General features: G+C 55.9%; 199 protein-coding genes, 4 tRNA genes and 1 pseudogene (2 of these 204 cut by a window edge). 74 read left to right on the top strand and 130 right to left on the bottom strand.

Annotated elements, in window-relative coordinates; all coding sequences use genetic code 11:
• Positions 1-2,755, bottom strand: partial view of a translocation/assembly module TamB domain-containing protein gene (locus tag NUW46_RS13040; RefSeq protein ID WP_418142040.1) — the 5' portion only. 929 nt of this gene lie to the left of the window's left edge; only the first 2,755 of its 3,684 coding nucleotides appear in the window; its start codon is at positions 2,753-2,755; its stop codon lies beyond the left edge, outside the window.
• Positions 2,756-2,829: 74 nt separating this feature from the next.
• Complete coding sequence (locus NUW46_RS13045; RefSeq protein ID WP_418140278.1) at positions 2,830-4,479, bottom strand: autotransporter assembly complex protein TamA; 1,650 nt, start codon at positions 4,477-4,479, stop codon at positions 2,830-2,832.
• A 291-nt stretch (positions 4,480-4,770) separates the two neighbouring features.
• Between NUW46_RS13045 and NUW46_RS13050 the strand changes: the two genes are divergently transcribed.
• Together NUW46_RS13050 and NUW46_RS13055 are read left to right on the top strand one after the other, a co-directional pair.
• Positions 4,771-5,778, top strand: a complete 1,008-nt coding sequence (locus NUW46_RS13050) for a hypothetical protein (RefSeq protein ID WP_418140279.1) — start codon at positions 4,771-4,773, stop codon at positions 5,776-5,778.
• A gap of 45 nt (positions 5,779-5,823) precedes the next feature.
• The gene (locus NUW46_RS13055; RefSeq protein ID WP_418140280.1) at positions 5,824-7,311 is read left to right on the top strand and encodes an amidase family protein; all 1,488 of its coding nucleotides are present in this window, start codon (positions 5,824-5,826) and stop codon (positions 7,309-7,311) included.
• Between the two features lie 54 nt (positions 7,312-7,365).
• Here the strand turns inward: NUW46_RS13055 and NUW46_RS13060 are convergent.
• Together NUW46_RS13060 and NUW46_RS13065 are read right to left on the bottom strand one after the other, a co-directional pair.
• Positions 7,366-7,442: transfer RNA gene (locus NUW46_RS13060), tRNA-Met, on the bottom strand.
• Positions 7,443-7,541: 99 nt separating this feature from the next.
• The gene (locus NUW46_RS13065; protein ID WP_418140281.1) at positions 7,542-8,879 is read right to left on the bottom strand and encodes an acetyl-CoA C-acetyltransferase; all 1,338 of its coding nucleotides are present in this window, start codon (positions 8,877-8,879) and stop codon (positions 7,542-7,544) included.
• Between the two features lie 393 nt (positions 8,880-9,272).
• On the opposite strand from NUW46_RS13065, the gene NUW46_RS13070 reads away from it, so the two are divergent.
• A complete protein-coding gene (locus tag NUW46_RS13070) occupies positions 9,273-10,679 on the top strand; it encodes a 3-oxoacyl-ACP reductase (RefSeq protein ID WP_418140282.1) in 1,407 nt (468 codons plus the stop codon).
• Positions 10,680-10,720: 41 nt separating this feature from the next.
• Here NUW46_RS13070 and NUW46_RS13075 read toward each other — a convergent pair.
• From NUW46_RS13075 to NUW46_RS13100, 6 genes are all read right to left on the bottom strand, one after another.
• Positions 10,721-10,796, bottom strand: a tRNA-Val gene (locus NUW46_RS13075).
• Positions 10,797-10,820: 24 nt separating this feature from the next.
• Positions 10,821-10,897, bottom strand: a tRNA-Asp gene (locus NUW46_RS13080).
• Positions 10,898-10,963: 66 nt separating this feature from the next.
• Positions 10,964-11,039: transfer RNA gene (locus NUW46_RS13085), tRNA-Val, on the bottom strand.
• A gap of 162 nt (positions 11,040-11,201) precedes the next feature.
• Positions 11,202-11,447, bottom strand: coding sequence for a hypothetical protein (locus tag NUW46_RS13090; RefSeq protein ID WP_069183164.1), 246 nt, complete (start codon positions 11,445-11,447; stop codon positions 11,202-11,204).
• A gap of 49 nt (positions 11,448-11,496) precedes the next feature.
• Positions 11,497-12,369, bottom strand: coding sequence for a DUF2846 domain-containing protein (locus NUW46_RS13095; RefSeq protein ID WP_418140283.1), 873 nt, complete (start codon positions 12,367-12,369; stop codon positions 11,497-11,499).
• Positions 12,370-12,508: 139 nt separating this feature from the next.
• The gene (locus NUW46_RS13100) at positions 12,509-13,480 is read right to left on the bottom strand and encodes a hypothetical protein (protein ID WP_418140284.1); all 972 of its coding nucleotides are present in this window, start codon (positions 13,478-13,480) and stop codon (positions 12,509-12,511) included.
• Between the two features lie 295 nt (positions 13,481-13,775).
• On the opposite strand from NUW46_RS13100, the gene purE reads away from it, so the two are divergent.
• From purE to NUW46_RS13130, 6 genes are all read left to right on the top strand, one after another.
• Positions 13,776-14,267 (top strand): 5-(carboxyamino)imidazole ribonucleotide mutase, encoded by a 492-nt coding sequence (gene purE / locus NUW46_RS13105; protein ID WP_418140285.1) that lies wholly within the window; start codon positions 13,776-13,778, stop codon positions 14,265-14,267.
• 214 nt (positions 14,268-14,481) lie between these two features.
• Positions 14,482-15,600, top strand: a complete 1,119-nt coding sequence (locus NUW46_RS13110; protein WP_418140286.1) for a 5-(carboxyamino)imidazole ribonucleotide synthase — start codon at positions 14,482-14,484, stop codon at positions 15,598-15,600.
• A gap of 71 nt (positions 15,601-15,671) precedes the next feature.
• The gene (gene sodB / locus NUW46_RS13115; protein WP_014577657.1) at positions 15,672-16,250 is read left to right on the top strand and encodes a superoxide dismutase [Fe]; all 579 of its coding nucleotides are present in this window, start codon (positions 15,672-15,674) and stop codon (positions 16,248-16,250) included.
• Between the two features lie 287 nt (positions 16,251-16,537).
• Positions 16,538-18,598: a putative bifunctional diguanylate cyclase/phosphodiesterase gene (locus NUW46_RS13120; protein ID WP_418140287.1), complete on the top strand. Its 2,061-nt coding sequence runs from the start codon at positions 16,538-16,540 to the stop codon at positions 18,596-18,598.
• Positions 18,599-18,620: 22 nt separating this feature from the next.
• Positions 18,621-19,208 (top strand): LemA family protein, encoded by a 588-nt coding sequence (locus NUW46_RS13125; RefSeq protein WP_069183158.1) that lies wholly within the window; start codon positions 18,621-18,623, stop codon positions 19,206-19,208.
• 11 nt (positions 19,209-19,219) lie between these two features.
• Positions 19,220-21,217 (top strand): M48 family metallopeptidase, encoded by a 1,998-nt coding sequence (locus tag NUW46_RS13130; RefSeq protein ID WP_418140288.1) that lies wholly within the window; start codon positions 19,220-19,222, stop codon positions 21,215-21,217.
• An 8-nt stretch (positions 21,218-21,225) separates the two neighbouring features.
• Here the strand turns inward: NUW46_RS13130 and gspD are convergent, their stop codons facing one another.
• The 6 genes from gspD to NUW46_RS13160 all read right to left on the bottom strand — a co-directional run bounded on the left by gspD (position 21,226) and on the right by NUW46_RS13160 (position 27,783).
• A complete protein-coding gene (gene gspD, locus NUW46_RS13135; RefSeq protein WP_418140289.1) occupies positions 21,226-23,178 on the bottom strand; it encodes a type II secretion system secretin GspD in 1,953 nt (650 codons plus the stop codon).
• A gap of 32 nt (positions 23,179-23,210) precedes the next feature.
• Complete coding sequence (locus tag NUW46_RS13140) at positions 23,211-24,065, bottom strand: type II secretion system protein N (protein ID WP_418140290.1); 855 nt, start codon at positions 24,063-24,065, stop codon at positions 23,211-23,213.
• Position 24,066: 1 nt separating this feature from the next.
• The gene (gene gspN / locus NUW46_RS13145) at positions 24,067-24,858 is read right to left on the bottom strand and encodes a type II secretion system protein N (RefSeq protein WP_349342877.1); all 792 of its coding nucleotides are present in this window, start codon (positions 24,856-24,858) and stop codon (positions 24,067-24,069) included.
• 164 nt (positions 24,859-25,022) lie between these two features.
• Positions 25,023-26,675 carry a chaperonin GroEL gene (gene groL / locus NUW46_RS13150; RefSeq protein WP_153633641.1) on the bottom strand — a complete coding sequence of 551 codons (1,653 nt, stop codon included), beginning with the start codon at positions 26,673-26,675 and terminating at the stop codon, positions 25,023-25,025.
• A 78-nt stretch (positions 26,676-26,753) separates the two neighbouring features.
• Complete coding sequence (groES, locus tag NUW46_RS13155) at positions 26,754-27,041, bottom strand: co-chaperone GroES (protein WP_008171363.1); 288 nt, start codon at positions 27,039-27,041, stop codon at positions 26,754-26,756.
• 193 nt (positions 27,042-27,234) lie between these two features.
• Positions 27,235-27,783, bottom strand: coding sequence for an FxsA family protein (locus tag NUW46_RS13160; RefSeq protein ID WP_418140291.1), 549 nt, complete (start codon positions 27,781-27,783; stop codon positions 27,235-27,237).
• A gap of 161 nt (positions 27,784-27,944) precedes the next feature.
• On the opposite strand from NUW46_RS13160, the gene NUW46_RS13165 reads away from it, so the two are divergent.
• Positions 27,945-28,706, top strand: a complete 762-nt coding sequence (locus NUW46_RS13165) for an SDR family oxidoreductase (protein WP_418140292.1) — start codon at positions 27,945-27,947, stop codon at positions 28,704-28,706.
• Positions 28,707-28,747: 41 nt separating this feature from the next.
• Here the strand turns inward: NUW46_RS13165 and NUW46_RS13170 are convergent, their stop codons facing one another.
• From NUW46_RS13170 to NUW46_RS13180, 3 genes are all read right to left on the bottom strand, one after another.
• On the bottom strand, positions 28,748-29,053 hold the full coding sequence (locus tag NUW46_RS13170; protein WP_291905865.1) for an MGMT family protein: 306 nt from the start codon (positions 29,051-29,053) through the stop codon (positions 28,748-28,750).
• Positions 29,053-30,390 carry an AmpG family muropeptide MFS transporter gene (locus NUW46_RS13175; RefSeq protein ID WP_418140293.1) on the bottom strand — a complete coding sequence of 446 codons (1,338 nt, stop codon included), beginning with the start codon at positions 30,388-30,390 and terminating at the stop codon, positions 29,053-29,055. Before NUW46_RS13175 ends, NUW46_RS13170 begins: the two co-directional genes overlap by 1 nt.
• Positions 30,391-30,468: 78 nt before the next feature.
• Complete coding sequence (locus NUW46_RS13180; protein WP_418140294.1) at positions 30,469-30,951, bottom strand: YajQ family cyclic di-GMP-binding protein; 483 nt, start codon at positions 30,949-30,951, stop codon at positions 30,469-30,471.
• 111 nt (positions 30,952-31,062) lie between these two features.
• On the opposite strand from NUW46_RS13180, the gene NUW46_RS13185 reads away from it, so the two are divergent.
• Positions 31,063-32,034, top strand: coding sequence for a response regulator (locus NUW46_RS13185; RefSeq protein ID WP_418140295.1), 972 nt, complete (start codon positions 31,063-31,065; stop codon positions 32,032-32,034).
• Between the two features lie 299 nt (positions 32,035-32,333).
• On the top strand, positions 32,334-33,359 hold the full coding sequence (locus NUW46_RS13190; RefSeq protein ID WP_153633644.1) for an AraC family transcriptional regulator: 1,026 nt from the start codon (positions 32,334-32,336) through the stop codon (positions 33,357-33,359).
• Here the strand turns inward: NUW46_RS13190 and NUW46_RS13195 are convergent.
• The 5 genes from NUW46_RS13195 to NUW46_RS13215 form a co-directional block, all read right to left on the bottom strand.
• Positions 33,356-34,567, bottom strand: a complete 1,212-nt coding sequence (locus tag NUW46_RS13195) for an argininosuccinate synthase (RefSeq protein WP_291905873.1) — start codon at positions 34,565-34,567, stop codon at positions 33,356-33,358. The two genes, NUW46_RS13190 and NUW46_RS13195, sit on opposite strands and share 4 nt — an antisense overlap.
• Positions 34,568-34,706: 139 nt before the next feature.
• The gene (fliS, locus tag NUW46_RS13200; RefSeq protein WP_418140296.1) at positions 34,707-35,108 is read right to left on the bottom strand and encodes a flagellar export chaperone FliS; all 402 of its coding nucleotides are present in this window, start codon (positions 35,106-35,108) and stop codon (positions 34,707-34,709) included.
• 36 nt (positions 35,109-35,144) lie between these two features.
• Entirely contained in the window at positions 35,145-37,127 is a 1,983-nt protein-coding gene (gene fliD / locus NUW46_RS13205) for a flagellar filament capping protein FliD (RefSeq protein WP_418142041.1), read from the bottom strand.
• A 201-nt stretch (positions 37,128-37,328) separates the two neighbouring features.
• Entirely contained in the window at positions 37,329-37,763 is a 435-nt protein-coding gene (locus tag NUW46_RS13210; protein ID WP_418140297.1) for a flagellar protein FlaG, read from the bottom strand.
• 68 nt (positions 37,764-37,831) lie between these two features.
• Positions 37,832-39,262, bottom strand: coding sequence for a flagellin (locus tag NUW46_RS13215; protein WP_418140298.1), 1,431 nt, complete (start codon positions 39,260-39,262; stop codon positions 37,832-37,834).
• Between the two features lie 381 nt (positions 39,263-39,643).
• On the opposite strand from NUW46_RS13215, the gene NUW46_RS13220 reads away from it, so the two are divergent.
• From NUW46_RS13220 to NUW46_RS13230, 3 genes are all read left to right on the top strand, one after another.
• Positions 39,644-41,161, top strand: coding sequence for a flagellin (locus tag NUW46_RS13220; RefSeq protein WP_418140299.1), 1,518 nt, complete (start codon positions 39,644-39,646; stop codon positions 41,159-41,161).
• Between the two features lie 62 nt (positions 41,162-41,223).
• Entirely contained in the window at positions 41,224-43,086 is a 1,863-nt protein-coding gene (locus NUW46_RS13225; RefSeq protein ID WP_418140300.1) for a hypothetical protein, read from the top strand.
• A 142-nt stretch (positions 43,087-43,228) separates the two neighbouring features.
• The gene (locus NUW46_RS13230; protein ID WP_418140301.1) at positions 43,229-45,229 is read left to right on the top strand and encodes a hypothetical protein; all 2,001 of its coding nucleotides are present in this window, start codon (positions 43,229-43,231) and stop codon (positions 45,227-45,229) included.
• A gap of 57 nt (positions 45,230-45,286) precedes the next feature.
• Here the strand turns inward: NUW46_RS13230 and sbcB are convergent, their stop codons facing one another.
• Both sbcB and NUW46_RS13240 read right to left on the bottom strand, forming a co-directional pair.
• Positions 45,287-46,732: an exodeoxyribonuclease I gene (sbcB, locus tag NUW46_RS13235; RefSeq protein ID WP_418140302.1), complete on the bottom strand. Its 1,446-nt coding sequence runs from the start codon at positions 46,730-46,732 to the stop codon at positions 45,287-45,289.
• Positions 46,733-46,780: 48 nt separating this feature from the next.
• Entirely contained in the window at positions 46,781-47,656 is an 876-nt protein-coding gene (locus tag NUW46_RS13240) for a hypothetical protein (protein WP_418140303.1), read from the bottom strand.
• A 350-nt stretch (positions 47,657-48,006) separates the two neighbouring features.
• Between NUW46_RS13240 and NUW46_RS13245 the strand changes: the two genes are divergently transcribed.
• A complete protein-coding gene (locus NUW46_RS13245; RefSeq protein WP_418140304.1) occupies positions 48,007-49,035 on the top strand; it encodes a response regulator in 1,029 nt (342 codons plus the stop codon).
• A 3-nt stretch (positions 49,036-49,038) separates the two neighbouring features.
• Positions 49,039-49,992, top strand: coding sequence for a diguanylate cyclase (locus NUW46_RS13250; RefSeq protein ID WP_418140305.1), 954 nt, complete (start codon positions 49,039-49,041; stop codon positions 49,990-49,992).
• A 37-nt stretch (positions 49,993-50,029) separates the two neighbouring features.
• On the opposite strand, the gene NUW46_RS13255 is transcribed toward NUW46_RS13250, so the two are convergent.
• From NUW46_RS13255 to cysQ, 40 genes are all read right to left on the bottom strand, one after another.
• Positions 50,030-50,398 carry a histone-like nucleoid-structuring protein, MvaT/MvaU family gene (locus NUW46_RS13255; protein WP_069183136.1) on the bottom strand — a complete coding sequence of 123 codons (369 nt, stop codon included), beginning with the start codon at positions 50,396-50,398 and terminating at the stop codon, positions 50,030-50,032.
• 143 nt (positions 50,399-50,541) lie between these two features.
• Positions 50,542-51,933, bottom strand: coding sequence for an MBL fold metallo-hydrolase RNA specificity domain-containing protein (locus NUW46_RS13260; protein WP_418140306.1), 1,392 nt, complete (start codon positions 51,931-51,933; stop codon positions 50,542-50,544).
• A gap of 43 nt (positions 51,934-51,976) precedes the next feature.
• Entirely contained in the window at positions 51,977-53,230 is a 1,254-nt protein-coding gene (wecC, locus tag NUW46_RS13265) for a UDP-N-acetyl-D-mannosamine dehydrogenase (RefSeq protein WP_418140307.1), read from the bottom strand.
• Between the two features lie 13 nt (positions 53,231-53,243).
• Positions 53,244-54,377 (bottom strand): non-hydrolyzing UDP-N-acetylglucosamine 2-epimerase, encoded by a 1,134-nt coding sequence (gene wecB, locus NUW46_RS13270; protein WP_418140308.1) that lies wholly within the window; start codon positions 54,375-54,377, stop codon positions 53,244-53,246.
• Between the two features lie 442 nt (positions 54,378-54,819).
• Positions 54,820-55,506, bottom strand: coding sequence for an acylneuraminate cytidylyltransferase family protein (locus tag NUW46_RS13275; RefSeq protein WP_418140309.1), 687 nt, complete (start codon positions 55,504-55,506; stop codon positions 54,820-54,822).
• Positions 55,503-56,570, bottom strand: a complete 1,068-nt coding sequence (locus NUW46_RS13280) for a nucleotidyltransferase family protein (protein WP_418140310.1) — start codon at positions 56,568-56,570, stop codon at positions 55,503-55,505. Before NUW46_RS13280 ends, NUW46_RS13275 begins: the two co-directional genes overlap by 4 nt.
• 45 nt (positions 56,571-56,615) lie before the next feature.
• On the bottom strand, positions 56,616-57,236 hold the full coding sequence (locus tag NUW46_RS13285) for an acetyltransferase (RefSeq protein ID WP_418140311.1): 621 nt from the start codon (positions 57,234-57,236) through the stop codon (positions 56,616-56,618).
• A complete protein-coding gene (neuB, locus tag NUW46_RS13290) occupies positions 57,233-58,297 on the bottom strand; it encodes an N-acetylneuraminate synthase (protein WP_418140312.1) in 1,065 nt (354 codons plus the stop codon). The genes NUW46_RS13285 and neuB overlap by 4 nt, the downstream gene beginning before the upstream one ends.
• Positions 58,297-59,475 carry a UDP-N-acetylglucosamine 2-epimerase gene (gene neuC / locus NUW46_RS13295; protein ID WP_418140313.1) on the bottom strand — a complete coding sequence of 393 codons (1,179 nt, stop codon included), beginning with the start codon at positions 59,473-59,475 and terminating at the stop codon, positions 58,297-58,299. The genes neuB and neuC overlap by 1 nt, the downstream gene beginning before the upstream one ends.
• A 45-nt stretch (positions 59,476-59,520) precedes the next feature.
• Entirely contained in the window at positions 59,521-60,507 is a 987-nt protein-coding gene (locus NUW46_RS13300; RefSeq protein ID WP_418140314.1) for an NAD-dependent 4,6-dehydratase LegB, read from the bottom strand.
• Positions 60,508-60,694: 187 nt separating this feature from the next.
• Positions 60,695-62,638: a polysaccharide biosynthesis protein gene (locus NUW46_RS13305; protein ID WP_418140315.1), complete on the bottom strand. Its 1,944-nt coding sequence runs from the start codon at positions 62,636-62,638 to the stop codon at positions 60,695-60,697.
• A gap of 86 nt (positions 62,639-62,724) precedes the next feature.
• Entirely contained in the window at positions 62,725-64,491 is a 1,767-nt protein-coding gene (locus tag NUW46_RS13310) for an SLC13 family permease (RefSeq protein ID WP_418140316.1), read from the bottom strand.
• A 4-nt stretch (positions 64,492-64,495) separates the two neighbouring features.
• On the bottom strand, positions 64,496-65,101 hold the full coding sequence (gene cysC / locus NUW46_RS13315) for an adenylyl-sulfate kinase (protein WP_418140317.1): 606 nt from the start codon (positions 65,099-65,101) through the stop codon (positions 64,496-64,498).
• A 14-nt stretch (positions 65,102-65,115) separates the two neighbouring features.
• On the bottom strand, positions 65,116-66,528 hold the full coding sequence (cysN, locus tag NUW46_RS13320; protein WP_418140318.1) for a sulfate adenylyltransferase subunit CysN: 1,413 nt from the start codon (positions 66,526-66,528) through the stop codon (positions 65,116-65,118).
• Between the two features lie 9 nt (positions 66,529-66,537).
• Positions 66,538-67,452 carry a sulfate adenylyltransferase subunit CysD gene (gene cysD / locus NUW46_RS13325; RefSeq protein ID WP_418140319.1) on the bottom strand — a complete coding sequence of 305 codons (915 nt, stop codon included), beginning with the start codon at positions 67,450-67,452 and terminating at the stop codon, positions 66,538-66,540.
• Positions 67,453-67,461: 9 nt separating this feature from the next.
• On the bottom strand, positions 67,462-68,424 hold the full coding sequence (locus tag NUW46_RS13330; protein WP_418140320.1) for a DHH family phosphoesterase: 963 nt from the start codon (positions 68,422-68,424) through the stop codon (positions 67,462-67,464).
• Between the two features lie 30 nt (positions 68,425-68,454).
• Positions 68,455-69,630 carry a DegT/DnrJ/EryC1/StrS family aminotransferase gene (locus NUW46_RS13335; RefSeq protein WP_418140321.1) on the bottom strand — a complete coding sequence of 392 codons (1,176 nt, stop codon included), beginning with the start codon at positions 69,628-69,630 and terminating at the stop codon, positions 68,455-68,457.
• On the bottom strand, positions 69,631-70,266 hold the full coding sequence (locus NUW46_RS13340; RefSeq protein WP_418140322.1) for a sugar transferase: 636 nt from the start codon (positions 70,264-70,266) through the stop codon (positions 69,631-69,633).
• Positions 70,253-71,110, bottom strand: coding sequence for a sulfotransferase family protein (locus tag NUW46_RS13345; RefSeq protein ID WP_418140323.1), 858 nt, complete (start codon positions 71,108-71,110; stop codon positions 70,253-70,255). The genes NUW46_RS13340 and NUW46_RS13345 overlap by 14 nt, the downstream gene beginning before the upstream one ends.
• On the bottom strand, positions 71,111-72,313 hold the full coding sequence (locus NUW46_RS13350) for a glycosyltransferase family 4 protein (protein WP_418140324.1): 1,203 nt from the start codon (positions 72,311-72,313) through the stop codon (positions 71,111-71,113).
• 10 nt (positions 72,314-72,323) lie between these two features.
• Positions 72,324-73,454 (bottom strand): non-hydrolyzing UDP-N-acetylglucosamine 2-epimerase, encoded by a 1,131-nt coding sequence (wecB, locus tag NUW46_RS13355; RefSeq protein WP_418140325.1) that lies wholly within the window; start codon positions 73,452-73,454, stop codon positions 72,324-72,326.
• A gap of 17 nt (positions 73,455-73,471) precedes the next feature.
• A complete protein-coding gene (gene wbjC / locus NUW46_RS13360; protein ID WP_418140326.1) occupies positions 73,472-74,605 on the bottom strand; it encodes a UDP-2-acetamido-2,6-beta-L-arabino-hexul-4-ose reductase in 1,134 nt (377 codons plus the stop codon).
• A gap of 3 nt (positions 74,606-74,608) precedes the next feature.
• Entirely contained in the window at positions 74,609-75,643 is a 1,035-nt protein-coding gene (locus tag NUW46_RS13365) for a polysaccharide biosynthesis protein (protein ID WP_418140327.1), read from the bottom strand.
• Positions 75,644-75,653: 10 nt separating this feature from the next.
• Positions 75,654-76,784, bottom strand: coding sequence for a glycosyltransferase (locus NUW46_RS13370; protein ID WP_418140328.1), 1,131 nt, complete (start codon positions 76,782-76,784; stop codon positions 75,654-75,656).
• Positions 76,777-77,490 (bottom strand): hypothetical protein, encoded by a 714-nt coding sequence (locus NUW46_RS13375; RefSeq protein WP_418140329.1) that lies wholly within the window; start codon positions 77,488-77,490, stop codon positions 76,777-76,779. The genes NUW46_RS13370 and NUW46_RS13375 overlap by 8 nt, the downstream gene beginning before the upstream one ends.
• Before the next feature lie 276 nt (positions 77,491-77,766).
• Positions 77,767-79,029 carry a hypothetical protein gene (locus NUW46_RS13380; protein ID WP_418140330.1) on the bottom strand — a complete coding sequence of 421 codons (1,263 nt, stop codon included), beginning with the start codon at positions 79,027-79,029 and terminating at the stop codon, positions 77,767-77,769.
• Positions 79,030-79,135: 106 nt separating this feature from the next.
• Positions 79,136-80,164 carry a glycosyltransferase family 2 protein gene (locus NUW46_RS13385; RefSeq protein WP_418140332.1) on the bottom strand — a complete coding sequence of 343 codons (1,029 nt, stop codon included), beginning with the start codon at positions 80,162-80,164 and terminating at the stop codon, positions 79,136-79,138.
• Between the two features lie 68 nt (positions 80,165-80,232).
• On the bottom strand, positions 80,233-81,678 hold the full coding sequence (locus tag NUW46_RS13390) for a lipopolysaccharide biosynthesis protein (RefSeq protein WP_418140333.1): 1,446 nt from the start codon (positions 81,676-81,678) through the stop codon (positions 80,233-80,235).
• Between the two features lie 84 nt (positions 81,679-81,762).
• Positions 81,763-82,737 carry a sulfotransferase gene (locus NUW46_RS13395; RefSeq protein WP_418140334.1) on the bottom strand — a complete coding sequence of 325 codons (975 nt, stop codon included), beginning with the start codon at positions 82,735-82,737 and terminating at the stop codon, positions 81,763-81,765.
• 32 nt (positions 82,738-82,769) lie between these two features.
• On the bottom strand, positions 82,770-83,780 hold the full coding sequence (locus NUW46_RS13400) for a sulfotransferase (protein WP_418140335.1): 1,011 nt from the start codon (positions 83,778-83,780) through the stop codon (positions 82,770-82,772).
• Positions 83,781-83,782: 2 nt separating this feature from the next.
• Positions 83,783-84,472 carry a WbqC family protein gene (locus NUW46_RS13405; protein ID WP_418140336.1) on the bottom strand — a complete coding sequence of 230 codons (690 nt, stop codon included), beginning with the start codon at positions 84,470-84,472 and terminating at the stop codon, positions 83,783-83,785.
• A complete protein-coding gene (locus tag NUW46_RS13410; protein WP_418140337.1) occupies positions 84,472-85,569 on the bottom strand; it encodes a DegT/DnrJ/EryC1/StrS family aminotransferase in 1,098 nt (365 codons plus the stop codon). The genes NUW46_RS13405 and NUW46_RS13410 overlap by 1 nt, the downstream gene beginning before the upstream one ends.
• Positions 85,566-86,438 (bottom strand): glucose-1-phosphate thymidylyltransferase RfbA, encoded by an 873-nt coding sequence (gene rfbA / locus NUW46_RS13415; protein ID WP_418140338.1) that lies wholly within the window; start codon positions 86,436-86,438, stop codon positions 85,566-85,568. Before rfbA ends, NUW46_RS13410 begins: the two co-directional genes overlap by 4 nt.
• Positions 86,435-87,508, bottom strand: coding sequence for a dTDP-glucose 4,6-dehydratase (gene rfbB, locus NUW46_RS13420; protein WP_418140339.1), 1,074 nt, complete (start codon positions 87,506-87,508; stop codon positions 86,435-86,437). Before rfbB ends, rfbA begins: the two co-directional genes overlap by 4 nt.
• A complete protein-coding gene (locus NUW46_RS13425) occupies positions 87,505-88,473 on the bottom strand; it encodes a Wzz/FepE/Etk N-terminal domain-containing protein (protein WP_418140340.1) in 969 nt (322 codons plus the stop codon). The genes rfbB and NUW46_RS13425 overlap by 4 nt, the downstream gene beginning before the upstream one ends.
• The gene (locus tag NUW46_RS13430) at positions 88,473-91,172 is read right to left on the bottom strand and encodes an SLBB domain-containing protein (RefSeq protein WP_418140341.1); all 2,700 of its coding nucleotides are present in this window, start codon (positions 91,170-91,172) and stop codon (positions 88,473-88,475) included. Before NUW46_RS13430 ends, NUW46_RS13425 begins: the two co-directional genes overlap by 1 nt.
• Positions 91,173-91,205: 33 nt before the next feature.
• Positions 91,206-92,687, bottom strand: a complete 1,482-nt coding sequence (locus NUW46_RS13435; protein WP_418140342.1) for a capsule assembly Wzi family protein — start codon at positions 92,685-92,687, stop codon at positions 91,206-91,208.
• Positions 92,688-92,907: 220 nt separating this feature from the next.
• The gene (locus NUW46_RS13440) at positions 92,908-93,666 is read right to left on the bottom strand and encodes a Wzz/FepE/Etk N-terminal domain-containing protein (protein ID WP_418140343.1); all 759 of its coding nucleotides are present in this window, start codon (positions 93,664-93,666) and stop codon (positions 92,908-92,910) included.
• 94 nt (positions 93,667-93,760) lie between these two features.
• Positions 93,761-94,240: a transcription/translation regulatory transformer protein RfaH gene (gene rfaH / locus NUW46_RS13445; RefSeq protein WP_418140344.1), complete on the bottom strand. Its 480-nt coding sequence runs from the start codon at positions 94,238-94,240 to the stop codon at positions 93,761-93,763.
• The gene (cysQ, locus tag NUW46_RS13450) at positions 94,237-95,013 is read right to left on the bottom strand and encodes a 3'(2'),5'-bisphosphate nucleotidase CysQ (RefSeq protein ID WP_418140345.1); all 777 of its coding nucleotides are present in this window, start codon (positions 95,011-95,013) and stop codon (positions 94,237-94,239) included. The genes rfaH and cysQ overlap by 4 nt, the downstream gene beginning before the upstream one ends.
• 90 nt (positions 95,014-95,103) lie before the next feature.
• On the opposite strand from cysQ, the gene NUW46_RS13455 reads away from it, so the two are divergent.
• Positions 95,104-96,465 carry an MBL fold metallo-hydrolase gene (locus tag NUW46_RS13455; RefSeq protein WP_418140346.1) on the top strand — a complete coding sequence of 454 codons (1,362 nt, stop codon included), beginning with the start codon at positions 95,104-95,106 and terminating at the stop codon, positions 96,463-96,465.
• Positions 96,466-96,483: 18 nt separating this feature from the next.
• On the opposite strand, the gene NUW46_RS13460 is transcribed toward NUW46_RS13455, so the two are convergent.
• From NUW46_RS13460 to NUW46_RS13475, 4 genes are all read right to left on the bottom strand, one after another.
• A complete protein-coding gene (locus NUW46_RS13460) occupies positions 96,484-96,927 on the bottom strand; it encodes a pilin (protein ID WP_418140347.1) in 444 nt (147 codons plus the stop codon).
• 82 nt (positions 96,928-97,009) lie between these two features.
• Complete coding sequence (locus tag NUW46_RS13465) at positions 97,010-98,830, bottom strand: Wzy polymerase domain-containing protein (RefSeq protein ID WP_418140348.1); 1,821 nt, start codon at positions 98,828-98,830, stop codon at positions 97,010-97,012.
• Positions 98,827-100,257: an O-antigen ligase family protein gene (locus tag NUW46_RS13470; RefSeq protein ID WP_418140349.1), complete on the bottom strand. Its 1,431-nt coding sequence runs from the start codon at positions 100,255-100,257 to the stop codon at positions 98,827-98,829. The genes NUW46_RS13465 and NUW46_RS13470 overlap by 4 nt, the downstream gene beginning before the upstream one ends.
• 67 nt (positions 100,258-100,324) lie before the next feature.
• Positions 100,325-100,798 (bottom strand): pilin, encoded by a 474-nt coding sequence (locus NUW46_RS13475; protein ID WP_418140350.1) that lies wholly within the window; start codon positions 100,796-100,798, stop codon positions 100,325-100,327.
• A gap of 431 nt (positions 100,799-101,229) precedes the next feature.
• Between NUW46_RS13475 and pilB the strand changes: the two genes are divergently transcribed.
• The 12 genes from pilB to NUW46_RS13535 all read left to right on the top strand — a co-directional run bounded on the left by pilB (position 101,230) and on the right by NUW46_RS13535 (position 115,165).
• Entirely contained in the window at positions 101,230-102,945 is a 1,716-nt protein-coding gene (gene pilB / locus NUW46_RS13480; protein WP_418140351.1) for a type IV-A pilus assembly ATPase PilB, read from the top strand.
• A 2-nt stretch (positions 102,946-102,947) separates the two neighbouring features.
• Complete coding sequence (locus NUW46_RS13485) at positions 102,948-104,168, top strand: type II secretion system F family protein (RefSeq protein WP_418140352.1); 1,221 nt, start codon at positions 102,948-102,950, stop codon at positions 104,166-104,168.
• Between the two features lie 92 nt (positions 104,169-104,260).
• Complete coding sequence (locus tag NUW46_RS13490) at positions 104,261-105,136, top strand: prepilin peptidase (RefSeq protein WP_418140353.1); 876 nt, start codon at positions 104,261-104,263, stop codon at positions 105,134-105,136.
• 3 nt (positions 105,137-105,139) lie between these two features.
• Positions 105,140-105,739 (top strand): dephospho-CoA kinase, encoded by a 600-nt coding sequence (coaE, locus tag NUW46_RS13495; RefSeq protein ID WP_418140354.1) that lies wholly within the window; start codon positions 105,140-105,142, stop codon positions 105,737-105,739.
• A complete protein-coding gene (locus tag NUW46_RS13500; protein ID WP_418140355.1) occupies positions 105,732-106,826 on the top strand; it encodes a hypothetical protein in 1,095 nt (364 codons plus the stop codon). The genes coaE and NUW46_RS13500 overlap by 8 nt, the downstream gene beginning before the upstream one ends.
• Positions 106,826-107,569: a tRNA (N6-threonylcarbamoyladenosine(37)-N6)-methyltransferase TrmO gene (gene tsaA, locus NUW46_RS13505; protein ID WP_418140356.1), complete on the top strand. Its 744-nt coding sequence runs from the start codon at positions 106,826-106,828 to the stop codon at positions 107,567-107,569. The genes NUW46_RS13500 and tsaA overlap by 1 nt, the downstream gene beginning before the upstream one ends.
• Positions 107,570-107,612: 43 nt before the next feature.
• Positions 107,613-109,964, top strand: a complete 2,352-nt coding sequence (locus NUW46_RS13510) for a response regulator (protein ID WP_418140357.1) — start codon at positions 107,613-107,615, stop codon at positions 109,962-109,964.
• 62 nt (positions 109,965-110,026) lie between these two features.
• On the top strand, positions 110,027-110,215 hold the full coding sequence (gene yacG, locus NUW46_RS13515; protein WP_008170214.1) for a DNA gyrase inhibitor YacG: 189 nt from the start codon (positions 110,027-110,029) through the stop codon (positions 110,213-110,215).
• A 112-nt stretch (positions 110,216-110,327) separates the two neighbouring features.
• Positions 110,328-110,885, top strand: a complete 558-nt coding sequence (locus tag NUW46_RS13520) for a YfaZ family outer membrane protein (RefSeq protein ID WP_418140358.1) — start codon at positions 110,328-110,330, stop codon at positions 110,883-110,885.
• Between the two features lie 156 nt (positions 110,886-111,041).
• Positions 111,042-113,213, top strand: coding sequence for a hypothetical protein (locus tag NUW46_RS13525; RefSeq protein WP_418140359.1), 2,172 nt, complete (start codon positions 111,042-111,044; stop codon positions 113,211-113,213).
• 89 nt (positions 113,214-113,302) lie between these two features.
• Complete coding sequence (locus NUW46_RS13530) at positions 113,303-114,238, top strand: glucosaminidase domain-containing protein (protein WP_418140360.1); 936 nt, start codon at positions 113,303-113,305, stop codon at positions 114,236-114,238.
• 12 nt (positions 114,239-114,250) lie between these two features.
• Entirely contained in the window at positions 114,251-115,165 is a 915-nt protein-coding gene (locus NUW46_RS13535) for an acyltransferase (protein WP_222464943.1), read from the top strand.
• Here NUW46_RS13535 and NUW46_RS13540 read toward each other — a convergent pair.
• The 5 genes from NUW46_RS13540 to zapE form a co-directional block, all read right to left on the bottom strand.
• Complete coding sequence (locus tag NUW46_RS13540) at positions 115,131-117,833, bottom strand: LuxR C-terminal-related transcriptional regulator (protein ID WP_418140361.1); 2,703 nt, start codon at positions 117,831-117,833, stop codon at positions 115,131-115,133. The two genes, NUW46_RS13535 and NUW46_RS13540, sit on opposite strands and share 35 nt — an antisense overlap.
• 213 nt (positions 117,834-118,046) lie before the next feature.
• Complete coding sequence (locus NUW46_RS13545; protein WP_153633696.1) at positions 118,047-119,408, bottom strand: DUF1329 domain-containing protein; 1,362 nt, start codon at positions 119,406-119,408, stop codon at positions 118,047-118,049.
• 34 nt (positions 119,409-119,442) lie between these two features.
• The gene (locus tag NUW46_RS13550) at positions 119,443-121,308 is read right to left on the bottom strand and encodes a DUF1302 domain-containing protein (RefSeq protein WP_222464945.1); all 1,866 of its coding nucleotides are present in this window, start codon (positions 121,306-121,308) and stop codon (positions 119,443-119,445) included.
• Positions 121,309-121,747: 439 nt separating this feature from the next.
• Positions 121,748-122,932 (bottom strand): thiolase family protein, encoded by a 1,185-nt coding sequence (locus tag NUW46_RS13555; protein ID WP_418140362.1) that lies wholly within the window; start codon positions 122,930-122,932, stop codon positions 121,748-121,750.
• 83 nt (positions 122,933-123,015) lie between these two features.
• Complete coding sequence (gene zapE, locus NUW46_RS13560; protein WP_418142042.1) at positions 123,016-124,113, bottom strand: cell division protein ZapE; 1,098 nt, start codon at positions 124,111-124,113, stop codon at positions 123,016-123,018.
• Between the two features lie 230 nt (positions 124,114-124,343).
• Here zapE and NUW46_RS13565 point away from each other — a divergent pair, with 230 nt between their 5' ends.
• A complete protein-coding gene (locus NUW46_RS13565) occupies positions 124,344-124,784 on the top strand; it encodes a YhcB family protein (protein ID WP_069183088.1) in 441 nt (146 codons plus the stop codon).
• Positions 124,785-125,013: 229 nt separating this feature from the next.
• On the opposite strand, the gene NUW46_RS13570 is transcribed toward NUW46_RS13565, so the two are convergent.
• From NUW46_RS13570 to NUW46_RS13620, 11 genes are all read right to left on the bottom strand, one after another.
• Entirely contained in the window at positions 125,014-125,757 is a 744-nt protein-coding gene (locus tag NUW46_RS13570) for a Nif3-like dinuclear metal center hexameric protein (protein ID WP_418140363.1), read from the bottom strand.
• A 166-nt stretch (positions 125,758-125,923) separates the two neighbouring features.
• On the bottom strand, positions 125,924-126,976 hold the full coding sequence (hisC, locus tag NUW46_RS13575; RefSeq protein WP_418140364.1) for a histidinol-phosphate transaminase: 1,053 nt from the start codon (positions 126,974-126,976) through the stop codon (positions 125,924-125,926).
• Positions 126,977-127,137: 161 nt separating this feature from the next.
• On the bottom strand, positions 127,138-128,442 hold the full coding sequence (hisD, locus tag NUW46_RS13580; RefSeq protein WP_418140365.1) for a histidinol dehydrogenase: 1,305 nt from the start codon (positions 128,440-128,442) through the stop codon (positions 127,138-127,140).
• A 53-nt stretch (positions 128,443-128,495) separates the two neighbouring features.
• Complete coding sequence (gene hisG, locus NUW46_RS13585) at positions 128,496-129,137, bottom strand: ATP phosphoribosyltransferase (RefSeq protein ID WP_069183084.1); 642 nt, start codon at positions 129,135-129,137, stop codon at positions 128,496-128,498.
• 40 nt (positions 129,138-129,177) lie between these two features.
• Entirely contained in the window at positions 129,178-130,440 is a 1,263-nt protein-coding gene (gene murA, locus NUW46_RS13590; RefSeq protein WP_069183083.1) for a UDP-N-acetylglucosamine 1-carboxyvinyltransferase, read from the bottom strand.
• A gap of 28 nt (positions 130,441-130,468) precedes the next feature.
• Positions 130,469-130,711, bottom strand: coding sequence for a BolA family protein (locus tag NUW46_RS13595; RefSeq protein ID WP_064228698.1), 243 nt, complete (start codon positions 130,709-130,711; stop codon positions 130,469-130,471).
• A gap of 104 nt (positions 130,712-130,815) precedes the next feature.
• Positions 130,816-131,148: an STAS domain-containing protein gene (locus tag NUW46_RS13600; protein ID WP_305966743.1), complete on the bottom strand. Its 333-nt coding sequence runs from the start codon at positions 131,146-131,148 to the stop codon at positions 130,816-130,818.
• A complete protein-coding gene (locus NUW46_RS13605; protein ID WP_418140366.1) occupies positions 131,145-131,798 on the bottom strand; it encodes an MlaC/ttg2D family ABC transporter substrate-binding protein in 654 nt (217 codons plus the stop codon). Before NUW46_RS13605 ends, NUW46_RS13600 begins: the two co-directional genes overlap by 4 nt.
• A gap of 32 nt (positions 131,799-131,830) precedes the next feature.
• Positions 131,831-132,280 carry an outer membrane lipid asymmetry maintenance protein MlaD gene (gene mlaD / locus NUW46_RS13610; RefSeq protein WP_069183080.1) on the bottom strand — a complete coding sequence of 150 codons (450 nt, stop codon included), beginning with the start codon at positions 132,278-132,280 and terminating at the stop codon, positions 131,831-131,833.
• Positions 132,281-132,314: 34 nt separating this feature from the next.
• A complete protein-coding gene (gene mlaE, locus NUW46_RS13615) occupies positions 132,315-133,097 on the bottom strand; it encodes a lipid asymmetry maintenance ABC transporter permease subunit MlaE (protein WP_305966742.1) in 783 nt (260 codons plus the stop codon).
• Entirely contained in the window at positions 133,094-133,906 is an 813-nt protein-coding gene (locus NUW46_RS13620; protein WP_418140367.1) for an ABC transporter ATP-binding protein, read from the bottom strand. The genes mlaE and NUW46_RS13620 overlap by 4 nt, the downstream gene beginning before the upstream one ends.
• Positions 133,907-134,094: 188 nt before the next feature.
• Between NUW46_RS13620 and NUW46_RS13625 the strand changes: the two genes are divergently transcribed.
• From NUW46_RS13625 to yjgA, 12 genes are all read left to right on the top strand, one after another.
• Positions 134,095-135,075: a KpsF/GutQ family sugar-phosphate isomerase gene (locus NUW46_RS13625; protein WP_305966740.1), complete on the top strand. Its 981-nt coding sequence runs from the start codon at positions 134,095-134,097 to the stop codon at positions 135,073-135,075.
• Between the two features lie 22 nt (positions 135,076-135,097).
• On the top strand, positions 135,098-135,646 hold the full coding sequence (locus NUW46_RS13630; RefSeq protein WP_418140368.1) for a KdsC family phosphatase: 549 nt from the start codon (positions 135,098-135,100) through the stop codon (positions 135,644-135,646).
• The gene (gene lptC, locus NUW46_RS13635) at positions 135,643-136,227 is read left to right on the top strand and encodes an LPS export ABC transporter periplasmic protein LptC (protein ID WP_418140369.1); all 585 of its coding nucleotides are present in this window, start codon (positions 135,643-135,645) and stop codon (positions 136,225-136,227) included. The genes NUW46_RS13630 and lptC overlap by 4 nt, the downstream gene beginning before the upstream one ends.
• On the top strand, positions 136,211-136,777 hold the full coding sequence (gene lptA, locus NUW46_RS13640) for a lipopolysaccharide transport periplasmic protein LptA (protein ID WP_418140370.1): 567 nt from the start codon (positions 136,211-136,213) through the stop codon (positions 136,775-136,777). Before lptC ends, lptA begins: the two co-directional genes overlap by 17 nt.
• Positions 136,755-137,480 carry an LPS export ABC transporter ATP-binding protein gene (gene lptB, locus NUW46_RS13645; protein ID WP_069183073.1) on the top strand — a complete coding sequence of 242 codons (726 nt, stop codon included), beginning with the start codon at positions 136,755-136,757 and terminating at the stop codon, positions 137,478-137,480. Before lptA ends, lptB begins: the two co-directional genes overlap by 23 nt.
• 157 nt (positions 137,481-137,637) lie before the next feature.
• A complete protein-coding gene (locus tag NUW46_RS13650; RefSeq protein ID WP_418140371.1) occupies positions 137,638-139,158 on the top strand; it encodes an RNA polymerase factor sigma-54 in 1,521 nt (506 codons plus the stop codon).
• 100 nt (positions 139,159-139,258) lie between these two features.
• Positions 139,259-139,567, top strand: a complete 309-nt coding sequence (gene hpf / locus NUW46_RS13655; protein WP_008170154.1) for a ribosome hibernation promoting factor — start codon at positions 139,259-139,261, stop codon at positions 139,565-139,567.
• Between the two features lie 87 nt (positions 139,568-139,654).
• Complete coding sequence (gene ptsN, locus NUW46_RS13660) at positions 139,655-140,125, top strand: PTS IIA-like nitrogen regulatory protein PtsN (protein WP_069183072.1); 471 nt, start codon at positions 139,655-139,657, stop codon at positions 140,123-140,125.
• A 28-nt stretch (positions 140,126-140,153) separates the two neighbouring features.
• Positions 140,154-141,038, top strand: a complete 885-nt coding sequence (gene rapZ, locus NUW46_RS13665; protein ID WP_069183071.1) for an RNase adapter RapZ — start codon at positions 140,154-140,156, stop codon at positions 141,036-141,038.
• A gap of 7 nt (positions 141,039-141,045) precedes the next feature.
• On the top strand, positions 141,046-141,315 hold the full coding sequence (locus tag NUW46_RS13670) for an HPr family phosphocarrier protein (RefSeq protein ID WP_069183070.1): 270 nt from the start codon (positions 141,046-141,048) through the stop codon (positions 141,313-141,315).
• A 9-nt stretch (positions 141,316-141,324) separates the two neighbouring features.
• Positions 141,325-142,686: a magnesium transporter gene (mgtE, locus tag NUW46_RS13675; RefSeq protein ID WP_069183069.1), complete on the top strand. Its 1,362-nt coding sequence runs from the start codon at positions 141,325-141,327 to the stop codon at positions 142,684-142,686.
• Positions 142,687-142,701: 15 nt separating this feature from the next.
• Complete coding sequence (yjgA, locus tag NUW46_RS13680; protein ID WP_418140372.1) at positions 142,702-143,229, top strand: ribosome biogenesis factor YjgA; 528 nt, start codon at positions 142,702-142,704, stop codon at positions 143,227-143,229.
• A gap of 43 nt (positions 143,230-143,272) precedes the next feature.
• On the opposite strand, the gene NUW46_RS13685 is transcribed toward yjgA, so the two are convergent.
• The 7 genes from NUW46_RS13685 to NUW46_RS13715 form a co-directional block, all read right to left on the bottom strand.
• A complete protein-coding gene (locus NUW46_RS13685; protein ID WP_136630254.1) occupies positions 143,273-144,118 on the bottom strand; it encodes a carbon-nitrogen hydrolase family protein in 846 nt (281 codons plus the stop codon).
• Positions 144,119-144,148: 30 nt separating this feature from the next.
• Positions 144,149-147,904, bottom strand: coding sequence for a YhdP family protein (locus NUW46_RS13690; RefSeq protein WP_418140374.1), 3,756 nt, complete (start codon positions 147,902-147,904; stop codon positions 144,149-144,151).
• Between the two features lie 40 nt (positions 147,905-147,944).
• The gene (rng, locus tag NUW46_RS13695) at positions 147,945-149,426 is read right to left on the bottom strand and encodes a ribonuclease G (RefSeq protein WP_136630255.1); all 1,482 of its coding nucleotides are present in this window, start codon (positions 149,424-149,426) and stop codon (positions 147,945-147,947) included.
• The gene (locus tag NUW46_RS13700; RefSeq protein ID WP_418140375.1) at positions 149,423-150,028 is read right to left on the bottom strand and encodes a Maf family protein; all 606 of its coding nucleotides are present in this window, start codon (positions 150,026-150,028) and stop codon (positions 149,423-149,425) included. Before NUW46_RS13700 ends, rng begins: the two co-directional genes overlap by 4 nt.
• A 2-nt stretch (positions 150,029-150,030) precedes the next feature.
• Complete coding sequence (gene mreD / locus NUW46_RS13705; protein ID WP_069183063.1) at positions 150,031-150,507, bottom strand: rod shape-determining protein MreD; 477 nt, start codon at positions 150,505-150,507, stop codon at positions 150,031-150,033.
• Positions 150,507-151,340: a rod shape-determining protein MreC gene (gene mreC, locus NUW46_RS13710; RefSeq protein WP_418142043.1), complete on the bottom strand. Its 834-nt coding sequence runs from the start codon at positions 151,338-151,340 to the stop codon at positions 150,507-150,509. The genes mreD and mreC overlap by 1 nt, the downstream gene beginning before the upstream one ends.
• Positions 151,341-151,432: 92 nt before the next feature.
• Positions 151,433-152,473: a rod shape-determining protein gene (locus tag NUW46_RS13715; protein ID WP_008170134.1), complete on the bottom strand. Its 1,041-nt coding sequence runs from the start codon at positions 152,471-152,473 to the stop codon at positions 151,433-151,435.
• A 372-nt stretch (positions 152,474-152,845) separates the two neighbouring features.
• Here NUW46_RS13715 and gatC point away from each other — a divergent pair, with 372 nt between their 5' ends.
• Genes gatC through gatB form a run of 3 tightly spaced genes read left to right on the top strand, consistent with a single transcriptional unit; the run spans position 152,846 to position 156,075 of the window.
• The gene (gene gatC, locus NUW46_RS13720; protein WP_069183061.1) at positions 152,846-153,133 is read left to right on the top strand and encodes an Asp-tRNA(Asn)/Glu-tRNA(Gln) amidotransferase subunit GatC; all 288 of its coding nucleotides are present in this window, start codon (positions 152,846-152,848) and stop codon (positions 153,131-153,133) included.
• A gap of 11 nt (positions 153,134-153,144) precedes the next feature.
• Positions 153,145-154,602, top strand: a complete 1,458-nt coding sequence (gatA, locus tag NUW46_RS13725) for an Asp-tRNA(Asn)/Glu-tRNA(Gln) amidotransferase subunit GatA (protein ID WP_418140376.1) — start codon at positions 153,145-153,147, stop codon at positions 154,600-154,602.
• Positions 154,603-154,623: 21 nt separating this feature from the next.
• Positions 154,624-156,075 carry an Asp-tRNA(Asn)/Glu-tRNA(Gln) amidotransferase subunit GatB gene (gene gatB / locus NUW46_RS13730; protein ID WP_418140377.1) on the top strand — a complete coding sequence of 484 codons (1,452 nt, stop codon included), beginning with the start codon at positions 154,624-154,626 and terminating at the stop codon, positions 156,073-156,075.
• 408 nt (positions 156,076-156,483) lie between these two features.
• On the opposite strand, the gene rimO is transcribed toward gatB, so the two are convergent.
• Positions 156,484-157,830: a 30S ribosomal protein S12 methylthiotransferase RimO gene (gene rimO / locus NUW46_RS13735; protein ID WP_418140378.1), complete on the bottom strand. Its 1,347-nt coding sequence runs from the start codon at positions 157,828-157,830 to the stop codon at positions 156,484-156,486.
• 305 nt (positions 157,831-158,135) lie between these two features.
• Here rimO and NUW46_RS13740 point away from each other — a divergent pair, with 305 nt between their 5' ends.
• From NUW46_RS13740 to NUW46_RS13755, 4 genes are all read left to right on the top strand, one after another.
• Positions 158,136-158,546 carry a PilZ domain-containing protein gene (locus NUW46_RS13740; protein ID WP_069183666.1) on the top strand — a complete coding sequence of 137 codons (411 nt, stop codon included), beginning with the start codon at positions 158,136-158,138 and terminating at the stop codon, positions 158,544-158,546.
• 159 nt (positions 158,547-158,705) lie between these two features.
• The gene (gene cysD / locus NUW46_RS13745) at positions 158,706-159,614 is read left to right on the top strand and encodes a sulfate adenylyltransferase subunit CysD (protein WP_305966734.1); all 909 of its coding nucleotides are present in this window, start codon (positions 158,706-158,708) and stop codon (positions 159,612-159,614) included.
• Between the two features lies 1 nt (position 159,615).
• The gene (gene cysN / locus NUW46_RS13750) at positions 159,616-161,274 is read left to right on the top strand and encodes a sulfate adenylyltransferase subunit CysN (RefSeq protein WP_418140379.1); all 1,659 of its coding nucleotides are present in this window, start codon (positions 159,616-159,618) and stop codon (positions 161,272-161,274) included.
• 404 nt (positions 161,275-161,678) lie between these two features.
• Positions 161,679-162,695, top strand: coding sequence for a nucleoid-associated protein (locus NUW46_RS13755; RefSeq protein WP_209396698.1), 1,017 nt, complete (start codon positions 161,679-161,681; stop codon positions 162,693-162,695).
• Here NUW46_RS13755 and trmH read toward each other — a convergent pair.
• On the bottom strand, positions 162,631-163,410 hold the full coding sequence (gene trmH / locus NUW46_RS13760; RefSeq protein WP_418140380.1) for a tRNA (guanosine(18)-2'-O)-methyltransferase TrmH: 780 nt from the start codon (positions 163,408-163,410) through the stop codon (positions 162,631-162,633). The two genes, NUW46_RS13755 and trmH, sit on opposite strands and share 65 nt — an antisense overlap.
• A gap of 186 nt (positions 163,411-163,596) precedes the next feature.
• Between trmH and miaB the strand changes: the two genes are divergently transcribed.
• From miaB to lnt, 5 genes are all read left to right on the top strand, one after another.
• Entirely contained in the window at positions 163,597-164,943 is a 1,347-nt protein-coding gene (gene miaB / locus NUW46_RS13765; RefSeq protein WP_418140381.1) for a tRNA (N6-isopentenyl adenosine(37)-C2)-methylthiotransferase MiaB, read from the top strand.
• A gap of 490 nt (positions 164,944-165,433) precedes the next feature.
• Positions 165,434-166,417 carry a PhoH family protein gene (locus NUW46_RS13770; RefSeq protein ID WP_136630262.1) on the top strand — a complete coding sequence of 328 codons (984 nt, stop codon included), beginning with the start codon at positions 165,434-165,436 and terminating at the stop codon, positions 166,415-166,417.
• On the top strand, positions 166,414-166,887 hold the full coding sequence (gene ybeY, locus NUW46_RS13775; protein ID WP_418140382.1) for an rRNA maturation RNase YbeY: 474 nt from the start codon (positions 166,414-166,416) through the stop codon (positions 166,885-166,887). The genes NUW46_RS13770 and ybeY overlap by 4 nt, the downstream gene beginning before the upstream one ends.
• Positions 166,884-167,729 carry an HlyC/CorC family transporter gene (locus tag NUW46_RS13780; protein WP_069183050.1) on the top strand — a complete coding sequence of 282 codons (846 nt, stop codon included), beginning with the start codon at positions 166,884-166,886 and terminating at the stop codon, positions 167,727-167,729. Before ybeY ends, NUW46_RS13780 begins: the two co-directional genes overlap by 4 nt.
• The gene (gene lnt / locus NUW46_RS13785; RefSeq protein ID WP_418140383.1) at positions 167,719-169,281 is read left to right on the top strand and encodes an apolipoprotein N-acyltransferase; all 1,563 of its coding nucleotides are present in this window, start codon (positions 167,719-167,721) and stop codon (positions 169,279-169,281) included. Before NUW46_RS13780 ends, lnt begins: the two co-directional genes overlap by 11 nt.
• Here the strand turns inward: lnt and NUW46_RS13790 are convergent.
• On the bottom strand, positions 169,250-169,798 hold the full coding sequence (locus NUW46_RS13790; protein WP_069183048.1) for a zinc ribbon-containing protein: 549 nt from the start codon (positions 169,796-169,798) through the stop codon (positions 169,250-169,252). The genes lnt and NUW46_RS13790 overlap by 32 nt on opposite strands.
• 484 nt (positions 169,799-170,282) lie before the next feature.
• On the opposite strand from NUW46_RS13790, the gene leuS reads away from it, so the two are divergent.
• The 5 genes from leuS to NUW46_RS13815 all read left to right on the top strand — a co-directional run bounded on the left by leuS (position 170,283) and on the right by NUW46_RS13815 (position 175,669).
• A complete protein-coding gene (gene leuS, locus NUW46_RS13795) occupies positions 170,283-172,868 on the top strand; it encodes a leucine--tRNA ligase (RefSeq protein WP_418142044.1) in 2,586 nt (861 codons plus the stop codon).
• A gap of 1 nt (position 172,869) precedes the next feature.
• Positions 172,870-173,457 (top strand): LPS assembly lipoprotein LptE, encoded by a 588-nt coding sequence (lptE, locus tag NUW46_RS13800; RefSeq protein WP_418140384.1) that lies wholly within the window; start codon positions 172,870-172,872, stop codon positions 173,455-173,457.
• Entirely contained in the window at positions 173,454-174,461 is a 1,008-nt protein-coding gene (holA, locus tag NUW46_RS13805) for a DNA polymerase III subunit delta (RefSeq protein WP_412536192.1), read from the top strand. Before lptE ends, holA begins: the two co-directional genes overlap by 4 nt.
• A 111-nt stretch (positions 174,462-174,572) precedes the next feature.
• Positions 174,573-174,836 (top strand): hypothetical protein, encoded by a 264-nt coding sequence (locus NUW46_RS13810; protein ID WP_069183045.1) that lies wholly within the window; start codon positions 174,573-174,575, stop codon positions 174,834-174,836.
• A 197-nt stretch (positions 174,837-175,033) separates the two neighbouring features.
• A complete protein-coding gene (locus NUW46_RS13815) occupies positions 175,034-175,669 on the top strand; it encodes an endonuclease (RefSeq protein ID WP_209396681.1) in 636 nt (211 codons plus the stop codon).
• 89 nt (positions 175,670-175,758) lie between these two features.
• Here the strand turns inward: NUW46_RS13815 and NUW46_RS13820 are convergent, their stop codons facing one another.
• The 9 genes from NUW46_RS13820 to bioB all read right to left on the bottom strand — a co-directional run bounded on the left by NUW46_RS13820 (position 175,759) and on the right by bioB (position 185,545).
• Positions 175,759-177,549 (bottom strand): acyl-CoA dehydrogenase C-terminal domain-containing protein, encoded by a 1,791-nt coding sequence (locus NUW46_RS13820; RefSeq protein ID WP_418140386.1) that lies wholly within the window; start codon positions 177,547-177,549, stop codon positions 175,759-175,761.
• A 211-nt stretch (positions 177,550-177,760) separates the two neighbouring features.
• A complete protein-coding gene (locus tag NUW46_RS13825) occupies positions 177,761-179,560 on the bottom strand; it encodes an acyl-CoA dehydrogenase C-terminal domain-containing protein (protein WP_069183042.1) in 1,800 nt (599 codons plus the stop codon).
• A gap of 270 nt (positions 179,561-179,830) precedes the next feature.
• Positions 179,831-180,340: a putative metalloprotease CJM1_0395 family protein gene (locus tag NUW46_RS13830; protein WP_418140387.1), complete on the bottom strand. Its 510-nt coding sequence runs from the start codon at positions 180,338-180,340 to the stop codon at positions 179,831-179,833.
• A 181-nt stretch (positions 180,341-180,521) separates the two neighbouring features.
• Positions 180,522-180,767: a flagellar basal body rod C-terminal domain-containing protein gene (locus NUW46_RS13835; RefSeq protein WP_136631502.1), complete on the bottom strand. Its 246-nt coding sequence runs from the start codon at positions 180,765-180,767 to the stop codon at positions 180,522-180,524.
• A 51-nt stretch (positions 180,768-180,818) separates the two neighbouring features.
• The gene (gene bioD, locus NUW46_RS13840) at positions 180,819-181,511 is read right to left on the bottom strand and encodes a dethiobiotin synthase (protein WP_069183039.1); all 693 of its coding nucleotides are present in this window, start codon (positions 181,509-181,511) and stop codon (positions 180,819-180,821) included.
• Positions 181,511-182,362: a malonyl-ACP O-methyltransferase BioC gene (gene bioC / locus NUW46_RS13845; RefSeq protein WP_418140388.1), complete on the bottom strand. Its 852-nt coding sequence runs from the start codon at positions 182,360-182,362 to the stop codon at positions 181,511-181,513. The genes bioD and bioC overlap by 1 nt, the downstream gene beginning before the upstream one ends.
• Positions 182,350-183,105 (bottom strand): alpha/beta fold hydrolase, encoded by a 756-nt coding sequence (locus NUW46_RS13850; RefSeq protein WP_418140389.1) that lies wholly within the window; start codon positions 183,103-183,105, stop codon positions 182,350-182,352. The genes bioC and NUW46_RS13850 overlap by 13 nt, the downstream gene beginning before the upstream one ends.
• Positions 183,102-184,277 carry an 8-amino-7-oxononanoate synthase gene (bioF, locus tag NUW46_RS13855; RefSeq protein ID WP_418140390.1) on the bottom strand — a complete coding sequence of 392 codons (1,176 nt, stop codon included), beginning with the start codon at positions 184,275-184,277 and terminating at the stop codon, positions 183,102-183,104. Before bioF ends, NUW46_RS13850 begins: the two co-directional genes overlap by 4 nt.
• Positions 184,278-184,486: 209 nt before the next feature.
• The gene (gene bioB, locus NUW46_RS13860; protein WP_069183036.1) at positions 184,487-185,545 is read right to left on the bottom strand and encodes a biotin synthase BioB; all 1,059 of its coding nucleotides are present in this window, start codon (positions 185,543-185,545) and stop codon (positions 184,487-184,489) included.
• Positions 185,546-185,595: 50 nt separating this feature from the next.
• Here bioB and NUW46_RS13865 point away from each other — a divergent pair, with 50 nt between their 5' ends.
• Positions 185,596-186,330 (top strand): ComF family protein, encoded by a 735-nt coding sequence (locus NUW46_RS13865; protein ID WP_418140391.1) that lies wholly within the window; start codon positions 185,596-185,598, stop codon positions 186,328-186,330.
• 156 nt (positions 186,331-186,486) lie between these two features.
• Here NUW46_RS13865 and NUW46_RS13870 read toward each other — a convergent pair whose 3' ends face one another.
• Positions 186,487-187,635, bottom strand: coding sequence for an NAD(P)/FAD-dependent oxidoreductase (locus tag NUW46_RS13870; RefSeq protein ID WP_418140392.1), 1,149 nt, complete (start codon positions 187,633-187,635; stop codon positions 186,487-186,489).
• A 197-nt stretch (positions 187,636-187,832) separates the two neighbouring features.
• Between NUW46_RS13870 and NUW46_RS13875 the strand changes: the two genes are divergently transcribed.
• Genes NUW46_RS13875 through cmoB form a run of 4 tightly spaced genes read left to right on the top strand, consistent with a single transcriptional unit; the run spans position 187,833 to position 191,016 of the window.
• A complete protein-coding gene (locus NUW46_RS13875) occupies positions 187,833-188,849 on the top strand; it encodes a serine/threonine protein kinase (RefSeq protein ID WP_209396668.1) in 1,017 nt (338 codons plus the stop codon).
• Between the two features lie 34 nt (positions 188,850-188,883).
• A complete protein-coding gene (locus tag NUW46_RS13880) occupies positions 188,884-189,252 on the top strand; it encodes a kinase (RefSeq protein WP_418140393.1) in 369 nt (122 codons plus the stop codon).
• On the top strand, positions 189,245-190,021 hold the full coding sequence (cmoA, locus tag NUW46_RS13885; RefSeq protein WP_418140394.1) for a carboxy-S-adenosyl-L-methionine synthase CmoA: 777 nt from the start codon (positions 189,245-189,247) through the stop codon (positions 190,019-190,021). Before NUW46_RS13880 ends, cmoA begins: the two co-directional genes overlap by 8 nt.
• A 2-nt stretch (positions 190,022-190,023) precedes the next feature.
• Positions 190,024-191,016, top strand: coding sequence for a tRNA 5-methoxyuridine(34)/uridine 5-oxyacetic acid(34) synthase CmoB (gene cmoB / locus NUW46_RS13890; RefSeq protein ID WP_418140395.1), 993 nt, complete (start codon positions 190,024-190,026; stop codon positions 191,014-191,016).
• 55 nt (positions 191,017-191,071) lie between these two features.
• Here the strand turns inward: cmoB and NUW46_RS13895 are convergent, their stop codons facing one another.
• The 11 genes and pseudogenes from NUW46_RS13895 to NUW46_RS13945 all read right to left on the bottom strand — a co-directional run bounded on the left by NUW46_RS13895 (position 191,072) and on the right by NUW46_RS13945 (position 204,067).
• Entirely contained in the window at positions 191,072-192,367 is a 1,296-nt protein-coding gene (locus NUW46_RS13895; protein ID WP_069183031.1) for an adenylosuccinate synthase, read from the bottom strand.
• An 83-nt stretch (positions 192,368-192,450) separates the two neighbouring features.
• Positions 192,451-193,632: an ATP phosphoribosyltransferase regulatory subunit gene (locus NUW46_RS13900; protein WP_418140396.1), complete on the bottom strand. Its 1,182-nt coding sequence runs from the start codon at positions 193,630-193,632 to the stop codon at positions 192,451-192,453.
• Between the two features lie 173 nt (positions 193,633-193,805).
• Positions 193,806-194,681 carry a protease modulator HflC gene (gene hflC / locus NUW46_RS13905; RefSeq protein ID WP_069183029.1) on the bottom strand — a complete coding sequence of 292 codons (876 nt, stop codon included), beginning with the start codon at positions 194,679-194,681 and terminating at the stop codon, positions 193,806-193,808.
• 2 nt (positions 194,682-194,683) lie between these two features.
• Positions 194,684-195,871, bottom strand: a complete 1,188-nt coding sequence (gene hflK, locus NUW46_RS13910) for an FtsH protease activity modulator HflK (RefSeq protein WP_069183028.1) — start codon at positions 195,869-195,871, stop codon at positions 194,684-194,686.
• Positions 195,872-195,954: 83 nt separating this feature from the next.
• Positions 195,955-197,253 (bottom strand): ribosome rescue GTPase HflX, encoded by a 1,299-nt coding sequence (gene hflX / locus NUW46_RS13915; RefSeq protein WP_209396657.1) that lies wholly within the window; start codon positions 197,251-197,253, stop codon positions 195,955-195,957.
• A 121-nt stretch (positions 197,254-197,374) separates the two neighbouring features.
• A complete protein-coding gene (gene hfq, locus NUW46_RS13920; RefSeq protein ID WP_008170056.1) occupies positions 197,375-197,626 on the bottom strand; it encodes an RNA chaperone Hfq in 252 nt (83 codons plus the stop codon).
• 33 nt (positions 197,627-197,659) lie between these two features.
• Positions 197,660-198,664: a tRNA (adenosine(37)-N6)-dimethylallyltransferase MiaA gene (gene miaA, locus NUW46_RS13925; protein ID WP_418142045.1), complete on the bottom strand. Its 1,005-nt coding sequence runs from the start codon at positions 198,662-198,664 to the stop codon at positions 197,660-197,662.
• Between the two features lie 28 nt (positions 198,665-198,692).
• Positions 198,693-200,602: pseudogene (mutL, locus tag NUW46_RS13930) on the bottom strand (DNA mismatch repair endonuclease MutL).
• A gap of 20 nt (positions 200,603-200,622) precedes the next feature.
• Entirely contained in the window at positions 200,623-201,981 is a 1,359-nt protein-coding gene (locus tag NUW46_RS13935; RefSeq protein WP_305966712.1) for an N-acetylmuramoyl-L-alanine amidase, read from the bottom strand.
• Positions 201,982-202,019: 38 nt separating this feature from the next.
• A complete protein-coding gene (gene tsaE, locus NUW46_RS13940; RefSeq protein WP_069183024.1) occupies positions 202,020-202,517 on the bottom strand; it encodes a tRNA (adenosine(37)-N6)-threonylcarbamoyltransferase complex ATPase subunit type 1 TsaE in 498 nt (165 codons plus the stop codon).
• Positions 202,514-204,067, bottom strand: coding sequence for an NAD(P)H-hydrate dehydratase (locus tag NUW46_RS13945; protein WP_418140397.1), 1,554 nt, complete (start codon positions 204,065-204,067; stop codon positions 202,514-202,516). Before NUW46_RS13945 ends, tsaE begins: the two co-directional genes overlap by 4 nt.
• Positions 204,068-204,214: 147 nt before the next feature.
• Here NUW46_RS13945 and queG point away from each other — a divergent pair, with 147 nt between their 5' ends.
• Entirely contained in the window at positions 204,215-205,294 is a 1,080-nt protein-coding gene (queG, locus tag NUW46_RS13950) for a tRNA epoxyqueuosine(34) reductase QueG (RefSeq protein WP_418140398.1), read from the top strand.
• Here queG and orn read toward each other — a convergent pair.
• Entirely contained in the window at positions 205,289-205,834 is a 546-nt protein-coding gene (gene orn, locus NUW46_RS13955) for an oligoribonuclease (RefSeq protein ID WP_222464992.1), read from the bottom strand. The genes queG and orn overlap by 6 nt on opposite strands.
• Positions 205,835-206,147: 313 nt before the next feature.
• Between orn and rsgA the strand changes: the two genes are divergently transcribed.
• Positions 206,148-207,203: a small ribosomal subunit biogenesis GTPase RsgA gene (gene rsgA / locus NUW46_RS13960; protein ID WP_418140399.1), complete on the top strand. Its 1,056-nt coding sequence runs from the start codon at positions 206,148-206,150 to the stop codon at positions 207,201-207,203.
• 11 nt (positions 207,204-207,214) lie between these two features.
• On the opposite strand, the gene motB is transcribed toward rsgA, so the two are convergent.
• Positions 207,215-208,174 (bottom strand): flagellar motor protein MotB, encoded by a 960-nt coding sequence (gene motB / locus NUW46_RS13965; protein WP_069183019.1) that lies wholly within the window; start codon positions 208,172-208,174, stop codon positions 207,215-207,217.
• A gap of 31 nt (positions 208,175-208,205) precedes the next feature.
• Positions 208,206-209,057 (bottom strand): flagellar motor stator protein MotA, encoded by an 852-nt coding sequence (gene motA, locus NUW46_RS13970; protein ID WP_069183018.1) that lies wholly within the window; start codon positions 209,055-209,057, stop codon positions 208,206-208,208.
• Positions 209,058-209,231: 174 nt separating this feature from the next.
• Here motA and asd point away from each other — a divergent pair, with 174 nt between their 5' ends.
• Entirely contained in the window at positions 209,232-210,086 is an 855-nt protein-coding gene (gene asd, locus NUW46_RS13975; RefSeq protein WP_418140400.1) for an archaetidylserine decarboxylase, read from the top strand.
• A 15-nt stretch (positions 210,087-210,101) separates the two neighbouring features.
• Here asd and epmA read toward each other — a convergent pair whose 3' ends face one another.
• Positions 210,102-211,070: an EF-P lysine aminoacylase EpmA gene (gene epmA / locus NUW46_RS13980; protein WP_418140401.1), complete on the bottom strand. Its 969-nt coding sequence runs from the start codon at positions 211,068-211,070 to the stop codon at positions 210,102-210,104.
• A 7-nt stretch (positions 211,071-211,077) separates the two neighbouring features.
• On the bottom strand, positions 211,078-211,653 hold the full coding sequence (gene efp / locus NUW46_RS13985; RefSeq protein WP_069183015.1) for an elongation factor P: 576 nt from the start codon (positions 211,651-211,653) through the stop codon (positions 211,078-211,080).
• Between the two features lie 45 nt (positions 211,654-211,698).
• On the opposite strand from efp, the gene epmB reads away from it, so the two are divergent.
• The 3 genes from epmB to NUW46_RS14000 all read left to right on the top strand — a co-directional run bounded on the left by epmB (position 211,699) and on the right by NUW46_RS14000 (position 216,962).
• A complete protein-coding gene (gene epmB / locus NUW46_RS13990) occupies positions 211,699-212,739 on the top strand; it encodes an EF-P beta-lysylation protein EpmB (protein WP_412536214.1) in 1,041 nt (346 codons plus the stop codon).
• A gap of 225 nt (positions 212,740-212,964) precedes the next feature.
• A complete protein-coding gene (locus NUW46_RS13995; RefSeq protein WP_305966703.1) occupies positions 212,965-214,770 on the top strand; it encodes a GTPase in 1,806 nt (601 codons plus the stop codon).
• A gap of 107 nt (positions 214,771-214,877) precedes the next feature.
• Entirely contained in the window at positions 214,878-216,962 is a 2,085-nt protein-coding gene (locus NUW46_RS14000) for an EAL domain-containing protein (protein ID WP_136631656.1), read from the top strand.
• A gap of 11 nt (positions 216,963-216,973) precedes the next feature.
• On the opposite strand, the gene serB is transcribed toward NUW46_RS14000, so the two are convergent.
• Together serB and parC are read right to left on the bottom strand one after the other, a co-directional pair.
• Entirely contained in the window at positions 216,974-218,206 is a 1,233-nt protein-coding gene (serB, locus tag NUW46_RS14005; RefSeq protein ID WP_069183011.1) for a phosphoserine phosphatase SerB, read from the bottom strand.
• Positions 218,199-220,508, bottom strand: coding sequence for a DNA topoisomerase IV subunit A (gene parC / locus NUW46_RS14010; RefSeq protein ID WP_305966702.1), 2,310 nt, complete (start codon positions 220,506-220,508; stop codon positions 218,199-218,201). The genes serB and parC overlap by 8 nt, the downstream gene beginning before the upstream one ends.
• A gap of 278 nt (positions 220,509-220,786) precedes the next feature.
• Here parC and NUW46_RS14015 point away from each other — a divergent pair, with 278 nt between their 5' ends.
• Both NUW46_RS14015 and NUW46_RS14020 read left to right on the top strand, forming a co-directional pair.
• On the top strand, positions 220,787-221,029 hold the full coding sequence (locus tag NUW46_RS14015; protein ID WP_069183009.1) for a hypothetical protein: 243 nt from the start codon (positions 220,787-220,789) through the stop codon (positions 221,027-221,029).
• 126 nt (positions 221,030-221,155) lie between these two features.
• Positions 221,156-222,793, top strand: a complete 1,638-nt coding sequence (locus NUW46_RS14020; protein ID WP_222464998.1) for a methyl-accepting chemotaxis protein — start codon at positions 221,156-221,158, stop codon at positions 222,791-222,793.
• A 34-nt stretch (positions 222,794-222,827) separates the two neighbouring features.
• Here NUW46_RS14020 and NUW46_RS14025 read toward each other — a convergent pair whose 3' ends face one another.
• Both NUW46_RS14025 and NUW46_RS14030 read right to left on the bottom strand, forming a co-directional pair.
• Positions 222,828-223,409: a YceI family protein gene (locus tag NUW46_RS14025; protein ID WP_069183007.1), complete on the bottom strand. Its 582-nt coding sequence runs from the start codon at positions 223,407-223,409 to the stop codon at positions 222,828-222,830.
• Between the two features lie 68 nt (positions 223,410-223,477).
• Entirely contained in the window at positions 223,478-224,023 is a 546-nt protein-coding gene (locus NUW46_RS14030; protein ID WP_305966701.1) for a cytochrome b, read from the bottom strand.
• Between the two features lie 517 nt (positions 224,024-224,540).
• Here NUW46_RS14030 and NUW46_RS14035 point away from each other — a divergent pair.
• Positions 224,541-225,827 carry an EAL domain-containing protein gene (locus NUW46_RS14035; protein WP_069183005.1) on the top strand — a complete coding sequence of 429 codons (1,287 nt, stop codon included), beginning with the start codon at positions 224,541-224,543 and terminating at the stop codon, positions 225,825-225,827.
• On the opposite strand, the gene NUW46_RS14040 is transcribed toward NUW46_RS14035, so the two are convergent.
• The 4 genes from NUW46_RS14040 to NUW46_RS14055 form a co-directional block, all read right to left on the bottom strand.
• Complete coding sequence (locus NUW46_RS14040) at positions 225,822-227,600, bottom strand: SLC13 family permease (protein WP_069183004.1); 1,779 nt, start codon at positions 227,598-227,600, stop codon at positions 225,822-225,824. The genes NUW46_RS14035 and NUW46_RS14040 overlap by 6 nt on opposite strands.
• A 95-nt stretch (positions 227,601-227,695) precedes the next feature.
• Positions 227,696-229,591 (bottom strand): DNA topoisomerase IV subunit B, encoded by a 1,896-nt coding sequence (parE, locus tag NUW46_RS14045; RefSeq protein ID WP_305966700.1) that lies wholly within the window; start codon positions 229,589-229,591, stop codon positions 227,696-227,698.
• A gap of 67 nt (positions 229,592-229,658) precedes the next feature.
• Positions 229,659-230,132: a protease complex subunit PrcB family protein gene (locus tag NUW46_RS14050; protein WP_305966699.1), complete on the bottom strand. Its 474-nt coding sequence runs from the start codon at positions 230,130-230,132 to the stop codon at positions 229,659-229,661.
• Positions 230,132-230,686, bottom strand: the 3' portion of a protein-coding gene (locus NUW46_RS14055) for a S8 family serine peptidase (RefSeq protein ID WP_418140402.1). Its footprint extends 1,938 nt past the window's final position; only the last 555 of its 2,493 coding nucleotides appear in the window; its start codon lies off the right edge, out of view — the gene reads right to left on this strand; the stop codon is at positions 230,132-230,134. Before NUW46_RS14055 ends, NUW46_RS14050 begins: the two co-directional genes overlap by 1 nt.

Raw genomic sequence — 230,686 nt, forward strand, 5'->3', positions numbered from 1 at the left:
GTTGCCAGTCGACCTCGCCATCCACGATGGTCTGACTCCGGGCATTGCTCTGGATCCTGCCGCTGATCTGTGCCGAATAGCCCGAGAATTCAATAGTGGCAATCATCTCCTCAATGGGCAGCGGCAACCGGGGATCTGAAACCCGGCCATCCACCAGATGCAATTCGCCGGTCACAGCCGGCTTCATCAACGGGCCCGAAAGCTGACCCTGGCCATTCACTTTCCCCGCCACCTCATCAAGCCCGGACAGCAATCCTGCAAGGGCGATATCAAGCCCTTCCAAATTGAACGAACCCTCGATGTTGCGATTTTCGGAGTTCGGGTCCAGCCCGATGTCCAGTTCAAACCTGCCCAATTGGGGGCCAGCCAGACGAACGGCGACATCGGCCTGTCGAGGTTTGAGGGTGACCTCGGTGGTAAAGGCATCATAGTCGAGGTCTTCCCACTCACCATCGACCAACAGCTGGAATTCGCCATCACCGGCATCAAGATACACGCGACCATCCGGCCCTTCCGCCGTGGTGGTAAAATCGATCTCGCCATTTAACCGCGCATTCCAGCGCACGGTTTCCGGAAACAAGGGCGCCAAAGCGAGCGTTGGGAACCGGCTGATTCGGTAGGCGATATCGGGAACCGGAAGCAATGTCTGATCGTCGGCGCAAACGGTGCTTTGTTGCCAACGCCAACAATGGCTGCCAAAGGTCAGTTCACCGTTGGCACCATAGGCAAGGGTCGCTGGTGACTCCAACTGCCATCGCTGCGACTGTTCCGGAACATTTATCACCCCGGTTGATAGCTGCCCCTGCCAGGTTTTCCATTCGGAACCAGCACCACCCTCGAAAGCCAGTTCCAGGTCGGCTTCGGAATGCTCAGCCCTCAGGCTCACGGTGTGCTGCCCCTGAGTGCCATTCGCCTGGAGCGTGAGCGTTTCAAGCTCCTGACCGCCCCCACCTATATTCTCCGCTTGCAACTGGCTTGTGAGCCTCAGCCCGTCGTCCAGGTCGGCCTCAAGGCTCAGGGTTTCAATGGTCAGCTGGTCGCGCCAGGCAAGGTTTTGGCCGCCCGCTCTCAACTCTCCCACCGGACGCTCCGGCGTTCCTTCAGCCATCAGGGTCGCTTCCAGATTGCCGGTCAGGCCGGGGAGTAAGATCTCGGGCTCAGGCAGGTTCAGGGCCAGATCGCCCCGCAACAGCTCGCCCCAGGTACCGCTTCCTTCTACCAGGTTGGCACCGATCGCCAGACTCAGCCCAGACAACTCTAAGCTACCGGATGAGGTATCAAGGCGCCCTTCGAGGGATGCAGGATTGGAACGCCAGTCACCCTCGAGGTTCCAGGTGGCGTTCATGGCAGGAATGGGACCGTCCCCGAGCTGCCCTTCGGTGGTGACATCGCCACTCAGGCTGGCTTCAAGAACCGGCACCCAGTAACCCGGATTGAAATTCTGAAGGGCCAGGGCTGCCTGCCAGGACAGTGAGCCGGCAAAGTTGACCGATCCGTTTCCGGTCAGCGACCCGGCGCCGGTGCTGATTCTCAGATCGGTCAGTGTGGTTTGCTCGTTGTCACCATCCACCGTGGTAGACAGATCAGCACGGCCCTGAGGGCCGTCAACGCCCGCTTCAAGCTCCGCATGGTAGCTTCCCTCTCGCCAGGACACCGTGCCATCCAGCGACTGAAGCGTAACCGCCGGCGGTTCAAGGCCCGGGACCAGGGTGTACCAGGGAAACCCGCGCAAGCGGACATCGGCACTGGCCTCCAAGACCTCACTCCAGGCCACACGCCCGTTGGCCACCACCGTATTCCGTTCACTGCCATTCGAGCTATCCGTGGCCAGTTCAATACGGATGCCCTGTGCCGCCTGCGTGGTCACGAGGCCCTCAAGCGCCAGCTGCACCGGCCCGGTTGTGCCGGGCAGTCGTGCTCGCCCCTGTGCACGGAACCCCTTCTGCAGACTGCCACGGGCCTCCACAGACCAGTCGTTGAGCACCAGGGTCTCTGGCAGCGCCTCAGTTGCCCGGAACTGGTCCGAGGTTATCCTGAGTCTTGCTGGCAGGCTGGGATCGAGCGGCGCGACCTGCCCCGAGAGTTTGGCATTCAGATAGCCGCGACTCGTGGCTGCCACCATCAGATCCCGCACGCTGCCAGAGAGTGTTGCATCCAGCGTCCACTGGTCACCGTAGGGAGGTGGAACCTCTGCCCTGACCTCAAGATTGACGGGCCAGTCCCGTCGGGTTTCTATCCGGCCGTTGGCAGAAACCGTGTAATCACCCAACCGATACCAGGCGCGCTCGATGGTCCAGTCAGCACCCGATCCGCCCGCGTCCAGCTCAAGCCGGTCCCAGACCCTGTTGCCATTGAAGGTGAAAGGGCCCATCCGGACGCCGCTGATATTCAGCGCCAGAGGCAAGTCGAGCCCAGGCAGCGTTATTGCACCGCCATCCCCCGATTTATCCGCCGGGGGCAACTGGGTAACCGCAAGCGTCTCTGCTTTCAGACCGTCAACACAAAGCTGTTTCCTGAAGAGGCAGGAGGGCGACCAGTCCACGAAAGGCGATTCAACAATAACCTCTACCCCATAACCTCGCCACTGGAGACGATCAGCCTGCCACTGGCCAAACAGCGAGCCACGGTCATTCTCGACCTGCAGCCCCGGCACCTGTTCAATGACCCACGCGGTACCTGTCTCGGAACGCAGGGCCAGCAGGACCGCTGTCAGCAGCACGATGGGCGCTAGGATCAACACTCCCAGACATACAATCAGCCAGAAGCGAAGCCGATGTGAACGGCCCGGCTCGTTCCGCCGGTTGTCTTCGTGTCTTTCTGGTGTCTGCGTCAAAGCTCGGGCCCCATGGAAAAGTGAATCCGCCACTCCCCGCCAAATTCGCGATCCAGCCCTTTGGCAACGTCGAACCGCAACGGGCCCACCGGGCTGATCCAGCGAACGCCAATACCGACGCCGGTTGCCAGGGGGTCGTTAAGATCATTGATGGCATTGCCATGATCGACGAACACCGCAGCCCGCCATTGGTCGGCAAACTGGTACTGATACTCACCGCTACCCACCATCAAAAAACGGCCGCCCACCGGCACACCGTTTTCGTTTTCAGGCGAGAGTGTTTCATAACCATAGCCCCGGACACTTTGATCGCCACCGGCAAAAAAACGGAGGGACGGCGGCACATCCGAGAACCGGTTTGTGGCAACGGCTCCTGCCTGAAACCGGCCGACAAAGCGGTGCTTGCTGGCTAAGGTAAACAAGCCCTTCACCAGCGCATTCACGTGCAGGATATCCACATCTGAGAGCACAGCCCGATGCGAGCCGGTAACATCAAACTGCAAACGATAGCCGCGGGACGGGTCCAGAGGCGAATCCGCGTGGATCTTGGAGTAGCCTGCGCCCGGGAGCAGAAGCGTGCTCGTGCCCTTCTCGTCGTTGCCGATATTGAACCGTTCGCCCTCCCAACGCAGTGAGAGTACCTGGAGCCAGCCATTATCAAGTTGATGCTGCCACTGCTGGCCTAGGGTCAGAAGTTCCGATTCAACATTCTCGATATCCTCCCGCTGATATCCGGCCGTCAGACGGATCAGATCCGTCATGGGCGGGTCCAGAGGCAGTTCGTACCAGGTACTCAGATTCTGACGGGGCACCGAAAGCTCCGTTTCCGCACCCCGCTTGTGCCCCATGGGATTGATCCAGTGCTCCCGCCATGTGCCGCGGAACCGCGGACCCACGTCGGTCGAGAAACCGACACCGGCCGACACCGAGCGCGCTTCACGCCGAGTCAGGCCTACGCTGACGGGAATGACACCATTTTCGGCTTCTTGCGGTGAGATATTGATGTCAACATTGCTGAAATAACCGCTATTAAGTAGATCCTTGTTCAGCCGGGCAATCTCGTCGGCATGATAGGGGCTCCCCGGTTCAAAGGTGACGAAATCCCGCAGAAGCTCGATCTCGAACCAATGTCCCTCCTCGAAAGTGACCTCTCCCAGCTGATATCGCTGACCACTCTCATAAATGAGCGTGATTTCGGCGCTGCCCATCGCCGGATCCACTTCCAGGCTGCGAGTGACAAACCGGCCGTCGAAATACCCCCTGCGCCGGGCACGGGTCTGGATGGTGTCTCTCAGCTTGGCGTAGTCGCCGTGATTGAGAATATCGCCCTCTGCCGGATGTGGCGGCAGATCAGAGGTAAGCCTTTCATCAGCCGCAGCCTCGCCCCGGATCTCCACGATCCGGGAGGTGACTCTTACCGGCTCACCGGGGGTAATGGACAGGGTGAGCGTCGCCGTTGTATCCGAGTCGCCTTCTTCTATCCGCCAGTCAATCAAGGGCCTGTAATACCCCAAGGCACGCAAGGCTTCCCGGGCCTGCTTGACAGCCGTGGGGGCATATCGCCTCAAATTGCCGGCGCTTCGACCTTCAACCTCACCAATGAAAGCCTCAGCGTTCGATTTCAGCTCCGGATAGTCTCCTTCCATATTAACAACCACCTGCTGAGCAAAAACCCACGACGGCAGCGAGCAGAGCAGGAAGATCAGAAGCCGGACCCGGCCCGAATTCACGACTTGGTAGATTGATAGCATCCGGCTATTTCAGTGTTGGTGGTAACAAGAAGGATTTACGTCAAAGCGTGGGAGTTTAATGGCAGACGGTCAAGTTAATCCATGGTTGGCCAATCGGCCGGCTTTATCCGGCCACAGGGCGAGTCGTTTGTGGCGTCGAAATAAGCTAACCTGTCAGATACTTAGCAACAGACCGGGCCTTGGCGAATGCTGAAGATAAATCGAGAAAACCTGAAGTCCAGCCACCAGCTTATCTGGTTCATCATTGATTTCCTGATGCTTGGGCTGCTGATCATCAACCTGGCCTTCATTATCTGGGACTCGATCTACAACTTTGTCGCGGTTCAGAATCTCCTGAAAGAACACGCCCCCGCTATTCAGTCCGCCTACCACCCCATTCATGAACGCTTCATCTTTTACGATCTGATCTTTGTCAGCATCTTCCTGACCGAGTTCTTTGTACGCTGGGGTTATGCCATAAAGGCCAAGGTGTATGACCGCTGGTACTTCTACCCGTTCATCCACTGGTATGACCTGGTGGGCTGTATTCCCGTAGGAAGCCTGCGTTTCCTGCGTATTCTGCGGGTGATCTCGATCATCTACCGCCTGCACCAGTACAAGATCATCGATATCACGAACACCAAAATTTACCGCTTCGTGAATTTCTATTATGAAGCCTTCATGGAAGAGCTTTCCGATCGCATCGTACTCAAGGTGCTCAGTGGTGTGCAGCAGGAGGTCAGACGCGGCTCACCGTTATTCGACAAGATCCAGGAGGATATTCTCTACCCCCGGAGGGACATGCTCTCAGACTGGATCTCCAAGCGGGTTGCCGAGGCAGCCCAGGAAGGCTATGTACCCAACCGCGGAGCGCTGCGCAGCTATCTGGAGGACCGGGTCGATAACGCCCTCAAGCAGAATCTTGAACTGTCGCGGCTGAAATACCTGCCGGTGGTCGGCCCCACCATTCAGGAGACCCTGGAAGAAGCCGTGGGAGACATCGTTGCCAACGTTATCCACCAGATTCTGGAAGACCTGGCCTCGGCCTCCAATCACGCCTTTATTGAAGACATCGTGAACGTGTTCCTGCCGACACCCGGAGAAGTGAGAGCCAACGAAACCCAGAACGAAGCATTGATCAATCTGATTATCGAGATCATTGATGCGATCAAGGGGCAGGTTAAAGTGAAACACTGGCGGTCCGAGCTGCCTTGACGAACCGGCGAGATTTTCCAGAAACCAACAACAAAGAGAACATCCATGGATGCATCGCACTTGCCACTGCACTATCAATCCGCCCATGACCTTTTGGCGCAGCTGGAGGCGGGCAGTCTGACCAGCGAAGCCCTCACTGCAGCAATTCTGGACCAGATCCGGAAGCACAATCCCGCTATCAATGCCGTTGTGACCCTGGATGAACAGCTGGCACTCGCCAACGCCCGTCAGGCCGATGAACAACGTGCAGCTAACGCGTTGAAAGGCCCTCTCCATGGACTGCCGCTTACCCTCAAGGACACCTGGGAAGTGGCTGGTATGACTTGCACCGCAGGCGCGCCGGCCCTCAGAAACCACAACCCGGAATACCACGCTGATGTCGTACAGAGGCTGGAAGACGCCGGCGCCATTATTCTGGGCAAGACCAATGTGCCCATCTACGCCACGGACCTCCAGAGCTACAACAAGCTGTTCGGGGTCACCAACAACCCCCACAACCCGGCTCACACTCCGGGGGGCTCCTCGGGCGGCGCAGCGGCTGCTCTGGCCGCCGGCATGACACCCCTCGAAGTGGGCAGCGACCTGGCCGGCTCCATTCGCACGCCGGCCCATTTTTGTGGTGTGTTCGGCCACAAGCCAACCCGCTCCCTGGTCTCGTTTCGCGGCCACATTCCCGGACCTCCCGGCACCCAATCCCGGCCCGACCTGGCCGAGGGCGGCCCGATGGCGCGTAACGCCCGGGACCTGGAGCTTCTGCTGAAAGTCATTGCCGGGCCACGGCCAGCCGAAGAGCGAAGCTGGGCGCTTCACATGGCACCGTCAGTGGTTCAGGGACTCGACCAGGCGCGGGTCGGCTTCTGGCTTGAAGACCCACTGTGCCCGGTAGAGCAGGAACTCACCGAAGGCTATCAGGCCCTGGGAAAATCACTGGCAGAGCGGGGCGCACTGGTCACGGAAGCAAAGCATCCTTTACTGAGCCTTGAGCATATCCTGCCCGCTTACTTCAACCTGCTCGGCACTCTGCTCAGTACCTCCCTGAAACCTGCCCAGCGCCGGCAAATGAAATGGATCGCGCGACTCGAACCCTGGCTCAAATTCCTGGGCCCGATGACGCCATTTATTGGTGAATACGGAAGGGGCGTGAACCAGCCTGTGTACCAGTGGATGGCCTGGAGCGAAATGCGGGAGAAAATGCGCGCCGAAATCGAATCCCTGTTTCAGGAAGTGGACGTTCTGCTGACGCCGGTCACACCAACCACCGCCATCCGACATGACCACACCCACCCAGTCTTCAAACGCCGAATCACCGTCGCCGGCCAGCCACGGGCCTACATGGACCAGTTCTGCTGGATCGCCTTCGCCACTCTGCTGGGGCTGCCCGCCACCTCCGTGCCCATCGGACGAACGCAAGAAGGCCTGCCTTTCAATGTTCAGGTAATCGGTGCACCGGGGATGGATCTAACTACGATCGGGTTTGCAGGACTGCTGGAAGAAGCGGGACTGGCGGGATTTGTCCAGCCAGAGGGATTTTGAAAACGCGGAAGTAAAAACGAGAAAAGCCCGCAAAAGCGGGCTTGACTTCAATAGTGGTAGCGGGGGCTGGATTCGAACCAACGACCTCCGGGTTATGAGCCCGACGAGCTACCAGACTGCTCTACCCCGCATCAAACTGGTTGTTTCTCAGGGAACCCCTGATCAACGTGGCGCGCATGATAAGGGGTGTGATCGACACTGTCAAAGGAAAGTTCCGGGTTTAACCAAACCTACCTCTCCAGAATCGCAGTAACCCCTTGCCCACCCGCAGCGCAGATGGAAATCAGACCCCGACCGCTGCCCTTCTCCTCCAGCAACTTGGCCAGAGTCGCAACAATGCGGGCACCGGTGGCCGCAAAGGGATGGCCGGTCGCCAGGCTGCTGCCTTTCACATTGAGTTTGTCACGGTCAATGCTACCCAGGGGCTTGTCCAGACCCAGGCGCTCCTTGCAGAAAGCCGGATCCTCCCAGGCTTTCAGAGTGCAAAGGACCTGAGCGGCAAAGGCTTCATGGATTTCATAGAAATCGAAATCCTGCAGTGTCAGCCCCGCCTTCTCCAGCATCCGGGGTACCGCATAGGCAGGCGCCATCAGCAGGCCTTCCTTCTTGTCCACGAAATCTACCGCCGCAACCTCCGAAAAGGTCAGCCACGCCTTAACTTCGTAATTATTGGCCTTCGCCCACTCCTCACTGGCCAGCAGCACGCAAGACGCGCCATCCGTCAGCGCCGTGCTGTTGGCTGCCGTCATTGTGCCGTTTTCGCGATCAAAAACCGGCTTGAGCGTCGCCAGCTTCTCCAACGAGGTATCCGGCCGCAGAATGTTGTCCTTCTCCAAGCCTGCCATCGGCGTCATCAAGTCGTTGAAGAAACCTTCCTCATAGGCCTTGGCCAGCTTCTGATGGCTCTCGAAGGCCAGCTTATCCTGGTCCTCCCGGGCAATGTCCCACTCCTTCGCCGTCACCTGGGCATGCTCGCCCATCGACATGCCGGTACGGGGTTCGCCATTTTCAGGCACCTCCGGCTTGAGATGCCCCGGCCGGAACCGCCCCAGAATCTTCAGCCGCTCGCCCGCCGTCTTGGCACGGTTCAAATCCAGCAAAATCTCCCGGAGCCCCTCACCCACGCCAATCGGCGCATCGGACGTAGTGTCGGTTCCGCCAGCGATGCCGCACTCGATTTGCCCCAGGGCAATCTTGTTGGCCACCAGAATCGCCGCCTCCAGCCCCGTGCCACAGGCCTGCTGGACATCATAAGCCGGCGTCTCCGGCGCCAGCCCACAACTCATCACCGCCTCCCGGGTCAGATTAAAATCCCGCGAGTGCTTGATAACCGCCCCGGCAGCCACCTCGCCCAGCCTCTGCCCCTCAAGACCATACCTGTCCACCAGCCCCCGCAGAGCCGACGTCAGCAACTCCTGGTTACTGATCTTGCTGTAGGCTGTATTGGAACGAGCGAACGGAATGCGGTTACCGCCCAGCACAGCTACGCGGCGAATAGCCGAAGGGGCAGCACTGGTCTTCTTTGATGTAGCAGTTTTCTTACGTGAAGTTTTCGATGCTTCTGCCATGATCAAACCATTCCTTTTATGAGATATCGAGATGTTCAAAGGAGCAATGGGGTTGGGCTTCCCAAAACCGTGGAGCGCCAGGGACGGCGCGACCGAGCCCTACATGGGTGAGGCCGAGCGCTTATGAAGCGAAGCTTCATGTGACAGCCGAACGACAGCAATCTGTGATTGCTGGCCGGACCCCGCAGGGGTATTAACGGGCGTGTTTTGGGAAGCCCAACCCCATTGCTCCCTGCACCCAACCTGAAAACAAGTGTAGCGAGAACACCAAGTGCCTCATTGGCACCCCTGACAACACCCTACAGGCATTGAGTCAATCCAAAAACTATCCGATTCTTTACCCTGTAGGACGATTCGCATCCAGCAACCCGAATGCAAAACAAGGAAGCCACCATGTCTGACCTCTATCTTAGAATAGTAAACACCCCGGTGGGTAAAACCGCCGCACAATCCCTCGGTCTGCCAGCACCAGTGCCCCTGAAACGCCTCAAACGTACCGACCAGCCGTTTATTGAGGGCGACGTGCTGATTGGTGCAGCAGCCGGCGGCAAAGCCATCGCAACCATTGGCAGCACCCTGAGCGCCAGTGCCGCCACTCTGCACCATGCCAGCGGCAACGACCGCCTGAACGATTCATCCAAAGCCGGCAACAAAGCTCAACCATTGGATCTGGATTCGGATATCGACCACAAATTCTCGGCCCTGGTGTTCGACGCATCTGGTCTGAAAGGACCCGACGACCTTCGAGCGCTCTACGACTTTTTCCACCCCACCATCAGAAAGCTCGACAGCAACGCTCGCGTTCTGGTCGTTGGCCAGAATCCCGCCACCTGCAGGAAAGCGCCCCAGGCCGCGGCTCAGCAGGCACTTGAAGGGTTTGTTCGCAGCGTGGGTAAGGAGATCGGCAAGAAAGGCTCAACGGCAAACCTGCTGTGGATGGCGCCCGGAGCTGAGAAACAACTGGAGTCCAGCGTTCGATTCTTCCTGTCTGCCCGCTCTGCCTTCGTCTCCGGCCAGGTCGTCAAGATCGGCAAAAGCGATGCGTCGCCCGCAACCAACCCCGTCGCCCCGCTGACCGGCAAGGTTGCATTGGTCACGGGCGCCTCCCGTGGCATAGGCGCCGCCATCGCAGAAACCCTGGCACGGGACGGCGCGACCGTCATTGGTCTGGATATTCCGCCAGCCATGGAAGATCTTCAAAAGGTCACATCCGCCATCAAGGGCAAGGCCCTGGCCTGCGACATTACCGACGACAAAGCACCCAAACTGATCGCCGACTTTATCGACGAGCATTTCGGCGGGGTGGACCTGGTGATTCACAATGCGGGAATTACCCGCGACAAGACTCTGGGCAACATGCCTGAACACTTCTGGGATATGACCATCGCAGTAAACCTGACCGCCGAAGAGTTGATCGACGAGGAACTGGCCAAGCGTGAGCTTATGAAAGACAACGGGCGCATTGTCTGCATCTCCTCCATCAGCGGGATTGCTGGCAACTTCGGGCAGACTAACTACTCAACCGCCAAATGCGGAGTCATCGGATACGTGGAAGCGATGGCCCGACAATTGAAAAACGGGGTGACCATCAACGCCATTGCCCCCGGGTTTATCGAAACCCAGATGACAGCAGCAATGCCGGTCACTATCCGCGAGGCGGGTCGCCGGATGAACAGCCTTTCCCAAGGCGGACAGCCGGTGGATGTGGCAGAAGCTATCGCCTGGTATTGCAGCCCGGCATCCAATGGAGTGAACGGCAATGTTGTGCGGGTTTGCGGGCAATCGTTGATTGGCAAATAAAAAAAGGGCCGATCCGCAAGGATCGGCCCTTTTTCGAAATTTGGTGGGTGGTACTGGGATCGAACCAGTGACCCTCGCCTTGTAAGGGCGATGCTCTCCCAGCTGAGCTAACCACCCGGGAATACTTTCCAAATAAAAAAATGGCGGAGCGGACGGGACTCGAACCCGCGACCCCCGGCGTGACAGGCCGGTATTCTAACCAACTGAACTACCGCTCCGCATCAATTCGGCCCTCGGGCTCGAACCTGAAACCGGATGGGGTGATCCGGTGATGCATTTGAAAGTGGTGGGTGGTACTGGGATCGAACCAGTGACCCTCGCCTTGTAAGGGCGATGCTCTCCCAGCTGAGCTAACCACCCACTTTCAAGCCTTTCAAAAGGCATTCACTTGCTTGGCAGCCGTGCTGTCTCAACCAAGTGAGAGGCGCATTTTAAGCATTTGGCTGGCGGTGTCAAATATTTTCCCGGAATTTTCTTTAAAAACCTGCAAGCCATTCAAAAGCGTACAGTTTTTAAGCAAACTCACTTCCGCCGCGAGGTTTTGACGGCCCGCACAACCGGACGATCCTGCCCCGCCTGCTGGGCTTTCTCCTGCAGGGACAACTCGCTGACACGGCTGCGCCTGTCTTCGGGCACGGCCCGATTCGCCAGGGAACAATTCAGGTCATCCAGCCTTTTTTGCAGATCGCCCCAGCTATCGAGAAGTTGGGGAACAACATCGTCCGCCAGCTTTTCAAATCTGAGTTTAAGAGAATCCTTGAGCGCCATTGTTTTTGAATTTCCCGCGTTTTTCACCTGACGTCAGTGTAGTCAGCACTCAGAAAATCCACCAGCCACCTCCGGATTCTACCTCTTCCCTTCGCTCACGCTCCTGCTCCAGTTCCGCGTATTCCCGCTCCAGTTGCTCAATCTTTTGATCTGTCTCCAGCGGAACGGTGGGGCCACCACCGAATGGCCAGAACCAGGAAGCGGATTCGTACTTGCCCTCTTCCTTCATCCGCTCGATCTCAAGCTCCCGCTCCTCTTCGAGCAACACCAGTTGCCGCTCGTAATCCATGTCTTCATTCACTTCCACAATCGAAGTTGCAGCGTGGTTCGGTGCCAGTAGATCACTGTTGAGGAATCGAGTGGAAACGATCTCATCTGCCTGCATGGCATACTCCCGGGTAACCAGCTGCAGGTCACCCTGGGTCAGCGGGTGGTCCGGATCCAGATCAGGGTGTCGCTGGCCCGGCTCGGAGAGCTCGTTATAACGCAGGTAATAGATCTTTCCGGGCTCGACTTCCAGCGTGGCATCGGCGATCAGGCTCAGACTGAAGGAGTTCATCCCTTCCAGCCCCAGCAGCGGCCGACGCATGGCGATATGGCGCTCCCCGGGGCTCACCTCCAGCCAGGTGAAGCTGTCGTTACGGATGTTGAAATAGTGGGTATCGTCTATGTAGACACTTGGGGCTTCGATCTCGTCTGCAGCCCACTGGGAATGGGTCCGATAGAAGTACAGCACGGCGTTGCGCCGGTCCCAGCTGTCGTTATCAATGTGGACGAAATCATGGCCGGAAACCGGGTGCAGGAACGAACCGACGCTTTTACCAATGGACTGATAAACTGTACACCCGGACACCGCCAGCAACAGAAGTAACGCGACCAGCGGCCGGAGCAAGGGAAAAACGGAAGGCACTCGGGTTTTCATTGTTGTTAACTCTTCATCCTGATTGCGAGTTGCCTGATCATAACAACTGCAAATCCCCAGAAATGAGAGCTACCGCAAGGGATGACTACAAACCGTTACAAAACCCGAAGTGCGATCAAATGAACGCGCTGCGCGCCAGTTACTGCCCGCTGACCTGACTCCGTAGCTGGTTCACTTCTTCAGACAGCCGAACAAGGCGGGAAGTCAGCTGTGAACGGGAAGCATCGATCGACTCGACAGTTCGCTTCAGACTGGACACCTCATTCCGGAGTGCCTGAACCCGGCCATCGCCGGCCAACTCATCCGTCTCCCGCTCCAGAGCCGAAATCCGCCCCTCCATACCACTGATTCCGAGCTTCTGCTCCTGCTCGAATCGGCGGATACGGCTCTCGATCACCTGATCCACATCCGCCAGTTGCTGACTGAGCTTCGTCAACTGATCCGTTGCCTGCCGGCTGGCCTCCTGTAGTGCCGTTATCGACGTCTCCGTCTGTTGTTTCAAAGCGGCAATATCGGCAGAAAGCGACGACTGGGCCTTCTCTACCGATGCCTCAAGTGCAACAATGGCCTGTTTTCCTTCCGCAAGACCGGATTCCAACGCAGCAATCCGCTCCTGCTGATCATCCAGACGCTTCTTGTTGCGCTCATTGGCAATGGCCCAAAGCTTCCGGATTTCACTGTCTGCCGTATCCAGGCGCTTGGTGTGCGCCGCGATCTGCTCCTCCAGAGTCGCTCCCCGCTCCTGCAGGTTCTCCCCCGTTTCCGAAAGTTCTCCCTCAAACCGGGCCAGCGCCAGCTTGCTTTGACGAGCCCAGTAATCTGCCTCCTCAAGCTGCCCTTCCAACGCCTGAACCCGCTGCTCCTGCGAATACCAACCGGCACCGCCCGCCACGGCCAGCACGATCAAGAACACCCAAAGCATGGCCGAGCCGCCACGACCATTGCCGCCGTTACCGCCTTTGCCCCCTTTGGGAGGCTTCGCTGGCGCCGACGGTTCGCCCTTCCCACCGGACGATGGCCTGGACTTTTTCTCCGCCGCTTTCTTCGGCTCGGCGCTACCAATCGGTCGTTCAGCCCTCAGCTCATCATCATCTGGACGAATGGGTTCCATTACAGCTCCTGACTATGGACGGTTAAAACAATAAGGTCCGATAATACCTGTACTTATAAGCAGGGTGAAATAAAGGCGTGTTATTGGCGGACCACACTGAGCTATGGGGCGTGGTTGGGATTTCTTTTCCAGAAATGTCTGAAGCCAGGGATGGCTTCAGTCAAGCGCACATGGAAGTGCTCGTAGCGGTTTCTGGAAAAGAAATGCCAACCACGACCTGCACCAGGCTTTGTTGCATGGTAGGTAGCCAAAACATACAATGGCCGGCTTTCCAATTATCACAGGACTGTTGCATATGCAGCCGCTTGTAGGACTCATCATGGGCTCCAAATCCGACTGGCCCACCATGGAACACGCCGCCAACATGCTCGAAAAACTCGGCGTGCAATATGAAACCAAAGTCGTCTCGGCCCACCGCACCCCGGATCTGCTATTTGAGTACGCCAAAACCGCCGCAGACCGCGGCCTGAAAGTTATTATCGCCGGCGCAGGCGGCGCCGCGCATCTGCCGGGCATGGTTGCTTCACAAACCGCCCTGCCGGTCCTGGGGGTGCCTGTTCAGTCCAAAGCCCTGAACGGCCTGGATTCCCTACTGTCAATCGTCCAGATGCCGGGTGGCATTGCCGTCGGCACCCTGGCCATTGGCAAAGCCGGGGCCACCAACGCTGGTCTGCTGGCAGCACAGATTATCGGCACCTCAGACGACAATGTTCGCCAGGCTGTAGAACAGTTCCGGGCCACACAGACCGAAACGATTCTGGACAATCCTGACCCTCGAGATCAATGATTCGAGTTGGGTGAAGGGAGCCTTCGACGGGAGCTTTTCCAAAACACGCTACAAGCACGTCCCTGTGCGCTTGTTTCGGGCCATCCCTGGCCCTCTACAGTTTTGGAAAAGCTCCCGCCAAAGGCTCCCCGGACTTTTGGTGGCATCCCCAAAATGGTCACCACCGCAGTGAGAAGCCAGAAGATTTAACGCCAAAACAGGCAGGAGAACACAAATGAGAATTGGTGTACTGGGCGCCGGCCAACTCGGAAGAATGCTGGCACTGGCCGGATACCCACTGGCCAAGACCTTTGTATTCTATGACATGTCTGGCAGCCCCAGTGCCGGCCTTGGTGAGGTCATCATCGACCGGGACGGCGAATACCTGGATGACTTCCTCTCTCGCGTCGATCGCGTTACCTACGAGTTTGAACACCTGCCGGTCGAGGTGGCGGAGAAGATTGCCGCCCACAAACCAGTTCATCCCTGCCCCCGGGCATTACAGGTGTGCCAGAACCGGGAAGCGGAGAAGACCCTTTTCGGTCAGTTGGGCATTCCTACGCCAGAGTGGAAGATTGCCGACAGCGCAGCCTCACTGAAAGCCGCTGCCGAGGAGCTTGGCTGCCCGGTGGTGGCGAAATCCAATACCGAAGGTTATGACGGCAAAGGCCAGGCTGTGCTGAGAACGCCCGAGGAAGCAGAGGCTGCATGGGCGTCCATTGGCCACCCCCGCCTGATCGTGGAAAAGTTTGTCGACTTCCGCCGGGAAGTATCGATTATCGCAGTGCGCGCTGAGGACGGCGAGCTGGCGTTCTACCCGATGGCTGAGAACACTCACCACGAGGGGATTCTGCGGTACTCGATTGCACCGGCGCCAAAACTCGAAAAGCATGTTCAGGAAGATGCGGAGCGCTATATAAAGTCACTACTGAACGAATTGAACTACGTCGGCGTATTAACCCTCGAGCTTTTCGAAACAGCCGATGGTCTGGTGGCCAATGAAATGGCCCCGCGGGTTCATAACTCCGGGCACTGGACCATCGAGGGCGCGATGACGAGCCAGTTCGAGAATCACATTCGTGCGGTCAGTGGCCACCCGCTGGGCAATGTGGCACCCCGCGGCGTCAGTTGTATGATCAATATTATTGGCGAGCATGGCGAAATCGATCGCGTCCTTGAACTGCCCTACGCGCACGTTCACCTCTACAATAAGGGGGAACGACCGGGCCGGAAGCTGGGCCATGTGAACATACTGGCCGACAGCTACGAGGAACTGGTTTGGCGGGTTAAGAACTGTGCGCAGTTCCTGCCCGGCAGCCCCGAGTTTAAAAGTTCTTTGACAGCAAAGGGTTGATATAGCTCAAAGCGCCCTTATATTGGGCGAGTGTACATCCACATAAACAGAGAGACAGGGAGAACGACCTCATGGCATTTGAACTTCCCGCACTGCCTTATGAAAAGAACGCACTGGAACCGCACATCTCTCAGGAAACTCTTGAGTATCATTACGGCAAGCATCACAACACCTACGTCACCAAGCTCAATGGCCTGATCGAAGGTACTGACAACGCCAACAAGTCTCTTGAAGACATCATTAAGAGTGCTAGCGGCCCGCTGTTCAACAACGCCGCACAGGTTTGGAACCACACCTTCTACTGGCACTGCCTGAGCCCCAATGGCGGCGGTGAGCCGACCGGCGCAGCCAAGGAAGCCATCGAGAAGGCATTCGGTTCTTTCGAAGATTTCAAAAAAGAGTTTAACGACAAGGCCGCCAACAACTTTGGTTCTGGATGGACCTGGCTGGTGAAGAAAGCCGACGGCAGCGTTGCCATCGCTAACACCAGCAACGCGGAAACGCCACTGACCGGTGCTGACAAGCCGGTGCTGACCGTCGACGTTTGGGAGCACGCTTACTACATCGACTACCGCAACTCCCGTCCGAACTATCTGGAAGCTTTCTGGAACCTGGTCAACTGGGATTTCGTGAACGAAAACCTGGCTTGATCGAAGCTCTGCTTCCAGACACAGACTGCAAACACTGCACTGTGTTAAAACGCCCGCCCCTGGCGGGCGTTTTTGTGTCTGCCATACCTGAGCAATTACAATTTGATACAAGCACACCCTGAAATCTTTGAAAAAATCGCCGATACTCCATGAAGATATCTGAACTCTGAACCATACTTAGCACCAACAATCAGGGTGGGGCCCCAAGCCATCGCCCGAAGTGGGACACTTTCGCCCTGAACAGTGCGGAACACTCGCCCTGCATAACCGGAACAAGACAGGCTTGAATGCAAAAATCCTTCGAGGTTGAACATCGCCTGGGCTATCGAATCTTACGGTGGATTCTTGCCGTAGCCCTTGTCAGTGGCGTTATTGTGAGCACCATACAGGTCATCCTGGACGCCCAACGCGTGTCCACGGGGCTGGACAGCGACGCTGAGCAAACCATCGCGATGGTAAAAGACGCCGCCACCCAGGCAGTATTCAGCATCGATGCCGAGCTCGCCCAACAGGTAGTTGACGGCCTCTTCGCCAAGGAAGCGGTGCACACGGCCCGAATCGTTCATCCAGACGGCGAGCCACTGGGCAATCGCGACCGCCCGTTGCAGCAAACCGCGTTTCGCCCGGTTACTGACCCCTTCTTCGATGATGAACGCCTCTTCCGCGAACCCCTATTCCGGGAAGGTAATCCAGAAGACGTCTATGGTTATCTGGATGTTCACTACGATACAGCACCGGCAGCGCGCACCTGGCTGGACAGGGCGGCGGTCACCTTCGCTTCTGGCATAGCGACGGCCCTCATCCTCGGGATGGTGCTGTTTTATGTCTTCCATCTGCTCCTGACGCGCCCTCTGCTGCGGATTGTCAGTTCCGTGAAACAGGTAGACCCAGCCCACCCGGACGACCGCCTGGTCACAACGCCACCCGGCCATCAGAGCGACGAACTGGGTCTGTGGGTAAACGCCACGAATAATCTTTTGGTCGCCATTGGTGACAGCCAGAAACGTCATCGCGAGGCGGAGGATCGGGTTAGCCGTCTCTCCCGCTACGATCAGCTTACCGGCCTGCCCAGTCGGGATACCTTTATGGAATTGCTGATACGGGACATTGAGGAGGCCAACAAACGCCACTCACAACTGTCTCTGATTGTCTGCGGCATCGACGACTTCAAATCGGTGAATGAGCAGTGCGGGTTCCGCTCTGGCGATCTAATCCTGCAGACGGTCGCAGACCGGCTGACCAACAAACTGGACAACGCCCGCTTTACCATTGCTCGTCTTGGCAGCGACCAGTTCGTAATTGTGCAGAAAGGACTACGGGACGGCTTCCAGGCAGCAGACACGGCCGAGCGAATTCTTGCTTGCATCAGCGCCCCCATGCTTGTGGAAGATCAGAGCATTTCCATGACTGCCACCATGGGGGTTGCACTGTACCCGTCTGACACCAACCAGGCAGACCGTCTGCTCCAGAGTGCCGAACAGACCATGACCCTGGCCAAGCAGAACGGCCATAACCACTTCCAGTTCTACGTCGCCAGCATTGACCAGGAAATCCGCGACAGGAAGCAGCTGGAAAAGGACCTGTCCCAGGCACTGGCCAACCATCAGCTGCATCTGGTTTACCAGCCCCAGATCAACCTGGAGAGCAAACGGGTGATCGGGGCTGAGGCGCTACTCCGTTGGGAACACCCGGCTCGGGGTATGGTGCCTCCCGACACATTCATACCTGTCGCCGAAGCGAATGGGTCTATCGTTGAAATCGGCCAGTGGGTCCTGGACCAGGCCTGCTGGCAGGCGGCTCGATGGGCAGCCGATGGCACGCCACTGCGTATTGCCGTTAACCTTTCGGCAGTACAGCTTCGCCAGGAAACCATCGTCGATGACATTCTCGACACCCTGCGACGACACAAGATTCCCGCCGGCCGGCTGGAGCTCGAGGTCACCGAAACCAGCTTCATGACCAACCTGTCTGATGCTGTTGCCAAGCTCCACAGACTGAACAAGGCCGGAATCAGCATAGCAGTAGACGACTTCGGCACCGGCTACTCCTCCCTGACCTACCTCAAACAGATGCCCGTGCAGCATCTGAAGATTGATAAGCAGTTTATCCGGGACCTTCTGGTCAACGAGGAAGACACCCGAATCGCCAACACCATCATCGACCTTGGCAGGAGTCTGAACCTGTCAGTGGTTGCAGAGGGTGTGGAAACGGCAGAACAGGAATACTATCTGAGCCAGCGCGGCTGTCAGCTGGCTCAAGGTTATTTCTTCAGCAAGCCGCTGCCGCCGCGTGAATTTGAGACCTTCGTAAAAGGTTTCCACGAGCAAATCGTGGAAAATAACGCCTGACCCATTACCCTGAGGAGTTGCCATGGGAACCACCGTTATCGGCCTGATTGTCATTGCCGTCGTAGTTTTCTACCTGGTCTTCATCTACAACCGCCTGGTTTCCCTGCGTAACCAGTTCAAGAACGGGTTTGCCCAGATTGATGTTCAGCTGCAGCGCCGGCACGACCTGATTCCGAACCTGGTGGAAGCGGCAAAGGCCTATCTTACCCATGAGAAAACCACCCTCACCCAGGTGATGGAAGCCCGCAACAATGCGGTCAGCGCCCAGAAAGATGCCGCCAAGGATCCGGGCGACGGCACCAAGATCCAGCGACTGGGCAGCGCGGAAAACCTGTTGACCAAGGCACTTGCCAACTTTTACGCCGTGGCCGAGAACTACCCGGAGCTGAAGGCCAACGAAACCATCCAGCAACTGATGGAAGAACTCTCCAGCACCGAGAACCGTGTCGCCTTTGCTCGCCAGGCCTACAATGACGGCGTGATGAGCTACAACATCTTCCGGGAGCAGTTCCCCAACAACATCGTTGCCGGCATGTTCGCGTTCAAGGAAACATCGCAACTGGAACTGGAATCACCGGAAGCCCGTCAGGCACCGAAAGTGGCCTTCTGAGGCCCTGAGGCATGGCTCATCCCGGTTTCTTTCAGCGCCAGGCCCATGCCCGGCGCAACACCAGTCTACTGGTGTTCCTTTTCCTGACGGCGGTTGCGTTTATTACGCTCGCCGTCTGCCTCGTAGGGTATTTCGTAACCCGCAGTGAATCCTCTGGTCTCGCCTTCCACCACTGGCTGCTCTCCAACCATGGCCTTTTAACGGCCGTTACGGTTATCGGGCTAATTGTTCTGGGCTCCCTGCTCCGCTGGGTCGACCTGGCTGGCGGCGGCGACCGGGTTGCCAAAATGGTGGGCGCACGACCGATTGATCCGGATACCCGGGACAGTGACGAACGTAAACTGCGCAATATTGTCGAGGAGATGGCCATTGCCAGCGGTGTGTCCGTACCGGAACTCTACGTGATGGATCAGGAAACCGGTATCAATGCCTTCGTGGCAGGCTATACGCCCGGCGAAGCCGTCATGGTCGTCACTCACGGAGCCATCACCCAGCTATCCCGGGACGAACTGCAAGGCGTGGTCGCCCACGAGTTCAGCCATATTTTCAACGGGGACATGCGGCTGAATGTCCGGCTCATTGCTTTGCTCGCCGGCATCCTGATGATCGGTCAGATTGGCGGCTTCCTGCTTCGAGCTTCCTTCTATCGTGGCCACAGAGTGGGTCGATCCCGGGACGGAAGGGCCCAGGCGGCCATGGGCATTATCGGCCTGGCGCTGTTCGTGATCGGCTATGTGGGGGTTTTCTTTGGCCGGCTCATACAGGCGGCCGTCTCCAGGCAGCGAGAAATGCTGGCCGATGCTTCGTCCGTGCAGTTTACCCGCAACCCCGAAGGCATCGCCGGCGCACTGTTCAAAATCGGCATGAAGGGCGGCTATCTGGACACCACCAGTCACGCCAGCGATATGAACCACATGTGTTTCGGCGAGAGTGCGCGGATGAAGTTTACCTCGCTGCTGGCCTCCCATCCGCCCATCGACGAGCGCATCAATGCCATCCAGCCCGGCATGCTGGCCAGATTGCGCAGCCGGCTGAGGGACACCGAGCCCGGCGCCGACCTCTACCGCAGCTCCGCACCAGCGCCTGAAACAGGCGCATCGGGATTCACCGGAGCGGCATCCGACATCCTTGGACCGGTCACCGGCAAGAGCGGGAGAACCTCGCCCCTGGCGTCGAGCCCGGAGGCGCCGATCAAGCCGGGGCGGAAATTCTCAGACCAGGTTGGAACCATCAACCGGCAAAGCGAAGACTTCGCGCTGCGCTTTCTGGAGCGACTGCCAGCCACTTTCCGGAACCTGCTTTACACCCGGGCCGGAGCCTCACAACTTTGTTACGCCATGCTGATCTGTGAATTGCCGCGACCACAACAGGAGGAACGACTGAACCTGCTGCCGGCTCACCCGGTCCTGGGCAGCCAGCCGGACCTGCTGGAGAAGCTCTTACCCGCCCTGAAGACTATTGGGGATGGAGTCCGCTTTCCTGCCCTGGAGCTGGCCATGCCGGCACTGCGCAAGCTGGATCCGGAAGAACGGGAGATGCTGATTACCAATGTCCAGAAGCTGGTTGCTGCGGATAACCGGGTCACCCTGTTTGAACTGGCCTTGACCAGTTTCCTGTCGCGCCATCTGGGCGACGAGGCCGCCAGAGTGGTTCCGGTTCGCTACAAGAGCTACAAACCGGTCATGCCGGCCCTGCAGCGACTTTTAAGCCTGATGGCACGGGCAGGGTCTCCGTCCCAGGCTGACGCCGAGAAGCTGTACCGGGAAGCCATGGCAGGCTTCATGAATGCGAAGGATGGCAATGAGCCGGTTCTGGAGAAAGTCACCATGCGCCAGCTGCGGGAGTCGTTGACTGCTCTGAACGGTCTCTCGCCGCTCCTGAAACCGGCGATCATTGATGCCTGCGGGTACTGCATCACCCGCGACGGCAAGGTGGAAACCCGGGAGTATGAGTTGATGCGCCTGGTGGCGGATCAGATGGACTGTCCGATGCCGCCACTGGCTGTCTGAACGCTTACTTACTGTACGCGAGTGTTTTCGCCTTCAAACAGGGCGTCCACCGTCGGGCGCTGCTCTTCGGTAGGCATGCCCAGCTTTTCCCGGATATTCAGGTTAACGTCCCACAGCTGATTGAACTTGTCAGAGGTGGCCGCAACGGCTTCCTCTTTACCCAACATGATTTTCGGGCGCAGGAACACCAGCAGGTTACGCTTTACCCGACGCTCCGATTCCGATGAGAACAGACGCCCGACGAACGGAATGTCGCCCAGAAGGGGCACCTTGCTCTTGTTGATCTGATAATCATCACGGGTCAAACCGCCCAGCACGATGGTCTCGCCGTCATCTGCGAGTACCGTAGTCTTGATTTCCCGCTTGTTGGTAACGATATCCGAGGCGTCCTCGATACTGTCCGCCACGTTCTCCGTGGTCTGCTCTACCACCAGACGTACCAGGCCATCGGCGCTGATGGTCGGGGTAACCTTGAGGGTCAGGCCAATATCACGACGCTCGATGGTGGTAAACGGGTTGGTGGTGCCATCGCCGGTGACTGTTGACTGGCCAGTCCGGAACGGCACGTTCTGCCCCACAATGATTTCCGATTCCTGATTGTCCAGGGTAATGATGCTGGGCGTGGACAGCAGGTTGGCTGCTGCGGAAGTGGACAGAGCCTGCAGGAGAATTCCCCAACTCACACCATCCTCGTTCCGCTGGCCGGCGCCGACGGTGATTCCACCTACTGCGGGGGTGATGGCGGACTCGGTCAGAATCGCGCTGAGTACCTCGCCCAGACTGCGACCCACGTTGCCGAAGTTGGTACCGGCAACCGGTGTGGATTCGCCGGACTCGTCACCCACGGCAACCTGAACGCCCAGATCCTGGCCCAGCTCGTCACTGATCTCGACAATGGCCGCCTCAATCATCACCTGGGCACGACGCACATCCAGAGCGGCCACAATCTGTTCGGCTTCCTGCATCAGGGACGGCTCGCCACGCACCACCAGGGCGTTCAGCCCTTCATCGGCGAAAACCGCGAAATTGCTCTGCGGCCGTGAGCCACCAGCAGAGCCCCCTGATCCTGAACCTTCTTTGACCAGCTCGCCCATCACACCTTTGAGAATTTCAGTGAGATTCTTGGCATCGGCGTGCTTCAGTCGCAGCACCTTGGTGGTACCGCCGGTTGCCGAAGGCTGATCCAGTTGCCGGATAAGGCCGCGCATCTTGTCCCGGAAGGTTTCATCGCCCCGCAAAATCAGCCGGTTACTGCGCTCATCGGCGGTTACGCTGTATTTTCTGGCGGCATTTTCGCCGCCGGCCCGGCCCAATTCATCGGGAGCCAGTTCCTGCAGCAGAGTGACCATATCACCCACCCAGGCTTCCTGAAGCTGGATAACCTCCACTTCGTATTTAGAGGGGCTATCCAGTTCCCGTACAATCTGCTCGATTCGCTGGATGTTGGAAGAATGGTCGCTGATGATCAGCGCGTTGGCAGCGGCTACACCGGCCAGGTGGCCATACTTGGCCACCAGCGGGCGAAGAATCGGGACCAGCTCCAGGGCATTTGCGTTATCAATCTGTATGACCCGGGTGATCAGCTGTTCCGAGGGCGTTTCCGGAAACCGCTCCAGAATCTCCGCCGACTGCTTGGCGTCAACCTGCTGCACCACCTTGATCACTTCTTCGCCAGGAATGGCCGTAAACCCGTGCACGTTCAGAACCGCCAGGAACAAGTCATAAATCTCATCCTTGTTCATGGGCGCGCTGGAAAGCACGGTAACCTTGCCCTTCACCCTGGGATCCACCACAAAACTGTACCCGGTAATATCGGCCACCTGGGTCACAAAGGCGCGGATATCGGCGTCCTTGAGATTAAGCCGCCATGTCTCGGCTTCCTGCCCGTGCGCCATGGACATAAAGGGCAGGAGAACAAGCAGGACAATAGCCCGCAAAAGATTGATCTTGTGGTTATACATCTGGCGATTTCGTCCTGTTTCAATGAACCCGATCAGCGCCACTGTTCGGGTATGGCATAACTTATGGTGAGGATGGATCCGTCACGCTCGATTTCGATCTCCAACTGGGCCTGACCGCGCCAGTTCTCAAGCAGGGCCTTGTCCTGACTGATATCTCCCAGTCGCTGGCCGTTGATCGCCGTTATTACGTCACCGGCCTGCAGGTTGACAGCATTCAGCATGGCATTGGAGCCGTCGTATACGTACCCTGACATGCCGCTGTCATCCACCGGGCTCAACCCGAAAGGCGCGAGAGCAGCAATGCCCTGGCTATCAATCTGCTCGCGGGCGCTGGCCAGAAACTCATCAGGTCCTGATTCTGCCGGCTCGGCAGTTACTTCTGCAACCAGATCTGAAGACACCTGCTCCTCAAATGTCAGGGTCTCGTACTGTCCGCCCCGACGAATCAGAATTCGACCCGGCTCGACTTCGGCAAGCTCGGCGTTGCCGGGCAACATTTCCCCGACCCGGTAATACGCCGTTTCACCATTGCTTCCAGCAACTATAGCACCGGAGTCCTCCGGGCGCTGCGCTACCAGCACCCCTTCGAGCCGAAGCCGAAGGCGGGTTTCCGGAGCCGAGCGGCGAACGGCTTCCGCCACCTGAACTGGCTGCTCCGAACGCCCGAAGAAATCGTAAACGGCCATGGATGTCGTCAGACCGCTGCCCCCGGCCATGTTCCCGGCACTGTTCGACGCTGGTGCACTTGGGACCGGCCTGTCCTCCCAGGCGAACAGCCAAGTCATCCGGGCGAGCGTGACAGCCAGATACACCACCAATACCAGCAACAACAGGTTCGCGAGAGTCCGCGAAATCCGGCGCTGGGCCGGGGTACTTAACATAGCCATACTATCGCGCCCCCGGGACAAGAGGCTGGCGCACCCGGAACACCACATCGCCGGGGCTGGCAGAATCCGGCCAGGGCTGACCTGCCAGGTCCACCATTCGCTTGTAGACACGCAGTTCCAGCATTCCGTTCCAGAACACCGTGGCGTCTGCCGCCGGACCCTGTCCGCCCTGTTCGGAAACGCTCAGGGCAACGCCCCCCTGGGTGGTATCCATGGTCGCCTGCATGGGCGGAAACTCCGCCCGACCCCGCTGGTCGCCCATGGGCCAGGTCACCAGACCACCATCCCAGCGCCCCAGGCCTTCAGCGCGTGTAATCCGGTTATCGGCCCAGGCCATAGTCAGCCGGTCGATCATCACCTCGCCTTCGATCATTGCACCGCCACTCTGGCGAATCAGGTCTTCAAACTCGGCTACCATAACCCGCCCACTCGCATCCAGCTGCGCACTGGCAGGCCAGCCAATCGTAACATCGCCATTAAGCGAGGATTGTGACGACTCGACAGAAATTGTCATTGGCCATTTCAGGCTGGTGACCTTTGGCATGTGAAGACGCCAGTCAACACGCAGCGGGAAGCCGGCAACCACAACCCCGGCCTCACCATCCCATACTTTTCCGGCAACCTGTCGCACCTGAACCTGGGGCGGCAAAGAAACGTGAGCAGAAGCCTGCTGCCAGACCCACCCAGCAGGTACCAGAAAGACCAGTGACAGCAGATAAACCAGAGCGCCCAGCAGCAGGAGCAGAAACACCTTGCCGGGGCGAAGAAAAGTTTTGGGTTCAGCGTCACTCATTCGGCGTTGCACAGATAATGGACCGGAAGCCGAGTCTAGCAAAGGCATTGCCCAAGTTCATGACAAAAAAACAAAAACCCCGCGTTGGCGTGAACCAACGCGGGGTTTTCAGTGGTGATCGGGCAGCGCCCCAAAACTTCGGAGCGCCTGGGATCAGGCCGGCATTACATCATGCCGCCCATGCCTCCCATGCCTCCCATGCCGCCCATGTCCGGCATACCGCCGCCGGCTTTCTCGTCTTCCGGCTCATCGGCAACCATCGCCTCGGTGGTGATGATCAGGGACGCAACGGAAGCAGCTGCCTGCAGCGCGGAACGGGTAACCTTGGCAGGATCCAGAATACCCATTTCCAACATGTCGCCATACTGCTCAGTAGAGGCGTTGAAGCCGAAAGAGCCTTCGCCTTCACGAACCTTGGCAACCACCACAGAAGACTCGCCGCCTGCGTTGTACACGATCTGGCGCAGCGGAGCTTCCATGGCACGGCGCAGGATGTTCACACCGGCTTTCTGCTCTTCGTTGATGGCATCTACCTTGTCCAGAGCCGCAATAGCGCGGATCAGGGTAACGCCGCCGCCCGGCACAATGCCCTCTTCAACCGCAGCGCGGGTGGAGTGCAGTGCATCTTCAACGCGGGCCTTCTTCTCTTTCATTTCCACTTCGGAACCGGCACCAACCTTGATGACGGCAACACCGCCAGCCAGCTTGGCAACACGCTCCTGCAGCTTCTCCTTGTCGTAATCGGAAGAGCTGTCTTCGATCTGCTTGCGGATCTGCTCAACGCGAGCTTCGATGTCCGCCTGTGCTCCTGCACCGCCGATGATGGTGGTGTTTTCCTTGGTCACGTTGACACGCTTGGCTGTGCCCAGGTCATCCAGGGTGGTGTTCTCGAGAGTCAGGCCGACTTCTTCGGAGATCACGGTACCACCGGAGAGAATCGCGATGTCCTGGAGCATTTCCTTGCGACGATCACCAAAGCCAGGCGCCTTAACAGCGTTGACTTTCACGATGCCACGCATGTTGTTCACAACCAAAGTTGCAAGCGCTTCGCCTTCGATGTCCTCAGCGATGATCTGCAGCGGCTTGCCAGCCTTGGCTACAGCTTCCAGCACCGGCAGCAGCTCGCGGATGTTGGAAATCTTCTTGTCGACCAGCAGGATGTAAGGGTCTTCCAGCTCGGCAGACATGTTGTCCTGGTTGTTGATGAAGTACGGAGACAGGAAGCCACGGTCGAACTGCATACCTTCAACCACGTCCAGCTCGTCTTCCAGGCCACGGCCTTCTTCAACGGTAATGACGCCTTCCTTGCCAACCTTTTCCATCGCGTCGGCGATGATCTTGCCGATGGTCTCGTCGCCGTTGGCAGAGATGGTGCCTACCTGGGCAATCATCTTGCTGTCGTCGCAGGGCTTGGCCATCTCGCGGATCGCTTTGACCGCTTCGGTCGTGGCCTTGTCGATGCCACGCTTCAGATCCATCGGGTTCATGCCGGCAGTAACGGCCTTCACGCCCTCGTTGACGATGGACTGGGCCAGAACAGTTGCAGTAGTGGTACCGTCACCAGCCGTGTCGTTGGCCTGGGAAGCCACTTCTTTCACCATCTGGGCGCCCATGTTCTCGAACTTGTCAGCCAGCTCGATTTCCTTGGCCACGGAAACACCATCTTTGGTGATGGTCGGCGCACCGAAGGACTTTTCCAGAACCACGTTACGGCCTTTCGGGCCGAGGGTCACTTTAACCGCGTCTGCCAGAACGTTGACGCCCGCGACCATGCGCTTCCGCGCGCTATCACCGAATTTAACGTCTTTTGCTGCCATGTCTTCTATTCCTGTTCGTTAAACCGAAGTAACTGAATTAATCGGATTAATGAGAGTTCGTGCGATTCGCCTCAGCGATCACTCAAGCACGCCGTAAATATCGCTCTCGCTCATGATGAGGAGCTCTTCGCCGTCGATCTTGACGGTGTTACCGGCGTACTGGCCGAAGACCACGGTGTCACCCACCTTGACCGCCAGTGAGCGGGTTTCGCCGTTTTCCAGGATGCGACCGTTACCAACGGCAATCACCTCACCCTGGGAAGGCTTCTCTTTGGCGTTACCCGGCAGCACGATGCCACCCGCAGTTTTCTCTTCTTCTTCCTTACGGCGCACGACAACACGATCGTGTAGCGGACGAATTTTCATTGCTCGGTTTCTCCAATAGTCAGATTAATGTGGCAATGACATTGTTGATGTTGGTCGGATCGGCAGAACCGGACCCGACAAATTGCCCGGCTGGATAACCAACTGTTTTCAGTGGAAATCAGCCTGCAGCGAACTTGTGGTTTCTATTTGGGGTAGCGGGTAGGTGTTTTCAACACCCCGGAGAGAAATTTTTTCACTTTTTTTCGATCCGGTCCCGATCGGATTCCGTCTCGTCCTGATACTCGCCTTCTATGATGTCGCCATTACTGTCCCGGTCAAACGGGCGTTGCCGACCGAAGGGATTTTCGCGGCCACCGAACGGATCCTGCCCGAAAGGGTTCGACCCGCCGCCGGCACGGAAATAGAAGCTGCTGCTCCGGCTTTGCCCAGCCACGACCATACGCTTGAGCGCCTGGGCTGCCAGCCAGTGACGGGACCCGGGAATCAGGCACAGAAAACCGACCGTATCGGTAATAAAGCCCGGCGTAAGTAATAGGGCACCACCAATGGCCAGAATCAGCCCCTCGGCGACCTCCTTGGCAGGCAATTCCCCACTGTTCAGCCGCTGATTGGCCTTTAATAGCGTGGCAAGGCCCTGCTGGCGAAGCAGCCAAGCACCGATGACGGCAGTCAGCAGCACCAGCCCGATGGTATTGACCACACCAATCATGCCGCCGACCTGGATCAATACCGCCATCTCGGCGATTGGCATGATGATAAAGAGAAAAAGAAACACGGACATCGGGACCTCAGGGTCTGAGCAGGAATTTCAGAAGGTCTGGTATACTCGCAGCCCTTCCGTTTTAAAAAGAAGCCATTTAAATGGCCCGACACACCAGTTTTACCGGTGAAAAGACGCACAGCAACCGTAAAACCACCTGATAACAGTAGTTAGGGCAAAACATGAAACTTCAAGATTCCGTGATTGCAATTACCGGCGGCGGCCAGGGCCTTGGCCGTGCCATGGGCGAATACCTTGCTGCCAAAGGTGCCAAGCTCGCGCTGATCGACCTGATGCCGGAAAAGCTGGATGAGGCGGTTGCCGCGTGCAAAGCCGCCGGCACCGAAGCCAGAAGCTACGTTTGCAACGTCGCCAAAGAAGAAGACGTTGAAAAAACCTTTGAAGCCATCGTAAAAGATTTCGGCCACCTCAATGGCCTGGTCAACAACGCCGGTATCCTCCGGGACGGTCTGATGGTCAAAGTGAAGGATGGCGAAGTCGAGCGCCGTATGGAGCTGTCCCAATGGCAGGCCGTTATCGACGTCAACCTCACCGGCGTGTTTCTCTGCGGCCGGGAAGCTGCGACCCAGATGATTAAAAACGGCGACCAGGGAGCGATCATCAACATCGCTTCCATTTCCCGTGCCGGCAACATGGGCCAGAGCAACTACTCCGCCGCCAAGGCCGGCGTCTCCGCCCTGGTTCCCGTATGGGCCAAGGAACTCGCCCGTTACGGCATTCGCTGTGCTGGCATCGCCCCGGGCTTCATCGAGACCGAAATGACAGCGTCCATGAAGCCTGAAGCCCTGGAGAAAATGACCGCAGGCATTCCGCTCAAGCGCATGGGCAAGCCGGAAGAAATTGCCTCGGCGGCCGCGTTCATCTTTGAGAACGACTATGTTTCCGGGCGGATGATTGAGGTGGATGGAGCTCTTCGGCTCTGACCCGTCGGGCTACCGCCGAATGGGGCGCCCAAGGCGCCCCATTACCACCGAAACCTCGACATCGAAACCCGCCCATCAACGACCTCGACACCCTCGGCCTCGAGCCGGCTTACCTGCTCAAAGTACTTCTCGGACCCAACGGGAAAGGCAATCTGGCCGTTACTACGAATAACTCGATACCACGGCACGACATGGCCTTCTGGCAGCTTACCCAAGGCCTTTCCGATATACCTGGCCTGACGACCCAATCCAGCCATCTCTGCAACTTGCCCGTAACTGACCACCCTACCCTTTGGGACGGCCAGTACCACTTGCCAGATTTTCTGGTCTTTGGTTGGTTCGGACATCAGGAGCTCACCGCTTCTGCGTCAGGCTTTGATTCATGTCGAGGCGCTAACGCATCCAATCGATCACCATGTCGAATCATGAAAATGGCCAACAGGATGGCCGGCACGCCCATGATGCCCGCCACCAGGAAGAACTCTGCGTAACCGAAACCGGCCACAACTATGCCTGAGAAACCACCGATGAACTTGCCAGGCAGGGTCATCAGCGAACTGAACAGAGCATACTGGGTAGCGGTAAATGAGGCACTGGTCATGCTGGAGAGCCAGGCAATGAGAGCCACGTTGGCAATGCCGCCACTGAGGTTATCGGCGCTAACCACTGCGGCCAGGGTGACGATGTTAGGCGGGTACTGGGCCAGAACGACAAACAGAAGGTTAGTGGCGGCGGTCATGATCGCCCCCAGCAGAAGAATCCGGCGAACGCCGTAGCGAACCACCATAACCCCACCCACCAGCGAGCCGGCGATGGTCATGAAGAAACCGAAGATCTTGGTCACATCCGCCACCTGGGTTTTGCTGAAGCCCATGAAATCCAGGTAGAAGGGGTTGGCCATCACGCCCATGGCGATGTCGGAGATCCGGTAGACGGCAACCATTAGCAGAATAATGAGGGCCAGCTCTTTGTACCGGCGGAAGAAATCCAGGAAAGGACCGGCGACGGCTGCATAGAACCAACCAACCAGCCTCGCCAACCGGGGATTCAGATGGGTGAGCTTGGCAGCCTCCTGCTCGATCTTATGGGCAATGTCCTGGGCGGCGGCAAAGTGGTTTACGCTGGGCTCGCGAACAATCAACACCGTCAGCGCCCCAACGCCTACCAGGGCGGCCATTACCTCATAGGAAACCTGCCAAGACCAGAATTCCGCCAGGTAAAGGGCACCGGCGCCGGCCACCAGAAGCGCCAGCCGGTAGCCAAAGATATAGGTTGCAGCCAAGGCGGCCTGCAACCGTTCCTCGGCAATCTCGATACGGTAAGCATCAATGGCCACATCCTGGGTAGCTGAGGAGAAAGCCACCAGCAGGCCACACAGAGCCATCATTTCAGGCGCTGCCGTGGCATCCACGTGAGCCATCAAGTAGAGACCAGTGGCGATACCCGCCTGCGCAAAGATGATCCAGCTACGCCGCTTGCCCAGCAGCCGGTCCAGCAGCGGCAGTTTCAGACGGTCCACCACCGGCGCCCAGAACACCTTGATGGAATAGGTAATGCCCAGCCAGCTGAAAAAACCGATGGTGGCAGTTTCCACCCCGACATCCGCCAGCCGCGCATTAAGCGTGGAAAACACCAGCAGGAACGGCAGACCCGCCGAAAACCCCATGAACAACAGGGCGATCACCTGCCAACGGGTGTAGGTGTAGAGCGTATCCCGAATCAGGGTCAGGCGGGTGCCGGTGAAGATGGTAAAGCCTCCGGATCAATCGCGGAAATTATTGAACTGAAGCGGGATATCCAGCTCAGCCTCGCGCAACATGGCGATGGCTCCCTGAAGATCATCACGCTTCTTGCCGGTCACCCGCACTTTATCGCCCTGGATACTGGCCTGGACCTTCATCTTCCGGTCCTTGATCATCTTCACAATCTTCTTGGCCATATCGGTCTCAATGCCCTGCTTCAATAGCAGGTGCTGTTTGACCAGCTTGCCAGACTTGCTGTCTCCGTCCTCTGCCAGGGCGCGGGCATCGATATTCCGCTTGGCAAACGCCATCCGCAGCATATCCAGCAACTGCTCCAGCTGGAACTCCTGCTCGGCACTGATGGTTATACCCTTGTCGTCCAGCTCAATGTCGGCTTCAACGTTTTTGAAGTCCCAGCGATTGCCCAGTTCCCGCTTGGCCTGGTCGACCGCATTGGTGACTTCGTGCATATCGATTTCTGAAACAATGTCAAAAGAAGGCATGGTCGTTATTCTCCAACAGAGTAAGAAGGTATACTTCTTCAATTTGCTGGGGATGATACCAACCCCCGGCATCTCCCGCACCTGACAACGGACTGGTAAAAGTAGATAACAATGCCCAATCTGGACCTTCCCATCCTCGTAGTAGACGACGCGAAATTCAGCAGTATGGTGGTTGGCCGCACGCTGCGAAATGCCGGATATCGCGACGTACGCATCGTGAACAACGCACCGGAAGCCCTCAAGCTGATCGAGCAGCGCCCGGTTAGTGTGTTGATTGCGGACTGGCTGATGCCCGAGATGGATGGCCTTGAGCTCACCGACCAGGTGCGACAACAGGACGAGCAGAACAATCACTACACCTACGTGATCCTGCTCACCGCCCGGGAGAGCGTCGAAGCCCTCTCTGAAGCCTTCGACCGGGGCGTGGATGATTTCATCTACAAGTCCGACATGACCAAGCAGCTGATCCCCCGCATCTTCGCAGCAGACCGAATGGCTGACCGCCAAAACACCCTGCTACGTGCCAACTCCCTGCTGATCGAGAACAACCGGGAACTGGAATCCACCAACATCATTGATCTGGAAACCGGCCTCTGCAACACGAAATACGGTCGCGAGCGACTGACCAAGACGCTGCGCCACGCTGAATCCCGGGGCGGTGCCTCTGCCTATGTACTGTGTGGCATTCGCAACTGGCAGGAGCTCAAACGCAAGCACCCGCCCACGGTCATGAGTGAGCTGGCCATCGGCATCGCTCGCCGGCTGAGCACCCTGATTCGTCCCATCGACGCCCTGTGCCGCGTAGGCGACAACCAGTTCGCCATCATTGCCTACTTCCCGAGCAGCGACCACTGCACCACCACCGCCTTCCGGCGCGTGTTTGACGGCATCAACCACAAGGCCCTGAAAACCACAGCAGGTTATATTTCCGTGGAAGCCGGCATGGTGCTGTGCAAAGCCGACGCCCAGAACGGCACGCCCTCAATCCAGGATATGGAACGGGCCGCGGTACAAGGGCTGGTGGATGCGTACGATACCCGACGGTTTACCGAGACTGCGCCGGAGATTGGAGCGACCGCCTGAAGGGGCGACACACTCGGTAACACTGATACACACTTCACAAACAGACAGGAAGGCCCGGAAGACTTATTCTGCAATTGTGGATTTAAGCAGTATCCCCCATGGCGGAGGAGCCGAGTAGTACCTCCGCCGCCATATGGGGAATCGAATCCACCGGATTAACGAATTTTTCAGGCACTTTCGTTTTTTCCTTGTTTTTTAGGCCAGCTTTTTAGCTGGCCTTTTTATTTTCTGCCCCAGACGTTTCCGCACCAGTTCCGTTATACTCCCGCTATAACGATTCCAAAACCAGTGCTGTAACCATGAAAACCCTCGGAACCGCCTCTGTCGCCGCCCTGCGCCAATACGTTCGTGCCGCCGAATCCGCCGGCGTGAATATCAACCGCCTTTTCGACCAGGCCGGCCTGGACCAGAACATCCTCGACACCGACGACGGCCGCATCAACGGCGAGCAGTTCCAGTACTTTATTCATTTACTGTGCGAACAAACCGGCAACCCGATCCTGGGCCTGGAGACCGGCGATTTTGTCCAACCCGGCTCCTACAGCGTACTTGGCTACATCACCATGAGCTGCGCCACCCTCGGCGAAGCCGTAGCACGCATTGCACCGTTTGAAAAACTCGTCGGAGATATGGGAACCACCAGCCTCGCCATGAAAGGCGACGACATCAAACTGACCTGGAACTGCAACTACACCGATCCCGTCGTCCGCCCGCAACTGGTGGATAACGTGTTCGCCTCCTGGGTGAACTACGCCCGCTGGCTTGCAGACAATCAGGAAGCATCACCAAGCTCGGTAAAACTTCGCCGATCCTCGCCGGGTTCCGAATTTGAAACGGCCTACCGGGAGCGCTGGCACTGCCCGGTCACCTTTTCCGCCGATGAAGACAGCATTACCTTAAAGAAAACCCTGTTGGAGACCCGCCTGCGGCAACCAGACCCCCTGCTCCGCAAAACGCTGGAAGCCCATGCCCTGAGTCAGCTGGCGTCCCTGGATACCGACAGCGACCTGACTTCGAAGGTCCGTCACAGCATCCAACAACAGCTCATGCACGGCATAACCCGGCAAGACATGGTGGCCGAAGACCTGGGGATGACCAGCCGGACCCTTCAAAGAAAACTCGGCCAGGAAGGGGTCTCTTACCAGAAACTGCTGGACGAAGTGCGGCAAAAAATGGCCGAGGATTATCTACGAAACAGCGAGTTAGCCATTCCAGATATTGCGCTAAGGCTGGGATATAGTGAAACCACGTCGTTTCACAGGAAGTTCAAAGCAGTGACGGGGAAGACGCCCGGAGAATTCCGGGCGTCCGTCGAGCAGACTTAAAGCTTGCGGCCTTTGCCAGCAGCGATTCGCAGACGCAGGGCGTTCAGCTTGATGAAGCCCTCCGCATCCTTCTGATCGTACGCACCCTGATCTTCCTCAAAGGTGGCAATCTTCTCATCGAACAGAGAATCCTCAGACTTGCGGCCAACCACATCCACATTGCCCTTATAGAGCTTCAGACGAACAGTACCGTTTACATAGTTCTGAGTCTGATCGATCAGCGCCTGCAGCGCCTCACGCTCCGGCGACCACCAGTAACCGTTGTAGATCACCTCGGCGTAGCGCGGCATGATGCTGTCTTTCAGGTGTGCCACTTCGCGATCCAGGGTGATTGATTCGATGGCACGGTGGGCACGCAGCATGATGGTACCGCCCGGGGTTTCGTAACAGCCGCGGGACTTCATGCCCACGTAGCGGTTCTCGACAATATCGAGACGGCCAATGCCGTTGGCACCCGCCAGCTTGTTCAGGGTTTCCAGAACCACGTGGGGCTTCATGTCCTGACCATCAACGGCAACAATGTCGCCCTTCTTGTAGGTCAGTTCAACGTAGGTCGGCTCATCCGGCGCGGCTTCCGGAGATACGCTCCAGCGCCACATATCTTCCTCGGCTTCCGCCCAGGGATCTTCCAGGTTGATGCCTTCGTAAGAGATGTGCAGCAGGTTGGCATCCATGGAGTACGGGCTCTTGCCCTTCTTCATTTCTACCGGAATGTTGCGCTCTTCGCAGTACTTCAGCAGCTTCTCACGGGAATTCAGATCCCACTCACGCCAGGGCGCAATCACCTTCACACCTGGCTTCAGCGCGTAGGCACCCAGCTCGAACCGCACCTGATCGTTACCCTTACCGGTTGCGCCGTGGGAAATGGCATCGGCACCGGTTTCATTGGCGATATCGATCAGACGCTTGGCAATCAGAGGACGGGCAATGGAGGTACCCAGCAGGTACTCACCCTCATAGATGGTATTCGCGCGGAACATCGGGAACACGTAATCGCGCACAAACTCCTCGCGCAGGTCCTCGATGTAGATTTCCTTCACGCCCAACGCCTCGGCTTTCGCCCGCGCCGGTTCAACTTCCTCGCCCTGGCCGATGTCGGCGGTGAAGGTCACCACCTCACAGTTGTAGGTATCCTGCAACCACCGAACGATAACGGAAGTATCCAGGCCACCAGAATAGGCCAGCACCACCTTTTTGATATCAGACATGCCCTTGCTCCAGACTGAACAGAATGGATGTGTTGAAAATAAGGGCGCTATTGTACGGGACAGCGGGGGGAATGGCTATTGGGCCGGGGTAGAACCCAGCCCAATAAGAGGGGAATAGCGTGGCAATCAGGTATTCGCTTTAGACAGCCTGCTGCTGGCTGCCGACTGCTTCCTCGCGAATGCCATCCCAACCTTCTTTGATGGCTCGGAGCAAATCAGCAACCTCATCCAGCTTGGCAATATCGTTCTTTGCGTTCGCCTCGAACAGAGTGCGCTCCATGTAGTCATAGAGACCTTCAAGCCGAACAGCCAGGTCGCCACCCTTTTCAAAGTCGAGGAAGCTGCGCAGACCGCCGATGATCTCAATTGCCTTGGAGATCAGTTTGCCCTTGCCCTCGTAATCCTTCGCCTGCATCCGCGCCTTTGCCATGTTGATGCGTTCAAGGGCACCGTTGTACAAAAGCTGAATCAGCTTGTGGGGGTCAGCATCGGTGATGCTGGTTTGGGTGTTTACGCGCTGGTATGCCTGTAAACCGTTCATATCAGACCTCTTCGTTCGCTAACCGGCTAAAGCCGATCAGTTGTTGTTCCGGTTGTTTTGGGGTGCAAGCGCGGCAAGCTGCTGGCTTACGTAATCTTGGGTGCTGTTCAATCGGGCGATCAGTGAGTCAGCGGCCGAAAACTGCGCAACCAGTCGCTCGCGATAGGATTCAATCCTCAAATCAAGACGCGCCCGGTCTTCGGAAATCCGCTCAAGATCTTTCTGAAGCCCATCAGTTTTGGCTTCAAGAGAGCCATCCAGGCCAACGATTCCGGAAATCAGATCCACCATCCGATCACCTACGCCCTGAATGAAATTGATGTCTCCTCGATTGCCCAACGAGCCACCGGTGACCTTGACCTGCATACCAGCAGCACTGCCAGTACCTTCCACGAATAGGACCTGGCCTTCTCCCGTTGCCCTCTGCCCATTGATGGTTCCGGCGACATCTTGCCCCGCGGTACCTGTCGCAACATCCAATCCCAGAGTAGCAGCGGAGTTCGTATCCACAGAGGTGAGGCTCACATTGGACTCACTTCCGTAAGCCTCCGAGGTAAACTTGAAGGCTCCAGCCGTTGCATCAAATTCAGCTGTCACCGAACGCCCAGTCGCTGCCAGTGCAGAGCTATCATTTAACTGCACCTGAATTTCCGCGGCGAGGGCCTCCCGCGTATATGTGCCCGCTGTCAACTGGATGGACACCGAAGTCTCACCATCTACCAGGAAGGATAGCTCATCATTGTCGGCATCAATCGTTACATCAGCGGTGCCGACATTAGCGCCTGACAATGAGCCCTGGGTCGCCAGTTGAGAGATATTGACGGAATAATTGCCGGGCTCGGTATTCACATTGCTGCGAATAAACTCAATCTGCTCATCAGAGGCACGCCCCTGCTCCGCAAAGAGGGCAGTTACATCATCAGGGTTAGCCTGCAGCTTTTCGGTAAATTTGGTGCGGTCAAAATCAAGCCCGCCTGTTTCATAATTCGTGGTGATGCCAACATCCGCGAGGGTTCGAACGGACGCGTTCTCCAGCCCGGGCACAACACGCCCCATAATCTGACGCATCTGACTCTGAATGCCACGGATAGCTGAGTCGCCCGAGAGAATTCCTCCCTGACCGGTTTCCGCATTGAACCCTGAAAGCCCCTGGATGGTTTGCTGGAGTGCATTGAACTTTTCAACAAACGCGCCAACCCGATCTGCAACCTTGCCTAGATCCTGACTGACTTTAACTGTAGAGGTAACGCCCGCCTCAGAAACTTCGAGCGAAACGCCATCAATGAGATTCTCGATGTTGTTTGTCGGCCGGCTTATAGAAATACCATTCACCTGAACGACCGCATCCTTTGCTTCCACCGTTTCGGTGAGATTGTTGGTGACGCCATCAAAGGCGAACTGCGACAGGCCGGTTGCATCCGTGTTGTTCCCGTCGGCATCATTGACGGCTATCGATATGGCGTTATCTGCCCCGGTTTTGTCAGATGACAGAACCAGTCTGTAACCATTACCTGTATCTATAATGCCCGCACTGGCACCGGTATCCGCGTCATTGATGGCTTGCGCGATGCCTTGCAGCGTGTTGTTTGAGCTATCGATGTCAAGGGTGGTGGTTTTGCCGCCAACCGTAATCGTCAAGGAACCACTACCGACGGCCGTCGAGTCACGATCGGCAAAGCTCCCAGATGCAAGAGACTGAGCCTGGGCAAGACTATCAACGGTAACTGTATAGGTACCCTGGCTGGCCTTGGATGAATCAACGCTGACGCTCACACCATCGTTGGACGAACTGCCCGAAAATGCCTTGAGGTTATCCGGAGCACTAAGCTGCCGCATCGGCAAGCGGAGATCGGTGATTGCACTCTTGAGTGTTCCATAGGCAGAAATCAACGCCTCAGTGCGCTGCTGATTGAAGTTGAGGCGCTGGTCTGTGGGCTGGCGCTCTGCAGAGACCAACTGATCCACCAGGTCCGAATTAAGGACCCCGGAGCCAATGCCTAATGAAGATATTCCTGCCATAACCATGTCTCCTCGAGGGAGCGAGCTTGTTTATTGATCAATGTATCGGCAGAAAGCGGCAAAACTTTGCCTTCTCGCCTGCCAATTTTGTAACAACTTGTAAAACGACAGCAAAGCCCACAAACCAGAACACCGCCGGCCCCTCTCGGGTGCGGCGGTGCTGAAATGCCATTGTTCCATCAACGCAAAAGCGGCAAGGCTTTACACTTTGATGTTAAACAATGTCAGCGGCTCATCCTGCTGCAAGTTCTCTGCCAACCTCAATGCCACTTCGTCCGGAATCTGGCGAATAACTTTCTGGGTCTGTTGATCCACAACCTTCACAATGGTCTGCCCTAGATCGTTATCCACCTCAAACTGCAGATCCCGCTGCACATTCTGAACAAAATCGTTCAGCTGACTGACCGCCTCATCCAGCTCTTCTCTCTGCGCTTCATTTCGCACCTGTAGCTTTTCAGCCTTGGACACTTCTGAAGCAACTTGAGAGCTCTGAGCACGGCTTGCAGCGGACGACGAAACAGCAAGGTCGGAGGCATTCCTGCCTTCGGCCTGAGATGACGAAATTGCCCGAGCCGGAGATTGCTCACTGGAGCGAACCAGCTTCAGATCCGGGCTGTTCAGGTTAACGTCATTCATAGCTCACCTCGCTATCCTATACGGCGTAAAGCCGGAACCCAAAGGTTCCGGCCGTTACCGCTAGCCCCTTACTGCAGGAGGGACAGAACCTGCTGCGGACGGGCGTTAGCCTGCGCCAGTACAGAGATGCCAGCCTGCTGCAGGACCTGGGCCTTGGACAGCTTGGCAGTTTCTGCTGCGAAGTCTGCGTCCAGGATACGGCTCTGGGCTGCAGAGAGGTTCTCGGAGGTAGTCGCAATCGCTTCAATGGTAGAGGTGAAGCGGTTTTGAATGGCACCGAGATCGGCCCGCTGGCTGTTGATAGAGGTCAGCGCTGCATCAATCGTTTCAATCGCGCTATTAGCACCATCAGCTGTTGTTATATCAATTGCAGCAACACTCTGGAGACTGCCGCTAGCGCCAGCCGTATCGTCAATGAAGCTGGCATCGTCGGAGGTAATGTTGAACACTGAGCTGGAGCTGAAGTCGACTTCGCCCGCAACCCGGGTGCTATCATCAGCTACCAAAGCTTCAGCCGTATCATCGCCTGATGTAACAGTAACGTTACCGTTTACTGAGTTCAAAACGATATCGTCGCCCGCGTCGCTTCTCAGCAGGACATTGCCATCATCGTCGAGCCGTGCCGTGATACCAGTGGTTGCTGTGGCATCGTTTACAGCGGAAACCAGAGTACTGTAATCACTTCCGTCTATCGTGGCAGAAATGGTCACAGCAGAATCGTTTTCACCCTGCAAACCAAACGAAATCGTGCCGCCAGCGTCGTCCAGGATTCCGGAGAGAGTCGCTTCGGTAAACGCATCAGCAGAAACACCAGTATCAGAAGATACAGCATTCACCGCAGAAGCAACATCTGCCGCGGTAGCATTTGCACCGTACGCGACCACTTCAGTCGCGCCGTTGCCCGAAATAGTCAGGTTCCCGGCTGCAACACCATTATCATCGGTAGCCACAGCACCACTGGTTACTGTCTGGTTTCCTGCTGCAGTGCCGTTGGAAGTATCCGCAGTGTAGTTGCCAACATCAGTCGCCCTGGCGCTGCCAAGAGTAACGTTGATGGTCTGATTGGCGTTTGCACCAACCTGAAACTGTGCGTTTGTGAAATCGCCATTAAGAAGAGTGCGACCGTTGAAATTGGTAGTGTCCGCAACACGATTCAATTCTGCTTGAAGCTGGGTAACTTCAGCCTGCAATGATTTCCTGTCAGAAGCTGAGTTAGTGTCGTTCGCAGACTGAACGGCCAGTTCACGAATACGTTGTAGAAGGTCGCCAGCCTGCCCGAGTGCACCCTCAGCTGTTTGCGCCAGCGAGATACCGTCGTTGGCATTTCGCTGAGCCACGTTCAAACCACGAATTTGCGCGTCAAACCGGGATGAGATCGCCAGACCTGCCGCATCGTCCTTTGCGGAATTGATCCGCAGGCCAGAAGACAAGCGCTCCAAGGCCTGATCGGACAGAGACTGCGACTTGTTCAGGTTATTCTGGGCAGACAGAGATGCCACGTTAGTGTTAATTCCGAGAGCCATATTGCTTCCCCTTTTCGACATTAGTCGTCTTTGCATGGAAAAGGTCTGGCGCTCTTTCTGGTTGATGGAAGCGCCGCCCTGTACCCGATTTAACGGCACCTTTTCGGCTACCTTTAGGGAAAGAGATAAATTCTTTGTAAATTAATGTAAAAGCGGCAAATTGATGCCATAACACCGGCACCAGGCCACCCCCTGCCCCCCCGGGGATGAAAAAACCCCTTATAACCAACTGTTTTTAAACTTTTTTTAAACATTGGCACAGCATTCGCTGATCATCCCGCAAACGAGCAATCTTTGCCGGTACTTGATGACTTTAAAACAATCAAGCGTCGGCATCTCTGAGCTGGGAGAAACGCCATGCCACAAATTATCAATACAAACATCGCTTCACTTAACGCCCAAAGAAACCTCAACGCGTCGCAGAGAGACGCAGACACAGCGCTTCAAAGACTATCGTCAGGGTTGAGAATCAACTCGGCAAAAGACGATGCGGCAGGGCTTGCGATCTCCGAGAGATTCACTTCCCAGATTCGCGGCCTGAACCAGGCGCAGCGGAATGCCAACGACGGTATTTCTCTCGCTCAGGTTGCTGAGGGTGCTCTGGATGAATCAGGACAGGTTCTCCAAAGGATCCGCGAACTCGCAATCCAATCGGCAAACTCAACGAATTCTGCCTCTGACCGAGCGGCCCTTCAATCCGAGGTGAATCAGCTGAAGCAAGAATTGCAGCGTATTGCTGAAACCACAGAGTTCAACGGTCTCAAACTTCTTGACGGTTCTTTTCAGGCGCAGAGCTTTCAAGTAGGCGCAAACGAGAACCAAACCATCTCCGTCTCGGTGACCGGCGCAACGAATCAAGATCTTGGAAACTATGAGATCAAGGAATCAAGTTCGGTTGACAATGTCGGATCAGGGTCCCCTTCCACGGCCGAATCCAATCTGACCGTGGCTCAGGCCAATCATCCCGTAGGGGCTCAGAATCTCACAGTAGCCAGCGCTCTTGGCCAGGAAACATTTGAAATTGACGCCGGATCGAGCGCCCGGACTATCGCAGCAGAGGTAAACGAGCGATCTGAAAGCACCGGTGTCTCGGCAACCGCCAGGACTACCGCAGAAATCTCAACCGATGCGGCTGGAACAATCTCCTTCGATCTGGTGAGCCCAAATGGGGAATCATCACGGATTACTGCCACGGTTTCTGATCCTGACGATCTGAGCGAACTTGCTTCAGTCATCAACAGGGCAGCCGGACAGACCGGCATTAATGCAGAAGTTGACGAAGGCACTATCAAACTGACCCAGGATGGTGGCGATGACATTCAGATCGACAATTTCACGCACAGTGGGCCTGGCAACCTTACGGTCTCGGGGGCTGATGGGAGCGGTGCTTCTACTGACCTGATTGGGGATGATGCTACTCAGGACTCACTGGTGGTAACAGGTGTAGTAGACTTTTCTTCATCAGATGCATACACCGTATCTTCGGATGCTGAAAACGACGCTACCGAGAAGTCCATTTTCAACGTCTCTGCCGACACGCCTGTTGGCTCTGAGAAACTCACCGTTGCTACAATAGACATCAGTACCGTTGATGGAGCCGGCGCCGCAATATCTGTTGTCGATGGCGCGCTTGCTGTTGTCAATGGAATCAGAGCAGATCTGGGTGCAGTTCAGTCAAGGTTCGAGTCTACCATTGCCAACCTGAGTACTACCTCGGAGAACCTCAGTGCAGCAAGATCCCGGATTCAAGATGCCGACTTCGCTGCTGAAACCGCCGAGCTGGCACGGACTCAGGTGCTTCAGCAGGCGGGCCTTTCGATACTCGCTCAGGCTAATGCCCGTCCTCAACAGGTGTTGCAGCTCCTGCAGGGCTAGAATAGGCTTTGAGATTGGCGCGAAAGCGCCAATCTCATCCATCGGCAGTTGAAGGAAAACCAGTGTCCATTCCGTCGCTCGAAAAGAAACTCTTCACAAATCAGTTAGACGCGTTTAAAGAGGAACTGTTTTCTCTTCTGGATGACATCGAAAAGGGTAAGGTAGTACTCGGCGGAGAGCGACTGCTATCGGATGGCAAGCACCATCGCGCATCGGGAATCTACCCAATGGCTTTGGGCCGATCTATGTTGGACAATCAGGCCTCAGCGCAGCGGTTGGCCCTCTGTATTACCGCCTTCCTCACATCACCGAACCTGACCCTCAGTCACCAGCAAATCCTCAAATTTATTCTCTACAAAACCCACCTGACTGATATTTTCTACCTGTCTGACTTTGGAAACCTTGACCACATTCTTCAGTATCGAGACCTCTGGAGTGAGACCAATGGATTCCAACTGAAGTCTGATTCTGACGTTTTTCTAATGCTAATCTGCTGGACATTGAACAGCAGAATCAAACCGCCATTTGACGTTTTGTTGCGACAGGTACCCCAGGAATGTTTCCACACCTTTGTGGCGGCATTTTATCAACTTGAGCAGATACAAACGCCCGAAGGGTTTGAGAACTTTGACCTGGCATTCAACTCCTTTCTGTCTCTACCAGACAACATTAATATCTCCGTCTGCACCGTCATGCTGGTCAATATCTGGATGGGCTGTTCTTACTGGGACACCCCGCGACGACACCAGATTAAAGCCAAGATCAATCGAATCATCTCTGCAAATTTCCCAAAAATGCCCGAGGTGCCATTCAAGAAAGCCCTCCCTCGAAAGCCAAGGGTCGCAGTTTTGGTCGAGCGCTACCGTTCGGAACACGCTATGTACCGGTGCTACCATGCCAGAATTGCCCCCCTTAAAGATGCTTTCGTGACGTGTCTTTTTTCTGTGTCTGGGGACGTGGATCCGACAAGCCAGTCGGACCTGCACTCATACGTGCAAGTCAGCAACAATCCGGCTGACCTAAAGAAGACCGCCAGGAAAATCATCGAGTTTCAACCTGACATCATTATCTACCCGTCCCTCGGAATGAACGTGTGGACGGTACTTCTGGCGAATTTTCGGCTGGCTCCGGTTCAAGTGATGGGGTACGGCCATCCGGCATCAGCCATGACAGACACCATTGATTTTGGCTTCTTGAGCGGAATGTTTGAAGGGCCGGATTATCAGCGCTGGTGCATAGAGAGGCTGATACCGTTTTATGGCGAGATTGGCCACACTACTCTGCACCCAGAACTTAATCCGCAGCTGCGAAGCCGGGCCCCCTCAGAATCTGACACAACAATCAGAATTGCGATCAACAGCTCACTCATGAAGATCAGTGACCGGGTGCTGCAAGTTTGCCGGATGTTGAGAGAGAACAGCACTAAATCCCTCGAGTTTCATTTTTTTCCTGCCCACAATAGGGGCTTCAAATTACTAGCATTTGAACGAAAGCTGATTCGCGCCCTCGGTGGGGGGATAACAGTCCATGAACCGCAGCCTTATTGCCAATATATGGAGCAATTAGCAGATTGCCATTTCGCAATTGGTACTTTCCCGTTTGGTGGCGCAAACACCAATATTGATTCGATTCTCCTCGAACAACCCAAAGTGTATCTTGAACCGCAAGATGATCTGGCAAGCTACACCGATTCAAATAACTTTAAGCGATACGATAGTCAGGCAGGTTTTGTCTGTGGTTCAGAGTTTGAACTTATCGGACAAGCAATCATATGGATTCATAACCATCGAGAATTTCACTCCGCCAAACAAAGAGTGAGCAAGATGCGCTCTACTTTCATGAATACAATAGCTCAGAATCCTAGCGATCAGCGCTCATATAGTTTTGTGAACAGTATTCAGAACATTATCGAGCTATCTAATTGATATAAAGAGAAATCCCACGGTCAAGCATTTTAAATGTCACTTGGCACACCTTTCGCATTGTTACCCTTAGAGCACTGCAAATTGTCAAAAAGCTGCAGACCTTTGCCGCTCCAAAATTGCGGCTGTATTCACGAGGTGTCCCATGCAAGCCAAGCATCAAGTACAGATAACACAATCCCAACAGGCCCAGGTTGCCCGCCTGCTTCTGCAGGCCAACCTTGCCTACGGGGAGTCCAATAGCAACGGCCTCAGCCATATCCAGCGGCTAAAGGCCCGGCAGGAATGTCGGGGCTATCTGAACGAGGCGCTGGCTCTGGAGCCGGAGCATGCCGGTGGGCTGGGGCTACTTGGTCGCGTGGAGATGGACGACGGGCAGCTTGAGAGGGCACACACCCTGTTCAATGCCAGCCTGAACCATCAGCCTGGCCAGGCGCAGCAGTATTGCAACCTGGGTTACTGGGCCCTGAAAACCGAGCGACCGGCCCTTGCAGAGCAGTATTTCCTGCAGGCCCTGGACTGCGACCGGCAATCTTCCGCCGCTTTCTGTGGTGTTGCCCATGCCAAGCGGCTGCAGGGGCAGTTCGATGTGGCCTATCTGCATTATCGTAAGCTTCTTGAAACCGGCGCCGAATGGGATTCCGTATACAGCGGCATGCTGAGCTGTGCCCAGCATCTGGAGGTGAACAAGGCCGATTCCGCCCTCGCCCACGATGCGATCGCCTTGCTCCAGCGGGATGGTTTGCCGCATCAGGAGCTGGGTCGGTTTGTCGGCGCGATTATCCATCAGCAGTATGATTTGGATAACCCCGATGCACAGATTTTCCTGGATGCCGCCAGCGACGATGAGCTGCTGATCCTGGCTCTACAGAAAACCCTGATGCCAAATCCGGCGGTGGAAGAACTGGTAACTATGCTGCGCCGGGCGATCATTGCCGAAGCTGCACAAACTGTTGAACTTCGGGACGAACTCCAGCGCCTGACTCTGGCCATCGCTCAGTACGCCGACAGAACCGGCTACGCCCTTTCCGCCGAGGACGATGAGGAACGACTGGTCTCTGCCATCAACGACAGCATCCAGGCCCAGTTTGCCCTTGGCGAGGAGCAGGGCGGACTCATCGGCTCGCTGATGATCAGCGCGATGTACGGCGCCCTCTTTCACCAGCCGTTCGCCGTGCAACTTGGCCAGTGGAACCTGGTGGACTGGCCCCTGGCATTGCAGCCGGTCATGGCCGCCAGCTATTACAACCGGGCCGAAGAAGAAGGCATCAAGCAGAACTTCGATGAGAAGGCCGAAGAGCTCTGTCTGGAGAAGACCGATGTTCCCCAGGCATGGCCGTCCTGGTCGCAGTTGGCCTATCGTACAGAAAGCAGCCTGAAAACACTGATGGCCACGGAACTGGGGCTGGACACGGAAAATCTCCCGACCACCCTTCGGATCATGGTTTGCGGTGCGCAGTCCGGTCAGCGGGCGATGGAACTGGCGGGCTATCTGGACGATGTAGAAGTGATCGCCGTGGACGAATCGTTAGCCAATATCGCCAAGGCCACGCGTATGGCGAACGAGATGGGTATGGACAACATCGTGTTCTGGCCCTGGTCTATTGCCCAACGTTTCGTGGCGGACGGCCACCAGGTGCACTGGATTGAAGTCGGTCGCCTGCCCTCGCCGGCCATGACCAGCCTGTCTCTGGCGGCCCTGGTCAACGAAGCCACCGGCTCCGGCGCGGTGGTGCACATGCATACCGCCATTGCCGAGCAAACATCGGGTGACAAACAGATCCGCAAACTGGTTGCCGAACATAAGCTTCAACCCAGCCGTCAGACACTGCGCCAGCTCCGCCGGATGGTGCTTTCCAATAGGAACGATGCCGCCTGGCAGGAATTGATCTCCGACGCCGATTTCTACAGCCTCGGCGGCTGCCGGGACCGATGGTTCCGGCCACAGGACACAGCCCAGCTGAAAGAGCTGATGGCTATGGCGAGCAACGAGGTGGAATGGAAACTCGTGAAAGCACGGGATGTGGATGGCCACAGCCTGGCAACCGGGCCGGTTCAGCAGCAGATTCAGGCGGAGGCACTGGGCAGTGAGGTGCAAAGCCTGATGGGGCAGAATTTAAGCGTTTATTTTGTAAAGCGGCGGTGAGCGTTAACCCGAGGTCAGATGAGATTGTCATCTGACCTCGCCACCGCATGCCAGTGCTCAAATATACGGAATCAAAGACTCCCCATACAAATGCAAATCTTCCAGAATATGTCGCCGTTGCGGCGTCAATTCAGAGTCCGCCGCCAGGCGCTGTAATTCCTGGGCGTACGCCTCTAGAGACCGCCACCCTTTCTTCGGGTGCATCAATCTCTGGCTACGGAACTCCTCCCATCGCTCCAACTCCTCACCCATCAGGCTGCCCGGATAGTTCCGAGCCCGATAGCGAAACAGCAGCTCCTGCAGGCGATTGTCTTCGAACGTCACATCCAGCTCGCCAAGCGTCTCGACCGGCTGCTCCAACACCCAGTTCAGCTTCTCTCGATCAGCTTTGCTGATGAAGCCACCTGCATAGAGCTGCTCATCCGGGTCTGTCAGATCGCTTTCGTGGGGCTGGTCGAAGGCCTCGGCAATCCTGGCTGGCAGATCCGGCGCCTTGCGCAGCATGGCAAGATTGGCCCGCAGGGTATCCCCATCAAGTGCCAATTCTTCGAGGCGCTCCGGCGAAAGGGTGGAAAGCATGTTCGCCGGCGCCAGCACCGGGCATTTGTTCAGCTGCACCCCTTTCAGTGGAAAGCGGCTCACGCCCTCCCCCAATTCTGCCTGGGAAGTAAACACCCGCTCACGAATCTGAGCAGCGCTGGCATTGATCAACTCGGTGGGGTCTTCCCTCAAGTCGTAAACAATCACCAGGTTCTTATTGGTGGGATGCTCGGCCACCGGAGCCACCATGGCGCAGCATCCCCGGCTGGCGGGGTACTTGGCGGATATATGGAAAACCGGCTTCATGGTGGCGGTATCCAGCATGGCCCGAGCCGAGTGTTTGTCCTTGTTCTGCAAAACAAAATCAAAGAGCTTTGGCTGCTTCTCCTTGATCAGTTTGGCCACTGCAATGGTTGCCTCCACATCCGACATGGCATCGTGGGCCGCCTCGTGTGCGATTCCGTTGGCAACCGTTAGCTCCTCCAGTTTGAAACTGGGGCTTCCATCCTCTTTGCGGGGCCAGTTGATGCCTTCGGGCCGGAGGGCGTAGGTGAGGCGCACCATATCAATAATGTCCCAGCGGGAATTGCCATTCTGCCACTCGCGGGCATAGGGATCCCGAAGGTTGCGGTAGAGGGTGTGGCGGGTCACTTCATCATCAAAGCGCAGGCTGTTGTAGCCCACCACACAGGTGCCTGGCTGGCTGAATGCCTCGTTGATCTGCGCGATAAACTCGGCTTCTGGAAAGCCGTCTTCCAGTGCTTTCTGGGGCGTAATGCCGGTAATGAGGCAGGCTTCCGGCGATGGCAGGTAGTCGTCCGCTGGCTTACAGTAAATCACCAGCGGGTCTTCGATGATATTGAGATCCGCATCCGTTCGCACGCCGGCAAACTGGGAAGGCCTGTCGTGAACCGGGTCTACCCCGAAAGTTTCGTAATCGTGCCAGTAAAACGAGCGGATCAAGGGATTAGGCTCCTGCCGAATGAATTTGCACTGGCAGGAGTTTAGCATTTAAAACAATCGGGTACCCATATCGTCCCGATGGGTCTGCAGCCGGTCCACACCCTGGGTGATCAATTGGCTCATATCCACTTTCATGCTTGTGGGCAGATTAATAAACACGCCCTTTCCAGCATTGATCACGGTGGCGCCATCCGGGCTCTGCCAGTCCACCCCTTCGCGCTGGAAACCAATGAAGAAGTCGCTGGTGAAATCAGTTACCCCATCGACGCCCTCTTCTCCAACATACAGCGACTGCAGGTGAGTTAATGGTGCACAGTTAGTGCCAGAGGCACAGTCCGCGGTTCCATCGTCAATGCCTATATGACTGGCCCGGTATTGGGTGGCCTGAGTGTTCCCATCAAACAGGGTCGCGTCGAATTCCTGCCCGGAGCCATCCACCAGTTTCAGGCCAATATCGCCACTGAAACTGCTGGTAAGCGAGGAAACCGACCCTCTCGCCTGCCCGAAACCCATACGAAAACCAGAGAGCTTGCCCTCTGCGGGATCTTCCGCAAGCTCGATATAAGGCTTGAACGCCTCGAAATGAACGGTGTCTCCGGCACTGTAGGTGCGGCCGTTAAACTGCTCACCGTCATTACGGGCAATATGCCCGAGCGCCACATGCTGGGCAGCGAAGTCCACGCCGCCATCAATGTCGCCGGCTTGCACGTCATCCACGTTCATCCGGGTTTCCACATCCATGGTCAGCGTCATACGCGTGAACGAATGGGTATCCCCAGGAATGTTCTCGATCTGCATAAAAGCCTGCCCGGTCACCTCACCCATTGTTTCCTCTGAAATGGGCTTCAGCTCAGCCTGGGCAACGGGCGCAATACCCAGGCAGAACAAGGTGACGGCAGCGTATCCATACGCTCGCTGTCTCATATTTTGCGTCTCTGAATTAGTTATTTAGAGTCAGTTTCCGACGCCCGACTCCTCTGCAGCCCGGTTTATTTTTGGTTTTCCGGTGCTCACAGGCGGCAGGGATTTACATTATTTTTTTTTGCCGCAAACACACTATAACCAAGGCAGATCGGCCAATAGAGTGAGCAGAGTCACAATCACCATTTACAATTCAGTAATACTCAACCAACTTTGAATACAGTCACAAAACCTTTGCCTTAAAATACTTACAACACCTTACCGATTGTTACGCATGCTGTAGCAAACGTGTACATAACAAAGACTACTGGTATACTTTCGCACCTTATGAGCAACCCCCTACGGCCCCATCAATGACCACCCGCATTCTGATCTGCGACGACTCTGCCCTGGCCAGAAAGCAAATGGCCCGAGCCCTGCCAGAAGAATTGCGCGGGGACGTCAGTTTCGCGAAAGACGGTGTAGAAGCACTGGAGAAGCTGCGGAGACACGAGGCCGAGCTGATGTTCCTGGATCTGAACATGCCGGAGATGGACGGCTACCAGGTGCTGGAACAGGTTCGCAAGGAAGATCTGCCGGTGATGACCATCGTGGTTTCCGGCGATATTCAGCCTGAAGCCCGGGAACGGGTCAAAAAACTCGGCGCTCTCGACTTCATCAAGAAGCCCACCGAAACGTGCATCGTGCTCGACCTGTTGGTGGAATACGGGGTGTACCGCCCCGGAGAACTCGAAGACACAGCGCTGCAGGACACTAGCCTCAAGAACACAGGCGGCGCCACTCCGGAAATCTCCGTTTCTCTGAACGACTACCTGCAGGAAATCTCCAACGTCGCCATGGGTCGGTCCTCAGATCTGCTGGCCCGCCTGCTACGGGTTTTCGTGAAACAACCGATACCCAAGGTCGCGTTCCTGGCCAACTCCGAACTGCACATGGCCATTTCCTCGGTCAGCGACAGCGACACCTATTCTGCGGTGTGCCAGGGATTCACCGGGGCCGGCATCGCCGGAGAGGCTCTTCTGCTGTTTGCAGATGCCAGCTTCCGGGAAATGGCAGAGATGCTTCACTACGACACCCTCGAAGGCGAGGCGGTCAACGTGGAGGTGCTGATGGACATGTCCAGCATACTCTTCGGCGCCTTCCTCAAGGGCATCGGCGACCAGCTGGACCTGAAACTCGGCCTTGGCCACCCCACCGTGCTTGGCCAGCATCGGCAGATCACCGAATTGCTCGAACACCACAGCGCCCGTGAAGAACAGTTGCTGTGCATCGAAATCTGCTACGCCCTGGAAGACCGGGACATCGAATGCGACATGCTGATCCTGCTTACCGAGGATTCAGTGCCTTTTCTCGAAGATCGCCTGCAATATCTGGTGGACTGACTCATGGCCATAGAAGAATCTGAAGCCAACTCCTTTCACTGGCTGATGGACATGCTGGAATCCGTGGAGGTGGGCCTTGTGGTGCTCGACCTGGATTTCCGGGTGGAAGTCTGGAACGGCTTCATGGAGAACCACAGCGGCATCACAGCGAGCAAGATCCAGGGCCAGGTGTTGTTCGACGTATTCCCGGATATTCCAAAGGCCTGGTTGACCCGTAAGGTGGACGCCGTCGCCTTGCTCAACACCAAAGCGTTCACCTCATGGGAGCAGCGCCCTTACTTGTTCCAGTTCCGCAATACCCGGCCGATCACCGGCACGGAAGAGTACATGTTCCAGAACCTCACCATCAGCCCGCTCTCCGGCACCAACGGGGAAGTCGAGAAGGTTTGCCTGATGGTGTACGACGTTACCGACATCGCCAGCAGCAAAATGGCCCTGGAAAGGGCCAACGAGCAGCTGGCCAAACTGAGCATGACAGATCGCCTCACAGGCCTGCTCAACCGGGGCACCTGGGAAAACCTGGTGGACGCGGAGTTCGAACGCTTCCGCCGCTATGGCCACACCACCAGCCTGGTGATGTTTGATATCGACCATTTCAAGCCAGTGAACGATACCCACGGCCACCTGGCCGGGGACGAAGTAATCAAACACACCGCCAGGATCACACGCAATGCCATCCGCCAGTCCGACAGCGCCGGCCGCTACGGCGGTGAGGAATTCGGCATCATCCTGCCGGAAACCGATGCCGAGGGCGCAAGAATCATCTGCGAGCGGATACGGGAAAGCATTGAACAGAGCGTGGTGGAAACCAGCGCGGCACCCATACGCTATACCATCAGCATCGGCATTGCTCAGTTAACGGACGAGCCTGAGAACTATATGCAGTGGATGCAGAAGGCAGACGAGGCGTTGTACGCGGCAAAGGAAGGTGGTCGAAACCGGGTAGTAGTGGGTTAATAGCCCCTCTCCATGCAAGGAGAAGGGCCAACTGACATCAGTCCTGCTGCCAGCTCTGCACAGCTTCCTTACCATGCTTCTGACGCCATTCATTCAGCGTCTTGTGGTTGCCACCGCGGGTTTTGACCACTTCACCGGTGTGCGGGTTCTTGTAAGTCTTCATCGGGCGCTTCGGGCGGCTGCCAGAAGTTGAATCAGATTTGCCGCCTGACACGGAAGGATCGATTGCAGAAAGAATCTGAAGTACATCCTTCGGTGACTTGTCATACTCCTTCATCAAGGCGCGAACCTTGTTTTCAAACTCCAGTTCACCTTTCAGAGCCTGGTCTTTTTCAAGCTGTTCCAGCTCTGCAGCAAGCTTTTCCATAAGCTGTTTTTTCTGGTAATAGTCGTTAATCTTTGCCATGGAGTTAAAACCTTATTCAAATAGGGGTTTTAAAAAACTTAAATGGAGTCGACTAAAAGTCCCGAAAATAATAAATCAATCAATCGGGTACCGCAAAGTTTATTTATTTAAGAGTTATTAATTCCGAGAACTCTTAAATTGGTTCAACTGCCAAGTGGAATCAAAACCTCGGAGGATAAAAGTCTATCCAGCTCTTTTTTAAATGCCTGTTTAGCGTCTTCGTCCCCGTGAACAATACGAATTTCTTGCGGGGCTTGGGAAATACCCTGAATAAATCGAAGTAAATCCGATTGCCCCGCATGAGCGGAATACCCACTTACCTGATGAATCCGGGCCCGAATATCGTATCGGTTTCCATCAAACTGAACCCAGCCCCCTTTAGGGCCATAGTTCAAGATATCACGCCCGGGAGTGCCCGCGGCCTGATATCCCACAAACAACACATCATTTCGCTTATCGCCCAACATTGCTTTGAGATAATTGACGATGCGGCCGCCGGCACACATCCCGGAGCCGGCCAAAACCACACAGGGGCGATGAGACCGCGCCAAATAATCCACAGCATTCAGATGTTCTTCATGGGAACCAATCACCGTCAGTTGTTCAAACGACAACGGGTGCCGCCCTTGCTTAACCAACTCAGTGGCCTCGGCATCCCAATAGGGTTTCAAATCCCGATATATCCGGGTGAACTCTGCGGCCAACGGTGAATCCACCACTATTTCCAGATTATTCCAAAGCTCTCCGCCAAACTCATGAATCAGACTTTCAATCTCAAAAAGCAGCTCCTGCGTCCGGCCAATACTGAACGCAGGCACCAAAACCGTCCCACCATCTTCAAGGGCATGCTCCAATACTCCCTTCAACCGGTAACGGCGCGTTTCCCGGCCCTCGTGATCCTTATCCCCATAAGTACTCTCAATCACCAGCCGATCCGCCCGTTCCGGCGATTGCGGGGCTGGTAACAATGGCGCTTGAGGCGCGCCGAGATCTCCACTGAACACAATCCGCTCTGCGGCATCCCCCACTCGAGCATCGCACTCAACATAGGCCGAACCCAGAATATGCCCAGCTCTCTGAAGCCGAACAGACAGCGAGCAATCATTCTCAGCAAACACCGAATACCACTGGCCATAAGGCACCGGCACCAGGCGGGAACGAATCAGCCCCAGAACCCGCTCAATCAATTGCCGGTCACGGGTAAACCCGATCTTCAGGGCATCTTCCAGAATCTCCGGCAGCATAATCGCCGAGGGTTCGGAACAAATGATGGGGCCGTCGAACCCCGCCGCCAGCAAATAGGGAATGCGCCCCACATGGTCGATATGCACATGGGTGACCACTAAAGCCCGGATGTGTTCGATGGGAAAATCAATGGAGAGATCGGAGGCGGAAGCGCCGCGGCCTTCGTCCTGGCCCTGGAACAGGCCGCAGTCGATGAGAATGCCGCTTTTTTGAGATCCCTGAGCCAGGGACAGTTCATGGCACGAGCCGGTTACGCCGGAGGTGGCGCCGTGATGGGAAATATTGATCATTCTGACATCCTTGTCGGGTTTGGCTTCCAAGCCGGTAACGGATTTACCAGGTACCTCTGGTATCCACAATAATGCCCCGTTGCGGCCTCACCCGTTTGAACTCCGCGTGATCAACCAAGAGAACGTGTATATCCGCCTCTTTCAGGGCGTGATCGACGGTGACCAGCTTTTCACTGGCCAGCCAATCAGGAAGCCTCCGTATATTTGGCTCCACCAATTGAACAGGGCCGCCATGCTCAGCGAGCAAAGCCCGGGCAATGTTCAAGGCCGGGCTTTCACGCAGATCATCAATATCGGCTTTAAAAGCCAGGCCGTAACAAGCCACGGTTACATCACGGATGCTCTTGTCCGGATTGTCACGCAGATAATCAGCAACCGAAGCTTTGACCTGGTCGATCACCCATCGCGGCTTGTCATCATTTACGTGACGGGCTGTCGTAATCAGGCGGCTCTCTTCAGGCGCGCTACTGACGATAAACCAGGGATCCACTGCGATGCAGTGCCCGCCAACACCCGGACCGGGCTGCAGAATATTGACCCGGGGATGTCGATTGGCCAGCCGAATCAGTTCCCACACGTTAATGTCCAACGCACCACAGATCACGGATAGCTCATTTGCGAAAGCAATATTGACATCGCGGAAGCTGTTTTCAGTGAGCTTGCACAACTCAGCGGTGCGCGCAGTGGTGAGCACGCACTCGCCTTTAAGAAACACTTTATAAAGATCGGCAGCTGCTGCGGCACACCGGGTTGTCATGCCACCAATCACCCGATCATTCTGCACCAGCTCACGCAAAATCTGGCCAGGCAAGACACGCTCAGGGCAATGGGCCACGCGAATGTCGGAACTCTCACCGACTTGTTGGGGGAACGTAAGGTCTGGCCTTTCCTCTGCAAGCCAGGCGGCAACCTGTTCAGTGGTGCCAACAGGGGACGTCGACTCCAGAATGACCAAGTCCCCTTTTTTGAGAGCTGGCGCAATCTTTCTGCTCGCGGCTTCGACATAAGTGAGATCCGGGTCGTGACGATCGCCCTTGAAGGGCGTCGGCACTGCAATGAGAAACGCGTCCGCCGGCTCCGCCTCAGAAGTAGCTCGCAGGTATCCCTGCATTACTGCCGCATTGACGACCATGTCAAGGTCGGGCTCAACAATGTGAACCTCGCCCCGGTTTATTGAGTCCACCACCTCCTTGTTCACATCCAGACCAAAAACCTTGAACTTTCGGGACGCAAACACGGCCGCCGTAGGCAGGCCTATATACCCAAGCCCTACAACGCAAATCGTACCAACAGCCATATCCTTAACCTCTCTACCATTCCCTGTGTGACAGGACTTCAACAATGCGATCACAGGCTTTGCCATCCCCGTACGGGTTATGGGCAAACGCCATTTCCTTGTACGCCGCCTCGTCAGTTAGCAGGCGCTCAACCTCACTTACGATCAAATCGACATCAGTCCCCACCAGGCGAACCGTGCCGGCATCTACCGCCTCAGGGCGCTCTGTGGTTTCACGCATCACCAGAACCGGCTTGCCAAGAGAGGGCGCCTCTTCCTGTATACCGCCTGAATCGGTCAGAATTATGTGAGACCTATTCATTAAATAAACAAACGGTAAATAGTCCAGGGGCTCTATCAGCCGAATGTTATCAATGCCCCCAAGCAACCGCCGCACAGGCTCCTGAACATTAGGATTCAAATGAACCGGATACAGGATCTGGCAGTCCGGGTACCGTTTCGCCACTCTCGCAAGTGCCTGGCAAATTCGCTCGAACCCTCCGCCGAAGCTTTCTCGTCGATGGCCAGTAACCAGAATAAGCTTCTTATTGCTGTCCAGAAAATCGAAGCGCTCTTCAAACCCCGAACGCAACTGGTGATCAGCATCCACGCGCGCAACCACTGTCAGGAGCGCATCGATGACCGTGTTTCCGGTAACCTCTATATGGGATGGTGGAACACCTTCCCGTGCGAGGTTTTCAGCCGATTTAGGCGTGGGCGCGAAATGGAGGCGTGTGAGAACGCCTGTCAGCTTACGGTTCGCCTCCTCCGGCCATGGCGAATAGAGGTTGCCCGTGCGCAATCCCGCCTCCACATGTGCTACCGGAATCTGTTGATAATAGGCAGCAAGTGAAGCCGCGAAAGTAGTGGCCGTGTCACCGTGAACCAGCACAATGTCCGGACGCGCCCTGGAGAGAACGTCTCGCATACCTACCAGAATACCCGTCAGCACATCGGTAAGGTCCTGCCCGGGCTTCATGATATTCAAATCAAAATCCGGACAAATGCCAAAGAGTTCCAGCACCTGGTCTAGCATCTCCCGGTGTTGGCCGGTTACACAAACGCCCGCATCAAAGCGGGCGTCAGAAGCTAATCTAAGTACAAGCGGAGCCATTTTGATGGCTTCAGGGCGGGTGCCAAATACGCAGAGGGTTTTGATCTTTTCCATAATCGAGCAATTTAGTCCATTTACGGAACGTATCTAACAGGCATTTCAACGATCTTTCCATGAAACAACCAATTAAAAAATACTCACGCCTTCATCTTACTATGAAACGCGAGAGGGCGATAATTTGTTATAGTCTTTTTAGAATTCTTCTCGCGTTTTAGAAATTTTCTCCCGGTTACTTCTTTATCAATACTACACCAAGGCTGCAGTTTCTTGCTCTTTGGTTGATACATCAAAATAAGCTTCCCAGATCATAGAGACAGCATACATGTTGGAGGCCGCCGACTTTGTCGCTCCCCTTCCTGACTAAGGAGCGTATTAGAGGCCTGAGCCACACGCCTCCGAGCTGAAATTGTAGAATGTAATCAAGATCATGCTTACCCAACCCTGTTGGATAAAAGAGCAAAGGCACTCATTACTCCACCACCAAATCCTTAGGGCACTAATAACACATCAAAGCCTCTGCAATCAGGAAATCCATCTCCGTATCAATATCCACTGAATGCCAGCCGCTCATTATGCAAGCTCGAGAATTAACATCGCTGTCGTAGAGCTTTTCAAGGCTCATTGCCAGTTCTCTACTGCAATAAAAGATGGCACCATTTAGCCGATAATAAACGTCCTGATCCTGTGAACGCACATTATTTTCGGACTTCACAAATCCTTGGAGACTACCGGAAGGCCCCAATTTGCCACATAGCTGAAATGGGTGTTCCATCTCGCAAACAGACACAACGGCATCCACCCCATCAGCCACCAATAATCTGTCTGCTTTCAGGATATCTTCAGCAGTGCGTAACGGGGACGTAGGCTGGAGAAGGCAGACAAACTGGACCGATTGACCTTTCAGCCGCTCGTATTTGTCAATGAAATCACGAAGCGCATCTGCAGTAGTTGCTGTGTCCGTCGCCAACTCCGGCGAACGCAAAAACGGGACCTCTGCGCCACATCGTCTTGCAGTCTCAGCAATTTCCTCACTATCCGTGCTCACAAATACATGGTCAAAAATGCCGCTATCAACGGCCGCATCTATAGTCCATTGAATAAGCGGCTTACCGGCGAGCTCCTTTATATTCTTCCCCGGCAAACGTTTACTGCCTCCCCGGGCAGGAATTACTGCAATTTTCATTCCAGGAGACCAACTTCACGCTGTGCACGCTTAAAGTCATCCATTTTCCCAATATCCAGCCAGTACTCGTGAACAGGGAACATCGAAACCTTCTTCCCTTTTGCCATATTGTTTTCGAGTAACGTTGGCATATCAATTCGTTTTCCTTTTTCTACAGACGCCACCAGTTCCGGTGCGACAACGTATATACCAGCGTTAATGAAACATTTCTGAACCGGTTTTTCATCCATACTCTGTATATAGGTGCCATCAGTTTGCACAACACCATAAGGAATCTGATGTTCGTACTGACGCACACACATAGTCGCAATACTTTCATGGCTGTTATGAAAATCGAGTAGCTCACGGTAGTTCACAGTCGTCAGCAGGTCCCCGTTCATCATGAGGACTGGCAAATCAATTTCCTCAGCAGGCAGCAAACCCAGAGCTCCCCCGGTGCCCAAAGGATCTTCCTCATGAACGTATTGGATGGATACGCCCCACTGAGAGCCATCACCAAAGTGCTCGCGAATCATTTCAGGCAGATAGTGCGTGGAAATGAAAAAGCGATAAAAGCCTGAGGCCACCAAACTCTCCAGAATCAATTCCAGGATAGGCTTATCGCCCACTTTAAGGAGAGGTTTCGGGCACTCATTCGTGAGGGGACGCAGCCGCGTGCCGAAGCCGCCGGCCATCAAAAAGACAGGATTATCGACCGTGCGACGCTCCATAAGACCATGGAGGGTTTCAAGCCCAACGATCTTCGATTCACTATCCACCACTGGGATCTGCAATAGCTCTAGATCCTCCATGACGGTCAAGATTCGCTCTTTGCTCCATGCACTGCCCGCCGTGTGCGGCGTTTTACACATGACATCGCGCACCTCACAGTTGAGGGGCAGATGCTTGAGCAGCGCCCGGCGTATGTCGCCGTCCGTTAGCGTTCCCAGAAGGTGTTTCTCGGCGTCAACCACCAATGCGATTCGAAGGCCACCACGATCCAACACCTCAATCGCCATTTCCAAAGGCATGTCAGGGCTTACCAGAATGTTCTGCCACTTCTTCAATGAACGTTGGGCTTCCATTTATGACTCCGGAATTGCCTGATCAATTATCAAACCCATGGACTACTACACCATATCTTTGCAAACCAGTGATCCGGCCTTAACGAAACTGTTTGCACGAACATTAATCCCCTGGATGATCGTAGCCCCGGCGCCAACGAACGTGTCGTCACCAATGATTGCATCCCCGCATACCGTCACCCCCGGAGCAATGTGTACTGAGGCTCCAATTCGGGAATCATGGTCCACAGAACTCAAAGTATTAATAATTGTGTTAGAGCCCACAAAAGCCCCGGCCTGCACGATAGCGCCTGCCATAATTTGCACGCCATCGTTCAGCGTAGCAGTTGGAGAAACCCAAGCCGACGGATGGACCAACGACACAAATAAAAAGCCGGCCTCTGAAAAACGTTCGAAGAGATCTGAGCGGGTGGTGCTACCCGGCATCTGGCCAACACCGTTCAGCAATAAGACATCTTCCGGTGACACAGAGAGCAAAAAATCATCGTCGCCCAACACCTTGAGGCCTTGCCATTCTTCCTTGCCGTCCCTCGCCAGAAAGGGATCGCATACACCCTCAATGTTTGCACCGAGGGCAAGAGCAAGATCAGTAACAACCTTCGCGTGGCCGCCTGCGCCCATCAAAACGCAGGTTTTTCCGCGCAGATCTCCCGATTTACTGATCACTCTGGCACCTCGCCCGCTTCATAATCCCGGGCTGCAGTTGAACCAATCAGATCCCAAATACCCATTGGAGAGATGCCCCGTCCGCAACGGGCCGTCGTCAAAGCCTCTTGGGTAATCACCTCCCCCTTTTTAACTGGTCGAGAAAAAAGAATCTGTTGCCTGGCAGCCTGCCTAGTGTCCCACTCACTCGGTTGAGGACGTTTACCTCCATTACCCATGGCCTCCTCTAGATCACGGATCTGGCGAATCATTGTTGCAAGTTCGTCAGGCTCGAGAGAGGCCCTGTGATCCGGGCCAGGCAAATTGCGGTCGAGAGTGAAATGCTTTTCGATAACAACAGCTCCCCGCGCCACGGCTGCAACGGGCACAGCAATGCCCTGCGTGTGATCCGAGTAGCCAACTGGCAAACCGAACGCGCCCACCAGTGTATCCATCGCCTTCAGGTTCACCTCGCGCATTGGCGTGGGATACTGCGAAGTGCAGTGTAATAAAGTCACCTTTTGCTCTATTGCATTGCGCGCATCGGCGGTACTCCAAAACCGCCAGACCTCCTCCAGCGAATTCGGGGCTTGATCTCGGCAATAACCGAACGCGACGACAGCCAAAGCCTGTTCAATCTCCGCCAGCGTAGACATCCCGGTCGAGATGATCAGCTCCTTACCCGTTCTGGCGAATTCGAGCAGCAAAGGACCATTGGTAATCTCCCCCGACGGAACTTTGTAAAAGGGCAGATCCAGGGACTGCAAAAAGCCCAGACTCTGTGTATCGAAGGCTGTCGAAATAAACACGATACCCAGCGAATCCGCATAGCTCTGGAGCTCCCCATGCCAGGACTCCGGCAACTCCAATCGTTTAAGCATCTCCAACTGGGATTCAAGGGCATCCGTGGTCTGGCGCTGGTAACTCGCCTTGGGTGCGCTCATGGCCGCCAACCGATCGGCATTAAACGTCTGGAATTTCACCGCATCTGCACCAGCCTCTGCGGCAACTCTCACGAGATCGAAAGCCATCTCGCGGTCACCATTGTGGTTCACACCCGCCTCTGCAATAACCCTGACCATTAATCCCCCCCTTTTCGGCAATCGGCAAGATCGTAAAACACCTTGGCGCCTGGTCGGGTCGTTTGCATCAGCACTTCCATAATCCTGCGACTGGTATCGCCATCTCCGTAAGGGTTTGCGGCTGACCGAGCCAAGTCCTCGGCTTCGGCCGTTACCGCCCACTCGATGCCCGATGTTATGTCATCAACGCTCGTCCCCACCTGAAGGACAGAATCCGCAGAAAGCCTGCCTTTTTGCCGAACTCCAACATTCACGGCGGGTGTTTTGAGGGAAGGCACCTCAATAATACCGCTTGAGGAGTTACCTATAACTGCAACGCTGTCTTCCACTGCGCTCAGATAACGGGCCAAACCGAGCGAAGGCACTGCCCAGGCCTTGCCTGAATGGTTAGCGACATACCTCTCAATCATCCCGATAAGCTTATCGCCACCGTTATCTGAATTAGGGTAGGTGAACAAAACTTGATGCTCTGAAAACTTCGAGATCGCTTCCAGAAGATTTCCGAAAGTTTCCTCAGGATCCTCATCAGCAGCGGTAACGGGATGGTAGGTAACCAGAAAAAATGGCTGGGAAAGATTCAAACCCAATTGCTGATTGATAGTTTCCAGCGAGATCCCAGGTACATTACGAATGTTCTCGAGCCCAAGCGCGCCAACGTTCCAAACAAAGTCCGGTTGCTCCCCGAGCTGAATCACGCGCCGCCGGTATTCCTCAGAGGCGACGAAGTGCAAATGGGACAGTTTGGTGATCGCATGCCGGATTGAATCATCGTAAGCGCCTTCTGTTACTTCACCACCATGCAAATGGGCAATGGGAATTCGCATGACAGCTGCGACCTGGGCTACCGCAAGGGCCTCGTAACGATCACCCAGAATCACCAAAAAATCCGGTCGAAGCCGATCAAGTGCGTCGGCGAAACCAAGAGTTCCAACACCCATGGATTTCGCGACGCCACAAGGCGTATCGGATGCCAGTAGCATTTCCACTTTGGCATCAATTGAAAAGCCATCCTCTTCGATAGTGCGCCAGGTCTCTCCAAACCGGGGCGAAAGGTGCATGCCGCTCACGATGAGCTGAAGCTCAAAGTCCGGAGAATCCTTGAGCTTTAACATGAGCGGGTGCAACAGACCATACTCCGCCCTGGTGCCGGTAAACACCGCGACCTTTTTCGACATCATCCAAAGCTCGCCTTACCAATAGAGTTCAAAGAAACGGTAATAGGTTCAGACATTGTAGATACCCGCCTTGTAGTGCTTCAGGTTATCCTGATCCAGAAACCAGCTCACCGTTTTCCGCAGCCCGGCTTCAATAGAATGCTCAGGTTTGAAGCCAGTCAACTCGACCAGTTTGGCGTTGTCCCCCCACAGGCGGAAAACCTCAGATTTTCCTGGCCGAAGGCGCTGCTCATCCGTCAGGAACTCAACATCTCCACCCATAATCTCGCCTATCAGGTTCAGCGTATCACCCACAGAGATTTCATAGTTAGAGGCAATGTTGACCGTCTCGCCAATAGCCTGCTCCGCTTGGGCCAAGGCCAGGAATCCGCGGCAGGTGTCCTCAACATAATTAAAATCCCGGGTGGGAGACACATCCCCCAGTTTGATCGATTTCATACCAGAGGCAATCTGCGTAATGATCGTGGGGATAACAGCACGGGCCGACTGTCGCGGACCATAGGTGTTGAAGGGACGGGCAATGGTGAGAGACAAATCAAAAGCATTGTAAAAACTCATTGCCATGGCATCGGCGGCAATCTTGGAAGCACTGTACGGTGATTGAGGCTGAACCGGGTGTTTCTCGTCAATCGGCACATACTGGGCTGTGCCATAAACCTCGCTGGTGGAGGTATGGATTACGCGCTTCACGCCATTTTCCAGTGCCGCCTGGCAAATGTTCAGCGTGCCTTTAACGTTGGTATCAACATAGCTGTCTGGCGCTACATAGGAATAAGGAATCGCGATCAGAGCAGCCAAATGGTAGATCGTGTCCACACCCTTGGTGATGTGCTTACAGTAATGAGGATCCCGCACATCGCCATTTAATACCTCAATAGAATCCAGGCAATCGGTATTCTCGAGCCAACCCCAATAATTGAAAGAGTTGTATTGAGATAGGGCCTTCACCTTGTAGCCCTCGCGAACAAGCAGTTCCGTAAGGTGGGAGCCGATGAAGCCGTCTGCCCCCGTCACCAATACCGTCTCATTACTCATATCTGCCTTCCAGCTGCTGTATTACCTTTTAAAAACAGCATTATCGCAGCTTAGGCAGAATTGAGATAGCCGCTTACGCGAACGGCACGGTGGTACAAACATCAATCATCGTCCACATTCCCTGTTCAAAAAAGAAAACGGGGGCAATCAAGCCCCCGTCATCGAATCATTTTCCAAGAGTCATATACTAAGCCAAGGGCAACCGCCGGACCTTATCCGCACTCCTTGCTTCACCAACCCGCTCCTGATTACCGTTACACCACACCAGATCCGCCACATCCCCATTGGGGGCAAACCCCGTCGGTGCCGTTTTAAGGATCTGAATGATCTCCTGACAGTCGAAGTCATGGCTTGCCCGCATCAAACGGTTTAGCGTTTGCTCCACCTCACCCCAAGGCATCGAGACTTCCCTGGCCATCATGATTCGTGGGTGAGCCGTACCCTGCGGGTTGTCGCCAATCAACAACTCCTCATACAGCTTTTCACCAGGCCGCAGGCCGGAGAATACAATTTCGATATCCCCATCCGGCCGATCGTCTGTTTTCTCCATCAACCCCATCAGGTGAATCATCTTGCGAGCCAGGTCGGCAATTTTTACGGGCTCGCCCATATCCAAAACAAACACTTCGCCGCCCTGCCCCATGCTGCCAGCCTGAAGGACAAGCTGGCTGGCCTCGGGAATAGTCATGAAGTAGCGGATAATATCCGGGTGCGTCACGGTAACGGGCCCGCCATCGCGAATCTGGTCCCGGAACAGCGGAACAACAGAGCCGGAAGAGCCAAGCACGTTGCCAAACCGCACCATGGAAAAGATGGTGTCAGATTGCCTCTGAGCCAGCCCTTGCAGGACAAGCTCGGCAAGACGTTTGCTGGCGCCCATCACATTGGTGGGGCGCACCGCCTTATCGGTAGAGATCAGCACAAAGCGCTTCACCCCAGCCGCAATAGCCGCTTCCGCCACATGGAAGGTGCCGAACACATTATTCTGAACACCTTCGATAACATTCTGCTCAACCAGCGGCACGTGCTTGTACGCCGCAGCGTGATATACCGTCTCTATGCCAAAACTCCGCATTGCAGTTTCGCAGCGACGACGATGGGTAACACTGCCCAGCAACGGGTGGATTTCTACGCCAAGTGCCTCAATTTGATTGATCGCCTGAAGCTCACGCTCGATTGCATAGAGTGAAAACTCGGACTGTTCAAAAAGCACCAATTTGGAAGGACGATGCAAAATGATCTGACGACAGAGCTCCGAACCTATTGAGCCTCCGGCGCCGGTTACCATTACCACTCTCTCATACAGGTTAGCGGCGACCTGTGCATTGTCTGGCTGCACGGGGTCCCGACCCAACAAATCCTCAATCTCCAGATCCCGGATATCATTGATGCGTGCCTGGCCTGCCACCAGTTCGGACATCGTCGGAACGGTCTGCACCGGAATAGCGAGGGGCTCCAGCTTTTTCAGCAAGCGCTTCCGGTCAATACCCGAGTCGGCATCCAAAGCTAAAAGCAATCGCTTGACACGATGCTCTTTCACCACGCGCTCAATATGACTGATATCGTACACCGGGATTCCATTGATCAAGGCCCGGTGGTTTGCTTTCAGCAACGTGATAAAAGCTGCAGGATGATATTCGGTGCCTTGATCCAGCGCGTTCGCAAGTTGCAGGCCAGTCTCGCCAGCACCAACAATCGCCACGAACTGTTTGTTGCGATGCCGGGGACGATTTACCAGCATACGAACCGTCATTCTGGTTCCGCTTACAAAGATAAAAGCCAGCGCCCCGTATATGATAGGCACAGAGCGAGGAACCTGTACCTCAAGCCAATATCCCAACAAGATCAGGGTGATCGCAGAAATAACCACCCCGGTTATCACCGTAATAAAAGCCCTGTCACTCAGATAGCGAATGACCGCCCGATAGAGACCCAGCCTTATGAACACGGCGATTGTAAAGACAACCGTTAGCCCCGAAACAATCAGTTGTCCCTGATCGGGCACCCAGAACTGCTGCTCCAGGCGCAGTGAAAATGCCGCCCATAAGGCAAAAAACAGTACCACCACATCGGCGAAAACCGACACCAGCCGTTTGTGGACTCGAGATAAATTCAGGAATTTTTCGAACATGGTGTTCCTTTACCAGAAAAGATAATCGCCAACGTCATCCAATAGTAACACTTTCGGCTAAATTGCCAGGTTTTTCCACATCGGTGTCAAAATTGCCAAACCAAAGGGACCAAGGCCAACACAACTATTCCGGCCAGAATGCTGAGCGGAAAGCCCAACCGCATATAATCTGAAAATCGATATCGCCCGGGGCCATAAACCATAAGGTTTGTCTGATAACCAAGTGGCGTCATGAAAGAAGCAGATGCCGCGAACATTACCGCGACAGCAAAAGGCAGAAAACTTACTCCTAGCTTTTCGGATACTGCAAGAGCAATGGGAAACATTAAAACCGCGGCCGCATTATTCGTAATTACTTCAGTAAATACTGCTGTAAGGAAATAGACGATTGCCAGTGCAACCCACGGAGTAAGTGGACCAAACCCTAGAAGCCTTTCGGCAACCCAAGTAGCCGCGCCAGTTTCAGTCATCGCGTTGCCCAACGCGAACGATGCGGCAATAACCACCAGAACAGGAAGATCCACACTACGTCTTGCACGGCTTGCCGTAATACACCCGGAGACAATCATTGCCCCGGCGGCCAGGAACGCCGCCTCCATGATCTGCAACACGCCGGAAGCACTTACAAGAACCATCAAGGCAAGTATTCCAAGGGCTCTCGGTGCCCTGTGAAAATCAGGAGGCGTGGAGTCATTCAGAGCGCTCACCAGTAGAAAGTCCCGCCGGAACCGGTATTGCTCTACAAACTGGTGACTGGCCTCCAGCAGGAGGGTATCACCCATTCGGAAAGTAATATCCCCGAGCTTGCCAGGCACCCGTTTGCCTTCGCGGGACAGGGACAAAATGACGGCATTGAAACGGGTCCGGAACCGGCTATCGCGAATCGTCTTGTTCAGCGCGGGAAACTCTGGCCCCAGAACCACCTCTACCAGACATCGCTGGTGGTTTGCCACATCCAGTTTATGAACGCTGCCATTCGCCGGTTTCAATCCCTGGATGCGACGAAGCTCACTGGCACATTCCGGCGCTCCGACAAAGTACAGCCTGTCACCGCCCTGAAGGGTCCGGTCCGGCTCTACGGCGGTAATCAGCCGCCCACCGCGATCAATTTCGGTGAGATAGCCATAATTCAGAGCCCGTAATCCGGCCTGAGCAATGGTTTTACCTACCAAAGGCCCCGGCGCCATCACCTCGACCTCAACCCCGTACTCCCGCACCTGGTCCAGTTCTTCTGTGACGCCACCACGGTCCGGCAAGATCCGCGAGGCGAAAAGAACCAGAAAAGTACCGCCCACCAACAACAGAGGAATACCAACCCAGGCCAACTCAAACAAACCCAGATTGATACCAAGACGGCTCTGAAGCATACCGTCCACCACCAGGTTGGTGCTGGTTCCGATTAAGGTGCAGGTACCACCCAGAATCGCCGCATAGCTAAGAGGTAACAGGAGCTTGGAGGCAGGAACGCCCAGGCGCTGGGCCCAGTCCTGAATAGCAGGAATGAACATGGCCACCACGGCCGTATTGTTCATAAAGCCACTCAGGATGCCCGTGGGCGCAATCATTCTGAGCTGGGCTCCCTTCTCCGTTTTCGGGTGTCCCAACAATTGACGGGCAATCCACTGCACGGCCCCCGTTTCCTTGAGGCCGGCAGCAACAACATAGAGAGTTGCGATTGTGATCACACCGGGGTTACCGAACCCTGCCAAAGCTTCAACGGGACCCAGGATGCCTGAAATCAGCAGGAATGCCAGAGCCGCCATCAGGATCAGGTCGGCGGAAACGCGAGTCAGTGCTAGCGAAGATAACACTACAAACAGCGTTATCAGCGTTACTATGCCTTGCCACTCCATGGAATTAGTCCCTGCGGATAATCAGGTTCCGCTCAAGCAGATAGGCAATAAGTGTATCCACACACGCTTCGACGGACATGGTTGACGTATCCAGGCGAAGTTCAGGGTGGGAAGGAATCTCATAGGGCGAATCAATTCCGGTGAAATGTTTGATTTCACCGGAGCGGGCCTTCCGATAAAGCCCTTTGGGATCACGTTCTTCACAGGTTTCCAGGGGCGTATCCATAAACACTTCAATGAACTCGCCTGCTGGAAAAAGCTTACGAACCATGCGGCGATCGCTGGTAAATGGCGAAATAAAGGCGCTCATCACAATCAGGCCCGCGTCTGCAAACAGCTTGCAGACCTCGCCTACCCGGCGGATATTCTCCTCGCGGTCATCATCCGAGAAGCCCAGGTCGCTACACAGCCCGTGGCGGACGTTGTCGCCATCCAGCAGGAAGGTGTGGTAACCGCGCTTGTGCAAAGCAACGTCAAGGGCATTAGCAATGGTGGATTTGCCAGAACCGCTCAGACCGGTAAACCACAGCAGGCAGGGTTTCTGGTTCTTATTAACCGAGCGCTCGGCACGAGTGATTTTGTGATCGTGCCAGACAATATTATCAGCCAAAACATCTCTCCCTTTTAAACCGGCTTGCAGCCCCACTCGGGGTAATTTTCCCGGATAAACCGGTTCAGATTGCGCTCAGCTTCCGAGTATTCACGCACCGTCGCGGCGCCCGAGCTATCCAGAGCCTTATCCACCATACCGGCTGCCACGGTCACATTCGTCAGCTTGTCGATGAGGATGAAACTACCCGTGCCAGGGTGCCGCTGATAATCCTCAACCACCACCGGTTCGGAAAGCTCCACATCACAAAGGCCAATTGAATTAAGCTCAAGGCCACTCTTCGCCTCCGGGTAGCGCTCGAGGGTGTTCACATCAATTTCTTCAAGCACTTCGTTAACGTAGCAGTTGGTCACACGGGTGCCGATCTTGATGCCATATTCGCGGCCGGGTTTCAGTGCCTGTTCATTCATCCAGACAACGTGGGCGGCAAGCCGGTTGCCCAAAGCAGGCTTGCTGTTGGCGTGTACCAGCAGATCACCCCGGGAAATATCCACCTCGTCTTCCAGGGTCAACGTAATCGCGTCCCCGGGCCAGGCGCGCTCGATTTCACCTTCGTAACTGTGGATGCCTTTTACCCGGGATGTCTTGCCAGACGGCAGTACCGCAATTTCATCGCCCTTGTGCACCACGCCACTGGCGAGCGTGCCACAGTAGCCCCGGAAGTCCAGGTTCGGGCGGTTCACATACTGCACCGGGAAACGCAGGTCGGTCACGTTCTGGTCCTCACGAACTTCAACCTGCTCAAGAATACTCATTAGCGTCTCGCCGTGGTACCAGGGCGTCTGCTCACTGCGGTTCACCACGTTGTCGCCATTCAGGGCCGAGATGGGCACGTAGTAGACATCTTCCAGGCCGAGTTGGGCCGCCAACTTCTGGTATTCCTCGCGGATGTTGTTGAACACCTCCTCGGAGAAATCCACCAGATCCATCTTGTTGATCGCCACCACCACATGCTTCAGGCCAAGAAGGCTGACAATAAAGCTGTGCCGGCGAGACTGGGTGAGCACCCCTTTACGGGCATCGATCATCACCACCGCAAGATCACAGGTAGAGGCACCAGTAGCCATATTGCGGGTGTACTGCTCATGGCCCGGGCAGTCGGCAATGATGAACTTGCGCTTATCGGTGGAGAAATACCGGTACGCCACATCAATCGTAATGCCCTGCTCCCGCTCGGAAGCCAGACCATCCACCAGCAACGCCAAGTCTAACGCTTCGCCAGCGTTGCCCTGGCGCTCGCTGTCTTTGTGCAAGCTCGCCAGATGGTCTTCAAAAATCAGCTTGGAATCGAACAACAGGCGACCAATCAGGGTGGACTTGCCATCATCAACGCTGCCACACGTCAAAAAACGCAGCAGGTCTTTGTTCTCGTGCTGGTCCAGGTACGCGAGGATATCGGATTCAATCAATTCAGATGCGTGCGACATAACAACTCCTTAGAAATACCCTTCGCGTTTTTTCTGCTCCATGGAGGCAGCGGAATCATGGTCGATTACCCGCCCCTGCCTTTCGGACGTCTTGGTCAGCAGCATTTCCTGAATGATCTCTGGCAACGTCGCCGCCTCGGACTCAACCGCCCCGGTTAACGGATAACACCCAAGCGTGCGAAAGCGCACCATCTTCATTTCGGGCTTTTCTCCAGGCTCGAGCGGCATGCGATCATCATCCACCATAATCAGCGTACCATCGCGCTCAACTACCGGGCGTTCCGCGGCGTAATACAGCGGCACGATGTCGATGTTTTCCAGGTAGATGTACTGCCAGATATCCAACTCGGTCCAGTTGGAGAGTGGGAACACACGAATGCTCTCGCCCTTGTTCACCTTGCCGTTGTACAGGTTCCACAGCTCCGGGCGCTGGTTCTTCGGATCCCAACGGTGGAACTTGTCGCGAAAAGAATACACGCGCTCCTTGGCGCGGGACTTCTCCTCATCCCGGCGGGCACCACCGAAGGCGGCATCAAAGCCGTACTTATCGAGCGCCTGCTTCAAAGCCTGTGTTTTCATCACATCCGTATGCTTGGCACTGCCGTGGGTAAACGGGCCAATGCCCTGGGCCACACCTTCCTGATTGGTGTGCACAATCAGCTTCAGACCCAACCGCTCAGTCAATTCATCCCGGAATTTGATCATCTCCCGGAACTTCCAGGTAGTGTCCACATGCATCAGCGGAAACGGCGGCTTGCCCGGCGCGAAAGCCTTCATCGCCAGATGCAGCATGACTGCCGAATCCTTGCCGATCGAATAGAGCATTACCGGGTTATCAAACTCGGCGGCCACTTCACGGATGATATGGATAGACTCTGCCTCAAGCTGTTTGAGGTGAGTTTTCTTGGGGGGCGTAAGAGTCATAGCAATCCTTTAGCTCCAGAACGTGGCAATAGTATTCAAAAATTCTTCCAGCTGATCGGCAGGAAGCGCATTAATCCCGGCTGCCGCCTTCCGCCCGCCACCGGTCGGAAACTGGCGTGCAACCTCATCGGCACCTGTGCGGTTGTTCAAAGGCGCACGAATACTCACCAGATAAGTATTATCGGCCTTTTCAGTAACAATCGCACAAGCTTTGTCAGGGTTCCGGTTAGCAAGCTCATTACCCAGCACACCGCTTACTCGGCGCGCCCAGGCCTCATCGGGTAGCTTCACCACCAGCGAGGAAGCTGACTCCGTGAGCACGGGCGCGGCCAACCCTTGGGCCATATCCGCTTCGTAGCCATCCCTCAGTTGTTGCCAGGTAACGGGCTCCGAAGTAATCAACCCTAGTGGATCCGAAAACTTCACGAATTCCCGGTATAAATCGGCTGGGTGAAAGTGGAGGTCCTCAACCGTGGCGCCGTAGCCGTTGTAGTTGATGCAAACGCCGAGTGTTTTTAGCGCCTCGGTATGTTCAGCCGACAACCCGGCCTTGGCCGCCAACTCCTCACCTACTGCATTAAGGTTGTCACCAAACGCCGCCGCAATTACCCAGTTATGGAACTGACCGCCAAGATGCTGATCCACCAACAAGCTGGTGCAAGTAGTGGGTTGTGTATCGATCAGCGCCTTAAAATCCGGCGCCTCTGGCAAGTCGTCGCCCGGAAAGTGGTGATCTACGTAGAAAATGGAACAGCCGGCCGCAAGCAACGCGTCCACCGCCCCACGGTTTTTGTCGAGGCTGATATCGAGAATTGTAACCTCAGCTGGCTCCGTGGCCGGTACTTGTTCTGCGAGCTCGATGTCCCGCTTTACACCGGTAACAAGAATACTTTCTTTCGGTTCTGCCAGCCGAAGTTGAATAAGCGCGCAGATTCCGTCTGCATCGCCATTGAATACGTCGTAGATGGGCATAACTACTCTTTAAGCGGTGTGAATTAGCTTTTAGGCTGCAGCCTTAGCCATAACATCGGCCAACACTGAACAAGTCTTTTCAATCTCAGCCTTAGTCAGAGTGGGGTGTACCAGGAACATCAAACTGGTCTCCCCCAGCTCCTCGGCGATTGCCAAACGCTGCTCGGGCCGCCAATCAGTCCCATCAAATGCCTTTTCCATATAAACCTCGGAACAAGATCCGGAAAAACAAGGTACGCCAGCCTCTAATATCTCCTGCTGGACCCGATCTCGGTCCCAACCCTCTGCGAGCTGGCCCGGCTCCACAAACACGTAACACTTATAGGCACCGTGTTCGACGTTTTCAGGCAATTCTGGGACACGCAGCCCCGGCAACTTACGGGCAGCTTCCCAGATGGCTTTGGCGTTGTGTTGGCGGGCCGCACGCCAATCCGGCATGCGCGTCAACTGAATGCGGCCAATAACGCCCTGCATTTCCGTCATCCGCCAGTTGGTACCAAAACTCTCGTGCAACCAACGGAAACCCGGAGGGTGCTCACGCTCGTACACAGCATCCCAGCTTTTCCCGTGATCCTTATAGGCCCACATGCGTTTCCACAAATCCCGATCATTAGTGGTCACCATGCCACCTTCACCGCCCGTGGTCATGATCTTGTCCTGGCAGAACGACCAGCAACCAACATGGCCAATCGACCCCACCGAACGCCCCTTGTAGCGGGCACCATGAGCCTGGGCACAATCTTCAATCAAGTACAAACCATGCTCTTCAGCAAGCGCCATGAAGCCATCCATCTCGCAGGGCCACCCTGCCAGGTGAACACATATAATTGCCTTGGTACGAGGGGTAATCACCTTACGAACGGATTCCGGCGTAATATTCTGAGAATCCCGGTCTATTTCCGCAAACACTGGTGTGGCACCAGCGGTTACGATACTGGACGCTGAAGCCAGAAATGTTCGGGGAGTAACCACCACTTCATCACCCGGGCCAATCCCCAGCCCCTTCAGGGCCAAATCCAATGCCAAGGTGCCGTTGGCCAAAGCAATGGCATACTCCGAGTCGGAAAAGCCCGCAAACTCACATTCAAATTCGCGGCACTCCCGTCCGGTCCAGTAGTTCACTTTGTTTGAAAGCAAGACATCGCGTACAGCGTTGGCCTCTTCCTCAGTGAAGGATGGCCATGGGGAAAAAGGTCCGTTAAGCATTTAATGAAACACCGTTTCCAATATGTATTGAAGATCCCGACGAAGAGACCAGTTCCGGATGTACTCCAGATTGATTCGCACCTTATCCGGCCATATAACCTCACAATTGTAGGCTTCGGGATCACTCTGACCAGCCAGGAGCTCCTCCTCATTCCTATACTTGAGGGTCGCGGGGCCGGTAATGCCAGGCCGAATGGCGAGCATCGCTCTCTCCTCCCCCTGAAGTTTATCCGCGAAACCGGGAACATCCGGCCTTGGGCCAACAAAACTCATATCGCCCAATAAAACGTTCCAGAGCTGGGGCAGCTCGTCGATTTTGGTACGGCGAAAAAAGGCTCCCAACTTTGTAATCCGAGGGTCCCCTCGGCGAGTGACCGTGGTCTCGAGCGACGCAATCGGACGCATCGTTTTCATTTTCACCACGTGGAAGATTTTGCCATGCCGGCCTACTCGCTTCTGAATGAAAAAACCATTGGAACGGGTATCGATACTGGCGGCCATCCAGGCCAAGAAGATAAGCCACCAGGTCGCCAAAAGCCCGAGCACCGCAAAAAACAGATCGAATGCCCGCTTCTGCAGCGCCTGAGAGGTTCCGAGGCCCGCAGCAGGGCTGGGTGAGGAGTCAGAGGTAGTCATAACGCTTCAGCGTCTCCCCTACCAAGGCCTCCAGATTTGCCACTTCCTGTTCACCGAGCGCCTTGCGGCCCTTACCCAAGCTGCGTGGTGAAACACCATCCACCGCTTTAGCAATTTTCTCCGGATCGACCCCTTTACCAATAAACTCAAGAATGCGAGTGAGCTCTGCTACAGGCTGGCGAACAAAATCCTCATAGCGCACACGAACCACTTTTTCGGCCGGCATGTCGGAAAATGCCTTTTCCGCGTTATCCACGCAACGTTGCCATTGCAGGGCGCACACTTCGTTCAAGGTGTGGTTTTGTAGGATATTCTGCATGCCGTCCAGAGCAGGCCCCCAGAAAGCTAGTCGTTTGTCTCGCGATAAAAGCCGATATATCCGCGCCCAGAAATAACGCAAGCCGTAATACGGCAGATCTGTTTTGGGAACAAAGCGCACTTTCTCCAGGATGTAGGGGATATCCAGTTTTGCCGTCCAGCGCTCCTTCGCCGAGCCGGTTGCATCAATACCGTCACGGTAGATGAAGATATACTTTGCATCGGGCAGAACCGCATCCACAAAAGGCACACGAAGCGAGTTTGCGCAGGTCTTCTCGACGACCACATTCGCATCGTATGTTCCTCGGATGTTGTCAAATTGCCGCTGGATATAAGTCTTTATCGCCGGGGTCGCCCGTTGTGAGGGAATCTCATCAGATGGATAGCGCACATTGCCATGGCGCCAGATATAGTTGATCTCGTCACAAGGCCAAGTGCAAACACCATCAAAAGACGTGAGCGCATCGCGCAGCATATTGGTGCCCGAACGGGGAGCCCCAACAATAATTATGTCCGTATTACTCATTCAAACTTCCGAATTACGTTGAAGAAGGGAAGACCACCTGGCTAGGACGACATCCGTCCCAAAAGCATAGTTAGAAAAGTCAAGTGCCTTTTGTCTCATTAAGTTCAGGCTCTCGGAGTCATCGGCAAGGGACAGAATGGCGGTCACAAGGGCATCGACATCGCCGCCGGGAACTGCCATTCCGGCGCCATTGTCCATCACATCCCTCGCCAGACAACTGTCAGTTTCAACCGCGACCAGAACAGGGCAGCCTTGCTCCAGATAGGTCATAGTTTTGCTGGGATAAGCATAATGGTAGAGCTCCGGCACGAGGCTCACAAAGCCTGCACTGGCCTTTGCCATTGCAGCTTTCGCAACTTCAACGGGTTGATGGCCGACGAAGGAGACATTTGCGCCATTTTCCTTCGCTTTGCGACTCAGTCGCTCTTTCTCGGTACCGTCTCCCATCATTAGCAACCGAATATCCTGCCGGCCACGCAAACTGGCCATGGCATCGAGTAGAATATCAAGGCCCTGAAAACGGCCAATATTACCGGCAAAAAGCAGCACGAACGGTTCTTTCGGCCAGGGAAAGGACAGCTCATCAACTGCCCCGCCTTCCGATGGCAAGCTGAAGTTATTGATCACAGCCGTTTGCGGCGGTTTATCAGGTTTGCGGGCGACTAACGTCTCGGCCATATCGTCTGACAGAACTACCACCGGTCTCGCCTGGTTGCAGGTCCACCTATCCAGACGTGACAAAAGCGAAAACACCCGAGGATTCCGAAACTCACCGGAAATACGACCAATTTCCGGGTGAATATCCATGCAGTGATAGATAAAGCGAGCGCCAGTCAATTTCGCCGCCACCGCCACAAACCAGCCTGCCAACACTGGCGGTGAGGTCGACACCATGATGACGTCATACCGTTTCCGAATGACGGCCTGCCAAAACACTCCCAGGCCCAAGACCAATGCGTTAAAAATACGCACCAAGGGTTTTCCCGCCTCTGATGGCAAATTAAGACGAATTACGCTCGCACCATCCACGCGCTCCTTGGGTGGCTGCCTTGGGTTTTCGACATCCGCCTTGTAAGAAGGCTGGGAAGAGAGCACATCCACATCGTGCCCATCTCGAACCCATTGACCAACAATGGCTCGTAGCATCGACGCATACGGCGGCGTGTCCGGCCAGTAAAACCGGTGAATGGCCAAAACTTTCAAGGACGCCCCCTCAGTACTGCTTCCAAACCGTCTGCATCACATAATCTCGATAGCTATGAATGATGCGGACAACCTTCTCTGCCACGTTGGGCATACTGTAATCTTCGACCAGCCGCATGGAACGCTCATCGTTCCTGCCCTGCTTTTCCAGAATAGCCAGCCCCTGTAACACACGCTCGACGCAAAGCCCCACCATCATAGCTGCAGTTTCTTCCATACCTTCCGGACGCTCATGGGCTTCACGAATGTTCAGGGCCGGAAAATTCAAAATGGAGGCTTCCTCATTGATAGTGCCGCTGTCAGACAGAACGGATTTCGCACTTAACTGCAGCTTATTGTAATCCTTGAAACCGAGCGGCTTGAGCAGGCGCACATTCTTGTGAAATTTCACACCTATTGCGTCCACCCGCTTCTGAGTACGAGGATGGGTGGATACAATCACCGGATAGCCATACTGCTCCGCCACGGCATTCAGAGTCTCCACCAGTGCCCCGAAATTACGGTCGGAATCAACGTTCTCTTCCCGGTGCGCACTCACTACAAAGAACTCACGTTCGGTGAGGCCCAGTCGTTCAAGAACATCCGAACTATCAATGCCATCACGGAAGTGGTTCAGCACCTCAAACATTGGGCTGCCGGTTTTAATTACCCGATCAGGCAACAGCCCCTCCCGTAACAGGTAATCCCTCGCGATGGTGCTGTATGTCAGATTAATATCAGCGGTATGGTCTACGATTCGGCGATTGATCTCTTCCGGTACCCGCATATCGAAACAGCGGTTACCTGCTTCCATGTGAAATGTAGGGATCTTTCGGCGTTTGGCTGGGATGACCGCCATACAGCTGTTGGTGTCGCCCAGAACGAGTAGCGCTTCGGGCTGAACCTCCGCCAGAACCCGATCCACCGCGATGATGACATTGCCGATGGTTTCCGCACCACTGGCACCTGCCGCACTCAGAAAGTGATCCGGCTTACGGATGCCCAGGTCTTGGAAGAAAATTTCGTTCAGCTCGAAATCATAGTTCTGGCCGGTGTGAACCAAAATATGCTCACAGTATTCATCCAGCTTGGCCATTACCCGTGATAGCCGAATGATCTCCGGCCGGGTGCCGACCACCGTCATTACTTTCAGTTTTTTCATGGTCTTCCTAAATCTGTTCAGGCTTCAGTACCCACCGGGCACGAGAACGTGTCCGGGTTGTCCCGGTCAAAAATCTCGTTAGCCCAGAGCATGCAGACCAGCTCGTCGTCACCCACGTTGGTGATGTCGTGAGTCCAACCCGGCACGGTTTCAACAATCTCAGGCTTGTCCCCGGCCGTAAACAGCTCGTAAAACTCGTCGGTCAACATATGGCGGAAACGGAAACAGGCTTTGCCCTTGATGACCAGGAACTTCTCGGTTTTGGAATGGTGATAATGCCCGCCCCTGGTGACCCCGGGGTGGGCAGTAAAGAATGAAAACTGGCCAGCATCTTGGGTTTTTAGCATCTCTACAAACACGCCGCGCTCGTCGCCGTGCTGTGGCACGGTGTAGGTGAACCGTTCTGGCGGCAAATAGCTCACATATGTGGCATACAAGGCGCGGGTAAGGCCGGTGCCAACGGGTTCTGTTATCAGGTTGTCCCGGGTGGCTTTAAAGCGGTTAAGTTGGTTCGCAAGGTCACCCACGGTAATCTGGTAAACAGGCTCTACCTCCGCAAAGGCACCAGAGGCGTTGCTCTTCCCTTTCATCAGCGAGAGGAAATGGCTGATTACATCGTCTACGTACACAAGGTTGATTAGCGCGTCCGGGTCATTAATCGGAACGGGCAAGTCCCGCGCAACATTGTGGCAGAAGGTCGCCACAACCGAGTTGTAATTGGGGCGCGCCCACTTACCAAACACATTGGGCAGTCGATAAATATGTACTGGGTTACCGGTATCTCCGTTCAGTGCCAATAACGCCTCTTCCGCGGCCCGCTTGCTGCTCCCATAATCGTTCTCCCGCTCAGCCTGAATGGATGAGGTGTAAATCACCGGGATCTTGCGACCGCTTTGTTGCACCTCATCACGGACGGCTTGACACAATACCTGCGTGAGCCCGGCGTTTCCGGTGACAAACTCTGAAGGGTCTTCGGGGCGATTGATCCCGGCTAAATGAATAACCCAATCAATACCCTCAAGCAAAGCTGGCAAATCCGCCTCGAAGTGCTCCCGAGTGAAGGGGACCACTTCCATTTCACCTATTTCACGCAAGTGCATCAGCAGGTTTTTACCAATAAACCCGTTTGCGCCACTAACCAGTACCTTCATGGCTCAATCCTCCGGGTTAAGGTATTCACCCCGTTCCAGGGCACGAATGAAATCAAGTTTGCGCAGCAGGCTTTGCATGCCAGCGACGTCCAAGCGCTCCGTATTATGAGAGTTGTAATCCTCGGTGTGGGAGATCTTCTCTTCACCCTGTTCAACATACTTGCCGTAGTTCAGATCTCGCAAATCCGGTGGTACACGGTAATACCCGCCACGGTCTTCCGCACAGGCCATTTCCTCCCGGCTAAGAAGTGCCTCAAACAGCTTCTCGCCATGGCGCGTTCCAATGACATTAATGGGATGCCCCGGCTTTCCCAGCAGATCTGTAAGGGACCGAGCCAGCGTTTCGATCGTGGCTCCAGGTGCCTTCTGGACGAACAGATCACCATTTTCGCCATGCTCAAAGGCGTAAAGCACCAGGTCTACGGCATCTGCAAGCGTCATCATGAACCGCGTCATGTTCGGGTCCGTAATCGTCAACGGCCTGCCGGCCCGGATCTGGTCGACGAATAACGGAATCACGGAACCACGAGACGCCATCACATTGCCGTATCGAGTACCACAGATGACCGTCTTCGCCGGATCCACGTTCCGAGATTTGGCTACCATCACCTTTTCCATCATCGCCTTGGATATGCCCATGGCATTAATGGGATATACCGCCTTGTCGGTACTCAAACAAACCACACGCCGGATTTCGTTCTGTATCGCCGCTTCAAGTACATTCTCCGTTCCAACGATGTTTGTTTTCACCGCCTCCATCGGGTGAAACTCACAGGAGGGAACTTGTTTGAGCGCAGCAGCATGGAAGATGTAATCGACACCCCGGGTAGCATTCAGCAGGCTGGTGTAGTCACGCACGTCGCCAATATAAAACTTCAGCTTCGGATTGGCGTAGCGTTTGCGCATGTCATCCTGCTTTTTCTCATCCCGGCTAAAAATCCTGATTTCTTCAATATCAGTATCAAGAAACCGGTTCAGGACTGCATTTCCGAACGACCCAGTGCCTCCGGTAATCAACAATTTCTTTTCGTCAAACATATACTGCCTTTCAGTTAGCGTTCAGCTCGTTTTCAATAAGCTCCAGATAGCGGCGCGCCCGGATCTCCGGACCAGGGAACCTCTTAACAAAATCGCGCGCTGCCGAAACCCTTTCAGCCCGAACTTTCTCAGGCAGTTCAAAATACTCATAAATTGATCTAGCAATTGACGCTTCATCAAGAGGGTCAAAATACTCAGCGTGAGAACCGCAGACATCGTGGATAAAGTCTAAGTCTGATGCAAAAATCGGTCTTTCGACCTTCATAGCCTCAATCGGCACGGCTGAGAAACATTCCAGGAGGCTCGGAAAGATCACACCATCCATTTTAGCGTAGAATGTCGGGCATTGAGCTAAACGCAACCCGCCAACATTAATAATGTTCTCCCTGAATTGGGCGTTACAGGCTTGCCATTCTCCGTCAGTAAACGTCACATAAAACGACACGTTCAAACCGTATTTCTCTGAAAGAATCGCCTTAACGCCTGGAAGCACCTTTAGATTCTTGTGGGGGTAGTTTCTGGAAATAATACCCAGTTTGATATCTCCGGAGGCCTCGGGAAGGTCTAGGTCAAGCCATTTACCTCTATCTGAGTAAACAGAATGCACAGCACTTTCTACAATAGTAATGCTTTTAGTGCCGAAAAGAGCCTTTCGCTTTAAACCTCTTCTTACATGATCTAACTCAACAACCAAAGAGCTCGCTTTCCAAAAGAACAACTCCTGAATAAAATATTTGACTCTTGTGTAAAACCGGCTTTTCCGGTCTAAGCTATTAAAGATAGGGTTGTCGGGATAAATTATATTTGGCTGGGCAAACCCCATAATATGTTTCAAACCGAAAGCGAAATCATAACTAGGACCAAAGACAGTGAACACTACATCATAGCCCGTTAATCTCTGGCTAAGGCCCTTCCAAAGAGCCGAAACGCCAAAAAAGTCTTTAACCTCATAAGATGAAAACGATCGAACATCCGCGCCGAGCGAAATGAGGTTCTTATTGACTTCGCTCGATGCCAGGACGTGGATTTCGGCGGAAGACCCTTCCAATTGCTTGCTCGCACAATCCAGAAACGAAGACGCTACCGCCACGCCACCTCCAGTGTGAAGATTGGAGCAATTAATAAGCACTTTTTTATTCACAGAAACGACTCATGAGACGGGGGACATAGTACCTTAAAACATTCCGCCAATAATTTGGCTGCAGCAATGGATCGTCTGGCGCTAAAAAACTCTCCAGAAATTCTATCGACACAGATTGATCATCCCCCCTTTCTTCCATTCGAAAGACAGGACTCAGGCCCATGATCGCACCGATCTCCTCAACTATTTTGACAACGCTAACATTACAGGCAGATGCGATTATCTGAACAGTATTTGCTGACCTTCCTGAATTGACAACCTCTGTCACAACCCGAACGAGATCCTCCACCCCGATTAAATTTCTTTTAGCATTAATTTGAACATCTAAGGTACTTTGAGCGAAAAGCGATCTAACCAAATAGCTAACCAATGTATTATTGTTGACAACGCCCACAACCTGAGGCAATTGAAAAATGTAAAAACTGCATCCACACGATTTAACCAAATCTTCCATATTACGCTTATGTTTCGTATACTCGCTATCTCTTCCCAACACAACATTCGTCGAGGAAAAATAAATGAAAATTGAACCTTGAAACTTACGCAAAGCTTTGTTGAGCAATTCTCTTTCTCTACTAAACTCACTTTGCCTGGTTTCACTGGAACGCGAAACACCTGACGCAAATATTACCACCTCATCGTCAAACCATGAATCTGCGAAAGCCTTTGCGATTAACCCTTCACCGATGACATGAGGTTTATTCATAACTATCCCACCTATGCAAAAACAGAATTCAAACGAAAAGGACCTTACGGCTTAACCCAACATCGCAAATAAGGTTCTAGATCAAATCAACTAAATATTGAAGCGACACAGTTTATAAAGAAACTCAAACACTTTCACCCGGATAAAAGCATCTAGGTAAAACTAAAACCTGAAAAAGCGAAAACAAGAATAAAGCCCAGAAATCATCAGCTTACTAAAATAGACTTGCATTGTATCTAAAACTCAATCAATCAGCGAAGATTAAAGAAGAAATGATTATCTAAAATATACAAACCACCTTAACCCAAAAATCCTTAACAAGCCAAAACCAAAAATTAATAAAAAGAAAACCACAAGATACAAATTGAGCGCCGAATGCTTAAAATAAAAAACCCCCATGAACCCGACTTGGCTATAAAGATAGATCGCCAATATCTGGCCAAATGACGTAATCCTAGAGACGCTATCTTGACTGTACTTTTTAATCAGCATTAACCACATCAACAATGAGGTGACCATAAGAAAAAGCATCGTGCCCACTTTCCCGAAATCCCTGAAGATAGAGCCTATAAAAAACTTAAAGGTCCAAGGATTTACATCTCGATTCAGATAATATTGCCAATGATAGTCGCGATCAATTTCACCACCAACACCCAACAACGACAATATCTCTCTGAAACCGTTCCAACCATGATACAATGGCGGATCGATCACATACTGAGCATTGAACTGATGGACCTGCTGTGCGCCGTACGCAAAAATAAAGAAAACCTCATTAAAGCGATCAATGGTAATTAAAATAAATGCACCACCGCCTAAAACACAAAATATCACAAGAACTAGCCAAAAAAGCTTTGGCAACTTGAGGTCAACCCATCGTCGGACAAAAACATAGCAAAAGGCGAACGAGAACAACCAGAAAACTACTCCATCCCTGCCTGCGAAGGCCAAAGAGTTAAAAATATAAGAAGAGCTCGAAAAAATTAAAGAAAATGCGCAAAAGTTACTCCAAGCACCGAATATTTTAGTTGCTAAGATAAGAAATGCCAATAATTGGCTAAGACCGAAAAATACAGAAAAGCCAACAGCGATAGTATCTTTTATTGAACCAGATAAGACAGAGTAATCGCCAGAATTTGTCAACGCTCGGAGGTCTTCGGCCCCAAATCTAAGCGCAAACGATGCTTTTGGGAAAAATACAATAATTGAATAGAAGCCACCAAAAACAAGAACGACACAAAGAAATAAAACTATATTCTTATCAATGAGATTGATTTTAACTTCTTTTCTTGACTGATGAAAGAAAAGCGGGGAAAAGTATATTATTAATGCCAAACTCAAATAAAGAAGTGCAGAGAAGCTCGGTCCTTGAGAGCTAGTTGCCTCGACCGCTTTGGCATAAAATATGGCAAAGCCCAGAGGGAACAAGTAAAGCAATAGTATAAAGTCGCCATATTTTCTAAAAGGCGAAAACCTCCCCCTGAAAAAAAAGAGTCTCGCCCCAAACACCAAAATTAACGGTAAAAGATAGAGATACACCTAATCGTTCCTGACCCACATCTTTTAACATCCTCTACGCTCAAAGGTTCTACCTTTACGCTCTGTCCCACGAAATCAATAACTTAATAGCTTGTATTTTGCTGAGTTATCTTAACATCAAAAATGGCATCAGCAATATTCCCAGCAACACCTGTCTAAAACTTAAAAAGGGCTTTAAGCGGAAGCTATTAGCAATTAATCGTGCAGACATCTTATAATCTTTCAGCCTCAAATAATCAACGCTGGCGGAGTAAGTGAATTTACTCCTAAGGAAATTGATCTCATCATTAAAATTCGAAAACTCTTCAAGTTTACCCAGCTCCGTAAGACAGGATTGCATTCTGCGATGGTAATTCAGCAATCGCCCCTCTCTTCCCCTAGCTGCGGACCAACTTCCAAGGACACCTACCCGATATACGGAGCAATTCTCGTTTAAGAAAACGGCACCACCTCTAGCGGACCCTAAACATTTTATAACCAGGTCCCCGACCGGAACGTGTTGAAATTGATTAGCAAATTTATCTATTATTTCTCTTCGTACCATAAGTGATGAAGTCGCACACCAGCCTCCGCCACCTTTAATGGCTCTCGAAGCATTAATTAGTTTCTTTTTTTGTTTTCCTAGAATGGTAGATAAGATCCGTCCATCTGTATTTATTTTTGCGACAGGGTGCGTGCACAGATCAACGTCCGGCGTTTTATCAAGTAATTCCTTCTGCTGCTGTAACTTGTTCGAGCCAAACCAAAAATCATCGCCTTCGCACATCGCAATCAACCTTCCTTTCGTATTCGGAAAATTCAACAATGTTGGCCGCATACCTTTAGAGCGTTGATTCTCAGCTTGTATGATGGATTTGATGATATTCGGGTACTTACGTTGATATTTTTCAATTATGGTTGCTGTTGTGTCAGTTGAGGCATCGTCATGAATACTAACCTCAAAAGGAAAATCCGTTTTTTGGATGAGAAAACCCTTCAAGGCATCCTCTATATATTCCTCATGATTATAAGTGTTGCAAATTACACTAACCTCTGGAATGGCTCGATCGCCATGCCAGTGTTTCATGATTTCTGACTCAGAGGGCAAATCATCTATTTGTAACTTTCTAAAAGTATCAATATTCTTCTGAATCACAAACGATTTCCTTTTCCACAATTCCAAACGCGTTCCTTATCAGGCTCATGAGAAGGTCGAATTCAGGATTACCGGCGCGCTATAATCAATCGTGCTCGCTGCATACAAATAATGGCACCATCTACCCTCAGCAAAAAACTGCTCAGCAAGTAGATGAAGCAGCCTGCACAGGCTCCCAGCAATAGCCAGACAATCGAAGGGTCGCCATTGTTTTCTGATAATAGGAACGAGAAGTAGCCGGCAACTGTAGCTGACACTGCTGGTTTCAGAAGATCCCATAACTGCTGCTTTAGGGAATAGTTAATAAAACGCACTGTAAAATACGTATTTGGAATGAGTGCTATCAATGAACCAAGTACTTGGCTGAAGACAATTCCGATCACGCCATAGGGTATCGCTGCAAAGAGTAACGACACGTTCACTGCCTTCTTCAACAGGCCCACCTTAAGAACGAGATCTGAACGACCTTTTACATTTAATAGATTGATATTAAGCATGTGCGCCGGATAAAGGAACCCGACAATGCACAGAAGCTGCAAGAACAGAACAGCATCCGACCAACTGTCATCCAGGAGGAGCTCGAACAGCGATGAAGCCAGGCCCGCGATTAATGCCATCACGGGAGCCATCAGGAACATCGTCATCTGCATTATCCGCCGGTATTTATGCCTGAGAAGATCCGTATCATCTTGCAGCGTAGCCAGAGCCGGGAACGTGGCTTGCTGCACGGCAGCGGCCAACTGCTGGGAAACCAGATTACTGACTTTTTTGGCAAAGAAATATAAGCCAGTAACTTCTGCGCTAAAGAATCGACCTATTACAAGAACGTACGAGTTTTGATAGAGAACTGAAAGCAGACCCTCGGCAAGTAGATTCCGGCCAAAACGGAAAAGGCGACGAAAAGACTGGGAGCTAAACTCCAACCCAGGCCGCCATTTGCTAATCAGCCAAAGTGTTCCAGCCGACACCAAGGCCTGGCCCAGCATCATGACCACCAGGCTCCAAACGCCCCATCCAGAGAGCGCAACCGCGATCGCTAGAATCCCCGAGCTAACGGCACCGAGAGTATTGGCTTGCATCTGAGCCTTGAAATTCATTTGGCGACTCAGTACCGCTATTTGAACTACCTTGCTCGCATTGACGAGAACAACCAGCCCCATTACCTGAAGCAAGCCAGTTAGCTGAGGTTGGTTGTAAAACTCAGCAACGAAAGGCGCGCCAATAAACAGCGCTACATAGGCAACCAAACTCAGGACAAAATTTGAATAGAACACCGTATTCAAATCAATTCCTGATACGTCCTTACTCCGAATCAGGGCCTGCCCGAGGCCAGAAGTCACAAAGGCATTTGCTAGTTCGAACGCTACCATTGCCATCGCCACAAGTCCGAATGCCTCGGGGGCGAGCAGTTTGGCAAGAAAAACTGTGAACAGCGTTGTAGAGCCTCTAGCCAAAAATAAGCTGGCTAGGTTCCATAAAACACCGACAGTTATTCTTTGGCTTATTCCATTCATTGGATAAACAATGAGGTTAATGATTGCGGGAAAATATCAGAGTCAGAAGGGACAACGTCGATGTTGTTCAAAAACTCTTCGCCACTAGCGCTGATAAAATTTCGCCTTTGCGAGCATATTATTTATTACACCCTCAGAGCGCTGTAGCTCTATTTCGGAAAGCTCCTTTTCATTAAGTCTCTCCAAGGTGTCCTCTGTAATGCTTAAAAGGTCATCACGTGAAAATTCCGTGTCATAACCCAAATGATTCATTTCATGAAAACAAATCTTTTCGATCGCCTTGATCTCGACCTCTGCAAGCTCCTTCAAATACTTTTTACTGTTGTTCCTAATAACACCCTTAGAAAGATTATTCCAAGTGGTCTGCATACCGGCATTTTTTTGAGTCAATTCATCTTTGTGAAATTCGAAAATCCCCTCGTCAAATGGAACCCCGAGGAATTGAACTAGTTTTTGCATCTCTAACTCGTTATCAGCAGTTAGCTCCTCGTATTTTATAAGATGCGCCTTTCCCTGCTGATTTAACAACTCAAAGTTTTTCAGGCTTTGTTGTTGATCATGTTTCCATTGCCTAGCGGCCTTGACCACACCACCGGGATGGTCGGAACTCTTTTTCCATGAAAGTGCCATGTCTCGAGGATCACGAGTTTGATACACAAACTTTGCCTCTGGAAAATTCACTAGCAGAAATGGAAAAAATTCATAAATATGGTTTTCTTTTATGAAAACATGTTGTTTTCCGTGAGCCCTAGCTTCCTCTAGGAAAATATTTTGCAGTAAAGACTTAACATCACCGGGTTGGGCCATATCTTGGAGGTCATCCAGCGAAAGCTTCACCTTCCAAACGGAAAAATCAACGCAAAAAAGTCGATGTATGTCGGTTAAAAGCTCATTCCAAGAGTTCTTATCAGTTAAATCGCCATATCGAAAGAGGTTTCGCGCAACTGGATTAATGATGTGTTTCGTAGATGGCCCGCATATATTTTTATGGCCATTTATAAGCTTGGAAATGAAATTACTTCCTGACCGCTCTGAGCACATTAAAAAGAAAAAAGACATTTGATTTCCTGAGACTATGTACCTAAATATTCTCAATAGTTAGCTTTTTGAAACGCTCTTTCAACTTGTTCCTTACTATATTCTTCAAGCACCCACTGATTGGTATTTGAAAAATGTTTTTCACCAGAATAGTCCTTGCCAGCCAGAGCCGAGATATCGGCTTGAGACCTGAGCCGACTCGTAATCTCGTCGTAATAAAACTCCGGGCGTTGACAAAAATCCTCGTATTGAACGATTAATTTTTTGTGCTCCGGGAGCGCGGCAATTCCCTGCTCTATTGAACGATTGATTGCCGAAACCTGACCAGCTGCGGAGTCAAGAGGATTTAGATCTTTTAGTTCAGGGTATTCCTTGATCTTGAAGGAATACCAAGTATCAAGGTCACCGAATTGCCGCTGCCGGGCCTGTAATACAGACTGGATATTGAAAACTGGGTCTCGACGAATCCAAATAAAGAATGCATTCTCGAACTGATCGTCTAAATCTGGGATATTCTGATTCAAAATCATAGCTTTTAACGCAAATGGCTTTTCCATTATGTTCGCCAGAGCGTTCAGCTCATTTCTAAGCCCTGCTAAATCTGCTTTCTTACTAAGCTCTTCCGAGGCCATGTAGTCAAGTGCGTCAAACGGAAGAAAACGTCGCCAGAAATACCAAAATTCGTTGGGCGCCAAAGCCCCTTTCGTTTTGCCGTTCTCGGAATTGAAGTTGATTTCAGACCTGAAATCCAGAATTTCGTTTCTGAAGTTATAACGCGGATCAGTGAGCAGTTGCTGGATTTTTGCACCAACCAGAGGAGCGCCATAAAATCGAGAAAGTAAGTTTGTCGGATACGCGACCAATCCAGTATTTGCAAGCCATTGAGTAAACAGGGTTGTTCCGGAACGCAAGGCACCCACAATGAATATCTTCGTATATTTTTCTGAGTTGTCCCGCTTGGATAGTTCAATATTCGCCGGCGACAAGAGCTCGGTGACTTCAGTTAGAAGATGTTCAAGGTCGTAGTTTTTAGAAAACTGTTTATCTCGCTTTCGATCTTCCATTTTCACACCAGTTCATATTTCGACAAAAGTGATCTGATTTCATCGGGCCGACAGTTCATTAGGACGTCAATAATGGAAAGCCCAGAAATAAACCCATTCGATAACTGCTTATACTCAACCAATTCTGGTTTCAAAAAGCTTAGCTTCAGCTTTTTTCGCTCAAAATTTTCTCGGCTGTACAGATCAATTCCACCGATCGGATTAATGTAGTGATCGGCATTAAACCTGTTACATAGGTCGATGATCCGATTTTCAGCGGGCTGTTCTCGGTCATAATCAATGGTACTTGTTTTTTTAAAGCTTTTTTCGAGGCCAAGATAAGAAAATATCTCTTTGTAAGAAGCCAAGCATAAATCAGCAATATCTCTTACAGGTTGCGAAAGTACCCTTTCGATCATTGGGTAAATTGTGTCGAAATGTTTTGCTTTTGAATAGGCCTGAGATATAGATTTCATCACCTTGTCGACATCATTGGAATAACTTAGCTCGTAGATTTTTTTGTTTTGCGAAGCACCAGGAACCGGAATGGTGAAGCGATACGGTTGACCATCCATCATTATTGAATTTCTGTTTATATACCCTTTTTTTATATATGCGACGTCATCGAATAACAAAAATAAATCGCTGGCATAAATAAGTTGAAAATATCCAATGTACGGAAACAAATACGGCTGCATAACCGCCAAATTCATTAAACTAACTCCGATTTGATAATATCGATAATTGTGCGCTGTTCATACCCGGTTAATTGCTCGTAAATGGGCAAGCAGAGAATTCGCCTAGATATATTATTTGAAATTGGCATAACTGGGTGGTCCCCAAGACACGCCACGCTCTCTAGTGATGGGTAAAAATATCTTCTTACCTGTATGGAGTTGTCCTTTAGAGCGGCGGCAACAGCCATGGCTTGTTCTTCGGTCTCAAATACAGCTGGGAAATAAGCGTGATTGTAGGAGAGATCTTCACTTATGTTCTGGAACTGCACTTTGTCATTCAGTTCTTGCTTATAGCGGCGCCAAATGTCGGCCCTGGCAGCCAGGTTTTGATCAATCTCATCCAATACACAGAGGCCCATTGCAGCCTGGAGCTCGTTGAGCTTTGCATTTACCCCGAGCTCTTCAATGCTTTCCGGGCCCGTAATACCAAAGTTTATTAACTTTTTGGCGCGCTCCAAGTCTTCCTTGCGTTTAAAGATAATCGCGCCGCCCTCTCCTGTATGGAACAGCTTAGTGGCGTGAAAGCTCAGCGTTGCAGCGTCTCCATGCTTCAGCAGACTCTCTCCTCTATACTGAACGCCGAAAGTATGGCACGCGTCATAAATGACCTTAAGGTTGTGCTTGTTAGCTAGTTCGCTGATCGCCTCTACCTCACAAGCATTGCCGAATACATGGACAGGGACTATCGCACGGGTATTAGCATTTATAGCGGTTTCAATATTTTTCGGGTCCAGGCACCACGTTCCAGGGTCAATATCTACGAATACAGGATTCACTCCATCCCACTTAAGAGAGCTTGCTGTAGCGATAAAGCTGAACGGAGTGGTGATGGCTTCAGGATGCTGGCCTGCCTCCTCGCCGCTCACACCGAGCACACGGTAAGCAATTTGCAAGGCAAGGGTGCCGTTACCAACCAATAGAAGATTTTCTACACCGAGGTATTCTTCAAGCCGACTGGTGAGTTCCTGCACCAGTTGACCGTTATTCGTTAGCCATTGGCGGTCGTATATGCCATCGAGGTATTTGTTGAGTTTTTCGCGGCTAGGAAAGTACGGTTTTGTTACGGGTATCATTCAGCGTTTCTCAAGATGTCTAGTAGGTATTCACCGTAGCCGTTTTTCCTCAATTGGTCAGCCTGAGCCAAAAGCTGATCTCTACAAAGCCAACCCTGATTAAACGCAATCTCTTCCAAACACGCAATCTTATAGCCCTGTCGCTTTTCAATGGTTTCTACAAACTGTGCAGCTTCTAACAGGCTCTCGTGAGTGCCGGTGTCCAACCAGGCAAAGCCGCGGCCTAGCAGTTCCACGTTAAGCTTACCCTGCTCCAGGTAGGCACTGTTTATATCGGAGATCTCCAGTTCGCCGCGATGGCTGGGTGTTACCTGCTTTGCAATGTCTACGACGCTGTTGTCGTAAAAATATAGGCCTGTGACCGCGAAGTGGGACTTGGGTTTTTCGGGCTTTTCTTCGATAGAGATGGCCCGTTTTTCGTCGTCAAACTCCACCACACCGAAGCGCTCTGGATCTTTTACCTGGTAGCCGAAAACAGTGGCACCCTCGGAGCGATGAGCGGCCTGTTTCAGCTTGGGAGTAAAACCCTGACCGTAGAAAATATTGTCGCCCAGCACCAGGCACACGTTGCTATCGCCAATGAATTCTTCGCCAATGATAAACGCCTGGGCCAAGCCGTCAGGACTCGGCTGCACTTCGAAGCTCAGTTTAATTCCGAATTGTTCGCCATTACCAAGAGCACGTCTGAACCCCGCCTGATCTTCTGGAGTTGTGATGATGAGAATGTCCCGGATGCCCGCCAGCATAAGCACAGAGAGCGGATAATAGATCATTGGCTTATCGTATACCGGGAGCAACTGTTTGGAGGTGCCGAGAGTTATAGGGTAGAGACGAGTGCCAGAACCTCCGGCAAGAATGATACCTTTCATGGGGTCACTCCTAGACGTTCTCTTTGGTAGCTTCCATCTTGCACTCGTCTACACCAATCAAGGTTGTCCAGGTACCACTGCACCGTTTTACGAATGCCGGAATCGAAGGTTTCTTCTGGAACCCAGTCCAGCTCGTTCTGAATTTTGCTGGCATCAATGGCATAGCGCATGTCGTGGCCGGGTCGGTCTTTAACGTAGGTAATCAGCTCCCGGTAGTGGGCGTCCGCAGGGCGGAGCTCCTGGAGAATGTCGCAAAGAGTGTGCACAACCTCGATATTCTCTTTTTCATTATGTCCGCCGATATTATAGGTTTCACCCGGTTGGCCCTGCGTGAGAACTTTGTAGAGGGCACGTGCGTGGTCTTCAACGTACAGCCAGTCACGAATCTGGTCCCCTTTACCGTAAACAGGAAGCTGTTTTCCTTCCAGAGCATTCAGGATCATCAACGGGATGAGTTTTTCCGGGAAGTGATAGGGGCCGTAATTGTTACTGCAATTGGTTATGAGTGTTGGCAGGCCATAGGTTCGGTGCCACGCCCTAACCAGGTGGTCTGAGCTGGCCTTGCTGGCACTGTAGGGGCTGCTCGGCGCATAAGCGTTCTCCTCGGTAAAAAGATGAGCTTCGGCGTTCGGGTCTTCACTGGGATGCGGAAGATCTCCATAAACTTCATCTGTGCTTATGTGGTGAAATCGGAAGTTGGCTTTCTTTTCACTTTCCAATGCCAGCCAATAGTGGCGAGTGGCTTCCAGCAAGATATAGGTGCCTACGATGTTGGTCTCTATAAAGTCTGCGGGGCCATCGATGGAACGGTCTACATGACTCTCAGCGGCGAGATGCATGACGGCATCGGGTTGGTAATGGGCCAACACACGCTCTACTTCTGAGCGGTCGCAGACGTCTATCTGCTCGAAAAAATACCGTTCGCTGGCACTCACCTCGGAAAGACTTTCCAGGTTGCCGGCATAAGTAAGTTTGTCGACGTTTACAATGATATCGTTGGTATTCTGAATGATGTGGCGTATGACTGCAGAACCGATGAAACCGGCGCCGCCTGTTATAAGCAATCTCATGTGTTTTCGTTCTCTTGTTTTCCGCTGAGAATGAAAGCGCGGACGAATACAATTAATGCCCCAAGTATACCGCCCAGCGCAGTCGCAACTATGCAAATTAAAGCTCTCTTGGGCTCAGTCTTCTCCTGCGGGACAACCGCGGGGTCAACCGTCTCAAACACGTACTCCTTTTGTGCATTGGCAAGCATCACGGTACGGGTTTCACTTTCAATGAGCTGGTAGAACACCTGCTGCATACCGGCTACATTAGTCTCATTAAGCTTGCCCTCGAGATACTCAATACGAGCGTTGGCTTTAGTTACATCCTGCTGTCGCATGTGTTCGTTTATATCAGTCACCAGCCATTCTGCCCACTGCTGCGCTGCCAGCGGGGAGAGGCTTTTAACGCTCAAAGTTATCATACCAGTGTCCTTGTTTTCGCTGACGTTCAGGTGGTCCTCCTTAAACGTCTTTACAAGGTCCCAGTCCGTTGGCTTGAGGCTTTCACCTTTCTCATCAGTCAGCCATTGGCCGCTTTCAATGTTGTAAACGTCGGCGTTGTATATCCAAACCTGGTCATTATCGTTCCAGGCTTCAGTGGCCAAAAGCGGAACTGAAAGACTGTGGCTGCGAATGAAATCGGCGATGAAAGCACGGGATTGCAGCACTTCACGGGCGATCATCGTCTGATTAGACCCACCACTACCAAGGCTTATACCTGCCAGACTGGCAAGGCCGCCAAGCTGCCCGCTGATGCCACCTGTTCCGCCTTCATCTTGCGCGGGAGCCAGCAGAACGCTGGCTTGGTATATATTCGGTTTGCTCAGTGCGTAAAGCACACCGACAGCGGCAAAAACTACTGTGAAAACAGTGATGATCCATTTCCCGCGCCATAAGATCGCGAATAGCTCCCGCAAGTCAATTTCATCGTCTGGATAATAGGACTGGCCCATCGCAGGCTGAACGGGCAACTCACGCTTAGTCATCACAGATTCCCCACAGCCGCAGCGCCCAGCGCCATCTGGTAAACGATCTGGCTTACGTTGCTCCACAGCTCCAACTGGTTCAGGCGGTCCACATCAATGGGCATAATAATGGTGTCTCCGGGCTCCAGTTGCTGGCTACGGCCACCAAACCAACGGCTTTTCTGAGGCAGCATCACAGAGCCGTCTGCCTTCACAACATACACTCTGCTGTCATCCGCCTGGCGGGTTGGGCCGCCGGAGCGTTCCAGGTAATCATCTACGGTGAGGCCGGGCTGATGTAGGTGACTGGTCGGGAACTGTACCTCCCCAAACACGGAGACCGACTGCGGTATATTTGGAACGCTCAACGTATCACCATCCTGCAAGCGGATGCTTTGATAGTCTTCATCCTGCATAACCGCAGCAAGGTCGATTACCATGCGGCCTACAGGTCGACTGTTCTGGACGTCCTCCAGCAACCCCTGAACCTGTTGTACCCGCTGGGCGTTCTGACCACCGAAGCTGTCACCTTGAAGCTGCACCCCCAAGAGATCTCCCTGCAGGCGCTCCTCGGCTTCCTGCAGGCGCTGAGCCTCCAACTGGCGAAGTTTCTGGCGTGTGAATACCGCTCCTCTTGGGAAGGCGTTCTCGGTGAGCCCGCCAGCACGAACAATGACGTCTCTCAGGGTTTCGCCTTCCCCGAAGGTGTACTCTCCGGGGTAGCGCACTTCACCGGAAAGCGTGATTCGGTATTGTTTGTCAAAATCTGGAGTAGGCTGAATCAGTATAGAATCACGGCTTTGAAGTCTTTGCCGCGTTTCGCCAGCCATTACATCCGCCAATGCAATCTGGCGGGTGATCACCCTGCGGTCGCCCTCTTCAGCAAGCTCCGATCTGGCCAGTTCCGCCGAAAGCAGGGATGCTGAGTCTTTCAGGCCTCCAGCGAGAGCAATTACATCGGCAAGCCCGCCGTTTTCAGGGATAGGGTATTGACCCGGGTAGCGAACTTCTCCGGATATGGTGACAAACGAGGCGGGATCACGGGGAGTTGCCTGGATGCGGAGCTGCTTCACCAACCCGGGCAGTAATTTCTCCCGCTTTGCATCCTGCAGCTGTCGGAGTTCGTCCTGCTCACTTTCGGTGAGTTGCTCTCGCTCCAGCATGGAAAGCCAACGTCGCTCTTCATAGTTTTCTTGGAGCTCTTCTTGCTGCTGGGGACGAAGATTAGCCAGCTGTTGCTCGGACGGCTTCGAGATTCGCTCACCTTTCTCCAGTCGCTCCTGAAGATCCTGGTATTCGGCGTATCTCAGGGCCCTTTCATCGAGCTCTGTTTTCTCCAGATCAGAGAACACGAGCAATTGGTCCCGTTCCTCAAGGATCAGATCGGCTTCACTGCCGGGGCTGAGAAGGGCATCTCGCAGATCAATCACCAGGGTGCTCAGGTGATCATCCGCGGACTTTCTTACGAGAAGTGCTACATCGCGATCTGCCGCAGGCAAAAGGTCGTTTCGGAGATTTTTCAGGACGGATGACACCCTCATTCCGGGGACGAATGCATAGCGCCCCGCCCGCGTGGCGGCCCCACGGACTTCGACATACTGCCCAGTGATGTCGGCAATAGAGGCAATGGTGATGCGATCACCCGGCAATACCCGAGCACTTCGGCCCTTCGGCTCGGTGTAGTCCGCTTCTGCGATGATTCTCAGGAAGTCTTCGTTGGTGCGCTCAATTTTTACTCGTTCCGGGTAAGCCTGAGGTGTAAGCCCGCCGGCCAGGCGCACCAGTTCTCTCAGGCTGGTGTCATCTTCCAACTCGTAGAGGGCGGGCCGGTAGACTTCGCCATCAATACCCGCGCGCTCGCCAACTGGCGGAATGAAAACAACATCCCCTGGCTGAAGGCGATGGTCGCCGGAGCTATCGCCATTGAGAAGCAGGTCATAAAGATCCAGGGTGCCGATGAGCTTGCCGTTGCGCTTATGCTGCACAGTGCGCAGGGACCCAGACTGCTTTACACCGCCTGATACATACAATGCATTGGTGATGGTGGAAAGCGAGCTTACCGTGTAGGAACCGGGGTTACGGGCCTCGCCCAGCACAAACACGCGCATACTGCGCAGTTCGCCAAGCGAAACACTGGCTTCCACGCCGATGTATTGTTCGGAGACCCGCTTACGGATCTGCTGGCGAGCTTCATCAAAGCTCAGGCCTGCAACGCTGAGAGGTCCGGAATTGGGGAAGCTAATGGAGCCATCTCGACTTACTGGGAGCTCAAGCTGTTGGTTTTCTTTGCCCCACAGCTGGATGCGAAGCACGTCTCCGGGGCCGAGTGTGTAATCGTTGGGAACGGGAATTTCCGTTACCGGAGCAAAGGTAGTGGGGCTAGCCGCGAAGAGGTCGTACCCGAAGGGTTTAAGCCCCCCATTTTTTCGGGCCAGCTCTTCCTCATTTTGCTGCTGTTCCTGCTCTTGTCGCATCCGCCGTTGGTTGTCACTCGCATTACTTTGTTCAGGCTCGACAACATCAACATTTTCAGGGCTCTGCTCGCTCTGGCGGCGGCCCTGTATATTATCCAGATCTATGCCGTACTGCCGGGCCAGGGCTTCTTGCTGCGCCCTTGGCAGGTTTTTGAACTGTTCAATTTGGGACTGACTAATGGACTGGGCGGTAGCGGCTAACGGTAGCAGTAGTGCGAGGGGGAGCAATAAATTCTTAAGCTTCACGGGTATGAGTCCGGCGTTTTGGTTCAGTCAAATTTAGAAACGATAAGTCCAGGTGGCGCCGACAGACCATTGGTCTTTTTCGCCAGTCAGGTACTGGTTTTTTTTGTCGGTTGCCTGAAGGTTTAGATCCAGCCAGCCATCTAACAACCGGCTACCGTATCCGAGATCAAAAATAGCGACGTTCTGATCACCCTCGGGTACGGTGTAAAAGATGCCTTCATTGTTCACAACCGTGCGGTTTGCACCGTCTTTGTTCAGCCTGGCGTAAGTTACCTTGGCAGTCAGATTGACACCATTGTCGAAAAAGTTCAGGGCGCCAATAGTAACGGCTTCTGCATCGCCATCGAAGCTAGCCGCCATACTGCGGCCGTAATAGCGATAGCCGGAGCGGTAGCGGGAGTGATCGTAGGTGATGTTGGGTATGGCGTCGCCAAGCAAGTCGTCCGCCAGGGTGCTGATGTACTCAACAAACCACTGCTGGTCAGCTTTGAATAGCTGCGTCGTCCAGTCCGCGCCCAAAAGCCAGGACTTACGAGCGGGAAAGGCTCCGGCTTCGTCTTCGCCCATCATCTGGGCGTATAGCCCCATGGATTGCTGGCCAATTGCGAATCCGTAGCGGGCATCGATGCTGGCGAGCTGGTTACCAGGGTCGTTTTCCTCGAGCTGGCCGTTATCCCGGCCGATCAGGGCGTTCCATATGGTCGACGCCCCTTCAGGCCGCCCTTCTCCACTGAACATGATGGCCCGTGAGAGGCCAATATCCAGACCATCGATCGGGCGGAACGTAAGGCGCATGCCAATCAGTTTGGCATCGGGTACTGCGCGATCACCTTCGTACTGTCCGGCAATGGCTGTAAACTGCCATGGGCCAATCCAGCGTAACCATGGGGTTTCGAAGGCATCAGTGTTGTTCCGATTAATCCAGAGCGCTGGCATGGGGCGGGCGTTGTTGGAGAGAATGAGGCTGGATTGCCAGCCTGGCCCCCACCATCGGTCAATGGCCCCAGCGCCCAAAACCCAGTTACCGGCGGCCGCTGCGAGGTAACTGCCATCCAGCCGAAGCTCTTCGTTATCATCGCTTTCATGGGCGTACGATGGCTTAAGCCCCAGGGCCCATACTTCGCCCTGCCACTGAAGGTTGATCCCCGTGCCAACTTTGGCAAGTGAATTCTGATCAAAACCGCGAACCCCGGGTATCTCGCTGCTGGCATAGAGGCTGTACTCGCCTCGGAAGCCCTGCTGACCCTGCTGTTCCTTTTCGAAGCGCAGGTAGGCAGCAGCGGAGCCCACCGAAGCCCGATCAGAACTAACGCTGTCCTCAAGGCCACTGTGGACCGTACTCCACATCATTGGCCAGGTGCTGATGGTGCGATCCATATGACCGCGGTCTGCCAGTTTCTGGGCCGCAAATCTCGCCCGCGAGTCTCCCGGCTCGAGCCAGGGCGCAGCCGATAGAGTAACACTTGTCAGACACGCTACCGCCCCACCGACCAGGGCCCAGTGTTTTAAGGTCATAAGATTGGATTATCTGAAAAGCGACAGGACACACGCAAAAGGAAGGGGACAACTGACTCCCAACTGTATCCTTGTCGGTAGATGAATGAACTGTTTCAGAAGCGTGACGATTTTACGGCAATGCCCATGACAAGCAAGTGACAAAAATTCTGACACATTGGTTATCAGGGGGTTATGGGGGTAAAGATTTGTTAAAGGTTTGGAACCTCAACCTTATCGTCTACATTTCGTTCAGGTTTGTTCTAACCAAGCTTACAAATTCGGCAAAAAACGAGAGAAAAATGCCGCCCATCAGACCCAGCATGGCAGCCAAAACCACAATCAGGCTCCGTGCGGGCCCTTTACGTTCTGCCATTTGGCGGTTGAGCACCAAAAGTTCTGCAGGCTGGATTGAGTGAAGAAGCACGTCAAGAGAGAGACGTTTATTCACTGCGTCGGCTATGGCTGCCCCCACATCCTGAGAACCTTCCAACCTTTCGATAGTTGAGGTCAAAGATTCGATTTGTCTTTCCAGGTTACTTTTGAGGGTAGACACCGCAACAGCTTGGGTCTGCTCCAGCTTTTCGATGAGCTTGCCATGAATCTGCTTAACGTCCTCAGAGTTCACCGGCACCGCTTCAGATACAATTCGGACAAGGCCTGTGTTCTCGGGATTCGAAAAGATTACATCGAAAGGAAGTGGCTGATCGTGCTTTGCAAGGTAAGTGGCCTCGATTTCAGGGAGCCAACGATTTTCAAGCGTGGCTACAACGGTGGCAGGCTTTTCAACAAAGCTCCCTGCTTCCTTTTCCGCCAATTTAAACAGGCTGACGTAATCATATTTCTCTGGAATCAGAATGGCATACAGAACGCCCGCAGCGAGCGTAATCAGAAAAACAATATAGAAGATTCGTCGATGCTTCAGAAAAGTGGAGGCCAAGTCCACAAGACTGATCTCGTCGTCCGGGATTTGTTGAGCTGAACGCTGCCTTTCTTCCATATAGATTCATCCTTTTTATTATTATCCGGGCAACCCATAGATGGATATTGGCCGGGGCTCCCACACTCAGAGTGGCACTTGCATGGCATTACCTTTAATTTTTTATAGCAGAGACCGGCACTTTTACCCTCTGCTGCTTCTGCATGAAGTTGATAAGCACTATCGCTCGGGCTTCGCCATCATAGGACTGGAAAATGGCATTGATGCCTTCAAATGGCCCTTCGTTCAACTGCACGGCTTGGCCAGGTTTGATGCCGCCCTGCTCTGCTACAGAATCGAGACTGCCCCTTATATGATGGATCACATCGTCACCAATGGCCGCGGGCTTGTTAGCAAAACCCACAATCCTCAACACACCGCGAGTAGAGCGCAGCTTTACCCACACGGGATCGGTTTGCTCCAGGTTGACAAACAGGTACCCGGGAAAGAGCGGCTCAAGCTTCTTTGTGCGCTTGCCAGCCTTGATTTTCTCCACCGTAATTTTCGGGTAGAAACAGGTAATGTCCTGATTTTGAAGATGCTGCAAGGCGCGGTCACCCTGCGCGGGCTTGTACTGAAGTGCGTACCATGTCATGGCTGCGGAAGGTACCAGCTTCCCGCCGCAATGAAATACGGATTTAACACATCTTGTTTACCGTATTTCAACGGTTTGCCATCTACCGTTTGAACTTTTCCGCCCGCTGCCACCAGCACCGCCTGCGCTGCGCCCGTGTCCCACTCGCAGGTTGGCCCCATACGCGGGTATATATCGGCGTGGCCCTCGGCAATACGGCAAAACTTGAGCGAGCTGCCTGCCTGCACCAACTCGTGCTCGCCAAGCTTGTCGATAAACGTTCTAGTTTCCGGGTTGAGGTGGTTTTTGCTAGCCACCACGCGTTTTACATCTTTGGCCTCCGCCACCCGAATTCGGTGAATTTTTCCCGCGCGATCACGCATGTGAGCGCCCTCACCGACCACTCCCCAGTAGGCTTCTTTCAGGGCCGGAGCGATGACCACACCCATAACCGGCTCACCGTCCTCAATCATGGCGATGTTGACGGTGAACTCGCCGGTGCGCTGGGTGAAATCCTTGGTGCCGTCGACAGGGTCCACCAACCAGAACCGGCGCCAGTGCTTGCGTTCTTCCCAGGGGATATCTTTCCCCTCTTCAGAAAGGATGGGTATATCCCGGCTAATTCTGCGCAGCCCGTGGGTGATGATGTCGTGGGCGGCGGTGTCTGCGGCCGTGATCGGAGAATCGTCTGTTTTGTAGCTCACCTTGAAATCAGACTGGTAGATATGCAGCACCTTTTCGCTGGCTTCGTCTGCTACCTTGATGACATCCGGGAGGATGGAGCTGTAATGCATGCGATTCGCTTCCTGCTTCAGATCAAAACGTTATGAACTAACATAGGTAATAGTAACACTCCCTTAACAAAGAACCAGAAGGACGCCTCTATGAAACTTCGCTTCCTTGGCGGCACAGGTACAGTCACCGGCTCCCGCTACCTGCTCTCGGACGACAAGCACCGGTTGCTGGTGGACTGTGGCATGTACCAGGGCGTGAAAACCCTGCGCCGGCGTAACTGGGCGAAGTTTCCGGTGGATCCCTCCACCATTGATGCGGTGGTGCTTACCCATGCCCATATTGACCATTCCGGCTACTTACCCGCCCTGGTGAAAAACGGCTTTAAAGGCAAGGTCTACTGCACAAAGGCCACCCATGAACTATGCAAGGTTCTGCTGCCAGATGCCGGCTTTCTTCAAGAAGAGGATGCGAAATACGCTTTTCGCATGAAATTCTCCAAACACGAAAAGCCGGAGCCGCTGTTTACCGAAAAAGATGCCTGGGAGGCCCTCAAGCATTTTGAATCCCTGCACTACCACGAGACATTCGAGCCGGTAAAAGGGTTCCAGGTAACTTTTACCCCGGCGGGGCATATTCTGGGCTCCTCCTGCGTGCACGTTCATCACAAAGGTGCCGACAGAACGGTTGTGTTCAGCGGAGACGTAGGGCGACAGAACGACATCATCATGCGACCACCGGAGCCACTGAAGAAAGCTGATGTACTGGTGTGTGAGTCGACCTATGGGGATCGCCCGCACGGCGAGACGGACCCGGAAGCGGAACTGGCCGACATCATCACTAAGACGGCCGGGCGAGGTGGCATTGTGCTTTTGCCAGCTTTTGCGGTTGGCCGAGCGCAGTTGCTGCTTTACGTGATTCACAAAATTATGGGAGACGGGAAAATCCCCAAGTTGCCAATCTTCCTGAACAGCCCCATGGCCATTAAGGCCACCGAGATCTTCTGCAAGCACCATAAGGAACACAAACTTAATGCCGCCCAGTGTGAATTGATTGATGAGAAAACCCAGTTTGTTCGCAAGGTGGAAGAATCGATCGAACTAGACGCAGTGCGCTACCCCTGCGTGATTATTTCTGCCAGCGGGATGGCCAGTGGTGGGCGGGTGCTGCACCACTTAAAAACACTGCTACCGAATCCTCGAAACAGCATTGTTTTTGCTGGATTCCAGGCGCCCGGTACTCGAGGAGATGCGTTGGTGAATGGTGCGGAATCGGTGAAGATCCACGGAGAGTATTGGCCGGTTAAAGCCGAGATTCATAATCTGGATTCGCTTTCTGCGCATGGGGATTATAACGAGATTCTTGCTTGGCTGGAGCAGGGGTCGCTCAAGCCGGAGAAAGTGTACGTCACTCACGGGGAGATGGTTGCGAGTGACGTTATGCGTAAGAGGATACGTGACAAATTTGGCTGGGATGTTGAAGTGCCGGAGCTGTTTGAGGAAGTGGATGTGTGATTTCCAAACAAACCTCAGTTAGATGACGGTGCAGTTGTCAGGCGCGTAGCTGTCGCTCCAGCTTGAGGCCTGCGAGGGGTCTATAATACAGTTCCATAATCCTATAGATGAGCGCTCAAAACGCACAATCACTCCTGACAAACCAGCCCTCACTTTGCCCCCCATGGTCACCTCTATGTGACCAGTACCGTCAGCATTGACAACAGCGATTTGGGTACTGAAGTCACCCGTCGTAAGTTCAGAAGGAATATAACCTAGTGTATCGTTAGTAATCGGCGCACTGCTGTGCAGGCTGGCCTCATAGGCTGTCCGGTAGTTTCCGAGCTCTCCAACTACACGGTACATTTGCGTTTTTCCCACGTTACCCTGATAGACGGGAATGGCAACGGCAGACAGTATTCCCAGTATAGCCACTACAATCATTAACTCTATCAGCGTGAAACCAGCCTGCAGTTTTTGCATGTTCACTACCTTGGAAGTGTTTATTATTCAGCTTCTGAAGAACGAAGCAAAATTCGCACCATAGCGAAATCGCGAAAAGCTGTTAGTCGGGAAGCTCAACGTCGCCAACACCTCGCAAGTGATTATTCTTTTCAGTCATGGACTCTATCGTTTCAGCCCAAACCCCTAGGGCATTTTGGACACACCGAGAAAGCCCAACCATTTCCTGCTCACCGATCCCTTGAATGAGTGACGCCTTCTCAAGAATGATAGGGCCAGCAGTCGGAAACCGCAGAACGGTCTCGTTCGCGCGCTCGCATGCTTCCTCAAATTCACCCATCATCAAGAGAAGAGTAACTTCCCTCAATTGGACTACATCCAGTGGTCTCCATTCACTGATGCGGCGAACCTCTTTCAACTGCCATTCAAGATTGACTGTTTCTGGAGAAAAGCGCCGGTACCGCGTCAATACAGCAAAAGGCCCAAGAAGCCCATCGTTAGAAAGAAGGGCGAGACGACGATAGGTCGACTCGCTGCTGTCACTGCTTACAGCCGTTTCCAGAATCACCTTTACTTGCCCACTCAAATTCAAAGTCAAGCCTACGACAACTATCAATGCGGCCATGCCAGCCGTTAAAAACAACCAGGGAGATGTGACTGTAACTTTGCGGGTAATAAACCAAGGCACTGCCAACAACACAGCAACAATGAGATACCAGGGGTACCAAAGTGGGTATTCCACCAAACTGTGAGCAAATATCACTCCAAGTCCACCAAATGCAGGAACGAACCACCCGCTCGCGCGGTTTCGCCACCCAGCGTAAAAGACGACACCAACCAAGAGAATTAGCACGATAAGCCCAAACAAACCGGCTTCAACAAAAATCATCGAAAATAGATTATGCGAGTGCAGCCAAGAGCCCTGCCCCCTTCCGGCCTCCCCCAAAGCAATCACCGGTTGCTGATAAGAAAACACACCGTACTGTCCGGCTCCTTGCCCAAAAACCCAATCTGTAAAAGTCCACTGGCTCAGTGACTCTGCAATTTTCAAATGCTCCATCACTCTAGGGCGATCTGAAGCGCCCCTATCAAAGAGCGAAACATTGTTCGCCTCTTTCACCCAACCGCTTGAGACCAACTGGCTCTCAAGAGGCTTAACGAGCTCGGGCAAAAGCATCAAGCAGATAAGGATAACCACTGCTCCCACAATCAGTTGACGCCCCTGAACAAACAACTCGGTTTTCTTTGAGTGAAGCAAATAACCACTGAGCGCAAGAGCAAATGGCAGAAGCAAAAAATTCAATCTGGATGCAGCCAACGCCAACGCAGCACCAATGAAAATGGAAAATGCAGATATGCCGATTACGTTTTTATTCCGACGTGTCACATAAACTGCCGCAAAAAACGTCACCCACAAAGTGGAGGTTGTTAGATTCGGCTGCTGCCACGCACCTTTGAGCCGGCCTATATTCGGCGCCGGCAGTCCCGTCAAGTAAGCCACAACCCCAAAATGCTGTATTAATGCAAACCCCGCGTAGACAAGGCCTGCAATCATTAAAACTTTAGCGACGAAACGTTGATACTCGTTCCTGCAGCCACCAAATTGCTCCGCCACAATTACCATTGAGGAGGCCAAAACCAAGCTGATAATCAGCCAATTCAAAGAAGCCTGTAATACAACGTCCGCGATCAGGTGGGATATTACAAATGGAATTATTAACCCTAACGGGAAAAACACCAAAGCCGAAAATCGAAGTTCTCCCGCAGCCGCCCCTCGAAGCAGCGCGAGTGAAAAAAGGATACCTGACAAGGACAAAACAAGTCCGTCGGGTATGACACTGTTGAGTGGCCAAACATGAATAAAAGCAATGCTGGGAAGCACCAGCATTAGCGTTAACAAAACGATTTGAGCAGAACGAATCAATGTTTAAACTCCAGTTCTTCCATTCGATTCTCTATGTAACGGCCATGCAACCAAAAACGTGGACTTAGAGAACTTTTGTAGGTTTCAAAAAATAGCTCTTGATCTCTTTTAGCTTCTACATACCAAGAGTGCATTGATGGCATCATTGCTATTGAAATACTGAACAGAACAGCTGCAGCAGCACTGCCCCCCCTTATATGCAATTCCGTCAGTTTAAGTGAAGCTTTTACCTTTATCATAAAAACAAAAAAAACAATTAAGACTGGAAATCCGACAGTAAGAGAGTATGGACTGGTAAACACTCCGGAGACACTGGCGTGGACAAATGCAGCCAATGCAGACCAAATAATTGCCAATTGAAAAGACTCAACCTTCTCGATGTTAACGCTCCGCATTTGCCGAAAAAGCGGCGAAGCTAACCAAACCAGTCCAGCGATGAAAACGAGCACAACCAGCCATCCATATTCTGCAGCCCATCGAAAATAAAGGCTATGGGGAGTGGCGTTTGCCGAAACTGGCGTTTCCGCAATGTAGGACAATGGGCCCGCCCCGAGAGGGAAATTTCGGACACTCAATTCAAGAGCAAAAGCCCAAAGCTCCACACGGCCCGAAGAGTGAGTACGCAAAGATAAACTGGCTTTTACCTCATCGAAGAAAAAGGATGGGATAACAAAAACTAACACCAAATAAAAAACAAAGCCTATCGAGAATAAAGTCACCCATAGTTTAAATATTGGCCAAACACTTTTCCCGAAAAAGACAAGCAAAAAAGCAAGGCTCAAAAATTGAGAGATCAAACTCCCCCTGGCACCAGAGCTAATAAGCACGAAAAACCAGAATCCGGCGGATGTAATCAGTACCCACTTCCAAAATCGATGCCGGAATAATGGCATTATTGAAGCCAGAAAAATCGTGACTACCGTGAGTGGCAGCAACCAGGTTGCTATTTGTGACCAAGGCCGAATTCCATAAAAACCGAAAGGGAGAAAATCGGTAATTCTTCCAGCCTCTTGCGCGTACCAGAACCCAACCCCCATAACTATCGTTGGCAGGTAAAGAAGGCAACCAATGCTTGCGCCGACCGATACCCACTTAGCGAGCTCAACGGGTTCGACCTTCTCCATGCTAATGTAAAGGGCTACCAAAATAACCGAAACCCAGTAGCCTAAGTCAAAAACAAGAAAAACAAATGAGTAAGGAGCTGGCCCAAGAGAAGTTACGATGAGCGCGACCACAAAAAATATAAGAGTGAACTGTTTTTTTCGAATTGTTGCTAAAAACAAAAAGCCGCAAGTAACAATAACGACCTGAAACCAGCGATAAGCATTGAAGTCCGAAATAAGGGGCAGGAACGAGTGAAGCAATGATGTAGCAAAAAAGACAAGAGTCGAGACGAAGAAAAAAGAAGTGCCACTTAACAATTTCAAAATCTGCACTCCGATAGACGAAAAAGGGGAGGTTCGAACCTCCCCTCTTCAACAAGCGCTCGATTGTTTAGAAGGAGCGTGTGCAACCAGTGGGCGTGAAATCGAAGTTTGCAGTATCGCCAATACCGTTGTCTGAAATTGAACAGCTCCAGCTACCATTTGTTTGACGGATTATGTTCACTACGGCACCGGAAACAGCAGTACCCGCGTCCTGGCCAAGTTCACCAGTAATTGACCCGGACCCGTCTGCCAAAAAGGCCACATTGATATCGGCGTTACCCGCGCCCGCCAAAAGGCTGGAGCCCGTCCATCCCAGACCGTCTGCGTCAAGTGACACGGCATTACCACGCATCAGGTTCTCCTCTGCAGCCGTCTTAAGTGCAGAAAGTTCGCCATAGGCACGGTTCATTTGAGAGCGGGCGATGTAGTCTTGATACTGCGGAATAGCGATAGCAGCCAAAATACCAATGATCGCCACAACGATCATAAGTTCAATTAGTGTAAAGCCTTTCTGGGTGTGATTGATTCTGATGTTTTTCATTACCGACCTCTGTATTTGTCGTTGATAAACTTTGTCTGGCCCGGGCCCGGTGGAGCCGTGCCCCGCGACCGGCGTGTTGAGCCTGTTCACGACCAAGCATTCGCTGTGCCAAAACTGACTTCTCATGATAAATTCGATCATTAACGGTTTTAAACCAATTAGTTACCGTTACCCGTTGCCCGTGAGGGTATTCAACTGGAGTTTAGGCCGGATACCGTGAAACGTCAGTCGGTGACAAAATTTGTCAGGCCAGGAAAGTTTATCCATTCTTAATTAATCGGGATTGAAACACGAGGTAAGCATTCCGCCGGCGCCTGTTTGAGCCGCACAATGGATCGGAGCCCTTTCCAAACGGTGGCAGGCCATCTAAACTCACTTAAATTGACTGAATATCGGTTTCAATAACTTAGGCTGCATTTCTTACTCAATTTATGTCTACCAATAAGAGCAATATCACGCTTACGGGCCTTGCGAGGCGCTTCGTGGATGACGGACTGCTGGATGAAGCAACGGCGAAAGATGCTTTTCTTCAGGCCTCACAGAACCGCATTCCGCTAATCACCTACCTGACTCAGAACAACCTTGCAGATAGCTCCAAACTTGCGTTTTCGGCAGCCATGGAATTCGGAGTTTCTGTGCTAGATCTTTCCGCATTCATGCCAGAAATGATGCCGGAAAAGGTGGTTGACGAAAAACTTGTCCGTAAACACAACGCCCTTCCTCTTTATAAAAGAGGAAATCGGCTGTTCATTGCCGTTTCAGATCCGACCAACATCCAAGCCCTGGACGAGATCAAATTCAACACTGGCCTGAGCACTGATGCGGTGTTGGTGGACGACGCCAAGCTTCGGGAAGCTATCGACAAGTACCTGGAATCCCAAGATACCACCATGGGTGATCTGGATGACTCAGACCTTGAAGGTGTTGAAACCGAGGGTGGTGAACAGGAAGACGATGGCGCCGTTGTTGCCAGTGAGGTGGATGACGCACCCATAGTTAAGTATGTTAACAAGATGCTGCTAGATGCGATTCGCGGCGGCGCCTCGGGTATTCACTTCGAGCCCTATGAAAAAGTCTATCGGGTAAGATACCGCACCGACGGTATTTTGAAAGAAGTCTCTCGCCCCTCTATTAAGCTGGCTCCTAAGATTTCCGCCCGCGTGAAAATCATGGCCCAGTTGGATATTTCCGAGAGACGCGTACCCCAAGACGGCCGAATCAAGATGAAGCTGTCCAAGACCAAAGCCATCGATTTTCGGGTGAACACTCTGCCCACTCTCTGGGGTGAGAAGATCGTTTTGCGGATTCTTGATCCCAGCCAGGCGAAACTGGGCATTGATGTGCTCGGTTATGAGGAGGACCAGAAACAGATGTACATGGATGCCTTGAAACAGCCACAGGGCATGATTCTCGTGACTGGCCCCACCGGCTCCGGCAAAACCGTTTCACTGTATACCGGACTGAATATTCTGAACACTCCAGACATCAACATCTCCACTGCGGAAGACCCGGCAGAGATCAACCTGGAGGGCATCAACCAGGTAAACGTAAACAACCGCGTGGGTCTGGGTTTTGCCGAGGCTCTGCGCGCGTTTCTGCGTCAGGATCCCGATGTGATCATGGTAGGTGAGATCCGGGATCTTGAAACCGCCAACATTGCTATCAAAGCGGCACAGACCGGGCATCTGGTTCTTTCCACCCTCCACACGAATAGTGCTGCAGAGACTCTCACGCGAATGATGAACATGGGCGTTCCCTCTTTCAACATCGCTACTTCGGTGAGCCTGATTATTGCCCAGCGTCTCGGCCGGAGACTCTGCAGCGCATGTAAACAGCCCTTCGAAGTGCCGAAAGACGTGCTTTTGGAGGAGGGGTTCACACAGGAACAAATTGATACAGGCTTCACGTTGTACCGCCCCAAGGGCTGTGATAAATGCAATGGAGGATATAAAGGCCGCGTCGGGATTTACGAGGTGGTCAAGATTACCGACGAGCTGGCCAACATGATTATGGAAGAAGCCAGTTCCATCAAAATTGCAAAGCAGGCTCAGGCCGAGGGCTTCCGTAACTTGCGCCAATCGGCACTTATGAAAGTGATCGAGGGCGTAACAAGTCTTGAGGAAGCCAACCGCGTGACGAAGGATTAAGCATGGCAGAGAAAGCGCAGAAGCTGGAATCGTACGTTTGGGAAGGTAAAGACCGAAAGGGCAATAAGTCCAAGGGCGAGCTAACAGGCTCCAACCTCGCGCTGGTTAAGGCCCAACTTCGCAAGCAAGGCATTATTCCGGATAAGGTCAAGAAGAAGCCCAAGCCGCTTTTCGGTGGTAGCAAGAAGATTACCCCCTTCGACATTGCCATGCTGACTCGTCAGCTTGCGACGATGATGAAGGCGGGCGTGCCACTGGTACAGAGCTTTGACATTGTTGCCGATGGCCTAGAGAACAAGGGGCTTCAGGAACTGGTTATGAGTATTCGAAATGATATTTCTTCGGGTACCAGTTTCGCAGGCGCGTTACGCAAACACCCCAAGTATTTTGACGACCTATATTGCAACCTTGTGGATTCGGGTGAAAAAGCCGGTGCGCTGGAAGCGATGCTGGATCGAATTGCGACTTACCTTGAGAAGACAGAAAACCTTAAGAAAAAAGTAAAAAAAGCAATGACATACCCTATCGCGGTTATTGTAGTCGCGATTGTCGTTACTGCCATTCTGCTTGTTAAGGTCGTACCTCAGTTCGAGAGCCTTTTCCAGGGTTTTGGGGCAGAACTGCCCGTCTTTACCCAAATGGTCGTGGAACTATCGGAATGGCTACAAAGCTGGTGGTTTGTGGTCTTGCTCGGAATTGTGGGAACCATTTTCCTTTTTAAAGAGGCTAAACGCCGCTCTCAGAGATTTTCAGACATTGTCGACAAATACGTTCTGAAACTGCCCGTGGTAGGTGAGATACTCGACAAATCAGCTGTAGCAAAATTCGGCCGAGTACTCTCAACTACCTTTGCTGCCGGCGTTCCATTGGTGGATGCACTTGACTCAGTAGCAGGCGCAACAGGCAACGCAGTTTACCGTGATGCCATCGACCGAATTAAGAACGACGTATCAAGCGGCACCCAACTCCAGGCATCCATGCGACAACAGGACGTATTCCCGGTAATGGCAGTCCAGCTAACAGCAATTGGCGAAGAGTCCGGTAACCTGGACGAGATGCTGGCCAAGGTGGCGGAGCACTACGAAGCAGTGGTCGACGACATGGTCGATAACCTGACTGCCCTTATGGAGCCAATGATCATGGCGGTTCTGGGTGTTCTGGTGGGTGGCTTGATCATTGCCATGTATCTGCCGATCTTCCAGATGGGTCAGGTTGTTGGCTAAAAGCCTGCTCAAACGGCCCGCTGCTACGAGGCGGGGTCAGAGAAAAGCGTTATTCTGACCCCGAGTTCCCCCGCCTGATTTTCGGATAATTTATGTTTACTCTGGATACGTTTCTCGCCACGCCCTGGCTCCTTTTTCTTTCTGTCACTCTAGTATCCCTGTGCATCGGCAGCTTCCTGAATGTTTTGATTCTGAGGCTGCCGAAAATGATGCACCAGGACTGGCGCTGCCAGTGCGAGGAATTCCTGGAGCTGCCTGAAAAACAGCGTAAAGATGAAGAACGGATTACCCTGTCCAAACCGGCTTCCACCTGCCCTTCCTGCGGCCATGGCATTCGGGCCTGGGAAAATGTTCCGGTGGTCAGTTGGCTGGTTCTTAGGGGTAAATGTGCTTCCTGCAAAGCCCCCATCTCGCCCCGCTATCCGATCATTGAGGCAGTCACCGCGATTTTTTCCGTGGTGACCATTACTGTCATCGGACCGAACGAGTCGGCGCTCTGGGCCCTTTTGCTGGTTTGGGCTCTGGTGGCCCTAACCGTGATTGATTTCGACACTCAGCTGCTGCCAGACAGTATTACTCTGCCCCTGATGTGGCTCGGACTGGTACTGAATTATTTCGGTGTGCTTACGGACTTCAACAGTGCCTTTTGGGGGGCGGTGGCCGGGTATCTTTCGCTTTGGTCGGTTTACTGGCTATTCAAGCTGGTTACAGGCAAGGAAGGTATGGGGCACGGGGACTTTAAATTGCTGGCTGCGCTCGGCGCCTGGCTGGGGTGGCAGTTGTTGCCGGCGGTGATTCTGCTTTCTTCGGTGGTTGGTGCGGTTGTTGGTATTAGCCTGATGGTGTTCAGGAAGCATGGGCGGGAGGTGCCGATTCCGTTTGGGCCTTATCTGGCGACGGCGGGGTTGATTTGTTTGTGGTTTGGGAGTGAGATTCAGGCGTTCTGGTTTGGCTTTCTGGGAGTCTGATTCATGGACATTGTTGGCCTTACCGGCGGGATTGGTTCCGGAAAATCCACTGTGGCTCGCCTGTTTGGTGAGCTTGGCGTTCACTGGGTGGATGCGGATGATGTTGCCCGGGAGGTGGTTGAGCCGGGCACGCCAGCGCTTGCTGAGATTGCACAGCACTTTGGGGAGAAGATTCTCACGCCCGAGAGTACACTGGATCGTGCGCAGCTTCGCGCAATTGTCTTTCAGGAGCCGGAAGAGCGGGCCTGGCTGGAGGCGCTGTTGCATCCGATCATCCGCGAGGAATTGATTCGGCAATTAAATCAGGAAAACTACCAGCTCCCCTATGTGCTTCTGGTCTCCCCTCTCCTTCTCGAAACCGATCAGCACGAACTGGTTGACCGCATTATCGTGATCGATGTACCCAAAGACGTCCAACTCGAACGCACCATGGCCCGGGACACCAATTCCCGAGAGCAGGTTGAGCGGATTATTGCGGCGCAGATTTCCCGCGAGGATAGGCTGGCGCGGGCGGATGAGGTGATTGATAATGACCGCCCTCTGGATGATGTAACGCGTCAGGTGCGGGAGCTGCATGAAAGGTTGTTGGTGGACTTTGGCTGACTGGTTTTTCCGCCCTCGTTTTACAGGTCTTGCGGCTGCACTTTTCCTGACACTCTCTTCCCCAACCCACAGCATCGAGCCGGTGTTTGAGGTTCAGGAGCGCTCTGTGGCAGAGATTCTGTCTCCGGCCCAGCTCCCCATCGGCTTCTACACGTTTGAGCCAGATGAGTACTGGGCCGATCCGCGTGATTCCTACTGGCTGAAATTCAGCAACTGGGTGTTGCGACAGGAGCGCCTCCACGGGCAGAAGGTCCAGACGGTTGGCCAGTGGGCAGACCGGACCCTTTCCGGGAGCGCCCAGAGCCTACCCAATAATGAGAGCTACCTGCGCGTTGGGTTTGCAACGGAATCTGAATATGGCGACCCGGCACAGTTTGAGCCGGAGGCCCGATTTCGGCTGGACATTCCCACCACCCGACGCAAACTGCGCCTGGTTATCGAAAGCGAAAGCGAGGACCTGATTCCTCTCGGAGAGCGCCAGAGGGACCGCCAGCTTACCGAGCCGGAGCGATCTGATACAGAAGCCACGGGCGCTTTGCGCTACCTGACCCAAATTGGCGATGCCATCAACTTTTCCAATGACGTGGGTGTGCGTCTTCGGCTTCCTCCGGATGCTTTCTGGCGGGCAACGGCTGAAAAGCGCTGGCGGCTTGACGACAAGTGGGTTCTGAACGCCCAACAGCGGTTTTATTATTTTCATCAGGATGGCTGGGGCGAGCGAACCTGGGTTGGCGTTGGTCGCCCGGTTGGGAATGACTGGTATTTCCGCTCGTCTTCGGAACTGGAATGGGTGCACAACGACAAGGAATTCGTGGCGGGCCAGATCTTCAGCATGCGCAAGCGCATGAATAATCGGCTGGTCGTGACGCCGAGACTAGGCCTGCTGGGAGAAAGCAAACCCTCCTGGCGCACAACTTCTGCATTCACCGATATCACATTTCGCTATCGGCTCCACAGCAATTGGCTTTACGCGGAGCTGATTCCTGCGCTGGAATTCCCCAGGGAAGATAGCTTTAAAGACCGGGCGTCTGTGGTGTTCCGGGTAGAGATGTTTTTCTCCGGTACTATCGAGGATGATCGTTTGTAATGCCAAGACACGTCTCAAAGCCGGCGGCCGAGGCCCTTACCCTCACGCCAATTGCCATTACCCGCTCCTGCTTCCGGGACAAGTTCGGGGTGCCGCGCCAACCTGGGCTGACCCGTCATGCCCGGGCCGACCTGATCATTCAGCCACCGTTTGACCGGGAAGATGCGTTTCGGGGGCTGGAGACAGCCAGCCACCTGTGGCTGACCTTCCAGTTTCACGAGGCGGTGCGGGCAGAATGGCGGCCCGTGGTGCGCCCTCCCCGGCTAGGCGGTAACCGCAAGATGGGTGTATTTGCCAGTCGCTCACCGTTTCGCCCCAACAGTCTCGGTTTGTCCGTGGTCCGCAATGAAGGGCTGATTCGTAAGGACGGCGAGCTTATCCTGCGCATCAGCGATCATGACCTGATCGAAGGCACGCCAATTCTCGACATCAAGCCCTACCTGCCCTTCGCCGATTCCGTGCCCGAAGCCACCCTTGGCTGGGCAGATTCTCCGCCCACGGAACGGCTGGAGGTGGTTTTTCTGCCGGAAGCGGAAGCGCAGATCCGTCAACTTTCACCGGAAGACTATCCGGAACTCCGCCCCCTTATAGAGGATGTGGTCGCTTACGATCCCAGGCCCTCTTTTCGCAGAGGGCGGGAAGAAGAACGCATCTACGGGGCGCATCTTTACGACCTGAACGTGCGATTCCGATTCGTGAATGATCATTCACGAAAACGTGTCGAAGTGCTGACGGTCTGTTAAACTGCTTCTGGTGATTTTGTAGTCGACACAGGGAATATGTGCCTTGCCTTCAACACGTTTGTTCAAACGATTGGGAATACGGCCATTGGCGGCAAGGTTGCTCGCCTACGTATTACTGTTCAGCGTGTTTCTCTCTCTGGTGGCCACCGGCGTTCAGCTGATTGGTGAGTTCGAGCGGCGGAAGAATGACCTTCTGAACGACCAGACCCGGGCGACCGAGCTGGTTTCCGGAAGCATGAGCAACAACATCTGGCTGATGAATTTCAGCGAGGTGGCCAACGCCCTGGATGATATGAAGGCGGTGCCCGCGGTCCAGTATGGTCGGGTGGTGACCAGCACCGGCGAAACCTTCACGACCGGTACCTACCCCGAAGGCCGGGTGCTCTCTCAGACGTTCCCCCTGGTGTTCGACCGCTCCAGCACCCGCAGCCCGGAAAATGTGGGCACACTGACGGTTACCTCCTCCATCGACCAGATATACACGGACCTGCGCAACCGCGCCCTGCTGAACCTGCTGTTCCAATCAATCGTGGTGATGCTGGGGACCCTGGGGCTGCTGGTGATCGTTCGTCTAACGCTGTCCCGGCACCTGGAAGCCATGGCAGATTACGCAGCCCGGCTGAATCTGGACGCGCTGGTCGACCCGCTGAAACTCAGACGCAAAACCCGGAAAACGCCAGACGAGCTCTCGGAACTGGAGCAGGCCCTGAACAAGATGCGCCTGCAAATCCTCGAGGACACCCGCTCCCTGCGCCAGACCACGATCCAGTCCCAGGGTGAGCGTGACGAAGCCGTACGCGCCAACCACGCCAAGAACCAGTTCCTGGCCAATGTCAGCCACGAACTGCGCATTCCTCTGCAATCCGTGCTGGGCTACGCCAACCTTTTGACCGACACGCCCCTGGACCAGGAGCAGCGGGAATACGTTCAAACACTCTTGAGTGCCTCCGAGAGCCTTTCGGCCATTATCAATGACTTACTGGACATCTCCAGCATGGAAGCTGGCAAGCTGGTACTGGATGACATTCCTTTTGATCTGAGGGAAACCCTCAATGATCTGGTGCACATGCTCGGTTCCCGGGCCCGGGAGAAGGGTCTGGCACTGGAACTTCGAATCGACGAGAACCTGCCCTGGGCCCTGAAAGGCGACCCGGTGCGAATCCGCCAAATCCTCCTGAACCTCACCTCCAACGCCATCAAGTTCACCGATTCCGGCCATGTGCTGATCAGTATCGAGGTGCTGGGGCGCCGGGACGACAGGGCGCGCATTCGCATTGCGGTGGAAGACACTGGTGTGGGCATCAATCCGGAAGACGTTCCCCTGGTTTATGAGCCCTACGTGCAACTGGGCCAGCAGTTCCAGCGCCAGCTCCCCGGTGCAGGCCTGGGCCTCACCATTTGCCGCCAACTGGTTGGCCTGATGGATGGCTCTATGGATCTGGAAAGCCGCCCCGGGGAGGGCTCAACTTTCTGGATGGAACTCACGTTGCCCATTGCCCCGGAGAATGCCGCCCGGGTTCGCCCAGATACCCGGATGGTGAAGAATCGCCGGATTCTGGTGGTGGATTCCTACGAGTTATCCCGCAAAATCACCCTGGAAATGCTGTCCCGGCACGACGTCCACATTGAGGCGGTGAAGTCTGCCGGCGAGGCCCTGACGTCCCTGCGTACGGCGTTCGATGGCCAGCAGCCGTTCGACGCGATCATCCTGGATGGATTCGTTCCGGATATGGACAGCGATCTGCTGTGCCGTCAAATCAGGAGCAATCCGCTCTGGGCAGACATGCGTCTGCTGATCCTGTCGTCCAACCCGCAACGGGGCGACGCCGAACATTTCCGCCAGGCCGGTGCCGATGCCTTCCTGAGCAAATCTCTGCGAGAATCCTGCCTGACTCCGATTCTCAACCAGTTGTTTGTTGATGCCGCGAGGGACGAACGGCGTTTCCTGACCCGGTTCTCACTGCAGGCGGTTACCGACACGGCGCGGCGCCGGGAACTCCCCTGTGGTCGCATGAAGGTTTTGCTGGTGGAGGATAATCCGGTCAACCGCACTCTTACCCGCAGGCTGCTTGAGAAACTGGGCTGCGACGTGATGACCGCCAACGACGGCGAGGCGGCAGCCAGCCTGTGGCAGTGGCATCCCTTCGACCTGGTCTTCATGGACTGCGTGATGCCCCGGGTGGACGGTTTCGAAGCCACCCGCCGCCTGCGGGAGTGGGAGACCGCCCATAACCGCGCACGAATCCCGGTGGTTGCACTAACGGCCAGCGCTATGGAAGAAGACGAAGAGCGCTGCCGCCAGAGCGGTATGGATTCTTTCGTTGCCAAGCCTGTCAATATTGAAATGCTGCGGGCAGTACTGGAACAATATTGTCAGGCGTCTGCTGCCTCCTGAAAGCTTCTTCCTGACGTACGGGCACAGACATCCAGACACCTTTCCAAACCCCGAAGGCAACCATGAACGTTGAATGCCCAACCTGCAAAAAGTCCGTGGAATGGACCGAGACCAACCCCTGGCGCCCATTCTGTTCCGAGCGCTGCAAACTGATCGACCTGGGGGCCTGGGCCAACGAGGAATACCGGGTACCCGCAGAAAATGCATCACCGGAGGATCTGGACCAGGGCGGTGAGACCACCCGGCACTGATCTGCGAAAAACGAAAGTTAACGGGGACTTACTGGCATTTAAGTTGAGTGGCCTGGTACACCCCGTTAACATACCGGCAATTCTGCTAAAAACGTAACGAAGGTGCACACATATGAAAGCGTCCCGGATTTCTCTCTTGGTTCTCTCACTGGCGGCCGCGCCGGCATTTGCGGCGGATGCCGATCTCAGCCTTACCAACGATTCGGTGAAAGGCCAGGTTAGCTTCTTCAACACCAACAATGATGTCCAGCTTGGCGCCGGTTACACCTATCACGAAGGCGGCCGCGACATTTTCAATGCCGATTTCCACGCTCAGGGCCGCACCGCTATCGGTAACCTGCCCACCACCGCGGGTATCGGGATGCGTGGTATCTTCTGGGATCAGAGCCGTGCAGATGGCGGAGCGCTGGGGCTCGGCGGTTTCGCTACCGTGAATATCCCGAATGTTCCCGGCCTGTCATTTACCGGTGGTCTGCACTATGCGCCGAGCATCCTGTCCTTTGGCGATTCCGACGATCTGACCAGCCTGGAACTCCGTGGCAGCTATCGGGTTATCCGCAACGCCGAGCTCTTTGCCGGCTACCGTTATCTGAACACCGATATTGAGAACTCTTCACGAGACGTCAATCTCGATGAGGGCGTTATGGCGGGCATGAAGATTTTCTTCTGATTCCAGCCCCTCCGAAACGGGCCCGGCTTGTTGGGCCCGTTTTACGTTCTCTCCGCAACGCATCTGCGCCATAACCCTTTCGTGCTTTTCCTCACGCTTTCCCGATAATCTGACTGTTAGACTGTTTGCTTGTATTTTCTGCACGGATAGCCAGGCATGCGTTTCACACTCGGTTTACTACTCTCCTCAACTCTGTTGCTCACCACCGGCTGCGGAAGCGGCGAAGACGCCATTGAAGGCGCGGCCAGCCAACCCAACGATTTCGCTGGAAACAAGAATCCGGTTGATGATTTCAGCTCTGGTAGCACCGGCGATTCCAACAACGCAGGTGGGCTTGCCAGCAACGAAGTCCGGGTGACCATGGAGGTACCGGATGGAGTCACCAGCGAGGGCGAGCTTACCCGCCGAAACCTGAGAATCGTTCAGCCGGAAAGGGTGAGCGTTTACTACACCAATCAGGCCCTGTCTGTGCTGGATGAACCCTCGATTTCCACGCGCACCGACAGCGAAGGCTTCACCATTATCGAGTTTACCGATGGCCTGCCCCTGGGGCCGGATGTGATTATCGATGCCACTTACGGCAATACCCGCATGCGGGCCCTGGCCGCCGATGCCGACCGGGATGTGAAGGTGAATCCTTTCTCCGAGTATCTGATACGCAACACCCTCAGCAGCTACACGGCCGGTGAGTTCCAGACCATAATGGATTGCGTTGCCGATGCCGGTGGCGAGCTGTGCCTGAACAAATATGTGTGGTCCACCCTGGCCGATCAGGTGCACGACTTTGAAATTGATATTCCCTCGAATATAGGCCTGGGCGGCGCCCTGGATGTCCTCGAGAATCGGGGAGACTTTGCCCGGTACGTAAGCGCCATGGCCGATTACGCCGTGCTGGACGAAACTTCTTCGGGCAAGATCAGCGCAAGTTCGGCGGACTACAACGCGGTATTTCTGGGCATGGAACTGGGGCAAACGTTTCTGGAATCCTCCCTCAGCGGATCGGGGCAATGGGGTGTTCGTACGGCACAGGAAGAGGTGCTGACGGACAATAACGGCACCGGCTATGTCTACCCGGCCCTGACACTTACCAGCTTCGATGCCTTCAATATTCGCGTTACGTCCCTGGCTAACGATATCCCCTACGATCGGGAAACCCTGATTCATCAGGATGGCAACAATTTCTTTGTGCGCGGCTCCGAGAACTGGGAACGTAACACCCACTCCTCCTCTCCCGGGGCTGCCACCTTGCTGGAAGACACTCGGTTACTGGCTGGCCGGGCCCTTTACCAGAGTATTACCGGTCGTGGCAGCTCCAAAATCATTGGCTGGACCCGGAATCCCTACTACCTGGATGCCTTCACCAGCACTCCGGTGGATGAAACCACCGGGCCTGACCGGGTGATCAGCGGCTATTTCAGTGCCGGCAAGGCCATTGAACTGGAAGCTGAGGGCGATCAGTTGCAGCGGCTCACTACGCTGGAAGACCAGTATCTGTCTGTTCTCGAGATAAACCTGCTGCGACAGGAAGGCTTTGACGCTGGCACTCTGAACGGCCGGGACTACAACGTTGTCTACCTGGCAAATCGGTTCAGCGATGGGACGGCACCTTTGACCATCGAAGCCGGTATTGGTCAGTGGCAAATCAATGGCGGCACGGTCAGCCAATCCCAGAGCTATACAACGGTACAGCGCGGCAACTCGGGCACCGTCACCACGGACCCCACCGGCTCCCGAACAGACTCCTGGACCGTGAGTTCCCGCACTGCGCGGCTCAGCAATGGCGATGCGGATATTGGTCGATTGAACCTGGACATCACCACCGCCTCCGGAAATTTCGAACAACCAGATATTGGTGTAGGCGCCAGCACACCGGACGGCTCCCTGATGGCATTTAACCTGGACGACAGCCCACTGGGTGACGGACTCCTGGTGGCTAGCGAGCAAACCACCAACAGTGCACCGGCCACGGGCCAGTTCCGGCTTCAGGGCGTGGCCCTGGCCCTGACACCGGATACAAACCGGCTCCGGCATTTCGACAATGCCTTGCTGACCATCGACTCCTCCAGTGCCGCAACACTGTCACCGGTAGCAATTACCAGCACCCATTCTGTCGATAACGAGACAGTGACAAAACCGGCCCTTGAGAGCCTGCCGGACATCGCCCTGACCTACACCCAATCCGGCGGTGGGCAGGTGCAGTTCACCAGCGGAAGCCTCGTTCTCGATGGCTTTCACACAGCAAGCCAGGATCAGTTTTACCTGCGATTCCGAACCACCGAGGCCAGCGAGGAACAGATAGGCCTCCTGATTGCCACGAGATTGCCCTGAGCCCGGCAGCATCCGACAAAACCCAACAGGCAGACGCTTACGTATAACCTGTTATAATTGTTGCCATATCGACTTTTACGAGAGGTTTTATGTCTGCAGGTAAACGTGCGGCCATGTTGATGGTTCCCTTGATCGCGTTTGCGATCGGGGGCGGGTTCTATACGCCACAGGCGAGCGTTGACCGGGGCAATTCTGATAACTCGGGTTCCGAACCTGCCCTTTCCTCCCTGCCACCACTGCCGCACTGGGCCAACGACGACCTTCCGGATTTCTCTCAATACGTCGACACAACTGAGAAGAAAGCCGCGTTCTTTTCGTTTCTATATCCAAGGATTGTCCTGGCCAACTCCCGGATTCTGATTGAACGCGACTACCTCGACAGTCTTTCCGACAAGGAAACCCTGACCAGCAAGGAATACAACTGGCTGGCGCAGCAATCCGAGAGGCTGAGAGTGGACGCCGAGCCGGGCAGCGAGGAGCAATTTTCCCTGTTACGCAAGCGTCTGGATGTGATTCCACCGTCACTGATCCTGGCCCAGGCTGCCAACGAATCAGCGTGGGGCACCTCCCGCTTTGCGACCGAGGGCAACAATCTGTTCGGCCAGTGGTGTTTTTCCAAGGGCTGTGGCCTGGTGCCCCTCGGGCGTGCTGAGGGCGCCAGCCATGAAGTGGCGAAGTTCTCTTCACCGTACCGGTCGGTTCGCGCCTATATTCAGAACCTGAACCGCCACCCCACGTACCAGCTGTTGCGGGACGTTCGCCTCAAGGATCGCCGAAACGATACGCCTCTGTCCGGCCTGGAACTGGCTGAAGGCCTGCTCGGCTATTCCGAACGGGGCGAAGAGTATATAGAAGAGATCCGGGCAATGATTCATTACAACAACCTTGAGTTCTATGATGACAATTTCCGCAGCGTCGTCAGTAACCTCGACCCCGGCAGCCTGGAGCAACTGGCCTCGACGGACGCACCAAACGGGTTGTTGCCCCGCCAATCCTCACTGAACACGAACCCGGCTGAAGGCTAGAGACCCTACCCCATGCTCGATTTTCTCCCCGCGCCGCTGAAGGGGACTTTGGCGGCCCTGCTGATCCTGTGTAACACATTGGTGCTGTTTCCGGTTCTTCTGGTATTCGCCCTGCTGAAACTCGTGCTGCCGATCACGTCCGTTCGCAAGGGCTGCACGGTGGTACTCAACACCATCGCGTGGGTCTGGATCGGTTTCAACAATCTGCTGATGGATCTGTTACACAAGGTCGACTGGGATGTGCGGGGCGTTAAGGATCTGAGCCGGGAGCACTGGTATTTTGTAACCTGCAACCACCAGAGCTGGGCCGATATTCCTGCCATTCAGTACGTGCTCAACAGCCGGATCCCGCTGCTGAAGTTCTTTCTGAAGAAACAGCTGATCTGGGTGCCGTTGCTCGGCGTTGCCTGGTGGGCACTGGATTTCCCGTTTATGCACCGCCATACCAAGGAGCAGTTAGCAAAACGCCCGGAGCTGAAAGGCAAGGATGTGGCGGCCACCCAGGCCGCCTGCGAAAAGTTTCGCTACACACCGGTGACCATCTTCAACTTTATGGAAGGCACGCGGTTTACACCCGAGAAACATGATCGCCAGAATTCACCCTACAAGCACCTCTTGAAACCAAGAGCAGGCGGAACGGCTTTTGTACTGGGCGCTATGGGCGAAATGATCCACACCATGCTGGATGTCACCATCGTGTATCCGGACGGCCGCGCCGGCTTTTGGGATTATCTGTGTGGGCGGATCCGCAGGATCATTATTGATGTGCGGACGCGCGAAATACCCGGCGAGTTTCTGGGAATGGATTACGAAAACAACCGGGAAACCCGAGTCGCATTCCAGCGCTGGGTAAGTGAGATCTGGGCCGAGAAGGATGCGCGAATCGAGGCGCTTAAAGCAGCCCCAACTCCCGGGCCCGGACGATAGCCTGAGTCCGGGATTTCACTTCCAGTTTGGCATTGATCCGGCGGGCATGGGTTTTCACCGTGTGGAGGGAAATGTGCAGTTTGTCGGCAATTTCCTGGTTTGACAGCCCTTTGGCAATCAACTCAAGCACACCCTGTTCCCGCTCGCTGATCGGTTCCGCCAGAGCGTCAGCACCGGCTGAGCCGGCACGCAACTCGAAAAGCTCACCCAGCGCCTCTTTGAAAGCACTGTCCGGCAACTGACCAAAGCCCTTTGCCATCAACTCCTGAAGCTCATTCCGCAGCTCCCTGAACGGACTGATGAAGTGTTCTGCCTCCGCCTCGGTAACAACGTTGGACAGAATCTTAACGGCAACCACGGGCCCCTTTTCATCCAGCACAATCACCGCCTCCAGCAGACGCATGTGGATCTCCACGCCCCACGGAATCGCGCCCTGATAACGCTCACGGATTCCCTGGAGAGTCTCCCGGGCGCGGATCAGGTCACCACGGGCGAGATCAACCCGCACCTGCAGGCAGTCCAGAAGCCCTGGCATCATTGGGAACAGCTCAGGCACACAGCCAGCCTCCCGATATGGAGCCAACTTACGAACAGCCTGATCGGCACTGTCGATCTGGTTCTGGGCCAGCCAGCAATTTGCCTTCAGTGCTTCAAGCACCGGTACAAACAGCGATTCGTCGACTTGCCAGGAATGCATGGTTCTCTCGGCCCTGCCAATCCAGACAAAAGCGTCTTCAAGCCTGCCCTGGGCCCGGCACATGAGTACGCGGATCGTCATTGCCAGTAGCAGGCCCAGATCGCGGGTCTGTTCCGCGTGACGCCCGCAGGTAACCAGCAAACGGTCTGCTTCGGCTTCCCGCCCCTGATGCCAGAGCACCAGAACGAGGTTCAACTGCAGTCGGGTTTCGCCAATTCGGGCGGGGCGAGACAGTTCCTGCATGGCGGTATCAAGGCCAGTGCGCAGTAACTGCTCGGCGTGTTTCAGTGCGCCTTTGCCTAGTTCAATCCGGGCATGGGCATAAACCGCCAGGGCTTCAGAACCGGAATCGCCCGCTTCCCTGGCCAGTCTCGAGGCAGCGCGATTCGCCTCGCGTGCTTCCTGGAATCTACCTGCTGCACAAAGGGCACTGGAGCGGACCATCTGGGTAACCAGTTGGCCCTGGGTACTGAGTTCACCCTCTGCCAGGGCCCGATCCGCCATTTCCAGGGCCGGGCCAACACTTCCCTCTCCGCGCAGAATAAAGGCTTTTAGTGCGCAAATGCGCGGAGCCTGTTCTTTCAGGTCAGGCTCAGCCAGGCCCTCTATCAAGGCTCGCGCCTGACGGAACTGTCCACCAATCGCATGAACCCAGCTATAGACGATCCTGAGCCGCACGCTCCGTTCCAGCAGCTGTGCGGGTAGACTCTTGCGGAGGCGAAGCAGTGAAGCCGTATCCTGCCCCAGCAACAGGGCTTCTGACCCCTCGGAAGCAATGCGGATTACCTCGTCGGCATCGCCGGCCAACAGGGCGTACTTGAGCGCTTCCGGGAACTGGTCACGCACACCAAACCACCGACTGGCCTGGAGCATGCGCTCCGAATAGCCGGCCATCACCGGCGATTTCAACCATTCCTGCAGCAACGGATTGATGCGGTACCAGCGACCACGACCCGGCATGGACTTTAGCGGCAGCCCCCTCTCAACGGCCTGGGAAGGAACGAAACCCGCTTCAGGCAGGAGGGGCTCAAGCGCCAGGAACAGCTCATCGGAACACAGCTCAAGCTCGGCAATGCCGCGCATGGAGCGCATTTGGCCCGGTGTCAGAGTGCCAAGGACCGATTCTTTGAGAAACCGCTCAACACTGGGCGTTTCCTGAATCGGTTTCCTTTCAACATTCTGGAAAACTTCTCGACGATAAAGCGCTAATGGCGTTGCCCAACCCTCGGTCATGTCATAAAGGTTGTCGACAGCCACGCTGGTCAGCCCACTGTTTGATGTGGCCGGCCGGAAAAACTCAAATGTTTCTGAACGAGAGAATTCCAACGCTTCCGGCCCAATGCGGACAAAACGGTTTTCCAGCTCGAGGCTGTGTGTTTCAAACGGCAATGCCTTGCGCGAAATCAGCACGATGGAGGAGCCTGCCGGAAAATCGATAACCAATTGCTGAAGCAGGTCCACGACGGCGGGGTTGCTGAGATTCTGGAGGTTGTCCAGCACCAGCACTCTTGGCTGATCTGAACCCTTGCGGGCCAGCGCCACCTGCATCATTGACAGGATATCCGAGAAGGTCGCGCCACTCTGCAAGCCCTGCTCCGGCGTTTCGGGGAGATCGAGGGCGGTGGCGAGCAAGGTCAGAAAACGGGAGGGCGCATTGTCCTGAGAGTTAAGGGCAACCCATCGAACCTGTTCAGCAGTCATTTCTGCACTGCGAAGCGCATTCACCACGGCATGGGATTTTCCGTAGCCACAGGGCGCCTCTATAAACAGAACACTTCTGGGATTCAGCGCTTCTGAGATCTTGCCATCAAGCCTGGGCCGGGCCAGTGAATCAGACGGAATCGGCGGAAGCTGAACCCGCTGTCTGAGCAGGTCTCTGACCAGTTCACCTCGCTGTAGACCACTATTCGCCGACTGAAATTCATCGTTGGCTGCACAGCCATCATTGAATGGTTTCACGCACTGCCCCATTTAACTCCGGCCTGAACTGCCTCGCACCGCCGGAAAAGTGGATCTTGCACTGACTTTTGAGTGGCGACCGGCATCGGGTACGCCTTTAGTATGATAGAAAGGTTAAACCAATTGAGGGGTAGGCTGCAAAATTTTGACGTGAAAGGATTTTCTCAGGTGTAAAAAAAACGGCGGGCCATGGGCCCGCCGTTTTTCAGATCTTCAGATGATCCGTTACCGGGTACCTGCGCGGCGCAGTGCGGCCGGCGTGTAATCCCTGGAGCGACGCTCAACGCCAAACTCGTACGGATTCTCTTCTTCGTTGGTCAGGCCCAGTGCAAGGTAGCGGCCAGAGAGCAGGTCGTACAGAGTCTCGATGGCGTACCAGGGCACGTTCTGATCATAGAACTGCATGTTGTGGGCTTCGGCAACGCGCCAGAGCTCGCCACGACCGTCGTAATGATCAATAACGGATGCCTGCCAGGAGTCTTCGTCAATGTAGAAGTCACGCTGGGCGTAAATGTGACGGGCGCCATCCTTCAGGGTTGCCCTCACGTGCCACACGCGGTGCAGCTCGTAGCGGGTGTATTCCTGATTGATGTGGCCAGCCTTGATGATCTGGTCATACGTCAGACTCGGATCAACCAGCTTGTAGGAGTTGTACGGAATGTACATTTCCTTTTTGCCGATCAACTCCCAGTTGTAACGATCCGGAGCACCGTTGAACATGTCGAAGTTGTCAGACGTACGCATACCGTCAGCTGCGGTACCCGGTCCGTCATAGGCTACCTGGGGTGCACGACGAACACGGCGCTGACCGGCGTTGTATACCCAGGCACGGCGAGGCTCTGCAACCTGGTCAATGGTTTCGTGTACCAGCAGAACGTTACCCGCCAGACGCGCCGGCGCGGTGATGGCCTGCTTGAAGTAGAACAGTACGTTCGGATCCATGCCTGGCTCGTAGTCTGCCAGGTAGGTCCGCCAGGTCAGCTCGTCCTGGAATTTGACCACCGAGAAGTCACCACCTTCTGTCGGGGTTACCTGGCCAACGTTACGCTGAACAGAACCACCCCGGTAGCGGGTAATATGGTTCCAGATCGCTTCCAGACCGTTCTGGGGAATCGGGAACGGTGTGGCGGACTGATAGTTGCCCAGACCATTACCGTCTTTAATGAGCTCCACCTCTGTCGCGTTCTCGACAGTCTGCTCCATTACCTCCTGCGGGTAAGCAGCGGTACGATGGGTTTCGTACACCGGCATGAAGTAGTCGTCGTAACGCTCAATCATCGCGACCTGACCCGGGGACAGGTTGTCCTTGTACTGCTCGACATTGCTCTGATCGATGGTGAACTTCGGCTGCTCATTCGGGAACGGATTCACATAGATTCCGTCATTCTTGTAACCGGCCGGTGGAGTTGTAAGGCCTCCAGTCCAGGCGGGAATCGCACCGCCATTACCGGATTTTTCTGCACCCATCGGTGTCAGCGAGTTACCCAGCTTGGCCGCTTCTTCAGCAGAAACCGCACCCCAGGCCTGGCCAGCAAACATGCTTGCTGCCAGTACGCCTGTGGCCAGTAGTTTCTTGTTCAGTTTCATTTAAATTCCCTCGTTCAACGAATTCTTTCCGGGTTCAGAATGAGTATGAAACGCTAGCACTCACGAAATCGCGGTCAGTCAACTCGTTATACGGCTTGCCGCCGAAAAAGTTTGTGTAACCGATCTCACCGGTAATCGAGTTCTGATATACCGCTTCCAGAGAAAGGCCAATCGCTTTGCTGCCCTCATTGAAAGCACCACCCGGCTGCGGGCTGTAACCCTGCACATCATGGCTCCAGGCCAGCTGCGGCGACAGGTTTACACCAGCCAATGCGTTCGGGTAGCTCCAGACCAGACGCGTACGGTAACCCCACGAGAAGTCAGTTGTGAAGCCTTCGTTGTTACAGTAGTTGGTATTGATGTTCAAAGCCGCTCCGGTTGCGCCACTGCCATCACAGGCGCCGCCAGGCAACTGGCCAATACCGAAGGTGCCGGACCTGCCGTAACGGGCAGTATCGTAGTCCGGAAGGTCATGAACGTAAGTTGCACCAAACTCGGTAATGAGAGAGAGACGGCTTGCGCCCATCACCTGGTCGAAGAACTTGATCAGCGTAAACTGCGCCTGGGACACACCATACTCATCCCAACCTCTTACGGCTTCACCGTTGAGAGACGCACCACCGGCTTCTGCTTCGCGGATAACCTGCAACTGACTTGCTGGTTCGCCAGTTTCGGGGTTGATAACCTCGTTGCCACCGTACAGAAGCTCGAAGGCGTTCCACTGCAGCGGCATCTTGTCACGGTAGGAGTATTCTGCACCCAACGACCAGCCACCCGGGGTAGTGGTGTTGATGCTCACGCCGTACAGGTTGATATTTTCCGGGTACTCAATGAAGTACAGGGGCAGGTTCTGACCATTGGCCGGATCCCGCACGATACCGCTGACGTACGGCAGACGGCTGTTGTACTTGATGTAGTAGAAGCCCAGTTCCGAATCGTTCAACTGCGGCACATACCAGCGCAGAGCAACACCAAACTGGTCTTTGGAATCAGCCTCGCGATCGCCTACACGATCGGATACCAGACCCTGGGCAAGCGCCTGGGAGTCCGGCAACTGGCCAGCGAGAAGTACCGGGCCACAGCCATCAGGCGCGAAATCGTTGGTAGAGAAGAAGGTGCCGCAATCGTCGGGACGAATGGGTTCCCAATCTGCCTGAACAAAGGTTTCTACCGTCACATTCTCGGTAACACCTGCAGACATGTAGAACATTTCAACGGGCAACAGAGCGTCTTTCAGCTCGGAACCAGGTGCGCGGAACGCGGGGACGTCAACAGGGTTGATGACGTTAATACCACCCTGGATAAAGGTGCTTTCGCCCCAGCTCACTACCTGTTTGCCGTAGCGCAGGCTCACAGGAACGTTGCCAAAATACCAATCAGAGAAGACATAGGCATCGAGAATTTCACCGCCAGAGGCATTGTCCTTGGCTTCCGGGTTCAGCTCACGCTGTTGGCCAACGTAGTCTACCGCCCTACTCTCATCCTTCAGTTCAAAATCGTACCAGTAACGGCCACGCAAAAGGCCGCCCACTCGGGTGAGGTAAGGATTGTCGACGTAATAATTCAGGTAGAGTTCGCTGTTACCCTTGACGATCTTGGAGTAGGTATCTCCGCTCTCGAAGTTGAGGTTACCGTCATCGTAGTTGTTTGTGGACGCACCAATGTTTTCCAGTGCTCCGCCCGGCGTGTACTCAGGGCCAAGGTTACCCTGGGCGATCAGACGCTTGTCCCGATCCTCAACTCGCCAACCTGCACCCGCAGAAAGCGTGGTGTTGAACTGGGCTTCCACATCTCCCATGTAAAACGATAAAGCTGCTGCGTTGCCAGACATACCGGCTGCAACGGCCACGGCCAGCGGTAATTTGGTCCAACGCTGCCATTGATGTGTTTTTCTTGTCATTGGAAGGCTACTCCATTGTTGTTCTGAGTCGCTGCTCTGATTATTGGTGTTCACGATGTATTGGAGGCTTCATGCACAGTGCTCGTGATGTTGGCACTATAGCTAACGCCATCAGGCGCTTTGATCAGTCAAAAGTATGATTTTGCTCTCATCCCTCTGTTAACGCCGTTTGCCGCCGGGTTTCTTCGCACAGAATCACTATAGACAACAAATTTGGATGCAACCACTTTGGTTTTGGTGGTTTTTCTGGCTTTCTTGAAGTCTTCAAGTCGGGTGAAAGCACTGCCGCCGGGGTGGGGCTGGCGGGAAGGGGCATTGGCCTTTCTGAAACTGTCGGCAGCAGGGATGCTGCCGTCAAGCCTACATGGACGTATTTACGGCGTGTTTCAGAAAGGCCAATGCCCCTTGCCGGAAATCAAAAGCAGAGGGCTATAAGAAGTCACAGCATCTCGATAGCCATAGCGGTTGCTTCACCACCACCGATGCACAGGGCCGCAACGCCTTTCTTTTTGCCATAGCGTTGAAGGGCGTACATGAGGGTTACCAGCAGGCGGGAGCCGGTGGAACCGACGGGGTGCCCCTGAGCGCAGGCGCCGCCGTGGATGTTGACTTTCTCGGGGTCCAGGCCGAGTTCGCGGATGGGCATCATTGCGACCATGGCGAAGGCTTCGTTGATTTCGAAGAGGTCGACGTCGTCTTTGCTCCAGCCGGTTTTGCCGAACAGAGTTTCGATGGCGCCAACCGGGGCGCAGGTGAGCTCGGACGGGTGCTGGGATTGGGTGCTGTGGCCAACGATGCGGGCCAGTGGCTTGAGGCCTCGCTTTTCGGCTTCGGATTCACGCATCAGGAGCAGCGCCGAGGCGCCGTCGGAAATTGATGAGGCGTTGGCGGCTGTTACGGTGCCGTCTTTCGCGAAGGCCGGACGCAGGCTCGGGATTTTTTCGATATTGGCGTTGTGAGGCTGCTCATCATCCTCGACAACGACCTCGCCTTTGCGACTCTTGACGGTAACCGGGATGATCTCGGCTTTAAGCAGCCCGTCTTCGATGGCTTTCTTCGCCCGCGTGAGGGAGGTGATGGCGTACTCGTCCATTTCTTCACGGGTGTAGCCTTTCTTATCTGCCATTTCCTGGGCGAACGCCCCCATCAGGCGACCGGTTTCAGCGTCTTCCAGGCCATCCAGGAACATGTGATCCTGGGGTGCCTGTCCGGGCCCCATGCGGTAACCACTGCGGACGCCCTGCAAAACGTAAGGGGCGTTGGACATGCTCTCCATGCCACCGGCAACCATGATGTCGTTGCTGCCGGCTTTGATCAGGTCGTGGGCGAACATAGCGGCCTTCATGCCGGAACCGCAGAGTTTGTTGATGGTGGTGGCGCCGGTGTGGTCCGGAAGACCGGCCTTGCGCATGGCCTGGCGTGCCGGGCCCTGCTTGAGGCCGGCGGGCAGGACGTTGCCCATGATAACTTCCTGCACATCCGTAGGCTGAAGGCCAGCGCGCTTGACGGCCTCGGCGATGGTGATGGCACCCAGGTCGGTTGCGCTGACGCTGGCCAGGCTACCCTGGAATCCGCCCATGGGGGTGCGGACACCGCTGACGATGACGACGTTGTCTGTGCTCATTTCTGAATCTCTCTGTTGATTGTATGGTAGGTTTTTGTCGGACTACGCTTCGCTAATCCGACCTACTCAGGGCTGTTTTCTTTTTAAGGTTTATGCGGCGCTTCGAGGTATTCCCGGGACTGCATTTCCAGCAGGCGGGATTCGGTTCGCTCGAATTCAAAGCCAAGGCGGCCGCCAGCATAGAGTTCGGTGATCGGTGCAGCGGCAGAGATGATGACTTTGACGTTGCGGTCGTAGAACTCGTCAATCATGTTGATAAAGCGGCGAGCCTGATCATCCTTTTCTTTTCCCAGGATGGGCACATTGCTGACGATGATGGCGTGGAACTGCCGCGCCATTTCGATGTAATCATTCTGGCTTCGGGGGCCGTCGCACACATCTTTGAAATCAAACCAGACCACGTCGTCCGCGTGGGCCTGGGCCGGGATTTTTCGGCCGTTGATTTCCATGGTTTTGCTGTGTTTACCGGCTTCGACCGCCAGGGCATCGAAGCTCTTCCGAAGGCTGACGTCCGCTTCCTCGTCAAGGGGGGAGTGGAACAGCTCCGCCTGCTCGAGAGTCCTCAGTCGGTAATCAACTCCGCCATCCACGTTGACCACATCGGTGTATTTCTTGACCAGATCGATCGCGGGCAGGAATCTCGCGCGCTGAAGCCCGTCTTTGTAAAGGCCGTCTGGCACGATATTGGAGGTGCAAACCAGGGTAACTCCGCGGCTGAACAGCCCGTCCATCAGGGTGGCCAAGATCATGGCGTCACCAATGTCTGACACAAAAAACTCATCGAAGCAGATAACCCGGGTTTCATCGGCGAATTTTTTGGAGACCAGCTCCAGCGGGTTCTTTTCGCCTTTCAGAGATTTAAGTTCATTGTGTACCCGCTGCATGAAGCGGTGGAAATGAACCCGCATCTTGCGATCGAAGGGCAGCGACTCGTAGAAAGTATCCATCAGGTAGGTTTTGCCGCGGCCTACCCCGCCCCAGAAATACAGCCCCTTGACCGGCTCTTCCTTGCCTTTTTTGAGCTTGCGCAAAAGTTTGGCCTTGGGCTTGCTGCGATCCCTTTCGGCTTCCACCAGTTTGTCGTACAGTGATTGAAGGCGCTTGACGGCATCTTCCTGGGCCGAGTCCTTCTGGAAATCGGGGCGTTCAAGATCCTGCTGGTAGCGTTGCCAAGGGGTCATGTTCGCACTGGTTTCGGAGGACATCGCAGCTGTCATCAGGTATTCCCGGAAGTTGAACGTAAATTTGGGCGCCGTATTGTCTCGCATTTAGCGATTTTTCGCCACGTTGGCCACCTTTGCGGCAATACGACGATAGGCGCAGGCCGCAATCATGGGATGATGGAGCCTGGGGCGTTATACTCGACTGACAGGGGCTTGGCTCACTTCTAGGTAAAAGGACGACACAGCATATGACAAACCTGATTCTGGCAGCGATTGCCGCATTGGTTGTTGGCATTGTCATCGGGGTATTTGTTGGCCGTTCCGGGCAGGGAACGACGCTTCGGCAGCGCCGGGCGGAACAGCAGATTGAGGAACTGAGAAGCGAATATACCCGCTACCAGGCCCAGGTGAATGAACATTTCATGGAGTCGGCCCATTTGCTGCGCCGTTTCAACGATGCCTATCGCGATGTAAACCAGCACATGGCCCGGGGCGCCAATCGTCTTTGCAATGACGAGGACTGGATGGAAGAGTTGGCTCATGAGACTTCCAAGAAGCGCCTGGAGGAGGTTCGCGAGGACGCTTCCGAGCCACCACGGGATTATGCGCCGAAGACGGATCCGAAGGATTCCGGGACGCTTGCCGAGGACTTCGGGCTCAAGAAGGGTGATAAGGCTCAGCAGGCCTGAGTTCTCCTCTGTTCTGGCGAAAGCTTGGGAGAATTCAGCCTCGATAGGACTGTCGAGCTCGGGGAGGGAGCGGGGTAGTCATCCCTTTCCGAGAACCGCTACGAGCACATCCATGTGCGCTTGACGTCGGCCATCCTTGGCCGCCGACATTCTCGGAAAGGGATGACTACCCCACTCCATCAACTCTGTGCAATTCGCTTCAAGCCTTCGTCTGACCACCTATTCGCGATCAGACCGGGTTGTCACAATCAATGAATTTGTGGGTTACCCCAAACTCCTCCACTAGCGCTTTTCCGAGAGCCTGAACGCCGTAGCGTTCGGTCGCGTGGTGTCCGGCAGCATAATAATGAATGCCGCACTCTCTGGCCGTGTGTGTCGTCGGCTCGGAGATTTCACCGCTGATATAGGCATCGAGCCCCGCATCCAGGGCCACGTTGATAAATCCCTGTGCAGCACCGGTGCACCACCCTACCCGCTTGATAGTTGCCGGACCCTCGCCAACCCAGAGCGGCTCGCGGTGGAGCTGCCTTGCGATGTGAAGACCGAATTTCTCGGGAGACATCGCTTCTTCCAGTTCCCCCTCCCAGACCAAACCGCCGAGCGGGCGCGGGTTCTTGATGTTGAGGATATCCGCCAGCTGACGGTTATTGCCGTATTCGGGGTGGTCATCCAGCGGAAGGTGGTAGGCGACAAGATTGATGTCGTTGTCGAGAAGCTGCTTTAGACGTTCTCGTTTCATCCCCTGAATACGCTGATCTTCGCCTTTCCAGAAGTAACCGTGGTGGACAAGGATCATATCGGCGTTTGCTTCAATGGCGGCTTCGATTAGGGCTTTTGAGGCTGTTACCCCGGAGATGACGGTTTTAATTTCGGACTTGCCTTCAACCTGTAAGCCATTGGGACAGTAATCCTGGAAATCATCGGGCTGGAGCCATTCGTTGATTTTATTCAGAATCTCATTTCGACTGGCCATAAAAACTCCATTCAGGACTATTTCCGGAAGGTTCGACGAGGGAGGCAGATGCCCCTTTCCGGGAATGTCGCCGGCCATGGATGGCCGGGGTCAAGCGCACATGGATGTGCTCGTAGCGGTTCCCGGGAAGGGGCATCGGCCTCGCTCTACCCGCCAACTAAGCAGGCTAGAGGGACCGGAGCCCCCCGATCAAGGCATCGTTCTGCTCAACAGTGCCAATGGTAATGCGCAGGAATTCGCTGATTCGAGGCTTATTGAAGTGCCGGACGATAATACCCTGCTCCCTCAGGCCTTTGGCCAAAACCTCACCAGGCTGCTCTTTGTGACGGGCAAAGATGAAGTTTGCCTTGGAGGGTAACACCTCGAATCCAAGATCTTCGAGGGCAGCCGTTACGCGCTCGCGCTCGGAGATCACGCCATCACAGCACTTCCGGAACCAGGCTTCATCCTCGTAGGCCGCTTTTGCACCAGCCAGGGCCAGGCGGTCCAGGGGGTAGCTGTTGAAGCTGTTCTTGACCCGGTTCAATGCCTCGATGAGGTCCGGGTGGCCAACGGCGAAACCTACCCGCAGGCCGGCAAGAGACCGTGCCTTGGAAAGGGTCTGGGAAACCAGCAGGTTCGGATACTTGTCGACAAGAGTGATGGCGGTCTCGCCACCGAAATCAATGTAGGCCTCATCCACAACGACAACGCGATCCGGGTTGGCAGCCAGGATTTCTTCCACATGCTGCAACCCAAGATACATTCCGGTTGGCGCATTGGGATTCGGGAAGATCACACCGCCATTGGGTTGCTTGAAATCATCCGGGTTGATTTCAAAATTTTCGGTCAGTGGGATCTTTTTACTCTCGATGTTATAGAGGCCGCAGTACACCGGATAGAAGCTGTAGGTAATGTCCGGGAACAGGATCGGTTCGCCGTGCTGGAACAGGCCAAAGAAGATGTGTGCCAGGACTTCGTCCGAGCCATTACCCAGGAAGATCTGCTCCGGCTTTACCTTATGGTACGCCGCAATGGTCTGACGCAGGCTTTCGCCTTCCGGATCCGGATAGAGGCGCAGGCTGTCGTTCAGTTCGGCCTGGATGGCTTCGATGACTTTTGGTGAGGGGCCGAAAGGGTTTTCGTTGGTGTTCAGCTTCACCAGGTTGGCCATTTTTGGCTGCTCGCCTGGGACATATGGAACCAGGTCGTTTACCAGGGGGCTCCAGAATTTGCTCATCGATTATGCACTCCATTTGGTGCAGACGGGCAACGGGCAGGTCACTCTCCGAGAACCGCTACGAGCACATCCATGTGCGCTTGGCGTCGGCCATCCATGGCCGCCGACATTCTCGGAGAGTGACCTGCCCGCCGCCCTGCATACATAGGGGGTGAAGTCTTTTAATCCTTAATACGGTATTCCGCCGACCGGGCGTGAGCGGTTAAGCCCTCGCCACGGGCCAGAACCGAGGCCACACGCCCCATACGATCTGCACCGGCAGCGCTGAAGCCGATAATGGAGGACCGTTTCTGGAAGTCGTAGACACCCAGGGGCGAGGAGAACCGAGCTGTGCCGCTGGTAGGCAGCACGTGGTTCGGCCCGGCGCAGTAGTCGCCCAGGGCTTCTGCGGTGTAACGGCCCATGAAGATAGCGCCGGCGTGACGGATGTCTTCCAGCATGGCTTCGGGGTCTTCAACCGACAGCTCCAGGTGCTCCGGGGCGATCCGGTTGGACACTTCGGCGGCTTGTTTCAGGTCGGCGACCTGGATCAGCGCGGCGCGGTCCGTCATGGAGGTGCGAATGATGTCAGCACGGTCCATGGTTGGCAGCAGTTTGTTGATGCTGGCTTCGACGGCATCCAGAAATTCCGCATCCGGGCTGATCAGGATGGACTGAGCCTGTTCGTCGTGTTCTGCCTGGGAGAACAAGTCCATGGCAATCCAGTCGGGATCGGTTTTGCCGTCGCTGATCACAAGGATTTCCGAGGGGCCGGCAATCATGTCGATGCCGACGACGCCAAAAACTTCGCGCTTGGCGGTGGCGACGAAAATGTTGCCGGGGCCGACGATTTTATCCACTGCCGGGATCGTTTCCGTGCCATAGGCCAGCGCGCCGACGGCCTGGGCGCCACCAACGGTAAACACGCGGTCAACACCGGCAATCGCTGCGGAAGCCAGGACCATGTCATTCACCACGCCATCCGGTGTCGGAACAACCATCACCACTTCACTGACGCCAGCAACCTTGGCAGGAATAGCATTCATCAGCACCGAGGACGGATAGGCGGCTTTGCCACCGGGCACGTACAGGCCCGCCCGATCCAGCGGCGTTACCTTCTGGCCGAGCACGGTTCCGTCCTCGTCTTCATACTGCCAGGACTTCTGGTTCTGGCGCTCGTGATAATCACGGATGCGCTCAGCGGCTTTTTCCAGTGCCCCGCGCTGATCCTGCGGAATCGCTTCGAGTGCCTGCTGCAAACGGTCCTGACTCATTTCCAGCTCGGCAACGGACCCAATCTTCAGGCGATCGAACTTTTCGGTAAATTCCAGAACCGCCTGGTCGCCACGGGTTTTCACCTCATGCAAGATATGACGCACCGACTCGTTCACCTGATGATCAACGCTGTCGTCCCAGGCCAGCAGTTTGGCCAACGCATCGTTAAAGTCACTTTGGGAAGCGTTCAATCGGGTGATCTTGGCGGTCATAACTCAAATCCTGTCTGGGATTAACGACTAACTGACTCTGCCCGGCTCTGGCACTAAGCCCGGCGTTTATCCACGGCTGCGGACATCTTCTCGATTATGGGGTTAATACGCTCGTGTTTCATCTTCATGGACGCGCGATTAACCACCAGACGGCTGCTGATATGCTCAATCAGCTCACGGGCTTCGAGGCCATTCGCCTTCAGCGTGTTGCCGGTATCCACAATATCGACGATCTCGTCGGCCAGACCAAGAATCGGAGCCAGCTCCATGGCGCCATACAGCTTGATGATGTCTGCCTGGCGACCCTGGGCCGAATAATATCGGCGGGCCAGATTGACGAATTTCGTGGCCACCTTGATACGACCGGATGGCGGAGTCTGATTTTTCGGACCGGCGGTCATCAGGCGGCAACGGGAAATATTCAGATCCAGAGGCTCATACAGCCCTTCCCCACCGTGCTCCATCAGCACGTCCTTGCCAGTCACGCCAAGATCCGCACCGCCGTACTGAACATAGGTCGGCACATCCGTGGCGCGGATGATCAACACCCGGACATTCGGGTCCGTTGTCGGGAACACCAGTTTGCGGGACTTTTTGACGTCGTCGATCAGCTCGATGCCTGCCTCTGCGAGAAGAGGCAGGGTTTCTTCCAGGATTCGTCCCTTCGACAAGGCGATGGTGATGGAATCTGTCATGGATTCTTCCGGTTTCCCGTATTGTCTGGATGGATAGCTTTTACGCTGGCAAACGGCGAATGGTGGCGCCCAGCAATTGCAGTTTCTCTTCGATACACTCGTAACCGCGGTCGATGTGGTAAATGCGGTCAACAATGGTATCGCCGTCAGCCATCAGCCCAGCGATAACCAGGCTGGCCGAGGCCCTCAGATCCGTCGCCATGACCGGCGCGCCGGTAAGGTGATCCACGCCCTTGATGATGGCCGCGTTGCCTTCCAGCGTGATGTCCGCGCCCATCCGGATCAGCTCCTGCAGGTGCATGAACCGGTTTTCGAATACGGTTTCCACAATGGTGCCGGTACCTTCGGCCACCGCGTTCATTGCAGCAAACTGAGCCTGCATGTCCGTGGGAAAGGCCGGATAAGGCGCTGTACGCAGGCTCACCGCTTTCGGGCGATTGCCTTTCATGTCCAGCTCGATCCAGTCCGGACCAGTGTTGATGTGGGCGCCGGCCTCTTCCAGCTTGAGCACCACTGCTTCCAGCAGGTCTTCCCGGGTATCCTTCAACTTCACACGACCGCCGGTTGCGGCGGCAGCCACCAGGTAGGTACCGGTTTCAACCCGGTCTGGCAGAACGTTGTAATGACAACCGTGCAAACGCTCGACACCGTTGATTTCAATGGTGGCAGTACCGTGACCTTTGATGTCTGCGCCCATGGCAATCAGACACTCGGCAAGGTCGACAACCTCCGGCTCGCGGGCCGCGTTTTCCAGGATGGTTTTTCCGTCTGCCAGGGCCGCGGCCATCATCAGGTTCTCGGTGCCGGTTACCGTGACGGTATCCAGGAAAATATGGGCGCCCTTCAGACGACCGTTGGTCTTGGCCTTGATGTAGCCATTCTCGACCTTGATCTCTGCGCCCATCATTTCAAGGCCGTGGATGTGCAGGTTTACCGGACGGCTACCGATGGCACAGCCGCCGGGCAGGGATACTTCTGCCTCGCCGAAGTGGGCAACAAGGGGGCCCAGCACCAGGATGGAGGCGCGCATGGTTTTCACCAGCTCGTACGGCGCATGGAAGTGTTTGATGGTGTTGGCGTGAATTTCCACGCTCATTTTCTCATCAATGATCACTTCAACGCCCATACGACCGAGAAGCTCGATCATGGTGGTCACGTCGTGCAGGTGCGGCAGGTTGCCGACGGTCACCGGCTCGTCCGCCAGCAGGGTTGCTGCCAGTATGGGCAGTGCGGCGTTCTTTGCACCGGAAATCCGGATCTCACCATCAAGAGGCTTTCGGCCCCTGATCAGAAGTTTATCCACAATAATTATCCTGTTTTGTCCGGGCCGCTCAGCCCTGGCGCTCGGCCCATTCGGCCGGAGTAAAGGCTTTCGGATGAAGTGCGTGAATCGAACCATCCATGATCTGCTGGAACAGCGCCTTGTTGATCAGCTGCTGGCGCTTGATAGTCGGCAGGCCTTCGAAGACATCACCCACCACAACGACCAGATAATGGGTACCATCAACCTGTACCTGAACTTCGCAGCCGGGCAATGCTTCCTTGACCAGCTCGGTGACTTGGGTGGCATCCATAGAAAATCCTCGGGTGTTTTGAAATCAGGGGCGAGATTGTAACCAATTCCGGCGCTCGGGTCAGCTTTACCGTCTTGTAAACAGAGGGCCCGAGACCGGAAAATTCAGTGGGGTGCCTGGGACGTTTCCGGGCGAAAACCCGTAAGCTGGTCATCCAGGTTGCTCAGGGCCGCCAGAGAGGCCAGTCGACTACTGACACCCCGGAATGACAGGCTAATACCGGCTTGATGCGCCAGGCGCTGCCAGCAGAGCAGCATAGAGAGCACCACACTGTGGGCGGTGACCAGTCCATCGAGGTCGATAACCAGATCCCCGGATACCGAGCGGATCAGTTTCTCGCCTTCGTTCCGCAGGCTTACCACCGTGTCCGGAGTAACCTCTCCAGACACAATCAGCGCTTCATCGGAAAGCTGAACCCGAGGCACACCTGCCGTCATGAGTTGTCCACTTCCCGCTCCAGGTTCAGCGATTCAACGGCATCGCTCCAGCCGTCAATCACCACCTGAATCTGGCCGCGGTTTTCCTCCATTTCCTGGCTGAACCGATCCCTGAAGGCCAGACCGATGTTCACGCCTTCAACGATTACGTTTTCCATTAACCACTTGCCTTCGGAGTTCCTGTACATCGAATAGGTCACCGGGTAACGGTTTCCGGACGCACTGATAACCTCCATCTGAACAGAGGCGCGGTCGTCGCTCTGCGGGTTAATGGTCGCTTCTTTAACCTGGATCTCGAAATCTTCGGCATTGACCAGCGCCTGCGCGTAGCTGTCAAACAGGCTGCGCTTGAACTTGACCACAAATTCGTCCCTCTGCTCGGGCGTGGTCTGCCGGGCGTAGCGCCCCATCACTCGCGCAGCAATACGGCGGAAGTCCACAAAATCTGTCAACGCCTTGTCCATACTCTCGTAGAACGCTTCCGGATCTCGCTCGTACAACCCCCGCTCTTCATTGAGCTTTTCCACGAGCCGCTGGGTGTTTTCATCCACATAGTTCCGGAGATCCTCCGCGTCACCAGCGTGAGCCGGCATAACGAGAACCAGAGCCATCAGAAGGCCAAGTAGAATGTGGTGTTTCAGTGCAAACATCAGGATCTCCTGTTAAATCTTTCCGGCCCGAGTCAGCGGCCCGATGCAAAGTTGCTGATCAATCGCTCCAGGTTCATGGCCGACTGCGTCGAATAGAAGGTATCGCCTTCCTTCAGCGAGTCCATCTCGGCACCTATAGATATATCAATGTACTGTTCACCAAGCAGGCCGGATGTACGTATAACTGCGGAACTGTCGGAGGGGATATTGTCGACGTCCGAGTGAATCGACATTTCCACCCGCGCCTGAAATGTCTCTTTGTTCAGGCTAATGGATTCAATGGTGCCCACGGTCACCCCTGCCATGGAGACTCGCCCTCGTGGAGTAAGCCCGCCGGTATCGTTGAAATTGGCGTAGATCGTGTAAGTGCTGTCGGCCGACTTCGGCGACAGTCCGCTCACCTGCAATGCGAGGAAAAGCAGCGCCGCGCAGCCTGCGATCATGAACAGCCCAACGATGATTTCAGTGGTTCTCTGTGCCATTTCCGGCTCCGGTATTCTCTCGTTAATCGATGATTCAGAAATCGCCAAACATCACAGCGGTCAGCACAAAATCCAGCCCCAGCACGGCCAGCGAGGAGTACACCACGGTTTTGGTGGTCGCCGAACTGATACCTGCCGAGGTCGGCACGCAGTCATAACCCTGATAAACCGCGATCCAGGCGCAGACAAAGCCGAAAACAACGCTTTTAATGACGCCGTTCAGGACGTCATCAACAAAATCCACCGACGACTGCATGTTGCCCCAGAAGGAGCCTTCAAACACGCCTAGCCAGTCTACACCCACCAGCATCCCGCCCCAGATGCCGACCACCGAGAAAATCACGGCAAGCACCGGCATGGCGATAAACCCGGCCCAGAGCCGGGGCGCAATGACGCGCCGCAGCGGGTCCACGCCCATCATTTCCATGCTGGACAGTTGCTCAGTGGCTTTCATCAGACCGATCTCAGCTGTCAGCGCCGAACCCGCCCGGCCCGCAAACAACAGCGCAGTCACAACAGGCCCGAGTTCACGCACCAGAGTCAATGCAATCATCTGACCGATGGCTGCCTCAGACCCATAATCGCTCAGGATCGTGTACCCCTGCAGCCCCAGCACCATGCCGATAAACAGTCCGGACACCACAATGATGGCCAGGGACAGCACACCAACAGCGTAAAGCTGTTTGAGCAGGAGCGGGAAACCGGTGGCCGGCCTGGGCACCCCGCCCAGAACGCCCGCCAGGAAACGACCGGATCGGCCGAATGAGGAGACAATATCAAGACCGAGACGACCGAAGGCCGCTATTCTGTCGATCAAGAGACACCCCCGGACAATCCGAAGTCCTGAGCGGCGCCATCCGCCGGGTAATGGAACGGCACGGGGCCGTCCGGCTGCCCCTGGAGGAACTGCTGCACCTGCCCTGAAGGATGCGCCCGCAACTCTTCCGGCGTACCTTCACCGATCACCTTGCCGTCCGAGATGATGCAGGCGTAATGGCAGATGCTCAGGGACTCGGGCACGTCGTGGGAGACCAGTACGCTGGTCAGCCCCATGGAACCGTTCAGATCGCGGATCAGCTTGACCAGAACGCCCATGGCAATCGGGTCCTGGCCCGCAAATGGCTCGTCGTACATGATCAACTCCGGATCCAGGGCAATGCTTCGGGCCAGAGCCACGCGGCGGGTCATGCCTCCGGACAATTCCGAGGGCATCAACTGGCGGGCACCACGCAACCCAACGGCTTCCAGCTTCATCAGGACGATGTCGCGAATCATGTCTTCCGGAAGTTTTGTATGAACCCGGAGCGGGAAGGCGACGTTCTCGAACACGCTCAGATCCGTGAACAGTGCCCCGCTCTGAAACAGCATGCCCATCTTTTCGCGGAGGCTGTAGAGGGCCTTACGCTTGAGCTTCGGGACCTCATGACCATCCACCACAATACTGCCGGAATCCGGCTTGAGCTGACCACCAATGAGGCGCAACAGTGTGGTTTTACCGGTTCCGCTGGGCCCCATGATCGCGGTAATCTTTCCGCGCGGAATGTCCAGGCTGACACCGTCGAAGATACGGCGCCCGGAGCGGGAGAACACGACATCCTTGAGCGATATGTAAGCCGGCGAATTCATAGTCCTTACCTTTCAAAGAGGGGCTACATTATGCCAAGGAGCGTTCAAGCTCAATCCAAACAGCCCAAAATGTACTGATAGCAATGATCAGTTTGACTGAACTTTCGGTAAGCGGGCATCGTTGCCGGGTGAAAATGGTATACTCTGCCCAACATTTTCAATGTCCCGACAGCCAGGCCCAAAGCCCGATGACCGAACCGACACCCAACGATTTCCGATCCTCTGCCATACGCGCCATCCGCATCGAGCGCGACGCCATTGATGCCCTTGAGAACCGGATCGACGACCAGTTCACCCGGGCCTGCGACGTCATTATGAACTGCAAGGGCCGTGTGGTGGTGACCGGCATGGGAAAATCCGGCCACATCGGCAACAAGATTGCGGCCACCTTGGCCAGTACCGGCACGCCCTCTTTTTTCGTGCACCCCGGCGAGGCAAGCCACGGCGACATGGGCATGATCACCCCTCAGGATGTGGTGATTGCGATCTCCAACAGTGGCAGCACCAGCGAGGTGGTCACCATTCTGCCGCTGATCAAACGCATGGGTGCCCCCCTGATCAGCATGACAGGCAATGCCAGCTCCATCCTGGCCCGGGAAGCCGTCGCCAACCTGGACGTCAGCGTGATGGTGGAAGCCTGCCCCCTGGGCCTTGCCCCCACCTCCTCGACAACGGCCACCCTGGTCATGGGCGACGCTCTTGCAGTTGCCCTGCTCGAAGCTCGCGGCTTCAGTGCCGAGGATTTTGCCTTCTCGCACCCCGGCGGCAGCTTGGGGCGCCGGCTTCTGCTCCGCGTATCCGATATCATGCACACAGGTGACCAGATTCCGGTCGTCAACGAGAGCACACTTCTCAGTGGCGCACTCCTTGAAATCTCCCGCAAGGGGCTTGGCATGACCACCGTCGTCAATCAGGAGGGCACCCTCACCGGAATTTTTACCGACGGCGACCTGCGCCGGACCCTGGATCGGTCGGTGGATATTCATAATACCCCCATCAACGAGGTGATGACCCGGAATGGCAAAACCATCCAGGCCGATCATCTTGCGGCGGAAGCGCTCAATATCATGGAGGAAATGAAGATCAACGCCCTGCCGGTGACGGACGACGCAGGTGCTCTGGTTGGCGCCATCAACATGCATGACCTGCTGCGGGCCGGCGTAATCTAAGGGCTATGGGGAGCTATGTGATATGACGCACCAATGGCCGAACTCCTTGCTTACAAAAGCTGCCAGAATCCGACTGATTGCCCTCGATGTCGACGGCATTATGAGCGATGGCAAGCTTTACTTCAGCGCCAACGACGATGAACTGAAGGCATTCAACATCCTCGACGGCCTGGGGTTGAAACAGCTTATGGCAGCCGGCATTACCGTCGCTGTTATTACCGGCCGGCAGTCGCCGCTGACTGAGAAACGGATGCGCGATCTTGGCATACCTCACCTTATGCAGGGGCGCGAAGATAAGAAAGTGGCCCTGCAGGAGCTTGTCAGCACCATGGACATTGGTCCGGAAGCCATCGCCTATATGGGCGACGATTTGCCAGATCTGCCGGCGCTAAGATTCGCCGGGCTCGGCATCACCGTACCCAACGGTTACTGGCTGGTGCAGCAACATGCGGACTACTGCACCCACGCTCGAGGCGGAGAAGGTGCGGTGCGGGAAGCCTGCGATCTGCTGCTTACCGCCCACGGCAAGCTTGATTCTACACTGGCACCCTATCTGGAGCCCGAGGCGTGAACTGGCTCCCGGACCGGCCCTGGCTGCGAACCCTGGCGCTGGCTGGCACCGTGGTGGCAGCCGTCTTTTTGCTCTGGCAAAGCGATGAGCCGCCGGTCATCGATGATGAGGCAGCGGCGCTGAGGGGCGATGCCGAGCCAGACGGCTTCGTGGTAAATGGTCGGTACACTTCCTTCGACGAATCAGGGAACCTGAAGATCCGGTTCTCCAGCCCTCGCATCGAACAGTTCGAGGAAGGCAACCTTGCCACCATGGACTCTCCCCGTGCCGAACTCTATGGCGGCGACGGCGCCCTACCCTGGATTGTTGAAGCCGAGAATGGCAGCCTGCTACAGAACCAGAATCTGGTGTACCTGACGGACAATGTCCGGATTCAGCGCACGATTGGAAAACGGGACGCCACCCTGACAACATCAACCCTGACCCTGGATAACGACCGGGGCATGGTATATACAGATGCACCCGTAGAAATACGCGACGTTTCCGGTATTACCCGGGCCACGGGCATGAAAGCGTGGATAGACGAGCGGATTCTGGAACTGAACTCCCAGGTGGAAGGACGCTATGAAACCGGAAACTAACCGATACCGGCGCCTGCTGGTTGCCCTGCTGACAGCCGCGATGATCGGCCCGGCGGCCGCTTTCGACCTTGATTCCGACACCCCCATCAAGGTTACCGCAGACAATGCACGCCTCGACGATGGTCAGGGCATTGCCACCTACACCGGGGATGTAGAACTTGAGCAGGGCAACACCCGGCTGAACGCGGATCGGGTAGTCTTATATCGCTCCGAGGTCGGGCTGAGCCGGATCGAGGCCTCCGGCACCCCGGCCAGATACCGGCAGCCGGCACGAGAGGGCGAAGGAGAAACCGACGCACGCGCCCTGAACATTACCTGGTCAGCCACCGACAGTCGGCTGACCTTTGAACGCGAAGCAGTCATCGAGCAGAATGGCAACCTGTTCCGCGGCGACGTCATTCATTATGATACCGCCGGCCGGGTAGTGACCGCTGAAGGCGGCGCAGACACGGGCGAAGGCAGCGGCCGGGTAGAGATGGTGATTCAGCCACGCAGCGCCGACAGACGCACTGACAGACAGGAAACCGATGGCAGTTCTGAGAGCCAGTAACCTGGCAAAGAGTTACAAGCAGAAAAAAGTGGTGATCGACGTTTCCCTGGAAATTCGCAGTGGGGAGATAGTGGGACTGCTTGGCCCCAACGGCGCCGGGAAAACCACCTGCTTCTACATGATCGTCGGTCTGGTCCCTGCCGATCGTGGCCGCATCACCATCGACAGCCGGGATATTACGCCACTGCCGATGCACGGACGCGCCCAGCAAGGCATCGGTTACCTGCCCCAGGAAGCCTCGGTGTTCCGCAAGTTGTCGGTACGCGACAACATCATGGCGATCCTCGAAACCCGTCGGGGGCTGGGCAAAGCGGATCGAGAGAAAAAGCTCGAGGAGTTGTTGGAAGAATTCCACATAACCCATATCCGGGACAGCGTTGGCATGGCCCTGTCGGGAGGGGAACGGCGACGGGTGGAAATTGCCCGGGCGCTGGCCATGGAACCGGCCTTCATACTTCTGGATGAACCCTTCGCCGGTGTCGACCCGATATCCGTAAGCGACATCAAGCACATCATCCGGCATCTGCGTGACAAGGGTATTGGCGTTCTGATTACCGATCACAACGTGCGAGAGACCCTGGACATCTGCGAGAACGCCTACATTGTCTCCGGAGGCCACATCATCGCCTCCGGCAATGCCGATGCGATTTTGGCCAACCAGCAAGTCAAGGAAGTCTACCTGGGCGATGAATTCAGGCTGTGACACCGAAAGGCTCATTGTTTTGATGACCTGTAGCAAGTAAACTCGGCAAAGAACTTGCTAGGGTAAAATAAAACGACGGCAAGTAACCGGCATATATAGAATTTTTCACGACTTATGACACAAAGCGCTGATGAGTGACGGATCCTGAACCATGGTTATGAAAGCCTCCTTACAGTTAAAGCTGGGTCAGAGCCTGACCATGACGCCCCAGCTGCAACAGGCGATCCGGCTTCTCCAGCTCTCCACCCTCGACCTCCAACAGGAAATCCAGCAGGCACTGGAATCCAACCCCATGCTGGAGACATCCGAGGACGATGATCAGGCTGACGCAACCGCCGAGAACGACGAGCGCGAGACTAGCGAGAAAGAATCCGCGGCCGAGTCAGCGCCGGAACCTTCGAGCGACTGGGACGAATCAGAGAATGGCCCGGATTGGTCCTCCGAAAACGACATTCCGGACAACATTCCGGACGACCTGCCGGTAGACACCGCCTGGGACGACATCTACCAGTCCGCGCCCGCGCCGGCCGCCCGCAACGACGACGAGAACGATCACGATTTCGAGACCCGCAACTCGCCCACCGAAACACTTCAGGATCACCTGGAATGGCAGCTCAATCTGACCCCGCTGAGTGAACGGGACCAGGCCATTGCCCATGCCCTGATGGACGCTGTGGATGAGCGCGGCTATCTCACCAGCCCTCTGGAAGAAATCCACGCCGGACTGCTGGATGAGAACGAGGAAGACCCTCTGGAACTGGATGAAGTGGAAGCCGTCTTGCACCGCCTCCAGCACTTTGATCCGCCAGGGGTGTTTGCCCGGGATCTGCAGGAATGCCTGCTGATCCAGCTCAACCAGCTACCACCCGAGACGCCCTGGCTGGCCCAGGCGCGACTGGTGATTACCCACTACATCAATCTGCTGGGCAACCGTGACTACGCCCAGTTGCTGCGGCGCAGCCGTCTGAAAGAAGACCAGTTGCGAGAGGTTCTGGCTCTGATCACCGGCCTTAACCCGCGGCCGGGCGACGTGATTGATCGCGCCGAACCCGACTATGTCATTCCGGACGTTATCGTTCGCAAGCACAATGGCCGCTGGCGTGTTGAGCTGAATCCGGAAATTGCCCCGCGCATTCGGGTGAATGCCAGCTATGCTTCACTTATAAGGCGTGCGGACAGCAGTGCCGACAACACCTTCCTGCGTGATCAGTTGCAGGAGGCCAAGTGGTTTATCAAGAGCCTGCAAAGCCGCAATGAGACCCTGTTGAAAGTGGCGACCCGTATTGTCGAACACCAGCAGGGATTCCTGGATCACGGCGAGGAAGCCATGAAGCCGCTGATTCTTTCAGACATCGCCCAGGCGGTAGAAATGCATGAATCGACGATTTCACGGGTAACCACCCAGAAATACATGCATACCCCAAGGGGCATTTTCGAGTTGAAATATTTCTTCTCCAGCCACGTCAGCACTGACGAGGGCGGCGAATGCTCCTCCACGGCCATCCGGGCGATGATCAAGAAGCTGATTGCCGCGGAAACGCCCAAAAAGCCGTTGAGCGACAGTAAAATTGCAGCCATGCTAGGAGAACAGGGAATCAAGGTTGCGCGACGCACCGTTGCAAAGTACCGGGAGGCCATGCACATTCCGCCGTCCAACGAGCGCAAGCGGCTGGTCTGAATACCCCGGTGCGGGGCGCAACACCGTATTCGCCGGCGCACAATGCGCCAGCACCCAGACCGGCTCCCGGGAGCCGGCACGATGACAACAGGAGACGCCTATGCAACTCAATATTTCAGGCCATCACGTAGAACTGACTCCCGCACTGAAAGATTACGTTTCAGAGAAGTTCGAAAAGCTCGAGCGTCACTTCGACCACATCAGTAACTGCCAGGTGACCCTGGAAGTGGAAAAGGTGCGCCAGATTGCGGAAGCCACGTTGCACGTGGTTGGTGGTGAGATTCACGCAAAGGCAGAAAACGAGGACATGTACGCAGCCATCGATGCCCTGATCGATAAACTGGACCGCCAGATCCTCAAGCACAAGGAAAAGAATGTAGACCGGATGCACGGAAACGGCTCTCGCTAACTGGCTGTTTTCATGCAAGTCATCTAATCGAGCTGCGACATGAACAACGTGTCGCAGCCTTTTTTTTAACGGAAACGCAGTCGATCCATGAGCGACACATCCCTGACCATAGACACTATTCTTGTTCCGGAGCTCACCCTCTGCAGGGTACCTGCGTCCAGCAAGAAACGGGCCCTGGAGTTTATTGCCGAGCAAATAAACCACCAGGACAATACGCTCAGCGAGACCCAGCTCTTCAACAACCTCATTTCCCGTGAGCGTCTGGGCAGTACCGGCATTGGCCAGGGGATCGCCATTCCCCACTGTCGCCTGGAGGGCCTTGATCACGTGGTGGGCGTGCTGATGACGCTCGAAGAAAGCGTTGAATTCGATGCCATCGACAATCAGCCGGTGGATCTGATTTTTGCCCTGATCGTCCCGAAAGAGGCAACCAGCGAACACCTGGAGCTGCTCAGCCAACTGGCAGAGAAGTTCAATGAGCGGTCGTTCTGTGATCGCCTCCGGCAATGTGAGGACGCCGGCACGCTGTACCAGCGCATGACCGCCTCAGGCGGCTGATTTTCATTGCAGTGGAGGTGATTTGGTCATGAAGCTGATTATCGTCAGTGGCAGGTCCGGTTCGGGTAAAAGTACCGCGCTTCATGTGCTGGAGGACCTCGGGTTCTACTGCATCGACAATCTTCCCATTGGCTTGCTTTTTCCTCTCACCCGGGAAGCCGCGAGCCAGACCAAGCCCGGCCGGCTCGGCAAGATGGCGGTCAGCATTGATGCGCGCAACCTTTCCGGCGAGCTCGCCAATTTCGAGGAAATTTACCGGCGCCTCCAGGAGACCGGGGTTACCGTTGAAATTATCTTCCTTGATGCCGACGAGCAGTCACTTCTCCAGCGTTTCCACGCCACCCGCAGAAAACACCCGCTGAGTGACGACAAGACCTCCCTCAGGGAAGCCATTACCAGCGAGAAGAAGCTGCTTGAACCACTTTCCAAGCTTTCCGACCTGTATGTGAACACCACCGGTATGTCGATGTACGAACTTCGGGATATGGTGAAGCAGAGAGTTGTTGGCCGGAAGGATCAGGAGCTGGCACTGCTGTTCCAGTCGTTTGGCTTCAAGCACGGAGTACCGCTGGATTCCGACTATGTTTTCGATGTCCGCTGTTTGCCCAACCCTTACTGGGATACCAGTCTGCGGAAGTACGTGGGCACGGATCAGCCGGTTATCGAATTTCTGGAAAAGGAACCGGCGAGCCGGAAGATGATCGACGACCTGAAGGCCTTCCTGGATACCTGGCTGCCCTCCTTCGCAGACAGCAACCGCAGCTATATGACGATTTCCATTGGCTGTACCGGCGGCCAGCACCGTTCAGTGTATGTTTGCGAGCAGTTGGGCGACTACTTCCGGCAGCGCTACAGCAATGTGCAGGTACGCCATACCGAACTGCCACACCTTCAGACCCGGGAAGAGATCTGATCGAACCATGATTCGCCGCCCGATTACCATCATCAACAAGCTGGGTTTGCACGCGCGCGCCACGGCCAAACTCGTTAACACGGCATCCAGATTCGACAGCAGTGTGCGGATTAGTGGCAAGGGCCGGGATGTAGACGCAAAAAACATCATGCAGGTGATGATGCTGGCCGCCAGCAAAGGGACCGATGTGGAGCTTATTGCCGATGGTCCGGATGAAGAGCAGGCCATAGAGGCCCTGGCCGAACTGATCAACGATTATTTCGGCGAAGGTGAGTAAAATAGACACATGACCGATATTCTGGAAAAAAGCCAGGCCCGCCAGCGCCTTCGTTCACTGAGCGAGGCCCTGGACAGTGGCGCACTGAAACAGGTTGCCCGCATCCTGAACGGTGGCCTGAGCCCCAGTGATATTGCCCATCTGCTCGAATCCTCTCCGCCCCGCCAGCGTGCCCTGCTCTGGAACCTGGTAGACAAAGAGCTGGAGGGCGAGGTTCTCCAGTATCTCAGCGATGATATCCGGGGTTACTTCCTGAGCCAGTTGAACGCCCAGGAACTGGCCGACATCATCGAGGATTTCGAATCCGACGACCTGGCGGACCTGCTGCAGCAGCTGCCGGATACGGTCATCCAGGAAGTCCTGGAGACCATGGACGAGCAGGACCGGCAACGGGTTGAGGAAGTGCTCTCCTACCCGGAGGACACCGCCGGCGGCTTGATGAATACGGACACCATCACGGTGCGTCCGGACATCAGTATTGACGTTGTACTCCGCTACCTTCGCCGACACCGCAACCTTCCCCCCATGACCGACAGTCTGATCGTGGTGAGCCGGAGGGATGATTTCATTGGCATGCTGCCGATTACCAAGATGCTGGTATCCAACCCCGCCTCCACCGTGCGGGAAGTGATGGATACCGACATCGAGCCGATTCCCGTAAGCCTCTCCGACACCAAGGTAGCGACATTGTTTGAACGCTACGATCTGATCTCGGCGCCGGTGGTGAACGAGGAAGGCCGGCTTCTGGGCCGCATCACCATCGACGACGTGGTAGACGTTATCCGGGAGGACGCTGACCACTCCCTGATGAGCATGGCCGGTCTGGACGAGGACGAGGACACCTTCGCGCCGGTGTGGAAGACATCGCGCCGCCGCGCCGTCTGGCTGGGAATCAACCTGATCACCGCCCTGATTGCATCGGCGGTGATCGGTTTATTCGAGGAAACCATCGCCAAGGTAGTCGCTCTGGCGGTGCTGATGCCTATCGTCGCGAGCATGGGCGGCATTGCCGGCAGCCAGACCCTCACCCTCGTCATCCGCGGCATGGCGGTCGGGCAGATCAGCGGTGCCAATGTAAAATGGTTGCTGAACCGGGAATTCCTGTCGGGCATCCTGAATGGAATGCTGTGGGCCGCCGTTGTTGCCGGCGCCGCCATGCTCTGGTTCCAGGATTTGCTGATAGGAGCCATTATCGCTGCCGCGCTGGTGATCAATCTGGTTGCAGCTGCCCTCGTCGGCACGGTCCTGCCACTGTTTCTCAAATCCCGCAACATCGACCCGGCCCTGGCAGGCAGCGTGATTCTCACGACCGTTACGGACGTGGTCGGTTTTATGGCGTTTCTCGGCCTTGCGACGATTTTCTATGCTTAAACGGATGTCGGATTTATGAAAGATCACCAAGACAACGACGCGCCAGAATACGACGGTCCCAGCAAATCCCAGTTGAAACGGGAGATGCATGCCCTGCAGGATCTTGGCAAGCGGATGCTCGATCTGAGCAATGATCAGCTGGAAACGCTGCCGATCAGCGACACACTTCGTGCCGCCATCGAAGAATCCCGGCGCATCCGCCAGAACGAGGCGAAACGGCGGCATCTGCAATACATCGGCAAGGTGATTCGCCAAGAAGATGATCCCGAGACCCTGGCAAAAGCCATTGATGCCTTCGACGCCGGTAGCGAAGAGCACACCCGCCGGCATCACCTGGCGGAGCGCTGGCGGGATCGAATGATCTCGGAAGGGGACTCGGTTGTTGGGGAATTCTTCAGCTATTGCCCCAGCGCCGACATGCAGCATCTGCGCAACCTTGCCCGCAACGCCCGCAAGGATGTAGAGAAGCAAAAGAACACCGGCCAGGCCCGAAAACTCTTCCGGTACCTTCGGGAATGCATCGACGACGCTGAGGCGATGTGAACCTGTGAAGTCAGGGGCAGATGACGGTTCATCTGCCCTGCTTTCAGCCTTTGAGCCGACGGTGCTCCCACACTGGCATCCGGGTGCGCAGGTTGGCCACCTGATCCAGGTCCAGCTCGGCGGCAACCAGTCCCGGGCCTTCACCCATTTCCGTCACCACCCGCCCCCAGGGATCACAGATCAGGCTGTGGCCATAGGTGCGCCGGCGCTCGCTGTTCTGACCACCCTGGCCCGGCGCCACTACCCATACCTGGTTTTCGATAGCCCGCGCCCGGATCAACGGATACCAGTGAGCATCACCCGTCTGCCAGGTAAAAGCGCTCGGCAGGCAAATCCAGTCCACATTCTGCTCACGCAACAGCCGGAACAGCTCCGGGAAGCGCAGGTCGTAACAGATCGCCAGCCCCAGCTTCCCGGCGGGCGTGTCCACGGTCACCACCTGCTCGCCGGGCTCGAAGGTGTCGGATTCCCGATACTGGCCATGGGCGTCTTCGACCATGGCGTCGAACAGGTGGATCTTGTCGTAGCGGGCAACTTCCCGGCCCTGATCGTCAAACACCAGGCAGGTCGCCCGAACCCGATCTTCGATCTCAGAACCATCCGGTCGCTTGGCCACAGGCATTGATCCGCCCACGATCCAGATTCCGAGCTTTCGGGCCTGCTCCGCCAGAAATGCTCTGATTACGGGCTCAGGGCCGGCTTCCTGACGGCCACAATCGATCATCTGAGACGTGGCCAGAACTGCAAAATTCTCTGGCAGCACCGCGACAGAAGCCCCCTCTGCGGCGGCCTCCTTCAACAGCTTTTGCGCTTCAGCCAGGTTGGCCTCGATATCATGGCCGCTGACCATCTGTATGGCCGCAACCCGGTTGGAAACACGCTTGCTCATAACTGCCTCCGCTATTGCCGAACAGAAAACTCATTCACCGGTATCGAAGACCCGCTGCAGATCCACCTCCGGCTCATCCCATGTACCGGTCACACTGTAGGTTGCGCTGGTCAGCCTGCTCAGAGGATCGCCCAGAATCTTGTCCAGTACAAACAGAGCGCCGCCAATCGGCGCTCCTGCCCCCATAAGCAAAGCGGCCAGGGGTAAGTTCTGGGTCAGAGGTAACACAACCACAAGTCGCATATCCAGATCTTCGCTGGCCATATTGGTGGTACCACTGAGCTTGAAAGCGCCCGATGGGCCCACAATCTGAAGTTCCGGATCCATGGTCAGCAATCCGTTGATAATTTGCGCCTTCCCCGAGATCGCGTCAAAGGCCACGCCCCGCTCATACAGATCAGAGAAGTCGAGCTTCAGCCGGCGCCAGAGTGTGTCGGAGTTCAGCAGATTGAAGACACGGAACAGTTGAGCTGTGTTGTTTCGTTCAAGGATGACCCCCTCATCCAGTCGCAGGCTTACGGAACCGCTGAGTTCGGGTATGGAGAACTCATCCGGGCGGCCGGGCCAGTCCAGGTCCAGCTCGATGTTCGTGCCCTCGTTGGTAACCGGCATTTCGGCATTCAACAATTCATTCAGGTCCGACAGGGCACCACCGGTTATCGAGCCTTTGAACCGGCTGGTTTCACGGTCTCCGACGATGCTCCAGGTCATATCTCCCAGCAGGGTCAGGGAGTTGAGGCGACCCTCGATGTCGTTCACCTGTAGCCGGAAAGGCTCAGGGCGAAGCCGGAAGGCCCACTGCCCCAGGGATTCTTCATTCAGCCGAAGTTCAGCGATCGACACATCGATATCTGGCCAACTGCCCATATCCAGCGCCCGGAAGGCTTCCAGCTGTTCTTCCAGCGTTAATAATTCTTCGGACTCCTCACGGGGGGTCTCGCTACGGACGAGCCGTAGCACCTGAAAATCAGCCTTCACTGTCTCGCCGCTCGTCGGAATCACCAACCGGCCTTCGGCGCGTCGGGAACTGGTGTTGACCACCCAGCGGTCATCAAGGTCGAGCGCATTGATCTCGATATCGCTCAGGACCTCTGGGCCAAGATAGAGCCGCCCCAGGCGCAGATCAAACCCGGTTTCTTTCCACAACAGATCGAACGTAGCCCGGTTTTCCCAATCACCGGTAATGCCGAGACCGCCGGAAGCGGATGGATTGATCGTGGCCCGCAGCGGTGCGGCCTCACTCGCTGTTTTTGACAGCGGCTCCGGCCAGTCCACTGACAGTCCCTCTAGACTGGAGCGAACGCGAATTCCGGATGTTGACTGGGCTCCTACATCCAGTTCGGCGCTGTAGGCAACTTTACCCTGCAGACCAAACCCGGAGTCCGTTGACAGCCCGGCTTTGGCGAACACTTCCGGTACCCGGAGAGAGCCGGACTGGCGAATGCTGAGTGCATTGCCGGCGCGGGCCTTGCTGAAGGCGATGGTTACCGGCTCGCCGAAAAACTCTGCAGCCAGGGGGCCACCCGAGAATCCATCTTCACTGTGATAGGTCAGCGCGCCACGAACCGATTGCCATTCCAGCCCGGCGGCCGGATAGGACACCGCGCCCTCCTCGACGTCAATACTCGCTTCAACCACGGGCACCTGGTCCGAGCCCAGCGGCAGATCAATGCCCAGATCCAGCTGATACTGACCGCGGTACTGAAGCTTTTGAGCCTCCGTCCCTGCCATATCACCCAACGGACTGTTTTCCATCCAGTAACTAACCGACTCGCCCGGCACCCGAGCCGAGGCATCCACCCTTATTCGGGTACCTTGATCAGAGGGAATAACCCGGACTGTTCCGGAAGCCAGATCCAAGCCTCCGGTTCGCCCTTCCTCCAGACGGACCAAGGTATCACCATTATGAACCCTGACATTGCCCCGGGCGCCTGTGACTACTGGCCAGGCGTCATCGTAACGAACGGACGCCTGGTCAAACTCATAGATCATGGACGTCACAAAGGACCCTTTCGGAGCATCCGAGCCTATCTGGCCATGGCCGAAGAAGGTTCCCGAGGTGATATCGGCCTCAAGGATCGCCGTGGTAAGCCAGTCATACAGTCCCTGATTGACCGCTTTGACCGGAACAAAGTCTGCCAGCATCCCGGCATTGCCGTTTTTCACCGAAACCTTGAGACCAAGGTTGTCCTCGCCTTCGCGATCCATCCTCAGGTCAAAAGCACCGTCGAGTTCTGTGGCTTCGCCATAACGCATTCGAACGCCGTCTGAAAAGACCCGGGTAATGGCACCATCCAGCTGCCAGGCCACGTCCCCCTCAATTTCCGGGAAGGACCAGGCGCCACCGAAAAGCTGGGGAAACTCGAGAGAGACAGGAGACTGCCCCGCCGCAATCCGGACATAGCCCTTTTGCCTGTCGAGAAAGATCTCACCGTTGGCGGAGGTGATGCCGGGTGCGCCGCCGTGGGCCCTCACGCTGACCTCGCGCAAACGTGCCGAGAGCTCGAAATCCTCCGGTGCGCCATCGGGGAAGAAGATTTTCAGTTGATCAAGGAAACCGCCCGGGCGATAGTTTCCCAGAGCACGGAGCGCGCGCTCCGGGAGTATCGGAAGCCTGGCCGCAAGGCGGCGGGTGGGCGCGAGTGGCAGGGCATCGGCGATCACGGACATGCCGCCATCCGACGGCGCCAGCCTCAGGCTGAAGGGGGAAACCACGTCACCATCCCAGGTCCACTGGAGCTGCTTCAGGTGCCACTCCCCGAGTGCGAAGGCGCCGGTTTCGACCAGGGTTTCATCGGTCATCACGCTATCGTGGCGACGCCAGCCGAATCTGGCCTGGATATCCTCCAGGGGCGCCAGGGATTCGTACCCGACACCCAGTTGCAGGTAGGGTGTTCGAACGGTTCCGGTCACCTGTTGCAGCAGGCCGTTGCGGAACGTGAGCCAGGCCTCGCCACCAAGATCGAACCCTTCCACCCGGAGCGTCCGCCACTGGTATTCGTCGATCAGCCCATCGAACAGCCGACCGGAATCCACATCAATGTACAGCTGACCGGTAAAATCCCCCCGAAAAAAGTGCCTGCCTACCAGGGCAAAACTGGCCAGCTGCTGGGTGGTTCCGGACTGCATGGCGCGGCCAGAGGCATGGAACAAGCCACGGCGATAATCAAGGTCCAGTTGGGGAATGTCCAGGTGCCGAGGATTGCCCTGATTATCGCGGATGCCCAGATTGACACGGGTAATCTTCACATAGGGATCGGACAGCCAGTTGCCGGCAAGCTCCAGCCACTCCTGCAACTGGTTGCTCACTGGTTCCGGTATGTCCGCCCCCCTCACAGCGACGTCACCACCCCGTTCCTGGTTGACGGTCAGCTCAAGACCGTCTGCCTGGAAGTCCTCAAAGACGATCCTCAGGCGGGTCAGCGAGGCGAGCGCATCAAAACGGATGTTCAGATGCTGGAGATTCGCTACAACGACGCCGGTATCAGGGTGACTGATCTGAATGTCCCGAGCGGTGAATGCAGGATCCAGCCAGTACCACTGGGAGTAAAGACCGCCGATGCTGACATCATGGCCCAGTCGATTGGACAACTCCTGTGCCAGATCATCGCGAAAGCTGTCCACATTCTGGGTTAGCTGGCGCCCAAGCCCGGCGTACAGTGCCAGGAGCACAAGCAGAGCCAACAGCATCCACCAGATCAGACTGGCCAGCCGCGCCAATAGCCGCACTGGAGGGCTCTCGGGCAGGTTCTCCGGAAGCGGCGGTTCGTGATCAGCGGAGGACATCCAGGCCCCTTAACCCGGTAACCGGCGCGGTTTCCCGGGTTCAGAGCAGAACCACATCATACTGCTCCTGGCTGTAGAACGGCTCCACCTGGAACCGAATGGTCTTGCTGATGAAAGTCTCCAGATCGGCGACGTTGTCAGACTCCTCATCCAGCAGGCGGTCCACCACGCTCTGGGAGGCCATCACCAGATAGCTTTCGGCATCGTAGGCACGATTGACCCGGAGAATTTCCCGGAAAACTTCATAACACACGGTTTCGGTGGTCTTCAGGAAACCGCGTCCGTCACAGATCGGACAGGGTTCGCAAAGCACCTGGCCCAGGCTCTCGGTGGTGCGCTTGCGGGTCATTTCCACCAGGCCCAGCTCGGACACCCCGGTAATCTTGGTCTTGGCGTGATCCCGTTCCAACATCTTTTCCAGCATCCGGTGCACCTGGCGCTGATGCTCGGGATCTTCCATGTCGATGAAATCGATGATGATGATACCGCCCAGGTTCCGCAGCCGCAGCTGGCGGCTGATCGCCCGGGCTGCTTCCAGATTGGTCTTGAAGATGGTCTCTTCCAGGTTACGGTGCCCCACGAACGCGCCGGTGTTGATATCGATGGTGGTCATGGCCTCGGTCTGGTCGATGATCACATAACCGCCGGACTTGAGCTGGACCTTTCGGCTCAGGGCTTTCTGGATTTCGTCTTCCACCGAGTAGAGATCAAAGATGGGCCGCTCGCCCGGGTAGTACTCTACCTTGTCGGCAAATTCCGTAACGAACTCTTCGACAAACTCCATCACCCTCTGGTGGCTCTCGCGGCTGTCGATGCGAACCTTTTCAGTCTGCGGTCGGATCAGGTCACGGATGGTGCGAATAAACAGCGGCAGATCCTGGTATACAACGGCCGGGGCCTGAACCCGGGCAATTCGCTCGTGTATGGACTGGCTCAACCGGTGCAGATAGGCCATATCGCCAATCAGGTCCTCAGGCGAGGCCGCTTCTGCAGCCGTCCGGATGATATAACCACCCTGAACGTCCTGATCTGCCGCTGCCGCCTCCTCGACGAGGGTTTTCAGGCGCGCTCGCTCGGCATCATCCTCAATGCGCTGCGAAATGCCAACGTGACTGACGCCGGGCATGAACACCAGATACCTTGAAGGGATTGAAAGCTGGGTGGTCAGACGGGCGCCCTTGGTACCAATCGGGTCCTTGGTAACCTGAACCACCAGGGACTGGCCCTCCCGGAGCAGGCTGCGGATATCCGGGACGGTCTTGGGGGTGTCGGCAGGCTCATCGCCATTGGACTGACTCGGAACCACATCGGAGGCATGGATAAATGCAGCCCGTTCCAGACCAATATCGACGAACGCGGCTTCCATGCCCGGTAAAACCCGCACCACTTTGCCCTTGTAGATGTTCCCGACAATGCCTTTCCTGCTGGTGCGCTCTATGTAGGCCTCCTGCAGCATGCCGTTTTCAACCAGGGCCACCCGCGTTTCCACCGGGGTGACGTTGATAAGAATCTCTTCACTCATAATGTTTGGCTCTCCAGACTGCGCGGCCAGTTTTTCCAGACCGGGTAACCGGCACCAGCCAACAACGCGGCGGTTTCCTGCAGCGGCAGGCCAACCACGGCACTGTAGCTACCCCGGAGCTCATTAACAAAAATACCACCAAGGCCCTGAATTCCATAACTTCCGGCCTTGTCCATGGGTTCGCCGCTGGCCACGTAAGCATCAATCTCTTCGGAGGAGAGATCCCGGAAACAGACTTCCGTTGTGACCAGAACGGATTGGCATTGCCCATCGTTGGCCAGCGCAACGGCAGTCATCACCTGATGCGTGGCGCCGGAGAGGCGGGCCAGGGTTTCCCGGGCTTCCGCCGCGTCTGTGGGCTTACCAAGGATTCTTCCATCGAGCACCACTGAAGTGTCCGACCCCAGAACCAGGCATTGCGGCGCGGATTCGGCCACAGCCAGCGCCTTCTCCCGGGCTAAACGTTCCACATAATGTTGCGGCGTTTCATCGACTTCCGCTGTTTCGTCGATGTCCGCCGGACGAACCGAAAATTTCAGGCCGATTTGCTGCAACAGCTCCGCCCGGCGCGGCGAAGCCGAAGCAAGAATGATGGATGGCATGGCTAACCCAGTTTGCGGTTAATGTTGTCCAGCAGGATACAGAATACCGGCCACACCAGGGCACTGGTCAGGGCCGGCCAAAGGTAGCTGAACCCGGCGTCATCGGCCCCCAGCAGCTGCTTCACGAAATGCACCAGCATCTGATTGATGCCCAGCAACAGGAACACCATCAGGCACTGCTGGGGCATCGGATACATGCGCAGACGTTGATGGATGGTAAGCACCAGAAAGGCGATCAGCGCCATGGCCATGGCATTGACGCCAAGGGGAGTGGCTTCGAGCACATCCAGCAACAAGCCCAGACACCAGGCCAGGAGGATTCCGAACTGGGCCGGAGCCCGGAATGTCCAATAGAACACCACCAGCCCCAGCCACTCCGGGCGGAACTCGAACCAACCCACAGGAAACAGGGAAATACTGAACACCAGTGCAACAACCACGGAGAGCGCGAAAACCGGATAGCTGATTACGGATAACATCAGTCCTCCCCTCCCTGGTTGCCGTCATTCTCGGCGTTAGCGGCAGTCTCACCCTCGACCACCTCGACTTCGATCGGAGAGGCGTTCTCCGGCGGGAATACCACCAGTACAAGACGGCTCTGGTTCAGCTGCGCCTTGGGCGACGCTTCGATGGAAACAAACGGTTCGCCCGGTTCCTTGGAAATACGGCTGACTTCCGCAACCGGGTACCCCCTCGGAAAACGTCCGCCAAGCCCGGAACTGACCAGCAGATCGCCCTCACGGATATCGGCCGTGTCCGGCACATGAACGAGATCCAGGGTATCGGTATCACCGGTGCCCAGCAGGATTGCGCGCAGGCCGTTGCGCACTACCTCCACGGGCACCGCGTGGCTGCTGTCAGAAACCAGCAGAACGCGAGAGGTGATCTGACTACTCTGCACCACCTGCCCCATCAGACCATGAGCATCCAGGATTGCCTGGCCCGGCGACAAGCCGTCGCTACGGCCCTTGTTGATGATGATTTCGTGGGAGAAGGGATCCGGGGAAACGCCGACAACCTCACCGACAATCACCCGATCATCCAGAACTTCGGAAGAGTTCATCAGGCGGCGCAGCTCGTTGTTCTCCGACGCAAGCGCGGCGTATTTCAGGGCGCGACGTTCAAGGATCAGCAATCGGGCGCGGAGATCTTCGTTTTCTTCCTGCAGATCCTGTTTGTTTTCGAACAGCCCGGCGACCCAGTCGGTGAATTCGTAAGGCGCATTGCCCAGCCAGTACACAGGGGCCAGGCCGGTGGCGATGGTGCTTCGCACGGTTGAGAGCTTGTCGAAACGCGCATCGGCAACCACCAGGGCTGCCGATACGAGAAGAACAATGAGGAGTCTGAAACCGGGAACAGGCCCCTGGACAAAGATGGTTTTAATGGCGAGCCCTCCCCACAGGATTATCCCTCCTGGGAGAACATTCCGATGCCACCCCGATCAATCACTTCCAGCGCCTTGCCGCCACCACGGGCAACACAGGTCAGCGGGTCTTCAGCGATGATCACCGGCAGGCCGGTTTCTTCGCTGATCAGTTTGTCCAGCCCGCGCAGCAGAGCGCCGCCACCGGTCAGTACAATACCGCGCTCGGCAATATCGGAGGCCAGTTCAGGCGGAGACTGCTCAAGAGCACTTTTGACGGTCTGAACGATCTGCGCCAGGGATTCCTGCAGCGCGTCGAGAATTTCTTCGCTGTTGAGCGTGAATGCCCGGGGCACGCCCTCTGCAAGATTGCGACCGCGAACGTCGATCTCACGAATCTCGAGGCCTTCATAGGCGCAGCCGATTTCGTGCTTGATGCGCTCGGCGGTCGAATCGCCAATCAGGCTGCCGTAGTTGCGGCGCACGTAGGTTACGATGGCCTCGTCGAACTTGTCACCGCCAACCCGCACGGATTCGGCATAAACGATGCCGTTCAGGGAAATAATGGCGATCTCGGTGGTACCACCACCGATGTCGACGATCATGGAACCGCTGGCTTCCTCAACCGGAAGGCCGGCACCGATAGCAGCCGCCATGGGCTCTTCAATCAGGAAGACTTCCCGGGCACCAGCACCGAGGGCGGATTCGCGGATGGCCTTGCGCTCTACCTGGGTAGACTTGCTGGGCACACACACCAGCACTCTCGGGCTCGGGGTAATGAAGCTGTTCTCATGCACTTTATGAATAAAGTGCTGGAGCATTTTTTCGGTTACCACAAAATCTGCAATTACGCCGTCTTTCATGGGGCGAATGGCGGTAATGTTGCCCGGTGTACGGCCGAGCATGCGTTTGGCTTCGGCGCCTACCGCGGCGACCATTTTCTGGGAGTTGTTGGTGCGAATGGCCACTACCGAGGGCTCGTTCAGCACGATTCCGCGCTCACGCACGTAAATGAGGGTGTTGGCGGTGCCCAGGTCGATGGACAGATCGCTGGAGAAGATGCCTCGGAGTCTTTTAATCAACATTCGTGTAGTTTCAACCTGAGAGTTGCAGTCGCAAAGAAAAGATGCGGCAACTTTAGCAGTGAGCACCCCCGCAGGCAAGGCGCTAGCGGGCCTCACGCCTTACGGTTCACACATTTACCTTATGGGCTGGGGCCTCCCGCCATTGTTCGAATCTGTTACCATGTCGCTTTAATTTTTTGGCCTGGGTGGAGGGCCGCTCGAAGATTGCCTTTCAAAACACGCTACGAGCACATCCATGTGCGCTTGTTTCGGGCCATCCTTGGCCCTCTACAGTTTTGAAAGGCAATCTCCGACCGACCCCGAACTTCAATAGCGCCTTCAATATCTTAAGATTTATTACCGACATTTCATTTACCTGGGAGGCAATGCGTGACCATTTCCCGTGAGGACATTGAGAAAGTCGCTGTGCTCGCCCGCATTCGTGTGGATGACGAGCAGGTTTCGGCTCTGGAGAAGGATCTGGGCAACATCCTGGATCTGGTTGATCAGTTGGGTGCGGCCGACACCGATTCGGTTGCGCCCATGGCCCATCCGCTGGATGCGGTCCAGCGCCTGCGCGCGGACGAGGTAACCGAGACCAATCAGCGGGAGGCGTTCCAGGCGATTGCGCCGGCTACCGAGAACGGGCTTTATCTGGTTCCCCGAGTGATTGAGTGAAAGGAAACGTCATGCATAGCAAATCTGTAGCAGAGCTTTCCCGGGATCTGGAGAGCGGCAAGGTGTCCAGCGTTGAGCTGACGCAGGAGTTCCTCGACCGCATTAAGCGGGAAGATTCGAAGTACAACAGCTTTATTACCGTGACCGAGGAGCAGGCGCTGGCTGATGCCCGGATGGCGGATGAGCGGCGGGCAGCGGGGAATGCCACGGCCTGGACCGGGGTTCCTTTCGCGCACAAGGACATTTTCTGTACCAACGGCGTTCGCACCACCTGTGGTTCGAAGATGCTGGAGAATTTTGTTCCGCCCTACGACGCGACCGTTACGGCGAATTTCCGCCAGGCGGGCGCGGTATGCCTGGGCAAGACCAACATGGACGAGTTCGCCATGGGGTCGTCCAATGAGAACAGTTATTTTGGCGCCGTGACCAACCCATGGGGATTGAGCGAAGGCAACAAACGTGTGCCGGGCGGGTCGTCTGGCGGGTCGGCTGCGGCGGTTGCGGCTCGACTGACTCCGGCGGCGACGGCCACGGACACCGGTGGCTCGATCCGACAGCCGGCGGCGCTGTGCGGTGTTACCGGGCTGAAGCCGACTTATGGGCGGGTGTCCCGGTACGGGATGATTGCCTTCGCCTCCAGTCTCGACCAGGGCGGCACCATGGCCCGCACAGCAGAAGACAATGCGCTGATGCTGAATGTGATGGCCGGCTTCGATCCAAAGGACTCGACGTCGATTGACCGCGAGGTGCCTGATTACACAGCCACCCTGAACGAGCCGCTGAAAGGTCTGAAGATTGGCCTGCCAAAGGAGTACTTCAGCGACCAGCTCAGCCCGGCTATGGAGCAACAGGTTCGCAACGCGGTCAAGGAATACGAGAAGCTGGGTGCCACTGTTAAAGAGGTGTCACTGCCAAACGCCAAACTGGCGATTGCGGCCTATTACGTGATCGCGCCGGCCGAAGCTTCCGCCAACCTGTCACGGTTTGACGGTGTGCGCTATGGCTACCGTTGCGAGGATCCGAAGGATCTGATGGATCTGTACACCCGCTCGCGGGCGGAGGGTTTCGGCGAAGAGGTGAAACGTCGGATTCTGGTGGGCACCTACGCCCTGTCCGCCGGCTATTTCGATGCCTATTACCTCAAGGCCCAGAAGGTTCGTCGGCTGATCCAGCAGGATTTCATCAACGCCTTCAAGGAAGTGGATGTGCTGATGAGCCCGACCACGCCCTCGCCGGCGTTTATTCAGGGCGAGAAGACCAGTGACCCGGTCACCATGTACCTGGAAGACGTCTTCACCATCGCGATCAACCTGGCGGGTATTCCGGCCATGTCGGTACCGGCCGGTTTCGTGGACGGTCTGCCGGTGGGGCTGCAGATCATCGGGGATTATTTCTCAGAGGCCCGTTTGCTCAACGCCGCCCATCAATTCCAGCAGGTGACCGACTGGCACCAGCGCGAACCGCAATAAGCCCGGGACAGGAGAACGAGTATGCAGTGGGACATTGTGATCGGGCTGGAAATTCACGTTCAGCTCGCCACCAAAACCAAGATTTTTTCCGGCTCCAGCACCGCCTACGGCGCCGAGCCCAACACCCAGGCCAACGCGGTTGACCTGGCCATGCCCGGCACCCTGCCGGTGCCCAACGAGCAGGCGTTCCGCTATGCGGTGATGTTCGGCCTGGCAGTGAACGCGGAAATTGAGCGGCGTTCGGTCTTCGAGCGGAAGAACTATTTCTACCCGGACCTGCCCAAGGGCTACCAGACCACCCAGCTTGAGCGCCCGATTGTCGGCCCCGGCTACGTGGACATTGACCTGCCCAACGGTGAGTCCAAGCGGGTGCGCATTCACCACGCCCACCTGGAAGAGGATGCGGGCAAGTCCCTGCACGAGGATTTCCACGGCATGACCGGTGTTGATCTCAACCGGGCGGGCACCCCACTGATCGAAGTGGTCACCGAACCGGACATGAACAACGCGGACGAAGCGGTCGCCTTTGCCAAGAAGCTGCACAGCATCGTGACCTCGCTGGGCATCTGCGACGGCGATATGTCCCAGGGCTCCATGCGGTTTGACGTCAACATTTCGCTGAAACCCAAGGGCTCCGACACTCTGGGCACGCGTACCGAAACCAAGAACCTGAACTCGTTCCGGTTCATGGAACAGGCCATTGCCCACGAAGTCGAGCGGCAGATGGACATTCTGGAAGACGGCGGCAAAATTGTGCAGGAAACTCGTCTGTACAATGGCGATCGTGATGAGTCCCGTTCCATGCGCACCAAGGAAGAAGCCAACGACTACCGCTACTTCCCCTGCCCGGACCTGTTGCCGGTGGAGATCGATGACTCGTTCATCGAAGAAGCCCGCAACAGCCTTCCGGAACTGCCGGACGCTCGCAAGGCCCGCTTCAAGGATCAATACGGCCTGAACGACTACGACGCTGACCTGCTCAGCGGCGACTCGAAACTGGCCGCATTCTTCGAAGAAGCCGCCAGCCAGGGCAAAGATGCGAAGCTGGTCGCCAACTGGATCCAGGGCGAATTCTCTGCCCGCCTCAATGCGGAAGAGAAATCCGTTGCCGACTCCCCCATCACCGGCGCCCAATTGGGCGACCTGGTTGTGCGGATTGCCGACAATACCATCTCATCCGCTGGCGCGAAGAAGGTCTTCGAGGCGCTGTGGACCGGCGAGAACGACAGCGTCGATGCCATCATTGATGCCAAGGGGCTGAAGCAGGTCTCGGACACTGGCGCTCTGGAAGCCATGGTGGATGAGGTTCTAGCCGGTATGCCGGATCAGGTGGCGCAGTATCAGAACGAGGAAGACCCGAAGAAGCGCAAGAAGATGCTTGGTGGCTTTATGGGGCCGCTGATGAAGGCCTCTAAAGGCCAGGGGAACCCGAAGCTGTTTAACGAGATCCTTGTTCGCAAGCTTGGGGGATAAGGCCGCCATCATGGGTCGGGACTTCTTGTTTCGGCCCTAGCCTGCGTGGCTCGGGGCAGCCATGGCAGGTAACTTCTCCCGAAAAACGCTACGAGCACATCCATGTGCGCTTGGCTGTGGCCATCCATGGCCACAGACATTTTCGGGAGAAGTTACCTGCCACGGCTTGATGCTTCACAGAAAACGCCGGCAGAAACACGCCGTAGGTCTGATTCGACCACGTTCAGAAGAACAGTCTGTTGACTATCCCCGAGAGTTACAAAGCCTTGGCGGGAGGAGCCTTTCAAAAATGTCGGCGGCCAAGGATGGCCGACGTCAAGCGCACATGGATGTGCTCGTAGCGGTTTTTGGAAGGCTCCTCCCGCCGAGGCTCGCCACCAAACTCACAAGGCTAGGTGCCCAAGCCGATCAAAGAAGCCGAGCCCAAAGATCATGCTCATCGGCATGCTCAACAACGGCCTGGACAATCTCGCCTGGCACAAGGCCGGTCTCCTCGTTGAGGTAAACCATGCCGTCAATCTCCGGCGCATCGGCCTTGGAGCGACCAATGGCGCCTTCCTCGTCCACCTCATCAATCAGCACATCAATTGTCTTGCCGATTTTGGCCTGCAGGCGGGCTGCTGAAATCTCTGCCTGTTTTTCCATGAAGCGGGCCAGCCGCTCTTCTTTTACTTCCTCGGGAACCGCACCTTCCAGTTCGTTGGCTTTGGCGCCTTCAACCGGGCTGTATTTGAACGCGCCAACACGATCCAACTGGGCTTCATCGAGCCAGTCCAGCAGGTACTGGAAGTCTTCCTCGGTCTCACCGGGGAAGCCGACGATGAAGGTGGAGCGAATGGTGAGCTCGGGGCAGATCTCACGCCATTTGCGGATGCGCTCCAGGGTCTTGCTGTCGTGGGCCGGGCGTTTCATGGCCTTGAGCACTTTCGGGCTGGCGTGCTGGAACGGGATGTCCAGGTACGGCAGGATCTTGCCTTCGGCCATCAGGGGAATGATGTCGTCCACATGGGGATACGGATAAACGTAATGCAGGCGAACCCAGACACCCAACTCGCCCAGCGCTTCGCACAGGGACTGCATTTTGGTCTTGAGCGGCCTGCCCTGCCAGAAGCCGGTGCGGTATTTGGTGTCGACGCCGTAGGCCGAGGTGTCCTGGGAGATGACGAGGAGCTCCTTCACACCGGCATCCACCAGGCGCTGGGCTTCGTCCATCACATCGCCGATGGGGCGGCTCACCAGGTCGCCGCGCATGGAGGGGATGATGCAGAAGGTGCAGCGGTGATTACAGCCTTCGGAGATCTTCAGGTAGGCATAATGCCTCGGCGTCAGCTTGATGCCCTGAGGCGGGACCAGATCGGTGAACGGGTCGTGTTGCTTTTGCTGGGGCACGAACTGGTGAACCGCGCCGACCACCTCTTCATAGGCGTGGGGACCGGAAACCGCCAGTACACCGGGATGAGTGTCGCGAATCTTGTCGGCCTCCACGCCCATGCACCCGGTAACAATCACCTTGCCGTTTTCGCTGATAGCCTCGCCGATGGCGTCCAGGGATTCCTGCTTGGCGGCATCAATAAAACCACAAGTATTTACGACAACGATATCTGCGTCGTTGTAGGTGGGCACGACATCGTAGCCGTCCAGCCTCAGCTGGGTGAGGATTCGTTCGGAGTCTACGAGAGCCTTGGGGCAGCCAAGGCTGATGAAACCGACTTTGCCGTTACCGGAGGAGGCAGGGGTCTGGGTGTTATCTGTCATAAAAGGCTTGGAATTCCCGGAGCTCGGCACGAGCCCACAAATGAATGAAGGCCAGTATTTTACACCAGCTGCGGGATCGGCTGCAGCAAGAGTCGAACCAGAAAAAGCAGCAGAATAATCTGACAGACGTCAAAATTTGTGACGCCCTGTTCAGAAAGATTTAACAAATCTGCCACTATAGACGGCAGGCTTCTTGCTGATCACAAAGTAAACAACTACACTTTCATGCGCTTAAGTGTTTTTTCTGGAAGAGATTTATGGGAAAGGCAGCCTCATTTGCAACCAGACACGCCAGAAGAGTCAACATGAAACCTGTCGCCGCCAAATTGAATTTGCGCAACCAACAACGGGTGGATGTAGCCACCGACATTACGATTGAGAAACCGGACGGCTGCTGCCTGACCTGTTCGGTGTCCAATCTTTCCCGCACCGGGGTGATGATCTCCTGTAATCAGGAGACGGTGAAACAGCTTATACCCGAGCAGAAGGCGCCCGCCCCCGGCAACTGGATTGCGGTAAAAACGCGCTTCGCCGTGCCCGTCGTCGCCACACAACCGGTTTCTATTATTGCCGACGGCAACATCGTTCACATGAGACGCATCGCGCGGGATGAGTTCCAGCTGGGCATCCAGTTCGCAGAGTTTGAAGGCAACGGCTTCGACTACGTTGACCGCTACGTCTCCAAACTGTTGGCCGACTCCCGCAATCCGGCCTGAACGTCACCTCTGGCTCACCTCCATTCAGAGCCTGCCACTGCTATATTGTTATAACGCCAATGTCTAGTTGGGCGTCTTCTTATGCCCTTACCCCCTCTGGTATAGTTGCCGTATTCATTCGCACAGCCAACACGGCCCGCACGGCGGCAACGGATTATCATGACCACATACAACCTCACGCACCTGAAACAGCTGGAAGCGGAAAGCATCCACATCATCCGGGAAGTGGCAGCCGAGTTCGACAATCCGGTAATGCTGTACTCCATCGGCAAGGATTCCGCGGTAATGCTCCACCTGGCCCTGAAGGCCTTCTATCCGGGCAAACCACCCTTCCCCCTGATGCACATTGATACCACCTGGAAATTCCGGGACATGATCACGTTCAGGGACAACGTAGCTGAGAAGTTTGGCCTCGATTTGATCGTCCATACGAACCAGGAAGGCGTGGATCAGGGAATCGGCCCTTTTACCCACGGTAGCGCGAAACATACAGATGTCATGAAGACCCAGGCCCTGAAACAGGCACTGGACAAGTACAAGTTCGATGCTGCGTTTGGCGGCGCCCGTCGCGATGAGGAAAAATCCCGGGCTAAGGAACGCGTGTATTCGTTCCGGGATGAATACCACCGCTGGGACCCCAAGAACCAGCGGCCGGAGCTGTGGAACATTTACAACGGCAAGATCAACAAGGGCGAGAGTATCCGGGTTTTTCCGCTGTCCAACTGGACAGAACTGGATATCTGGCAGTACATCTACCTCGAGAACATCGACATCGTTCCGCTTTATTTCGCCGCCGAGCGTCCGGTTGTTGAGCGTGATGGCACCCTGATCATGGTGGACGACGACCGCATGCCATTGAAGGAAGGCGAAAAACCGATGATGAAATCGGTCCGCTTCCGGACACTGGGCTGCTACCCGCTGACGGGTGCCATCGAGTCCGAAGCCAACACGCTTCCGGACATTATCCAGGAAATGTTGCTGGCCAAGAGCTCCGAGCGCCAGGGTCGGGTGATCGACCACGATTCAGCCGGCTCCATGGAACAGAAAAAGCGGGAAGGGTATTTCTAAGATGTCACACCAGTCTGATCTGATTGCAGAAGATATTCAGGCCTACCTGAAGCAGCACGAGAACAAGGAACTCCTGCGCCTGCTCACCTGCGGCAGCGTGGACGACGGCAAGAGCACCCTGATCGGCCGGCTGCTCCACGACACCAAGATGATCTACGAAGATCACATGGCCAGCCTGAAAACCGACAGCGCCAAGATGGGCACCACCGGCGAGAAACTTGACCTCGCCCTGCTGGTGGACGGCCTACAGGCAGAGCGGGAACAGGGCATCACAATTGATGTCGCCTATCGGTACTTCTCCACCGACAAGCGCAAGTTCATCATTGCCGACACCCCGGGCCACGAACAGTACACCCGTAACATGGCAACCGGCGCGTCCACGGCCCAGGTCGCCATCCTGATGATCGATGCCCGCCACGGCGTGCTGACCCAGACCCGGCGCCACTCTTACATCGCTTCTCTTCTGGGCATTCGCCATATTGTCGTGGCAGTGAACAAGATGGATCTGGTGGATTTCAGCGAAGAACGCTTCAACGAAATCAAAGACGATTACCTCGCGTTTGCCGCCAAGCTCGGCCTGAAGGACATCCGTTTTGTGCCGCTGTCCGCCTTGGAAGGCGACAACGTTGTGAACAAGAGCGAGAACACGCCCTGGTTCACTGGCCAGCCCCTGATGGAAATCCTCGAAACAGTGGAAGTCGGCCGGGACAAGAACCTGGAGCATTTCCGCTTTCCGGTTCAGTACGTTACCCGACCGAACCTCAATTTCCGGGGCTTCTGCGGCACTATTGCCTCCGGCGTGATCCGCCCGGGCGAAAAGGTCATGGCCCTGCCCTCACGCCGCACCAGTACGGTCAAGGAAGTTGTCACCTTCGATGGCAACCTGGAAGAGGCGTATATCGATCAGGCAGTCACCCTCACCCTGACCGATGAAATCGACATCAGTCGCGGAGACATGCTGGTCAAGGTGGAAGATGAACCCGAAGTGGGCAACCGCTTCAATGCCAACATCGTGTGGATGACGGATGCACCACTGGAAACCGGGCGCCTGTACGACATCAAGCTGGGACCGACCTTTACCTCCGGCACGGTGAAAAAGATCCATCACCAGACCGACGTAAACACCCTGGAACAGCAGGCCAACCCCAGCCAGCTGCAGCTGAACGAAATTGGTCTGTGTGAACTGACCCTTAACCAGCCGATTGCCTTTGACGCATACCGGCGCAACCACGTCACCGGCAGCTTTATCGTGATCGACCGCCTGTCCAACGTCACCATTGGTGCGGGCATGGTGGCCGGCCTGGCCGATTCCGGGGAATCCCTCGATCCGGTGTCAGCAGAAGAACGCGAACGCCGACTTGCCCAGAAACCGGCGATCATTGCCTGCAACGGCCGACAGGCGCCGGCACTGGCGCTTGCCGTAGAGCGTGCGCTGTTCGACCAGGGCAAAACCGCCGTGGTGGTCACCGAAGAAAACGCCGGCGATGCCGACGAGCGCCGCCGTGTTGCCCAGCTTCTGACTTCCCACGGACTGGTTGCCATTGCCGTGAACCTCGGCACTGACATCGCCAATGCGGCTGCGACCGCGGACAGCGAACAGGAGATTCCCGAGGCTGTTGGCAAACTTGTTCAGGGGTTGATTCGCAGCAAGCGGGTCTAAACTTTGAACTGACTGGAGATACCCTTACTTCGGTGGCTGGCGCCGGGGTGGGGGTATCTTTTTCTTTGGAAAAACAACTCGCTTCGCTCAGACATCTTTTTCCGGCAGAAAAAGATACCCCCACCCCGTCACCGGCATACTCTAGTGCTTATTCCCGCGTAAAATTACGGCAAAGCATTCATCCTTTTTTGGCGGACCACTGAGAGGCCCGTGGACGTGGGGTAGGTCATTCTTTTTCTCTAGAAAAAAGATGTCTGAGCGAAGCGAGTTGTTTTTTCGTAAGAAAAAGAATGACCTGCCCTGCGGCCCTCCCGCAGACCTTCAGGCTACCAATGAATCCGCCACCAAATCGTGGCAGAATCCCGCCTCCCTGAGTTAACCGAAACAACGAACAGGAGCCAAAAATGGCCATCAAACACCTCCGCACTGCCTTCGCCAGCCAGTACCAGCCGGGCCAGCCTGCCCGCCTCGTGACCGGCGAGGCCCTGCAGGAGCCCGGTGGCGATTACGAGGGGCTGCACAAACAGATGAAGCGGCTGTTCAACAGCAAGCCCGGCAAGAAATACGGCCGGTTTTCCGAAGATCTGGGCGAGTGCCCGTTCAGCGCCTGGCTAAAAGACTATCTGGAAGACAAACAAACCTTTGGCGCCATGACCGACCGCCTTTTCGGGCAGTGGCAGGAACTACTCACCGGCAGCCAGGAAGAATTCGATGGCCATCTGATGATTGTCCACGATGCCCTGGCCGACGCCGAGGTGGTTTACCTGTTTATTCTGGAAACCGACAGCGCCATGCGCTTCGATGGCAAGCAGTCACTGGATGCGACCGACGTCCTCAGTCTGTCCCGCCTGAACCTGGCCGTTCGCATCGAGCTGGACGACTGGCGCGGCAACAATCCGGCGGAGAACTACCTCACCCTGGTGCATGGCCGTGGAACTGGTGAGCCGGGCGAGCTGTTTATCCGTTTGTGCGGGTTTACCAATCAGGTAGACGTGGAAAAGGAAACCATGACGTTCCTGGACGCCGTGGAAGCCTTCGCAAAATCCTCGGAGCCAGAGAAAGCGGGCGAGGTTCGCAACAAGGCCTACGAATTCTGCAAGGAACAGCATGCCCTGGGCGAACCAGTGGAAATCGAGGCGCTATCCGGCTACCTGGACGAGAGCGAGCCGCAACGCTTCAAGGAATTCGCCTCGAAAACCGCCGAACTGCCGGAGAGCGGCGTATTGCACCCGGACCACCGTAAGGTGAAAAAGCTGGTGCGTATTGCGGGCTCCGGGGGTGGCATGAGCGTGTCGTTCTCGTCGGACCTGGTAAATCAGGCGGTTTACTATGATCGCGACAAAGATGCCCTGACGATTACCCGGCTTCCCAAGGCTTTGCGGGAACAGCTTCAGCGGTATCTTGAGGCTCGGGAGGAGTAACGGCCTCCCCGTTCCACCTGGAGCGGTTAGCTCGCAGTTTTCTTACTTCCTGCATCCAGCCTACGCCATCGATTAACTCGCCGGTGTCCGGATCGATTGGCGGGTACGGCAGGTTGCGGTCGTCGCAGTAGCGTTTGACGGTTGGCTGGCACCATCTGAACAGCAGGCGATTGTATTCGTCATCCGGCAGACGGCGCTGGTCGAACATACCAGCCAGTTTTCGTTGTCTCTGGGCTTCGGACAGGATAATCGCGCAGGCGGAGGACACGTTGAGCGACTCGACCATGCCCATCATCGGGATCACAATGTGCTCGTCGGCCTGGGCCGCAGCATCGGCGCTGACGCCATCCACCTCGTTACCCATGATCACCGTGCACGGCACTGTGTAATCCGCCTCCCGAAAATCAATCGCCCGGTCCGAAAGCTGCGCGGCGTACAGCTTTTGGCCCTGCCCTTTCAGACTGTCGATCGCCTCGTCCATGCTCCGATGGGTGTGGGTGGTTACCCAGTTGTAGCTGCCGCCGGCGGTTTTGCGAAAGGCCCGGAAGCCTTCCTTCGGCCAGACCACATGCATGTTGGCAAGGCCGAACGCGTCGCAGGAGCGGATGATGGCGGAGAGGTTCCGGGGTTTGTGGACCTGATCGGTGAGGACGCTCAGGTCCGGTTGCCGGGTGTTCAGGGTTTGTTTGATTCGGGCTAGGCGTTCGGGGGTCATGATCGTGTTCGGGCTTGATTGTCGATTTAAAGAACCAAAAATAATACCACAAGCGGACTAGCAACTAGCCGAGACAAAGGTGGTTGAAGTTTAAGCACCCCGTTATAATACGCAGTTCCTTTTTGCTGGCGCCCCGTTTAAACCATCCAGTTCCCGGCGCACCATCCACCAGAATACGTGAGACCCATGGCCAAGAAGCTGTACATCAAAACCCACGGCTGTCAGATGAACGAGTACGATTCTGCCCGCATGGCAGACCTGCTCAAAACCGGTGAAACCGTCGAAATGACCGATTCCCCGGATGACGCCGACATCCTGCTGCTGAACACCTGCTCCATTCGGGAAAAAGCCCAGGAAAAGGTGTTTCACCAGCTTGGCCGCTGGAAAAAGCTGAAAAGCAAAAAGCCGGAAATGATCATCGGCGTGGGCGGCTGTGTGGCGTCCCAGGAAGGCCAGGCGATCATTGACCGCGCGCCCTACGTGGACATGGTCTTTGGCCCGCAAACCCTGCATCGCCTACCAGACATGATCACCGAAGTGCGCGCCAAGGGTAACGGCGTGGGCGTTGTGGACGTCAGCTTCCCGGAAATCGAGAAATTCGACAACCTGCCCGAGCCCGGCGCCGATGGCCCCTCTGCGTTTGTTTCGATCATGGAAGGGTGCAGCAAGTACTGCACCTTCTGCGTGGTTCCGTATACCCGCGGGGAAGAAGTCAGTCGCCCGGCGGACGACGTGATCGCTGAAGTGGCTCATCTGGCCAGCCAGGGTGTTCGGGAAGTGAACCTGCTGGGCCAGAACGTGAATGCCTACCGTGGCGAAACCCACGACGGCGACACCATGGATCTGGCGGAGCTGATCGAGCTGATTGCCACCATCGACGGCATCGACCGTATTCGGTACACCACCTCTCACCCGGTGGAGTTCTCGGATGCACTGATCGACGTCTATGAGCGTGTTCCGGAGCTGGTCAGCCACCTGCACCTGCCGGTTCAAAGCGGCTCCGACCGGATTCTGGCTGCCATGAAGCGTGGCCACACGGCTCTGGAGTACAAGTCGAAACTCCGCCGCCTGCGCAAGATCCGCCCGGACATCAGCTTCTCTTCGGACTTCATTATCGGCTTCCCGGGCGAAACCGAGAAAGACTTTGAAGACACCATGAAGCTGATCAACGACATCGGTTTCGACATGTCCTTCAGTTTTGTCTACAGCGCCCGCCCTGGCACACCGGCGTCGGACCTGCCGGACGATACGCCGATGGATGTGAAGAAGCAGCGATTGAGCATTCTGCAGGATCGACTGAACCAGAATGTGATGGATATCAGCCGCAAGATGGTGGGTTCTACTCAGCGTATTCTGGTAACCGGGTTGTCCAAGAAGGACCCTGGCGAATACGCAGGGCGTACCGAGAATAACCGGATTGTGAATTTCCGGCATGAGAATCCGGAGGTTGTTGGGCACTTTATTGATGTCGATATTGTGGAGGCCTATCCCAATTCACTTCGCGGGGTGCCAGTGGATTCGGAGTTTTACTAGGCCCGGTTTCCCATCCGTCTGGGATTTGGAGTAGGACGATTGGTGCGTATGGCTTCCCAAAAACCGCTACGAGCACATCCATGTGCGCTTGGCGTCGGCCATCCTTGGCCGCCGACATTTTTGGGAAGCCATACGCACCAATCTCCGCCGAATACTCCCTTGCAGGCCACAGAAAGCATTCGTAGGTTGGATTAGACGAAGTCGTAATCCAACAATTTTTTCCGGAACGATGAAAACCGTCGGATCACGCCTCCGGCTAATCCGACCTACTTGTTTTTTAACTTTCGGGCCTGCACATAGAAAGATCAGGGCAAGGGCCGGGCGGACTTTCCAAAAACGTGGAGCGCCAGGGATGGCGCGACCGAGCCCTACATGGACGTACTTGCGGGCGCTTTTTGGAGAGTCCGCCCGGCCCTTGCCCGTTAACCGAACAGCAGAAACACGTACTCCCAATCAATAAACCATGGGGAGTAAACGAAACGGAGCACTTTTGAACGCCAACGATCACAGACAATTTGACCTGCACCCGGTGGACCAGCGTCGGCTGGCGACGCTTTGTGGCCAGTTTGATGAAAACCTGAAGATGATTGAAAAACGCCTGCATGTGAAAGTCGGCAGGCGGGGTCATCATTTCCGGGTGGAAGGGGAAACCGAACATGTGGCGGCGGCCGTCGAGGTTATCCGGCATCTGTATCGGGAAACCGAGGCCACGGATGATATTCCGCCGGATACCGTGCATCTGTTTATCCGGGAAACCGGCTTTGAACGCCTGCCGGAGGACGTGCCCTACGATGGTGCTGTGACGGTGATCAAGACGCCCAAACTGACAGCCAAACCGCGGGGTGCGAACCAGCAGAAGTATGTGCACAACATCCGCACCCACGATATCAACTTCGGGATCGGGCCGGCGGGTACCGGCAAGACCTGGTTGGCAGTGGCTTGTGCTGTTGAGGCCCTGAAAGACGAGCAGGTGAAGCGGATTCTGCTGGTTCGGCCGGCGGTTGAGGCCGGCGAGAAGCTGGGCTTCCTGCCCGGGGATCTGGCCCAAAAGGTGGATCCGTATCTGCGCCCGCTGTACGACGCCCTTTACGAGATGCTCGGCTTTGACCAGGTTACCCGGCTGATCGAGAAGAGCGTAATCGAGATTGCGCCACTGGCATTCATGCGCGGTCGCACGCTAAACAACTCGTTCATTATTCTGGACGAAAGTCAGAACACCACCCGTGAGCAGATGAAGATGTTTCTGACCCGTATCGGCTTTGGGTCTACCGCGGTTATTACCGGTGACACCACCCAGGTGGACCTGCCCCGCGGCCAGAACTCCGGGCTTATTCATGCCGCCGGTGTTCTCAGCAAGGTGCCGGGCATCGGGTTTACCCGGTTCGAAGCGAAGGATGTGGTACGCCATCCGCTGGTACAGCGGATTGTCGAAGCCTACGATTCCTTTGATGATGGGAGTGCGACCGGCCAGTGAGCGAGCTGACAGTAGATTTTCAGCAGGTTTTTAAGGCTCCGGGAATACCTTCGGAGGCGCAGGTTCAGAAATGGGCGCAACTTGCCTGGCAGGGCGAGGATCCGTCCGAGGTGACTGTCCGTATTGTCGGAACCGAAGAAAGTCAGGCACTCAATCACCAGTACCGGGGGCGGGACTATCCGACCAACGTGTTGTCCTTCCCATTTGAGGCGCCAGCCGGTATAACGGTGCCATTGGCCGGAGATCTGGTGATTTGTGCGCCGGTTGTCGAGAAAGAGGCCAGGGAGCAGGACAAAACCCTCGACGCCCATTGGGCGCATATGGTGGTGCATGGCATGTTGCACCTCCAGGGTTTTGATCATATTGAAGACGATGATGCCGAGGTCATGGAAGCCCTCGAAATCCGGCTGCTGATGCAGCTTGGATATGGCAATCCTTACGAAGCAGAGGAAACGGAACAAGACTCATGAGCGACGATCAGTCGAGTCGCAGCCAGGGCGGAAAGTCCTGGCTGGAACGTATATCACAGGCCTTCTCCAGCGGGCCTGAGTCCGTTGAGGACGTGCTGGAAATCCTGCGGGACGCCGAGTCCCAGAACATCATCGATGTCGATGCCATGAGCATCATCGAAGGTGCCATGCAGGTAATCGACATGCGAGTGGATGAGATCATGATTCCCCGCTCGCAGATGGTCACCGTAAAGGCATCCCAGGAGCCCAAAGAGTTTCTGGGCGAAATCATGGATTCTGCACACAGCCGTTTCCCGGTTATTGGCGACAGCCAGGACGATGTCATCGGCGTGCTGCTGGCCAAGGATCTGCTTCCCCTGGCCCTGAACAACGACCTGAACTGGAATCGTATCCGGGAAATTCTGCGGCCACCCAATTTTGTCCCCGAGAGCAAGCGCCTCAACCAGTTGCTCAAGGAGTTCAAGGAAAACCGCAACCATATGGCCATCGTGGTGGATGAATACGGCGGCACCGCCGGCCTCATCACCATCGAAGACGTTCTCGAGCAGATCGTTGGCGAGATCGAGGACGAGCACGACTTCGATGAAGAGACGAACATCAAGGCCCGGGGCGATGGCAGCTACGCCGTAAAAGCAGTAACGCCCATTGATGATTTCAATGAGTTCTTCGAAACCGAAATGGACGAAGAAGAATTCGATACCATTGGTGGCGTGGTTCTCAAGGAATTCGGACACCTGCCCAGACGGGGCGAATCGGTTGAATTCGGCGGCTTGCGCTTTACCATTGCCAACGCCGATAACCGTGTAATCCGTCTGCTGCAGGTAACCCGAAGTGACCAGTGACGCCACCAACACCAGAGCGCTGAAAACCCCGTTCTCTTCCAACGCCTGGCTGGGCGCCGCCGCCCTTTTGGTGGCCGGCGCTTTGCAAACCCTGACTTTTTCTCCATTCAACCTCTGGTGGCTGGGCCCGGTTTCGCTCCTGTTGATCCTTCTGGTTACCGTACCCCTGGCCCCGGAAAAGCTTTTCCGGGCCGGATGGCTGACTGGCCTGGGGCTGTTCGGCAGCGGGGCCAGCTGGGTGTACATCAGCATCAGCGAACACGGCAACACAGCGATTCCCATAGCCATCCTGCTCACTGTTCTGTTCGTAGCGGGTCTGGCACTGTTCCACGGCCTCGCTTTCTGGTTCTGGGGTAAGCTTGCCAAGGACAGCCCGGTCCGACGCCTGATCCTGTTCCCCGCCATCTGGATTCTTGGCGACTGGCTCCGTGGCTGGCTGCTTACCGGCTTTCCATGGCTGTATCTGGGCACGGCGCATACGGACGGCCCCCTGGCCGGGCTAGCTCCCTTGACCGGCGTGCATGGCATCACCCTCTGGATTGCTGCTACCGGTGCCGCACTTTACGGCAGCTGGTGGCTCGTGAGGCATCTGAGACCAGTTGCTGCTGGCATCATACTCGTTGTTGCCCTGATTCCCTGGTTCGTTGCTCCGGCCATGAATCGCCTCGACTGGACGGATCTGAGCGAGAACCCTACTTCCTTTGCTGCCATGCAGGGCAATATCCCCCAGCAGATAAAATGGGACCCGGAGTTTTTGAAGGACCAGATCGTAACCTATCTGGAAATGACGGAAGACCACTGGGACACAGACCTGATTCTATGGCCGGAAACGGCCATTCCCATCCCCCAGGATCAGGCTGGCAAAATCATTGACCACATCAGTGCAGAATTGGGGGAGAACAGCACCCTGATTACCGGTATACCCTGGTATGGATTCAGTGACCGAATTGAGGATTTCACCTTCCACAACAGCATCATGGCCATCGGCAACGGCGAGGGCATGTACCACAAGCAGAAGCTGGTGCCATTCGGGGAGTATGTGCCTCTACAAAGTGTGTTGCGGGGTCTGATCGGTTTCTTCGATTTGCCCATGAGCGATTTCAGCCGGGGACCTGAGTGGCAGGAGCCGCTCGAGGCCAATGGCATCAACGTGATGCCCTTTATCTGCTATGAGGTCGCCTATCCCGATTTTGTGGCCTTTAACGCCCGGGGCGCAGGCCTTCTGCTCACCATCAGCAACGACGGCTGGTTCGGCGACTCTATCGGCCCGTTGCAGCATTTACAGATTGCCAGGATGCGGGCATTGGAAACCGGCCGCTACATGCTTCGAGGCACCAACAATGGCGTAACGGCAATCATCAATAACCGCGGTGAACTGACCGAAACCATTCCCCAGTTCAAACGCGCCACCCTCACCGGCGAGGTGTTCACTGCCACGGGTAGCACGCCCTATATGCAAACCGGCTCCTGGCCAGTGCTGACCCTTGCGGTCATTCTGATCGTTTTTGTCCGGGAGCGGATTATTCCTCCTGTTTCGGCCAGCGGCTCGTGACCCGCTCGTAGTAGTGGGAGCCGCAGGCTTCACAGGGTTCCAGGTGACTGGTGGCAGTCAGACACCTCATATGCCCGCAGTTCAGGCACTGGAACATACCGGCGGTAGCCACTTCCCCTGAGATGTACTGGCCCACTTCCTTATTTTCCAGCTTCTGTTTCAGCTCCAGGAAGTCCACAACCGTTTTGTCAGCGACCGACAGCAGGCTGTCCGCCAACTGGTGTTCCAGCAATGCCATATCAAGCTGCAACCATTCACTCAGGCCTTCTCCAGTTTCCTCCACGAAGTGCAGAAGGTGCTCGAGATCCCTCTGGAGGTATTCGCCAAGCAGGGCCGCTTCATCCCTGGTCATCTCCTCGAGCTCGTACTCAAATTCCACCGCTTTCTGGACCTCTTCTTCGAGGTTCTGGAGCGATGTTTCTTCCAGGTCATGGAGACGCGTTTTTACCCGCTCCAGCATACGGTCGTAAACTTCCAGTGCCTTGCCTGAGAGATGACTTCTTTCTGGTTGTGTCATAACTGCTCCTTGAAATGGACCTCGGTGTTCCAAAAAACAGGCGTTAAATCAAACTATGGGTGTAGGAGTCAGGCTGCGTCAGGTCTTTCCGGGACACGCTGTGAATACATCCCTGTACGCTTGACTGCAGCATCCATGCTGCAGACAGTCCCGGAAAGACCTGACACACCCTGCCTCCCGGACCTTTGGTGCTCGTCTTCTTGACGATTGCTCCCAAGATTCGGGACGGCGGCCGGTGCGGCTTCCTGAGACTGTGAGCAGCATGGATGCTGCGATCAAGCCTACAGGGACGTATTTACGGCGTGTCTCAGGAAGCCGCACCGGCCGCCGTCTCCCACCAATACTGTAAGTCTGGCACAAGAACAGAAAATTGGCAGACTACCTGTAAAGGCTAGTGTGCGTTAGAATGTCTGGCCCGCTCCGGACGTGATTTTGATACAGGCTTTTATTTTTTCCACACAAGGTAATTTCGGTAATGGCAGGAATGGACGAGCAATACAATCCCCGTGACGTAGAACAGAATGCCCGTAATTTCTGGGAAGAGAACAAGACCTTCACGGTGAAGGAAGAACCGGGCAAACCCAAGTACTACTGCCTGTCCATGTTCCCCTACCCCAGTGGCAAGCTGCACATGGGGCACGTCCGCAATTACACCATCGGCGATGTGATTTCCCGCTACCAGCGCATGCAGGGCAAGAACGTGATGCAGCCCATGGGCTGGGATGCATTTGGCCTGCCTGCCGAGAACGCCGCCATTGCCAACAAGACTGCACCGGCCAAGTGGACCTACGCCAACATCGAGTACATGAAGAACCAGCTCAAGCAGCTGGGGTTCGGGTACGACTGGGATCGGGAACTGGCTACCTGCAAGCCGGATTACTATCGCTGGGAACAGTGGTTCTTCGCGCGTTTGTATGAGAAGGGCCTGGTGTACAAGAAGATGTCCACGGTTAACTGGGACCCGGTGGACCAGACGGTTCTGGCCAACGAGCAGGTCGTGGACGGCCGGGGCTGGCGTTCCGGTGCACTGGTGGAACAGAAAAAGATCCCGCAGTGGTTTATCCGCATTACCGATTACGCCGAAGAACTGCTGAACGATCTGGACGAGCTGGAAGACTGGCCCGAGCAGGTCAAGACCATGCAGCGCAACTGGATCGGCAAGTCTGAAGGCACCGAGCTGACCTTCCCGCTTAAAGACCGTGATAGCGGTCTGACCGTTTATACCACCCGCCCCGACACCCTGATGGGCGTGAGCTACATGGCCGTGGCCGCAGAGCATCCCCTGGCCAAAGAGGCGGCAGAGCGCCATCGCGACGTGGCTGAGTTTGTCGAAGAGTGCCGCAACAGCAAGACCGCGGAGGCCGAACTGGCCACCATGGAGAAGCGCGGCATCGATACTGGCTTCAAGGCGGTGCACCCGCTTACACAAGAAGAGATTCCGGTCTGGGTCGCCAACTTTGTGCTGATGGATTACGGCACTGGTGCGCTGATGGCGGTGCCCGGTCACGACGAGCGCGACCATGAGTTTGCCCGCAAGTATAAACTGCCCATCAAACAGGTGATTGCCGCCAGTGACGGCCGGGAGATCGATGTCCAGGAGCAGGCCTTCACCGAGAAGGGCATCCTCGTTTCCTCGGGCAAGTACAGCGGTCTGAGCAGCGACGAAGCCTTCGATGAGATTGCAAAATTCCTGGAAGAACACAGCATTGGCAAGCGCACCGTGAATTACCGCCTGCGCGACTGGGGTGTATCCCGCCAGCGTTACTGGGGCGCGCCGATTCCGATGATGACACTGGAAGACGGCACCGAGATGCCGGTGCCCGACGACAAGCTGCCGGTACGCCTGCCCGAAGACGTGGAAATGGACGGTGTCCAGTCTCCCATCAAGGCCGATCCTGAGTGGTGCAAGACCGAGTTCAACGGCCAGCCGGCGACCCTGGAAACCGACACTTTCGACACCTTCATGGAGTCTTCCTGGTACTACGCCCGGTTCTGCAGCCCCAATTACGATCAGGGCATGCTGGACCCGTCTGCCGCCAGCTATTGGCTGCCGGTAGATCAGTATATCGGTGGCATTGAGCACGCTATCCTGCACCTGCTGTATGCCCGCTTCTTCCACAAGCTGCTGCGCGACGTGGGCCTGGTGACCAGTTCCGAGCCCTTCAACCGGCTGCTTTGCCAGGGCATGGTCCTGGCGGAGACCTACTACCGGGAAGATGGCAAGGGTGGCAAGGTATGGATCTCGCCCGCCGATGTGACCGTCGAGCGAGACGAGAAAGGCCAGCCCGTTCGGGCCGTACATAAGGAAGATGGCGAGCCGGTGGTATCCGGTGGCGTCACCAAGATGTCCAAGTCCAAGAACAACGGCATTGATCCCCAGGCCATTATCGACGAGCACGGTGCCGATACCGTTCGCCTGTTCATGATGTTTGCGGCACCCCCGGAACAGTCCCTGGAGTGGTCGGACAGTGGCGTTGAGGGTGCCCACCGTTTCCTCAAGCGCATATGGCGCCTGGTGAACGAGCATGCAGCCGGCGGCCCTGCTCCGGCTGTGGCCGCGGCCGAACTGAACGATGGCCAGAAAAACCTGCGTCGCAAGACTCACGAGACTATTGCCAAGGTCAGTGACGATATCAGCCGGCGGCTGACGTTCAATACCGCCATTGCCGCCGTGATGGAACTGCTCAACGATGTCGGCAAACTCCAGGGTGACGAGCCCCAGACGCGTGCCGTCCGCCAGGAAGCCCTGGACACCGCGGTGCTTGTACTGTCGCCGATCGTTCCGCACATCTGCCATACCCTTTGGCAGGCGTTAGGTCACGAAGAGCCGGTTGTCGATGCCTCCTGGCCCAAAGCTGATGAGTCTGCCATGGTTCGCAGCCAGATCCAGGTGGTACTGCAGGTCAACGGCAAGGTTCGGGCCAAGGAAGATGTGCCGGCCGATATCAGCAAGGCCGATCTGGAAAAGCTGGCCCTCGAGAACGAGAACGTTATGCGCTTTACGGAGGGTGCGACGGTACGCAAGGTTATCGTGGTGCCGGGCAAACTGGTGAACGTGGTGGCCAACTGATATGTCACGGCACTCCGCTCTGAAATCTTCAGCACGCCTGATGCTGACCGCTGTAATGGCGGCACTGATTGCTGGTTGTGGATTCCAGTTGCGGGGTGCGCCTCCGGTTTCTTCGGCCCTTGAACCTCTGGCGGTGGATTGCTCATCCCAGGTACCCGACACCCTGTGCCGTTCCTTGCGCGAACAGCTAAACCTGGGCAATGTCCGTGTGGCGCCAGTGGCGGAGGCCGATTACATTCTGCGACTGAGGAATTTCGAGCGGGATCGCCGCGCAAGCGCCATCACAGCCCAGGCCGCGGCCGCCGAATACACGCTCCGTCACTCTGTTGATCTTGAAGTGGTCAGCTCGGATCGGGTTCCCATGGTAGGTACGACACGCCTGACGACCAGCGAGAGTTACCGCTACGACGAGACCAACGTGCTGGCAAGACAGCGTGAAGAAGAGGCCCTCCGCCAGCAAATGGACGATCGCCTTGCGCAGCAGGTGATATTCCGGCTGGCTCCTCTGACCCCGCAGCGCATCGACGCCATCCGGGCAGAATACCAGCGCAAACAGGAAGATGACGCCCAAGCCACAGGCCAGCCATGAAGACCAACCCGGGCCAGTTATCCCAGCTTCTGAAAAAGGGCCTCTCGCCGGTCTATCTTGTTTCCGGTGATGAACCCCTGCTGGTCCAGGAATGCTGTGATCAGGTTCGAAAGGCCGCAAAAGACGCCGGCTATCATGACCGCCTGACCTTCCACGCCGATCACCAACTGGACTGGAATGCCGTTGGCGAAGAATTCAGTGCCATGTCCCTGTTTGCCGAGAAACGGCGCATCGAGATTCATTTGCCCACGGGCAAGCTTGGTGACGGTCGCGCGGTACTGGAACGGGTACTGGCAGATCCTCCCGAAGATATCATTCTGCTGCTGATCAGCGCCCGCCTGGACGCCGCGGAGACACGGAGAAAATGGTACAAAGAGCTCCAGGGCAAAGGTGTTCACGTGCCGGTGTGGCCAGTAGATGCCGATAAGTTCCAGGGGTGGCTCCAGCAGAGGGCCAGCAACCGGGGCCTGAGCCTGACCCGGGGCGCCCTGGCCATCATGAGCGAACGCCTGGAAGGCAATCTGCTCGCCGCCAGCCAGGAACTGGACAGGCTGTCTCTGCTGGCAAACGGCAATACCATCGACGAGGAAACTGTTGAACAGGCAGTCCAGGACAGTTCCCGATTCAATGGCTTCGAACTGGTCACGGAATTGATCAGTGGCCGGGCCCCTCACGCCGGTAAGATGATCACTGTGCTTCAGCAAGAGGGAGAAAACCCGCTGGGCCTGCTGTCGGTTCTCAGCCGCGACCTGAATCTCTTGCTGGAGCTGAAGTCCTCAGCCGGTCAGTCGGAGAATCCCGCAGCCTTCCTGAAAAAGCGAGGGGTGTTCCAGCCCCAGCGGGCCCGGGCGCTCGAGCAGGCCGCACGCAGGCTGAACCGCTCCCAACTGAATGAGGCCATCAGCCTGTGCAGTCAGATCGATCGCGCCGCCAAAGGCTTCGATTCCCTCACTCCGTGGCACTATTTGCGGGATATGTCCGCCCTGCTTGCCAGTCGTTCCTGACCTGAATCAAACTCTGCCTTTCTTGTTATCGTCTGGCCTAGCCAGCCCCTTGACAGATTTTTACAATCGGGCGCATTGTAAGCACACCAACAATCCAAGGAGGTGCTTGATATGAGTCTTCAAGAAGAGCTCAAGAAGCTGTCGGAAAAGGTAAAACAGTACCGGGATGAGGCGCGCGTTCAGATGCATCTGGCCCGGGAAGACGTTAAGGACGAGTGGGAGGACCTCGAACAGGACTGGGATCGATTCAAAAACAAAATCGACCAGGTTCTGCACGATGCAGAAAACGCGTCCCAGGAAGCCCGCCAAACCGCGCAAAAACTTGGCGAAGATCTGAAAAATGGTTATCAGAACATCCGCAACAAACTGAAGTAAAACTGTTAACCCGTTAACATTACGCCACAAATCTCTACCTCAGAGGCTCTGTGCATTAGAGCCTCTGTGTCATACTTCACAGTATCAGTGAACAAAGCGTCATAGTTTTGACCCACCTGGTCATTTTCTGATCAGCCCTTCTCATCAGGGCCCGAATTGCCAGGACGTTTGGGAACACGGCGAGGTATAAAAGGCGTATGAAACAATTCTTACTGATACCCACAGCGCTCTGCCTGTTGCTCACCACTACCCTCGTGATTGGCCAGAATACCCGGTTCAGTGACCCCAAAACCGTCGTTTCCGATCACTTCTGGGGTGACCTCTACGCCAACGGCGGCAACTCCTTCTTTTGCAACACAGCCTTTACCAGCAAAGGGTTCGTGCTGACAGACGGCTATGTGTATCCATTGGCGGATGTCCGTAGCGCACTTGATTGCGGCACATCCCGTGAATGTGAACAGAACAATCGCTACCGCCAGATCGCGTCTGACATGCACAATATGATACCGGTACGCAGCCGGACCGAGATGGGGCGCCGCAATGCCCGTTACGAAGATCTCGGGGCGTCCGTCAGCGAGGATGAGTGTGGCATTCGCCAAAGCGCCCAGTTCTTCGAGCCACCGGTCCGGGTAAAAGGCGATGTCGCGCGCACCGTTGCCTACATGGTGGATACCTATGACCTGCCGTGGCTGGGCTCCTCCGCGGTCTTCAAGGGATGGAACCGTCTGGACCCGCCAGATGATGGCGAGATCACCCGTCATCGGCGCATCGCTGAAATCCAGGGCAACGACAACCCCTTCGTCACCGATCCGAACCGGATGGAGCGCCTGTAAGCTCTACAAGGATCAGGCCACTTGGTCAGCATCCATAAAAAAACAGGCCCGAAGGCCTGGTTTTTTGCACGTTGCCATTGCTGACGGAATCAGAATTCCTCTGCAGTCAACGCCATCATGGAATCACTCCCGCTGCGAATACCCTCGGCCAGCGAAACCGTCTTTGGCAACAGACGGTCATAGTAGAACCGCGCTGTCTTCATTTTGCCGCTGTAAAAGCCGGAGGTGTCCGCTTCGGCCTGGTGTGCCGCTGCTTTGGCAATCTTCGCCCACATATAGCCAAGCGCTGTCAGGCCAAACAGGTCCAGATAGTCCACGGAAGCCGCGCCAATGGCGTTCGGATTGTCCCCGGCCTGTTTGATCACGTGCTCGGTAACATCATCAAGACGCTCAACCGCAGCCGCTAGCGGCTCAAGGAACGGGCGCAAGTGCTCATCACCGCTATTCTCCTCGAGGAAGTTTGCCACGTCCTGGGCAAACAGCTCATAGAGTTTACCCTGCGTACCAACCACTTTCCGGCCCATCAGATCCAGCGCCTGGATACCGTTGGTGCCTTCGTAGATCTGGGTAATACGGCAGTCACGAACCAGTTGCTCCTGGCCCCACTCGCGGATGAAACCATGGCCACCGAAAACCTGCTGGCCCATGATACAGGCATCCAGACCGCGATCAGTCAGGAATGCCTTGGCTACCGGGGTGAGCAAGGCCACCATGCCCTCGGCATGTTTGCGACGCTCGTCGTCCTCGGCGTACTTGGAGATATCCAGCCACTGGGCAACGTAGGTCGAGAAGGCCCTGCCGCCTTCCACATAGCCTTTCATGGTCAGCAGCATGCGGCGTACATCCGGATGAACGAGAATTGGATCTGCTGCCTTTTCGGGCTGCTGGGCGCCGGTTGGCGCGCGGCTCTGGATACGGTCAAGGGCGTATTCCCGGGCACTCTGGAGAGAAGCCTCGGCAGCGCCGATTCCCTGGATGCCCACGCCCAGGCGCTCGTAGTTCATCATGGTGAACATGGCCGCCAGGCCTTTGTTCTCTTCACCGACCAACCAGCCTTTGGCGCCATCGAAGTTCATGACACAGGTCGCGGAGCCCTTGATGCCCATCTTCTTCTCGATGGAACCGCAACTGAAGCTGTTGCGCTCACCCAGTGAACCGTCGTCATTCACGAGGAACTTGGGCACGAGGAACAGGGAAATTCCCTTAGGACCCTTCGGCGCGTCCGGCAGCTTGGCGAGAACCAGGTGAATGATGTTCTCCGCCATGTCGTGCTCGCCCCAGGTAATGAAGATCTTGGTGCCTGTGACGTTGAAAGAGCCGTCTCCGTTGGGCTCGGCCTTGGTGCGGATAATTCCCAGGTCGGTACCGGCGTGGGGCTCGGTCAGATCCATAGCGCCGGACCAGACACCGGAATACATGTTCGGCAGGTACTTTTCTTTCAGCTCATCACTGCCATGGGCGTCCAGGGCGAGACAGGCACCTGCCGTCAGCATAGGGGCCAGGCCGAACGCCATGTTGGCTCCCTGCATCATTTCCTCGAACTGGGCCACCAGAGTCTTGGGCATGCCCATGCCGCCAAAGTCCGGGTTACCGCCGAGGCCGTTCCAACCGCCTTCAACGATGGTCTGGTAGGCTTCCTTGAAACCGTCCGGTGAGGTCACCTCGCCGTCGTTCCATTTGCAGCCCTGCTCGTCGCCCTCGCGATTCAGGGGCGCCAGTACACCGCTGCTGATCTTGCCAGCCTCTTCTAGAATCGCGTCCGCCGTTTCCGGGTCCACATGCTCGGCAACCTTGGGCAGCGAGGCCCATAGGGCGGGGGCATCGAAAACTTCATTCAGAACGAAGCGCATGTCACGTAAGGGTGCCTGATAATCAGCCATCTAAAACTCTCCAAAAATTCTGTCAGTCTGTTCAGGTGGCAGTAGGGCCTCATTTCGGGCCGGTCACACCTGCTCGGGCTATGTGTCCGCTGAAGATTATTTTTATGGGCGCCTATTCTACCCTAAAAGCGGACCGCAACTCATGAAAAAAGCCCGCCTCCGGGGAGTGCGGGCTTCCTGTCCTGTCGAACCGTCCTTCGGTGCCCGCGCCTTAGATGGCGAAGGCTTCCTCCGGCATGTCCATCAGGCTGTCGGCGCCGGCCAGCATGCTTTCTGCGTGGCTCTTGGCCCGGGGCAGCATTCGCTTGAAGTAGAAGCGCGCAGTCTGAACTTTGGCGTTGTAGAACATTTCTTCGGTAGTGCCTTCAACCATCTTGTCCAGTGCAACCTTGGCCATCCGCGCCCACAGGTAAGCGAAGACCGCGTAACCGGAATACATCAGGTAATCCACGGAAGCCGCACCCACTTCTTCGCGGTTCTTCATGGCGGACATACCGATCTTGGTGGTCAGCTCACCCCATTCCTTGTTCATGGCGGCCAGCGGCTCGATGAATTCCTGCAGCTGCTCGTTGTCAGCGTTTTCCTTGCAGAACAGGTGAACCTGCTTGGTGAAGCCTCGCAGGGATTCGCCCTGGGTCATCAGAACCTTGCGGCCCAAAAGATCCAGCGCCTGAATACCAGTAGTGCCCTCGTAGATCATGCCGATACGGGCGTCACGAACGTTCTGCTCCATACCCCACTCGGAGATAAAGCCGTGGCCACCGAACACCTGCATACCCAGGTTGGCTGCCTCGTAACCAATCTCGGTCAGGAACGCCTTGGCGATTGGTGTCAGGAAGCCCAACGCCTCATCGGCCGCCTTGCGCTCTTCGTCGGTCTTGCCGCTGTGCACGATATCAGCCTGTTGTGCAGTCAGGTAAATCAGGGCGCGAGCGCCTTCAGCGACGGCCTTCTGGGTCAGCAGCATGCGACGTACGTCCGGGTGAACGATGATCGGATCGGCAATGCCTTCCGGATTCTTGGGGCCGCTCAGTGAACGCATGGCCAGACGCTCTTTGGCGTAAGCCAGTGAACCCTGGAAGCCCAGCTCGGCGGCACCCAGCCCCTGGATGGCGGTACCGATACGAGCAGTGTTCATGAAGGTGAACATGCAGTTCAGCCCCTTGTTCTCCGGCCCGATCAGCCAGCCCTTGGCGCCGTCGAAGTTCATCACACAGGTGGCATTACCGTGGATACCCATCTTGTGCTCGATAGAACCGCAGGATACGGCGTTGCGCTCACCGGCGGAGCCGTCTTCGTTCGGCAGGCACTTGGGCACGATAAACAGGGAGATGCCCTTGGTGCCTTCCGGTGCGCCCGGCAGACGTGCCAGAACGATGTGGACGATGTTCTCGGCCATGTCGTGCTCACCGGCAGAGATAAAGATCTTGGTGCCGGTAATGGCGTAGGTGCCATCGGCATTCGGCTCTGCCTTGGTGCGCAGGGTGCCGAGATCGGAACCGCAGTGCGGCTCGGTCAGACACATGGTGCCAGTCCACTCACCGCTGATCAGCTTGGTCAGGTAGGTCTGCTTCTGTTCTTCGGTGCCGTGCTCTTCAATGGTGTTGGTGGCACCGTGGCTCAGGCCAGGGTACATCCCAAAGGACCAGTTGGCGGTACCGACCATTTCACTCATAACCAGGCCGAGGGAATGCGGAAGCCCCTGGCCGCCGTAGTTGGGATCGGCGGTCATGGAAGGCCAGCCGCCCTCAACGTACTGCTGGTAGGCTTCTTTGAAGCCAGTCGGCGTCTTGACGCCATCTTCGCTCCAGGTACAGCCTTCCTTGTCGCCCACCTGGTTCAGCGGAGACAGAACCTGCTCACAGAACTTGGCACCTTCCCCGATAATGGCATCCACCATATCCGGAGTAGCGTCTTCAGCACCTTCCAGATTGGCGTAATGCTGCTCGCTGTTCAGCAGCTCGGTCATAACGAATTTGATGTCACGCAGGGGCGCTTTGTAATCAGGCATGGAATCCACCTCAGTTCTCGGTCTCAGCTGAATCGGGTTTAACAGCTTCTGGCCTTGGGTTTGCTCAGACACCGCAACGCAATGCGCTGCAGCCTTAATTAAACACTTGTTTGAAACATACGTTTACAGGCACAGAATTGTCAATAGCCGGATGCAAAATTTGTGTTGCGAACTGTCACCGGATCATGCGCCACGACAGTGCATGCCGGACAGACGTGACCTTTAACTATGGGATATATTTACAGGAATCAGTGCCTGGCAAGGCTGGGGTCAGGCGGACACAGGCTTGAAGGATGACGCGCGGTTTTCGTCGCCTTTTTGTTCACTCTCGCCCATGGCGGAGACTTTGCGATAGGCATCGCTTGCCTCCCTTGGAGAGGATCCGGATTCGGCAGCCAGCTCGGACTGGGCATGAAGCATGATTTGCATGGCCTGGGCGGCAACGGCCCGATCCTGCCCGGAAGGCTCCGCCGGCGCCATGGCTGCCGCGCGGACGATTCGCATCTTTTCAATGGTTGCCTGGGGATCCCCCTGCACGGGGGAGATATCGATGGGGACTTCGCCACCCACCGCATACTGGGCGCCGTCCGGCCCCCGCTGGTAGGTAAACGACATGGCGCCGGCATACTGGCCGCCAACTGCCTGGTGCGCGGCTTCGTGGGCACGAACTTCACGGTCCCGCGCTTTCAGCTCAGTCAGTTGTTTCAGCTCTTGGTCAGTGAGCCCCTGAGGATTGTCGGCTTCCCCGCTGCGGGGCCCGGAGTCCGGATTTTCCCGCACGGACTCGGCTTTGCCCGCAGCATCAACAGATCTGGCTCCAGCGGTCGGCGCCTCCGGCTTTGCCGATACTGGGCCCGTGGCCTGGACTCGCGGAGAAACCGGGCCCTGAAACGAAGCCGCTGGTATAGGCGGAGGAACAGGAGGGAGAGAGGAAAGCACGAACTCTGCGCTCTTTGGTTAATCAGGCCATGATATCCAGAAGCGTTCCCAGCGTTTCGTCTGCTGTTTTAACCACCTGCGCGGACGCTTCAACACTGCGCTCATAAATCTTGAGATCAACAATGGGCTCGACGAGGCTACCCGCACCTTCCGCGGTTCCTTGGGGACCATCAGCACCGGCACGGGCAATCTTACGGGCGGCATTTTCCATGCCGACCATGCCATCCTGAATGCCCTGAATTCCAACTGCGAGAGTGTTATTGATCATGACCAAGCTGCCTGGTGACCATTTATTGACTCAATTAAGCCACACATTTGGTCAATTTTCAAACAATCCATCGATATTCAGATAGCCGGCCAGCATTTCCGGCCGCGCCTGCTCCAGCCAGGGAAGGATACCCAGGCAGGGCGCGCCCATGTGGTTCACCAGGTAATTGAGAGTGTCCTGCTCGCAACTCATTGGCTCGGATTCCGTCCGATTGGCAACCCACCCCGCCAACCGCAGACCATCACTTCTGATGGCTTCCGCCGTCAGCAGAGCATGGTTGATGCAGCCGAGGCGGAGTGAGACCACCAGAATAACCGGCATGGCCAGTTGGCGCGGAAACTCCGAATAGGTTTCCCGATCGTTTAGAGGCACTCGCCAGCCGCCAGCGCCCTCCACCAGCAGCAGGTCTGCCGGACGGATCTGCAAACCACGGCAGAACCCGACGAGGCGATCCGAAGTGATGTGACGTCCGGCCTGCTCGGCGGCAACGTGAGGGGCAATCGCCGGTTCCAGCGCCACCGGGTTGATGAGCTCATAAGCCAGCGGCTCGGTAATAGCGTTCTGCAGAATCAGGGCATCTTCGTTGCGGAGACCTTCGGGCGTTCGATCACAACCAGACGCAATGGGTTTCATCGCCAGGGTGTGTTTGCCCATGGTCCGGGCCGCGTGAAGAATGGCGGCAGAAACCAGGGTTTTCCCAACCCCTGTGTCGGTGCCCGTTACAAAGAAGGAGTGCTTGGCCATTATTGTTTCCCGGTTAACGCTTCCTGTGGTTTCTGCCAGTAAATCCAGGCAGCCTCATAACTTGCCATAATAGTGCCGTCCGGCTCTTTCGGGTAATGCCTGCACATTGCCCGCAACCTCCCGGGCGCCGTGACCACTCGGCGACGACAAGCGCCCCGGAAGCCGGCGCCAAGGTGGCGGAGCTCACCGGCCAGGGCCATCGGCGACTCGTAGGGCAGCCTTATTGTACGGTTCTCGATAACGGCATCCGGCAACTCGGCCCCCACCTTGGCCTGCAGGGCAAGGTGGGTCTCAAAGCGATTGACGTGCTGATGATCGGGGTCCGCGGCGTGCCAGGCCGCTTTCAGTTCTCGCAGTGTGCCATCCAGAAGCGTCGAGACCATCAGGAATCCACCGGGGCGCAGAATACGCTGGCATTCCCGGAGCACTGCACGGGGGTCATCACACCATTGAATCATCAGATTACTGAATATCAGGTCCACGCTGTCATCAAGCAAAGGGAGGTGCTCGGCATCGCCCACAATCCAGCCGATTCCCGCAGGCGAGTTCTCACGGGCCTGCGCCAGCATACCCGGTGAGAGATCAAGCCCGGCCAACACCCCAATGCCCTCAAGCCCAGCGAACTTACGGGTAAACCAACCGGTGCCGCAACCCAGGTCCAGGGTGGCCGAATGAGGTTGCTTGCACTCGACGGCCTGGAATTTTTGCAGCATGGTGTTGCCCATGAAACGCTGCAGCCTGGACGCGCTTTCATAGGTGCCACTGGCAATGCCGAAGCCCCGGGCAATATCCGATTTGAGGGTTTCAGAAACACCGGCCGATGCGCCGACCGGCGAGTTCATAACGCCCATGACAGTGCCTTTTGCGAGGCAAAGAACGACTGAATCGCAGCCCAGCAATCCGAGGCAGAGCATCCACCGGGCCAATGTGCCATGCCAGGGACAACCGCATGGCCACTTGAGGCGGGAAGTGAAAGATCCTGAGCTCTGGATCTGACCACAATATCGTTCTCGCCCATCACATGCAGAGCCGGGGTGACGAGTGATCGCCATAGTGCCCGCTGATCCCCGGCTTCCAGCCACGCGAGACTCTTGCTGAGGTGCTCGTGCGAAACCAGGGTGCCTTTTTCGAGCCAGGGCCTGAGACTCTGTCGCTCGTCTTTTTCGTTCGACGCACCGTTGATCATCAACAACAGAAAATGCAGCCAGTACCGTTGAGGGTCACGGCGAATGCCCAGGGCGAAAGCCCGGAAGTCCGCTGCCGGCATTCCATGGGGCCAGCTGTCATCGGCAACAAACTTCGGAAACCCACCCAGCGTTACGGCGCAGGATACCGAGCCGGTTTGTCGCGCTGCGGCCTCCATCACGACCTGACTACCCAGAGACCACCCCATCCAGACGGACGGCTCCGGGTACAGCGACAAAAGTTCATCCGTGACTTGCGAGAGAGAATCGCAACGTGCGAGTAATTCATCGTCCAGCGACACCGGCACAACTTCCCCGGGCCAGTAGCCATACAGCTTCGACAGCATCTCTGCGCGGACACCCCACCCGGCAACCACTACCAGGCGCTGACAGACCCTGGCGGAACTCATATCGCAACGTCCGTCTTTTGCAGCAGGTGACGGCACTCTGAAAGCCCGCCCAGCAGGCAGTCCAGATCCTCCTGGGAATGCGCGGCACTGAACGTAACCCGCAACCGCGCCTCGCCTACCGGAACCGTGGGCGGGCGAATCGCCGAAACCAGCAACCCCCGCTTCTCCAGGGCCTGGCTGAGCGCCAGCGCGCCGTAATTGTCGCCAATCATGATCGGCTGGATCGGCGTACGCGACGGCATCAATTCATACCCCATGGCAGAGGCCTCGCGACGGAAACGGGATACCAGCCCCATTACATGGTCACGACGCCCCTGATCCCGCTCAATAAGATCCAGACTCGAAATCGTTGCCATGGCAATTGCCGGCGGCATCGCCGTGGTATAGATATAGGTCCTGGCCTTCTGAACCAGATAATCCATCAGCATCGACGGACCGGCCACGAATGCACCGCTGGTGCCGACCGCCTTGCCCAGGGTGCCGATCAGCACCGGTACGTCTTCCTCCGACAACCCCAACTCCGCAACACTGCCCCGACCCTCGGGCCCCAGAACTCCAATCCCGTGGGCATCATCAACAACCAGTAACGCATCGTGGGCCCGGCAGACCCGGGCCAATTCCGCCAGCGGCGCAACATCACCGTCCATGCTGAATACACCATCGGTCACTACCAGCTTGTGCCCCGACGTCTCCAGCAGCATCGCCTCCAGCGCTGGCACATCACCATGGGCATAACGCCGAACCCGGGCCCGGCTCAGGATACAGCCGTCAATGATGGATGCGTGATTCAACCGATCCGAAAAAATCGTATCGCCCCGCCCGGCCAGCGCCGAAATAACCCCCATATTGGCCATGTAACCCGTGGAGAAAAACAGTGCTGAACTGCGCCCGGTAAACTCCGCCAGACGAAGCTCCAACCGGTGGTGGGCATCGTGATGACCACAGATCAGATGAGAAGCCGCGCCCCCGAGCCCTGTTTCAGGAAGCGCATTACGAAGGGCCTCGATATTGGCGGGGTGATTGGCAAGACCAAGGTAATCATTGCTGCAGAACGACAGCAAAGGTTTGCCGTCAGCAATCAGAGAGGGTCGCTGGGGACCCGTCACATGCCGACGTGTCCGGTACAGACCGGCCTGTTTCCGCTCTTCAAGTTCAAGGGCAAAGTCCCGCACGAGCATCGCTCCAGGTTAACCGTTACGCTTTGAATCAGAGTGAGTGCCTTGAGGATACCCGAAGGCTTGGGCAGGCTGCGTGCAGGGCTCTCCGGGATTGTAGAGGGCCAGGGATGGCCCGAAACAAGCGCACATGGACGTGCTCGTAGCGTATCCCGGAGAGCCCTGCATGCGGCCTGCTCCCCCGAGCTCAGCGACTCTTCTCAAGCTCAGGCAGATTCCCGCGTAGCATCATAGAACATGTGACGCGTCGCCTCATACTCCACGGCTTCGGCAATCGCCTCCTCTTCCTGTTCCTCAGAAGCGCACTGCTCCCGCTGCTCAGGACGAATACCCAAACGCTTGAACAGCAGCATATCGGCATCCGCCTCCGGATTGGCGGTGGTCAGCAGTTTCTCGCCGTAGAAAATCGAGTTGGCGCCAGCCATGAAACACAGGGCCTGCATCTGCTCATTCATGTTCTCACGGCCCGCTGACAGACGAACATGAGATGCCGGCATCATAATCCGCGCCACCGCAATAATCCGGACGAACTCGAACGGGTCCAGATCTTCGACGTTCTCCATTGGCGTTCCCTTCACCTTTACCAGCATATTAACCGGCACACTCTCGGGATGATGAGGCAGATTCGCCAACTGGACCAGGAGACCAACCCGGTCATCCTCATCCTCACCCATGCCCATGATGCCACCGCAGCAAACTTTCATGCCGGCCTTGCGAACGTTGTCGAGCGTATCCAGGCGGTCCTGATAGGTCCGCGTGGTGATGATGTGGCTATAGTATTTTTCGGACGTATCCAGATTGTGGTTGTAGTAATCCAGCCCGGCGTCAGCCAACTCGACCGCCTGCTCTTCTTTCAGCATGCCCAGCGTCATACAGGTCTCAAGCCCCAGGGATTTGACCTGCTTCACCATGTCCAGCACGTAGGGCATATCTTTTTTGGAGGGACTGCGCCAGGCGGCGCCCATGCAGAACCGGGATGCGCCCTTCTCTTTGGCGGCACGGGCCTCAGCCACCACTTTTTCGATTTCCAGCAGCTTCTCTTTTTCGAGACCGGTGTTGTAATGACCACTCTGGGGACAGTATTTGCAATCCTCAGGGCAGGCGCCGGTCTTAATCGACAGCAGAGTACTGACCTGTACTTCATTCGGGTCGAAATGCTGCCGGTGCACACTCTGGGCGCGAAACAGAAGGTCGTTAAAGGGCAGTTCGAACAGCTCGCGGGCTTCCTGCAGTGTCCAGTCGTGGCGGAGTTCTGTAGCGGTCATGTAAAAGTCCTGTTAACCTTTCCCGGTCTCTGGGTTTACGGATGAATCAGATGATAAAGAGACTGAACTGGCTGTCAACCTTCATGGAGAAAAAGGTTAACAGCGTCAGGCACGGTGGGCTATGTGTCGCGTGCCTCTCCTCCAACGCTTTCAATGGGTTATGCCAGCCTTGTCGGGACGATTTGCCGGTTAACCGCTGGCACTGTCGCTGCTGCGCCCTACCCCTGGCCTTTCCATCCTCGGAACTGCTCTGTGGCGACTGCCTGAAACACCCGCCACCTTTTGATACATCCTTTGTTCCCTGGCGCTACCAGTACCCGCTGAACGGCATGATTGGCCGCTACAAATACAATGGCCAACGTAAGTTCGGCCGGCCCCTGATGTCCGATTTTGCGAAATCTCTTGCAGAAGCATTACAGGATGGCAGCATCCCGAAGCCGTTGGCGCTGATACCAGCACCCATGGATGCGCGACGACGGCGCCAAAGGGGATTCAATCAGGCCCAGGACATTGCCGAGACCATCGGGAGTCAGTTGAACATTCCTGTAGCTACCGGGCTGGTGCGGCGCGTCCGGCGGGTCCGGGCACAGCGAGAGCTGAACCGGGAGGCGCGGCTGGCGAATCTTCGCGGGGTGTTCGAGTTGACAACGGTGGTGCCTGAGCGGATAGCCATTGTGGATGATGTGGTGACGACGGGGGCGACGGTTCGGGTGTTGGCTTCGGTACTGCGGGATGCCGGGGCTCGGGAAATTCAGGTTTGGGCTTTGGCCCGGACACCCGGTTAGTTTAAAAAAATCTGCTTTGGAGCATGCGTTGGGCGGCGTAGCCTTCCCGGGATACGCGACGAGCACATCCATGTGCGCTTGTTTCGGGCCATGCTTGGCCCTCTACAATCCCGGGAAGGCTACGCCGCCCAACGCCCGCACTTCAGAGTCAGTTGATCAATCCAGCTTTTTCTGAACGAAATCCGCAATCGCCAGACAGGACGTTAGTCCTGGCGACTCTATTCCAAAAAGGTTAACCAACCCCGGCAAGCTGTGATCTTCCGGTCCATCGATTCGAAAATCCGCAAAACCGCCATCAGGGCCCGCCAGCTTGGGCCGGATACCGGCATAGGCAGGTTGGAGGCGGGTCGGGTCAAGGCCTGGCCACCATTGTCGTATGCCTCTGACGAAGGTTTCCTGACGATTTGGGTCGACGGTGTAGTCTTCCGTTTCGATCCATTCCACGTCTGGGCCAAATCGTGCCTGGCCGGCGAGGTCAAGTGTAAGGTGAACACCGAGGCCGCCGGGTTCGGGGACTGGGTAGATCAGGGTTTTGAAGGGCGTTCGGCCGCTGTAACTAAAATAAACACCTCTGGCGAACCATTGCCGTGGTCTGTATTCATCAGGCAGACCGGCCCAGTTATTTGCAAGCGGCACAGCGGCGAGGCCGGCGGCGTTGATGACGTTTTTCGCTTTCAGAGTCAGCGGATGGTCGCCTCCCACGTGGAGGCAATGCCAGTGGTTATCCGATTCAGCGGCCTCCACCGGTGACCGGAGAACGAGTTGGCCGCCGGCATCCTCGAGCTCGCCGAGCAGTGAGAGCATCAGTCCATGGCTGTCTATGATGCCGGTTTCCGGCGACCAGAGACCGGAGCTGGCGCGGATTTCCGGCATTTCCCGTGTGATCCGGCTTAAGTCATGCAAGGTCAGCTCAACGCCATTGAGGGCCGCGGCCGCCTGAATATCCTTGAGTTTGCCATTCTGCGATTCATCGGCTGCCACGACCCATTTGCCACACTTCCGGTGGTCGACTTTGCGGGTTTGGCAGTACTCGTAAAGCCGCTGTCGGCCTGCAACGCAAAGTTCCGCCTTCAGTGATCCTTCCGGGTAATAGATGCCGGCATGAATGACCTCACTGTTGCGAGAGGATATGCCCTCACCAAACCGGCTAGCGCTTTCCAGAACAATCACGTCATGGCCGGCACTCGCAAGGGCGCGGGCGATAGCAAGGCCAACCACACCGGCACCGATTACCACGGTTTGTGTTTCAAGAATTTCTTTCAGCACCCTCACTCGCCCTCGCTCAACTGCCCAGCGAAAGAGCATACCCCATTCTCAGCGCTCTCAGAAAAGTGACTTAATGATGAACCATTACTCGATTGCGGATACCGGTTATACTTGGCTCCAAATTTACGTGGATGTCTTTTCCGCGAGGCCTTCATGGACTCGGAGCTGGATGAAAACTGGTACCATCTGCAATCCATGAAATCCAAATACGACACAAGGCTCTGAAACATCCCTTTATGACCCATGACTCCTCACTCGCTGCATCCACCCACCCTTACGATTCCCTGACGCCCGATACTATCCTGGATGCCATGGAAGAGGCCGGGTTCGCGGTAAGTGGGCGGCTGTTCGCCCTGAACAGCTATGAAAACCGGGTTTATCAGGTGGGTCTGGACGATAGCGCGCCGGTCATCGCCAAATTTTATCGGCCGGGTCGGTGGAGCGAAGAGGCAATCCAGGAGGAGCATGGTTTCACCCTGGAACTTCTGCAGGCAGACATTCCGGTTGTTGCACCAATGAAGCTCACTTCGGGCGATACGCTCGGTCGCCATGGTGAGTTCCTGTTCGCGGTTTTTCCACAGCGTGGCGGACAGGCGCCCGATACCAGCGTGACAGACACTCTCTACCGCCTGGGCCAGTGGCTGGGTCAGATTCACAACATTGGCGCCAAGAAACCATTTGCCCATCGCCCTGGCATGGATCTGCTTGAGGGCATTGAAGTCAGCAACCGGCTTCTGGTTGAAGGCGACTGGATTCCAGCGGATCTCAGGCCCGCCTGGGACAGCCTGATCCCCGACCTGCAAAGGCTCTGTGCGGTACGGGTTGATGAAGCCGGCCCGGTAGAAACTCTGCGACTTCATGGCGACTGTCATTCCGGCAACATCCTGTGCCGGGACGAGCAGATGCTGTTTGTGGATCTGGACGACTGCCGCACGGGGCCTGCTATCCAGGACATGTGGCTGCTCCTTAACGGAGACGATGTCGACCGGGGGGCCCAGCTCGGAGAACTCCTCGAAGGTTATGAGATGTTCCGTGATTTCAATCGTCGAGAACGCCACTTGATTGAGCCGCTGCGGTGCTACCGGCAGATCGCGCACTGCGCCTGGCTGGCAAAGCGCTGGGATGATCCTGCGTTTCCGCGCTTCTTTCCGTGGTTTGCTCAGCCACGCTTCTGGTCAGACCAGATTCTCTCGCTGCGGGAGCAACTATCCGCCCTGCAGTCTCCGGCCATCACGGTGCCGGGGCAATACTGAGTAACACTTTAAATTCGTTTGATTCGAGGTAGGCATGAGCCAGAGTGAGGCCCGTTACACCGTCCGCAGCCTGATCGTGACCGCACTGGTTGCGGTAATCGGAACCGTTCTTGCGCTGGAAATGAGCGGCAAGATCAGTCACAGCGACAACAAGGATCACATGCCGGTTGGCGATTTCCAGGCCATACATGTAACCGAGGACGATCCGTTCCGCATGTCACCCAAGGCATCGGAACTGCATGCGGTCTGCGAGAATGGCTATCTGGCAATTGCCGCCGATGTGGACCCCTCGTTCCGGGGCATTCTGGTGGACTACAAGAACCGGGGCGTGCGCTGCTCCCGACCGTCACCGACAGGCCCTGCGGTTCCACCCTCTCCGGAGGCAGCAGACTCCAATGGTTAAGCCCCGCAAGCCTTCGGAGCCACCCGATCAGGTGACAGACCGATTGTTTGCCACAGAACGCCGACCCGAGGATTTCCGGTTCGACGCGTCGGTGGCAAGGGTTTTCCCGGACATGATTCGCCGGTCCGTGCCGGGCTACACCACCATCATTCCGATGATCGAGGTGATCACCGAACAATACGCCCAGCCAGCCTCCCACTGCTACGACCTGGGCTGCTCCCTGGGCGCATCGACCCTGGCGATGCGGCACGGCATCTCATATGGGGATTGCACCCTTGTGGGCGTGGATAACTCCAGCGCCATGATCGAACGCTGCGAGCATTACATTGCTTTGGACGACAGCGCCCTCCCTGTCACCCTCAGGTGCGAGGATATTCTGGACACCGAACTCAGCAACGCCTCGGTGACCACGCTGAATTTCACCCTGCAGTTTGTGGATCCGGAAAGGCGGTCCAGCCTGCTCAAACGAATTGCGGATGCTACCCTCCCCGGCGGCGTTTTGATTCTGTCAGAAAAAATCCGCTTTGAGTCGGAGGACGAGCAGGAGATTCAGACCCGACTGCACCACGAATTCAAGCGTGCCAACGGCTATTCGGATCTCGAAATCAGCCAGAAGCGAACGGCCATCGAACAGGTCCTGATTCCGGAGACACTGGCGGCCCATAAGGAACGACTTCTGGCGGCGGGCTTCAATGATGTGGTGGTCTGGTACCAGTGCTTCAACTTTGTATCCATGCTCGCCATCAAGGCTGACAAAACCATCGAATGACCATGGCAGATTTTGACTGGAAAGCCCGATTCGGGCCAATCATCACTGAATTCGCAAAAGACGGTCTGGAGCAATGGGCCACTTCGCTTCAGCAGCAACTGGTTCACCGCTTCGAGGACCGCCCCCATGGCGATCTGGATCGTTGGCAGGCCGCCCTGGACCGCCTGCCCAACATTGAGCAGGTGGAGGCGCAGCTGAACCGCTCTGCCATTACCCTGAATTCACCCGAGCCGCTGAACCTGGCACAGCAGGAACAGCTGGAGCAGGGACTGCGCGGCCTGATGCCATGGCGCAAGGGTCCCTTCGATTTTTTCGGCGCCTACATTGATACCGAGTGGCGCTCCGACTGGAAGTGGGACCGGGTCGCACCCTACCTTTCAGACCTCTCCGGTCGCCGGATACTGGATGTGGGCTGCGGCTCCGGGTACCACTGCTGGCGCATGCTGGGCGAGGGGGCCAGCCGGGTGATCGGGATCGACCCGGGGCTCCTGTTCCTGTTCCAGTTCTTCAGCGTCAAGGACTACCTGGGCGATGTCGCCGTCGACCTGTTGCCGATCCGGATGGAGGATCTGCCAGCCGATCTTGAAACCTTCGACACCACCTTTTCCATGGGCGTCCTTTATCATCGTCGCTCGCCCCTGGATCATCTGCTGGAGCTCAAGGGAACGCTTCGCCGGGGTGGCGAGCTGGTTCTGGAAACACTTGTGGTGGAGGGCCCTGAAGGCTTCAGCCTGATGCCCGAGGATCGCTACGGCCAAATGCGAAACGTCTGGTTCCTGCCCAGTTGCGACACACTGCTGCGCTGGCTGGACCGCACCGGCTTCCGCAATGCCAGGGTGGTGGATGTGACCGCGACCACCACCGAAGAACAGCGAAGCACCGACTGGATGCGCTTCAATTCCCTGCAGGATTTTCTGGACCCGGACGACCCGTCAAAGACCGTGGAGGGTTACCCTGGGCCGCTTCGTGCCACTGTGATTGCCGAGAAGCCCTGAGCACAAAAAAACCGCCGTGCCTTTCGGCAGGGCGGTTTTTTTCATCCATCGGCGATTACTCGCCAAACGGATGACGGAGCGTGATGGTTTCAATGCGGTCCGGCCCCGTGGAGATCACGTCGATCGGTGCCTCGATCTGCTCTTCCAGGAACCGAATGTAGGCCTTCGCATTCTCCGGCAACTGATCGACGCTGGTCAGCCCAACGGTACTCTCACTCCAGCCAGGCAGCTCTTCGTAAACCGGCTCAATATCCTTGTAACTGTCACAGCCGATGGGCGGCCGGAAAATCTCGCCATTCGGAGTCTTGTAACCAACACAGACCTTCACGGTTTCGAGACCGTCCAGCACGTCGAGCTTGGTCAGGCAGATGCCGGAGACGCTGTTGATCTGGATCGCATGGCGAATCGCCACCGCATCGAACCAACCGCAGCGACGGGCGCGACCGGTTGTGGTGCCCACTTCGTTGCCTTTCACCGCGAGATGTTTGCCCATGTCGTCAAACAGCTCCGTGGGGAACGGGCCGGAACCGACACGGGTGGTATAGGCCTTGGTGATCCCCAGCACATAGTCGAGGAACAGCGGACCGAAACCGGAGCCAGTGGCGGTGCCGCCGGCGGTGGTATTGGACGAGGTCACGTACGGATAGGTACCCAGGTCGATATCAAGCAGCGAGCCCTGGGCCCCCTCGAAGAGGATATTCTCTCCACGCTTGCGGAAATCGTGCAGCATGTCGGTCACGTCCGCCGCCATGGGCAGAATTTCCTCACCCATCTGCTTCAGTTCTTCCAGGGCCGCATCAATATCTTCGGCTTCTTCCTTGAAGTACTCGGTCAGGATGAAGTTGTGGTAAGACATGATCTCGCGCAGCTTCGTTTCGAAGTCGGCGGGATTGCACAGGTCACCCAGGCGCAGGCCGCGGCGGGAAACCTTGTCTTCATAAGCGGGGCCGATACCGCGACCCGTGGTACCGATCTTGTCGACGCCACGAGCCCTTTCCCGGGCCTGATCAATGCGGACATGGGTGCGCAGTATGATCGGGCACGCCAGGCTGATACGCAGGCGATCGCGAACCGCCACATCGTTGGCTTCAAGCTCTCGGACCTCTTTGAGCAGAGCTTCCGGGGAGAGGACAACACCGTTGCCGATAAGACAGTAAACATGCTGCCGCAGAATACCGGAAGGAATCAGGTGAAGCGCTGTTTTCTTGCCGTCTATTACCAGGGTGTGTCCGGCGTTGTGCCCGCCCTGGAAGCGAACAACCGCTGCGACCTTGTCAGTCAGCAGGTCAACAATCTTACCCTTGCCTTCATCACCCCATTGGGTGCCCAGCACAACAACGTTTTTACCCATGATTCTCTCTCAATGCGGCTGCCCCGAAGGACACGCGTTTCGCAAGTTTACCTGTAAATGAATTCACCGAGGCCCCGGGGCCATCAGCCCAGCTTCTGCACGACCCACTGGCCGTTCTGTTTCACCAGCTCCCGATCACAGCCTTTGGCCGTCGGATTAACACCCTTGTCTTCGGGCAGAGCCCGGACAACGGTCTCTGTCATTCTCAGACCGGAAATCACGCCTTCAAGAGCGGGGTCATCGTCCGCCGGCGCCCAGACAGCACCCGCCTTTCGTGCCACCCGCTCTCCGAGGGCGACGAGAGCCCGTATATCGAGACTGAACCCGGTTGCCGGGCGGGCCCGACCAAAATCGCTGCCAATGGCATCGTAGCGACCGCCTTTGGCAACGGAATCACCATGGCCAGGCACATAGGCCGCAAACACCAGCCCTGTGTGGTAGTTGTAGCCACGCAGCTCGCAGAAATCGAATCCGAAGCTGATCTCCGGATAATCCCGACTCAACATATCGGACACCCGCCCGAGCTGGTCAAGTGCGGCATCCAGGCTATCGGAGGCGCCCTGCAGGATCCGGCGGGCTTCACTCAAGGCCTCCGGGCCGCCACTGACGCGCGCAAGCTCGCGCAGGCGGGCCCCGGCTGAACCTGCGGCACACTGCCCCAGCAGTTCGTCAAGCTCGGGGACCGATTTGCGGGCCATGGCATCAAAAATGGCGCGCTCGGTATCCCTGTCAAAATCCGCTTCGCCGATCAGACTCTCATAAATGGCCACGTGGGCCAGATCCAGGTGAATTCGCGGCAACCCCGCCACCCGGAGAGTTTCCAGCATCAGGCTGATCACTTCCATGTCCGCAGCTTCCGAAGCACTGCCGAATAGCTCGCAACCGGCCTGTATGGGGGTGCGACCGGTCAGCATATGCCGGGGACGGGTATGGAGTACGTGCCCGGCATAGCACAGACGGGTGATCCCTTCCTGGCCGAGGGTGTGGGCATCAATGCGCGCTGCCTGAGGCGTCATATCGGCGCGAACACCCATCATGCGACCGGTCAACTGGTCGGTGAGCTTGAACGTCTGAAGCTCCAGGTCGTTTCCGGTTCCGGTAAACAGGGATTCGAGATATTCAATGAGCGGTGGGATTACCAGCTGATAACCCCAGCGCTGGCAGGTATCCATTACATCCCGGCGCAGGGATTCGATCCGTCCGGCCAGTGGGGGCAAAATATCCTCTACCCCGTCTGGCAGTAACCAGCGATCAGATACTGTCATGAGATTCCGTTGTCCGTTATATCCGCTCCGGCGCAGTCGGCGGGGGATCACACAGGATTTAAGGCGGCACTCGTTAAAAAGCCCGACACAAAACCGGCAGAATTTTACACGGTTGGCGGGCACAAAAAAACCGGAATACGGATGTATTCCGGTTTTTGCTGTCAGGCTCCGGTTTACTGGGTGCCCTGGGGGTCGTTCAGGAACTTCATGAACGCGCTGTTGGAGTCGATCACCATGATGTCATCCTTGCTCATGAAGGTATTGCGGTAAGCTTGAAGACTCCGGTAGAAGCTGTAGAAGTCCGCGTTCGAGCCATAGGCATCGGCGTAAATCCTGGCCGCCTCACCGTCGCCTTCACCACGGGTTTCTTCCGACTGGGCAAAGGCCTCCGCCAGAATAACGGTTCTCTGACGATCCGCGTCGGCCCGAATACCTTCGGCCAGCTCGCGACCCCGGGAACGGAATTCCTGGGCCAGCTTTTCGCGTTCAGTCGCCATCCGGCGATAGACGTTTTCGCTCACCTGCCCCGGGAATTCAATTGCCTTGACCCGGATGTCCAGGACTTCGATGCCAAATTCGCTCTGAGCGGTCTGGTTTACACGATCCCTCAGGGTGTGCATCAGCTCATCCCGCTGGCCAGAGACTACTTCAACCATGGTCCGGATACCAAACTCATCCCGAAGTCCGTTGTCCACTCGAGAGGCGAGCAGAGACTGCGCACGGAACTCGTCACCGCCGGTCGCCCGGTAGAACTGGTCCACATCCCGGATCTTCCAGGCGATGTAGGAATCCACATCCAACGGCTTCTTTTCCACGGTCAGGTACTGCCTGGACGGCAGATCCATGGTCAAAACCCGGATATCGAATTCACGAACCTGATCGATGACAGGAACCTTGAAATGGATACCTGCCTGAATGTCAGTCTCTACCAGCTCACCGAACCGTAGCAGAACGCCCCGGTGGGTTTCCGGAATAATGTACACACTGGACAAGACCAGCAGGACAACAATAAGGGCGCCTGCAAGGCCCACTACACCTTTAGGTCCCATAATTATCTGCTCCTCCGAACGGTAGTATCCTGCCTGCTTCGCAGTTCCTGCAGAACCTGATCAGTCAGGGTCTGGATATCCACATTGCCTTGATTGCTACCGGAAGAAGATCCACCGGTGCGTGGCAGAGAACCTTGGGTCAGACGATCAAGCGGCAGGTACATCATGTTGCCGCTGCTCTCTGTGTCGACCAGGATCTTGCTGCTATTGGCCAACACTTCTTCAACGGTTTGCAGATACAGACGTTCACGAGTCACGGTCGGAGCCATCTCATACACAGCCAGGAGCTCGAGGAAACGGGCGGTTTCACCACGAGCCCGCTCGATCACTTCTTCCTTGTAGGCATTAGCCTCTTCGATCATGCGCTGAGCCTCACCACGGGCCTCAGGTACGACTCGGTTGCGATAGGTCTCCGCTTCTTCCTTAACCCGCTGCTCGTCTTCCCGGGCGCGCTGAACCTCACGGAACGCATCCTGAACCGGGGCGGGGGGCTGGGTGCTTTCAACGTTCACCCGCACCAACTCCAGACCGGTGCCATATTCTCTCAGAAAGGTCTGAAGCCTTTGCTCTACTCGAACAGCCAACTCGGCACGGCCTTCGGTCAACACGTCATCCAGGGTGGAGCTGCCCACCTCATGACGGATGGCACTATCGGTCGCAAATGCCAGCGCCTGATTGGAATCTCGAACGTTCAGGACATAGGCTTCTGCGTCGCCTACGCGATACTGCACCTGCAGATCCACAGTTACCAGGTTTTCGTCCTGAGTGAGCATCTGGCCACTGGACTCAGCAGTACGAACACTGGTGACACGCACCTTGGTTACACTGTCGATCAATGGAACCTTGAACCTCAGACCAGGGTTAGCGGTCTGATGGTACTCACCGAAACGGAGCACAACCGCCCGTTCCTGTTCGTCCACAGTGTAAAACGACTGGAAAATCACGTAGCCGACTACCAGGATGCCTGCAAGCGCGAGGATGGCCCCGAAGCCGCCGGCACTTCCGCCGCCGCTGCCACCACTTCCGCCGGACTTGCCACCCTTGCCGCCCAGCATTTTGTTGAGCTTGTCGAGACCTTTTTTCAGCGCCTCATCGAGGTCTGGCGGCCCCTGATCATTGCCGCGTCGACCACCACCGGTACCCCAGGGGTCATTGTCGTTACGGTTTCCACCCGGTTCGTTCCAGGCCATAGTGCTCTCCGTTACTGACTTATAGATAGAATGGCTGCAAATACTAGGGATTTATCTCCGCCCCGGCAATAGCCGGGGCGGTTTCATGCGTGTCCACCGTCCAGTCGGATTGACTTTTCGTTGACGCCGGCCCGGCTGAGCAGTTGTTGCCAGTCCCGATTCTGCAATCGCACCTCAACAACGGTGTCGCCGGAATCACGGTACTCCTCACTCAGCACCGAACCCGCTTCATGCAGCAGTGCGCGCAACTTGCCATCCGCAGGACCAAGCAGGACGAAGTGATGGACCACATCTTCCGCAACCCGCTCAACGATCGCATCGAACAGACCGTCCAGGCCCTCACCGGTTACTGCGGACACCCAGGCCCGGACTGGAATCCCCTCTTCATTTCGCTCGACACGCGGTGTGAAGTTTTCCAGCAGATCAATCTTGTTGAACACCTGCAGCATGGGAATCTCGTCTGCACCAATCTCCGCCAGAACCTCTTCAACCTGCTCAATATTCTCGTCGCGGCGCGGATCGTGGCAGTCGATGATATGTAACAGCAAAGTCGCCTGCGTGGTTTCTTCAAGCGTCGCCCGGAACGCCTCAACCAGCTTGTGCGGCAGATGCCTTATGAAGCCTACGGTGTCCGCCATTACGACCGGCCCGATATCCGGAAGTTCCAGCCGCCGCAACGTCGGATCGAGCGTGGCAAACAGCTGGTCTGCAGCATATACGGACGAAGTGGTAATCCGGTTGAATAGCGTGGATTTGCCCGCGTTGGTATAACCGACCAGAGACACCGTGGGAATGTCAGCCCGCTCACGGGCTCTTCGCCCCTGGTTCCGCTGGCGACGCACCTTTTCCAGACGCTTGTGGATGGACTTGATCCGCTCCCGCAAGAGTCGGCGGTCGGTTTCCAGCTGGGTCTCACCGGGGCCGCGAAGACCAATACCCCCTTTCTGACGCTCAAGGTGGGTCCAGCCCCGAACCAGACGCGTGGACATATGTTCGAGCTGGGCGAGTTCTACCTGGAGCTTGCCCTCGTGTGTCCGCGCCCGCTGGGCAAAGATATCGAGAATCACACCGGTACGGTCCAGCACACGGCACTTGAGCTCATGCTCAATGTTGCGTTCCTGGCGAGGACTCAGGGCGTGATTGAACAAGACAACATCAGCCTCATTGGCCGCCACTGCGTCACGAATTTCTTCCAGCTTGCCCTCACCGACGAAAAATCTGGGACTGGGCTGCTTCCGGGACCCCGTGACGGTACAAACAGGCTCAACACCGGCGGAGGTTACAAGCTCCCGAAATTCACCGGGGTCTTCGGTGCCATCGTGGGCAGTAAAATCGATGTGGACGAGTACTGCGCGCTCACCGACATCAGGACGTTCAAACAATTGGCGTCAACTCCGGGCAATCAGACTATGGGTGACATAAAAACAAACACCCGCGGCCACAAGATCCCTTGACTGGCGGGATCTTCTGGAACGCGGGTGACAAGATCGGGAATTGGGCGTATCAGTCTTCAGACTCGCCCTCTCCTCCCGGAGCCTGCTGCGGAATGCGAACATTACGTGCAGGTACCACAGTGGAAATAGCGTGCTTGTAGACCATCTGGCTGACAGTATTTTTCAGCAAAATCACGAACTGGTCGAAAGACTCGATCTGGCCCTGTAGCTTGATACCGTTGACCAGAAAAATGGAAACCGGAATGCGTTCCTTGCGCAATGCATTAAGGTAAGGGTCTTGTAAAGAATGCCCTTTTGACATGTGTTTTCTCCTGTTTTTAGTAAGTGCAGATCGTCATTTGTAAAATTTAAATGTGGTGCGAAGTCGGATTTTTTTCAAGGCTGCCTCAGCGATAAGTTTGTCGTCGCTATCCAGCCACTCCACATCGGACCACTTGCGCAACCAGGTCAACTGCCTCTTGGCAAGCTGGCGTGTTGCTGCCACTCCCTTGCCAACAAATGTCTCGTAATCGTCTTCTCCGGACAAATAACTCCAGGCCTGACGATATCCGACACAACGCATGGAAGGGAGATCAGGGTGCAAGTCTTCCCTGAGCATCAGTGCCCGCACTTCGTCAAGAAAGCCTGCATCCAGCATTTTCAGGAAACGCAGGCGAATTCGCTCATGAAGCACGCGCCGCTCCGGCGGCATCATGGCAAGCTGAACAACAGTATACGGAAGCAAAGATGTTTCGTCTGCCTGCCAGCGAGTGAAATAGGTGTAATCCTCAATATCACCGCCTTGCGCCGCGGCCGTTGGTTGTTCGCCGGCAACGGTTTCGGCCTTCCAGAATTCGGAAATCGGCTTGCCGGTAAGACGCAGTACCTCCAGGGCCCGCATCAGGCGCTGCCGGTTATTGGGGTGAATGCGCTCAGCTGCGACAGGATCGCTGCACCGAAGTTCCTCGTGCAGGGCCTCCCAGCCTCGCTCTTCGGCCTCTTGTTCCAGGGCAAGTCGAACGGTGGGACTCGCCGATGGCAGGCCCGACATACCATGAAGAAGCGCCTTGAAATACATCATGGTGCCGCCCACCAGCAGCGGCACCCGTCCCGCTGCTGTAATTTCTGCCATCGCAGCCAGCGCGTCCCGGCGGAAATCCGCAGCCGAGTATGTTTCCGCTGGATCGCAGATATCGATCAGTCTGTGGGGCGCCAGCGCAAGCTCTTCCGCGTTCGGTTTCGCCGTCCCGATATCCATACCCCGATAGATCATCGCAGAGTCCACGCTGATGATTTCACAAGGCAAGTGATCGCAAAGTGCCATGGCCAGATCGGTCTTACCCGAAGCCGTGGGGCCCATCAGGAAAATGGCAGGGGGCAGCGACACCTCAGCGGCCCCGGAGAAACAGCTTGTCCAGTTCGGACATGGTCACTAGCGTCCATGTCGGCCGGCCGTGATTGCACTGGCCGCTGCGTTCAGTTGCCTCCATATCCCTCAACAACGAATTCATTTCCGGAATGGTGAGCTGCCGATTGGCACGGACGGACCCATGACACGCCATGGTTCCAAGCAGTTCGTGAGTCACAGCCTCAACCCGGTCACTCTGACCATGCTCGATCAGATCCGCCAGTACATCACGCACCAACTGTTCTGTATCCGCACCACGCAGCAGCGCGGGTACCTGCCTCACCGCCAGGGTCTCCGGGCCAATGCGCTCGATCTGCAAACCAAGCTTCTGCAATTCTTCACCGTGGCTCTCGGTCAGGGCTGCCTCTTTCTGACTGACGGCCAGCGATAGCGGCACCAGCAATGGCTGGCTTTTCAGATCCTGCTCGGCGAGCGCACGCTTCATGCGCTCGTAGGTGATTCGCTCGTGGGCGGCGTGCATATCTACCACGATCAGTCCCGCGCGCCCCTGGGCAAGAATGTAGATTCCATGCAACTGTGCAATGGCGTACCCGAGAGGTGGTTCCTGATCGCTGTCTGCGGGCGGTGTGGGCATTGGCGCGGCGACGCTATCACTGGTGGAGACAGGCTGCTGCCCTTCGCTGCCCCCGCCGGCATTCAGGGACTGGTAAAAGGCCATCTGATCACTGGCCCGCCACTCCTGCTGCGGCTGGGGCTGCCCGCCAAATCCGGCACCTGAGCCGCCTGGATAACCGTAATTCGGTACCGGGGGCTGGCCGTTCCACCCCCCTCCATAGGAGCACCGGTTGCCGGAACTCCTTCTTGGGCTTGGGCCGATGCCTCGCGACCAAAGGACTGCGCCACCGCACCGCGAAAATGATCGTCCGGCCGCACATCGGCCAGCGCCTTATGCAGGGTTCTGAAGATGAAATCGTGGACCAGGCGACCATCACGGAACCGGACCTCATGCTTGGTCGGATGGACGTTCACGTCGACAGTGGCGGGATCCACCTCGAGATAGAGCACAAACGCCGGGTGCCGGTTATTGTAGAGCACGTCGCGGTATGCTTGGCGCACGGCATGGGCCACCAGGCGATCGCGAATAACGCGACCGTTAACAAAAAAGTACTGTAGATCGGCCTGACTACGCGAAAAGGTAGGTAGGGCCACCCAACCCCAGAGCCGCAAACCGGTTGCTTCGGCATCAATTACCACGGCATTGTCGATGAATTGCTGGCCGCACAGGGCACCAATACGCCGCTCGCGATCCAGAGCCGATTCCGCTGGCCTGAGGCTTTGCACAACCCGCTGATTGTGGCGCAGGGTAAAGCCTGCATCGAAACGGCTCAGCGCCTGGCGGCGCACGCACTCCTCAACGTGGTTGAATTCGGTCTTCTCGGTACGCAGGAATTTTCGACGGGCCGGGGTATTGAAGAACAGATCCCGCACTTCCACCGTCGTTCCAACGGGATGGGCTGCAGGCGAAATCCTCGCGTCCATTTCCCGGCCTTCGACTTCCACCCGGGAGGCCGCTTCCTGGGACTCGGTTCTTGAAGTCAGGGTAAGCCGAGAGACGGAACTGATACTGGCGAGCGCTTCTCCGCGAAAGCCAAGCGATGCGACAGCCTCCAGATCATCCAGGCTGGCGATCTTACTGGTGGCATGGCGGCTGAGGGCAAGGGGCAGATCATCTTCCTCAATACCGCTGCCGTCATCCCGAACGCGAATCAACTTGACGCCGCCCTGCTCAACTTCAACGTCAACCCGGTTGGCACCGGCATCCAGGGCATTTTCGACCAGTTCCTTGACGACAGACGCGGGTCGCTCCACCACTTCACCCGCGGCAATCTGGTTCGCGAGCCGTGGTGACAGCAATCGAATGGGGGGCATGTTACGGAAAAACCTCTTGATCAGGACGCGGGAATACGAATGGTTTGGCCTACCATAACACGGTCGTCCCGAAGGTCGTTAAACTGCATCAGCTCGCTGACGGTCGTCTGGTTTTTCCGAGCCACGCCGGAAAGCGTATCGCCGCGCTGTATGCGATAGTGGCTGATGCTGTTCCCGCCCTGGCGATTCTGCTTCTGCCACGCCAGAAGGGTGCCCGGCGGTGGCGTTTTCTGGAAGTAATCGTCAATGCCTTTCATGATGGCGCCGGCCAGCTTGTTGCGGTACCACTCTGTCGACAGGTTTTTCTCTTCCTGGGGGTTCGAGATGAATCCGGCTTCCACGAGAATGGAGGGGATATCCGGCGATTTCAGCACCGCAAAAGCAGCCTGCTCGACGCCGGGCTTGTGCAATTTCGCTACGCCACCCAATTTGCCAAGAACGGAACTGCCTACGCCAAGACTGGCGTTGATGCTTGCCGTCATCGAGAGGTCCAGCAAAACACCGGCAAGCATGTCGTCCCGGCCATCCAGAGACAATCCACCGGCGCCACCGATCAGATCGGAGCGGTTCTCACTGTTAGCCAGCCATCGGGCCGTTTCACTGGTGGCGCCACGCTGGGAAAGGGCGAATACGGAGGCTCCCCTCGGCTGAGGCGTTCGGAAAGCATCGGCGTGTACCGATACAAAAAGATCGGCGTTGTATTTTCTGGCCAGAATCGTGCGATTGCGGAGGCCAATGTAGTAGTCCCCTGTCCTGGTCAGTTTGGCGGTATATCCCGGCCGATCATTGATCAGGCTGGCCAGGGTTTTCGCCATTTTCAGAACCACGTCTTTTTCATGGGTTCCTCTCGGACCAATGGCGCCGGGGTCCTCTCCGCCATGCCCGGCGTCAATGACCACGATGATGTCACGCTTCCCCGAAGAATCCTGGGTCACGGTCGGCGTAGCCGCCTTTTCCAGCCGACTGCCACTTTCATCAATCAGATCGACCACCAGCCTGTGGCCATACTGCTGATTCGGTTCCAGCTGAAAACTCCGCGGCTTGATGTCGGCCTTGAGATCCAGGACTACACGCAAGTCAGTCCCGTTCCTTGGCGCGCTCCGGATCCGTTTGATCGGGCTGCCGGAAAGGTCCAGGCCGGAGAAGTCGGTTTTCAGATTGGCATTTTTCAGATCGATAACCAGCCGGGCCGGACTGCTGAGGGAGAAGATGTTGTGCTCGACCTGACCGCCGGTATCCAGAACCAGGCGAGTGTGATCGGGTGCGGGCCATATACGGGCACTCTCGACCTGCGTTGCAGCCGAACCGTGAAACGCCAATGTCGCAAGCAATAGCGCTATTGGCCAGATCAGTTGTTTACTCAGCTTTGTACAATTCATACAGCTTACCTGCCAGTCTGTTCCCGGTTTCGGAGCCGCTAACGCGCCGGACCCAACACATCCAATTCGTTCAGCAATTGGCCGCCCAACTCTGAACGGGCCCTGATCACTACAGAACGCCCTTCGCCCCGGGTCTCGAGATGAATCTCCAGATCCGGCTCGGGCAATATACCTTTACCACGCTCCGGCCACTCAATCAGACAAAGATTTTCACCGGAGAAATAATCCCGGATGCCCATATATTCCAGTTCTTCCGCATCGCCCAGGCGATAAAGATCAAAATGGTAAGTCGGTGGCTGCAGGGTTTCATAGGGCTCCACCAGCGTGTAGGTCGGGCTTTTTACAGCCCCCTGGTGGCCAAGCCCGCGCATGACACCCCGGCTGATGGTGGTTTTACCCATACCAAGATCACCATCCAGGTAGATAACCACACCGTGGCCAGATTCAGCGACGGTTCTCGCCAGCTCACGGCCAAGATGCTCGGTTTCCGCCTCACCCTCGAGGAAAAGCCGGCGTTCATTGCCCATTATGCTCATAGATCTCTTGCCCCCGGGTGGGTTTCAGACTCCCGAAAAACCAACGGCAGTGCATCTATTACATCGTTCGGGATCAAACCCATATACCCATGGGTTTGCGAGGCCCGATCCGCTGCTGCCAGGTGGGCCGATGCTCCGAGCACGGCGGCTTTTTGCCCATCCCCAATCTGGCCCAGAACGGCACCGATAATCCCCGAGAGCACATCCCCCATGCCGCCAGTTGCCATGCCGGGGTTGCTGCCACTGACAATGTCAAGGGCGCCGCCCTCAGAAGCGACAACCGTACCTGCGCCTTTCAGGAGAACCGTTCCGCCATACAGTGCCTGCAATTTTCTGGCTGCGGCCATTCTATCCGCTTCTACATCCGGCACCAGACAATTCAGCAGTCTGGCTGCCTCACCCGGGTGCGGCGTCAAAACATGGTTATCCGCCGGTACGGCAACCCGACCGGACAACAGGTTCAGGGCATCTGCGTCAAGCACCCTGGGCTTGCCACTGGCAATGACCTGCTCCAGCATCTGTTGCCCCCATGCGCTTCGCCCGATACCGGGGCCGCAGACGACCACCGAAGCTGCGTCAAGCAGCGACGGCAGCTCAGAACCATGGATCAGCCCATGAACCATTACCGACGGACATCGGGCCAGGGCTGCCGTCACATGCTCGGGACGCGTTGCCAGCGAGACAAGCCCTGCCCCCGAACGCGCAGCCGCCTCTGCCGCCAGCAGTCCGGCGCCGCCAAAGCCCCGATCGCCAGCCACCACCAGTACATGTCCGAAACGCCCCTTGTGGGCGTTGGCAGGCCGTGGCGGCAACCAGGACATCACAGAGTCCCAATCACGACGAGCGGCCACCGGCTTCTGGCCGCTGCCAGCTACACCATCGGCAGTATCCAGTGATTCAAAAACCACCTCGCCGCAGACCGCTGCACCCTGCCCGGTAAAAAGGCCGGCCTTGAGCCCGATAAAGGTGACCGTCATGACTGCGTTAACAACGTCTCCTTCGGCTGCCCCGGTAGTGGCATTCAGCCCGGAGGGCAGATCCACTGCGAGCACAGGCGCGGGCGCCTGGTTACATCGGCCTATCAGCGACGCAAACGGTTCCCGGGGTGCACCGGAAACGCCAGTGCCAAGCATCGCATCGACAATGAGCCCTGCGTCGGAAAACAGATCATCCAGTGATGAATCGCTGAGCGCCTCCAGATCGAGCACGTCAACGCCGTCTGCCAGTGCCTTTTGCCAGGCTTTTCGTGCGTCACCGGACAGTTTGCCTGTGGGCGCAACGGCGACACACCGGACATCCAGGCCATGCCTCCTCGCGCTGGCTGCAACCAGGTAGCCATCACCGCCGTTGTTACCCGCACCGCACAGCACCAGAACCGAGCCGCACTTGGGCCAGTGCCGAACCAGACAGCGAAAAGCCGCATGGGCGGCAGACTGCATCAGCTCAAAACCATCGACGCCCTGATGATCAATCACATAGCGATCAATCTGCCTCACCGCATCGGCGGAAAACAGTGCGTCTGGTAGACTGTGTCCAACGGACGGCGGCATGAACCTTTGCTCCCGTTACAGAAACCGGTTTAAGAAAATTGGCCAGATACCTGTAAAGCATAGCAAAACAGTGGAAAAGGTCATAACTTAATCAGATTAATTATCCGTACCCCGGTTCGAGAACGAACTCTGGCACCGGCCGTGACTATGAGCGCCACATCATTGAGCACCAGAACATATCCGGAACTCGCTGATCTGCCAGCGCTTATCCGCCAGTGGGCGGCTGAGCTCGGGTTCTCTGATGTGGGTATCACCACTGCGGATACCGGTGAGCACGCAACCCATTTGCAGGACTGGCTGGCAGCGGGTTACCAGGGCGAAATGGACTATATGGCCTATCATGGTGACAAGCGCTATACGCCCACCTCCCTGGTGCCGGGTACCACTCGGGTGATTTCTGTGAGAATGGACTATCTGCCTTCGCCGGACAGCCCGAAAGAAGCGCTTACTAACCGGGAGGGCGCCTATGTTACCCGTTACGCACTGGGGCGCGATTACCACAAACTGATCCGCAAGCGTCTCGCGCAGCTGGCAGCCAGGATTGATGACGCCGTCAGCGGATACGACTACCGGGCGTTCGTGGACAGCGCGCCGGTGCTGGAGCGCGCCCTTGCGCAGAGGGCGGGCCTGGGCTGGATCGGCAAGAACAACATGCTGATCCACCCGAAGGCCGGTTCCTTCTTTTTCCTTGGAGAAATTTTTACCAGCGCGCCCCTACCCGTCGACGAGCCCTTTGAGTCCTATCATTGTGGCACCTGTTCGGCCTGTCTCGATCTATGCCCGACAGACGCCTTTGTCGGCCCCCACAAGCTCGATGCCCGGCGCTGCATCAGCTATCTGACCATTGAACTCAAGGGGGGCATTCCCGAGGAGCTACGCCCACTAATGGGTAACCGGGTTTTCGGCTGCGACGATTGCCAGTTGGTCTGTCCCTGGCAGAAGTTCAGCAAGCCAACCAGGGAAAAGGATTTTCAGCCCAGACACGGGTTGGACAACAGTTCTCTGGCAGAGCTGTTTCTCTGGACGGAGGAGCAGTTCCTGAAGCGCACCGAGGGATCGGCGATTCGCCGGACAGGCTACGAAGGCTGGCTGCGTAACCTGGCTGTGGGGCTGGGCAACGCGCCCTCCACCATTCCGGTGATTGAAGCCCTGAAAAAGCGCGCGGATCACCCTTCCGAGATGGTCCGCGAGCATGTCCAATGGGCACTGAAACGGCACGGTTTATAGTTTGAAGAACTGTTCCCGGTAATGGCGCAGCTCGTTGATGGAGTCCCGGATGTCATCCAGGGCGAGGTGGCTGCCTTTCTTTTTAACCCCGGCCAGGACATCCGGGCGCCAGCGGCGCGCAAGCTCTTTGACCGTGGATACGTCGAGGTTCCGGTAGTGGAAGAAGTCTTCCAGCTCGGGCATGTACTTGACCAGGAATCGGCGATCCTGACCAATACTGTTGCCGCACAGGGGTGACTGGCCCTTTTCGACGTGCTTCTTCAGGAATTCGATGGTCTGCCGCTCGGCCTCAGACTCGGAGATATCGCTTTCCTGAACGCGCTTGGTGAGGCCGCTTTCACCGTGGGTTCGGGTGCACCATTCGTCCATGGAGTCCAGCAGGGATTGTGGCTGATGGACGGCGATGACCGGTCCTTCTGCAACAATATTGAGTTCTGAATCAGTTATGATTGTGGCCATTTCGATGATCCGTTCTTTTTCCGGATCCAGGCCTGTCATTTCCAGATCGATCCATACGAGGCGACTATTGCTCTCTGCCATTGTTTTCCTAGCCTTCCAGATTTGAGTTTGCGGTCGCGGGGATGTCATTCCGGGAAACGCTACGAGCACATCCATGTGCGCTTGGCGTCGGCCATCCATGGCCGCCGACATTCCCGGAATGACATCCCCACGCCCGCTTGCAACTAACGAGATATACAAAATGTGACGCCACTTCCGGAAAGCCGGTCCCAGCCCCACCGCGAAATCGAATGATATATCTTTGACGTGCCGGCATTGCTTAGGCCGATCAATTACGATTGCAGTATGATGGCACACCAAGAGCAAAACTTTCATCTGGTTATCCGGGACGTAAATGGCAAAACGGCGACTGAACAAACAGCAGCAATTCCGCATCAAGAAAGTCCAGGAAGAGCGGGCGGCCCGGGCGGCGCGCAAGGAGAAGAAGGTTCAGGAGCAGGCTGATGCCGGGGAGCTTGGTCCGGAGCAGGAAGGGTTAGTCATTGCTCACTACGGGCAACAGCTGGATGTCGAAGCGCTTGAAGGCGAGTTGGTCGGCAACGTGGTGCGGTGTTTTGTTCGGGCCAACATCGATAGCCTGGTGACCGGTGACAAGGTTGTCTGGCGGCCGGGGAAGAACGAGACCGGGGTTATTGTTGCCCGGGGTGAGCGTCGCAATCTGCTGCAGCGGCCGGATAATTTTGGCGCCCTGAAGCCGGTGGCCGCCAATATTGACCATATTATTCTTGTGATCGCTCCGGAACCGGAACCCCACGATAACCTGATTGACCGGTACCTGGTAGCCTCAGAGATCACGGATATTCCGGCCGTGATTTTGTTGAACAAGACGGATCTGATCACCGGCAGTAACCGGGATAGTATCGATGCGCTTTTGGGCCGGTATGAGGCCCTGGGCTATAAGGTGGTGCGAACGTCTGCCGCGGAGTCTGGAGATAAGCCGTCGCCAGAGGTTGAGGCGCTGGTGAAGGATCAGACCAGTGTGTTTGTTGGCCAGTCCGGCGTGGGCAAGTCCTCGATTATCCAGACCCTGATGCCGGATGAAGCCATTCGCGTTGGGGCTGTATCAGAGAGTACCGGCAAGGGAATCCACACTACGACCACGGCCAAACTGTTCCACCTGCCCCTGGGTGGCGAACTGATTGACTCGCCGGGCATTCGCGAATTCGGGCTCTGGCATATGACGGCGCAGGAGATCGAATATGGTTTCCGGGAAATCCGGGAGGTGATTGGCACCTGCAAGTTCCGCAACTGCCGGCACATGGGCGACCCTGGCTGCGCCATTGACAAGGCTGCCGATGACGGGAAAATCAGCCCAGAGCGGCTAAAAAGCTTCCACCGGATTCTTCAGGATATGGCGGAACAACAGGCCCGGGGGCTCAAGCTGGACTGACGTATCCGGCTTTACCAGTTCAACTCACCCGGTGCAGGCTCTTCCTTTTCCTGCAGCCATTCCCCACTCTCCAGGCGTTCACGGGCAGCCTCCTGCTCTTCTTCGGTTGGCTGGGTGAGATCGATCAGCGGCTCGTCGGACTGGCCTGCGCTGCTCTGGATGTTGTCGACGGTTTTCTTGTTAAGAACGATGATGGAAATGCGGCGATTGACCGGCGCATTCGGATCTTCCTTGTCGAACAGCACGGAATCGCTCAGCCCCACAACGCGGGCAATCTGCTGCTGGCGAACACCGCCGGCCACGAGGGCTCTTCTGGCAGTATTGGCCCGGTCTGCTGACAGCTCCCAGTTGGTGTAGCCGGGCCGGCCACTGAACGGTGTGGAGTCAGTGTGCCCGGTAATGCTGAGCTTGTTGTTCACGGAGCCCAATGTTTTGGCCAGCTCAAACAGAATATCCTGGGAGTAATACTTCAGCTCTGCCCGGCCGCTGTCGAACATGGGACGCCCCGACCGGTCGACGATCTGGATTCGCAAGCCCTCGTCGGTGATATCGATCAGCAGTTGATCCTTGAACTCCTGCAGGGTTTCGTTCTGTTCGATGCGATCTTTCAATTCCTGAAACAGCTCCTCCATACGCCGCTGCTCGAGGGTTTCTGAGAGCTCATCCACCACCTGGTCCTCGATCTGGATCTGGCTGGACTCGATATCCGGACTTGCCTCGTTGACCACCGATGCACTGCCCTCAAGATCGACCGGGTTCGGCGAGCCCCCTTCTGTGAAGCCAACGGGATCGCGGAAATAGCCCTCTACGGCTTTTTTCTGCTCAGGCGATGCTGTAGCCGTTAACCAGAGCACCAGGAAGAACGCCATCATGGCGGTTGCGAAATCAGCAAACGCAACCTTCCAGGAACCACCATGGTGGCCACCGGCAACAACCTTTTTCCGCTTGATGATGATCGGTTGCTCTTCCACGAATCGGCTCCGGGTTCAGATGGGGACGTTTTTACTTGGAACGAACGTGGTCGTTCAGCTCCTGGAATCCAGGGCGTTTGTCCGTGGGCAATGCCTTCCGGCCAAACTCGATGGCCATCTGGGGTGCCTGTCCGGATACGGTAGCGACAATTGACGATTTAACGCACTCGTAGGCCTTCAGCTCGTATTTTGCCGCGTGCTCCATCGCAATGGACGCTGGCCCAACGAAGCCATACCCCATAAAGATGCCCAGGAAGGTACCCACCAGGGCCGCAGCCACACTGAGACCGATTTTTTCCGGCCCCTCGGTGAGGAAGTTCATGGTAATCACGATACCAAGCACGGCGGCGACGATGCCGAGCCCCGGCAGCGCATCGGCAATTTTGTTGACCGCGTGGGCAGGCTCCTCAAGCTCGTGCTGGCGACTGTCGATTTCATTCTCCATCATGCCTTCCAGCTCATGTGTTGCCATATTGCCGGAGCTGATAATGCGCAGATAATCGGTGATAAAGGCCAGCAATTCCTTGGATTTCATAATGGCCGGGTAGCGACTGAAAATCTGACTGGACTCGGGGTTGTCGATATCTTCCTCGATTGCCATCACACCCTGTTTACGGGACTTATCGAAAATCTCATAAAGCAAGCTCAGGAGGTCCATGTAGAACGCTTTTTTGTAGGGCGAGCCTGTGAGCAGCTGAATACCCCTGCCAAACACCTCTTTCAGGGTGTGCATGGGATTGGCAATAATGAACGACCCCAGAGCCGCCCCGAAAATGATCAACACTTCGGTCGGCTGCCAGAGCACCATCAGATTGCCGCCGTGGAGAACATAGCCAGTCAACACGCTGGCCAGAACAATAATCGAACCGACGATCAGTAACATAGAATCTACGCACGCCCTATTTTCTTGGTTATTGGCCGAGGCCGGAAGCTGTCACGCACAAGTTGACCCGATAATAGCAAGGCCATGCCACAACCGCGAAGCCGTGAAACAATTTCTATACAGGTGGCAGTCTTTGGTAAACTTCGCGCCTTTGAGCGCAAAGGATCACATTTAATGTTCGACAAGCTTTTTGTTCTGAGCCAGTACATCACGCCGCAACTGGGGGTTTCCAACCTTGCCGGTCGTCTGGCCGACAGTGACAGCTCCCCTGCGCTCAAGAACCGGGTCATCAAATGGTTTATCGGCCGCTACGGCGTTGACATGAGCGAAGCCGCCGAAACGGATCCGGAAGCCTACCCTACCTTCAATGCGTTTTTCACCCGAGCGCTGAAGCCAGGCATCCGCCCTCTGGCTGACGGCGAAAAAACCCTCGTCAGCCCTGTTGACGGTGCCATCAGCCAGCTGGGACAGGTGACCGGAGACCGGGTATTCCAGGCCAAAGGCCAGTCTTTCAGCCTGAGTGAATTGCTGGGCGGCGAAGAAGCAACCACCGAACCGTTTACCAATGGCGAGTTCTCGACAATCTATCTCTCACCAAAAGACTATCACCGCATCCATATGCCGATGGCAGGTACGCTCAGGCAAATGATCCATGTACCCGGCAAGCTGTTCTCGGTGAATCCGGTCACTGCCGAGAACGTTCCTAACCTGTTCGCCCGCAACGAACGGGTTGTCTGTATCTTCGATACCGATTCCGGCCCCATGGCAATGGTACTGGTTGGCGCCATGATCGTCGGCAGCGTGGAAACCCGCTGGGCAGGCGTGGTTGTACCCGGCAGCAGGCAGGTTACCTCAACGCGGTATGAAGGTGAGCAAGCCATCAGCTTCGAGAAAGGTGAAGAGATGGGCCGGTTCCGCCTGGGTTCAACGGTGATTATGGTTATGCCCAAGGGAGCCGTCACCTGGAACAGCGATCAGGTGGCAGGTAAAACCGTCCGCATGGGTGAGGCCTTTGGAGCCCTGGCCTGATCGGTTCGTTTACGCTCACGCCCGCTCGAACGGAAAGGCGAGAACCTCACTGATATCCTGAACCCCGAGTTTGAGCATCAACAGGCGATCCAGTCCGAGGGCGACACCAGCGCACTCGGGCAATCCCTGCTCAAGACCGGCAAGAAACGCCTCATCCAGCGCCATTTCGGGCTTTCCGGAGTGCCTTCGAAGCTGATTATCGGCTTCAAATCTCAGCCTCTGTTCCTGCGGATCGGTCAACTCCCAGTAGCCGTTACACAGTTCAAGGCCATCTATGTAGAGCTCGAAACGGTGCGCCGTTTCGTAACCCTGCGAAAGTGAGACCCTGGCCAGAGAGGCCTGCGACGCCGGATAGCCGGTTATGAACACGGGTCTGTCCCGGCCAAGATGCGGCTCTACTGCAAAACTCATCAGCAGATCCAGGCAGCCATCGCGCCCGAGATCCGCCAACTGTTCCGGCTCCATCCATTGTTCGCAGCGACGCATCAGTTCCCGATCGGTTGCCGCAAAAGGATCAAGGCCCGCCCAGCGCTCCAGCGCGTCCCGATACTGGATAGTGACTGGTCGCTGACATTGCAACCAGCCGCACACGAGATCCGACACTTCTTCCATAAGCGCCACGTCATCAAAACCCGTCCGATACCATTCCAGCATCGAGAATTCCGGGTTATGGCGACGCCCCTGCTCGCCGTTGCGGAACACCCTGGAGATCTGATAGATCGAACCTGAGCCAGCTGCAAGCAGACGTTTCATGTGGTATTCGGGAGAGGTCTGGAGCCAACCCCCGGTCCTGGAACCGGCGGTGACCTGGGCGTGAATGCCGTCGAGGTTGACGTCGGTGACGCCGCACCGCCCCAGAATCGGCGTCTCGACCTCAAGGACCCCTCTTTTCGCAAAAAAGCCGCGCACAAACGCCAGTTGCTGTGCACGGCTTTCGAGGGCAGCCTGCGAGGCAGAAGGCTGCCAGACAGGTTTGCGGGTCATGGCTGGATTAACTGCTCTTCACCCGGCTGACGTATTCGCCGGAGCGGGTATCAACCTTGAGTACTTCACCGATGGTAATGAACAGAGGTACGTTGACCACGGCACCGGTGGAGAGCGTCGCGGGCTTGGAGCCGCCCTGAGCCGTGTCGCCCTTCATGCCCGGGTCGGTATCGACCACTTCCAGCTCGACGAAATTGGGAGGCGTTACCGACAGTGGCGAGCCGTTGTAGAGCGTCACGGTGTACACGTCCTGCTCTTTCAGCCACTTCAGGGCATCGCCGACCGCCTTGGCATCAGCCGGGTACTGTTCAAAAGAGCCGTCAGTGAGCATGAAGTGCCAGAACTCACCATCGGTATAGAGGTATTCCATGTCCTGATCAATGACATCTGCGGCTTCCAGAGTTTCGCCGGACTTGAACGTGCGCTCCCAGACCCGGTTGGTCATTAGGTTACGCAGCTTTACGCGGTTGAAGGCCTGCCCCTTACCGGGTTTTACAAACTCGTTCTCGAGAATGATGCAGGGGTCGCCATCCAGCAAAACCTTAAGACCGCCGCGAAATTCGTTGGTAGAATATGAAGCCATGAAATGTCCACCTGACAAAATGCTGTTTAGAATTCGAAGGGCGTTATGATACAGCGAACCCCCGCCCGTATAGAAGCCCACCTTTCCGACCACGAACATCGCAGCTGGCAGCAATTGCTGTCGGACTCCGTAACGTCGCCGGAAGAGCTGCTCCGACGCCTGGAGTTACCTGAGGAACCGTGGCTGTCGGCGGCACGGCAAGGCCATGGCCTGTTTTCGGTGCGGGTGCCCGAACCGTTTCTCGCTCGCATGGAAAAGGGCAATCCCGCTGACCCGCTGCTCAGACAGGTGCTTCCTCTTGCTGAAGAAACCGGTCACGCGCCGGGTTTTGTCAGCGACCCACTGGAAGAGTCGGGCGCTATTGCCACCACAGGGCTGATTCGCAAATACCGTAGCCGGGCGCTGTTAATGGTGACCGGGCAATGCGCGATCAATTGCCGCTACTGTTTTCGCAGGCACTTCCCCTATGATGAACAGCGACTGAACCCGGATGACAGAAAGCAGGTTATTGACACCCTGGCGGCCAGCCCGGAAATCAATGAAGTCATTTTCAGCGGCGGCGACCCCCTGGCTGTCAACGACCGACTTCTGGCTCAATGGGCAACCGCTATCAGTGGCATCCCGCACATTCGTCGCCTGCGCTTGCATACACGCCTGCCAGTGGTCATCCCGCAAAGGGTCTGTGACGAGCTTTTAAAATGGCTCTCCACAACGCCCCTTCAGATCGTGATCGTGTTGCACGTCAATCATCCGGCAGAAATAGACACCGCCACGCGCCGAGCCCTCTCGTATCTCCGGGCTGCAGGCGTAACACTGCTTAACCAGAGCGTTATCCTGAGGGGAGTAAATGATCAGGCTTCGGTGCTTGAGGAACTGAGCGAGACCCTGTTTGAAGCAGGCGTCCTGCCCTATTACCTGCACGCATTTGACCCGGTGGCAGGCGCCCACCACTACGATGTGCCGGATGAAGAAGCACGACACCTGGTGCGTGAACTGCTGTCGAGATTGCCAGGATTCCTGGTGCCAAAGCTGGTAAGAGAGGAGCCCGGCAAGGAAAGCAAGACCCCGATCAACCTGTTCCCGTGACCGGCATCGCAAAAAAGGGCCCGATTTCACTTGTCAAAGATTGTCAACTCATGATCTTCTCGCTTTTTACGACTGGTTTGCTACTTTAAAGTCCAGTAACGTTGAAGATAAAAACATGTATTTACGGCGTTTTCCTGACAGGCCGGTGGACACTCAGTAGCCACCAGTGGCCGGACAGGGCCAACCCCGGAATACCACCTGTGGTCCAGACATTGGCATGCATTCATGGAAGGTAAGACCCTGAAACCTGATCTCCGCGTTCCCGAACAGAAAACGGCCAGTCTGTCGTTCTGTGACACGACGCCCAAGGCGTTCCGGGTCTGGATCGACCAATTGCCTATGGCCAATATCGGCGAGGTATCACGGCAGCTCTACCATGCCATTATCGAGCTGAACCACCTGTTTCTGACACCCCAGCAACGCATGCAGTTCCTGGAGCTTATCCGGGAAAAGATTCATTTCGTGTGCAACGAGCTTTCCCGGCACTACCTCGGTCTGGCCGTGGCGCTTCCTGAAAAGCAGAGGAAAATCGCCAACCTGTCCCAGGCGCTTCAATTACACCTGGCCGGCGGATACAAGCTGTGCGTCCTGGAGTTCATCGACAACGGAGGCCTGGACAAAAACCGCCGCCAGATTGCCACCGCTGCGCATCGCGCCATTTCCGAGCTTTCGGCAACGATTCTGAGATCCCATCAACTCTATTGCCCCAGCCCTGCCCAGAGCTGGCTTGAGTGTCATCGGCTGTACCGGTTTGCCCATCGCAACAAGCTCTCCGTGGTTCAGGTGGAGGACGACACGCTCCTGCATCGTCGCACCAGCTCAGTAGCCGATGCCTACAAGAGAATTCTCCTTCTTGGCTGTGCTCGTCCCAATCAGCTGCGACAGTCGGAACTTCTGCACGTCTATGAGCTTTGTGAATCATGGACTGACCACACCCGTTGCGGGCCTGATATCGGTGACGACAGTCTCTTCGTAATCAACATGGAGCGGGACAACCCACCGTTTTACCGCAGCCTTCTGGACCAAAAGCCCGGTGATGAGAGCTTTGGCTTCGATACCCGGGATCTCTCGGCGATGCTCTCTGAAACGCTTCACGCCCGGCGTGAGCATAAGGAGACCGATCACGAACTGAGAGTACCGGCAAAGGTCAGCGACACCCTGCTCACCCATCTCAGCCAGGCCCTGGGCATTCTCGCCAAGCGAAATTTCAACCGAATCGCCAGCCAGGGATCTCTCGAAGTGTGCGTGGGTCTGACCGCCGCCCATTACTTCATCGCCGGCGAGAAAACGTTTACCGAATTCGTGAATGGCAATGACAACGGCCATCATGAGGATGAAAACCTGTTCGTACGGTCTTCACGCCAGAAACAGGATGCCTGGTCGGGCGCACACGATGCAGGGCCCAGCGATGAACGACTCCACGCCGCCGATACGCCCATCAATTTCAAAGGTTCCTTCGGCAACTCGCAGGCGCCATCGACGGACAGGAATCGGCCAAGGTCTCACCATTCCCTGTTGATCAATACAAGTCCGGGCGGCTACTGCGTTGCCTGGGAAAGCAATGTGCCACCCTCACTGCAGGCCGGTGAAATTCTGGGAGTTCGAGAGCAAAGCAGCCACCCCTGGAGCGTAGCCGTTGTGCGCTGGATTCGTCAGATCAAGAACCAGGGTACGCAGGTCGGAATTGAGCTCCTGGCCCCCAGCGCCTCACCCTGTGGGGTTCGCCTTGTTCAGAAGGTGGGAAATAGCAGCGAATATCTACGTGGCTTGCTGCTGCCGGAAATCAGCGTGGTCAACCAATCCGCCACACTGATCACACCTCGCCTGCCGTTCCAGTCCGGGAGCCGCATTTCCCTGCTCCACGACGGCCGGGAGGACCAGGGACAACTGTCTCGCAAGGTCTCCTCCACCGGAAGCATCAGCCAGTTCGAACTCAAATTGCAGAATGCCGCAACGTTGAATGCTGGCGCCCCACCAGCATCGTCCGGTGCCAGCGAGGATGAGTTCGACTCGCTCTGGCCATCGCTGTAAGGTCAACAAACTGAGACACCGGCCCCGGCAGAGGGTTGTTAATGAACCACAACCCCTGCATCATTCAGCGTTAGTGAATGAACCGTGTATCACGAGACGCCCTTCGAATGCAGAAAAAGAACGCGACCGTACACCTGCTGATTCTTGATCCATCGCAAAACGATGCCGAATCGCTGGTCAGCCTGCTCCGCAACTCCGGCAAGGCCACCCGAGCCCACAGAATCACCTCGGAAGAAGATCTTGAGGAGACGCTGAAAGCGGGAAACTGGGATCTCCTTCTGGCCCGTGATCTGGACCAGGAATTCTCGGCCGATGATGCCCTTGCCATGATCCGCAGGATGGACAAGGACATTCCGTTTATCCTCCTAACGGAAGAGGAAAGCCGCGAACGCACGGTTGGCATGATGAAGGCAGGCGCCCAGGATACTGTGGCTTTTGAGCATACCGACCTGATTGTTCTGAAGGTAAACCGGGAGCTGGCTGCCCTTGATGAGCGCAGAAGACGTCGTGTTCTGGAATCCCACCTGCGAGAGGCAGAACAGCGCTGCCAGTTGCTCCTCGAGAGCTCCAAGGATGCCATTGCCTACATCAACGACGGCATGCATATCTATGCCAACCAGTCGTACATGGAATTCCTCGGATACGACGATATTGACGACCTTATCTGCGTTCCTGTGCTGGACACCCTTACTCCGGAAAGCCAGGAAAAGTACAAGGAGTTCATGAAGTCGTTTGCCGAAAAGGGCGAAGACGGCATGACCATGAACTGCACGGCACGGCGTAGCGACGATCACGAATTGAACGTCACGATGTCGGTATCGGCTGCGACCTATGACGGCGAGGCCTGCACACAGATTGTGTTGCAGCCCGAGCACAGCGATGCGGAACTGGAAGAAAAGCTTCGCCAGATCAGCAGCCAAGATCTTTTGACTGGCCTCTACAACCGTCAGTACCTGATGGATGCACTCGCCGAAGCCATTGCCACTGCCGGCAAGAAGAATGAGACAGGTGCGCTGGCTTACATCGCCCTGGACAACTTCATGAGCATGAAGGGGCAGGTAGGCATTTCCGGCGCAGACTTGCTCTTGGGGGATCTGGCCAACCTGCTCAAGGAACAGGCCGGAGAGGATCTCACCCTGGCACGTCTGAGCGACGATGCCTTCAGCCTGCTGTGCCAGCCATGCGACGAAGGCACGATGGTCGAACACGCGGAGCGTATCCGTAAGGCCGTAGAAGACCATCTTTTCGACATCAATGATCGCACGGTACAGCTGACTGTGAGCATCGGTGTTGCGTCAATTACCGAGAACTCTCCGAAGGCCGAGGAGCTCATGGCCCGGGCGCATACGGCGTCTGCGGAAGTGCGCAAGCTTGAGGGTCATGCCGAAGGCAACGGTGTGGTGGTGTACAACCCGGCCGACTTCGAAACACTGGATCAAAGCAATTCGGTGGAAGCGATTCAGAAAGCCCTGGAAGACAACCGATTCCGCCTTCTGTTCCAACCGATCATCAACCTGCGCGGTGAAGGCGAAGAGCATTACGAAGCCTTCGTGCGTATGCTCGACAAGGACGACGAGGAAGTCTCCCCCTATGACTTCCTGCCGCCAACGGGCCCGAGCGACACCGCTATCAAGATCGACCGCTGGGTTATCCTGCAGACCATCAAGCAGCTCTCCAGCCACCGGTCACGGGGTCACGATACCCGCCTGTTTCTCAATGTGACGGCTGAAACCCTGCAGGATAAGACCTTCACTCCGTGGCTGAGTGTCGCCCTGAAGGCCGCTCGCCTGCCGGGCGACTCCCTGATCTTCCAGATCCGTGAAGGCGATGCCAACAACTTCATGAAGCAGGCGAAAGACTTCACCAAAGCGGTCCACGAGCTTCACTGCAAGGTATCCATCGCCCAGTTCGGCTGCGCCCTCAATCCGTTCAATACCCTGAAGCACATCGATACCGACTACGTGAAAATCGATGGTTCCTTCACGGAAGAAATCCAGAAGAGCGATGAGGCCAAGGAGCAGGTCAAGGAAATGGTCAAGAGCCTGCAGTCCAGCGGCAAGCTCACCATCATTCCGCTGGTGGAGAACGCCGGCGTTCTCGCCACACTATGGCAGGCCGGCGTGAATTACATTCAGGGCTACTATCTGCAGGCGCCGGTACCGGAAATGAACTACGACTTCGGCGACAACTGAGTCTGATCGGCTCAGAAGTCGGCGTTTTCCAGACTCTGGTTGGTTTCGCTCTCCCGGAAACCAATCAGATAAAGGATTGCGTCCAGACCCAGCGTGGAAATCGCATGGCGAGCCGACTCCTTGACCAGGGGCTTGGCACGGAACGCCACACCCAGGCCAGCCTGACTGAGCATGGGGAGGTCATTGGCGCCATCACCGACGGCAATCACCTGTTCCCGGGAAATATGCTCCTTCTCGGCGATCTCCAGCAGCAGTTCTGCCTTCCGCTTGCCGTCCACAATCTGCCCTGACACCCGTCCGGTGACCTTGCCAGCCTCGATCTCAAGCTCGTTGGCGTAGATGTAATCGATGCCAAGTTTGCGCTGCAGATGACGGGCAAAGTAGGTGAATCCGCCCGACAGGATGGCCGTGCGATAACCCAGTGCCTTGAGACTCCGAATCAGGTGCTCAGCCCCCTCAGTCATTCGCAGCCGTGAGGCGATGCCCTCAAGTACCGACTCGTCCAGCCCCTTCAAAAGCGCAAGACGCTCGGCGAAACTCTGGCTGAAATCCAGTTCGCCCTGCATGGCCCTCTCGGTAATCTCCGCCACCTGCTCGCCCACGCCGGCTTCCGCCGCGAGCTCGTCGATCACTTCGGCTTCGATCAGCGTGGAGTCCATATCAAAGACCACGAGACGACGATTACGCCGGAAAATGGAATCCTCCTGGAACGCAATATCCACATTCATTTCGCCGGCGATGTGCAGGAAGTCCGCGCGCAACTGCTCGAGATCCGATGGTGTACCCCGAACCGAAAACTCGACACAGGCAATCCGGTTATCGGCGGCGTTCAGCGAAGGCCGGGCAGACAGCCGGGAAATATTGTCGATATTCAGGCCGTGGCGGGCGGTAATGGCCGAAACACGGGCAATCTGCTCGGCTTTGATATCGCGGGCAAGCAGCGTCACGATGTAGCAGGCCCGGTTCCGGGCGGCGGCCCAGGATTGGTATTCCTCCACCGTGATGGGCGCAAACCGCACCTGCAGATCCAGGGCATGGAGCCGGAACAACAGATCCCTGATGACCGGAGAGGATTTGGACTCGTCCGGAATTTCGATCAGGATGCCCCAGGTCAGGTGATCGTGGATGACCGCCTGGCCAATATCCAGAATCCGCACATCGTAACGCCCCATGATGCCGGTGATTTCCGACGTCAGGCCCGGTTTGTCACGTCCGGAGACATTAATCAGTACCAATTCACTCACTGTCGACACCCTCACTGTCTGAGCCGGCCTCTTCCTGCGCCCGAGCAGCGGAAGGAATCACGTCGATGCCATCAACCCGTTGCAGTCCCCTGGGCAGCTTGTGGCCGCGCCGGCCCCGCTCTCCGAGGTAGTGTTCAAGGTCACTGAACTGGAGCCCCATCTTGCGCTTGCCTGCCCGGACCTCCAACTGGTCGTCCTCGGCAAATACGGCCACTGCTACCACATATTCCTCGCGGTTCTGGACCCTGGCAGAAGGAATGCTGATGATCTTGTTACCCTTACCCTTGGCGAGTTCCGGCAGCTCGCTCAGCGGGAACACCAGCATACGGCCCTCGTTGGACACCGCTCCAAGGTACAATGTTTTTTCAGTGCTCGGTATTACCACCGGAGCCATGATCCTGGCTCCTTTGGGGACACTCACTACCGCCTTGCCATTGCGGTTTTTGCTGATCATGTCGTTCAGTGATGTAACAAAACCGTAGCCGCCATCGGTGACCAGCAGTGCCTTGCGTGACGGATCCCCCATCAACAGCCCGGAGAAGCTTGCCCCTGAAGGAGGGTTGATCCGCCCGGTTAACGGCTCGCCCTGCCCCCTGGCAGACGGCAGGCTGTGAGCCATCAGCGAATAGGCCCGCCCGGTGGAATCCAGGAAGATCGCCTGCTGGTTATTGCGCCCCCGGGCTGCCAGTGAGAAACGGTCACCGGCTTTATAGCTCAGACCTTCCGGCTCAATGTCGTGCCCTTTGGCGGCGCGAACCCAGCCTTTCTCGGACAACACAACGGTGACAGGATCATTCGAAACCAGATCCACTTCACTGAAGGCCCGGGCCTCTTCACGCTCGACAATAGGTGAGCGACGGTCATCGCCAAAGGTTTCGGCATCTGCCTGCAGCTCGCTCTTGATCAGCTCGCGGAGCCGGTCTTCAGAACCGAGAATGGACTGAAGTTCATCCCGTTCGGCTGAGAGCTCATCCTGCTCGCCGCGAATTTTCATTTCCTCGAGCTTGGCCAGATGGCGCAGTTTCAATTCGAGGATGGCTTCGGCCTGATCGGCAGACAAACCGAAACGGGCCATCAACTCGGCCTTGGGCTTGTCTTCAGTACGGATGATTTCGATCACTTCATCAATGTTGAGATAAGCAATCAGCAAGCCTTCCAGGATATGCAGGCGAGCAAGAACCTTGTCCAGGCGATGCTGGAGACGACGGATTACAGTAGTGCGACGGAAGGCCAGCCACTCGGTCAGAATCTGCTGCAATCCCTTCACGCCCGGCCGGCCGTCATTACCGATCACATTGATGTTGACCCGATAGGTTTTCTCGAGATCGGTGCTGGCGAACAGGTGCGCCATCAAGCCATCAAGATCGACCCGATTGGAGCGGGGCACAATCACCAGGCGGGTCGGATTTTCGTGATCGGATTCGTCACGAAGGTCGGCCACCATCGGAAGCTTCTTGGTCTGCATCTGGTGGGCAATCTGCTCCAGCACACGGTTACCGGAGACCTGGTGTGGGAGGTCCATAACCACGATTTCGCCGCTTTCCCGAATCCAGCGGGCGCGCATCCGCAAGGATCCGCGGCCGGTTTCGTACATCTGCCGGATATCCTTCCGGGGAGTAATGATTTCCGCCTGGGTCGGAAAATCCGGGCCTTTGATGTGTTCACAAAGCTCTTCCACCGTCGCCCCGGGCTGATCCAGCAGGCGTATACAGGCGGCGGTCACTTCCCGCACGTTGTGCGGCGGGATATCGGTGGCCATACCAACCGCAATACCGGTGGTGCCATTCAGAAGTACATGGGGCAACCTGGCAGGCAGTACCGACGGCTCTTCCATGGTGCCATCAAAATTGGGCACCCAGTCCACCGTACCTTGCCCAAGTTCTCCCAGAAGCACTTCCGCGAAAGGCGCCAGGCGGGATTCGGTGTAACGCATGGCAGCAAAAGATTTTGGGTCATCCGGCGAGCCCCAGTTCCCCTGCCCGTCCACCAGCGGGTAACGGTAAGAAAAAGGCTGGGCCATCAGCACCATGGCTTCGTAACACGCGCTGTCACCATGGGGGTGAAATTTACCCAGCACATCGCCCACGGTGCGCGCGGACTTCTTGTATTTCGAGGTGGATTTCAGTCCCAGCTCGGACATGGCATAGACAATTCGCCTCTGAACCGGTTTCAGGCCATCGCCGACATTGGGAAGTGCCCGGTCAAGAATGACGTACATGGAATAATCGAGATAGGCCTTCTCCGTGTAATCCCGGAGCGAAACCCTCTCGAAGCCTTCATCCGTAGTCTGAAACTCTGGCATGGATGCCTCTTTGATTGCCTGTGTTGCCTGATTTGAAAACCGTCGGTGATGCAGTGCCCTGGTCCCGGAATAATCACCGGACAGCAGGAGCGCACATTATATGGAGCAAGGCGCCGATACACCAACAACCTGCGGATTTATTGGCCAAAAACGGACCTCTGCTGCACAGACGTCTGATTCCAATAGCGGAATTCCCGCATGGAGAGTCTGTAAGGTGGGCCGTATTCTCGCATTCAGTGAATAGAAGACCGTTTTACTTCTCTGACAAGCGGAACACTATGAAACCCAACATCAAAGCCTGCGGGCAAGCCATGGTCACAGCCATGGTAAATGCAGTTCTGGCGGTAGCACTGATGCTCCTTGTGGAGTTTGCAATCAGTGGTAGCTTCCAGATTCCCGAGACCTATCTCTGGGCAGGATTGCTGATCTGGGTGGTCATTTTCGCGGGACAGTTCTGGCGACAGCGACATCTCTGCAGATCCTGCGACACACCATCGGAATCACCCGACCCCTCCCGATAACCCGATCTGCTCCCGGCCAGAATGCTGCCTCCTTGACCGGGAGCAATTACCCGGTTGTTTTTCAAATCATTCTCTTCCCCGATGCTATATTGGCAATAAGCCAAACCGACAGTACGGGAGAGATCTATGGATTTTGGTAAGCGTTTGGGGCTTCGGGTAAAAGTTGCTTTGCCTTTCGCTATTACTGCAGTAGCCCTGATTGTTATCGGATTATTCGCTGTCAGTACCGTCCGGAATCTGGTCTCCGACACCGACAACATTGCCGAAACCTACCTGCCATCCGTCAGCGAAATCCTCAATGGTGACCGGGATCTCTACCAGGCAATGGTGGCCCAGATGGCCTTTGTGGACGCCCAGTTCAACAATGAGGAGGGTGAGAACTACCTCGCCAGTTTCGATGAAAATGCTGGACAGGCTCTCGAACGCTTTAACCAGGCGGTGGCCAGGCTTGAAGGCACTGGTGTATCCGATGTTGCCAGAGGGTTTGATACGGCCTATGAGCGTTGGCTGAGTTCCGCCCAACGAGTTCTCCAGCTGGCAGAGTCGGGAGATCCCGAGCAGGCACGATCGTTGGCAGCCAGTGAGACCAACGAGCTTTTCGATAATCTCCGCAATTACTTTGATGAGGTTGGCGCCCACGCCGATGCACAGGCCCAGATTCGAGCTGGTGAAGCCTCGTCTGAGGGCCAAAGCAGCTCGGTGACCATCCTTTTGATAACGGTCGTCGCCATACTGATCAGTATTGGGCTCTTCGCTGTATTCCTGAAAATGATTATCGCATCGATTGGTGCGCTCAGGGATCAACTTGACAATATCGCCCAGGGAGAAGGCGATCTGACCCAGCGAATTCCGGTCGAGATGGATGATGATCTGGGCAAACTCGCAAAAAGCTTCAACCTCGTCCTGGAAAACCTGCAATCGATGATTGGCTCCATCCAGCAGTTGACCCGGGAGCTTGGCACTGGTGCTTCAGATCTTGCCCGGGCGGCGAAGGATAACAACGATGGCGTGACGCGACAGACGGACTCCATTTCCATGGTCGCCACTGCCATCAACGAGATGCAGAGTGCCATCGAAGAGGTTGCCGGCAACGCCTCCAGGGCCGCGGAGATTACACGGGAGGCGGAAGAAAAGGGCAAGAACGGCGCACGAATTATCCGCAGCTCTTCAGAGCAGGTGCACCGGCTGGCCGCCCAGATTTCAAAAGCCGTGGAAGTCATCCGCAAGCTGTCTGACGATTCCGACAACATCACGTCCGTTCTGGACGTAATCAGGGGCATTGCCGAGCAAACCAACCTGCTGGCATTGAACGCCGCTATCGAGGCAGCACGTGCCGGCGAGCAGGGACGGGGCTTTGCCGTTGTTGCCGATGAAGTCAGGACCCTGGCGCAACGTACAGGGCAATCGACGGAAGATATTCAGACGATGATCACCACGCTGCAGACCGGCGTTGCGGACATTGTCTCGGTGATGGAGACGGGCAGCAAGGAGGCAAGCGAAACCGAAAAACTGGCCACCGATGCAGAATCTGAACTCAAAGCCATTCTGGAGGCTATGGCAAACATTGCAGATGTGAACACCAGTGTTGCGTCGGCCACTGAAGAACAGACTCAGGTAGTGGACGAGATCAACCGCAGCATCACTGAAATCAACGATCTGGCAACAGAGAGCGCAAATCGCTCACGGGATATTGATGGAATCAGTGAATCCCTCGAGGGCTATGCGAGGGAACTGGAAAGTCAGACAGGCAGATTCCGGGTCTAGGCCCGGAATCTGTCAGTGGCAGGGTCAGCCAGGATTACTGCCGGATACCCTCGACAGAAATGATGATCTCAACGGTCTCGGAGGCCTTTCCGAGATCCATCGGGATACCGAAGTCTTTCAGGCGAAGCTCGGTTTCCGCTTCAAAACCCATGCGATAGCCTCCCCAGGGGTCCTCACCATGGCCCAGCATTTCGGCATCCAGGGTAACTTCCTTGGTAACACCACGGAGAGTCAGGTCACCGATGATATCGGCCTCGCCTTCTTCATCCAGCACCACGCGCTTGCTCTTGAAAGTTGCCTGCGGAAACTCGTCCACATACAGGAAGTCTTCGCTACGCAGGTGCTTGTCACGCTCTGCATGATTGGAATCCACACTGCTGGTATCGATCGTTACGTTCACGGTGCTGTTTTCCGGATTCTCGGCGTCATAAACAAATTCGCCGTCAAAATCGTTAAAACGCCCGTAGAGCCAGCTATAGCCCAGGTGGGAAATCTTGAAAGTGACGAACTGGTGGGCGCCTTTGGTATCAAAGGCATAGGTGCCACTGTGCTCGTCGGCATGAACCGCACCAACGAGCGCCATCGACACGGCAGAGGCAAGCAGGACTTTTTTCATGATTAACTCCCTTATTTCATAGATGCCCGACTCCCGGGCGTTACACGATGAGAAAAACGGCAGACGGATCACTTCCCGAACATACGCCACAAGGTCCGATCACGATCAAACAGATGGTGTTTCAGAGCCCCGGCCGCATGGACCGCTGCAAGGGCCACGATTGCCCATGTTGACCAGTAGTGAACGATCCCGGCGGTGTCTTCCATTCCCTTGATCTGGCCGGTAACTGATGGCACCTCAAACCAGCCGAAAACGCTGATTGAAGAACCGTCCGCTGTTGAAATCAGGTAACCGCTCACCATGGCAACGAAGATCAGCACATACAGCAGGAGGTGGGCCATGTGAGCGCTTCGGATCTCCCAGCACTTGTGACCGGGCAACGGCTCCGGCGCCTCGTTCAACATTCGCCAGGCCACCCGAAACAGCATCACCATCAGCAAAAGAATTCCGATGCTGCGATGGATATCGGGTGCTCTGCGATACCAGTCGTCGTAATACGACAGATCCACCATCCAGAAACCGAGCCCGAAAAGTCCAAGAACAACCACTGCGACAAGCCAGTGGATAATGATCGCCACTAAACCGTAGCTGGCCGGAGTGTTTCTGAATTGCATGATGAAAAATGACCCTATTCCCTGGTTAAAGATGATTCGGCGAGTTTAGAAACTCGGAACGACGAAAAAAATCGAAATCTTTTGCAGCGCTACATCAGAATTTCTGACCATTCCCTCGCCTTTTGCCTTTGGTCGCATACGGGTTTTACGGATTGCTCAAAATTATAGCAACGATAGACTTGATGCATATTTGAACGCCCCGTCTGGGGCCTCAGTGACCGAGAGGACAGGACATGGAACTCGAATTCGACGAAAGCGTGGTTGTACCCAGCAACAATTGATTCTCTGGCGGTCCGCCCGGGCCGCTGGGCTCCTCTCCCCATCTCAAGACAGCCAAAGATACAAACCGTTTCCACTTTCCACATGAAACAGTGGTAATAAACGCGTTTTTTTGGCAATCTTCCCTCCAACTATCAGTAACTTCGCAAGTTTTACTGCGTCATCTGTACTGATAAAAGACAGTTCAGGCGCCAGACTGGGGCGGCTGATGCGTTCGTTTAATTGACCAGAATCAGCTATGTCGAAACGCCTCCCTGAAAAGCTGACAGATCCCGAAGTGGAACTGTTATCCCCTATGCTGAACAGGGAAGGTGATACATGGACTGCCGATTTTCGCGGACTGACCCTCAGAACAGCACTCCAGCCCATCTACAGCATTTCGCACAAGCGCATCGTCGGTTACGAGGCTTTGATCAGAGCGTTTGATAACGATAACTCCGCCGTCCTGCCGCTCCATCTTTTTCAGCTACCGACTTCAGACGCGGAAAACCTGCTCCTCGACCGCCTGTGCCGATACCTTCACATACGTAATTACAGTGGCATCCGCGATCAACTGAACTGGCTTTTCCTTAACGTCTCTCCGCAAGTGGTCACCAGCGGCAGCCAAGCCGATTCGTTTTTCGGTCAATTGCTCACCAAGACCGGGCTTCCGCCGCACCGTATTGTCATGGAAATCGTCGAGCAGCCAACAGACGATGCAGAAAGGCTGCGGGAAACCGTTGCCTACTACAAAAAACTGGGCTGCCTGACGGCGATTGATGATTTCGGCGCCGGCCACTCCAATTTCGAGCGAATCTGGAACCTGTCCCCGGACATCGTCAAGCTGGACCGGAAGCTGCTGACCCGGGCAACAGACGATCACAAAGCCCGACAGATTCTGAATGGCATCGTGTCACTGCTGCACCAGTCCGGCTGCCTGGTGCTTCTGGAAGGTGTTGAAACCCGCGATCAGGCGATGATCGCCATTGATGCCGGCGTGGACTTCGTGCAAGGCTTCTATTTCCGCAGACCTAGTACCGAACTGGACCAACTGGCCCACGGGCCTGCCGATTTCGACAATCTGTTGCAGGAATACAAGAACCGCAACCAGGTTACCCTGGACCCGACACGGCAATTGGTGGACTTCTTCAGTGGCTTTTTTGACCATGCCATCAGCAAGCTCCGCAGCGGTATGAGCATGCAACAATCCTGTCTGGAGCTGCTGAATCACCCCGCCGTCTCACGCTGCTACCTGGTCGACGATAAAGGCGTTCAGATCGATGACACGCTGGTTTCCGACACCGGTACCCGCAGCATGGACCCGCGTTTTAAACCTCTGGAGAGTACCAGCAGTGCCGACTGGTTCCGCCAACAGTACCTACGCCAGGCTTTGGCCCACCCGGAAAGCCTGCACGTCACCGCACCGTATCTCTGCGTTACCGGTGCTTATATGTGTGTCACTCTGTCATTGGGGTATTTTCAGGACGGAAAACTCCAGGTGCTCTGCTGCGACATTCTCGCCAACCCGACCGAGCAAACCTCATAATCCGGGATTTATGTCGTAAACCAGTGCAATGACCACGACCGTGACTGCCCCAATGAACAGGTTCATCGGCAGCCCCACCCGCACAAAATCACTGAATCGGTAACCGCCCGGCCCGAACACCATCATGTTGGTCTGATACCCCAGTGGCGTGGCAAAGCTGGCCGAGGCGGCCATCATGACGGCGATCACGAAAGGCTCGGCAGCGACTCCCATACTGGTCGTCATCGACAGAACAATGGGAATGACCAGCACAGCGGCAGCGTTGTTCGTAATAACCTCAGTTAGCACCGACACCACAAGATAGACCAGAAGGATGGTCAGAAGCACATTGCCCTGACTGAAGCCAAGAATGCCCTCAGCGACAAAGCCCGCGGCGCCGGTCTGTTCCAGCGCTGCGCCCATGGCAAATGACGCCGCGATCGTAAGAATAACCGGCACATCGACCGATTTCTGGGCCTGGCCGACCGAGCAGCAGCCGGACAGAATCATCGCAGCCGCACCTAACAAGGCCGCATTCAGCATGCTCAGCGTGCCGCAGGCAGCGAGGCCCACCAACACCAACAGGATTCCCCAGGACAGCCAGGCGCGGTCGTGCCGAGGCGTCTCGGTTTCAAGGTCATTGATCAGCAGGAAGTCCTTGTTATAGCGCTGGCGACTTACAAACGCGGGGCGTGCTTCCAGAAGCAGCACATCGCCCGGCTTGAGTCGAATGTTACCGAGGTTGCCGGACACACGCTCACCACCCCTTGCAACAGCCAGGACGACAGCACCGTATCGGTCACGGAACCGCGCATCGCGGATGGTCGAGCCCAGTACATCAGACTGCGGCGACAAAGCCGCTTCCACGAGACGGCGTTCGGCCCGGTCCTTGCTCAGGCTGGGCTCATCTTCGTGAACCGAAGGAACAATACCGTTGATGCGCAGGAGGTCTGAAATCGCCTGGGTATCGCCGGCGAACACCAGCCTATCTCCTCCCCGAAGCCGTTCCTCGGAAGGCACGGCGGTAACCACGCTGCCATCCCGTTCGATCTCGACCAGATAAAGCCTCTCCAGCTCCCGAAGCCCTGCCTCACCGACGGTCTTCCCGACCAGCGGCCCGTCGAATGACACCGCCACCTCAAGAGTAAATTCCCTCATGGAGCCGAATTTCTGCTGATCCTTGCGGTCCGGGAGTACCCGGGGCATAACCAGCAACAGCGCCGCGACTCCGATGATGGCCACCGGAAGCCCAACCGCTGTAATGGAGAAAATGGAGAATCCCTGCTCGCCGGTCAGTTGCTGATACTGGCCATTCACTACCAGATTGGTGCTGGTTCCGATCAATGTGAGAGTGCCCCCGAGGATGGCGGAATAGCTCAGGGGAATCATCAGTTTCGACGGAGAGATTCCAATTTTACGCGACCAGGCGTGCACCGCCGGAATCATGGTGGCGACAACCGGAGTGTTATTGAGAAAGCCGCTCAGAAGGGAGACCGGGAGTGCGATCCGCGCCTGTGCCGAGCGGACGGTCCGGGGATTGCGAAGCAGATGATGCACCAGCAGATCGACGCCGCCGGAATGGTGAATGCCCGCGGCCACCACAAACATGGCTACAACGGTAATCAGGCCGCTGTTGCTGAATCCGGCAAGGGCTTGATCCGCAGAAACAATTCCGCTGGCACTGAGCACCACGAGCACACCCATCATAATCAGATGGGGCGCAAATCGCCCTGCACTCATCAGTATCAGCGCGGTGCCTGCGAGGCCCAGCGCAAACCAGCCCTGCCAGTCCATCAACGGTTCTTCCCGATCAGAAAACTGGCAGGATAACGAGTTTACAGAATGCAGAGAAAGAATAAAGAATGCTTTTTATAGCACCTTACGGCATATCAAACTTCAATGTCGGCCATGTTGCCGTAGGTCTCCAGCCAGGCTCTCCGATCGGATGCGCGCTTCTTGCCTAACAGCATGTCCATACGGCTATCAGTGTCGTCACCGTCCTCTATGGTCAGCATAACCAGTCGACGGGTATCCGGAGCCATGGTTGTTTCCCGCAGCTGGAGCGGGTTCATTTCACCCAGGCCCTTGAAGCGTGTCACCGAAATCTTGCCCTTGCGTTTCTCGGCAGCAATGCGGTCGATGATGCCCTGCTTTTCATGTTCGTCGAGGGCGTAGAAGGTTTCCTTGCCCAGATCTACCCGATACAGCGGCGGCATGGCGACGAACACATGGCCAGCGGCCACCACAGGGCGGAAGTGTTTTACGAACAGCGCGCACAGTAGCGTGGCAATATGAAGACCATCCGAGTCCGCATCGGCGAGGATACAGATCTTGTTGTACCGAAGGCCATCAAGCTGGTCAGAACCCGGATCTACACCAATGGCAACGGCAATATCATGGACCTCCTGGGATGCCAGAATCTCGCCGGAGTCCACCTCCCAGGTGTTGAGGATCTTGCCGCGCAGCGGCATCACTGCCTGGAACTCCCGATCCCGGGCCTGTTTCGCGGAACCACCAGCGGAGTCGCCCTCCACCAGGAACAGCTCCGAACGGGCGGTATCACCGCCGGAACAGTCCGCCAGCTTACCGGGCAGCGCGGGCCCCGAGGTAACTTTCTTACGGGCCACTTTTTTACTGGCCCGCAGGCGGCGCTGGGCATTGCTGATAAAGAGTTCCGCCAGCGCCTCAGCGACATCGGTATGCTGGTTGAGCCAGAGACTGAAGGCATCCTTGACCACACCGGAGATGAAGGCGGCAGCCTCACGGGAAGAAAGGCGCTCTTTGGTCTGCCCCGAAAACTGTGGCTCCTGCATCTTGAAGGAGAGCACATAGGCTGCCCGCTCCCAGATATCTTCCGGTGAAAGCTTTACGCCACGAGGCAACAGATTACGGAACTCACAGAACTCGCGCATGGCTTCCAGCAGCCCCGTGCGCAATCCGTTTACATGAGTGCCACCCTGGGCCGTGGGGATCAGGTTGACGTAGCTCTCCATGATGGCTTCGCCGCCCTCGGGAAGCCACTGGATGGCCCAGTCCACCGCTTCCTTGTTGCCGGAAAAGCTGCCGGTGAAAGGCTCCAACGGCACCACTTCGATATCCGCCAGGGCAGTGCGCAGATAGTCCCGCAGCCCGTCTTCATAGAACCACTCATCTTTCTCGCCGGTTTTTTCCTGCAGGAAAGTCACCGTAAGGCCGGGACAAAGAACCGCTTTCGCTCTCAGGTTGTGGCGAAGCCGGCTGATCGAAAAGTTGGGGCTGTCGAAGTAAGTTATGTCCGGCGTGAATTTCAGGCGGGTACCTGTGTTGCGCTTGCCGACGGTATCGATCACTTCGAGCTCAGAGGCCTTCTCACCGTTGGCGAATGTCATCCTGTGGAGTTGGCCATCCCGCTTGATGGTCACTTCCAAATGGGTGGACAACGCGTTTACAACGGAAACACCGACACCATGGAGGCCACCAGAAAAGTTGTAGTTGCCCTGGGAAAATTTGCCGCCGGCGTGGAGGCGGGTCAGGATTAGTTCGACGCCAGGCAGGCCCTCTTCCTTGTGAAGGTCCACCGGCATGCCCCGGCCGTCGTCCTCAACGCTCAGAGAGCCATCACTGTACAACACCACATCAATACGTTTTGCGTGCCCTGCCAGCGCCTCATCCACACTGTTATCGATAACTTCCTGCGCCAGGTGATTGGGCCGACTGGTGTCCGTATACATCCCCGGCCGCTTGCGCACCGGATCCAGGCCGCTCAGTACTTCAATGGCATCGGCGTTATATTGTTGCTGGCTCATGGGCAGGAACTGACTCCGCGGTTGATATAAAAAGCTGAGCCATAGCTTAGGGATTCGTGACGAAAGATCAACGGTTGTTTTCTGCTCGGGTGATCTGGATATCGTCCCAGCCTTCAGCCGTCACCGCGATCACCGCGCATGGGGTGGTCAGGGCTTGAGTGACGATCATGCCGGGGGCGGGTTCGGTCACTCTGACCCTGAGTTCCAGGGTCCCACTCCGAATTTCGGAGGCGTCCAGGGTAACGCTGTAGCCGCCGGTTGGCTTCTGGCCAATAGCCGCCAGAACGATGTGCTCTCGCTCAAAGTCAATGTTTTTCAAAGACTCGAGGGAGAGGTTCCGACCAGGCAGGGCTTCCAGGTGCCGAACCTCCTCACGGCTTGTCAGATGAACATGACCCGGAGCGGTCAGACCGCAGTGTGCCGACTGGGTAATCTGGCGTGCCAGCGGCCCGCCCGCTGCAGTTTCAGAACGACTGCTCGCACACCCGGATGCCAGCAGCGTTGCAACCAGTAGAAATCCGGCGCGAAAGTAAATGGACATCAACGATTGGTCTCCAGGTTTCTCATTGGCTCAGCACTGGCGTTTCCATGGTTTTTCAGACGATAGCCCTCGAAACCGATGCGGGGCAATCCCATGGATGCAATGGTCGGGCGACGGAAGCTTGTGCTGAGACTGACTCCAGAAACCCGCCCTTCACCGATAACGATCTTCTCTGGCAGGCCATTTACCGGGTACTCAGCGCAAGCTTCACCACTTTCACAGATAAAGCCGTTGTTATCCGTGTCCGTTCCCGCAACCAGAAAATACTCCCCGGGCTCGATGTCATCGAACGAGAAGCTGTAGCTTCCGTCACGGGCAGTCACTACGCGCTGCTCAATGGTTTCGCGACTTTCATCAGGACTCACCAACAATACGTAATGGCGACCTGCGTCTCGCTCATCAGCCAATGCCCTGAGGTCTATAGAGACCGGGATCTCAACAGTTCCTGAATCTCCCCCGGCACTGTAATCGATTTCGATGGTGGTGGCATAAGTCTGCCCATCGATAACGTTTCCCTCCACCACAGTGACGGCCACCGACCCCGGCAGAGGGCT

The organism is Marinobacter sp. MA (assembly GCF_048298425.1).
Taxonomy (GTDB): Bacteria; Pseudomonadota; Gammaproteobacteria; order Pseudomonadales; family Oleiphilaceae; genus Marinobacter; species Marinobacter salsuginis.

Excerpts from the sequence above, each read along its gene's own strand:
- NUW46_RS13045 (WP_418140278.1), bottom strand. The coding sequence starts at position 4,479 with ATGGAAGGAGACTATCCGGAGCTGAAATCGAACGCTGAGGCTTTCATT.
- NUW46_RS13050 (WP_418140279.1), top strand. The coding sequence starts at position 4,771 with ATGCTGAAGATAAATCGAGAAAACCTGAAGTCCAGCCACCAGCTTATC.
- NUW46_RS13055 (WP_418140280.1), top strand. The coding sequence starts at position 5,824 with ATGGATGCATCGCACTTGCCACTGCACTATCAATCCGCCCATGACCTT.
- NUW46_RS13065 (WP_418140281.1), bottom strand. The coding sequence starts at position 8,879 with ATGGCAGAAGCATCGAAAACTTCACGTAAGAAAACTGCTACATCAAAG.
- NUW46_RS13070 (WP_418140282.1), top strand. The coding sequence starts at position 9,273 with ATGTCTGACCTCTATCTTAGAATAGTAAACACCCCGGTGGGTAAAACC.
- NUW46_RS13090 (WP_069183164.1), bottom strand. The coding sequence starts at position 11,447 with ATGGCGCTCAAGGATTCTCTTAAACTCAGATTTGAAAAGCTGGCGGAC.
- NUW46_RS13095 (WP_418140283.1), bottom strand. The coding sequence starts at position 12,369 with ATGAAAACCCGAGTGCCTTCCGTTTTTCCCTTGCTCCGGCCGCTGGTC.
- NUW46_RS13100 (WP_418140284.1), bottom strand. The coding sequence starts at position 13,480 with ATGGAACCCATTCGTCCAGATGATGATGAGCTGAGGGCTGAACGACCG.
- purE (WP_418140285.1), top strand. The coding sequence starts at position 13,776 with ATGCAGCCGCTTGTAGGACTCATCATGGGCTCCAAATCCGACTGGCCC.
- NUW46_RS13110 (WP_418140286.1), top strand. The coding sequence starts at position 14,482 with ATGAGAATTGGTGTACTGGGCGCCGGCCAACTCGGAAGAATGCTGGCA.
- sodB (WP_014577657.1), top strand. The coding sequence starts at position 15,672 with ATGGCATTTGAACTTCCCGCACTGCCTTATGAAAAGAACGCACTGGAA.
- NUW46_RS13120 (WP_418140287.1), top strand. The coding sequence starts at position 16,538 with ATGCAAAAATCCTTCGAGGTTGAACATCGCCTGGGCTATCGAATCTTA.
- NUW46_RS13125 (WP_069183158.1), top strand. The coding sequence starts at position 18,621 with ATGGGAACCACCGTTATCGGCCTGATTGTCATTGCCGTCGTAGTTTTC.
- NUW46_RS13130 (WP_418140288.1), top strand. The coding sequence starts at position 19,220 with ATGGCTCATCCCGGTTTCTTTCAGCGCCAGGCCCATGCCCGGCGCAAC.
- gspD (WP_418140289.1), bottom strand. The coding sequence starts at position 23,178 with ATGTATAACCACAAGATCAATCTTTTGCGGGCTATTGTCCTGCTTGTT.
- NUW46_RS13140 (WP_418140290.1), bottom strand. The coding sequence starts at position 24,065 with ATGGCTATGTTAAGTACCCCGGCCCAGCGCCGGATTTCGCGGACTCTC.
- gspN (WP_349342877.1), bottom strand. The coding sequence starts at position 24,858 with ATGAGTGACGCTGAACCCAAAACTTTTCTTCGCCCCGGCAAGGTGTTT.
- groL (WP_153633641.1), bottom strand. The coding sequence starts at position 26,675 with ATGGCAGCAAAAGACGTTAAATTCGGTGATAGCGCGCGGAAGCGCATG.
- groES (WP_008171363.1), bottom strand. The coding sequence starts at position 27,041 with ATGAAAATTCGTCCGCTACACGATCGTGTTGTCGTGCGCCGTAAGGAA.
- NUW46_RS13160 (WP_418140291.1), bottom strand. The coding sequence starts at position 27,783 with ATGTCCGTGTTTCTTTTTCTCTTTATCATCATGCCAATCGCCGAGATG.
- NUW46_RS13165 (WP_418140292.1), top strand. The coding sequence starts at position 27,945 with ATGAAACTTCAAGATTCCGTGATTGCAATTACCGGCGGCGGCCAGGGC.
- NUW46_RS13170 (WP_291905865.1), bottom strand. The coding sequence starts at position 29,053 with ATGTCCGAACCAACCAAAGACCAGAAAATCTGGCAAGTGGTACTGGCC.
- NUW46_RS13180 (WP_418140294.1), bottom strand. The coding sequence starts at position 30,951 with ATGCCTTCTTTTGACATTGTTTCAGAAATCGATATGCACGAAGTCACC.
- NUW46_RS13185 (WP_418140295.1), top strand. The coding sequence starts at position 31,063 with ATGCCCAATCTGGACCTTCCCATCCTCGTAGTAGACGACGCGAAATTC.
- NUW46_RS13190 (WP_153633644.1), top strand. The coding sequence starts at position 32,334 with ATGAAAACCCTCGGAACCGCCTCTGTCGCCGCCCTGCGCCAATACGTT.
- NUW46_RS13195 (WP_291905873.1), bottom strand. The coding sequence starts at position 34,567 with ATGTCTGATATCAAAAAGGTGGTGCTGGCCTATTCTGGTGGCCTGGAT.
- fliS (WP_418140296.1), bottom strand. The coding sequence starts at position 35,108 with ATGAACGGTTTACAGGCATACCAGCGCGTAAACACCCAAACCAGCATC.
- fliD (WP_418142041.1), bottom strand. The coding sequence starts at position 37,127 with ATGGCAGGAATATCTTCATTAGGCATTGGCTCCGGGGTCCTTAATTCG.
- NUW46_RS13210 (WP_418140297.1), bottom strand. The coding sequence starts at position 37,763 with ATGAATGACGTTAACCTGAACAGCCCGGATCTGAAGCTGGTTCGCTCC.
- NUW46_RS13220 (WP_418140299.1), top strand. The coding sequence starts at position 39,644 with ATGCCACAAATTATCAATACAAACATCGCTTCACTTAACGCCCAAAGA.
- NUW46_RS13230 (WP_418140301.1), top strand. The coding sequence starts at position 43,229 with ATGCAAGCCAAGCATCAAGTACAGATAACACAATCCCAACAGGCCCAG.
- NUW46_RS13240 (WP_418140303.1), bottom strand. The coding sequence starts at position 47,656 with ATGAGACAGCGAGCGTATGGATACGCTGCCGTCACCTTGTTCTGCCTG.
- NUW46_RS13245 (WP_418140304.1), top strand. The coding sequence starts at position 48,007 with ATGACCACCCGCATTCTGATCTGCGACGACTCTGCCCTGGCCAGAAAG.
- NUW46_RS13250 (WP_418140305.1), top strand. The coding sequence starts at position 49,039 with ATGGCCATAGAAGAATCTGAAGCCAACTCCTTTCACTGGCTGATGGAC.
- NUW46_RS13255 (WP_069183136.1), bottom strand. The coding sequence starts at position 50,398 with ATGGCAAAGATTAACGACTATTACCAGAAAAAACAGCTTATGGAAAAG.
- NUW46_RS13260 (WP_418140306.1), bottom strand. The coding sequence starts at position 51,933 with ATGATCAATATTTCCCATCACGGCGCCACCTCCGGCGTAACCGGCTCG.
- wecC (WP_418140307.1), bottom strand. The coding sequence starts at position 53,230 with ATGGCTGTTGGTACGATTTGCGTTGTAGGGCTTGGGTATATAGGCCTG.
- wecB (WP_418140308.1), bottom strand. The coding sequence starts at position 54,377 with ATGGAAAAGATCAAAACCCTCTGCGTATTTGGCACCCGCCCTGAAGCC.
- NUW46_RS13275 (WP_418140309.1), bottom strand. The coding sequence starts at position 55,506 with ATGAAAATTGCAGTAATTCCTGCCCGGGGAGGCAGTAAACGTTTGCCG.
- NUW46_RS13280 (WP_418140310.1), bottom strand. The coding sequence starts at position 56,570 with ATGGAAGCCCAACGTTCATTGAAGAAGTGGCAGAACATTCTGGTAAGC.
- neuB (WP_418140312.1), bottom strand. The coding sequence starts at position 58,297 with ATGGTCAGGGTTATTGCAGAGGCGGGTGTGAACCACAATGGTGACCGC.
- neuC (WP_418140313.1), bottom strand. The coding sequence starts at position 59,475 with ATGATGTCGAAAAAGGTCGCGGTGTTTACCGGCACCAGGGCGGAGTAT.
- NUW46_RS13300 (WP_418140314.1), bottom strand. The coding sequence starts at position 60,507 with ATGAGTAATGAGACGGTATTGGTGACGGGGGCAGACGGCTTCATCGGC.
- NUW46_RS13305 (WP_418140315.1), bottom strand. The coding sequence starts at position 62,638 with ATGTTCGAAAAATTCCTGAATTTATCTCGAGTCCACAAACGGCTGGTG.
- NUW46_RS13310 (WP_418140316.1), bottom strand. The coding sequence starts at position 64,491 with ATGGAGTGGCAAGGCATAGTAACGCTGATAACGCTGTTTGTAGTGTTA.
- cysN (WP_418140318.1), bottom strand. The coding sequence starts at position 66,528 with ATGTCGCACGCATCTGAATTGATTGAATCCGATATCCTCGCGTACCTG.
- cysD (WP_418140319.1), bottom strand. The coding sequence starts at position 67,452 with ATGACTCTTACGCCCCCCAAGAAAACTCACCTCAAACAGCTTGAGGCA.
- NUW46_RS13330 (WP_418140320.1), bottom strand. The coding sequence starts at position 68,424 with ATGCCCATCTACGACGTATTCAATGGCGATGCAGACGGAATCTGCGCG.
- NUW46_RS13335 (WP_418140321.1), bottom strand. The coding sequence starts at position 69,630 with ATGCTTAACGGACCTTTTTCCCCATGGCCATCCTTCACTGAGGAAGAG.
- NUW46_RS13340 (WP_418140322.1), bottom strand. The coding sequence starts at position 70,266 with ATGACTACCTCTGACTCCTCACCCAGCCCTGCTGCGGGCCTCGGAACC.
- NUW46_RS13345 (WP_418140323.1), bottom strand. The coding sequence starts at position 71,110 with ATGAGTAATACGGACATAATTATTGTTGGGGCTCCCCGTTCGGGCACC.
- wecB (WP_418140325.1), bottom strand. The coding sequence starts at position 73,454 with ATGAAAAAACTGAAAGTAATGACGGTGGTCGGCACCCGGCCGGAGATC.
- wbjC (WP_418140326.1), bottom strand. The coding sequence starts at position 74,605 with ATGAAGGTACTGGTTAGTGGCGCAAACGGGTTTATTGGTAAAAACCTG.
- NUW46_RS13365 (WP_418140327.1), bottom strand. The coding sequence starts at position 75,643 with ATGTTTGACGAAAAGAAATTGTTGATTACCGGAGGCACTGGGTCGTTC.
- NUW46_RS13375 (WP_418140329.1), bottom strand. The coding sequence starts at position 77,490 with ATGAATAAACCTCATGTCATCGGTGAAGGGTTAATCGCAAAGGCTTTC.
- NUW46_RS13390 (WP_418140333.1), bottom strand. The coding sequence starts at position 81,678 with ATGAATGGAATAAGCCAAAGAATAACTGTCGGTGTTTTATGGAACCTA.
- NUW46_RS13395 (WP_418140334.1), bottom strand. The coding sequence starts at position 82,737 with ATGTCTTTTTTCTTTTTAATGTGCTCAGAGCGGTCAGGAAGTAATTTC.
- NUW46_RS13400 (WP_418140335.1), bottom strand. The coding sequence starts at position 83,780 with ATGGAAGATCGAAAGCGAGATAAACAGTTTTCTAAAAACTACGACCTT.
- NUW46_RS13405 (WP_418140336.1), bottom strand. The coding sequence starts at position 84,472 with ATGAATTTGGCGGTTATGCAGCCGTATTTGTTTCCGTACATTGGATAT.
- NUW46_RS13410 (WP_418140337.1), bottom strand. The coding sequence starts at position 85,569 with ATGATACCCGTAACAAAACCGTACTTTCCTAGCCGCGAAAAACTCAAC.
- rfbA (WP_418140338.1), bottom strand. The coding sequence starts at position 86,438 with ATGAAAGGTATCATTCTTGCCGGAGGTTCTGGCACTCGTCTCTACCCT.
- rfbB (WP_418140339.1), bottom strand. The coding sequence starts at position 87,508 with ATGAGATTGCTTATAACAGGCGGCGCCGGTTTCATCGGTTCTGCAGTC.
- NUW46_RS13425 (WP_418140340.1), bottom strand. The coding sequence starts at position 88,473 with ATGACTAAGCGTGAGTTGCCCGTTCAGCCTGCGATGGGCCAGTCCTAT.
- NUW46_RS13435 (WP_418140342.1), bottom strand. The coding sequence starts at position 92,687 with ATGACCTTAAAACACTGGGCCCTGGTCGGTGGGGCGGTAGCGTGTCTG.
- NUW46_RS13440 (WP_418140343.1), bottom strand. The coding sequence starts at position 93,666 with ATGGAAGAAAGGCAGCGTTCAGCTCAACAAATCCCGGACGACGAGATC.
- rfaH (WP_418140344.1), bottom strand. The coding sequence starts at position 94,240 with ATGACATGGTACGCACTTCAGTACAAGCCCGCGCAGGGTGACCGCGCC.
- cysQ (WP_418140345.1), bottom strand. The coding sequence starts at position 95,013 with ATGCATTACAGCTCCATCCTCCCGGATGTCATCAAGGTAGCAGACGAA.
- NUW46_RS13455 (WP_418140346.1), top strand. The coding sequence starts at position 95,104 with ATGAAACTTCGCTTCCTTGGCGGCACAGGTACAGTCACCGGCTCCCGC.
- NUW46_RS13460 (WP_418140347.1), bottom strand. The coding sequence starts at position 96,927 with ATGCAAAAACTGCAGGCTGGTTTCACGCTGATAGAGTTAATGATTGTA.
- NUW46_RS13475 (WP_418140350.1), bottom strand. The coding sequence starts at position 100,798 with ATGAAAAACATCAGAATCAATCACACCCAGAAAGGCTTTACACTAATT.
- pilB (WP_418140351.1), top strand. The coding sequence starts at position 101,230 with ATGTCTACCAATAAGAGCAATATCACGCTTACGGGCCTTGCGAGGCGC.
- NUW46_RS13485 (WP_418140352.1), top strand. The coding sequence starts at position 102,948 with ATGGCAGAGAAAGCGCAGAAGCTGGAATCGTACGTTTGGGAAGGTAAA.
- NUW46_RS13490 (WP_418140353.1), top strand. The coding sequence starts at position 104,261 with ATGTTTACTCTGGATACGTTTCTCGCCACGCCCTGGCTCCTTTTTCTT.
- coaE (WP_418140354.1), top strand. The coding sequence starts at position 105,140 with ATGGACATTGTTGGCCTTACCGGCGGGATTGGTTCCGGAAAATCCACT.
- tsaA (WP_418140356.1), top strand. The coding sequence starts at position 106,826 with ATGCCAAGACACGTCTCAAAGCCGGCGGCCGAGGCCCTTACCCTCACG.
- yacG (WP_008170214.1), top strand. The coding sequence starts at position 110,027 with ATGAACGTTGAATGCCCAACCTGCAAAAAGTCCGTGGAATGGACCGAG.
- NUW46_RS13520 (WP_418140358.1), top strand. The coding sequence starts at position 110,328 with ATGAAAGCGTCCCGGATTTCTCTCTTGGTTCTCTCACTGGCGGCCGCG.
- NUW46_RS13525 (WP_418140359.1), top strand. The coding sequence starts at position 111,042 with ATGCGTTTCACACTCGGTTTACTACTCTCCTCAACTCTGTTGCTCACC.
- NUW46_RS13530 (WP_418140360.1), top strand. The coding sequence starts at position 113,303 with ATGTCTGCAGGTAAACGTGCGGCCATGTTGATGGTTCCCTTGATCGCG.
- NUW46_RS13535 (WP_222464943.1), top strand. The coding sequence starts at position 114,251 with ATGCTCGATTTTCTCCCCGCGCCGCTGAAGGGGACTTTGGCGGCCCTG.
- NUW46_RS13540 (WP_418140361.1), bottom strand. The coding sequence starts at position 117,833 with ATGGGGCAGTGCGTGAAACCATTCAATGATGGCTGTGCAGCCAACGAT.
- NUW46_RS13545 (WP_153633696.1), bottom strand. The coding sequence starts at position 119,408 with ATGAAACTGAACAAGAAACTACTGGCCACAGGCGTACTGGCAGCAAGC.
- NUW46_RS13550 (WP_222464945.1), bottom strand. The coding sequence starts at position 121,308 with ATGACAAGAAAAACACATCAATGGCAGCGTTGGACCAAATTACCGCTG.
- NUW46_RS13555 (WP_418140362.1), bottom strand. The coding sequence starts at position 122,932 with ATGAGCACAGACAACGTCGTCATCGTCAGCGGTGTCCGCACCCCCATG.
- zapE (WP_418142042.1), bottom strand. The coding sequence starts at position 124,113 with ATGACCCCTTGGCAACGCTACCAGCAGGATCTTGAACGCCCCGATTTC.
- NUW46_RS13565 (WP_069183088.1), top strand. The coding sequence starts at position 124,344 with ATGACAAACCTGATTCTGGCAGCGATTGCCGCATTGGTTGTTGGCATT.
- NUW46_RS13570 (WP_418140363.1), bottom strand. The coding sequence starts at position 125,757 with ATGGCCAGTCGAAATGAGATTCTGAATAAAATCAACGAATGGCTCCAG.
- hisC (WP_418140364.1), bottom strand. The coding sequence starts at position 126,976 with ATGAGCAAATTCTGGAGCCCCCTGGTAAACGACCTGGTTCCATATGTC.
- hisD (WP_418140365.1), bottom strand. The coding sequence starts at position 128,442 with ATGACCGCCAAGATCACCCGATTGAACGCTTCCCAAAGTGACTTTAAC.
- hisG (WP_069183084.1), bottom strand. The coding sequence starts at position 129,137 with ATGACAGATTCCATCACCATCGCCTTGTCGAAGGGACGAATCCTGGAA.
- NUW46_RS13595 (WP_064228698.1), bottom strand. The coding sequence starts at position 130,711 with ATGGATGCCACCCAAGTCACCGAGCTGGTCAAGGAAGCATTGCCCGGC.
- NUW46_RS13600 (WP_305966743.1), bottom strand. The coding sequence starts at position 131,148 with ATGACGGCAGGTGTGCCTCGGGTTCAGCTTTCCGATGAAGCGCTGATT.
- NUW46_RS13605 (WP_418140366.1), bottom strand. The coding sequence starts at position 131,798 with ATGTTTGCACTGAAACACCACATTCTACTTGGCCTTCTGATGGCTCTG.
- mlaD (WP_069183080.1), bottom strand. The coding sequence starts at position 132,280 with ATGGCACAGAGAACCACTGAAATCATCGTTGGGCTGTTCATGATCGCA.
- NUW46_RS13620 (WP_418140367.1), bottom strand. The coding sequence starts at position 133,906 with ATGAATTCGCCGGCTTACATATCGCTCAAGGATGTCGTGTTCTCCCGC.
- NUW46_RS13625 (WP_305966740.1), top strand. The coding sequence starts at position 134,095 with ATGACCGAACCGACACCCAACGATTTCCGATCCTCTGCCATACGCGCC.
- NUW46_RS13630 (WP_418140368.1), top strand. The coding sequence starts at position 135,098 with ATGACGCACCAATGGCCGAACTCCTTGCTTACAAAAGCTGCCAGAATC.
- lptA (WP_418140370.1), top strand. The coding sequence starts at position 136,211 with ATGAAACCGGAAACTAACCGATACCGGCGCCTGCTGGTTGCCCTGCTG.
- lptB (WP_069183073.1), top strand. The coding sequence starts at position 136,755 with ATGGCAGTTCTGAGAGCCAGTAACCTGGCAAAGAGTTACAAGCAGAAA.
- NUW46_RS13650 (WP_418140371.1), top strand. The coding sequence starts at position 137,638 with ATGAAAGCCTCCTTACAGTTAAAGCTGGGTCAGAGCCTGACCATGACG.
- hpf (WP_008170154.1), top strand. The coding sequence starts at position 139,259 with ATGCAACTCAATATTTCAGGCCATCACGTAGAACTGACTCCCGCACTG.
- ptsN (WP_069183072.1), top strand. The coding sequence starts at position 139,655 with ATGAGCGACACATCCCTGACCATAGACACTATTCTTGTTCCGGAGCTC.
- rapZ (WP_069183071.1), top strand. The coding sequence starts at position 140,154 with ATGAAGCTGATTATCGTCAGTGGCAGGTCCGGTTCGGGTAAAAGTACC.
- NUW46_RS13670 (WP_069183070.1), top strand. The coding sequence starts at position 141,046 with ATGATTCGCCGCCCGATTACCATCATCAACAAGCTGGGTTTGCACGCG.
- mgtE (WP_069183069.1), top strand. The coding sequence starts at position 141,325 with ATGACCGATATTCTGGAAAAAAGCCAGGCCCGCCAGCGCCTTCGTTCA.
- yjgA (WP_418140372.1), top strand. The coding sequence starts at position 142,702 with ATGAAAGATCACCAAGACAACGACGCGCCAGAATACGACGGTCCCAGC.
- NUW46_RS13685 (WP_136630254.1), bottom strand. The coding sequence starts at position 144,118 with ATGAGCAAGCGTGTTTCCAACCGGGTTGCGGCCATACAGATGGTCAGC.
- NUW46_RS13690 (WP_418140374.1), bottom strand. The coding sequence starts at position 147,904 with ATGTCCTCCGCTGATCACGAACCGCCGCTTCCGGAGAACCTGCCCGAG.
- rng (WP_136630255.1), bottom strand. The coding sequence starts at position 149,426 with ATGAGTGAAGAGATTCTTATCAACGTCACCCCGGTGGAAACGCGGGTG.
- NUW46_RS13700 (WP_418140375.1), bottom strand. The coding sequence starts at position 150,028 with ATGCCATCCATCATTCTTGCTTCGGCTTCGCCGCGCCGGGCGGAGCTG.
- mreD (WP_069183063.1), bottom strand. The coding sequence starts at position 150,507 with ATGTTATCCGTAATCAGCTATCCGGTTTTCGCGCTCTCCGTGGTTGTT.
- gatA (WP_418140376.1), top strand. The coding sequence starts at position 153,145 with ATGCATAGCAAATCTGTAGCAGAGCTTTCCCGGGATCTGGAGAGCGGC.
- gatB (WP_418140377.1), top strand. The coding sequence starts at position 154,624 with ATGCAGTGGGACATTGTGATCGGGCTGGAAATTCACGTTCAGCTCGCC.
- rimO (WP_418140378.1), bottom strand. The coding sequence starts at position 157,830 with ATGACAGATAACACCCAGACCCCTGCCTCCTCCGGTAACGGCAAAGTC.
- NUW46_RS13740 (WP_069183666.1), top strand. The coding sequence starts at position 158,136 with ATGAAACCTGTCGCCGCCAAATTGAATTTGCGCAACCAACAACGGGTG.
- cysD (WP_305966734.1), top strand. The coding sequence starts at position 158,706 with ATGACCACATACAACCTCACGCACCTGAAACAGCTGGAAGCGGAAAGC.
- cysN (WP_418140379.1), top strand. The coding sequence starts at position 159,616 with ATGTCACACCAGTCTGATCTGATTGCAGAAGATATTCAGGCCTACCTG.
- NUW46_RS13755 (WP_209396698.1), top strand. The coding sequence starts at position 161,679 with ATGGCCATCAAACACCTCCGCACTGCCTTCGCCAGCCAGTACCAGCCG.
- trmH (WP_418140380.1), bottom strand. The coding sequence starts at position 163,410 with ATGACCCCCGAACGCCTAGCCCGAATCAAACAAACCCTGAACACCCGG.
- miaB (WP_418140381.1), top strand. The coding sequence starts at position 163,597 with ATGGCCAAGAAGCTGTACATCAAAACCCACGGCTGTCAGATGAACGAG.
- NUW46_RS13780 (WP_069183050.1), top strand. The coding sequence starts at position 166,884 with ATGAGCGACGATCAGTCGAGTCGCAGCCAGGGCGGAAAGTCCTGGCTG.
- NUW46_RS13790 (WP_069183048.1), bottom strand. The coding sequence starts at position 169,798 with ATGACACAACCAGAAAGAAGTCATCTCTCAGGCAAGGCACTGGAAGTT.
- leuS (WP_418142044.1), top strand. The coding sequence starts at position 170,283 with ATGGACGAGCAATACAATCCCCGTGACGTAGAACAGAATGCCCGTAAT.
- lptE (WP_418140384.1), top strand. The coding sequence starts at position 172,870 with ATGTCACGGCACTCCGCTCTGAAATCTTCAGCACGCCTGATGCTGACC.
- holA (WP_412536192.1), top strand. The coding sequence starts at position 173,454 with ATGAAGACCAACCCGGGCCAGTTATCCCAGCTTCTGAAAAAGGGCCTC.
- NUW46_RS13810 (WP_069183045.1), top strand. The coding sequence starts at position 174,573 with ATGAGTCTTCAAGAAGAGCTCAAGAAGCTGTCGGAAAAGGTAAAACAG.
- NUW46_RS13815 (WP_209396681.1), top strand. The coding sequence starts at position 175,034 with ATGAAACAATTCTTACTGATACCCACAGCGCTCTGCCTGTTGCTCACC.
- NUW46_RS13820 (WP_418140386.1), bottom strand. The coding sequence starts at position 177,549 with ATGGCTGATTATCAGGCACCCTTACGTGACATGCGCTTCGTTCTGAAT.
- NUW46_RS13825 (WP_069183042.1), bottom strand. The coding sequence starts at position 179,560 with ATGCCTGATTACAAAGCGCCCCTGCGTGACATCAAATTCGTTATGACC.
- NUW46_RS13835 (WP_136631502.1), bottom strand. The coding sequence starts at position 180,767 with ATGATCAATAACACTCTCGCAGTTGGAATTCAGGGCATTCAGGATGGC.
- bioD (WP_069183039.1), bottom strand. The coding sequence starts at position 181,511 with ATGGCCAAGCACTCCTTCTTTGTAACGGGCACCGACACAGGGGTTGGG.
- bioC (WP_418140388.1), bottom strand. The coding sequence starts at position 182,362 with ATGGGCGTTATGAACTCGCCGGTCGGCGCATCGGCCGGTGTTTCTGAA.
- NUW46_RS13850 (WP_418140389.1), bottom strand. The coding sequence starts at position 183,105 with ATGAGTTCCGCCAGGGTCTGTCAGCGCCTGGTAGTGGTTGCCGGGTGG.
- bioB (WP_069183036.1), bottom strand. The coding sequence starts at position 185,545 with ATGACCGCTACAGAACTCCGCCACGACTGGACACTGCAGGAAGCCCGC.
- NUW46_RS13865 (WP_418140391.1), top strand. The coding sequence starts at position 185,596 with ATGATAAAGAGACTGAACTGGCTGTCAACCTTCATGGAGAAAAAGGTT.
- NUW46_RS13870 (WP_418140392.1), bottom strand. The coding sequence starts at position 187,635 with ATGCTCTTTCGCTGGGCAGTTGAGCGAGGGCGAGTGAGGGTGCTGAAA.
- NUW46_RS13875 (WP_209396668.1), top strand. The coding sequence starts at position 187,833 with ATGACCCATGACTCCTCACTCGCTGCATCCACCCACCCTTACGATTCC.
- NUW46_RS13880 (WP_418140393.1), top strand. The coding sequence starts at position 188,884 with ATGAGCCAGAGTGAGGCCCGTTACACCGTCCGCAGCCTGATCGTGACC.
- cmoA (WP_418140394.1), top strand. The coding sequence starts at position 189,245 with ATGGTTAAGCCCCGCAAGCCTTCGGAGCCACCCGATCAGGTGACAGAC.
- cmoB (WP_418140395.1), top strand. The coding sequence starts at position 190,024 with ATGGCAGATTTTGACTGGAAAGCCCGATTCGGGCCAATCATCACTGAA.
- NUW46_RS13895 (WP_069183031.1), bottom strand. The coding sequence starts at position 192,367 with ATGGGTAAAAACGTTGTTGTGCTGGGCACCCAATGGGGTGATGAAGGC.
- NUW46_RS13900 (WP_418140396.1), bottom strand. The coding sequence starts at position 193,632 with ATGACAGTATCTGATCGCTGGTTACTGCCAGACGGGGTAGAGGATATT.
- hflC (WP_069183029.1), bottom strand. The coding sequence starts at position 194,681 with ATGGGACCTAAAGGTGTAGTGGGCCTTGCAGGCGCCCTTATTGTTGTC.
- hflK (WP_069183028.1), bottom strand. The coding sequence starts at position 195,871 with ATGGCCTGGAACGAACCGGGTGGAAACCGTAACGACAATGACCCCTGG.
- hfq (WP_008170056.1), bottom strand. The coding sequence starts at position 197,626 with ATGTCAAAAGGGCATTCTTTACAAGACCCTTACCTTAATGCATTGCGC.
- miaA (WP_418142045.1), bottom strand. The coding sequence starts at position 198,664 with ATGGGCCCCACGGCTTCGGGTAAGACCGATCTGGCCATGGCACTTTGC.
- NUW46_RS13935 (WP_305966712.1), bottom strand. The coding sequence starts at position 201,981 with ATGAATTGTACAAAGCTGAGTAAACAACTGATCTGGCCAATAGCGCTA.
- tsaE (WP_069183024.1), bottom strand. The coding sequence starts at position 202,517 with ATGAGCATAATGGGCAATGAACGCCGGCTTTTCCTCGAGGGTGAGGCG.
- NUW46_RS13945 (WP_418140397.1), bottom strand. The coding sequence starts at position 204,067 with ATGCCGCCGTCCGTTGGACACAGTCTACCAGACGCACTGTTTTCCGCC.
- queG (WP_418140398.1), top strand. The coding sequence starts at position 204,215 with ATGAGCGCCACATCATTGAGCACCAGAACATATCCGGAACTCGCTGAT.
- orn (WP_222464992.1), bottom strand. The coding sequence starts at position 205,834 with ATGGCAGAGAGCAATAGTCGCCTCGTATGGATCGATCTGGAAATGACA.
- rsgA (WP_418140399.1), top strand. The coding sequence starts at position 206,148 with ATGGCAAAACGGCGACTGAACAAACAGCAGCAATTCCGCATCAAGAAA.
- motA (WP_069183018.1), bottom strand. The coding sequence starts at position 209,057 with ATGTTACTGATCGTCGGTTCGATTATTGTTCTGGCCAGCGTGTTGACT.
- asd (WP_418140400.1), top strand. The coding sequence starts at position 209,232 with ATGTTCGACAAGCTTTTTGTTCTGAGCCAGTACATCACGCCGCAACTG.
- epmA (WP_418140401.1), bottom strand. The coding sequence starts at position 211,070 with ATGACCCGCAAACCTGTCTGGCAGCCTTCTGCCTCGCAGGCTGCCCTC.
- efp (WP_069183015.1), bottom strand. The coding sequence starts at position 211,653 with ATGGCTTCATATTCTACCAACGAATTTCGCGGCGGTCTTAAGGTTTTG.
- epmB (WP_412536214.1), top strand. The coding sequence starts at position 211,699 with ATGATACAGCGAACCCCCGCCCGTATAGAAGCCCACCTTTCCGACCAC.
- NUW46_RS13995 (WP_305966703.1), top strand. The coding sequence starts at position 212,965 with ATGGAAGGTAAGACCCTGAAACCTGATCTCCGCGTTCCCGAACAGAAA.
- NUW46_RS14000 (WP_136631656.1), top strand. The coding sequence starts at position 214,878 with ATGCAGAAAAAGAACGCGACCGTACACCTGCTGATTCTTGATCCATCG.
- parC (WP_305966702.1), bottom strand. The coding sequence starts at position 220,508 with ATGCCAGAGTTTCAGACTACGGATGAAGGCTTCGAGAGGGTTTCGCTC.
- NUW46_RS14015 (WP_069183009.1), top strand. The coding sequence starts at position 220,787 with ATGAAACCCAACATCAAAGCCTGCGGGCAAGCCATGGTCACAGCCATG.
- NUW46_RS14020 (WP_222464998.1), top strand. The coding sequence starts at position 221,156 with ATGGATTTTGGTAAGCGTTTGGGGCTTCGGGTAAAAGTTGCTTTGCCT.
- NUW46_RS14025 (WP_069183007.1), bottom strand. The coding sequence starts at position 223,409 with ATGAAAAAAGTCCTGCTTGCCTCTGCCGTGTCGATGGCGCTCGTTGGT.
- NUW46_RS14030 (WP_305966701.1), bottom strand. The coding sequence starts at position 224,023 with ATGCAATTCAGAAACACTCCGGCCAGCTACGGTTTAGTGGCGATCATT.
- NUW46_RS14035 (WP_069183005.1), top strand. The coding sequence starts at position 224,541 with ATGTCGAAACGCCTCCCTGAAAAGCTGACAGATCCCGAAGTGGAACTG.
- NUW46_RS14040 (WP_069183004.1), bottom strand. The coding sequence starts at position 227,600 with ATGGACTGGCAGGGCTGGTTTGCGCTGGGCCTCGCAGGCACCGCGCTG.
- parE (WP_305966700.1), bottom strand. The coding sequence starts at position 229,591 with ATGAGCCAGCAACAATATAACGCCGATGCCATTGAAGTACTGAGCGGC.
- NUW46_RS14050 (WP_305966699.1), bottom strand. The coding sequence starts at position 230,132 with ATGTCCATTTACTTTCGCGCCGGATTTCTACTGGTTGCAACGCTGCTG.